Below are 230,686 nucleotides of genomic sequence, written 5' to 3' on the forward strand. Positions count from 1 at the left end.
GTAATTCAGGATTGTTTGCTGATTAAGCCTTTGCTGATCTTTTATAAGTTTTACTCTAAGATCAACGAATCTTTTGATCTTGCTTTTCAGTTTTTTAATCATAAAATTTAAATTCGAATTCAGCCAAAACTTTACTCTGGGTTATCGGCACTTCTATTCCAGTATTATAAAATAAGCCTTCTTCTACGGTGAAACTAAAAGCATTTTGAACCCAGTCTGCTTCAGAGCTCTTTACCTTAAGATAGAAAGTTACAAAATACCTGCCTTGATTGAGAATACACCTTTCCATACTCGCTTTTATCATCTTTACAGGAAAATCACCTTGTTCTCTTTCCATTTTTGAGCTGTTCCACAATAATCGCTGACCAATTCCATCATCAATTCTAAATTCCAGTTCGACATCTTCCAGTGAGTAATTCTTATTATTCTCAAGGTAAAACTCCAGATTTAAAGGCTTTCCGCTTTTTGGAAGGGATTCTTTATTCTCACCATATACCGAGACTCTTGTAACTTTTATTTCGGAATTACCTTTCCTATCATTAAAATTTTCAAAATTCAAATCTGCAAATCCGTTATGGTGGTTTTTTAAATATTCTTCAATGACAGTCTCCACTTCTCCTTGACAAGATAGATATCCATTTTTAAGTAGAATAGCTCTAGTACAAAGTTGCTTGACACTAGCCATATTATGACTAACAAAAAGGACCGTTCTTCCTTCACCTCTGGACAGGGAACTCATTTTACCAATGGCTTTTTTTTGAAATTCAGCATCCCCAACTGCTAAAACCTCATCTACCACTAAAATTTCAGGTTCTAAGTGAGCGGCAACGGCAAAAGCTAACCTTACTGTCATTCCACTACTATAGCGTTTAACCGGTGTATCAATATACATTTCACAACCTGAAAATGAAATGATTTCATCCAATTTTGATTTGATCTCATTTTTGGTCATCCCCAATACTGCTCCATTCATAAAGATATTTTCTCGTCCGGTTAATTCTGCATGAAAACCAGTTCCCACTTCTAAAAGAGAAGCAATTCTACCTTTAGTTTTAATAATCCCTGTAGTTGGTCCTGTCACCCTTGACAAGATTTTTAAAAGTGTAGATTTTCCTGCTCCATTCTTTCCAATAATTCCCAATACCTCACCCTGTTCCACTTCAAATTCGATATCTCTAAGTGCCCAAACATATGATTCCAATGTTTTTTGCCCTCGATCATTCACTTCCCCAATTTTAAGAAAGGGATCCTCTTTTCCTCTTAATTTGTACCATGCACGTTTAAGATCATCACTTAGACTTCCCGTGCCTACAGTTCCCAATCGATATTGTTTAGATATATTTTCAGCTTTTAAAATCACCCCCATAAACCAATTAGTACTATTAAATTATCTTGAGTTAAAGTTTTTATTTATTCCATACGTAAGTTCTCCTGCCTCAAATAAACAAAAACCCTTTTTTATTAAAATATCATAGATAGAATTTCTTATGGAAAATTCGTCATGAATTTCTATAGCCAACAACTGCACAATATCCAGAAATTCTATGTTAGACTTCGAATTAAAAATAAAACGCTCTGCTCCCTCAATATCAACTTTAAAAAAAGAAATGTATTCTAGACTATTTTTTAAAATTACATCATCCATACTAATACCTTCCACCATACCGTGCATATCAGGTTTCGTGACTAGGGACCAATCTTGGCCATCCCGAAAATTCCTATTAATAGAAAAATAACCGCCACCTTCAGAGTCAATAGCATTCTGATAGAGGATCACATTACAATCAAGTTGTTGGACATTGGTCAAAAAAACTTCTGCATTTTTTTTATCAGGTTCAATCGCAATTATCTTTGCGGCGGGAAAAGATCGGCCAAAAAAAACGGTAGTATAACCAACATTTGCTCCAAGATCTACAATAACCTTTTTTTCATTATTAAAGTTTATCTTAAGAAAGTTCAATGCTATTTCGTATTCTCTTTTGGAAAAAATTTGATCGAAAACCAAAATATCACTATGATTATAATTTCGAATCATTAATTTTAGGCCATCTTTTAAATTTACCCAGTAATATTGTTGGTGCTCTTCAAATGAAATTACTTCCCTACTCAGCATCAACCGGTTTTCGTATAAATCTTTTTGTGTATATCTAGCCGGAACCAAGATGCGGTAGATCTTTTTGAATTTCACTAAAAAACTACCCATAATATTTAAACTGACTTTTGAACCTGGTTTCTCCCCTGCCTAAAATTCTTATGGTCCTGAAAATTATTTGTATTTTCAAAAAGTATAGTTTTTTAGAAAAGCTTAAAGGCTTTTCTGTTTTTCGCAGAAATAATAAGATCTCGTTGCACATGTGATATTTCTTTTTTCCAAGAAGAAATCTAAACATCCCCATCAACTCATTTTTAAAGTAGGACTGTATTACCTCTTTTTCCTTATAAAATTTTACAATTTGCATTCTAACTTGGAAATAAGAGAAAAAATGTTTGTGAATATTTTCGTATAAATCCGAAGTTAAATTCTCATGCCCTTTCCGGAGATAAAAAAGAGGGAAATTAATAATACCTATTTCGTCATCTTTTGGCAAAATCCTGCTATGAAAATCAAGATCTTGTGAAATGGATAAGTGCTCATTAAATAATTCATATTCTTCTAAGTAGCTTCTTTTCCAAAGTGGTCCATGCGTGGGAATTGGATGAATATTTGTGCACAGATTTTGAAAAATGTTATTCGATATTAAACTATGCTCTTTTTCAAAAATCATAGATCCATTTTGAACCTTAAAAGTTTTAAATGTTGCTATGGTGCATTTGATCGTTTTGTTATTAAGAATTCCTTGAACTTTACTTTTTAGAAAATCTGGATGCATTATATCATCACTGTCAAACCAATTAATATAACGGCCGCTGCTTTTCGTAAAACCTAAATTTCTAGCTGCATTAGCTCCTTTTCGAAAGCCCGGAGGTTTAGAAAAAAACAAAAACCTCTTATCTCTCGCTAAATAAAACTCTAATAGCTCTGTTGTATAATCCTTTGAAAAATCATCAACAATTATACATTCCCAATTATCAAATGACTGAGCTAAAACAGAGTCCAAAGTAGCTCCAAGAATATGGCACCGGTTATAAGTTGGAATTATAATGGATATAACTGGTTTAGCCATTTTCTCAATTTTATGCCAAGAGGTCTAATGTCCGTAAACTTACAAAAACGGACAGTTTTGAATTAATCTATTTTTTACATTATCCAAAATCAACGGCCTTGGCAAGTTCCTGTTTGAGTGAAATAATTGCAATACATCCCTTAAGTCTATTCGTTGAGTTATTTTAATAGGATTATATAAATCAATACTCATCGATTCAAGGTAATCGTAAAATTTTATATCATCACCATAAAGATGATCAGAGAATTTAACCCAAATTGCAGGAATTTCATAGGCATGTGCTACGATTAGGCCATGAAGGGATGATGAAATGATGTAATCGCATTTTAAAATTTCTTTAGTGACTTTTTCAATGTCATGAGTCAAAAGATTAATTAAATTAATGTTTTGATCTTTCTGCAACTTTTTACTTAAAAATGAAAATTCCGTAAAATGAGGTACAACTCCTAATTTATATTTTTTTTCAATATCGGGATTATAGTATTCTGGCAACAATATAGCAGGATCACCATATATTTCGGGACAATCATAATCATGATCCAACAGCCTTTTTCTGGTTAGTGGTCCTCTTACTGCCCTAAAATCTGATTTTTTTATTAGATGAGACCTATTTATTATCCCACTACCCCATACTATTGAATCTTTTCTGGAAAAATTTAAAATACTACCAATCACCATAAAGTGGTTTTGGTATCCATTAACTTTGGGATCGAACCATATAACTTTTTTTCGACAAATTTTCTCAGTTAGATATTTAGACATCAAATCACCATAATTTTCCTTCGGGGATAATAAAACCGATTTAATTCCTTTTTTACTCAGTATTGGATGAGACCTATTCATTTTATTAATCGAATACCAAAATAACCTCATATAACCTTTGAGTTTTTATAAATTACCAATTGTCCCCTGGCCAAATTATAAGAGAGAAATTTTGGCAAAGATTTTTCCATTTTTAAGGCCCAAGCTCTAAATTTTTCCCTCGACTTCCCCCAAGACATAAAACGACTCAATCTCTCAATTGAACCAACTGGAATTATTTCTACTTCATTGAAAAATTGATATCCCGCTTCCGTAAAATGGCCTGAACTAAAATCCCTGTCTGGATGAGGGTCTTTATTTTTCCAATCCCTGAAAGCATTCTTTTTAAATTTAGATGGTCTTCCAGGAACTGGTACATACCAACGGATAAGATCTACAAATTTATTATTTACTGCTGGTTCAAAAAACCTTGCCTCACCTTTAGGTTTCAACAGTCTTGCTGCTTCTTGTATAAAGTCTCTTTCTGTAGAAATGTCAAGGTGATGTAAAAAAGCTTTTCCAACCACTAAATCGAATGAACTACTTGGAAGCTCATTATGTAAAAAATTACCTTGAACAAATTTTATTGGATATTTGAAATTACATGACCTATTGATTTTGTCAATAATAATTCCACTCGAATCGGCTATATCATTTGCATATACCTCGGCGCCCAATCGAGCCATAATTGCCGCATTAATGCAGTTACCACATCCTAACTCAAGAACTTTAGGTCCTTTTTCAAGCTGCTTTTTAAATCCATTCTGATATAAAGCAAACCAACTAGTCTCTGTTGTTATAGCAGAATTTAAAAATTCATTATGATTTTCTACCCAATATAAAATATTTTTTATTCCATAATTAGCATACAATTTCTCATAATAATCTTTGTTCTTCGAAAGATTAAGTCCATCCATATTTTCATTTATTTTTTATAAAAAAGGGCAAGAAGCTATCAAATCTTTTTGAAGACGGAGAATCGTCTCTTTTTTGGGTAGTGAAATTCTGTTATGAAATTCACATTCCAATTCTTCATATGTCTTGAATTCACACCACGCAGATGGAGAACCATATTCTACCCCAATAGACTCAAAATAATCAATAAATTTGACTCCATCTCCAAATAGCCTTTCGGAAAATTTCACCCAAATAGCTGGTATTTCATAAGCGTGAGAAACAATTAAACCATGTAAGGAAGAAGAAATAACTTTTTCACAACTAAAAATCTGTTCAGTTACATCTTCAGTATTCAACGTCATCAAATCCACAACCTTTACTCCTTCAACATCTCGAAAAATCTCCTCAATTTTTTGGTAGTCATGATAATGAGGAATGATTCCAAACCTAAATTTTTTTTGGCCTTTTGGTTGAAAATAAAGTGGTAATAAAAGAGCAGGATCCCCAAATACCTGTGGACAATTATACCCTAAATCAATTAAATACCGCCTCGTTCGTGGACCTCGAACAGCTTTAAAAATTGCATTGGTTACTTTTTGGTTTCTATCTATTATACCGCTGCCCCAAACTGTACTATGAGAATTACAGTGATGAATGATACTGCCCGCTGCCAAAAAATTAATTTTGTTTCTTTTATACCATGGCATTTTTTTGGGCTGAACCCACTCTACAGGTTTACCGGATATTTTTTCAACAACATATTTCGATAGAAGATCACCATAATTCTCTTTCTTTTTCCCCATTAATCGGGTTTCACTCCACCAAAAAAGAGGTATTTGATTTTTATTTAACATCCTTTGATATTTTTCGATGGTATAATTAATTCAATATCAATTTCGAAAATGAGAAATTATGATTTTATCATACAGTATCAATGAAATTCTTTTCAGTTCTATTAAAAATTATTAGGCCAAAAAGAAACAATAGTATGGAAACTGTAAGAGTATAGAAAAAACTGGGCCAAGAGAATATGCCGGTATTGAGGATCATATACCTAAATCCTTCAATAATTTGAGTTAATGGATTAAATTTGACTACCCAATCCCAATCAGGCATTTTATCTGAAACTTCACTTAGAGGATAAGGCACCGCTGAGAAATAAACTAACAAAGAGGTGGCAAATCCTACCAATACTGATAGATCTCTGTATTTTGTTGTAAAAGCGGAGATAATCATTCCAGCCCCTAAGCCAAATAAGGCCATCATAACAATATATATAGGAAACAAAAGAATATTAATATTCGGACTTATTTTAACTCCATTCCAGAGTACAATAATATATACAACTGATAAAACACCTATTTGTATTCCGAATTTAAATAGGTTAGTAATAACCGTAGCCAAGGGCATTATTACCCTGGGAAAATACACCTTCCCAAAAATTCCTGCATTTACCCGAAAAGTATCCGAGGTCCCCGTAAGACATTGACTAAAATAATTCCAAGCTGTTATACCCGTTAAATTAAATAAAAATGGTGGAACATCTCCAGTAGGAATATTGGCTATATTATTAAAGACAAGAGTAAAAGTTATCGCCGTAAATATGGGTTGAATAAAATACCAAAGAGGTCCTAGAATTGTCTGCTTGTAGACCGTAACAATATTACGCTTAACAAATAAAAATAAGAGATCCCTATATCGCCATATTTCCTTGAAATTAAGATCTATAAGTTTTCGTTTGGGAGTTATTTCGTATAACCACTCATTATTTGCCTCCTTCATCTTATTCAAAATTCCTCATAAATTTTCTCCAGGACATTTTTAATTGATGTAATCGGGTAGGTGCAGCACCATAGTAGCCTTTTGCATAGCGGTTATAACCATAACCATAACCATAGCCATAACCATAACCATAACCATAACCGTACTTAGCCCGGTGTACAAAGTGGTTTAGAACGAAACTGATATTCTTTACCTCCTGCTTATTATATTTTTCATTGATGGTTTCCAGCATACCGCGTTTCGAATAATCCTGTCTTACCAGGTATAAGGTTGCGTCAGCATATTTTACCAGATTCAGCGCATCGGCAACCATTCCAACCGGTGGGGTATCCAAAATGATATAGTCATATTCCTCTTTCAACCGCGCCATCAATTCATCCATCTTTTCTGTCATCAATAACTCAGATGGATTGGGTGGTACCGGCCCAGAAGTTATAACGTCCAGATATGGAATCTTGCTTCCCTGAATTATCTCATCCGCACTTGACTGGTCAATTAGATAATTAACAATACCGAGGTCATTATTCAGGTGAAAATCATCAAAGATCTTGGGCTTACGAAGGTCAACTCCCACCAATACTGTTTTCTTCTCACTTAAAGCGAATACTGTTGCAAGGTTCATCGCGCAAAAGGTTTTCCCTTCCCCAGAAACCGAGGAAGTGATCAATACTGTTTTAGCTCCTTTCACCCCTTGACGTTTATACATAAATTGAAGACTCGATCTCAAACCCCTGAAGCCTTCAGCAATTGAAGATTTAGGATTTTCGAAAACTGCCAGGTTTGTATCAGATTTATTTCTTCCGATAAGGCCTAAGATCGGAATTGGCGATAATCTTGTAATCTCCTGTGCGTTATGGATATTGGTATTTAAGAATACCAGAAGAAAGACAAAAGTCAATGGAATAAGTCCTCCTACCATTACTGCCATAACATAGTTCAACTGGGTATCAGGTCCTATTTGCCCTCCTCCGGTATCTTTGGCCTTATCAATCACCATCACATCACTTACATTGGCCGCTTTCACCAGCCCAGCTTCGCTTCTCTTCTCCAGGAACATATTATAGGTACGTTCGTTGATCGCATATTTACGCTGTATCTTTAAAAGGTCCTGTTCTTCCTGGGGTAATTTATTGACCTCAGCTTCCAGTTGCGCGATCTTACGATTCAAATCGTTTAATTCAGATCTCAATAAACCCTTGGAAGAGTTGATGTTTTCTAGAAGGATAGATTTAACTGAATTGATTTGCCGGTCGATATCGGCAAAAACGGGTGAATTTTCTTTAAGTGTATATTGATAATTCCTTCGCTCTTCAGCCAGCTGAATGATCTTGGAAACACCGGTGGCTATACTTCCCTCAGTGATTCCAGCTACCGAGGGTGCAGGCACTTCTGAGTAATCGTCGCGGGTTACAAGATATGTCTCCAGGTTATTATAATAAGCCAGCTGCCTTCTTATATCCTCCTTACTTATGTCGAGGTTGGAAAGTTGACTGGACAATTGACTACTTTCGTTGGTAATATCAAGAATGGAGTTTTTATTTCTGAAGTCATTAAGTTCAGCTTCAACCGCTTTCAGTTGTTCTGCTTGAACTGCAAGTGTACTATCTATAAACCGTATAGTCTTGGTTGCAAAAAGGTTTTTGCGTTCCAGCATATTTTCACTTAAAACCGCTACCGATCCATTTAGATAATCAACTATACGAGCCTTGTTTAAACCCGTCTGACTTAAGTTTAAAACAGATGAACCCTGGGATTCCGGATTGATCGCTACATTACGATATCTGCCCACAGCAGAATTGAATGGTAAAAAGCTTATATAATATGGTTTCTCACTCGGGGATCCAATTTCGGTCCTTACAACATAACCTGAGAAAAAAGGAAGTACAACATGCTCACCAAATCGATAATTACGACTGAATTCTCCATCTTCCGTCCTACGCGTATCAGTTTCTTTGGTCTTATAATTCGTCCTGTAAAGATTTTCTGGAACGTCAGCCTCGATGTTAAACTTTTCATCATCAAGTACCCTGATCTTCATCGTCACATTATTAGCCTGGTAAGCATTGGTATCCGCAATAATATGAAAAGGGGTTTGTCCATAAACATCCACTCTTTGGTATTCCCCCTGGGCGAGATAATTGATATAGAACTGAAGTTTTTCAACTACTTCCTCATTATGGGATCGTGACCGAAGTATGGTCATGGCCGTATTTACCTTGTCTGAAGTACCACCCCAGTTAAAAGTTAAACTGGTTGTGGAGGTAAAAAATGGGTTTTGATCGTCTTTGATAGAGATCTGGTTTCCCAAGCGGTAAACCGGAAGTTTCCGCACATTATTATAGTAAGCAACTGCCAGGCTGATCCCTACGGAAAGCAATATAAGCTTCCAGTAACTGATAACTTTCAGGATAAAACCCTTAAAGTCAAAGGTGGAACCTACATCGGATATGTGATCATCTTCATGCGCCATTATCTTGTTGTAATAAAGTAAATCGAAGTTGCTAAAGTGATAAGACTTGTAACGGTTCTGAAAACTTCCAATCCAGTGGTTCCAAATCCTAAAGTTTTTCTTGGAAGGGGATTCACAACGATCATATCGTTAGGCTGGATATAATAATAAGGACTTTTCATGATGTCGATATCGGTTACATCTACGACGTGCACCTCTTCTCCCTGTGGATATTGCCGAATGATCTGTACATTTTCACGATCACCAAAATCAGTAATCCCTCCTGCATTCGCAATCGCTTCCATAATAGTGACCTGCTCCTTATAAACCACCTGGCTTCCCTGGCCTATTTCTCCCAGGGTGGTATATCGTATTCCTGCCAATTTCACGGTAACGAATATATTTGCTTCCTCCCTGAAATAGTCTTCCAGTAATTTTTCTTCTATTTTCTTTCGAATTTCTTCTTCAGTGAAACCAAGCACATTAATCTCTCCCATCGTCGGCACCCTTATGTTACCGTGATCGTCAACGGTAAACCCATCAAAATAAACGCGCTCTTCAGTAGTTGCCGTGGGATTAGCTTCTCCCACCGGGTTAAACATCCCTACCAGCTCCTGGTCCAGGGCCTTAACCCTGATGCTTAACAGGTCCCCTATCTGTATTCGATAAGGCTTTTTTAATTGCTGAACCTGGATGATGCTATCTACCTCCTTTTCGTGTTCCTGTAAATAAGAAATGCGTTTGGTTGATAAACAGGAGGTAAGGCATAAAAACAAACCCAGTAAAAGCAATATAGATCTGTAACTCATAGGGGCTTCACATAGTTTTAACAAATATAGTTTTTACGGGCTAATAATAAAATTATCAATGAGTTTTATGATTCGCCGGGGTAATGGAAAGTGGAGAGAGGGAATTACGAAGTACGAAGTACGAGGTGGGAAGTGGGAAGTGGGAAGTGGGAAGTGGGAAGTGGGAAGTGGGAAGTGGGAAGTGGGAAGTGGGAAGTGGGAAGTGGGAAGTGGGAAGTGGGAAGAGGGAAGAGGGAAGAGGGAAGTTATTAATTGAAAATTTAAAGTTCAAAATTTTAAATTTAGGGTTTAGGGTTTAGGGAACATTGGAGGATTTTTTTGGCCTATCGAAAGTTGCTCGTAGAATTTAAAGTGAAGACTCCGTGAAATTTCAGGCTGTTGGAGTCCACCACAAGTGGACGAGTTCCTGAAATTTAGGAGTCAAACGAAAGATTCAGAGCAACTTTCGTAAGCCTTGATTTTTTGTTTCTTTTTCATCAAGGAAAAAGAAAGGATTAATATAATTCTTCTGCTAAATTCCGGTCCTAATAGAACTCATCAGATAGTTACGCAAAAATTTGTCGTTGCAAGAGATGACTTCTCCAACTTTAGAGGTAATCCTTCAGGACGACTAAGAAATCTCAATCAGTCATGGTTCTTGAAATATAAACCTCTCGACTGAGCCTGTACTGAGCGAAGCCGAAGTACTCGAGATGACGTTTGAAGTTAGATTTTAGAAATACCAAATATGAACTAGTCCTTACAGGACGACTGTGAATTCCATAACTTTTCGTGCAAAGACCATGAAATAATTCAGGGTGACGGGGAAAACGGCTTACATTCGTAATGCTGCCAAGATTCTTCGGGGGCTTCAGATTCCCAGAATCAAAATTCTTCCACTAGATAATAAAGTACGCCTATGCTTCGACAGGCTCAGCATGGCATGGGAAAAACGAATAAAAGTCAGCCAACAACAAAAAAGAGATATAGACGACTATCAGAATTGTCAATTCTCAATTATCAATTTTAACATAGACTTCTCGATGCAGACTGTATTTAGCGGAACCAAAGTGCTCGAGGTGACATTTGAACTACAACCTTAAACAGACAACCCACAACGCAGAACAGAATACAGGGCAATGACATTAGACTTTAGACATTAGACATTAGGCATTTAAGGAATTTATACTTCCACAGGCTCAGTCAATTGTAGAAAAACTTACCAATCCAAACAGAGAACGGACAACAGACAACCAGCTTTAGACAACCGACAACCCACAACCGACAACTTTCATTGTCAATTATCCATTATCAATTGTCAATTGCTAAATGTCAATTCTTACTTCGTACTTTTGTCTCCGAACTACGAATTCCAGACTACAAACTAAATTATGAATTACCTTTCAGTTGAAAATATTGCCAAATCATACGGCGAACGAATACTTTTCAGGGATATCAGTTTTGGGATCAATAAGGATCAGAAGGTTGGATTCGTCGCCAAGAACGGAACCGGCAAGACGAGTCTGCTTAATATCCTTGCGGGAACCGACACGCCCGATGAAGGCCAGGTGATATACCGTAATGATATCAGGGTGGCGTTTCTTTCCCAGGAACCGGAACTGGATCCTGAACTCAGTATTGAGCAAAGCATCTTTTCCAGTGAGAACCCAACCCTCAAGATCGTAGAGCAATACGAAAAAGCACTGCTGAATCCCGAAGATGCCGATGCACTTCAAAAAGCCATGGATGCCATGGAGGCTGCCAATGCCTGGGATTTCGAAACCGAATTCAAACAGATCCTCTATAAATTAAACCTGGAAGACCTGCAGGCCGTCGTCAAAAATCTTTCCGGAGGGCAGAAGAAAAGGCTGGCGCTGGCGAGAATGTTGCTAAAAAAACCAGACTTTATCATTCTTGATGAACCTACCAATCACCTGGACCTGGATATGATCGAGTGGCTGGAGGAATATTTCCGCAAACAGGATTTCACCATTTTCATGGTCACCCACGACCGCTATTTCCTGGAGCGGGTGTGTAACGAGATCATCGAACTGGAAGACGGAAAACTCTATACCTACAAAGGCAATTATTCCTATTACCTGGATAAAAAAGAAGAGCGCCACCAGCTGGAACAGACCAATACCGACAAAGCACAGCAACTCTATAAAAAGGAACTTAATTGGATGCGCAGGCAGCCCAAGGCACGTACCACCAAATCCAAATCGCGAATCGATGATTTCCACGAGATCAAACACAGGGCGAGTCAGCGCAGGCAGGACCACAAAGTTCAGCTGGAATTGAATATGGAGCGACTGGGAAGCAAGATTGTGGAACTGCACAATATCTCCAAGGAGCTGGGTGGCAAGCAGCTGTTGCAGAATTTCAGCTATACCTTTAAAAAAGGTGAACGCCTTGGGATCATCGGGAAGAACGGAACGGGAAAATCCACTTTCCTCAATATGCTTACCGGAAACCTGGAGCCCGATACCGGCAAGATCGTGGTGGGCGAAACCGTGAAATTCGGGTATTACACACAGAAAGGCATAAAGATCAAACCCGGACAAAAGGTGATCGAGGTCATCAGGGAATTCGGGGATTATATTCCATTAAAAAAAGGCCGACAGATCTCGGCGGAACAGCTGCTTGAACGCTTCCTATTCGACCGCAAAAAGCAATACGATTTCGTGGAAAAACTGAGCGGGGGTGAAAAGAAACGGCTTTACCTGTGCACCGTCCTGATCCAGAATCCCAACTTTCTTATTCTGGATGAGCCTACCAACGACCTGGATGTACTTACCCTGAACGTGCTGGAAAATTTCCTGCTCGACTTTCCGGGCTGTATCATCGTAGTTTCCCACGACCGTTACTTTATGGACAAGATCACCGATCACCTATTTGTCTTCGAAGGCCAGGGTGCCGTTACCGACTTCCCCGGAAACTATACCGATTACCGCGAATATTCCGAAAGCAAAAGCGCTACGGAAACCAAGCCTGTAGAAAAGAAAGTTAAGGAAAACACCTGGCGCGACGACTCAACAGGTTCCAGCCTTACCTACAAGGAACAAAAGGAATTCGGAAAACTGGAAAAAGAGATCACCCAGCTCGAAAAGAAAAAAGAGGAGATACAAAAAGAATTCCTGAAAGAACTGAGCGGCGATGAGATCAATGAAACCTCCGTGAAACTTCAAAAAGTAGAAGATGAAATTGAAGAAAAGACGATGAGGTATTTTGAGTTGATGGAGAAGGCAGAAGGCTAAAATAGTTGGCAGTAAGCAGTGGCAGTTGGCAGGCTCCTGATGTCTGGTGTTTGGTTGTCGGTTGTTGTCTGTTGTCTGTTGTCTGTTGTCTGTTGTCTGTTGTCTGTTGTCTGTTAAGAAACTAAAGTTGTCAAAATGAAAAGCTATAAAGATTTAGATATTTATAAATTGGTATTTCAGTATGCAATTGAAGTTCATGAGTTAAGCATGAAACTGCCAAAATTCGAATTATTATGAGCAGGGTAGTCAGGTTAGACGATCTTCAAAAAGCATTAAAGATAATATTGTGGAAGGTTATGGCAGAAGATTATACAAACAGGACTTTTTGAAATTCCTTATTTATGCTCATGCTTCATTACTTGAGTGTATTTCTCAGTTAGAAATGATCAACAAATTATATGAAATACAAGAAGTAAAATCTCTCATTAAGAATTATGATATTCTGGGAGCTAAAATAAATTCATTTATCAGGTACGTGGAAAAAGACTGGAAATAGATTTGCGCCTTAGGACAGAAACAGACAACCCATAACTCACAACAGACAACCGTGTTAATCGAATTAAAATCTTATCTCAAATTCCTATACCAAAGCCAAAACCAACACGGCCTCCACTCCCCTTTTGTGTATGACCTGGTGACGAAATGTTTTTATGATAAAACAAAGCATTCGGACTATAACCTGATCAGGGAGTACCGGAATGATCTGTTGCGGAATCGGGAAATAATTAAAATAACCGATTTTGGAGCGGGCAGCCGGGTTTTTAAATCAAATGACAGACCTGTTTTTTCCATTGCCAAAAATGCAGGCACTACTTTACATCGGGCAAAATTATTATTCAGGATATGTAAATATCTTCAGGTTAGGAATGCTTTGGAATTGGGTACCTCCCTGGGAATTGCTTCAGCTGCCATGGCGGCTAATTCTGGTCTGAATCTCATCACCATAGAAGGATGTCCTGAAATAGCTAAGAAAGCGCAGGAACAGTTTAAGAAGTTCGATCTTAAGAATATCAGGCTAATAAATGCCAATTTCAATAAGGCTATTTCTCAGGTAATTTTAACAGAAAAAGAAAAACTCCGAACTCCGAACGCCGACCCCAAAACTAAAAAATTCGACCTGGTCTATTTCGACGGCAACCACCAGAAAGAAGCCACACTTGAGTACTTCGAAAAACTCCTGCCAACAGCCCACAATGATTCCGTCTTTATTTTTGATGACATTCATTGGTCTCCGGAAATGGAAGAAGCATGGGAGATCATAAAAAAACATCCCGAAGTACGGGTAACTATTGACACCTACCAGTGGGGACTTGTTTTTTTCAGAAAAGAGCAGGCCAGGCAGCATTTTAAGATCCGAGTTTAAACTTTAACACACACCGATGGTATTGTCACTGCGAAGAAGTGAAACGACTGAAGCAGTCTCTTAGAAATTCAGACCAATTTTCGTGAGCCTTGATTTTTTGTTTCTCCTGAGCGGAGTCGAAGGATTCATCAAGGAAAAAGAAAAAGAAGAGAAACCTAGATCTGTCTTCAGTATTTGGACAAGAAAAAAATTGATAAACAAATCTTGACTTTTTTTAATCCTTAATCTTTACCTCTCGACTCAGCTTGTGCTGAGCGAAGCTGAAGTACTCGAGGTGACAGTACGTTGGTCGGAAATATTCAATTATAATATTTGCTAACTTCTTCTCAGAAATTACTTCTCCACCTCTGGCGGATCGCAATGACATACAAACAAACTACAAACCTAAAACGAATCAAACATAACCGATTTGCCGGTCTCAATGATCCGCAACCAACAATAAACAACATCCCAACACATCATTGCCATTTCCCAATTATCCATTGTCCATTGTCAATTCTAATATAGACCTTTCGACTGAGCCTGTACTGAGCGAAGTCGAAGTACTAGAGGGGACATTCAACCTTAAAATTATTAAGGAAAATTTTTCTTAGAAAATTTAGCTTTTTTGCAAGTGTAGGATTTTCACGGCGTTAAAAATTTTCGAAGCCCTGGAGAAAATTTAGCCGAGGAAATCCGGTTCCAATTTCGCCTTAGCAAAATTGGAAACACCTACAAAAAAGTGTCCTTTTTTTGGTTCTTTTTTTTGGACAAGCAAAAAAATGAACATTACTGTCATCTGAGTCGATTTTCCCATTTCCAGACTTTACCTCTCGACAGCCTGTACTGAGCGAAGTCGAAGTACTCGAGGTGACATTCGAACTGAAATTATTTATGAATGCCCTATTTGAAAAGTTTATCTTTTTTGCAAGTGTAGTATTTTCATGGCGTAAAAAATTTCGAAACCCTGGAGAATATTTAGCCAGGGAAATACGGTTCCAATTTCGCGTTAGCAAAATTGGAAACACCTACAAAAAAGTGTCCTTTTTTTGGTTCGTTTTTTTGGACAAGCAAAAAAATGAACAAGCATACTACCAATTAGCCTAGAGAAGATGTTCTGATTAAATTTGTAACAAATCGAAAAGAATCACGTCATACCACTGTAAATTTCATCTGCATGAGCAAAGTAATCGAGATCAGCAAGATCACCAGGGATTTTCCACTGGGACAGGAAGTAGTAAAAGTTCTTAAAGGAATCGACCTTGAGATCGAGAGAGGCGAATACGTTGCTTTTATGGGCCCTTCAGGTTCTGGAAAATCTACGCTGATGAACCTATTGGGCTGTCTCGACACTCCTACTTCCGGGACATATATCCTCAACGGAAAGGACGTTAGCCAGATGAGCGATGATGAACTGGCTGAGATCCGAAACAAGGAGATCGGATTTGTATTTCAAACCTTTAACCTGCTCCCAAGAACCACCGCACTGGACAATGTAGCTTTACCTATGGTTTACGCCGGAGCCTCCAAAAGCGAGCGCGTGGAAAGAGCTAAGGAAGTGCTTCAAAGCGTTGGACTGGGAGATCGAATGGACCACAAACCCAATCAACTTTCCGGAGGTCAGCGTCAAAGGGTGGCCGTAGGTCGCGCACTGGTTAACAAACCTTCTATTATTCTTGCCGATGAGCCAACAGGTAACCTGGACTCGAAAACCTCGGTAGAGATCATGAACCTTTTTGACGAGATCCATGCGAACGGCAACACGGTTATCCTGGTTACCCACGAAGAAGATATCGCCATGCATGCGCATAGGGTCATCCGACTCAAAGACGGAATTGTAGAAAGCGATGAACGGAAAGCGGTTGGCAGTCTGCAGTAAAAGTTTTCAGTAGGCGGTTGGCTTTAGGCTGAATAATAAATTTTGAATACTGAATTTTAAATTCGGAATTTATAGCTTTTTTGAACTTTTCAGATTCTTTCCTATCTTGTATTCATTAATCGCCACAAAATGTTCGATATAGACCAGGAAACCTGGATTTATCTTCTAATTATCGCTGTCTTCCTGGCATATTTCCTTTGGAATTCCAGAAGGACAAAAAAACTTCGTAAAAACCGCAAGAACCGTAATTTCAGAAAACGCTATTTCGAAAAGAAACACGAGAATAGTAATCAGTAGGCAGTTTTCAGTAGGCAGTTTTCAGTAAGCAGTCTTCAGTAAGCAGTCTTCAGTAAGCAGTCTTCAGTAAGCAGTCTTCAGTAAGCAGAAGTTAAAAATTTGATTATGTCTTTGAAAAACACCTGCTATAATTTTACTAAAAAGTTTCAAAGCGAACCTTCCCTACCTTATAAATCGAGGAGATAATTCTACGGGTGAATTTAATTCCATTTAATTTTCTGTCAGAAAAAATTGGCCTATCGAAAATTGACCGTAGAATTTGACGAGAAGGCTCCGTAAAATTTCAGGCTGTCTGAGTCCGCCTATGGCGGAGGAGTTTCTGAAATTTAGGAGGCAAACGAAAAATTCAGATCAATTTTCGTAAGCCAGGTCCTTTTTGTTTCTCCTGAGCGCAGCCGAAGGATTCATCAAGGGAAAAAGAAAAGGATATTGCTGAAGCATTAAAAGAATAGATTAGCTTAACTCCTAACCTCTCGACTGAGCCTGTACTGAGCGAAGTCGAAGTACTCGAGGTGACATTTACATACAACACAACAAACTTCTTCTACACCAAAGTAACCACTCCCAACTACAGACTTAAAGAGATTGCTTCTTCAACCCTGGCCGATCGCACTGACAATTGAAGTTCGATTTAAGAGGTACGAAGTACGAGAGCCAAACTACAGGTAGTCATTTCGAAGGATAGCCGCAATCGGGTCAACTGAGAAATCTAAAAAACTGAATACCAAGCTTTAACCTCCTTAGCTAACTTCCTGCACACAACTCAGAACAGACAACAGATAACAGACAACAGACAACTTCCAAAACTCTAAACCAATCTTCGTACTTTAGCAAAAAAGCTACATCATGAAGATCTATACCAAAACTGGAGACAAAGGAACCACCGCCCTTTTTGGAGGCACCCGCGTCCCCAAACATCATATTCGAATAGAAAGTTACGGCACCGTGGACGAACTCAACTCGCATATAGGGCTCCTCCGCGACCAGGAAGTTGATGAACACACCAAACAATTCCTTATCAAGATACAGGATCGACTATTTACCATTGGTTCGATCCTGGCCACTGACCCTGAAAAAGCAAAACTCAAGAATGGTAAAGACAGATTGAACATTCCCAAAGTTTCCCGGGATGATATCGAAGCCCTTGAAAAAGACATTGACCGAATGAACGAGGAACTTCCAGAAATGACGCATTTCATATTACCGGGCGGGCATCAAAGCGTGTCATTCTGTCACATAGCCCGTTGCGTATGCCGCAGGGCCGAAAGACTTTCCAGCGCCTTATATGACATTGAGGCTTTTGACGACCTGGTTCTGGTTTACCTAAACCGACTTTCGGACTGGCTTTTTGTGCTGGCACGGATGTTGTCTAAACAACTACAAGCAGAAGAGATTCAATGGGTCCCAAAAAAATCCTGATTTTCTTCTGTTTTAAAAAATTCCTTGTAAAAATTGCAGGGGATTAAAAAAATTGTTACGTTCTTATTATTATTGTATAAATAATAGATTTTTTTCTTGGCTATTACGGCAAAAAAATTATTTTTGCCAAAATTTAAAACCCGATTAATCAATGTATTGGACATTAGAATTAGCTTCCTACTTAAGCGACGCCCCATGGCCGGCCACAAAAGACGAGTTAATAGACTACGCAATTAGAACCGGAGCTCCGCTTGAGGTTGTTGAAAATCTACAGGCCATTGAAGACGAGGGAGACTCTTATGATTCTATTGAGGAAATCTGGCCAGATTATCCAACCGATGAGGATTACCTCTGGAATGAGGACGAATATTAAATTGAACAGCACACAAAAAATAGGGAAAAGTCTCAGTCATGAGGCTTTTTTTTTGATTAAATTTGAACCCCTTAAATAAAATGTTCAGGACTTTTATTTTGAGATAATTAGATGATTTCATATCATAAATTTACCTGATATGCACATCGGTTTTTCTCGAAAGTCCAGAACCGTATAAATAAAAAAACCAGTATGAGTTTTTTAGATTCTGTATTAAAAGTTTTCGTTGGCGATAAGTCAAAGAAAGATGTAAAGGAAATACAACCTATAGTGAATCAGATAAAGGCCCTGGAGTCCAATATGGAAGCCCTTAGCCTGGATGAACTTCGCGCGAAAACTTCCGAATTCAAAGCAAAGATCGCGGAATCCACCAAGGAGACCAACGATAAAATAGAGAGCCTTAACAAAGAGGCCGACGAGACCGATGATATCACCCGCAAGGAAGATATCTATGCCGAAATAGATGCCCTCAAAGACAAGGCTTATGAACTTTCTGAAGCCGTGCTTAACGAGATCCTTCCTGAAGCCTTCGCCGTTGTAAAGGAAACCGCCAAAAGGTTCGTGCATAATTCCCAGCTTAAGGTGAAAGCCTCCACGTTTGACCGTGAACTTTCAGCCGAAAAGGATTACGTAAATCTTGAAGATGAATATGCAATATGGAACAATTCCTGGGATGCAGCCGGTAAACCGGTGACCTGGGACATGATCCATTACGACGTTCAGCTTATTGGTGGTGTGGCCATGCACCAGGGTAAGATCGCAGAGATGCAAACGGGTGAAGGTAAAACCCTTGTGGCAACCCTTCCGGTATACCTGAATGCCCTTACCGGCCGCGGAGTTCACCTGGTAACGGTGAACGATTACCTTGCCAAGCGTGACAGCGCATGGATGGCTCCAATCTTCGAATTCCATGGACTTAGTGTGGACTGTATCGATTACCACAGGCCAAATTCGGCAGCGAGGAGAAAAGCTTATAATGCCGATATCACCTACGGAACGAATAACGAATTTGGTTTTGACTACCTGAGAGATAATATGTCGCATGCACCAGACGACCTGGTTCAGCGCCCGCATAACTACGCGATCGTGGATGAGGTGGATTCGGTGTTGATCGATGACGCCCGTACGCCGCTTATCATTTCCGGTCCGGTGCCGAAAGGAGACACACATGAATTCATGGAGCTGAAACCAGCTATTGGCAACATCGTGGAAGTTCAGCGTAAATATCTTACCAAGGTACTTTCCGACGCGAAAAAACTGATCAGGGAAGGCGACACTAAAGAAGGTGCATTCCAGTTGCTGAGAGTGTACAGGGGGCTTCCAAAAAATAAAGCGCTGATCAAATTCCTGAGTGAAGAAGGTGTTAAGCAACTCCTTCAAAAAACAGAGAATTACTACATGCAGGACAACAACCGCGAAATGCCGAAGGTTGATGCCGAACTGTATTTTACCATAGATGAAAAGACCAACCAGATAGACCTTACCGATAAGGGAATTGAATACCTTTCCGGAAAGGATGATCCAAATTTCTTCGTGATGCCGGAGATCGGGATGGAGATCGCGAAGATCGAAAAGGAAGGTCTTACCAAGGAAGAAGAAGCCGAAAAGAAAGAAGAGCTTTTCCGCGATTATAGCGTAAAAAGTGAACGTATTCATACCCTTCGTCAGCTTCTGAAAGCCTACACCCTGTTCGAAAAAGACACCGAATATGTGGTGATGGACAACAAGGTGAAGATCGTTGACGAGCAAACCGGGCGTATCATGGACGGGCGTCGTTACAGCGACGGACTTCACCAGGCGATCGAGGCCAAGGAAAATGTGAAGATCGAGGATGCAACCCAAACCTTCGCAACGGTAACCCTTCAGAATTACTTTAGAATGTACCGCAAGCTTTCTGGTATGACCGGTACTGCGGTAACCGAAGCAGGGGAGTTCTGGGAGATCTATAAACTGGATGTAGTTGAGATCCCAACTAACCGTCCTATCGCCAGAAATGACAAGGAGGATTTGGTTTATAAGACCAAACGAGAAAAATACAACGCGGTGATCGATCATGTGACCGATCTTTCACAGGCCGGAAGACCGGTGTTGATCGGTACAACTTCGGTAGAGATTTCGGAATTACTAAGCCGTATGCTTACGCTTAGAAAAGTTCCGCATAATGTACTGAACGCGAAACTGCATAAGAAAGAGGCCGATATCGTTGCTGAGGCCGGTAATGCGGGCATTGTGACCATTGCCACCAACATGGCAGGTCGTGGTACCGATATTAAGCTAAGCAGTGAAGTAAAGGAAGCCGGCGGTCTGGCCATTATTGGTACAGAACGTCACGATTCCAGACGTGTGGACAGGCAGTTGAGAGGTCGTGCCGGACGTCAGGGTGACCCGGGAAGTTCTCAGTTCTATGTTTCCCTGGAAGACAACCTGATGCGTCTGTTCGGTTCTGAAAGGATCGCGAAGCTGATGGACCGTATGGGGCTGGAAGAAGGTGAAGTGATACAGCACTCGATGATCTCGAAATCCATCGAAAGAGCCCAGAAGAAAGTAGAAGAGAACAACTTTGGGGTTCGTAAGAGGCTCCTAGAGTATGATGATGTGATGAACGCCCAGCGTGAGGTGATCTACAAACGTAGATATCATGCTTTATTCGGAGAGAGACTTCGAGTGGATCTTGCCAATATGATCTTTGATATTTCAGAATCTATTGTAGAGACCAACAAGGCTGCTGAAGATTTCAAGAATTTCGAATTCGAGCTGATCAGGAACTTTGCCATGAGCTCTCCTTTTACTGAAGAGGAATTCAAAAAAATGAATGCTCAAAAACTGGCCGGTGAGATCTATAAGGCTGCCTACAAGCATTACGACGAAAAAATGTCGAATAATGCAGAACGGGCTTACCCAGTGATCAAGCAGGTTCATGAAGATGAACGAAACAATTTCGAACGTATCTCGGTGCCTTTCAGCGATGGTACCAAGACGCTTCAGGTAGTGACCAATCTTGAGAAAGCATACGAATCTGAAGGTAAACAGCTTATCAAGGATTTTGAAAAGAACATTACTTTAGCCATTATTGACGACGCATGGAAAACTCACCTACGTAAAATGGATGAGTTGAAGCAAAGTGTTCAGCTGGCTGTTCACGAGCAGAAGGATCCGCTGCTTATTTATAAATTCGAGGCATTTGAACTGTTCAAGGCTATGCTTGAAAATGTGAACCGTGATGTGATTTCCTTCCTCTTCAAGGGAGAGATCCCTTCAGCTGGCGCACCAAGTATCCACGAAGCCCGACAGGTTAAGCAGAAGGAAAAGATCGAAACCAAGAAGGAAGAAATTCCTAATATGGACGAAAGAGCTGCTCAAAGCAGGGCTGCCGGAAACACCCAGCCGCGTCAGCAGGAAAAAGTGGAAACTATCGTAAGAGACAAACCGAAGATCGGAAGAAACGATAAAGTGACCATCAAGAACGTGATGAGCGGTGAGAACAAAAGCATGAAATACAAACAGGCTATTCCGCTACTGGACAAAGGAGACTGGGTGCTGGTAGATGAATAGAGGTTAGACTTTTGAAGTTAGATAGAACCAAAAATCCCGGAGCTTTGCTTCGGGATTTTTTGATATAATACGCACTTCGACAGGCTCAGTGCGACAAGATTTTTCAGCCATCCCGAACAGTTCGTTGAAGTAAAACCCAACTAGGACTGCTTCCCTGAGCCTGTCGAAGGGGCAATCCCCTTCTTAGATTTATTCAGATTTACAAAATATTACTTTGCACCAGATCGGATATTATCCGACATGATAAGATTTATCATTTTTCAAAACGCACTTCGACAGGCTCAGTGCGACAAGATTTTTCAGCCATCCCGAACAGCTCGTTGAAGTAAAACCCAACTAGAACTGCTTCCCTGAGCTTGTCGAAGGGGCAGTTCAGGTAATACTTTTATTTAGGTTTACCGAATTGGGTATAATTCTTAGAGAGTCTTATTAATCTATCCCAATCATTTAAAATAAGCGCTTCCTTCTTTTTACGGCTCCAGCCCTTGAGCTTCTTTTCCCAATCCATAGCTATATCTGGATCGGTAAATTGTTCTATCCATTTCAATTCTACAGGCCTTCGGCTAAAAGTATAAGCGTCCGGATATTTTCCAGAATTATGCTCATTTAATCTTTGTTCCATATTGGAGGTCATTCCAACATAGTAAGATTTATCATTGCATTGAACTATATATACAAAATATAATTTCATAATTCCCAATTACCCACTTCGACAGGCTCAGTGCAACAAAAATTTCAACGAAGTTAACTTCATTTATTTAAAAGCACCTCGACAGGCTCAGTGCGACATTTTTTTGCAATCTAGAGGGGCTTGTCGAAGATTGAGCCTGTAAAGCTTAATCTGTTGAAGAATTAACTTCCTCGAACTGCTTCCCTGAGCCTGTCGAAGGGAGCAGTCCAACGTCAACCACTAGATAAAACTATATAAACGAAGTTAAAGTGATATTTTTTGAAAGCACTTCGACAAGCTCAGTGCAACAAAAGCTTCAACGAAGTTTAATTTCATTTATTAAAAAGCACTTCGAAAAGCTCAGTGCGCCAAATTATCCAGAATAATTAATACCCAAACTGCCTGTCCAAAAACCTTTTAAGAATCGGGATCTGTAAAAAGAACAGACCTACTAAAGCAATTGCATACTGCATGATCTTAGAAAATTCCAATACAGGCAGCTGAAAGAAATTAAAAGCTGGTGATCCCAGATCCCAGTTAAAAGAAACTTCCGCATACATACTATAAAGCAGGCCCATTGAAGAAAGCAGGACCCCTCCAATGATATACCACATAAAAGCCGGGATCAGCGGTTTGTATGGCTTTATTTTGGCAGTTTTCCAGCTTATTTGGCGCATGATATTATCTTTCATCCCGGCCGATGGTATCTCTGCTCCTACTTCATTCAGCAGCTTTTTTAGCAGCTCTTCTTCCCTATCAAATTGCTTTTCCATTTTTTGCTGATATTTCAGGTTTTATATAGCCCTTTAAAAGTGAAAATAATCTTTTACGGCTACGGTATAATTTTATCTTGATATTATCTTCGGTAAGTCCTGTAATTACTGAAATCTCTTTTACGGACTGTTCTTCGAAATAATATAAACTGATGATCGCTGCATCCTCTTCTGACAGTTTTTGTATACAGTTGCCTATCAATTCATGCCTTTCAGACTGGATCATATACTCCAGTCCATTTTCAATCTCAACTACCTGCTGGGCCGTGATCTCCTCAATGACCTCTAAATGCTGTTGTCTCTTATTCTTTTTGATCCTGTCCAGCGATTTATGATAGACTATACGATACAGCCAGGTGGAGAATTTTGATTCTCCCCGAAAACCAGGCAAGGAATCAAATGCCTTGATAAAACTGTCCTGCGCGACCTCCTCAGCCTCTTCCCTGTTTCTCAACATCCGGAAAGCAACTGTAAAAACAAAATTCTGGTAACGATCTACCAGCTCACCATAGGCAAGGCTGTCTCCCCCAAGGACTTTATCGATCAAATACTGGTCGGTTTTGCTGGTCATTATACCTGTATGACGACAAATTTCACCTCTAGGTTACAGCCGATCCTAAAAATAATTTAAAACATTTTGTAACCGGAATAAAAAACACGGCGTCCTAATAGAAAACGAACTTTTATTTTCAACTTAAAAATCAATTATTATGGGTTCAGAAGTAATCATCATGCCAATCATTTTCGGAGTAATTTTTGGAATGTTCTATTTGTACATCACAGCGAGAAACCGGGAACGCCTGGCTTTAATAGATAAAGGAGCCGACGCCAGCATCTTTTACAGCAAAAAGAAACATGTAACTCCTATCTGGAAGGTCATAGTCATCAACCTGGCATTGCTATTAGTGGGTATTGGTATTGGGATCTTCCTTGCCGAGCTCCTTCGCTCCGTCCTTGGAATAGAAGAAGATATCGTCTATCCCGGAACGATCTTCCTCTTAGCAGGTCTTGGTCTTTTTGCAGGATTCTTCGCCACCAAAAAACTAAATGAAGATGCCTAAGTAACACATCTAACACTCATCAAATCCCGAAAGCAATTTCGGGATTTTTAATTTTGGTAGTAGCTGGCGGAATTTTACTAATTTTAACACACTAATCAATCGACAACCAAGCAATGAAAAAATTCGCTATCGAGATCAAATGGGGTATAATTTTTACGATCGTCTCACTTGTATGGATGTTCATAGAAAAAGCCCTGGGATGGCATGATGAAAAAATCGCCCAGCATGCTATTTATACCAATATTTTCGGGATCGTAGCCGTTCTATTATACGTCCTGGCATTACTCGATAAACGCAAGAATTTTTATAAAGACCAAATGAACTGGTCGCAGGGCTTTGTTTCTGGAGTGATCATTAGTATCGTAGTGGCAATCCTTTCTCCCCTGGCCATGTTTATAACCCATGAATTCATCACCCCCGATTATTTTGATAATGCCATTACCCACTCAATTGAAATAGGTAATAAACGTGAAGATGCCGAGGCCTATTTTAATTTGAATTCCTATATGCTGCAGGCCTTTTTCTTTTCGCTCACCGTGGGTATTGTCACTTCGGCGGTGGTAGCCTTGTTTGTAAGGAAGAAGTAGTTTTTAGCATAAATTATTCTCAATCTTTTCAAAACATCGGGAATTTTCAGGATTTATTAGATAAGAAAAACTGAAATAAATTTAGGCCGCCTATAGTATTCTATTCCTACAGCGTCATGCTGAACTTGTTTCAGCATCTGGATAAAAAGAAGACCCTGAAATAAATTCAGGGTGACGCAGATTAAATCTTCAACAACAAATTAGGATCCGGGCAGATCTCTAAATAAGATTCCAGATCTTCCCTTTTTACCACTCCCGGGAAATCGCCGATTCTACCTTGCAGGTCTTCGATCACCTGGAAATGCAAATGCGGAGCATAATCACCATTTTCAGAGAAGTCTCCGAGTTCAGCTATTTTTTCACCGGCACTGACCTCTTTCCCAACTTCAAGATATGTCAGTGATCTTCGGCTTAAATGTCCGTAAAGGGTATAAAATGTTCTTCCGTTTAAAGTATGTTCCAGGATGATGGTAGGCCCGTAATCGCCAAAATTGGAATTGTCTTTAAAACTGTGAATTTTTCCGTCCAGCGGACTAATAATCACAGAATTTGCAGGCACCCAGATGTCCAGTCCTATATGAATATTCCTGTTGGAAGCCGCATTATTAAACAATTCGCTTCGATTATAAAGGGTTCTAAGCTCATTATATCCGCCATAAGCAGCTCGCGAATTTCGGTTTTTCAGGTATTCATCTATAAAAACCGAAAATGCTTCCGAGGAAGCAACTTCAAGTTTTAACAGGTCGCGATTGTTTTCTGAAAGATCGATATAGGCATAATCCCTATGCTCGTAATCTCCTCCAATTACAGGCGTAAATCCTGTTGTAATCTCATTCAAAAATTCGGCAAAGTTCTGCATCACAATCGGCAATTAAAAGAGGCCAAATGTAATGGCTAGAATTTAATTTATCAATACGTCGCTGAAATTTGCTTTGATAGAAATACTACCGTTTCCATTCCTGGATTTATTATACCCGTTAAGGATCTGGTTATCGTAAGATTTGGTAGACTTCAGCGTCATGCTTTGAGGATATTTGATAGAGCTTTGCATCCCGTTAAAATTAAAATTGAAAGCGGTTTCAGGAATATCCAATACAAGGTCACTGTTCTCCAGAGTTATGTTCAGGGTTTCAAATCCTGAACCAAGATCAGCAATTCGTAATTTGCCGAAGGAACCATTTAAAACCCCAGTCTTCTGAAGTTCCTTAATTACGATATCACTCGAATTGGATTCCAGTTTAATGCTTACCGCCTTATCTATGGTACAGCTCTTCACGAACTCGGTTCTAAGCACTCCATAATCCCAGTAGGCGATCTGAACTGGTGAATAGGCAACTTTAACATTGGTATTTGGACCCATGAGCCTGTTGGCTGAAAGCCGACTGTGGGACAGTTCGGCTTTCAGGTTCTTTACAGTGCTTCCCAGTTTAAGTTCACCATGACGTACATTCATATGCAGCTTGGCGTCATTGGGAACCCATAGCTTGATGGTCTTTTTAGATTTGGAAGTTTCCCTTCCGTCAAGAATATAGATATTGCCTCCGTTTTCCATCTGGGCTTCGAACTGCTTTCCGAATTGCTCACCCCAGGCTTCCATCTTCTTACCAAATTCCTCTCCCCAGGCTTCCATATCCTTTTCAAAGCCTTTGGCCCAGACTTCCATTTTGGCCTCATACTCTTTCTCATACTGTTCGCTGTTCTTCTCTACTTCTTTGGCCCACTTCTCCATTTTGACTTCAAAATCCTTTCCGAATTTCTTTTCAAAATTCTTTTCCCATTCCTTGAGATATTTATCACCATCTCTTTTATAGGCATCATAGTCGAATTTGATATGACTCATATTCTCTGTTAGCTCTGGCGGAAGCGGTTGTTGGGTCATGCCAGAGATCATTGGCCCCAGGTTTTCCATAAGAGGTTCCAGAATCTCGGGCAGCTGGGATAAAGCTCCTTCCAGCTGACTCATATTAAGGTCAATATCCATATTCATTCCGCCACCGGACTTGATCCTTACTTCGCCATTATCTGCTGAAGTTTGCAGGTCCCAGGCATCGAGGAATTTCTGGGTTTGCTCCTTGCTCATGCCCTCCAAGTCAATAAAAGCCTCGATCTTAACTTCATTCTTATCCCAGTTCTCTACCACGATATTGGTGTGTCGCGAATCTACCTTTACATCCACATTAGCCGAAGTCTTGTAGGTTTTGCTCAGTTTTTTGCTCTGGGCGAAGCCTGCCGCCGTGATGAAGAGCAGGCAAAGTATCATTAAATTATGCTTTGTAGTTTTCATTTCCATTATCTTTTGATTGTTGAATTTCCTTCAATTTGGTTTTTAATTTTGTGAGCAGGTCCAGTCTCAACTGCAGATTAGAGATCATGGCCTCCACGGTTTCTTCATTGATACCGGTTTCCTGGATCTCGGCATTCAATGCCTTATATTCATCATCCAGGGTTTCCAGCTTGGTCATAAATGCATCTATGAGTTCTTTATTCTCTGGAGTCATATCCAGTTTGGCAAGTTGAAGATTAAGACTTGCCATATAGTAATCTTCTATTTTCTTGAATTGAGGGGAAACATCGCTTAAACGGTATTCGTTTACCGGAGTGGTCTCCTCCTCATTGCCTTTTTCTACTACGGGTGTATCTACGATCTGGGTATTTTCATCACCAGGATTCTGCCCGGAATCGTTGAAAAAGAAGAAGCCTCCAATTCCCAGCGCCACTACCAAAATGGCAGCGATCTGTAAGATTTGATAAAAATTGCTTTTTTTCTTTTTCTCCGGGAAAGCTTCATCAAGCCTGGCTTCGAATCGATTTTGATGCCCGCTTTTAAGTCTTTCCGTGCTTATATGTTCCTCCTTGCGGAACATTTCTCTAATATCCTGTCCCATTGCTTATGGTTTTTAGTTCGTCCTGTAATTTTTTCTTTCCGCGGTGCACCAGTGTTCGTGATGCAACCTGTGTAATATCCAGTATCTCACTGATCTCTTCATGGTCATATCCTTCGATAAGGAATAACATGAGCGGATATTTATATTTTTCGGGCAGCCTATCGATCTCTCGTTTTACTTCTTCAATTCCGATTCCATCTTCCACCTGCCAGTTTTCTTCTTCCTCTACCGTGCCCATCACCTGTTCGTTGATGGCTACCAGTTCCATTCGTTTTGCCTTTAATTTATCCAGGCACTTGTTGATCACGATCTTCTTAAGCCAGGCACCAAAGGTGACTTCGCCGTTGAATTGGTGTAATTTGTTGAATGCTTTGATAAAAGCTTCCTGCATGGCATCTTCTGCCTCCATGGAATCCTTCATAAAACGTAAAGCCACATAATACATCCCCTCGCAATACTTGTTATACAGCTTGAGCTGGGCCCTCCGGCTATTTTGCTTACAAGCTTCTATTAACTGATGCTGTATCAACTTTAATTTGTTTTTTGATGGGTTAGTTCACTTTAAAGACGAGCTAAAAAACCTCGCGTTGCAAAAATTCCGAAAAAAAATTAGTTTCTGGGCAATATTCTTAAATTTAGGGATATAAGCTGAAGAAAAATGAATCCAACCTTTAAGGTATTTCTGAAGATCGCGGGTATGATCGTATTGCTGGGATTAATCCTTTTTATGATCATTAGATACACCACAAAGGCCCATAGTCCTGAGGATACGGTCATTTTTCAGAAGGATGAGCTAAGGATTGAGATTTTCTATAATCGCCCTTATAAAAAGGGAAGGGAGATATTCGGGCAGCTGGTGCCCTATAATGAAGTATGGCGAACCGGCGCCAATGAGGCCACCACCTTTGAAACCAATCATGACCTGCTGGTAGATGGCAGTTTATTACCTGCCGGAAAATATACCTTATGGACCATCCCAATGGAAAACAGCTGGAAGGTGATCTTTAATTCTGAAATGTACCCGTGGGGTATCGATATGGAGGAAAAGGCCTATAGAAATCCGGAATCTGATGCACTGGTACTCGAAAGGCCGGTTGAGAAACTTTCGCAAAACATAGACCAGTTCACCATCTTACTGGAACAGGAGGCTGAATTCATCAACATGATGTTCGTATGGGATCGCACGCTGGTAAGCCTTCCCTTAAAAATGGCAGAGGCCCCCGAAGGAGCCTCTGTTAATTAACTATTTTAATTTCCTTTTATTCTTCATCTAGTAGAAGGTTAAGGGTCACATCCACATTATCCCTGGTTGCCCTGGAATAAGGACATACTTCATGGGCTTCGTTTACCAGCTTTTCACCGGTTTCTACATCTACCCCGGGAATATAGGAATCCAGGATCACCGTTAGCTGCAGGTTTTCCTTATCGGTAACCCCAAGTTTTACGGTGGCAGTTACACTGTAATCTCCAAGATCGACCTTATGTTTTTCGGCTACATGTTCAAGGGCACTACCATAACAGGCAGAATAACCAGCTGCAAAAAGCTGCTCGGGATTTGAATAATTTCCTCCCGGCCCACCAAGGCCTTTTGGTTTTTTAAGTTCCATATCCAGAACACCATCTTCACTACGGGTGCGCCCGTTACGACCACCCTGGGTAGTTACGCTAGTTTTATACAAATTCTTCATTGCGTGAAATAATTTAAGTATTTTAGTTTCGCATCAATATACCACCCAATTGATCATGCCTCCAAATCAAATTCATAAATTTGTGCTAAATATTCCCTTCAGTTTTGAGTGAAAGCCCTAAAAAATCAGCCTTAAGCGAGTCGCAAAGCAAACCATCTTCCGGGAATGTTAGTTCCCAGTCGGCCAGTCGAATCAGGAATTTCAGAAAGAAAAAGGTTTCGATCGAACAACTGCTGAAGGATCTGCTCCAGGGAAACAAAACTGCCCTGGGCAAAGGAATTACTCTTATCGAAAGCAACCAGCTTAGCCATCAAAAACAGGCTGAACAGCTGGTGGAAGGCGCTCTTCCTTATTCTCAAAAATCGATCAGGATTGGAATAACAGGAGTCCCGGGAGTTGGAAAAAGCACTTTTATAGAAAGCTTTGGAAGTTACCTGATCTCCGAGGGCAAAAAAGTAGCCGTACTCGCGGTAGATCCCAGCAGCTCCGTCTCTCACGGAAGCATACTCGGCGATAAAACCCGTATGGAAAACCTTGTAAAGGAATCAAACGCCTTTATAAGGCCTTCCCCGAGTGGAGATTCTCTTGGCGGAGTGGCCAGGAAGACCCGCGAAAGTATCATTCTATGTGAAGCAGCCGGCTTTGATGTGATCCTTATCGAAACGGTAGGGGTTGGACAAAGCGAGACCACAGTTCATAGCATGACCGACTTTTTCCTGTTACTGAAACTGGCAGGTGCCGGTGATGAATTACAGGGCATTAAAAGAGGGATCGTGGAAATGGCCGATGCCATCGTGATCAACAAGGCCGATGGTGATAACCAGAAACCGGCCAGGGATGCGAAATTGGAATTCAACAGGGCGCTTCAGCTATATCCTGCCAAGGAAAGCGAATGGAAACCCGAAGTAAAACTGTGCAGTGCTTTATATAATGAAGGCATTCCTGAAGTCTGGAAAATGATTTCAGAATATAGGGAAAAGACAGCACAGAACGGCTATTTTGAGCATAACAGGCATCAGCAGAACAAATTCTGGCTGCACCAAACCATTAATGACCATCTCAAAAACAGGTTCTATAACGATCCGAAGATAAAATCAGCTTTAGAGGAACAACTTCAGCTTATCGAAGAAAACAAGACCACGGCCTTCGCAGCTGCTAAATATTTGCTAAGCCTGGACTGATTCATTTTTCAGGAATTTCCTGATCAAAAACTTCCGAAGTAAAAAGAACAGGTAACCAAACACCAAACCTATCAACATTCCGGTGATCACATCTCCCGGGTAGTGCACCCCAAGATAAATACGGCTATAGGAAACCAGCACGGCCCAGATGGCAAGAAAAACCACCAGTTTTGGATAATGCTCCTTGAAAATAAGACTAAGGAAAACAGCCACCCCGGTGGAATTTGCCGCATGTGCCGAAAAATAGCCAAACCTGCCACAACGTTCGGCGATGAACCGGGCATATTCCATCACTCCTTCCTGCCTGCAGGGCCGGGGTCTTTCAAAACCATGTTTGAACAGGTTCGCCAACTGATCTGTAGCAGTTATCAATAGTGCGATCACCACCATCGTAATGAGGGTTGGTTTTGAACCAAACTTCTTAAAAAGCAGATATAACAAAAAGGCATAAAGCGGGATCGCCATCCATTTATCGCTAAGGCCAATCCACAGCCAGTCCCAGGTTTCATTACCAAGGTTGTTGAGATAAAGGAAAAGCTCCCGGTCTAATTCTGAAATTCGTTCCATTAATCTTCTTCGTATCTGGATACCTCGCGATCGTAAAATTCACTGGCCTGAACGATCAGGTTTTCGGTCTCACTCGCAAGTTCCTTTTCGTCTTCCTTATCGAAGTCTTCAAACCATTCTATCTCGTCATTCTCAAGGTTGATTATAAATCGGGGGAATTCGGTATGGATCACGAAGATCGCTTCAGGATGATCGGTATTATCTCCTAATATGAATTTTGGAAGTTCCATTTATATAGCGGTATTAATTAATTCTTTAGTTCGTATCATTTTTTTGCTCAGGTAATTGAACCTGAAATATAGCAATATTGCAGAGGATGTCAAGCCTGCCAGCAGGCCAAGCCAGATTCCCATGCTTCCAAGCCTTTCTGCCTGGCCAAAATAGAAACTCACAGGGAAGCCTATCACCCAGTAGGAGATAAAGCAAATAATGGTGGGGATCTTCACGTCCTGAAGTCCTCTTAATGCTCCCAGGATCACGACCTGTATCCCGTCACTTAGCTGGAACAGTGCTGCAATTATGAGCAATTGAGCCGCAAGAGCGATCACCTCAGCATTATCGATATAAAAAACAGGTAGGATATCTTTTAATAATATGAACAGGATCGCAAAAACTGCTTCGATAAGGAAAACCAGCAAAAAGATAGAATAGCCAATTCTTCTTAGTTCCCTATAGGCTTTAAGGCCCACCTGGTTCCCTACCCTGATGGTCGCGGTAACACCAAGGCCAACGGCGATCATAAAGGTCATGGATGCCAGGTTCAGGGCGATCTGGTTTGCAGCCTGTGGATTGGTTCCCAGATTTCCTGCCAGGAAAATGGTTCCGGTAAAAATAGCTACTTCAAACAGCATTTGCAGGGCGGTAGGAAATCCCAAAGCCAGCAAACGCCTGAAAATATCCCATTTCAGCATTTCTTTTTTAGACCATTTAAAGTATTCACTGAATTTCTTCTTTCTTCTGAGTATTTCCCAAATGAACCAGAGCATAAAGAACCTAGAGATCAGAGTCCCAATAGCTGCTCCTTCAAGTTCCAGCCTCGGAAAGATCCAGATTCCGTAGATAAGAAGATAGTTAAAAACCACGTTTACCACATTAGACAACAAGGTCGCATACATGGCATAACGGGTTTGAGAAAGTCCATCGGCGAATTGTTTAAAGGCCTGGAAAGCCATTAAAGGCAACATGGAAAAGGCCACGATATTCAAATAGGGAATGGCCAGTTCTACCACCTCGGCCGGCTGGTCCAGGTAATACAGCGCCGGTTTGGCAATAAGCAGGAAAACGAACAAAAAGAGTCCGTTTAAGGTGCATAAAATAAGTCCGTGATGAAAATAACTTCTTCCGCCTTCCAGGTCGTCGGCACCATCGGCTTCGGCAATTAAGGGAGTGATGGCAAAAGAAAATCCTATTCCCAGGGACATGGCGATGAATACCAGGGCATTCCCCAGTGAAACTGCAGCCAGTGGTGCAGCTCCTAACCTGCCTATCATTAGGTTATCAACAAGCCCAACCAGCACATGCCCCAGCTGCCCCAGCATAACCGGGTAAGCGATCTTAAGGTTTTTCCTGAATTCTCTTGTATAGGCAGTTAATTGCAAAACTAAAATTTAGGTCTGCAAAGGTATAGGCTTTAAAATTCTTTTAAGCCCGAAAAAGTTGAAATCTTTAAAGGATCAGTCAGCGATCTCCTGGGTATTCTGAATAGGCTTTTCAAAGCCATACTTATCTACCAGGTAAACAAGAGAAGCCATGGTAGCCGCTCCAAGTTCCAGTTCACGTTTATTTACTTTATCAAAGGTATCGTTCGCCGCATGATGATAATCAAAATAACGCTGGGAATCGGGACGCAGTCCGGCCAGGACGGTACCACCGCCATTTAAAGGAGAAATATCGGCACCTCCGCCACCACGTTCAAAATAATGGATGAGATAGGGTTTGAATAATTTTTTCCAGGAAAGAACACTTTCAAATTGCTCCTTACTCGCTGTAATTCCAAAACCTCTGGGGGTAAACCCACCCGAATCGCTTTCCAGTGCGAAAAAATGATTTTCGCCTTTCGATTTTGCGACCTCGGCGTATTTATTACCTCCCCTAAGACCGTTCTCTTCATTCATAAAAAGCACTACCCGCAAGGTTCTCTTAGGTGTGTAACCTATTTCGCGGAACAGCCTGAGCACTTCCATGCTTTGTACTACCCCGGCTCCGTCGTCATGAGCACCATCACCAATATCCCAGGAATCCAGGTGGCCTCCCACTACCATAATATCCTCAGGAAATTCGCTACCGGTGATCTCACCAATCACGTTATAAGACTGCACGTCTTCGTGCTGCTCGCAGCTGAGTTTAAAAGAGAATTCAAGATCTTTCTGAATTTTAAGCATTCCGCTTAGATATTCGGCATCATTAGTAGAGATGGCCGCAGCCGGGATTCGGTCTTTTACTGGTAGATCGCCATAACTCATGGATCCGGTATGCGGAAAATCGTCCAGCCTGAGGTTCATAGATCTAACGATCACTCCTACTGCACCATATTTGGCTGCTTCTTTAGCTCCTGAATAACGCTGATCCACGCATCCGCCATAGGACTCAAAAGTATGGATCAGGTCTGCCCGCATGGGCCTGTTAAAAAAGACTATTTTACCTTCTATGTTTTCGCGACCGTATTCAGCCAGTTGTTCGATACCCTGCACCTCCAGCACCTGGGCTTTAGTGCCACCGGCTGGCGTAGCTATCGATCCTCCAAGGGCGGTTATATTCACATTCCTGGTTACTCCCGGCCCGGTTTGTACAAAGGCGAATTCACGTTCTCCACGCGTCCATTTTGGAACCATTACAGGCTGCAGCCACACTTTATCCAGTCCCAGTTCCTCGAGCTGTGCTTTGGTATATTCTACTGCCTGCTGTGCTTTATAGGACCCGGAAAGCCTGCCTCCAATTTCATTGGAAAGGTGATCCAGCCATTCGTAACTTTTGCCATTCAGCAATGACATGTCGTAGATCTTTCTAATGCTAAGCGAATCTGATATATACTGGTTCTGAGCCGTTGCGCTCATGGCGATCAAAAACAGCACAAGCCCCATTTTGAAGGTTTTCATCTGGATCAATTTTTGGGCTAATAAAATTAAAAATTTCAATTAAATGAAGTTTTATGTTTAATTGTTTTCCTTTTTCAACTGTTCCCTGTAAAGATCGAGGTGTTTCCTGATCTCCTGAGCAAGTTCTGGTTCCTTTATGTCCTTATATTCCTTCAGACTTTCATAAAGTATATTACATACCAGGAATCTTGCCGTTCGTTTATCATCGGCCGGAATAATATACCAGGGCGCCTTTTTTGTACTGGTTTTGTTTATCGCTTCTTCAAAATATTCCTGGTATTCATCCCATTCTTCCCGCTCCTTGAGATCCCCGGGCGAAAATTTCCAGTTCTTACTGGGTTTATCCAGTCTTCTCAGCAGTCTTTGCCGTTGTTCTTCCTTAGACAGGTGAAGAAAGAATTTAAAGATGATGGTGCCATTTTCAGCAATATGTTCCTCAAAATTTCGGATCTGTTCAAACCGGTCTTCCCAGAACTTCTCATCGATATCGTCTACGGAAGCTATTCCAGGAATATTTTCATTCAGAATATATTCCGGATGAACCCGGGTCACCAGCACATTTTCATAATGGGTGCGATTAAAAGCACCAAATTTCCCGCGCTCGGGCAGGGCTATATAATGTCTCCACAAATAATCATGCTTGAGTTCCCGGCTGGTTGGAGCCTTAAAACTATGAACCACCACTCCCCTACTATTGAAATCCTTAAAAACCTCCCTGATCAAACTGTCTTTCCCGGCCGTATCTGTACCCTGCAAACATACGAGCACCGAATACTTGCCATGCGCATACATGATATCCTGCCAGTCGCCCAGTTTCTGCCTTGTTTCTCTCATGCGCTGCCGGGTTAGATCCCTGTCCATTCCAAGGTCTACAAATGTAGGTTCCTTCTCGATCGTGATCTTTTGCTTAACACGGTAATCTTCAGAATTGAAATTTTTCATCTTGATAGCTTTGTTTTAAATATACGACCTTTAAAAATTTTTATTTTTATCTTCGCCAACAAAGAAATTCAGCTTGAACAAACAGGAAAAAGAAGAGATTATCGAAAAGGTATCTACCTTATTAAAAGAGATTCCTTCTTCGATGGATATCGTACGAACAGGCGGGAACAGGGACCGAAGATTCCGTTACCTGGCGACTCATATGGTGGAAAAGGCGATCGAAAAAGACGCGCTGATCGTTTCAGAAAACCGCCAGGGAATCGCCATACTTTTTAAGACCAGTAAAAAAGACGATAATATCTGGAAAGATCTGTGGTCTCAACTAAAACTGGTGGTGAATGTTACCGGCGTTCGTAATGCCATGAATATCCTGAAGACCCAGAAATATATCAAAGATCAGCGACCACAGGAAGGCGAATATCTATACTGCTGGTTCTGGGGAATCCTTAAGGAGTATCGCGGAGCCGAAACCCAGGTTGGTAGAGAGATGAAGGACGAATTCTTTAGAAGGGCTCACGAAACCGGTCTTGAACTATATGCTGAAACCCGCGGGAGAACGAATGCCATCGTTTACCAACGGGTTGGTTTTGATCTGTTTCACAAATGGGATCACCCAAGCGGGGACACCATGTATTTCTTAAAATACAATCCCAATAATCCAAGGAACAAAAAGTCCTAGAACCTGCTTCCGAATAATTCAACGTCTTCTTTGGTGATCTCTTTTCCACCAAGGATGAAAAGCCGTTCCACAACGTTACGCAATTCGCGAATGTTCCCGCGCCAGTCGTAATTTTTCAGTACCTCGATTGCATCACTGGTGAATTCCTTCTTATTGGTGCCCTGTTCCTGTGCGATCTTTTCGCTAAAGTATTCCACAAGAAGTGGAATATCTTCTTTACGGTCCTTGAGCGGTGGCACTTCGATAAGAATTACCGCTAGTCGGTGATAAAGGTCTTCCCTGAATTTATTCTCTTCGATCTCTTTTTTCAGGTCCTTATTGGTCGCAGCAATCACCCTTACATCTATTTTGATGTCTTTATCGCTACCAACCCTGGAGATCTTATTCTCCTGAAGCGCCCTAAGTACCTTGGCCTGTGCCGAAAGGCTCATATCGCCTATCTCATCGAGAAAAATAGTTCCTTTATTAGCGGCTTCGAATTTCCCTGCACGATCCTTGTTCGCCGAGGTAAATGCTCCTTTTACATGCCCGAATAATTCACTTTCTATCAATTCTGAAGGGATGGCGGCACAATTCACTTCTATCATGGGGCCCTTAGACCGGTCGCTCTTTTGATGAAGCCAGTGCGCTACCAGCTCTTTCCCCGTTCCGTTAGGTCCTGTTACCAATACCCTGGCATCGGTATGCGCTACTTTCTCGATGATATTTTTGATGTGTTTGATCTCGTCTGACTCACCTATCATCTCGTAATTCTTGCTCACCTTCTTCTTAAGCCGGGTATTCTCTACCTCAAGTTCCTTGCGATCCAGTGCATTGCGTACAGTGTTAAGCAAACGGTTGAGATCTGGTGGTTTTGAAATATAGTCGAAGGCTCCTATTTTCATGGTATTTACCGCCGTATCCAGATCGCCATGACCAGAGATCATCACCACCGGGATTTCGGGTTTTATCTTTTTGACTGCTTCCAGCACCTCAACACCATCCATTTTAGGCATTTTAATATCGCAAAGAATAAGGTCAAAATCTTCATCTTTGACCATATCCATCCCTGAAAGCCCATCTTCGGCCTCAGTGACTTCGTATTCTTTGCTTTCTTCGGTTAGGATCTTGTTTAAGACCCTTCTTATCGCTGCTTCATCTTCTATTAATAAAATCTTTGCCATTAGAATATTGAAAATTTTAATCCACCTCTTCCGTAAAAGGTGTTGGTTTTGTTAATTGTATATACATCATCCCTGTTACCGTCACGCAGCCTTATATCGTTAATTAGGGTATGTCCCGCATAGAAATAGAAACTTAGATGTTCGGTGATACCGTATTCATATCCCAGGCCGCTTAACAGAATCGTCATAGACATACTATCAGCAATATTATTGTTATCACTGAGACCTGGCGTGACATCAAAATTTTTCTGAACATTGGCAAAAAAGCCATCCAGTGTCACGAAAGCCTGTAAATTATGTTTATCGTTAAAATAATACTTTAAATTGGATTTTGGAGGCCCAATGCTATAAGACCATTTTTCAGTCCATCTTTTATAATAATTAATTATTGGTAACGGGAACGGAAAACCGGCTGTGGTTGAATATCTTAACCCCACGATAAGCCTCCAGGGTTCATAATATCGTTCATCTTCCTTGATCTTAACAAATAGAACAGTTCCGGTATAGATCAGGTCTTCGTTTATAATTTTCCCGGTAGAAAAATTGGAGGCGATCTTAACACCTGTTTCGGCTCCAAACCTCCATTCTTCATTTATTTTGAAGGTATAGCCCAGGGTTGTGGTGAAAGATTGAAACCTGTCCAGATCCCTGGTATTGAATACTTCGGGATCATCATAAATAAAATTGACATTCCTGTATTCAAAACCCGGGATTAGGTAGGTACCGTCTTTTTTCAACTCGAAAGGAAAAGCTATTTGAGCCCTGGCCCTGCGAAAGGAATTATCTGAATTCTTCTGGGGAAAATAAGTGAATTCCAACCTCGCAAGATCGGTAGCCTGGGAAAATACAGTCTGGCAGCAAATAAAAATTGCAAGTACGAACAGTTTACGCATCGCTATCGCCATTTAAGGGTTCCACAGCTTTCTTAGGCTCGGGATAGAACATATGCACATCTCTTTGAGGGAATGGAATGGTTATATTGTTCAGTCTGAACATATTGTTGATCTTGAACCTCAATTCACTCTTCACCTTGGGATCTACAAAACTGTCTGAAACATAAAAATGCAGGGCAAAAAGCAAGGCCGAATCCCCAAAGTCTTCGAACAAAATAAAAGGTTCTGGCTTTTTAAGTATTCCCTTCTGCTCCCTGGCACATTCCAGCAGCACCTCCCTAACCTTTTCTACATCACTGCCATAAGAAACTCCAACCTTAACCTGTTCGCGGGTGGTTTTATGGTTCTGTGTGTAGTTGAATACCGTATCGCTGATAAACTTATGATTAGGTATAATCATTACCTTATCATCTCTTGTGAGTGCCCTGGTAGTTCGTAACTTGATCTCGAAAACCCTGGCAACCCTGCCATCCATTTCGATCACATCACCCACCAGCAACGATTTATCCAGAATGATAAAAACGCCCCCAATAACATCCTGGAAAAGTTCCTGTAAGGCAAGACCAATACCTACGAAAAGTGCAGCAGAGGCGGTAAGCAGTATGGTAATATCGATCCCAGCAGAACTAAGAGTGATGAGCACTACAGCCAGGTAAACTATATATTTAATGAATTTGAAGACGCTAATGAACTTAAGCTTGTCTTCTTCCACCAGTTTAGAAGTGATAAACGAACGAATAACGCGCAGGATAATACTGGTGAGTACGAATGCGAGTACCACAAGTATCACCATCCCAACTGAAAGGTTCACCTCTTCACCCCCAATAGGGATCTTGAATCCGAATTGCCATATATCTTTAATGGTTCCCCAGATATCCTGTTCGATCACCTCGGTAACCTTTTCTTTGACTTTTTGATCCTGCATAACTAGTATTTAAGCCATTTATAGATCTCTTTATAAGTTGGTTTCTTCCCGTACATGAGGATTCCCACCCGGTATATTTTCGCCGATATCCAAAGCACCGCTATGTTGGTCCCAATAAGTACCACTATCGAGATCAAAATTTCCCACCACGGAACACCAAACGGAATTCGCATGAGCATTACTATTGGTGAAGTTAAGGGTATAATGGAAAATATCGTGGAAACCGTACCATGGGGATTCTCAACTACCGAAAAGAAGCCTACATAAATCCCTAATATCAGCGGAAGTATTATGGGAAACATGAACTGCTGTGTATCGGTCTCGCTGTCTACAGCCGCTCCAATTGCCGCATAGATAGCACTGTACAGGAAATATCCTGAAATAAAATAGATGAAAAAGAAGGTGATCAAACTGGCATAAGGCAAATTAAGAATATCCACCATCAACTGGTTGATCTCCGGTTGTGGCACCTGGTCTACGACCGTAGAGGCCGGTGTCTGCGCCGCCAGAGGATCAATACCTAGAAAAGAAGAGATCCCGAACAACAAAACGGTGCCAAGAAGTACCCAGATAACGAACTGGGTGATCCCGGCCAGGGAAGTCCCAACTACCTTACCTAATAATAACTGAATGGGCTTTACCGAAGACACGATGATCTCGATAATTCGGTTGGTCTTTTCTTCGATCACGCTGCGCATAACCATATTTCCATATATGATAATGAACATCATTAAAAGATAACCGGCAGCTCCGCCAAAGAACATCTTGATATAATTCGACATTTTAGAGCTCCGTTCCCCCGCAAAATTCTGGATATCTATATTTACCTTGGCACGTGCCTTATCGATCTCTGATACATCTATTCCCTTATCGATAAGTTGCTCCCTGGTTAATTTATCAGAAATGGTCTTCTCGATATTTTCTATAGTACCAAAACCTGGAGTATCCTTGCCGAAGAACTCCACATTGGTCTTTTCACCTGGCGCCGAAGAGATATGAATAAGTCCGAAATATTCATTGGTTAGCACTTCCTGTCGTGCATCTGCAAGATCCCTTCCCGAATAGTCGAGATACTGCACATTTTTGGTATCCTTGAATTCTGAAGCGAACATCCCGCTATCGTCATGTATCCCAATTATCTTTTGTTCGGTGCTGTTAAGCATGCTCAAATAAGCGATCAACAATATCATCCCAACAAAAATAAGCGGACTCAAAAACGTCATCACGATAAAGGTCCTGTTACGGATTCTCGCCAGGTATTCACGATGAATGATAAGCCTTAAATTACGCATTTTGGGTCACCGTTTTAATAAAAATATCGTTTACCGAAGGGATCACTTCGACAAAATGGTTGATCCGTGCCCTTGAAAGTAAAAATTGGATAAGCTCGTTCGAAGTTTCATTTTCACCTATTTTAATGCTTAGCTTAAGATCATCCTGAATACTCTTGAACCTGGCAGGCCCAACCTGGAACCGCGTTTCGAGTTCCTGCCGCAGGGTAGCCTCATCAATGGCATCCAGCCCCACTTCAAAGGTATTGGATTTATATTCTTTTTTAATTTCTGAAACCTTGCCGTCCAGCAATTTATTGGATTTATGTATAAGTGCGATATAATCACATAATTCCTCCACGCTTTCCATGCGATGGGTAGAAAAAAGAATAGTGGCTCCTTCCTCCTTTAACTGAATGATCTCATCCTTGATCAAATTGGCATTTACGGGATCGAAACCACTGAAAGGTTCGTCGAAGATGAGCAATTTTGGCCTGTGCAGCACCGTGATCACGAACTGAACTTTTTGTGCCATACCCTTAGAAAGTTCCTGTATCTTCTTATCCCACCAGTCTTCGATTTCCAGCTTCCTGAACCAAAACTTAAGGCGTTCCCTGGCTTCTGCCTTGCTAAGCCCTTTTAACCTGGCAAGATATAAAGCCTGTTCTCCAACCTTCATTGATTTATACAAACCTCTTTCTTCGGGAAGGTATCCTATATGAACGATATCATCCTGGTGTAATGGCTTTCCATCCAGGTAAACCCGGCCTTCATCGGGCATGGTTATCTGGTTTATGATCCTTAAAAAAGTGGTTTTTCCTGCCCCGTTAGGTCCTAAAAGTCCGAAAATACTTTCCCTGGGAATATTGATTGAGACATTGTTCAGTGCAGTAAAATTTCCAAAACGCTTGTAGATATTTTCTGCCACTAAAAGATTTTCCATATAGCCATTTATAGGGATTTTAAAGATATACAAATACAGAGAGAGTGGGAGCCGATTAAGAAGATTTTATAATTTGCAGGCCCCCCTGAAAGCACAAAACCCACCCTTAATTAAATTAAGGATGGGAAAAAAATTGCTATGAAAAAGAAAAATTATCACTAATAGACTTAGTGATAATCAAATATATAAATTTTTTCTTAAAACCATCTTTTTAAGAAAACATATCTTTTACTTTCTCAAAGAAGCTTTTGTCGCTTTTTTCGGGACTTGGCCTGAAGTTCTCGTCTTCAGCCATACGCTCGAAGAATTCTTTTTGTTCTCTGGAAAGGGTTTTAGGTGTCCAAACATTTACATGAACTAGCAGATCTCCCTTGCCATATCCATTAATACTGTTGATCCCTTTACCCCGAAGTCTAAGAATTTTACCAGACTGAACGCCTTCATCGATCTTGATACGCACCTTTCCGGTTACCGTATCGATCTCTTTCGAGGTTCCTAACGCGGCTTCAGAAAAACTGATATAAAGATCATAATGAAGGTTATCTCCTTCTCTTTGCAGGCTTGGATGTTCCTTCTCCTGGATGGCTACCAGCAGATCTCCGGGAATACCATTTCCGGGGGCATCATTACCTTTTCCTGCTACTTTTAGCTGCATGCCGTCTTCAACTCCCGCCGGGATCTTGATAGAAACGGTTTCCTCGCTGGTTACCAGCCCCTGTGCATCGGCACCTTCCGGCTTTTTATCGATTATCTGGCCGCTACCGCCACAGGTCGTACATGGAGAAGCGGTTTGCATTCTACCAAGTATGGTATTGGTAACCCTGGTCACCTGTCCCGTACCGTTACAGGTACTACAGGTTTTATAGGTAGTACCGGGTGCCTGTACTTTACGCTTTACCTTGATCTTCTTCTCACAACCATTGGCTATTTCTTCCAGCGTTAAGCTTACCCTGATACGAAGATTGCTACCTTTGGCACGTCTCTGGCCGCCTCCAAAACCGCCGCCAAAGCCACCGAAGCCACCTCCAAAACCGCCGCCGAATATATCGCCGAACTGGCTGAAGATGTCATCCATGTTCATTCCGCCGCCGCCAAAGCCACCGCCTTCAAAGGCCTGGTGCCCAAAACGATCATATTTGGCTCGCTTCTCCTGGTTGCCTAAAACTTCATATGCCTCAGCAGATTTTTTGAACATATCTTCTGCTTTTGAATCGCCCGGATTTTTATCGGGGTGATATTTCAAAGCCATTTTTCGATATGCTTTCTTGATTTCGGCTGCTGAAGCGTCTTTACTAACGCCTAATATTTCGTAATAATCTTCTTTCATTTCTGATTTTTACTAATTCGTAAAAAGTTTTTACTGGCCGGTAACTACTTTGGGATACCTTATAATTCTTTCGCCCAGTTTATAACCTGGCTCCACTACATCAACAATCTTGCCTTTAAGATCATCTGAAGGTGCAGGAATTTGAGTAATAGCCTCATGAACTTCGGCATCAAAGACATCTCCCTTTTCTACAATCATCCTCTCCAGTCCTTTAGCCTTCAGGGTTTCCTTCAATTTATTATGAATAAGCTCGATCCCGCGAATCAGCTCTTCATCGCCAGATTTTCTCATTTCATTCAGGGCCCTGTCAAAATCGTCCATTACCGGCAGCATGGCTGTCAATACTTCCTGATTGGCAGTCTTGAACAATTCCAGTCTTTCTTTAGAAGTACGCCTTTTATAGTTCTCAAATTCAGCGAAAAGTCTTAAAAACTTATCTTTTTCTTTCTGAAGTTCCTCCTTTAATCGGTCTTCTTCAGAAAACTCCATATCGTCTGTATCAGGCTTTTCATGCGCGGCCATCTCTTCTTCTTCCACCTCATCAATTGCGTTATCTATGGCTTCTTCTACCTGATCCTTGATTTCCTTATCGTGCTTGGTTTTATCTTTTTTCTGACTCATTTCAAAACAATTTCATTTCAGGCTCTATTAGTCAAATTCGTTGCCAATCGATTCAAAATGTCAAAATGTCACAAGATTTATTTAATAAAACTTTAGGAACTCGGTTTATATTTCTGACTAATTTTGCCCCGAACTTTAAAAAACCTAAATACTATGAAAAGGATATTTTTTAATTTAATGTTCGTTGCAGCCACAACCCTGGCTTTAACGTCCTGTAAGAATAACAGTAACGAGGCAGAGACTTCGGAAGCTCAGGAAGTAGCTACTGCCGAGGCTGAAGCAGCCAAATTCAGCGTTGATACCGAAGCATCGGTTATCGAATGGCAGGGATCCAAACCTACCGGAAACCATACCGGAACCATTAGCATCGCGCAAGGTACTTTTATGGCTACCGACAGCCTTATCCAGAGTGGAAACTTTGTGATAGATATGAATTCTATTGAAGTGACCGATCTTGAGGGTGAAGATAAGACCGATCTTGAAGCTCACCTGAAAGGAACCGTAGAGGGACAGGAAGGAGATTTCTTCAATGTGAACAAATTTCCAGAAGCTACCTTTGAAGTTACCGGGATCACCGAGAAGGAAGGACAAAAAATGCTTCAGGGAAACCTTACCATTAAAGAGGAAACCAAGAACATTTCTATTCCTGTAAGCATTAACCAGGATGGAGAGAATATCCAGATCACCAGCGAACAATTCGCAATAGACCGCACAAAATGGAACGTGAACTATGGTTCAAAATCTGTTTTTGACGGGCTTGGTGACAACTTTATCAATGACGATATTGAATTAACGATCGATCTTAAAGCCAAAAAGGCCTAGATCATCAATCGTATAGAAAAAGAAAAGACCGCTAATTGCGGTCTTTTTTTTATTTTAGGTAAGATCTGCCAGCGCCCTGGCCAGGTTCTTATATTTAAAATTATACCCGGCGGCTTCTATCTTTTTACAACTCACTAACTGACTCGACAGTACGATCTGCGACATTTCTCCCAGCATTGCTTTAAGGGCAAATTTTGGAACATTGGGCAACCAGACCGATTTCCCCATTTGTTTGGCCAGCTCTTTTGTGAGCTCCTCATTGGTCACAGGGTTTGGCGCCACCGCATTATAAACACCTGTTAGGTTATTTTCGATCGCGAACAGAAAAATGCCGGCAAGGTCTTCAATATGTATCCATGACTGCCACTGCTTGCCACTTCCCAGGGCAGACCCCATGTTAAGCGATACCGGCTTTTTGATTTTTTCAAGCATTCCTCCTTCTTCTGCCAGCACCAGGCCAATTCGAATTTTGGCCACATCAATGCCAAGACTTTCGAATTCATCGGCTGAAGCTTCCCATTTCCTTACTACTTCACCTACAAAATTGTCGGCAATGGATTCATCGTCTTCATGGTATAATTTTTCAAGAGAACTGGGATAAACGCCAATGGCACTCGCCGAAATGAAATTTTCAACCTGGTGATCATTATCGGCCAGGGTTTTCAGAAGTAATTTAGCCGTTTTAACCCGGCTGTTAATAATCGCCTTTTTGTAGGATGGCGACCAGGGTTCTGCAATACTGGCTCCGGCAAGGTGCACGATTGTTGTCACTTCTTCCAGGCAACCCTGTTCAATCTCATCAGATTTTGGATCCCAGTAGAAGCCCTGGTAATTTTCCTTTTTCTCGATCTTGGATTTACTGGTAGTGAGATAATTGACCTTTATTCCTTTCTCGTGACAAAGACCAACCAGTTTCTCTCCAATCATTCCCGTGGCTCCGGTTATTAAAACGCGCATGTTTTTTCTTTTGAAGATAAAAAAGTAATCACGCCCGTGCCTTGTATTTATTAGAGGTTTAACGGATTAGAACCTAACTTTTAACAGCCCTTAACATTTCTCGTTTCCCGGGTGGCCCAGGCAGCTTTTCCACCTGGAAACCATTGGCTTGCATGGCCCGTCTTACGCTTCCCTTAGCCGCATAAGTAACCAGTATCCCATTACTTCTGAGCGCCCGGTACATAAGACTAAAAATTTCTTCGGTCCATAATTCAGGCTGAACACGTGCACCAAAAGCATCAAAATAGATCAGGTCGTATGCCGCCTCATCCCTGATTTCCTTAAAATCCTTTTTTTGTTTGGTAAGCTGAAAAGCTTCAGAAACATCGCCTTTCTTTTCCCATTCCTGTTGATGCATTGCATTGAATACCCAATCTTTTTCTGAAGCCGAAACAACTTCGGGATAATTGAGCCTTTCTATCTCTTCCAGTTTTACAGGAAAAGCCTCCACTCCGGTATAATCTATCTTCAGTTTTAATTTTTCAGCTTCAAGAAAAGTAAGGAAAGCGTTTAATCCTGTTCCGAAGCCTATTTCCAGGATATCGATCTTCTCAATACTCCTATCGTCAACCAGCTTGTGCAAACCCATCTTCAGGAATACATGCCGGGCTTCCTGGACCGCACCGTGTTTTGAATGGTACTGCTCGTTCCATTCGGGTAAATGAATGGTTACCGAACCATCGGCGGTTTGTATGATCTTGCGTTCCAAATTATTGTTTTATCAAAACCCCGTTAGCTAAAAATCCCGGGGATCTTTTTGGCTGAAGGATCGCGGCGATTTCTTCTTCTGACTTACCTGCATCCTCGGCGAAATGTTTCTGGTCTTCAACCGAAGTCTCTTCAATAAAGGCAACGCCTTCTACGACCACTTCTTTTCCTTCGATGTCTTTCGGAACAAAAAAGCCATAATCCTTAAATTTAACCATTGGCTCCTCTTCCATATCCGGAAGATTCAGGGTCATCCAGCAACCTTTCATTTTACAAACGCTGTTCACGCTGGTTCTGAATTTGACCTTGACCGTGTCCCCTAATTTCAGGTTCTGAAATTTTTCAGACATTTCTTCAGCAGTCAGTGCACCTTCAGCCGAGATATTAGCACCAAAACCTGAAAAGTTCTCCTGGGTTTCTTCCAGTTGTGCGATTTGCTTATTCTTATTTTCATCCTTGTTTCCGCAGCTCAACAAAAAAAGTGATGTTAATGCCACAATCCATATATTTTTCATCCTTAGGGTATTTAGTATGCCAAATTTACCAAAACTTTAGATTTTGATTCTTCTATTAAATGGGTAAATTTGTTGACTTAACAAATACAACCAATACGCACTCTCATGATAGATATACAAAAAGCTCCCAGTTCTAAGTTAGACCAGGTAAACTTCGATAACCTTACTTTCGGGCAGGTTTTTACAGACCATATGATGGAGTGCGATTTTAAGGACGGAAAATGGCAAAAACCTATCATCAAAGAATACGGACCGATCTGTTTGCAGCCATCAGCCAGGGTGTTCCATTACGGGCAGGCCGTTTTTGAAGGTATGAAAGCTTATAAGGATGCCGATGAAAGGATCTGGCTTTTCAGGCCAGACCAGAATTTCGAGCGCATCAATAAATCGGCCAAGCGACTTGCCATTCCTGAATTTCCTAAGGAATATTTCTTTAATGCCCTTGGAGAGCTTTTAAAGATCGATAAGGCATGGATCAAACAGGGGTTTGGAAACAGCCTTTATATAAGACCATTCGTGATCGCTTCAGAAGCCGGGGTTTCTGCTTCTGCAGCTAACGAATATAAGTTCATGATCATCTGCTCCCCTGCACAGGCCTATTACAGCGGGGAAGTAAGGGTGAAATTTTCAGAAAAATATAGTCGTGCTGCCGATGGTGGTGTTGGATTTGCGAAAGCAGCAGGTAACTATGGTGCACAGTTCTATCCTACCAACCTGGCCAAGGAAGAAGGCTATCAGCAGATCATCTGGACCGATGCCAATTCACACGAATACCTGGAAGAGGCCGGAACCATGAACATTTTCTTCAGGATTGGAGATAAATTGATCACTGCTCCCACCAGCGACAGGATCCTGGATGGTGTCACCCGTAAAAGTGTTCTTACACTGGCCGAGGAATATAATATCGAAACCGAGGTGAGAAGGGTTAGCGTTAAGGAAATAGTTGAAGCTGCTGAAAAAGGCGAACTTAAAGAAATGTTTGGTTCGGGAACAGCGACGGTTATTAATCCTATCGTAGGTTTCGGGCACAAAGGCAAAAAGTTCGAATTGCCAAAACTGGAGGATTCTTATGCAAGATTCTTTAAGGACAAACTAATGAAGATACAATACAATGAAGCTGAAGATAAATTCGGCTGGAGATACGAGGTGAAATAATTTAGCCCAAAACAGCACCAAAATCCCGGATTTTCCGGGATTTTTTATTTGGGTGGGAAGATCACCGGGATGTGATATTGTTTATCATTTTCTGGCAAGCCTGACGGGTTCGCACGTTCCAGCAACAGGTATCCCCTTTCATCATCTGGTGCATCAAATTCGATCCTGCCTTCGAAATTCACAAAATTAGTGGTCATCCATTCTCCTTTGGCTGAAATATAGCTTTCGGCGATTATTTTAAAATCCCTGTCCAGTAGCTTAAGCGGTGCATCGCCTTCAAAGAACCAGTTGCCTTTAGCTTTTCCTTTAATTTCAAGAGGTGAGGATATATCCTCGTTAGGCAAGGGTTCTTCCAGCCTGATCCAGTCCGAAATATTCTCTTCCTGAGAAGCTTGAAACTCGAAGCTATTGAGTACCTGAAGCAATTTTTTCCTGGCAGATCCATCAATTTCCCCGGAAAAGCTTGTACGGTCCTTTCCCATGGGATCGCAATTTCGCATCTCCTTCTGCTTGCCTTCCGCATCAAAACATTCAGCCTTAAAATCTGAAACCGGGAAATGAATAAAAATTCCACCATATTCTTCCCAGGCAGCAGGCATATTCCGAAGTTTTAAATAATAAGCCCAGGCCTCACCATTCTCCAGTAAATAAACGGTGCTTTCGGCCTTATCAATCGGAATAGTGATGGAACCCTGTGGTTGCCAGTTTTGCAGATCCTCCCTTCTTCCGGATGGCCCATCCACGCCAAAACCTTCAGGCAGGATAGCGATGAAAGTGAGTTCTGGCTCTTCATGAATGGCAAATGGTGGGTTAGATCCGTCCTTTGGATCGAAAATATTGATAACGGGACTATCGCCGGGAAGCTGGGATTCCAGCAGCCTGAATTTCTTAGGATAGCTTATTGAAAATCCAAACTCCTTGCTGGAATAGGTTTCAGACAGAGAAATTTCAGGTTTTAAAGGCACCTTATAATTTTCCTGGTTTTCTTCCTTTTTTTCAGCATTCTTACAGGAAAGCAAAAGCCCGAGGATCATAAAGAAATAGACAGGTCTCATCTTTTTCTTTTAAGATAAGAACGAGAGAATTGGATAGTTTTAAAATTCTCTAAAATCTGATCCTTATTTTTTTAAAATTTTATCGATGTCGGGTTTAAAATAATCAGGCCCTTTGAGCACCTTGCCATCATCGCGATAAATGGGTTTACCATCGGCCCCGAGTTTGCTCATATTACTGGCCTGTATCTCCTCGAAGACTTCTTCGATCTTATATTGCATCCCATGTTCGATAATGGTGCCGCATAGAATATACAGCATATCGCCTAGCGCATCGGCCACTTCGGCAAGATCATTATTACTGGCCGCCTCGAGGTATTCTTCGTTTTCCTCCTTCATGAGATTATATCTCAACAGGTTTTTGGCCTTTCCAAGATCGGCCACCGGGTGTTCATTGATCCCAAGGCCAAAAGCCGAATGAAATTCCCTAACGGCATCAATTTTTTTCTTCATGGTGCGTAAATTCTGAAAAACTTAACTTTGCGTAAAAATAACTAAAATGTTTTCCACCGGACAATTGATATTTGCAGGCTTCTTCGTGGTGGCCTTTATAATAGTGATGATCTTCAGTTATCGCAAAGACATCAGGCTACACAGAAAATATTACAAGGGAAGCCTGTATGTTCTTATAGGCTTTATCGTATTCATTTTATTGCTGTTCCTTATAAAAAGCCAGCTGAACCATTAGTCAGCATAGGAATTAACCTACATTGAATGACCTAAAATAATTATATTAGCGTAAACTAATTCTAACCAACAATGAAAATCCTTAAATACCTTCTATTTCTTATACTCATATTTATCATCGGGGCCTCTATCTATATAGCCACAAAAGATGGCAATTTCCAGGTTGAGCAACAAGAATTAATCGCCGCTCCCCAAGAAGTTGTTTTTAACGAGGTGAATAACCTAACAAGCTGGGAAAAATGGGAACCCTGGTCCAGGGAAACCGATGATATGATCGTTAATTACGGAGAAAAGACCAGTGGTAATGGTGCCATGTATTCCTGGAGAAGTGAGAAAATGGGAAATGGAAAAATCATTACCCAGGAAGTAAAACCTTTTTCAAGCATAGACCAGGAGATCGTTTTTGAAACTCCTTTTGGCGAATCCAGGAGTGATGTCTACTGGACTTTTGAGAAACAGGGTGACAGCACTTTGGTAACCTGGGGAATGAAAGGCGAACAAAGCTTTATGGAAAAGGCCGCTTTCACTTTTCAGGATCAAAGCCTCAGCGAAATGATGCAGCCTATGTTCCAGAAGGGTCTTAACAATCTGGAAGAAGAAATTATTGAAAAGATGGAAGCCTATTCTATCAATATCGAAGGTGTAACTCAGCATGGAGGTGGGTATTATATGTATGTAACTACAGCCAGCAACATAAGCCAGGTACAGGAACGAATGAATGATATGGTCGCCCAGGTAGATCAATATATGACAACCAACAATATCGAAAAATCTGGGAATCCGTTCGTGTTATATAACCAGTGGAACGAAGATGCCGGCACCGCTATTTACTCTGTAGGTTTTTTCACCCCAAGTGAAGTGGTAACTCCGGCCGACAGCAAGGTGCTTAATGGCTACCTTCCAAACCAAAGAACCCTGAAGGTTAGCTTAAAAGGTAATTACAAAAATCTTGAGGAGGCATATAACACCGCCTACAATTATATTTCTGAAAACGGGTTAACGGCTAATCCAAACGCTCAGCCTTTTGAAGTATATGTTACCAACCCTGATAACAGTTCAAATCCAGCCGAGTGGGTAACCAATATTTATATTCCAATTATGCCGGAAAGCAGCCTGTAATGATCAAAAACCTAATTCTTGTATTCATAGGTGGTGGCCTGGGCAGTAGCCTAAGGTACCTGATTGGCCGGTATTTGAATGCAGAAAGCCTTATTCCCTACGGTACCTTCCTGGTAAATGTCCTGGGAAGTCTATTGATCGGGATCATCCTGGGCTGGTCCCTAAAAAATGATTCCCTTAATTCTCCTTTGAACTTTATCCTTGGAATAGGTTTTTGTGGCGGATTTACCACTTTTTCCAGTTTTTCATTCGAAAATTATTCGCTTCTGAAAACAGGAGATTACTGGGCATTTAGCCTTTATTTTTTCGGAAGCCTTTTTCTGGGAATTATGGCCGTTCTAACTGGAATCCTCATTTCCAAATTGATCCCATGACAGGATAATATATTATTCTTAATTTAAAACTTATTTATTAAGCACCCTAATTTTTTAGGGGTGTTTTTTATTAAAACAATATTTATTAAGCATTGACCTATGTTTTTATATAGGTATTAGTCTATTTTTTTATTTTTATCACACAAAATTGAATTATGAAGAAAATTGAAGCAATCATTCGAAAATCTGAATTCGATGAGACCAAGGAAGCCCTTCACGAGATAGGGGTAACCTTTTTTAGCTACTGGGACGTTACCGGCGTTGGAAACGAAAAGGTAGGACATGTTTACCGGGGAGTGAGTTACAGCACCTCAGACATTCAAAGGCGTTATCTCTCTATAGTGGTTAACGACGACTTTGCCGAAAAAACCATTCAAACCCTCCTCAGGGCAGCTCATACCGGAAAAGTTGGGGACGGCAAGATCTTCGTTTCAACCATAGATGAAGCTTACCGTATAAGAACCCGTGAAAGAGGTTCAGATTCACTTATTTAATCAAAAAAAGCTACAGAAAGATGGAAGGAATGTTAACGATCAATAATGTATGGATGATGATCTGTACGGCGCTGGTTTTCTTTATGCACCTTGGATTTGCCTTGCTTGAAATTGGCTTGACCAGGCAAAAGAACACCATAAATATACTGTTCAAGAACCTTTTCATAATCACTACTGGCCTGCTCCTCTACTGCCTGGTTGGATTTAACCTTATGTATCCCGGGGAATTCAACGGCTTTTTTGGCTTTGCCGGTTTTGGACTTGACAGTCCAATGTTGAATGGTGGACTGGACCTAAGTTATAATGAAGGCTATTCCTACTGGACCGATTTTCTTTTCCAGGGAATGTTTGCTGCCACGGCTGCTACCATCGTTTCTGGAGCGGTCGCCGAGCGCATGAAACTCCAAAGCTTCTTTATTTTTGTGATACTGTATGTAGGCATCGTTTATCCCATAGCCGGATCATGGAAATGGGGTGGCGGCTTCCTGGATGAACTGGGATTCTATGATTTCGCCGGTTCCACCCTGGTTCATTCGGTTGGAGGATGGGCGGCTCTGGTAGCTATCTGGCTTCTTGGGGCTAGGATCGGGAAATTCAGGGACGGAAAGATCTATGCCTTTCCCGGCCATAATATGGCTTATGCGACCGCCGGGGTGATCATCCTGTGGCTTGGCTGGTTTGGTTTCAACGGCGGATCAGTGCTCTCAGCCGATCCTGCTGCCACTTCCCTGGTGCTGGTAACCACCTGTCTTGCTGCAGCTGCAGGGGGTATCTCTTCCTTCCTTTTCTCGACTTTTCTTTATAAGAATTATGATATTACTATGTTCCTAAACGGTATACTGGGAGGCCTGGTAGGAATTACTGCCGGAGCCGATGTGATGAGCCCACTTGACGCCATTCTTATTGGTTTGATCGCCGGTGGGATCATCGTTGGTGGTGTTGCGCTTATTGACAGGCTAAGGCTTGATGATCCTGTTGGTGCGGTGACCGTTCACCTTATCTGTGGAATCTGGGGCACCCTGGCCGTTGGTATCTTCGGAAGCCTGGCCGGATGGGACCAGTTCCTGTACCAGTTAATAGGAATAGGTAGTTACGCTGCTATTTGCCTGGTTGGTTCATTCCTGATCTTCTATCCGCTTAAGCTCAGTATAGGACTTAGAGTTTCCTCCCGTGAAGAAACTGATGGACTTGACATTCATGAACACGGAATGGAAGCCTATCCGGATTTCGGCCTGAAACAGCCTTAATTCATATTTTTCGTTGGTTAAACTAAACGGAGCGTGCTAAACGCTCCGTTTTTATTTCTAATAAATTTTGAACGGCTGTAGATAACAGGTGAATAATTCAATTACTTTTGAAGGCTCATCGAACTTTATGAAAAACCTGTTCCATTCATATTTCGAATCTTTTAAAGGTCTTCGAAAGGAGATCTGGCTGCTATCCCTTATCACCTTGATAAACCGGGCCGGCACAATGGTAATCCCCTTCCTGTCTTTATACCTTACTAAAAACAGGGGGTTCAGTCTTGAAGAAGTAGGCTGGATACTTACCTTTTTCGGCCTCGGTTCTGTGACCGGATCCTGGCTGGGAGGAAAATTAACCGATAAGATTGGGCATTACCGAACTATGGTAATAAGCCTGCTCCTGTCTTCAGTCTTCTTTATTCTTTTACAATTCCCATCATCGTTCTGGGCGATCTGCCTGGGGATTTACCTGGTTATGACAGTGGCCGATATATTCAGGCCAGCCGTGTTTGTGGCGATAAGTGCTTACAGCAAACCTGAGAATCGAACAAGATCGATAACCCTCATCAGGCTGGCGATCAATCTTGGTTTTTCAGCAGGACCGGCCATTGGCGGACTCATTATCGCTACGGCCGGCTACAGCGGACTTTTCTGGGTTGATGGGATTACCTGTTTCCTGGCCGGGATCTTATTGCTGAAGCTTTTACACCCCAAACGCGCAAAGACCGAAATGGAAGATACCTTTATACAGGCTAAATCGGCTATGAGTGACAAACCTTACCTGCTGTTCATTCTGGCAATGGTACTATTCGGCTTTATCTTTATCCAGTATTTTTCTACCATGCCACTGTATTATTCAGAATATCATAAACTGAATGAAATGCAGATCGGGCTTTTGCTAGGACTCAACGGTTTGCTGATCTTCCTTTTTGAAATGCCGCTCATCAAATTCCTGGAAAGCCGAAGGCATACAGCTACCGGTTACCTAATCCTGGGAACCTTTCTCACCGGGATCAGCTTCCTGGCCATCAACCTGAGCGACTGGGCGGGTATCCTGGTTGTGGGAATGCTACTGGTAACTATCGGGGAAATGATTGGTTTTCCCTTTTCGAATTCTTTTGCGCTAAACCGTTCAGATGGTAAGAAGAGAGGATCCTATATGGCGCTTTACAGCATATCCTTTTCGATAAGCCATATTTTTGGTCATAATTCAGGAATGCAGCTTATTAACCGTTTCGGCTATGAGTTCACCTGGTATTTAATGCTTGGTTTTGCTTTACTCGCCTGCCTACTGCTCTTTATTCTGAAGAAGATACTGCTAAGGGAAAATGTTTAATTATCCACCGGAGCTTCAGCTGGAAATTTTGACTCTTCGAGATATTTTTCAATGATAGAATTAAACTCAGGAGTCATTCGAAGGCCTAAGGTACCCTCGATATTGTAAAGTGCTTCCCTGTTAGAATAACCTGTCTTAAGCAAATCTTCCAGGTAAAGCAAGGCTGTTTCAGTATCACCGTCCAGGCTTGCAAGAGAGATTATTTTAAAATAGGCTTCAGGATCTGTTTTATTGATGACAGTTCTTAGCACGGCAATGAACATTTTAGTATCAATTGGAGCCCGTACTTTCATGATCGCGTCGAACTCCCGCCTTGAAATAAAATCCAGGTATCCATGTAGCCTATAGGCCATATTGGACTTAGCTTCGCTGGGATTTTCCTTAAGTTTATCCAGTTCATCCATCTGGTAGGCCCACCAGCCAATATTTTCAAAATTAGCAGACATTATATCGGTACGCATCAGGAATTCATATTCATCCTGCTGCTCCTTTTCATATTGGGTTGCCTGCCTAAATTCCCTTCGCTGTGAATTAAAGTTCCGGGGTGCTTTTACTTCTTTCATCTTTTCCTTGATCTCATCATCGAAACCAAAATCATCGTATTTATCTTCCATGCGCTCCAGTTTTTGATAAGCCGAAAAGTAATTACGGGTACGCCTTAATTTTTCGGCATAGGCCAGTTCTTTTTCAAAAAGATATCTTCGGAATTCCTCATCGGAATTCCTTTTTCCCTGCCTGATGGCCTGAAGTGTAAAGCCGCTCATCGCATTAGAGATCACGTCACTCTCGGGCCACTGGTCTTCCCTGCCTTCGAAATAGTAAACATCTGTTGGAAATCCAAGTTTATCAAAGAACCTGAGATATTCTTCTATCTGGTAAACCATATAATCCTGGTTACCGCCTACTCCAATGAACATATAGGGATTATTCCTGTTTACCATGTCCCTGTTGACAAAGGAGTTCCCAATAGCCATCACCCCGGCTATATCCTTATAGAATATGGGAAGTGCAGAAGCTATCTGTGCGCCTTCTCCCAGTCCTGCAGCGTAGACCAGTTCTGGGTTAACCGAAAATGCAGTCATAACGGTCCTCATCATGCTGGTCGCTGTAGTAAGGATGCTATCTATAGGGCGTTTAGTAAGATCAATATTAGCAGAAGCCACTAAATACCCCTGATTTTCGGCTGCGGGCTGGAACAAACCCGAAACATTTCTACCTCGACCTTTGGGATCAAAAACAAATATTACTGGCCATTGTTTATCTGTAGAATAATTGGAAGGCGCGAAAAGTGAAAAAGTTTCCTTCTCGCTTCCAGGAATGCTCAACGAATCGGTAACCCTACCTTTTGCAATCCTGTACTCCTGGGAAAGAGCAATTGGGCTTATGAAGAATATGACAATTATGGCAGATAGTAGTTTTCTCATGATTTCTTAATAGACCTAAATATAAGAATTGAATTTTTAATAACTCCATAAAAAAACCCACAGGATTAGTCCTGCGGGTCTTTTATCGATAATCTTAAGTTTTTAATTTCCTTTCACTGGCTGGTATTTCACTTTTGGCTTTTCTGGAAAAAACAATTTAGCAATAAGTGAGATAATTAATAAGTCTGCAAAGATCAGGAACATCACTCTAATCACTTCTATCCCATCAAACGACAATCCTGTGAATCCTATCAATCCTGTGATAACTGCTAGAACTAAAAACAACAACGACTTCTTCTTCATAACACGTATTTTTACTTTCTATTTGAAGCAAATTTAAGTACATATTGGTCGTGTCGATCCTAAAGAAATTACAATTAAATCAGATTTAACTAAACGGCAACAAGTTGATAAGCCAGTGTTAATATTAGCAATGGAATACTATCATTTTTAACTTAGCATTATACAGGGCATTAAAAAAAATATTAATCCTTCCATTGCCTTACCGGAGCATCTTCAATAACATCTGATAGAATAATATGCGTTCGCGTCTCACCGTACGTGATCAATTTATCGATGAGCTTTTCCAGGTGAACCTGATCATGCAACACCACCTCCATAATAATATTCTCGTTTCCGGTAATTCGATAACAATTAACGATCTCCTCAAAGTTCTTTACTGTTTCTAGAAATGCCTTTAACCTCCCGGTGAAAGCCCTTAAGTTAATTATGGCACGTAATTGATAGCCCATCTTTTGATGGGAAAGTTTAGTTTGATAACCTTTTATCACTCCGGCATCTTCCATTTTCTTCACCCGCTCTGCGACCGCTGGCGAAGTTAAACCTATCTTCCTGCCAATCTCGGTAAAGGATACCCGTGCATTCTTTTGCAATTCTTCCAGGATAGCCCAGTTTATTTTATCCATATTTTTTAAAGTATACTAAACTAAGATATTTAATTTTTAAAGAAAATTTAAGTATCAACCATAGTTTTTAAATTCATGAAAGTAATATTGGTAGTAAATTAGATAAAAAATTGATCGGGTGAACTATCTTTCCAAATATCGCGGAAACAGACATTCAAATCTTTACGAAAAGGCTCAGGAAATCAGGAATATTTCCCGGAGGATAACCGATTATCTACTTCCAGATATGGAAGCTTTGAATGAATATGGAATGGAGAATAAACAGGTTTATTTTACCGGTGATATTCTCAGGCATTCCAACTCACTTCTTGCCAGTATCGATAAGGCTGAAACCGAAAATTTCCAGGATACGCGAATGAAATATGTCGCCAGCGTCCAGTTGCTAACTGACAGGCTATATAAAACCTGCGAACGCCTTGAAAATTACAATTCTAACGGGAAGGAATTCCTGCAAATATTACGAAGAGAACTTTTGAAGTTTAGAAGACTTCAAAGAATCTGGAAATTAACGATTTAATGATTCTCTTAGAAGAATAAATCTTACAGATCAAGCATAAAACAAACCTCACAGGTCTTGGAGACCTGTGAGGTTTTTTAATGCCAATGAAATTTCGCCTTCCAGAATTATCTATTAAGCAATTAGTTCCAGCAGGGAATTCTTACAATTATCAAAAAACATACTTCTAAAAAAGTAAACCTCACAGGTCTTGGAGACCTGTGAGGTTTTTAAATCCTAATGAAATTTCGCCTTCCAGAATAATCTATTAAGAAATTAGTTACAGCAGGGAGTTTTTCAGTAATAAAAAACATACTTCTAAAAAAAATAAACCTCACAGGTCTTGGAGACCTGTGAGGTTTTTAAATCCCAATGAAATTTTACTTACCAGAGTATTCTATCAAGGAATTAATTCCAGCAGGGAATTCTTACAATTATCAAAAAACATACTTCTAAAAAAAAATAAACCTCACAGGTTTTGGAAACCTGTGAGGTTTTTAAATCCCAATGAAATTTCGCCTTCCAGAATAATCCATTAAGAAATTAGTTCCAGCAGGGAGTTTTTCAGTAATAAAAAACATACTTCTAGAAAAAAGTAAACCTCGCAGGTCTTGGAGACCTGTGAGGTTTTTAAGTTTATAAAGATCCCGATTTCGCTTCGCTCATCGGGATAAGCAGCCTGCACCGCTTTTCATTCATTTCATTCTGAAAAGCGGGCGATCTGCTTACATATTTCTTCTATACTGCCCTCCTACTTCGAAAAGCGCTTTCGTGATCTGCCCCAAAGAACATACCTTGGTAGCTTTCATGAGCTCTTCGAAAAGATTCTCGTTGTTCACCGCCGCTTTCTGGATTCTTTCAAGCGCAGCATCGGCTTTAGACTCTTTAGCTTTATGCAAAGTTTCCAAGGTCTTTATCTGATGTTCCTTTTCTTCTTCGGTGGCTCTAATCACTTCTCCCGGGGTTACTGTTGGTGAACCTTCTGAACTCAGGAAGGTGTTCACTCCCACGATTGGGTAATCACCGCTATGCTTCAAGGTTTCGTAATACAGACTTTCTTCCTGTATCTTTCCTCGCTGGTACATGGTTTCCATGGCTCCAAGCACCCCTCCTCTTTCGGTGATCCTATCAAACTCGGTAAGTACAGCCTCTTCCACAAGGTCGGTTAGCTCCTCAATGATAAAAGATCCCTGTATAGGATTCTCATTCTTGGTAAGCCCTAATTCTTTATTGATGATAAGCTGAATTGCCATGGCCCTTCTTACAGAAGCCTCTGTAGGCGTGGTGATCGCTTCGTCATAAGCATTTGTATGCAGCGAATTACAGTTGTCATAGATTGCATACAGCGCCTGCAGTGTGGTCCTGATATCATTAAAATCGATCTCCTGCGCATGCAATGAACGACCGGAAGTTTGAATATGATATTTCAGCATCTGAGCCCTTGCATTTGCCCCGTATTTATGCTTGAGAGCCTTAGACCAGATTCTTCGGGCCACCCGCCCTATCACCGCATACTCGGGATCCACTCCGTTCGAGAAGAAGAACGAAAGGTTAGGCCCGAATTTATTGATATCCATTCCGCGGCTCAGGTAATATTCCACGTAAGTGAAACCGTTAGCAAGCGTAAAGGCCAGCTGGGTAATAGGATTCGCACCTGCCTCGGCGATATGATAACCAGAAATTGAAACAGAATAGAAGTTCCTTACTTTTTCTTTGATGAAATATTCCTGCACATCTCCCATCAGTCTTAGTGCAAATTCAGTAGAAAAGATACAGGTGTTCTGCGCCTGGTCTTCCTTCAGAATATCTGCCTGAACGGTTCCGCGAACCACGCTAATCGTATCGGCTTTTATCTTTTCATATACATCTTTCGGAAGCACCTGGTCCCCGGTGACTCCAAGCAACATCAGTCCCAGCCCGTTGTTTCCTTCCGGAAGTTCCCCGCGGTACTTAGGCCTGTCGATTCCCTGGTCGTCATAAAGCTCTTTTAGCTTTGCTTCCACCTTATCTTCGAGTCCGTTTTCCTTGATATATTTTTCACAATTCTGATCGATTGCAGCATTCATAAAGAAACCTAGCAGCATGGGTGCAGGACCGTTGATGGTCATACTCACCGAAGTCATCGCGTCGGCCAGGTCGAACCCGGAGTACAACTTCTTCGCATCGTCGAGGCAGCAAATAGAAACCCCTGAGTTCCCTATTTTACCATAGATGTCTGGACGGTGATCAGGATCATTTCCGTAGAGGGTAACCGAGTCAAAAGCAGTGGATAATCGCTTAGCGGGCAGCCCCTGGCTTACATAATGGAAACGGCGGTTGGTTCGTTCTGGTCCTCCTTCCCCGGCGAACATCCTGGTAGGATCTTCTCCAGTTCTTTTAAAAGGATACAATCCAGCTGTATAAGGAAATTCTCCTGGTATATTTTCCTGAAGCAACCAGCCTAGTATATCTCCCCAGGCTTTGTATTTTGGAAGAGCAACCTTTGGGATCTGGGTATGAGAAAGAGATTCGGTATGTGTTTCGATCTTGATCTCCTTATCACGAACCTTGAAACTGTACACGGGCTCCCTGTATTTGGTAACCTTCTCGTTCCAGGCCAGGATCATCTCCCAGTTATAGGGGTCCAGGTCCATTTTGATCTTATCGAATTCGGCGAAAAGCAATTTCAAAAAGTCTCTTTGGGATTCCTCTGCATATTCATAAATTTCATCCTGGTCTATACCATTCTGATCCAAATATCTGGTTTGATCCTTGCCGAATTTCGTTTTAATCCCTGCAACGGTCTCAATTGTTTTATAAATACCATAAAGTTTCTGGGCAACTTCAACCTGGGAATTAGCTTTTTCATCGTAAGACCGGTTGTTTTCGGCAATTTCAGAAAGGTAACGCGTGCGTTTTGGCGGGATCACGAAGATCTTTTCGCTCATCTCTTTTGAAATCTCGAAAGTTGAAGAAAGGCCGGATTCGGTCTTTTCCTCGATCTTATCCATGATGCTTTTGTAAAGCGTATTCATCCCCGGATCATTGAACTGCGATGCAATAGTTCCGAAAACCGGAAGCTTTTCAGCATCTTCATGCCAAAGCTGGTGATTGCGCTGGTACTGTTTTTTCACATCTCTCAGGGCGTCCTGAGCTCCGCGTTTATCAAATTTATTGATGGCAACCAGGTCGGCGAAATCAAGCATATCTATCTTCTCCAGCTGGGTAGCAGCACCAAATTCGGGCGTCATTACATATAGTGAAACATCGGAGTGATCCAGGATCTCCGTATCGCTTTGTCCGATACCCGAGGTTTCCAGAATGATCAGGTCATAGTTGGCGGCCTTTAAAACATCAACAGCTTCAGCAACATACTTTGAGAGCGCCAGGTTTGCCTGCCTGGTTGCAAGCGAACGCATATACACTCTTTCGTGGTTAATGGAGTTCATTCGAATTCGGTCACCTAATAATGCGCCACCAGTTTTTTTCTTGGAAGGGTCTACCGAAATGATTCCGATATGTTTCTCTGGAAAATCCATTAAGAACCTTCTCACCAGCTCATCCACCAGACTTGATTTACCAGAACCGCCGGTACCGGTGATCCCAAGTACAGGTGTATTCTCGATCCTATAATCTTCGGGATGAAATGCCTTAAGAAAGTCTTCTCTTCTATTTTCGGCAAGAGATATCAAACGTGAGATGGTATTCACCTCCTTATTTTTCAGATTCTCCTCAACTTTTTCAGGGTGATCAAGATCAGGAACTTCATTGTCCACGCGCTTGATCATATCGTTGATCATTCCCTGCAATCCCATTTCCCTTCCATCATCTGGAGAATAGATCCTGTCTATTCCATATTCCATCAGTTCTTTGATCTCTTCAGGAAGGATCACTCCACCTCCACCACCAAAGATCTTGATATGAGCAGCACCTTTCTCCTTCAGCAGGTCGTACATATATTTAAAATATTCAATATGTCCACCCTGGTACGAGGTCATCGCAATGGCATGGGCATCCTCCTGGATCGCGCAATTCACTACTTCTTCCACGCTGCGGTCATGACCAAGATGTATCACCTCGACCCCGGTGGCCTGGATGATGCGACGCATGATATTGATGGCAGCATCATGACCATCGAATAGCGATGCAGCCGTTACAATTCTTATTTTATTTTTAGGTTTATACGGACTTTGTTGTTCCATTTTTAATGATGTCTGAAAATTTGCCCTGCAATTTACGAAAATCGCAATGAAAGCTGTGTAAGATATTTCTTAAATACCTATAGTCATACGCCCTTTATTTTAAAGAGATTCACGTGACCTTTACTGCTTTAGCATTTAAATAACTTTTATGGTCTGTTTTTAAAAAACTGACTTTCTATATTTGGAAAAAATCGAACATGAAAAAAGTTTCAGCCCTTATTGCCATATTTCTTTTTACCAGTTGTGCAAAGTTACAGCAAATTGCCACCCAGTTTCCCAACTCGGGTTATGGAGTGAGCGAATCGGAGATCAATTCCGGGCTTAAACAGGCTCTTGAATTCGGAATTGAAAAAGAGGTGACCAAACTGGCCGAGGAAAATGGTTATTTTGCCAATGAACTGGTGAGGATAGGACTGCCTCCTGAACTTCAGAAGGTAGATAAAACCCTGCGAGATGTAGGTCTTGACGCGCTTGCAGATGAAGGCCTGAAAGTTTTGAACCGCGCCGCAGAAGATGCCGTAAGCGAAGCCATCCCTGTATTCGCTTCCGCAGTTCAGGAAATCACCTTTACCGATGCGAGGAATATTCTGCTTGGGAATGAAACGGCAGCTACCAGTTATCTTAATTCTAAAACCGAACAGGAACTATATAACCGGTTCAACCCCATCATTAGTAGTTCCCTGGATAAGGTAGGAGCCACAAAGGTATGGAGCAATATTATTCAAAAGTATAATTCGCTTCCCATTACCTCGAGCGTAAATCCCGATCTGCCAGATTATGTAACCAACGAAGCCCTGAACGGAGTTTACCTGATGATCGCCAAGGAGGAAAAAGAGATCAGGAACAATATTTCGGCCAGAACAACCTCGTTATTACAGCGTGTTTTTGCAATTCAGGACCAGCCAAGCCGGTAAAAATCCAATTTTTTAACAGTTTAAGCCTATTTAGGCAGAAGTTTTAAAACAAGCTTAACTGCTTATTACCAATTTCTAAGCTTTAAGCTTATTAGTTTTGAAACGATGTAGAATGAAAGATGTTGTAAGAAACTTTTAACCTGTATGTTTAGAATATCCGAAAATAAAACGAAAGAGGAGCGTTTATGCGAGAAGTATAGCAGATTGATGGAGCGTTCCTACAAACTTGCACTTACTGATAAGAGCAAAAGCGACCAGCTAAATCAACGAGCCAGGAATATCCTGGAAGAGCTGCAAAAAATGGATTCTCAGCGCATCGATTCCTGATGCATTTGAGTGAAATAATCGAAAGCTGCCAGTAAGCGGCTGCCATACCAGCTGAAAAACTCACCATCTACTACCAGAACCTTTTTCCCGAAGGCTTCAAATTCCTTTTTATGTTCTTCTTTAAACGGAAATGGCTCTGAGCTCAATAAAATGAGGTCAGGTTGTATCCTTTCTAATTCTTCAAAATCTGTTTCGGGATAACGTGTCTTTTGAAAAACATTTTCGAACCCGTTCAATTTCAGCATTGAATCGATAAATGTTCCTTTTCCGGCAACCATTAACGGATCTTTCCAGATAAAATAAGCAACTCTCTTTACTTCCTTATTTTCGATCTTATCTTTAAACGCCCGGGCTTTTTTCTGAACAGACCGGCTTAGGGTATTCGCAAATGCTGAACACTCAAAAATCTTTCCGTATTGTTCGATCAATTCGCAGGTAGAGTGGATATCATTCACATCTGAAACATGCACCGGAGCAACCTGTTCAAGGGCGTCCACCATTTCTACGGTATTCTCTTCTTTATTGCATAAGATAATATCGGGTTTCAAATTCTGAACCTTTCGAAGGTTGACCTTCTTGGTCCCTCCAACCCGAACCTTGGTTTTTTTGAGATGCGCCGGGTGAACACAAAAGTGAGTAATGCCCACCAGTTGTTCCTCGAGGCCAAGATCGACGATCAATTCGGTCTGGCTGGGGACAAGGGATACAATTCGTCTGGGAGCTTGCCTAAGTTCGATCGTCCTGTTAAGCTGATCCCTGAATTTCATAAAAGTGTCTTATAATTTTTCCAGTTCCTGCGCCATTTGTTTCTGAAGGGCTTCAGCCTTGGCTCCTGCTATTTCAGCGAAATTGGAAGAATCTGAAGCATAGATGATCTTACGCGACGAATTCACCAGCAGGCCAACATTTTTGGTCATCCCGTATTTGCATACTTCCTCCAGGCTTCCTCCCTGGGCACCAACGCCAGGAACCAAAAGGAAACTCTCGGGAATGAGCTTTCTTATTTCCCCTAGAAATTCAGCCTTGGTGGCACCAACCACATACATCAGGTTTTTAGCGTTCTTCCAGTTTTTAGAGGTTTTCATGACTTTTCGGTAAAGTTCCTCGCCATCGGTTTCCAGGGTTTGGAAATCAAAAGCGCCTTCATTGGAAGTCAAAGCCAGCAAAATGGTGTGCTTGTTGGTAAACTCAAGAAAAGGCTCAACCGAATCCTTACCCATATAAGGCGCCACGGTAACCGAATCAAAGCCAAGGTCATTAAAAAATGCCTTCGCATACATCCTGGAAGTATTACCTATGTCGCCGCGTTTAGCGTCTGCGATCGTGTAAATCTCGGGATACTCGGTATGTAAATAATCTATGGTTTTCTTCAGTGCCTTCCAGCCATCAATCCCAACCGCCTCGTAAAAAGCGATATTAGGCTTGTAGGCCACACAAAACTCATGGGTCGCATCAATAATAGCCTTGTTAAAGCTGAACACAGGATCTTCTTCTGAAAGTAAGTAAGTTGGGATCCTATCCGGGTCGGTGTCAAGACCAACACATAGAAAGGATTTTTTTTTAAAAATCTGTTCAGTAAGTTCCTGTGACGTCATTTCCTAGAATTCAGTATTCAGTAATTAGTATTGAGTATTGAGAAGTCAGACCTTAAAGGTTATCACTTTAAAGCATATCTGAATTCTCCTTGAGCTTTTCGGTATTTTCAGCCAGTTGCAGCTCGTCTATGATCTTCTGAATATCACCATTCACGATATTGGATAGATCATAAAGTGTAAGATTGATACGATGATCGGTCACCCTTCCCTGCGGATAGTTGTAAGTACGAATTTTGGCACTTCGGTCTCCACTGGATACCATCGAATTACGTTTGGCGGCATCGGCCTCCTGCTTCTTGGCTAGTTCCATTTCGTATAACCTGGAACGAAGTACTCTGAATGCTTTTTCCTTGTTCTTATGCTGGGATTTCTGGTCCTGGCATTGAGCCACCAAACCAGTTGGCTCGTGAGTTAAACGAACGGCTGAATAGGTTGTATTCACCGACTGCCCTCCGGGTCCTGAAGAACAGAAGTAATCTATTCTTACATCTTTCGGGTCGATCTCCACGTCGAACTCTTCGGCTTCAGGCAATACCATCACGGTTGCAGCTGAAGTGTGTACACGGCCCTGGGTCTCGGTTTGAGGTACCCGTTGCACGCGATGCACCCCGGCTTCGAATTTCATGGTTCCGTAAACCTCCTCGCCGGTCACTTCAAAGATCATTTCCTTAAAACCACCGCTGGTGCCTTCACTAAAGTCAACGATATTATGCTTCCAGCCCCTGCTTTCCACATACTTGGTGTACATACGGTACAAATCACCGGCAAAGATACTCGCCTCGTCACCCCCTGTTCCCGCGCGAATCTCCATCACCACATTCTTCGCATCTTCAGGGTCTTTTGGAATAAGCATCAACCTGATCTTTTCTTCTAATTCGGGTAATTGAGATTTTGCCTCTTCAAGCTGAAGTTTGGCCATTTCGGTCATTTCTGGATCACTCCCGTCTGCGATGATCTCTTCGGCTTCCTTTATATTTTCGGTGAGGCTCACATAAGTTTCGCGCTCATCCATAAGGGCCTTCAGGTCCTTATATTCCTTGTTTAATTCAATATATCGCTTCTGGTCTGAGATCACATCCGGCTGAATAATCAAATCGTTCACCTCATCAAACCGCTGCTTTACGATATTAAGTCTCTCTAACATATATGTTTGCTGAATTTTGAGCAAATTTACGATAATTTGAATGAAATGTAAGAGAAAGTCTAAAGCCTTTCCAGCCCTGCAACCGCCTGGTGTTTTTCGCTTAAAGCAGAAAATTTTACCAGTCCCATGATGGCCAGGATATAGAAAAACCTGTCTGCAAAATAGAATTGTTGAAAATCCAGGTAATAGGCAATGAATGAGCTGATATCAGAAAAAACCAGGCAAAGTGTGGCCAATGTAAAGTAAAAAGATTTCCTGCTGGAATAACGGTTAGAATAAGAAATCGCCGCGATCACCATTCCCATCATAGATAAACCATACAGGTAAAAAAGGAAGTCCATACCCTTGTACCTAAATGCAGCCGGAACCATATCAACAAGCAGGATGAGCATGCCGAAATTAAGACCGAATACAGTTAGAAAAATGATTTTCTGGAAAAGGTTTACCTGAAGCTTTTTCAGTTCTGGAGCCACTAAAATAATCAACATGACATAGGCCGAAATCCTGGTTAAAAAGGTCATGGCATTGAATAGATCATATTCATAATAAAACAGTAGAATATCCGCCAGGATAAACAGGCTAAAGGCAGTAAAAAGGCTTCTATCCCTGTTTCCGTAAAAAAGAAGCATTGAAAGAATACAGGTAGTACTTATTAATCTGGCCCACCGGCTGTACTCCAGGTCCATCTGTAAAATTATCATGAAATTTAGGAGTACCAGAATGATCCCGGTTACCGAAAAGCTAATTTTTGAAGACATTATTTTTTGATTGGTTACAAAACTTACGTAAAAAAGCAGGTTGTGGTTTTACGAATAGAAATTTCAGAATGAGCCAACTATTCGATAATTTTCATAAATTCAGGTTCTATGCATTTTTTAAGCGCACTTACTCTAAAGTCAAGGCTGAGCTTCCTTTTTTACAGGAAAATACTCGTGGCCATGGCGATCCTCACCGCTTTGATCGCTTTGACAGGATCGCCATTTGAGGTCATCTGGATCATGAAAATTGTACTAATTGGACTGGTTTTGCTTTCCTATGAATACGTAGACAAACAAGATAACCTGGTTTTCTACAAGAATTTCGGGATCACACCGGTTTTCCTCTTTGCGTTTTGCTGTTTTGCTGACAGCATCTTGAGCCTTTTAATTTTCAAAACTGTACGCAGTTTATTATGACCTTTGAACTTGATAATGTTGAATTAAGCTATAATGGCAGGAAGATCCTTTACGGGGTTTATGTAAAGGCCGAAAAAGGTCAAATTACGGGTATCTTAGGTTCTAATGGTTGTGGAAAGACCAGTTTGCTTCGAATCTTCTTCGGAAACCTTAACTGCAATAATAAATTAGTACGAATCGATGGAAAAGGAACCCTGGAGAAGCTTTATAGAAAAAGAAAGATCAGATTTTTACCTCAGGGAGATCTCCTCCCGGAGAACATAGATTTGAGAAAATTATTCGGAATATACAGGGTTTCCTGGAATAATTTCCTGCAGCATTTTGAAGAATTCAGAAAATATGGTCTTCACCGAATCAAGGAACTTTCAGGTGGCGAACAGCGACTAGTGGCCATCTGGCTCAGCCTGAAATCGGAGTCTGATCTTGTATTGCTTGATGAACCCTTTTCGCATTTATCTCCAAAATATATAGAGATCATCAAACGCGAGCTTTTCAAGGAAAAGATTAAAAAAGCGATCGTAATTACCGATCATCTTTACGAGGAGATCCTGGAAATGAGTGACCATATGTATCTAATCCAGAACGGTTGTTCCAGGCCTGTGAACTCCCGGAAAGACCTGAAAGAATTTGGATACATTAACTAGTATTCGAATTCCCCGTGCCTGCTTTTAATGCTGAGCTTTTTAGCTCCGGAAGCTTCTACCTTGCCAATAATTTGAGCATCTACATCAAATGACCTTGAAATAGAAATGATCTCATCGGCGATGCTTTCATCTACATACAGTTCCATACGATGCCCCATATTAAAAACCTGGTACATCTCTTTCCAGTCGGTTTTGCTTTCTTCCTGAATGAGTTTAAAAAGTGGCGGAGTATCAAATAGATTGTCCTTAATAACATGGTTCTTATCGATAAAGTGAAGGATCTTGGTTTGAGCACCTCCACTGCAATGCACCATTCCGTCTATTTTATCATTGCCAATTTCTTTGAGAATCTTTTTGATGATCGGGGCATAGGTCCTGGTTGGAGAAAGCACCAGTTTCCCGGCGTCGAGCGGACTGTTCTCCACTGTATCAGTAAGCTCCCTGGTTCCGGAATAGATTAATTCTTCCGGGATCGAGCTATCAAAACTTTCGGGATACTTCTCAGCGAGTATCTTTGAAAATACGTCATGCCGCGCAGAGGTGAGTCCGTTGCTTCCCATTCCGCCGTTATATTCCTTTTCATAACTCGCCTGGCCAAAAGAAGCAAGACCCACGATCACATTTCCGGGTTTGATATTGGCATTGTCGATCACATCTTTTTTAGCCAATCTGGCTGTCACTGTTGAATCCACAATAATGGTTCGCACCAGGTCACCAACATCGGCTGTTTCTCCCCCGGTGGAATGTATCTCCACACCAAATTCCTTTAATTCTGAAATAAGTTCTTCTGTTCCATTAATGATTGCAGAAATAACTTCACCTGGGATTAGGTTCTTGTTTCTTCCAATGGTGGAAGAAAGCAGGATATTATCAGTAGCGCCCACACATAGCAGGTCGTCTATATTCATGATAAGGGCGTCCTGGGCGATGCCTTTCCAAACCGAAAGATCCCCGGTTTCCTTCCAGTACATATAAGCAAGTGAGGATTTGGTACCGGCGCCATCGGCGTGCATGATCAAACAGTGATCCTCGCTTCCGGTTAAATGATCTGGTACGATCTTGCAAAATGCCTTCGGAAAAAGGCCTTTATCCACATTTTTGATCGCATTGTGCACATCTTCCTTACCGGCTGAAACACCTCTTCCTGAATATCGCTTGCTTACTTCCTTGCTCATGACTTTTTGTTAGAGACCTCAAAGATAAAACCTTTAAAGAGTTCTGGTAAATAATCGAATGATTTTAAAAGAAAAAAGCCACGCTTTACAGCGCGGCTTTAGAATTATTTTTAATTGAATATCCACTTATCTTGTGAATAACAACTCTCTGTACTTAGCCAAAGGCCATAGTTCGTCATCAACAAGAAGTTCCAGTTTATCACAGTGGTACCTGATCTCGTCGAAGTAAGGCTTAACATCATCACAATATGCAAATGCTTTCTTCTCGGCATCTTCGATCTTATTGGCCACTTTCCTGGCTTCGATCATCGCGTTCACATTCGAGTTGATCTTAGCAATATGAGCTGAAATGCTTTCGATGATCTCCAGTTGCTCTTTTGCATGTCTTGCAAAATCATCGGCATAGATATCTTTCAATCCGCGAACGTTCTTGATAAGGATGTTCTGATACCTGATCGCTGTTGGGATAATGTGATTGCGAGCGATATCTCCAAGCACACGCCCTTCGATCTGGATTCTCATTGCATACTCCTCCAGTTCGATCTCGTGACGAGCCTCGATCTCGGTTTCGTTCATTACCTCAAGATCCTTGAAAAGCTTGATGGTCTCTTTACTTACCTGGGCTTTCAATGCCTGAGGAGTTGTACGGTTGTTGCTGAGTCCACGTTTTTTCGCTTCTTTTTCCCATGCTTCTCCATATCCATCTCCTTCGAAACGGATCTTCTTGGACTTCTTGATATATTCTCTAAGAACATTGAAGATAGCATCATCTTTCTTCATTTTCTTGCTCTTGATAAGCTTATCTACCTCGACCTTGAATTCCTTCAGCTGCTTGGCAACTATCGAGTTCAATACGGTCATGGCATTTGCACAGTTCGCCAAAGAACCTACCGCACGGAATTCAAATTTATTCCCGGTAAAAGCGAATGGAGAGGTCCTGTTCCTGTCAGTATTATCAAGCAGGATCTCAGGGATCTTACCAACTACGTTCAACTTTAGTTCTGTCTTTTCCTGTGGAGAAAGTTTACCATCAGTAACTTTTTCCAGTTCATCAAGAACCTTGGTCAACTGAGAACCAATGAATACTGAAAGGATCGCTGGTGGAGCCTCGTTCGCACCTAGACGGTGATCGTTAGATGCACTGGCAATAGCAGCTCTTAGCAGTTCTTCATGATCATAAACAGCCTTGATAGTGTTTACGAAAAAGGTAAGGAACTGAAGGTTTTTCATTGGAGTTGATCCCGGTGAAAGCAGGTTAGTACCTGTATCTGTCGCAAGGGACCAGTTATTATGTTTACCACTACCGTTGATCCCGGCAAATGGCTTTTCGTGCATTAGCACGGCAAGATTATGTCTTTCACCAACTTTCTTCATCACATCCATGATCAAAGAGTTGTGGTCTACCGCAAGGTTGGCCTCTTCAAAGATCGGCGCAAGCTCGAACTGGTTTGGTGCTACCTCGTTATGACGTGTCTTAACAGGAATTCCCAGTTTCATACATTCGATCTCCAGATCCATCATAAATGCTATTGCTCTTGAAGGGATAGATCCAAAATAATGATCGTCCAGCTGCTGGCCCTTAGCCGGAGAATGACCCAGCAGGGTTCTTCCGGTTAGCGTGATATCAGGTCTTGAAGCAACAAGAGCCGAATCGATCAAGAAATATTCCTGCTCCCACCCAAGGGTCGCATTCACTTTCTTAACATTTTTATCAAAATATTTGGCTACATCGGTGGCTGCATGATCAACCGCCTGAAGCGCTCTTAATAATGGTGTCTTGTTATCTAGTGCCTCACCTGTGTAGGACACGAAAATGGTTGGGATACAAAGAGTGGTTCCCCATATGAAAGCAGGAGAAGTAGGATCCCAGGCTGTATATCCACGAGCCTCAAAAGTGTTTCTTATTCCTCCACTAGGAAAACTGGAAGCATCAGGCTCCTGCTGTACCAATTGCCCTCCACCAAATTTTTCGATGGCAAGACCTTCGCCTAAAGGCTCGAAAAAGGAATCATGCTTTTCAGCAGTTGTACCAGTTAACGGCTGGAACCAATGAGTGTAGTGAGTTACTCCTTTAGAGATCGCCCATTCCTTCATCCCGGTAGAAATATGATCAGCTACATTCCGGTCTATTTTCTTCCCGGTACGCATTGCTTCGGTCACATTCTGGTAGGCCTCCTTGGTAAGAAACTGTCTCATTACAGTTTCATTGAATACATTGGTAGAAAAAATTTCAGACCTTCTTGCAGGTTCTTCAATTTTTAACGGCTTTCGATTTAGGGTTTCTTTTAATGCTTGAAATCGTAATGTTCCCATAAAGAATATTTAAGTTGTGTTTGTTCTTTTAATTGAACTTCAATTTAAAATAAAAAGCCGTTGATCAATAAGATGGCACGACTTCACGATGCGAATATAGGATATCTGGTTTGAATTTTTAAAAATAACAACCTTAAAAAATGCTAAATTTTCAATTTTACCCCTATTAAAATAGGGGCTCCATAAAAATTAACGTTGTTTTACATTTTCATACCCCGCCAACAAAGGGGTTTAAGTTTTATTTAATATTTTAGTTAGCTCTAAATTCATATCAAATTATCTACAGGAATGAGCAGGAAAGCAAAACTTGAGTACATCTGGCTGGACGGATATTATCCCACCCAGAACATGCGAAGCAAAACAAAGATCGAGGACAATTTTAGCGGTAAGCTTGAGGATTGCCCCATCTGGTCTTTTGACGGATCATCTACCAAACAGGCCGAAGGTGGCAGTTCAGACTGTCTTTTGAAACCTGTGGCGATCTATCCCGATCCGGCCCGAAAGAACGGTTTCCTGGTCATGTCTGAAGTATTGAATCCTGACGGTACGCCACATGAAACCAATTCAAGAGCAACCATAGATGATGAAGACGAGGATTTCTGGTTTGGTTTTGAGCAGGAGTATTTTATCATGGATTCCAAAACCCAACTGCCTTTAGGTTTCCCCATGGGAGGATACCCGGGACCACAGGGAATGTATTACTGTTCGGTTGGAGGCCGAAATACCCACGGTAGAGACCTGGTAGAGGAACATGCAGATCTATGCCTGGAAGCAGGAATCAACTTTGAAGGTATCAACCAGGAGGTTGCCAGCGGACAATGGGAATTCCAGATCTTTGCAAAGGGAGGAAAAAAGGCAGGAGACGAGGTTTGGGTTGCCAGATATCTACTGGACAGGCTAACCGAAAAATACGGTTACTATATCGAATACCATCCTAAACCAGTAAAAGGAGACTGGAATGGATCTGGAATGCATTGTAACTTCTCGAACACTCTTCTAAGAACTGCAGGTTCCAAAGAAATTTATGACCAGGTTTGTGAAGCATTCAGGCCGGTTACCAAAGAACATATTGAAGTTTACGGTGAATATAACGATCAACGACTTACCGGGAAACACGAGACCGCAGCGATCACAGACTTTAGCTACGGAGTTTCAGATCGCGGCGCGTCAATAAGGATTCCAATTATCACCGTCGAGAAGGGTTATAAAGGATGGCTGGAAGACAGGAGGCCAGCTTCCAACGCCGATCCATACAAGGTAGCGGCGCGAATCATAAAGACGGTCGAATCTGTGAAAATTGCAGTTCCCGCTTAAAGCATACAGACTATGAAAAAGAAGAAAAGACCATTCTAAAAGATGGTCTTTTTTTATACAAAAGCCATCAGGATAAAAACTGAATAACCGGCAAGCAGTACGAATCCTTCCTTGCGACCCATCTCTGAATGTTTCGGGATCAACAGCATTGGAAGCAATACAAAAGCGATCCCCAGCATCCAGAACATATCCGATTTCAGAATTTGATCAGATTGAACAGCTATTGGTTTAATAATGGCTGTAATCCCAAGGACAGAAGCTATATTAAAAATGTTAGAGCCAATAAGATTACCAAGCGAAATCGCCTTTTCCTTTTTGATCGCTGCGATAAGCGAAGCTGCGAGTTCGGGAACACTGGTTCCTATGGCGATCACGGTCACAGATACCACTCTTTCACTGATCCCTAACTGGGTCGCAAGATCTACGGCTCCCTTAACTAAAAGTTCTGATCCGCCCCAAAGCGCGAAGATCCCTATCAATAACCAGATCGTCATTTTAAATCCTCCTACTTCCCGAAGCGATTCATCAACTTCCTCTGCGATCACTTTATCCTTTTTTCTAGATCGTTTTATCAGAACAAAAAGATAAACCACCAGCCCAATCAAAAAAGCGATACCCTCTATCCTGGAAAGGCTGTTATTGCTGCTAAGGAAAAAGTAAAGTACAATGGAAAAGACCATCATCACCGGCCAGTTGATCCTGTAAAAATCACGATCTACCATTAAAGGTGAGATCATAGCGGTAAGGCCTAACACCATACCGATATTGGCAATATTCGAACCTATTACGTTCCCCAGTGAAATATCTGAAAATCCGTCAATGGCTGCCTGCAGACTCACCAGAAGTTCTGGTGCCGAAGTCGCAAAGGATACAACAGTAAGACCTATCACCATTCGGGATATTTTTAGTTTTAGCGATAATGCCACTGAAGATCTAACCAGGAATTCTCCTCCAACTACCAGCAACACAAAACCAATTAACAGATAGACTATACTCATGAAAAAAATTTTAGCGAAGATAGGGATTGCGTTAAAAACTACACAGGATAAAAAAACAACTACTTTTATAGTTTACTAACTATTTTTTTCGTTATATTTGATCTCAGCATTTATGAAAACATTACCTATGGAAAAATTAACCAATAAGGAAGAAGAAATCATGAGAGTGCTCTGGGATCTCGAAAAAGCTTTTGTAAAAGAGGTGATTCCCGAGCTGAAAGACCAGAAACTTCATTATAATACGGTCTCTACCATAATAAGGAACCTCGAAGACAAAGGATATGTTGCTCATAAGGCCTACGGAAAAACTCACCAGTATTACCCCGTGGTGAGCAAGGAAAAGTACAGGAAGCAGTTCATGAACATGGCTACAAGCAGATTTTTCGACAATTCCTATAAGAACGTGGTTTCCTATTTTGCCAGGGAAGAAAAGATAAGTGCTGAAGAACTGCGTGAAATTTTAGAGATCATCGAAAACAAGCAAAAATAATGGAGGATCTTGTAATCTATATCCTTAAGGTGGGCGGCCTGCTGAGTATCTTTTACCTTAGCTATGCTTTGCTGCTTAGACAGGAAACCAGTTTCGAGTTAAACCGAAAATTCTTTCTCGCGGGACTGCTGGGTTCACTAATATTACCCCTTATCTATTTCACAAAAAAGGTATATATAGAAGCCCAATCAGCTCATCTAAATGCTCTTCCTGCCCCATTTGAATTCGCCACTGTCACAGAAGAAAACAGTATAGACTGGTGGCAAGTTGCGGGCATTGTTTACCTGATCGTTTCGGGATTTTTACTGTTGCGCCTGATCCTTCAATTATCTTCTATTTTTCGGCTTATCTTCAACGGAAGGACAGAAAAAAGTTCAGGTTATCGATTTCTAAAAGTATATGAAGAACAATTACCATTTTCATTCTTCAATTTCATCGTGTTCAATCCGGAAAAACATTCAGATAAAGAACTGAAACTGGTCCTGGAACATGAGAAGGTTCACGCAAGGCAGCTCCATTCCGCAGACATTTTACTCATCAACCTGGTGAGTTGCTTTTTATGGTTCAACCCTTTCACCTGGTTATACCGAAAGGCCATGGAGCAAAACCTGGAATTCATTGCCGACAGGGAAACCGTTCGGCATAAAGCTGAAATCAAAGAATATCAACATGCCCTGGTGAAGGTCTCGGTGACCAATATGAAGCCAGCCCTAACAAATCATTTTTATCAATCATTTATCAAAAAACGAATACTTATGTTAAACAAAAAATCATCAAATCATAGTCCAGCCTGGAAATTAGGGCTCGTAATGCCTTTAGTCCTGGCTTTTATGCTTCTTTTTAATGTAAAGACCGAAGCCCAGGTAGTGGAAAAAGAACAGGTTTCAGAGGTCGAAATAGTGGGAGCCTCGAGTGATAAAGATATCATTGTGATTAAAGATATCGATCCTGCCGAGAATAATACAAAGGGCTATAAGGAAATGAGAATAAAAGTTGAAAAAGTTGAACCATCACCGGAAGTGAAGCGGAAAGCTGATGTTAAAGCCGTTGGATTTAGAAGTAATCAATCTCAAATTGGTATTAATCCGCTGTATGTTATAAATGGAAAAACCTATAAGGCTTCTAAACTTCGCAATAAATATGTTAGGCTGCGATCAGGTCTTCAGATGTTGCCTTCTGAAGAATCCGTGAAAAAATATGGTGAAGATGCCAAAAATGGAGCTGTCATCATCACTGACGCTGAGATCATTCGAAATTTTGATAAAGAATTGGATGAGATCAAAGGAAGAGATTTTAATGGTCGCTATTTAATGGTGGGAGATAATGGAAAACCTACTTACCTCAACCTCGACACCGAAAACCGTAGACTTGCTTCTCACAGAACCGTGCGAGGGTATAATATTACGGGTGATCAATTAAATAATGCAGGTGCAAGAACCATTGTAATTCACAAGAACGATTCAGCAGGTCTACACCGTGAAATGAGATTCGGCAACGAGGAATTAAACGCAATACAGTTTTCAAGACCTGATAATTTTAGCCAAAGCGACGATCTAGATGCCAAAGTAATTATAGGCTATCCTTCCCAGGAACCATTATTTGTTGTAGACGACGAGATAAAAGCTAGGGGATTTAAGGCATCTAATATCGATCCAAACAACATTGCTTCCATGAAGGTGTTAAAAGGTGAAAGCGCGGTTAAGGAATATGGTGAAAAAGGTGAACATGGGGTGATCATCATTACCATGAAAAAACCGGGAGAAAAGGCTTCAGATTCCAACCCGGCAAAACTTTATGAACTTCATAATAAAATGACCGATACCGAACTGGAGGCTCTTAAGTTAAAGCTAAAGGAAGAAGCCGGAATGGATCTGGAAATTTCAGATATTAAAAGAAATCAGGAAGGAAAAATAAACGAGATATCTCTTTCCGGTAAAAAGGATGGAAAATCTGCCTCCGCGACCTGGAGCACTAATGAGGGGATTCCACCAATCAAAGTAGGAATTAGCCAGAGCGGCAGCCTCATACTTTCCTCGAATTAATTGAAATAACACATCAAATTAAATAAAAAGCCGCTTTTAGCGGTTTTTTATTTTTTAATACCTTTCAGTGTAAATAACCAATCAAGAGAATTAAGATGAAAAAGTCGATATTCAAAACCCTGGCAAAAATGAATAAAAAACTACTTCCCAATTATACTAAACAGGAATTGGATCTCAGAAAGGCAACAAAAATGCAAAAGGCCATCATTGGATGGAAACTCTGGGTGACCAAAAACTCCCTCGATTAGGAGTATTTGATTAGACTGAAGTTATTGAATCGCCGCAACCTATCCATTCCATTCAAAAATTCAAGTTCTACCAGAAAATTGCATTGTACGATCTCCCCTCCGCATTTTTCAATAAGCCTCGAGGTAGCGGCAGCAGTACCACCAGTAGCCAGTACATCATCATGCAATAAGATCTTTTCTCCTTTTTCGATGGCATCTTCATGAATTTCCAGGCTATCAATTCCATATTCCAGTTCATAGGTTTCGGTGTGAGTTTTGTACGGTAATTTGCCTGGCTTTCGTACCGGGATAAAGCCTGCATTTAATTTCTGGGCAAGCAAGGTCCCAAAAAAGAAACCCCGGGATTCGATTCCAACCACCTTGTCTATATTCCTGTGGGGAAGTTTTTCTAATAGAAGCTCAACTACCTGATTCATCGCATTGGGATTCATCAATAACGGAGTTATATCTTTATAAGCTACTCCTTTTTTAGGAAAATCGCTGATTTCTCTTATTAATGATTTAATATCCATGAGTATGTTTTAAACGGTGACAGCTTTATTAAGATATCGCCTGAACGGCAGCATCTTTTTGTAAAGCTCAATAATTTTATCCTGAAAATCTTCCTGCATCACTTCCTTTTGAGTAAAAGAATGCATTACTGCAAAACTCTTGTTACGCAAAAGATCTATATGCCGATGCTCCTGTGAATAACCTTTTGGAGCGGTTTTAAGTCTTTCGTCCTTTATAAGTTCCTCAAAACTGTCTTTAAAGGAAGGATCGTTGAGAATCTTCCTGAGTTCTTCCCCGTTATAATCGATAGCAGCCCTAAGACTATCCAGGACCTTTTTAGGAGGCCTGTAAAAACCTCCAGCCACAAAGCACTCATTAATCCCAATATGAATATAAAAATCTCCCTTGCCTTTTTCCTTATCGAGTCCCCCGCTGAAATGGTCTTTATAAACCGGTTTATCTGGATGAAATAATAGATTATTATTGATCCTGTTTATGGCATTTTTCCCTGTGGTTGGCGAGTAATCGGGATCAATACTGGCCAGGCGCATATCCAGCTGATTGAGCCAATCGATAAAGAAATCACGAACCTCAAAATATTCCTTCCGGTGTGAGTCCATCCACTCCTTATGGTTATTCTTATTTAAATCGCGAAGAAAGTCGAAAAGTTTTCGAAAGCTCATCAGTTAGTTTTCTCCTAAGATATTAAAGAATTCCAGCGAAGTCTAAATATTTTGAACTTTTCACAAACCGGGAAGTTTAGTTTTGATTAATCAAATTAAACGAGAAATTCAAATCGTAATTTCATCTACTTTTTACTGAGTTCATCGGGAAGTCTACAACTCTGTTTAATCTGGCTGAATCTTGCATTACTATTGACCTGATTAATTATTCGATTTTTTAAATGAGTCTAAATAGCTTGATTTTCAGACATATAAATCCATTTTATACGTGAAAAAGCTAAAAAATAAGCTTCGTTTTTTTTATATTTAGGCTACCTAATTGATAAAAACCAGCCCAAAATGAAGTACCAATTACTAGGGGATCATATTTATATCCCCAAGCTTGCTGATTCTCCCCTTGAAGGCAAAAAAGACATCAAATTTAATTATTATTTATCCAGTCGCGTAAATGGAAAAAATATTGATCTGGATATAACGACCAAACTTTTTGATAGGAAAGATATGTACGTTCGCAAATCTTGCTATCGAGTGACCATTGGTGAAATTGAGAACTGTGTTAAGGAAAATCTTATCGATCATATGCGATGCCTGGGGGTTGATGATTCGAACATTCCTCCCACCCTTACCAATAAACAATCACCAACCCGGATTTCAAGATCGCTTTTAAAAAATGCATACAGTGATTGATGCATATTACCTCTGGTAAGAAAAGACCCGTCATTTAACCTGGCGGGTTTTTTTATGATTTCCGCATTTGGTAATACCGATATAAGACCAATTAGATTTCATCATTTTATTCTTAATTTTAATCAGCTGGCATATCCAGAAGTTATCATTTAAACCAACTAAACATGAAATCTACCTGTTTTTTTCTCTTCCTATTTTTCAGTATACAGATCACCACCTCTCAAACTCCTGAAGAAAAACTGGATGAATTGGGTATTGAACTACTTGAGGTACAGTCGCCCTCAGCTAATTTTGTCAAATGGAGACAGGTTGGAAATTTGCTTTTCCTGGCAGGCGACGGAAGCGAACTAAAAGGTAAGCTGGGAAGAGACCTCAGCGTTGAAGAGGGTTACCAGGCGGCCAGGCAAACGGGAGTCGACATTATTAGCACTTTAAAGGCAGCTACCGGCGACCTAAGCAGGATCAAACAATTTGTAAAGGTTCGCGGAATGGTGAATTCAACTCCAGAATTTTATGACCAGCCAAAAGTGATCAATGGTTTTTCTGACCTAATGGTAGAAGTATTTGGCGAAAAGGGCAAGCATGCCCGTGCAGCCGTAGGACATTGCTCCCTGCCTTCGAATATCGCTGTTGAAATCGAGGTAGTGGTAGAACTGGAAAATTAAAAGACATCTATAACCACCGAAGTTCTTAAAAGCCTTCCAGTAGCTATAGATGTTTTATTTACTAATTGCTTAGAAAAGATCTTTTAACAGCTCATCCTCAACAAGGTTCGGAAGCGTGACCTTTAATCCAGGGGTTCTTTCCATTTCCCTTTTTATGGCAAAAATCGCATGATCGTTACGAGCCCAGCTTCTTCTCGAGATCCCGTTGTTAACATCATAGAAAAGCATATTTTCAAGCCTCTTTTTGGCCTCGGCTGTCCCGTCCAGCAGCATTCCAAATCCACCATTGGTCACTTCTCCCCATCCTACTCCACCTCCATTATGAATGGAAACCCAGGTGGCACCTCTAAAGCTGTCCCCAATTACGTTATGAATAGCCATATCGGCCGTAAACTTGCTTCCGTCGTAAATATTCGAGGTTTCCCGGTAAGGAGAATCGGTTCCACTTACATCATGGTGATCTCTTCCCAGTACCACAGGACCTATTTTCCCTTCTGCGATCGCTTTATTGAAAGCCTGGGCGATCCTGATGCGGCCTTCGGCATCGGCATACAATATCCTCGCCTGTGAACCAACTACCATTTTATTCTTTTTGGCATCTTTGATCCAGGTGATATTATCCTGCATCTGCAGTTGGATTTCTTCAGGAGATTCTTTCAGCATTTCATTCAGCACATCCATGGCGATCTGATCGGTTGCATCAAGGTCTTCAAGTTTACATGAAGTACACACCCATCTAAATGGCCCGAATCCATAATCAAAACACATGGGTCCAAGAATATCCTGTACGTAGGAAGGATATTTAAAATCTATCCCATTTTCAGCCATAACATCTGCCCCTGCCCTGGAAGCTTCGAGTAAAAAGGCATTTCCATAATCAAAGAAATAGGTTCCCCTTGCCGCATGTTTATTGATCGCTGCCGCATGCCTGCGAAGGGATTCCTGAACTTTTGCCTTAAATAAATCGGGTTCTTCCCTGATGAGGCGATTCGATTCTTCATAAGATATTCCCACGGGATAATATCCTCCTGTCCATGGAATATGAAGTGAGGTCTGGTCTGAACCAACATGTACATAAATATCCTCTTGGTAGAAACGTTCCCATACCTCAACGATATTGCCAATATATGCGATGGATACAACCTCTTTGTTGTTAATCGCAAGACGGACTCTTGCAAGCAATTCATCCATATTTTCAATAAGAACATCAACCCATCCCTGCTCATGCCTTTTAGTAGCAGCTTTAGGGTTAACCTCCGCACAAATGCTAATACAACCGGCGATATTTCCTGCTTTTGGTTGCGCACCACTCATCCCTCCCAGGCCAGCGGTTAGGAAAATTTTGCCTTCAGGCGTTTCTCCTTTTTTAAGGATCTTTCTAAAGGCATTCATCACTGTAATGGTCGTACCATGGACTATACCCTGAGGCCCGATGTACATGAACGAACCGGCCGTCATCTGCCCGTATTGGGTAACTCCAAGCGCATTGTATCTTTCCCAGTCGTCTGGCCTGGAATAATTAGGGATCATCATTCCGTTAGTCACCACAACCCTTGGAGCTTCCTTGGATGAAGGAAACAAGCCCATGGGATGACCAGAATATAAATGCAGGGTTTGATCCTCGGTCATTGTAGCAAGGTATTGCATGACCAGCAGGTATTGCGCCCAGTTCTGGAAAACGGCCCCATTACCTCCGTAGGTGATGAGTTCTTCCGGATGCTGGGCAACCTTGGGATCCAGGTTATTCTGAATCATGAGCATAATGGCTGCTGCCTGTGAGCATTTGGCCGGATATTCCTTGATACCACGGGCGTAGATCTCGTAATCGGGCTTGAAACGGTACATGTATATACGCCCAAAATCATTTAATTCCTGAGCAAATTCCCTGGCAAGTTCCGCATGCCATTCTTTAGGAAAATATCGCAAGGCATTCCTGATGGCCAGTTGTTTCTCATCTCTTGAAAGTATGTCCTTCCTTTTTGGTGCAGGATTAATCCCTTGTGGATATTCCCTTTTTGATGGTAATTCCTTAGGTATTCCCTGTAAGATCTTCTCTTTGAACGTCATAATTTCCTATTTTACGGTAAATGCGCGATCCCTTACCATGTCTATTAAAGCCTGAATATCATCTTTTAGAACGCGGTCTTCTTCCAGCATGGCTACTTTAGATCGCACCAGGCTAAAGTTTTGTTCCAGTACTTCTGAAAATTTGTTGGGTCTTCTGAATTCCATGGCCTGGGTGGCGTATAGGATTTCTATGGCCAGAATCTTCTCCAGGTTCCCGATGATCTGGTTGAACTTACGCCCAGAAATACTTCCCATGGAAACATGGTCTTCCTGTCCCAGGGAAGTTGGAACGCTATCTGCTGAAGGTGGGAAACAAAGCGATTTATTTTCGGTTACCAAAGCTGCCGTGGTATATTGAGGGATCATAAGACCCGAATTCAAACCTCCATGACGGGTAAGCAACCTCGGTAAACCATATTTTCCTTCGGTTAGTAAATAACATCTCCTGTCTGCTATATTTCCAAGTTCTGCTGCAGCAATCGATGCATAATCAAGTGCCATAGCCAGTGGCTGACCGTGGAAGTTTCCGCCGGAAATAGCTTCGGTTTCACTTATCACAATAGGATTATCGGTTACCGAATTCATCTCTATGCTGGCCAGTTCCTTCAAGTGGTCTATTGCGTTACGCGAAGCGCCATGAACCTGAGGCATGCACCTGATGGAATATGGATCCTGTATGCGCGGGCAATCAAAGTGATTCGCGAGGTTTTCAGAATCCTTTAAAAAGGCAGTAATGCGTTTTGCCACTTCCATACTTCCCTTAAAAGGCCTAACGGCATGTAAAGCCGCCTTGAAGGGAGAAGCACTCCCCTGGAAACCCTCCAGGCTCATGGTCCCGGTAAGATCGGCAAGATCCAGCAAATAATCCATTCTATGGATACCCAGGATGGCGTGAGCCAGGATGAACTGGGTTCCGTTTATGAGTCCTAAGCCTTCCTTGGCCTGTAAGTGCAATGGAGTTAAATTATGATCTTCCAGGACCTTTTTAGCCGGAACAATTTCATCACCCATCCAGAACTCACCCTCTCCGATAAGCGGAAGGAACAAATGAGCCAGTGGCGCAAGATCTCCCGAAGCTCCTACAGAACCCTGTTCCGGTACTACAGGCAAAAGCTCATTATTTAGGAAATATAGGATTCGCTCTATCAATTCAAGCCTGACACCACTAAAGCCCTGGCAAAGGGCATGAAGCTTGCAGATCATCATGATCTTGGAGAGATCACGTGAAATAGGCTCCCCTACTCCAACTGCATGGGTGATCAGTAGGTTTTCCTGTAATTTACTTACTTCGCTCGGTGTTATCTGGGTGTCGCATAAAGGCCCGAAACCGGTATTGATTCCATACACAGCCTTATTCCCGTTCCCCATGGTTTCTACCCTGTTCCGGCTAAGCTGAACCTTTTCCTTAGCCTCTTCGGTCAACTCTGCCTTAAGGCGATTCTGGCTAATTGCGATCACCTTTTCTACCGATAGTTCATCTATTCCGAATCTAAACATCTCTATCTTTTTTTTCAAAGTTATTATTATTTTTAATGCCTAATAATACCTATTTATTTAATGAATAATAACTTAAGGTAATCAATGGAATACAGACAGATTCGATATTTCCTGGTAACTGCTGAAGAGCTACACTTCAGGAAAGCTGCTGAGAAGCTTTTTATTACTCAACCCGGTTTAAGCCGACAGATCAGGCAACTGGAGGAAGAACTGGACCTTAGCCTATTTGTTCGCAATAACAGATCGGTGCAATTAACGCCTGCCGGGGAATATCTCTATTCAGAATTTAAAAGCAATATTGGTGAACTTCATAATCTCATTGAACATGCCAGGCTCATAGACAGTGGAATAAAGGGAAAATTAAGGATTGGCTATATTGGCTCGGCCATGAACCGGGTGATCCCGGAACTACTCCTGCAATTCAGGGAAGAATTTGGAAAGATCGTTTTCAATTTGAAGGAACTGGACAACCAGCAGCAGGTAAACCATTTATTATCGCAATCCCTGGACATAGGGTTCGTGCGACTGGAAAGAGTCCCAGAAAGCCTCAGAATGGTTCCGGTTCTTGAAGAACCTTTCTGCCTTGTTTTACCTGGAGATCACCCCGTAAACAGTGATAATTTCGAAGGTTTGCAACAGCTCAAAGATGAAGCTTTCATCATGTTTGACGCAAATTACAGTCCGTCTTATTACAATAAAGTCATGCTCATTTTCGAGGAATATGGAATATCGCCTATCATCTCCCATGAAACCATACATGCCAGTTCGATCTTCAGGCTTGTGGAGAACAAATTCGGGATTTCCATAGTGCCACGGTCCCTTCAATATGGTTATGATCTCAATATAAAATTCATAGAATTGAACGACAGCAGCCAGCGAACCGTTTTAAACGCGATCTGGAATAAGAACAGGCGGAACCCGGTTCTTGAAAATCTTCAGAATTATATCAGGGAAACTTTGGAAATAAAATCATAAAGAGTCATTCCAGATAAAAGGAGAATAATAAAAGGGGAATAAACCCCTTTTAAATAATTCGTGAAGATTATAAATTAGAAAAAATTTATTCCTGCAATTTATTTGAATTTTTAGGTTTCCATTTTTTTGAAATTCATTTAAGGTCTGATAGTGAATACTACCATCATCTAAGATTTTCAATATGACCTGGTCTTGTTTCAATTAGATTCAGAAATTAAACAGAACTATATAAAATGTCTTCTATCTCTTTCGAAGCCGTTATGGTTGGACTCGCCATTGGCCTTATATTATGTTTTTTAACCTGGATGCTTTTCAGACCGGAATGGAATCGAGGACAAAAATTTCTTATCGGATTATTGGGAACTGGTTTAATTATACTTGGAGTCTACCTGTGTTTATAGGACCTGTACACAAAGCACCTAAAGTTCCATAAACGGGTCAAGTGGCTCAGCAGGCTCAACCACCTTGCTGGTTTCCTTTAGATCCCTGTTCCTCTTTAGCCGGTAATTGATCACTGGATGCGCCAGGAACTGTTTTGAGGTAAACCCGCTATTCATCATATCCCTGATTACCGGGTCTGGCTGAGTTCCAGCTATCCACTCATTTTCCATACCGGGATCAAGAACCAGAGGCATACGCTGGGCCTTATTATGTACTTTTTCGAAAAGTGGATTAGCCTTAACCGTTATAAGACTTACCGAGTAATTGCCAGACCTGTCTTTATTACAAATACCGGCAAAAGTGAAAATCTCACGATCCAAATAATCCTTGCTTTTTTCGAGATAGCAAAAGTATGGCTGACTTTGTTTACCAATATGGTGGGGCTCAAAAAATCCATCTGCAAAAACAAGGCATCTCCCTTCCCGAATGGGCCCGGAATAAAGCCTGGAATCAAAAATCTTATCGTCACGGGCATTCAGGGTGTTATATCTACCTTCTTTATAAAAAGTTTCGGCATCTGAATAGGAAGGTACAAGCCCCCAGCTGGCCGGGTACCAGTGATCAGGTTCATCCATAGGCACTATGTAAACCATATTATGGGCAAATCCGTCATTTAAATGATAAGGCTCCAGGATATCGGGTTCTATAGGCGGCTTTTTAATATACCTGGTAAGGTTGATTTCAGACTGATAGAGGGATTTTTGGTAACACATTATTCACAAAGTTTCGATTAAAAATACGAATAATGTATTTCAATTTTCAATTGGCTATTTTCCATTTTTATGGATTTATTCCTATTTTTGTTTTATGAGTTTAGAAAAGGCATACGGAGGGATCTTTTACAGGCGCAGCGTTGAAAAATTAAGTGAACCACATCTGGGAATCGAGGTGGATTACTGGTATATGGCCAAGAGAATTTCAGAAAATTCACCCATAATTGACCTGTGTATTTGTACCCTAATATTTGACCACAGGAGCAACAGGTTCGAATGCAAATCTATTCACCAGGGTAATTATAAAACCTGGAAGGAGGTGATACGGCAGCGTCTGGAATTTCATATGCTTAAGGAAGGGGTAGATAAACTGATGGCAAAAAGGATTGCCAGGGACCTTGAGGTTAGTAAAGAAAAAATGGTTGAGTTTAACAGAAGTGAGTTTTTATATAAGAAAAACTAGAGTCCGTTGAGAAATTAAAAAATGTCACAACCAAGGCAAGGAATAGTTTTATCTTAAATAAGCATGTCCTACCTAGTGGAAGTACCCAATATAAATTCAATCTCAGACTATATGCGAACGATAATAGCTTCAGGTGAAGCAATAGGCGTAGAACTGGCAAAAAAGCTCATTCTGCTCATACCAATAAGATCAGGTTAGTAGGCCGAAATCCAGAAAAAGTCAATGAAACCGATGAAACTTTTCGGGGCAGATGTATTGGATAAGACTGAATTAGAAAAGGCGCATAAGGCTACCAGTTGCTTTTAATTCATGCTTTTTATTGATCAGCAGAAAATTTCACTTATGTGGCACTGTTCAGAATAAAAAAATTGAGTTCCCTTATCATTGCAGAGTGATTATTCGATCTTTATCCCTTTCCATTGTACTCCCTGAAAATCCAACAACATATAATAATCCCCGTTCTCATCTTGCACGAATTCAACCGACTCCTTGGAATTCTTATCTCCAAAGAAGGTAGTTTCATTTTCAGGATATAAGATGCCGTTGTTTTCACCCTTTTGATACACATACAAATTGTCATTCTCCAGCCTGATAGTTAACATAATATGGCCGGCATCTACCAAGTCATAAGTTCCCTCATATTTTTTTAAAATCTCAACCGGAACTTCAGCAACCTTACGTTCTATGGCTTTTGGCATTTCAACCGACTTTCCATTCAGAATATCCTGCAGATCTTTCACCAGTTGTTCAAACGGAATAGCATCATAGTTCGCAAGAAAAACAATGCTATAATCATCTGCGAAGTTCCTTTCAATATAGGCTCGTTTCCCCCGGGTGCCGCCGGCATGCGAGATACTTCCATCAACGATCAAATCCTGGTGATCTTCCTTATTAAGATGAGCCAGGAACGAATCCAGATCGCCTACTGTAGAATACAGATTCCCCATTCTCATTTCATCTGAAGGAAAAGCACACTCACATATAATTTCTTTATCCTTACCCAGGTAATGCCCAAAAGCATAAGCGTTTTTTAAGTTTTCATCACTGCCGAAGTTACTTCCGGACGAATGCATACCTAAAGGTTTAAAGACCTGTTCTTCCAGGTACTCATGGAAAGATGAGCCATTTATTTCCCCAATTATGTAGTATAGAAGCTGAAAGCCAACATTTGAATATTGTTCTTTTGATCCAGGTTTAAACTCAAGGTTTTCCTTTTTAGCCAATTCTATGATTTGTCCGGGTTGTAATTCTCTATACGCTATATCCCCATTTTTAAATTCCCTTGGCAAACCGGAAGAGTTGGTCATCAGGTGCTCAATAGTAATTTGAGCTCCGTTCGGGAAATCGGGAATGTATTCAGAAATGCTATGTTTCCTGTTTATCTTCTGCTCCTGTTCGAGTTTGAGAACACTTATTTTCGCAAATAACTTGGCAACAGATCTTAGATCGAACTGGCTGTTTTCCATAACAAAAAGAGTGGAGCTGGTATCCCTGGAAATATTATATGCCTTCCTAAGTACGATCTCATCTCCCTTCTTCAGAAGAACGACTCCATTGAAATTTTTTAATTCTGTAAGCCTGGAAAGATATTCGTCTCCAATTTCTGCGATGGAATCAAATTGCTTGTCCAAAGCCTGCTGGGAATTCATATTCTGGTGGAATCCAACTAGAACAAGCAGGAGTATTTTCAGTAGATGTTTCATAATTTTTTCAAAGTAGCTACATTTCTGAATCCCAGAATTGTAAAAATGGAAACCATTTAATGGCGGAGTAAGAATTCAGGCAAATTGGCAAAGAACTTACTGGGAGTAATTCCGCAGACCTTCTTGAAATCATTGATAAAATGAGGTTGGTCAAAATAGCCATACTCATAGCAGACTTCTGTTAAGGCCAATTCGCTGTGTTTCGATTTATATTTAACCAGGTCTAAGATCCGAACCATCGTAATATAAAATTTTAGGCTGTACAGGACCTCTTTTTTAAAAGTCCTGTTTAAATATTGCCTGGACCTGGCAAATTCTGTACTTAATTCCTGGACCGTGACCATGCCTTTTTTCTGATGAATATATTCACATATTGATTTAACCAATTTCATGGAAGCGGTAAGCTCCAACCTATTTTGAAGCATGAACCTATCTGCCAGCCCGAAAATGTCAACCGAAAAATCCTTTTCAAAAGCTATATTATAAAACTCTAAAGGTTTAGAATCTAAATTTTCTATACCAATGATTCCGCTTTCCCCGATCCATGAAAAAAAGTAGCTATTAGCCCAGGGTTGTAATTTTATGGTAAAAAAACTGAGAGAGTCTTCGAAGCAAATTTTGTAAGGCGGACTTAGATCATGAATGGTAAAGACCTTATTTTCAAAGTCTATTTTATGTTGAGGATTACCATAGAAAAAACTAGCTCTGGCTTCTTTAAAGAAAACAAGATCATAATGGCAATCATCAATGATTGGAATTTGCCTGGGCTTATTATCAGAATTTATCCGAATGAAGTAATATTCCTTAACAAAATCAGCTAGAGCCTTATCGGGATGAGAGGTTTGAATGATCACGAATCAAAATAAATAGTAGTTCATTTTTCACTTACTGCCAATCCAGTTTTTAAATATTCAGAAAACTCCAGCACCTTATAATCATTTTCAAATATTTTAAGGCCCCACTTCACTTTTCTGGTTCTGAATTAAAAATAAGAAAAAGGCCACCCAGTCTGGATCGCTTTTACGTTCATCCCTGTAAATATAATCTAACTTACCTTGATTTGCTTGCCTTGGCTGTTTCAGGCGGGCTAATTCAAACAGCCATTCGCAATTATTTCTCATCATTAATTAGCCCAACATCCAGTCCCGGAATGGAGAAATAAATAATCTTCGTTATATTAAGCAAAAAATTAGAATTATGGGAAGGCCTTCCTCAAAACCGAAAGATCTAAAAGACGGATTTTATATTGAAGTACGAAATAAGAATAGCAGCACCGGAGTCAAAATAAGAAGGGATACCAAAGAGCAGCTCCAGGAAGCCATTGAAGAATATAAGGAAAGTAAGGACATCGTTGTTTTAGGCGAATCCCGGAATGGAAAAATGCATGAAATCCCGGGTCTTTAAAGGAAAGGTAAGTTATATATGGCTGATGAGATTTCTTTATCCAAAAAACTGGAGGAGCGTGTAAAAGAACTTTCATGCTTATACGACGTATCCACGGCCATACGGAAACATGACCATTCCATATCAAAAACCTTTAAGGAAATATGCCAGATCACCAAAAAAGCCTGGCTGTATCCAAAACATGCGGTAGTTGAGCTAAGCATTACAGACTTTTCCTATTCAACCTCTCCGATTCCTGAAAATAAAATCCTTCAGCAGAGTCCCATCAGGGTATTTGAAGAGCATCGCGGAAATATTACTATCCATTACGATCTTGAAAAAATAGGTACAGCGCATTTTTTAGAGGAAGAACAAAAACTCCTTGATAAGATCGCAATTGAAATAAGTGAATTGATCGAACGCCGGGAAATCGCCAAGAAAGAGGAACTTTTAAAAAGAAGCGCCGAAAGAAGCGACCGGCTCTCGATACTGGGTGAGATAACTGCGGGCATTGCGCATGAATTAAACACACCTCTGGGCAATATACTGGGTTTTGCAGAACTGATCGAAACCAGTACAAAAGAAGACCAGACCCATAGCGATGCTCAAAAGATCATTAAGGCAGCTATCTATTCCCGTGAGATCGTCAAGAAATTGATGTTCTTCGCCTGCGAAATGCCGCAGCAAAAGGAATTTGCTGAAGTGAAACCTATCATTGACCAGGCTCTAGCGTTATTATCTCAGAATTTTCAGAAAGCCGGGGTCTCCTGCGATTTTCAGATCGATGATCCACAGCTCAAGGCACAGGTAGATGTCATCCAATTTACCCAGGTTTTATTCAATCTCCTGATCAATGCAATACATGTTTCTCCGGAAAACAGCATCATTAGCATTGAAGTTAGCAGTACTTCAACCTATTTTACACTGAAAGTTAAAGACCAGGGTCCGGGAATTCCTGAAGATATCAAACCTAAGATCTTTGAACCTTTTTTCACTACCAAACCCATTGGAGAAGGTTCCGGGTTAGGATTAAGCGTGGTGCATGGGATCATCAAAAGTCATAGAGGAGAAATTATTAATTTTGACAATGATCCGCAGGGAACCGTATTCCAGATCCAACTTCCCTTAAAGCTGTAAGCATGGCACTAAAAAAGGCAAATATTCTTATTGTTGATGATGATTACGATATGCTCGAGTTGTTGCAGCGACATTTAAAGGATCTGGATTTTCATTCATTCAAGGCTTCATCGGCCATTGAGGCCATCAACATTTTGAAATACAACTCGGTTGACCTGCTTATCACAGATCTTCAAATGCCGGGTATTGGTGGAATGGAATTGATCAAATATGCAGACGATCATTTCCCGAAACTGCCCAAACTGGTTATTACCGGCTACCCTTCCATTGATGGCGCTTTAAATGCCATTAAATCTGGAGCGCTGGATTACCTGGTTAAACCTTTTACTGCAGGCGAACTTAAGACTTCGGTAGAAAAGTCACTGCCCCTGGAGACCTTGAAAAGTGAACGGAAAAATCCTGAAAATTCAGCTTCTATAGTTTATGCCGGGATCGTAGGAAAGTCTGAAAAGATCAACCAGCTTATCGATATTATCGAAAGGCTTAAGAACAACAGGGCTACGGTTTTGATTGAGGGTGAAAGCGGAACAGGAAAAGAACTGGTGGCAAGAGCGATCCATTATAAAGGTTCGTTCGCTGCAAATCCCTTTATCGCAGTCAATTGCGGAGCCATACCGGAAGACCTGTTGGAATCGGAACTTTTTGGTTATAAGAAGGGTGCTTTTACCGGAGCCAATGAAAACAGGGAAGGATTTTTCCAGGCGGCTAATGGTGGTACCATTTTCCTGGATGAAATTGGCAATGCGCCATCAAATGTTCAAACCAGATTGTTAAGGGTTTTACAGGAGAAAGAGGTTCGAAAGATTGGCGAACATACCGCTCAAAAAGTTGAACTAAGAATAATCGCAGCCACCAACAGCGACCTTAAAGAAATGGTTAAAAATGGAAATTTTCGTGAAGATCTATTTTATCGCCTGAACGTGGTGAACATTGAAACTCCTCCTTTACGGACACATGCTTCAGACATCCCACTATTGGCCGAAAACTTTCTGAGGAAATATAAAAAGGAGTATTCCAAACCCAGGCTTGAATTTTCTGAAAAGGCTATAGAATTGCTGAAATCCTATAACTGGCCTGGCAATGTGAGGGAACTGGAAAATGTAATCCAGCGCGCCATCATCATGAGCGAAGATATCATTGACATCGACCATTTACCGTCTTACCTGAAATATCCTGTACCCGAAATCTCCTCAGAATTGAAGTCTTTGAAGGAGGTAGAAAGGGATTATATTTTGAAAATACTGGCCAGCGTTGACAATAATAAAACGAAAGCCCCTGAAATTCTGCAGATCAACCGAAAAACGCTCAGAGAGAAACTAAAGTAGTTAACCGTAGCGGTACAATTTTACCCGACTGATACTTTTTGAACCGGTTTAAACATAACTTAAAAAAATTCTAAACCCTCCAGTCCCTTCATTTACAACACTTCACAGCATCTACCTATTTATTCAAATTTGAAGGCATAGGAATTGAGTTTTATAAGAACGTAATATCCAGGTGGTCAAAAAGATTCCAAATTAAAAACCTGATCTGGCGATTTAAGAGATAAACCAGGTTTTAAAATTTGAAAGAAGAAAGCGAGATTGGTATAGATACCAGTGGATTTTTGAACCAGGAAAATTGCAAACATAACAGAATAAAACTTTGTATTAATAATCCTGATAGCGCCAGGTTTCCTAATACCCATATAAAAGGGTGCTATCCAGATTTTAAAAATTCCTATTATGAAAAGCAGGACAGCTAAAAGCTTAATTTTTGTGGTACTGGTAGTATTTTTTAGATCAATTTATTTACACCAGGAGTTTTATAAGAATATCTGGGAGGAAAATATGTTCACAGTAATTTTCCTGTTCAGCCTATTCGCCCTTGGGATTATTGCGGTAATTCGCTTTGGAAAGACGGCACTTACCGGAGAAGAAGTAGATTAATTCTATGATTCAAATTCTACAATAAGATTTTCACAGTTATTAAACCTTAAAGTTTTAGATAAAAAAAAACGCTCAGGTAAAACCTGGCGTTTTCTTCTTGTTTTTAGTGACCTCGCCAGGATTCAAACCTGGAACCTTCTGAGCCGTAATCAGATGCGCTATTCAGTTGCGCCACGAGGCCTTAAATTGATTGCCTTACTGTTCTGCAAAGCGGGTGCAAATATAAATCTATTTAATAAATTTAAAAACTCTTTTCAGGAAAAATAAATAAAAAAGGCGGGGATCCCGCCTTTTCCTTTAGTACCCTCTGATTTGAGTTTAATTTTAATATAAGTAGTTTAGGGCAACAGTATCATAATATCCAAATTCTCCATCTTCATTCGCACTAAAGCAGGCTAACATAATGGAATTGGAATCATAGCCGGTTGGCGTTCCCGGGATATGAACAGCTCCGTCTGATCCAGCACTTTCTCCACTCTGTCCACAACTCTGACGGCTAAACCAGTCGGTATGCCTTAAGCCTACAGAATGGCCAATCTCGTGGGTGATCACATGCTCATTGGTATCTACACTGTAATTTTCCATTCCAGAATAGATCTGCACGTATTTGTATGGATTACCTCCACTTGGGAAACCAGCAACACCACCAGCCTCTCCGTTTGGATTCTGGTACACAACGATATCATAAGGCCCGTAATTGGTTCCAAATGTTAGCGTGAAAGTGATTCCCAGGTTTAATGAGTTATAATTTCCAAGGGCATATTGCAAGGCAGTTCGTTGCTTACTGGTAAGAGCCTGGCTCCCGCCTGTATAGCCAATCACATTAATAGTCCTTGGTGTACTCACCAGGTTATAGGTGCGGTACTGTTTATTCTCGATAGAAGCCGGAGACATACTGAATAGCTGCTCCTCTGTCATCGCGATATCACCTTCAATGAGGTAATTCTCGGTAAAACTTCCATCGGGTAAAAGCATCTTATTCAGTTCAATATGCTTCGAATTGAAATGAAGATCGGTCACCTGGTCCCGGATGGCTTTTGAAACTTCCTTGTTTGACGATTCTGCCATTTCCTGATTGGAATCGGCCACCTCATCCTTATTACAGGAAACCAGCAAGCCTAGAATTAGTAATACATTAAAAAGTCTAATTGTTTTCATAAATAGATTAGTTTAGGTTATGGGGTACTGGTCGTAAACTAGATATTTCTATGGATTTACTAGGCTTATCAATTGTTAAAAAGTAAGAATTTTCCTAAATAAACTAATTTTTTTATGAAAACCGTTCATTTAAACGTTTTTTTAAAACACTTTAACCGATTTTTTTAGAATATTAAAAAATCTTTATTCCAAGCCAAATGGCTAGGACTGGGACTGACAGATCGATAAAAAGCATAAAAAAAGGACCTTTAAAAGGTCCTTTATATAATTAAAATATCAGCTTTTGTTTATACGATCTCTGCACTTAAGCCTGCATCGAGTAGCTTGGAACATCTGGGTTTCAGATCTTCGAAAGGACCGGTCTTCACCGTACATTTTCCTTTATAATGAACCAGGATGGAACATTGCTCTGCCTGTTCGGGCGTATGGTCACAGGCATATATAAGTGTTTCTATTACATGATCAAAGGTATTGTAATCATCATTATACAACACGATCTGATTTTCTTTCTTGTCTTTGGTCTTTACTTCAACCTTTTCTAATAATTCTTCTTTTGTGCTCATCTTCCGTTATTTTCTCGTCATCTCTTCAAATATACAAATTATGATAAAAACCTCATCTTGAAAACTTTGCAGCGATCCAATCGTTCCTTTCTATATTTTCGACAAAATCCAGGCCGAGATCCTTACAGGCTTTTTCTATCACCGGAAGGTCCCTTTTATAGAATCCGCTCAGGAATATATTTCCCTGTTCATTCAGGCATTTTTCATAGACCGGAAGATCACGCAGCAAAATATTACGGTTGATATTCGCCAAAATCATATCGTACTTGCGGCCTTCCAGTAATTCGGCGCCACCCTCTTCCACATTGATATGTTCGCAATCGTTTCGGGAAATATTCTCGAGCGTGTTCAAATAACACCAGTTATCGATATCGATCGCATCTACAGGTGTTGCACCTTTCATTGCTGCCAGAATAGCCAGAACCCCGGTTCCGCAGCCCATATCCAAAACCGATTTATTTTCCCAGTCATTTTTCAGAATAAGCTGAATCATCATATGAGTCGTGGCGTGATGGCCTGTCCCAAATGACATTTTAGGCTCTATGATTATGTCAAACTCTACATCTGTTTTAGGATGGAATGGTGCCCTAACGCTGCAATGTTCATCAACCTGTATGGGCGTAAAGTTCTTCTCCCATTCCTCGTTCCAGTTCAATCGTTCGATCTCATTCACGTTAAAATTGATCTCGAATTCTTCAGATTGAAGGATATGAACGTTTGCCAGCAGGTCGTCTTCATATTCCTCTACCGGAATATAAGCCGTAATGCCATTGTCGTTCTCCACAAAACTTTCAAATCCCAGGTATCCCAGTTCGGCGATAAGGATCTCTGAAGCCGGCTGTACCGGCTCTATAATGAACTGAAATTCCAGGTAATTACCTGCCATCTTAAAAAGAATTTACAATCTTAACGAAATCTACCGCATTCAAACTCGCTCCACCAATAAGACCACCATCTACATCTTCCTTTGCGAAGATTTCGCGGGCATTGTCTGGCTTCACACTTCCTCCATATAGAATAGAGGTATTCTTAGCTACTTCGGCACCTATATTCTTTTCCAGAAGATTCCTGATGTGTTTATGCATTTCCTGCGCCTGTTCCGGGGTCGCCGTTTCACCGGTTCCAATGGCCCAGACTGGTTCATAGGCAAGAATGATGTTATTCCACGCATTCTTTGGAAGTTGAAAAAGTGCTTCCTTCAATTGTGATTCTACCAGGTCGAAATGCCTGTCGTTCTTCCTGTCTTCCAATTCTTCCCCGAAGCAGAAGATCACTGTCATCTCATTATCTATCGCCGCCTTCACCTTTTTCTCCAGCAGTTCATTGGTTTCATTAAAATACGCCCTGCGTTCACTATGCCCCAGAATTACGGTTGTAATACCAATACTTTTAAGCATAGATGCTGAAACTTCACCGGTAAAGGCACCGCTTTCGCTTTCATGCATATTTTGAGCGGCTACGTAGATTGGTGTATTGCGCAATGCCTGGAAGGCCGGATACAAATTCGTGAAAGCCGGCGCCACCATTACAGTAGCTTCAGGCTCTTTTACCATCTGAAGTTTTAATTTGCTGATGAGTTCTTCAGTTTCAGCAAGATCCTTATTCATTTTCCAGTTTCCGGCTACGATATTTTTTCTCATGATAAATTTTAAATTGAAGATTGAACTGAATCAATAGTTTATTCAGCTTTATAACAAATATAAGTAATGAGAGCCTGAATGAATCTTAAACCCATGCAAAAGCTCAAATTTTAAAGAAATCGATGCAGGTTTTCCTGTGATCACAGTTTGATATCAGAAGCATCAAACCAGTGTTTCTTCTGGGTGATGGTGCCTTTTTCCAGGGTAAGCAAGCCCGGATTAGACCTAACGATGGTTTTTAGAGTCGTTTCATCGGTTTGATAGAACTCAAAATTAAGATCATATTTCTTTTTGAGTGCATTCTGAAGTTCACTTCCCGAAGCAGTTAGTCCAACGACCCGATAACCTTTATTAAGCGCTTCCTCGCTGAGTGATTTTACGGCTTTGTACCCTTCCCGCTCGGTAGACCTTAAATTGTAAGCTACAACCAGGAACACCTTATCTTCCTGCAGGATCTGTTCGGTAATGTCGCCTTCTTCTCCTTCGATCACGAAATCATGGATTGGCGGCACGTAGCCTTCCGCGATCTGCGTGGTCTCCACTCCTACGAATTCTCCTTCAACCTGCGGGTATGCTCCTTCATTCCTGATGATCTTTTCCTCCCCGTTTTGATTGAATTTCCATTCATACTCATAAACAGGCTCCGGAGCATCCTCTGGAATACTCATTTTTTCAGAGATATTATTCCCTATTTTATAAGGCCTGAAGTCGAAGACCGGAAGATGCATGAGCACATAATAACAAAACGCGAAACAGGCGATAAACGAACCAAAAATGATCCATCGGTGAGATTTTGGATGGAAAACCGGCGTAAGGTATTTTTTATTGAAGAAAATGATAAGGATCAGCACAAGCAGGATCACATCTTTATAGAACGATTGCCACGGAGTAAGCGGGATCGCGTCTCCAAAACAGCCGCAATCTGTCACTTTATTAAAGTAGGCCGAATAAAATGTAAGGAAAGTAAAAAACAATATCATTAGCAAAAGGCACCAGCTGGTAAACTTTGGTGCATACCCTATGAGAAGCATGATGCCAAGCACTAGTTCAAAGATCACGATCATGATGGCAATGATAAGTGCGAAAGGGATCAGGAATGGAATATCCAGAACGGGTTCACTGAAATATTCCTGCAGTTTAAAGGAAAAACCTACAGGATCGTTCAGCTTGATAAACCCCGAAAAAATAAATAGAACTCCAACCAGCACCCTGGCCACATTTACAATTGCTTTCATGCGTATATAAATTTGATTTATTTAACAGCCTTTTCTTCAGCCTCCATAAAATGTATCATCGCAAATACCGAATAATTGATCATATCCTGGTAATTGGCGTCTATGCCTTCACTTACCAGTGTTTGACCTTTATTATCCTCGATCTGTTTTACTCTCAATAATTTCTGAATGATGAGATCGGTAAGGGAACTAATTCGCATATCTCTCCAGGCCTCGCCGTAATCATGATTCTTGTTCATCATCAGGGCCTTGGTTTCTGCGATCTTTTCATCGTACAGGCCTATCGCCTCCTCTGCATTAAGATCTGGCTGATCGGCCACTCCCTTATCAAGCTGAACAAGCGCCATGACCGAGTAATTGATGATCCCGATGAATTCAGACTTCTCATCTTCATCTACCTTGCGGGTTCCGCTTTCCTGAAGTTGCCTTATTCGTTGAGCCTTGATAAAGATCTGGTCGGTAAGTGACGGCAGCCTTAAAATTCTCCAGGCACAGCCGTAATCTTTCATTTTATTTAGGAACAAACTACGGCAACCAGCTATTACCGCATCGTATTGTTTTGAGGTCTCCTGCATGAAGTAGTTCTAATTTGCGTAAATTTCGGGCAAATATTTCAGATAGTCAAAGTTATTTCTTCCGCTAGCCTAAAGCCAGAAAATCCATGTTCATCAATTGCAAAGGAAACCTGATAGACCTCTCCAAACCCAAGGTAATGGGTATCATTAATATTACTCCCGACTCTTTTTTCAGCGGAAGCAGGTCTGTTTCAGAAAAGGAGATCTTAATGGCTTCGGAAAAAATGCTGAACGAAGGAGCCGATTTCCTGGATCTTGGAGCCTATAGTTCCCGGCCTGGAGCCGATGATATTTCGGCAGAAGAAGAACTGAAGCGAATGTTGCCTTCCATTGAAAGTATCCTGAAGAATTTTCCGAAGGCGATTATATCCATAGATACCTTTAGGGCTAAGGTAGCCGAAAAAAGCCTTGAAGCTGGCGCTGCAATGATCAACGATATTTCGGCAGGAAAGCTGGACGAAAATATGATGAAAACCATTGCTCAATACCAGGTTCCGTATATTATGATGCATATGAAGGGAACTCCCCAAAACATGAAAGACCTTAACCAGTATCACGACCTGTTGGGGGATATTCTGTTTTATTTTTCAGAACGAATAAAGGCTGCAAGGGAGCATGGTATAAATGACCTAATTATTGATCCCGGCTTTGGTTTCGCTAAAAACATCGAACAAAACTATGAGCTGCTTTCTAAACTGGAATTATTCAAAAACCTCGAATTACCTCTTCTGGCCGGCATTTCAAGGAAAAGCATGATCTGGAAAAAACTGGGCATCACGCCTGAAGAGGCCCTGAACGGAACGACCGTTTTAAATTCGATTGCGCTGACCAAAGGAGCAAATATCTTAAGGGTTCACGACGTAAGAGAATCTGTAGAAAGCATCAAATTAACCCGTGAATTGATAAACTAAAATTAGATTTTCTATTTTTACATAAAACCCCGGCAACTTGGACATTATTGACCTTCGAATTCTCGATATTCTCGACATAGTATTTGTAGCCCTGCTATTATATTATGTTTACAAGCTGGTAAGGGGTACAGCCGCCGTAAATATCTTTATAGGGATCGTGGTGATCTACCTGGCCTGGCTCCTTACGCAGTTGCTTCAAATGGAACTGCTAAGCAGTGTGCTGGGCGAATTCATTGGGGTTGGTGTATTTGCATTGATCGTGGTTTTTCAACAGGAGATCAGGAAATTCCTTTTGATGATCGGGTCCACCAATTTCACGCAAAAAGGAAGATTCTTTCGCAGTTTTAAATTCAGCCGGGATGATTTTGAGTCTAATACCGATATAGATGCCATTGTGAATGCCTGTGAAAGTATGGGAAATTCCTATACCGGGGCGCTAATAATTATTCAAAGGAGCAACAAGCTGGACTTCGTAAAAAATACAGGGGATAAGATGAAGATCGATCTTAACCAGCCTATCATTGAATCGATATTTTTCAAAAACAGCCCGTTACATGACGGCGCCATGATCATCGAAGAAAACAAGATCACCGCTACCCGCGTAATTCTTCCAGTATCCAACGACAGGTCTATCCCGTTACGTTTTGGTTTGCGACATCGCGCGGCCGTTGGGATCACTGAAAAGACAGATGCACTTGCACTGGTGGTTAGTGAAGAATCCGGACAGACCTCTTACATAAGAGACGGACAATTCGTAATGTTTGAAACCATGGATGAATTAAGGGAAAGACTGAAAGAGGATCTTAAATAAACCCTTATTTTTTCTTATAATTATATTGCCTCCTCAGCCTTAAACTGAACTTCATAGAGTTTCTTGTAATAACCTTCAGGTTTTTGAAGCAATTCCCTGTGGTTCCCCATTTCCACGATCTCACCCTGGTCCATCACGATGATCTTATCGGCTTTTTTAATGGTCGCCAAACGGTGAGCGATCACAATGGAAGTACGGCCCTGGGTGATCTTATCGGTCGCATCCTGAATAAGTTGTTCACTATAGGAATCTACAGAGGAAGTAGCCTCATCCAGGACAAGGATACTCGGATTGGTGACATAAGCCCTGAGGAATGAAATTAGCTGTCGTTGCCCTGAAGATAGCATGGCACCGCGTTCCTTTACATTATACTGGTAGCCGTTGGGCAGGGTATTGATGAACTCATGGATACCGATTTGTTTGGCGGCTGCAATCACATCTTCTTCAGAAATGTCCGGGTTATCCAGGTTTATATTATTCATGATCGTATCGGCGAACAAAAACACGTTCTGTAGAACGACAGCGATTTGCGCTCTTAAGGATTGCAGTTTAATATCCCTGATATCAGTTCCATCAACCTGTATGGTACCGCTATCGATCTCATAAAATCTATTCAGTAAATTGATGATAGTAGACTTTCCAGCCCCGGTTGCGCCAACGATCGCCACGGTCTCCCCGGCTTCCACTTTAAAGGAAACACCTTTAAGAACCTCTTCATCATCCACATAACTAAACCGAACATCTTTGAATTCTATCTCTCCCTTAAGGTCGTCGATCTCGATCATTCCGTTATCCTCAATACTGGACTGGGTATCCAAAATTCCGAAAACCCGGTTGGCGGCGACCATACCCATTTGGAGCGTATTGAACTTATCGGCGATCTGTCTCAAAGGCCTGAAAAGCATTTGGGATAGCTCTATAAAAGCGACGATAATACCCAAGGTCATGTCGTCCCCGGCCACTACCCTCAATCCGCCAAACCATACGATAAGCCCGATTGTTATGGACGTGGACATTTCGGCAATAGGGAAAAATATGGAGTTGTACCATACGGTCTTCACCCATGCTTTACGGTGTTTATCATTTATTTCCCTGAAATTGGCATATTCGGTCTTTTCCCTTGTAAATAACTGAACGATCTTCATCCCGGTGATTCGTTCCTGTACGAAGGTATTTAAATCGGCCACCTGGGTTCTAACCTCTTCAAAGGCCAGTTTCATCTTTTTCTGAAAAACCCGGGTCGCATAAAGAATGAATGGTAAAACGGTTAAGACCAGCAGGGTGAGTTCCCAGCTTTTATAGAACATCACACCAAGAACCACCAGCATTTTTAGCAGATCACTAATGATCATAAAAAGTCCCTGGCTAAAAATGCTTGCAATGGTTTCAATATCACTAACCGCCCTGGTTACCAGTCTCCCAACTGCCGACTTATCATAATACTTCATTCTGAAGCCAAGCATATGCCTGAACAGCTTCACCCGTATATCACGCACCACTTCCTGGCCAAGCCAGTTTGCGTAATAGATAAAACAAAACTGAAAAATCACCTCGAGCAGAAGAACCCCGAGCATAAGACTTACATAGTAAATCAGGCTTTCAAAATCGGCAGGAATAAGGGCCTCATCAACGGTATTCTGAAGAAGGATAGGCCTCAGAACAGCAAAAAGTGAGACCAGTATGGCCGCAATGCCAACGAAATAAAAGATTCGTTTATAAGGATTGGTGTATTTAAGCAATCGCTTAAATAGATCCATATCAAATGCATTACCTGTCTTAGAAGCCATCTATTCTTTCATAATATTTTCAGGATAAACGATCCTGCTTAGATATAATCCGTGGGCGGGAACCGATGCTCCGGCCTTTCCACGATCTTCACTTTCTATAATTTCCTTCAGTCGATCTACGGAATATTTCCCCTGCCCGATATTGGTCAAGGTTCCAACGATCGCTCTAACCATATTTCTCAAGAACCTGTCTGCCGTAATATGAAAGATCAATCGATTTCCATCTTTCCTCCATTCGGCGTGATCTATCCGGCAATTATAGGTTTTTACATCGGTCCTACTTCGGGAGAAACTTTTAAAATTAGTGTATTCTTTCAGAATATCAGCTGCCTGATTCATTTTTTTGACATCCAGCGGCAACTTCACCAGCCAGGCAAAATCATGAGAAAAAGCATCCTTTTCCAGAACAATATGATATTCATAGCTTCTTGAGACCGCATCAAACCGGGCGTGAGCATCCTGCCTTACCTCGAAAATATTGGCAACCGCTATATCTTTCGGAAGCATGGAATTGAGCTTATACTTTAGCTGGGCTGTATCCAACTGCTGGTCGTGATCGAAATGAGCAAACATTTGAAGAGCATGAACTCCCGCATCGGTGCGTCCAGCACCCACGATGTCAATTTTTTCACGCAAAACCATGCTGAGCTTAGATTCAAGAACCTCCTGTACACTAACGGCTGAAGGCTGATTCTGCCAGCCATGATAGGCCTTTCCAAAATAAGAGAGTTCAATAAAATACCTCAAGCCCGCTTTCTTTTTTATATTAGCGAAATGCAAAGATAAGGCAATTCTACCAAGGAGTAAGGCTTATCCCTTCCATCCTTTGTTAAACCAATTTTAAAAATCAGTTTGCTTTGAAAAAGATTTTATTGCTTAGCGATACTCACGGTCATATAGATGACCGCATCCTTCATTATGCCGGCCAGGCAGATGAAATATGGCATGCAGGCGATATTGGCGATTTGGAGGTGACCGATCAACTTCAAGCCTTGAAACCACTAAAAGCTGTTTATGGAAATATCGATAACGCAAAAATCAGAAAAGAATTCCCGTTGAATAATAGGTTCATGTGTGAAGAAGTTGATGTTTGGATCACGCATATTGGAGGCTATCCCGGTCGCTATTCCCCGCCAGTCAAGGAAGAGATCAGGATAAATCCTCCTAAGATATTTATCTCTGGGCACTCCCATATTCTTAAGGTGATGAACGATAAAAACCTGGGATTGCTGCATATGAATCCGGGTGCAGCCGGGAAACAGGGTTTTCATAAGAAACGCACCATGCTCCGGTTCAAAATTGATGGAAAGGACATCAAAGACCTCGAAGTAATTGAACTGGAATAATAAAAAAACCCGAAGCTAAGACTTCGGGTTTTTCACGCACTAATACTACTAAGATGATAGGCTTATCGTAATCGATCTACAGATTTTACGAGATCTTCGTCCTTTTTGATGGCCTTATTGGCCAGAACAAGAAAAACGATAGAAACAATAGGAAGAAACATCCCAATACCCTTCTCTGAAATTTCCATTTCTCCAGGTAAACTTAGAGACCAATAAACAAACACTCCTAGTAAAAAAAGGTTCAATATTATATTTAGACGGCCCAGTACAAACTGAAGCTTTCTATTTTTAAACATAAAAATGCTCACTAAAGACATGGCTGCTGAAGCGAGAAACATCCCAAAGGCGATCATTTGCTCCTGGGCATAAACCGGTTCGCCATTTGCATTTTCCCATAAAGGGAATACAAAAATAAGGCCAGCACTTATAATAATAGCTGCTAATAAATATAGAGTTTGAATTCTTTGGAGCATATTTTTATCCCTATAGGGCCACAAAAATAAAAGAATCTTTTAAAATTACTGCTCAAAAATCTAAAATAAAGTTGTATTATTGCAGGAACATTTCGTAACCAGTTCAATGCAGGTTACTTAAGTCTCCAAAACTTTTTGTTCTTCCTCGAGAAGTTTAAATCAACCCAAAAACAATTATTTTAACGCATTCATGTTTGAAATTTCAGAATTAAAGGCTAAAAAGCTACCTGAGCTTAAAGAAATAGCTGCTTCACTTAATGTACCTAAGTACAAGACCTTAAAGAAATTAGATTTGGTGTATCAAATTCTGGACTACCAGGCATCAAATCCTAAAAAGGTACAGGAGGTTCTTACCGATGATACCCAGGAGGCAGCAAAAGAAAAACCTAAGAAAAAGATAGGCAGCGATAAAAAGCCACCAAAATCTTCTTCAAGATCTTCACAGGCCAAGCCGACAGATAAAGGATCTTCTTCATCCTCTCAAAAGGAAGACAATAGAAGTAATACTCCTTCTAAAAGCAACAGGGACAAATCCCAGAGCAACAAAAAAGATAACCGAAGCCGTACAGATAATCGTAGCGATAAACGCAGTGATAACCGCAATGATAATCGTAGCGATAACAGAAACGACAATCGTAACGATAACAGAAATGACAATCGTGGCGACAAGAAAAGCAACGGAAATCGCGATAACAGAAACCGCTATCGCGAACCAGATTACGAATTCGATGCGATCATAGAGAGCGAGGGTGTTCTGGACATCATGCAGGACAACTACGGATTCCTGAGAAGTTCAGATTATAATTACCTTACTTCTCCAGATGATATTTATGTTTCTCAATCCCAGATAAGATTATTCGGTTTAAAAACCGGTGATACTGTTCAGGGACAAATTCGACCACCAAAAGAAGGAGAAAAGTATTTCCCGCTTATCAAGATCAATAAGATCAACGGGCTGGATCCACAGGTTGTAAGAGACCGTGTTTCTTTTGAACACCTTACTCCACTTTTCCCGAAAGAAAAGTTCAATATTGCAGAAAAACAAAGTTCTATTTCCACAAGGGTGATGGATCTATTTGCGCCTATTGGTAAGGGTCAGCGTGGAATGATCGTTTCCCAGCCTAAGACTGGTAAAACCATGTTGCTGAAAGATATCGCGAATGCGATCGCAGCCAACCATCCTGAAGTATACCAGATCGTTCTTCTAATCGATGAAAGACCTGAAGAAGTTACCGATATGCAGCGTAACGTAAAGGGTGAAGTGGTAGCTTCTACTTTTGATAAGGAAGCGCATGAGCACGTTAGAGTGGCGAATATTGTACTGGAAAAAGCAAAAAGACTGGTAGAATGTGGTCATGATGTGGTGATCCTTCTTGACTCAATTACCCGTCTGGCCAGGGCTTACAACACCGTACAACCTGCCAGTGGTAAGGTATTGAGTGGTGGTGTGGATGCAAACGCACTTCACAAGCCAAAAAGATTCTTTGGAGCTGCACGTAATATAGAAAACGGAGGTTCCCTTTCAATCATAGCAACCGCTCTTACCGAGACCGGTTCTAAGATGGACGAGGTAATCTTCGAGGAATTCAAAGGAACCGGTAATATGGAACTTCAGCTAGACCGAAGAATTTCCAACAGAAGAATATTCCCAGCCATCGATCTTGTTTCTTCAAGCACACGTCGTGACGACCTGTTGCTTGATGAGAACACCATTCAGAGAATGTGGATCATGAGGAAATATCTTGCTGATATGAATCCTGTAGAAGCGATGGAATTCATCAACGACAGGATCAAGCAAACCAAAAATAATGAAGAGTTCTTAATCTCCATGAACGGTTAAGCACACTGTTAAACCCTACTTTAACAGCCACGCCCAAAAGCGTGGCTTTTTTTATTCTGAAATATTTCGAAACAGCATCCAGAAATCGCTCAGGACAGACTTTTCACCCTAAATTAGGCTCTCATTTAATTTTCAGAAATAAAAAAAGACCTCATTTTTCAATGAAGTCTTTAGAGCGGGAGACCGGGTTCCCTTCGACTTCGCTCAGGACAGGCTTCTCACCCTTTATTCAAATTTTCAGGAAATTTTATGGCATGAAAAAAGCCCCAACATTCGATGGAGCTTTTAGAGCGGGAGACCGGGTTCGAACCGGCGACATTCAGCTTGGAAGGCTGACGCTCTACCAACTGAGCTACTCCCGCATTGATAGAGATACTATTATTTTCAAGCGTTTCAATCATTCAGCTTGGATCCGCCTGAGGCGGACTACCAACTGAGCTACTCCCGCATTGATAGAGATAATAATTATTTCAAGCGTTTCAAACTTTGAGCCTGGATCCGCCTGTGCCTGCAAATATAAATGGATTCCTTTTCATATTCCAAAAAAAATCAGAGCTTTTTTCAGTCAAAAAATCCATCTAGATATACATTCAGGTCATCATTTCATTTAGCCTTTAAAATCTTGTTAAATGCCCCGTATTAGATTCTAAATTCTAACAAATAAGTTCTATTTTTAGCCATCACTTGATTTAATTAAAGACATATATGGATTCCAAAAAAAATAAAGGCGGTAAAGTTCAGGATTTAATAGAAGGCAGATTATTAGAAAAACGAAAGATCTACTTGTGGGGTGAGGTGAGCGATAAATCGGCTAAACATGTAATAGATCGCTTGATCTATCTTGACCTGGAAAGCCAGGATGAAATTCAGCTTTTTATTAATAGTCCGGGTGGATACGTTACAGATGGATTTGCGATTTACGATACCATTATGAGTATTGATGCTCCGGTATCTACAATTTGTACGGGTCTGGCTGCCTCCATGGGATCTATCCTCCTATCGGCAGGAAAAAAAGGAAGAAGATTTATACAGCCTCATGCAAAGGTGATGATACACCAGCCAAGTGGCGGTGCTCGCGGGCAGGCTTCCAATATCGAAATAGCCGCTAACGAGATCCTGAAAACAAAACATTTGAGCGCTAAGATCCTTGCCGAAAATTGCGGGCAAAAGGTGGAGAAAGTCCTTAAAGATTTTAATCGCGATTACTGGATGGACGCAGAAGAATCTTTGGATTACGGTATAGTGGACGGTATTTATAAGAAATAATATGGAGATCAAACATAAAGAAAATGACAGTCGCGGGATGTTCTACATCGAAAGCGATAAAGGACTTATAGGCGAACTCACCTATTTTAAATCTGATAAAAATATTCTCACTATAGACCATACCGAGGTAAAAAGAGAAATGGAAAATAAAGGTATAGGCAGCAGGCTGGTTGCGAAAAGTGTGGAATATGCAAGGGAGAACAACCTAAAGATCGATCCACTCTGCCCTTTCGCCGAAGTTAAATTTGACCAGAATTCCTCTTACGATGATGTAAGAGCCTAGGTGATCTTATTTAAACTCCGGGCTATGCGTTCTTGGTTGCTTCTTCTTAATCTGGTTATACTGCTCGTACTTGCAGGTTGTAAAGAAGACACGCAAAAATCTACCCAGGAAAAAGAAAATCAAACCCGCGAAATCGCCAACCTCACTCAAACCGCCAAAATTCAAAACTATTTCCAGGAGGCGGACTCTTCAGAAATTTATGAAAGCGAAGAGCTGAAAGAATTCTACCGGGAGAATGGCTTCAGGCCTGTTTGGAATGAGAAGTCTCTTCGGGAAGATATTTCCAGAATTATTACGCGAATAGATTCTGAAGGTTTGTACCCGAAAGAATATCATGCTGAAAAAATCCAGGAATTGCTAAGCTCTGTAAATCAGAATTCAGAGGAAAAGAATACAAGGCTGGAAATCCTGCTTACTGATGCAAGCCTGAAGTTAATAAGGCATTTAAGTTCCGGAAAACTGAAGCCTGCTGAAATTTATGAAATATGGGGAACGCCTGTAAATGAGGTAAGCCCGAAGGATTCTTTACATAAGATGATTTCTGAAAATAGTCTTGAGAGTAGTTTTCGTGAGCTTAGCCCGAAGAATCAAATATACCAGGGCCTAAAGGCAGCTCTTCAAGCTTATAACATCGAAGAATTAAAAACCGAATCTGCCACCCAAATCGAAACAGGTGGGCTTATCAGGCTGGGCGAATCGAGTGAACGCCTTTCTCAGGTTGGAAAAAGACTTACCGAATTGGGACTTTATAGCGGCACCATCGACACAATTTACAGCAAGGAACTTGAAAATGCAGTTAAAGCATTTCAAAAGGAACATGGCTTACAGGTAGATGGGCTACTGGGAACTTCGACGATTGCCAACATGAACCTGACGAAAAAAGACCGATACCAGCAAATCCTTATCAATATGGAAAGATGGCGATGGTATCCACGGGATCTCGGAGAGCACTATATCATTATTAATATCCCCGATTACCACTTAAGCGTCGTTAAGGAAAAAGATACCATCAGTTCCCATAAAATAATGGTTGGTACAAGATACCGGCAAACCCCGGTGTTTTCAGACAAAATTGAATATGTGGTTTATAATCCAACCTGGACCATTCCCCCAACCATTAAAACAAATGATGTTATTCCAGGCGCGAGAAAGGACCTTGATTACCTGAGCAGCAGGAACATCAAAATTTATGATAAAGAAGGTGACGTAGTAGATCCTACAGAAATAGACTGGTCTTCGTACCAGGCCCGAAATTATACTTACAGGCAAAATCCCGGAGGCTCCAACCCTTTAGGCAGGGTGAAGATCATATATCCGAATCAATATATGATCTATCTACATGATACTCCTTCACAGGCCTTATTTGAAAAGAATTCAAGAGCCCAAAGCAGCGGATGTGTAAGAGTTCAAAATGCGCTTGACCTGGCGAAATACCTGTTGAATGACCAGGAAAAATATACCGATTCGGTCATTGATGAAATTTTGGCCTCAGGAAAGACCAGGGAAATACCAGTTAAAAAACAGGTGAAGGTTCATCATTTTTACTGGACGGCAAGCGTGGAAAACGATAGCATCCGGTTTATTGATGATATTTACCATTTAGATAAACCACTCTGGGATTTATTCAATCCAGAGAATGATTAGCTGGAAAGATAATTAGAGCTCTTCAGGTAATTCGGGTCATTTTTATGAATATAAACAACCGACTCTCCCTTGATCCTGTTGATCAACTCCTTTGCAATCTTATTTGGAACGGCTGGACAACCAAGACTTCTGCCTAAACGCCCGTACCTGTTTATAAATTCAGGCTCGGCATAATCGGCTCCATGGATCACAACGTAACGCTTTCGAGCATTGGAATTAAACTTTTTCTCCATTCCGTCTATAAAAAGAGAAAGTCCGTTCTTTCCATAGTAAGTTTCACCGGTTACATAAAAACCAAGTGAACTTTGATTAGAATTTACGGTATTCGAAAAGTTATCGGCGAACTCGAGCCCTGTATTTTTCCCATGCGCCACAAAGGTGTTAAAAACTACCTCCCTGGTTTCCATATTCAGGATCCACAATCTTTTCTCGGTAGAAGAAAGATCAAAATCAACGATGGTTAAAAGCGGATTAGCAACTTTGCCTGCCTCGTCGAGTTTCGTATAACCAGAAATGGCCTTTTCGAAGACAGACATTTTTGGAACGGATAAATTATTAAGGCTAAATTCTTTATAAAGATCGGCTACCTTTTCTTCAAAGGTCTTTTCAGTTTTTATTTCAATGTTAAGTTCGGGGGAAGAACTCAAATCTTTAGAATCTTTAATTTCACTGGTACTGCTAAATGCAAAAGAGAATATCAATACTCCAATAACACTAAAAATCCTATACTTCATATATCTCTGTTTTTTTAAATTTTGTTAATAAAAACCAAAAGTCCTGCCAACTTACGAATTTTAATAAGGAATTTAAAAATTTGTTCGACTTTAACAATTAAGACTTTTATAACGCTAGTTTTAAGTACTCTAAATCAATTTTTAGGTATCTTCACTAACGCAGAACCAACACTATTATTTCATTTCGAAGGAATACCAAATGTTAAATTTATAACTGAATACAGCAATGAGAGGTGGACGTAATATGTTAAGGCTATTGATTGGCGCAGGAATTATTCTCTTTGGGGTGATTAAGTTTTGCTCTTCAGCCGAAGAAAATCCCTATACCGGGGAAACCCAGTACGTAGATCTTAGTGCCGAGGAAGAGATGGCTCTGGGAGCACAGAGCACCCCTGTAATGTTGAATGAATATGGCGGGTTACACCGGGATGAATCGGCGCAAACACTGGTAAGACAAACAGGCCAGAGACTTGTGCAAAGCAGTGTGGCTGCGAGTGCTCCTTATGATTTCAAATTCTTTTTGCTTTCAGATGAAAGCACTATTAATGCCTTTGCCTTGCCAGGGGGGCCGGTTTTTATCACTTACGGGCTGTTCGCTAGACTGCAAACCGAAGATCAGCTTGCTGGTGTGATCGCCCATGAGATAGGCCATGTGATTGGAAGGCACTCCGCCCAGCAAATGGCACAACAGGGTTTCACCAATACGCTACTTACTGGCGTTGCAGTAGGATCAGAAAGCCATGGAGCTACCCAGGCAGCCGCGGTACTCGCAAATCTGGTAAATATGAAATATGGTCGTGGAGATGAACTGGAAAGCGATTATTTAGGGGTAAAGATCATGATGGATGCCGGTTATGATCCTGAAGCCCTGATTGGAGTCATGGAGATCCTCGCCGAGGCATCTGGCCCCAACCGGGTTCCTGAATTCCAGAGTACCCACCCCGACCCTGAAAACAGGATTCAAAAAATAAGAGAAGCCATCGAGGCTGCCCGCTAGATTTAATAAAAGATTATAGTTAGCATACAGGCTATACTTTGAAATGTTTTTAACTTTAGCCCCAAATTCAATTTAGTCTCATGAATAAGAAAGTTCTCTTAATGATACTGGATGGCTGGGGGATCACTCAAAATGAGGAAGTATCGGCCATCGCCAAAGCAAAAACACCTTTTATGGATTCGCTTCCAGACAGGTTTCCGCATGCAAGTCTAAGAACCGATGGAATGAATGTTGGCCTACCCGAAGGGCAAATGGGTAATAGCGAAGTTGGCCATATGAATTTAGGGGCTGGTCGCATTGTATACCAGGACCTGGTTAAAATAAACATGGCGGTTGAGAAGGACACCCTAAAGGAAGAGCCCGTTCTTGAAGAAGCCCTTTCCTACGCCAAGAAAAACAACAAGCCCGTTCATTTCATGGGTCTTGTTAGCGATGGTGGCGTTCACTCTCATATTAAGCACTTAAAGGGATTATTAAGCGCAGCGGAAGCTTTTGGTGTGAAAGAGAAATATGTTCATGCATTTACCGATGGAAGAGATGTTGACCCGCATTCAGGAAAAGGATTTATTGATGAACTACTCCCTCACCTGGAAAAGACCAATTCGAAGCTGGCTTCGATTATTGGACGATACTATGCGATGGACAGGGATAAAAGATGGGAACGAATTAAGAAAGCCTATGACCTGATCGTTCACGGTACAGGGAAAGCCTCTACCAATGCTGTCGCAGCCATCGAGGAAAGTTACCAGGAAAAGGTGAGTGACGAATTCATTAAGCCTATCGTGATGACAAACGAAGATGGAACACCGGTGGCTACCCTCAATGCCAAGGATGTGGTGATCTACTTCAATTTCAGGACAGATCGCGGAAGACAGCTAACACAGGCTCTTTCCCAGGACGATTTTCCCGAATACGATATGAAGAAACTTCCATTGTATTATGTGACGATGACCAAATACGATGATAGTTTTGAGAACATCAACGTGATCTTCAAAAAATCAAATATCAAGGCAACTCTTGGCGAAGTGCTGGAGTATGAAGGCAAAAAACAAATACGAATCGCGGAAACCGAAAAATATCCGCATGTAACCTTTTTCTTTTCGGGTGGTCGTGAAGAGCCATTCAGCGGGGAAAAGCGCATCATGTGCAATTCTCCAAAAGTTGCTACTTATGATTTGAAGCCTGAAATGAGCGCGTTTGAGATCAGGGACAAGATCATTCCTGAAATCGAGAAGGAATCGGCTGATTTTATTTGCCTGAATTTTGCCAATCCAGACATGGTTGGACACACCGGAGATTTTGATGCGGCCGTTAAGGCATGCGAGACCGTTGACAGCTGTGCGAAAAGCGTGGGTGAGGCTGCATTTAAAAAAGGGTATTCGGTGCTGATCATAGCAGATCATGGGAATAGCGAGGTCATGAAAAATGAAGACGGTAGTCCAAATACAGCTCATACTACCAATCCTGTCCCCCTGATTTTGATGGATAAGGAAATAAAAGAGATCAAAGATGGGAAGCTTGGTAACATTGCTCCGACTGTATTAAAGCTTATGGGCATTCAACAGCCCGATTTAATGACAGAAGATCCTTTAATTTAATCGCAACATGAATAAAGTTTTAATAGTACTGTTTTCTATAAGTTTAGGCCTGGGCAACCTGCTCAACCACCAAATAAGCTTTGACGAATCGAATATTGCTGAAATGAAAGAATCGACTGGGGATGACATCATTCTGGGGCCCTTCCAAAAAGAAGACCTGATGAAAAAACCATATTCAAAATGGTTCCAACCCCGGTATGAAAAATTTAAACCTAATGAAGAGGCCATGGCAACAATAGCCGAAAACATTAAGGATTATGAGATTCGCTTATTTATGGGAACCTGGTGTGCCGATAGCAAAAGGGAAGTTCCGAAGTTTCTGAAGATCCTGGATCTTGCTAACTATGATCATAAAAAACTTGAATTGATTGGTGTTGATTATGACAAAACCACCAAATCGGGAATAGAAAAGGAATTTGATATAGAATATGTTCCAACCATTATTTTCTATAAGGATGGCGAGGAAGTAAATAGATTTGTAGAATATCCACAGGAATCCCTTGAAGAAGATATTGCAAAAATCGTTTCAGGAGAAGTGTACAATAATTCCTACACAAACTAAGTTAGACCTCTCCTTGAGCCACTTTTTAGAAAATATTAATTAATTTCGCATTATGTCCCAATCTCTAACGATAGCAGTTGATTTTGACGGAACTATAGTAGAGAACAGATTTCCCGAAGTTGGGAAACCTATATTATTTGCCTTTGAATCCCTGAAAAAATTACAAGAAGAAGGCCACCGACTTATCTTATGGACGTATCGTCATGGCAGCAAGCTGGACGAAGCCGTAGAATTCTGTAAAAAGAATGGACTGGAATTTTATGCTATTAATAAAAGCTATCCAGAGGAAGAATTTGACAATAGCATAAGCCGAAAAATCCTGGCAGATATATTTATCGATGACCGTAACCTTGGTGGATTAAAAGGTTGGGGAGAAATTTATCAGAGTTTATCAATCAATAAACCAAAGATCAAAAAAAAGAGAAAATCCGGCCTGTTCGGAAGATTTTAAGCATATGATTATACCTAAATCCAGAGAGGAAATTGAGTTAATGAGAGAAAGCGCCCTAATCGTTTCAAAAACGCTGGGCATGTTGGCTCCCGAGATCAAACCAGGAGTTAGCACTCTAGAACTGGATAAACTGGCCGAAGAATTTATTCGAGATCATGGTGCAGAACCAGGATTTTTAGGCCTGTATGATTTTCCGAATTCCCTTTGTGTAAGTCCCAATGCACAGGTAGTTCATGGCATTCCAAATAAAACACCTTTACAGGAGGGTGACATCATATCGATAGATTGCGGCGCCAAGAAGAACGGCTTTTATGGAGATCATGCCTATACCTTTCCGGTTGGCGAGGTAGCTCCTGAAGTTAAAAAGCTTCTGGAAGTCACCAAAGAGTCACTGTATGTTGGTATCAGGGAGTTCAAAGCTGGTAATCGCGTAGGTGATGTTGGTTATGCCATTCAAAAATATACCGAAGATCATGGATATGGAGTGGTTCGCGAACTGGTTGGTCATGGCCTGGGAAGAACCATGCATGAAGATCCTGAAATGCCTAACTACGGCCGCCGCGGAAGAGGAAAGAAATTCGTGGAAGGAATGGTCGTGGCAATTGAGCCAATGATCAATATGGGAACCAAACGAATCAAACAACTGCCAGATGGCTGGACCATCCTCACGGCAGATAACAAACCCAGTGCGCACTTTGAACATGACGTAGCACTGGTAGATGGAAAACCTGAATTACTATCTACATTTAAATATATTTATGAATCGTTAAAAATCAATTCAACAGAAGAAGACGAATTTAGAGCAAAAGTTTATGATTAAAAGTTACAGACAGGAAATCTGGAAAACCCTACACAAAGATTCCTGGGAAGACCGCTTTGTCTACAAAGTCTCGAATTACGGAAGGATGATCAGTTATCTGAAAAATCCAGACGGAGACTTAATGAAAGGCGGTAAAGTAGGTGGATATTTAAACTTCGCGGTAAAACTGAAGAGTGGTAAGCACAAGACTTATTACATTCATCGCATTATTGCCGAAATGTTTTTAGAGAAAAAAGAAGGCGATCAATATGTGATTCACAAGAATTTTGTGAAGAACGATAATCGCGTATCTAATCTGGCATGGGCCACTAAAGATGAGTGGGTTCAGCACCAGTACAACAGTCCGAAAGTACAGGAGAACAAACGAAAACGAAAACTGAGAAAAGTGACTTCGTATTCAAAGTTAACCTATGCACAGGCAGTTATCTTAAAGAAAAAGCTCCTTGATCCCGAGCGAAAGACCCGTATACGGGTTCTGGCCAAACAATTTGGCGTATCCGAGATGCAGCTTTACCGCATCAAATCGGGTGAAAACTGGGGTGATATCGAAGTATAGTTCATGAGTAATCTTTTTAAACTGGCCTTAAATAAAGTTCCCAGGCCTGTTCTTATTAGAGCCAGTTACCTGGTAAGGCCGTTTTTAAAGATTTATTTAAAAGGTAACCGATATACCGATCCTATAGACGGAAAGAAATTCAGGAAGTTTCTTCCCTATGGTTATGAGAACCAAAGGGAAAATGTCCTGTCTCCATCTACCCTTTCACTGGAAAGGCATAGGCTGCTATGGCTTTATTTGAAGAATGAGACCGATCTTTTTCAAAGGAAACTAAGGCTTTTACATTTCGCGCCAGAACAGGCTTTTTATAAGCGTTTCCGGAGATTATCCAATCTGGATTATGTTACAACCGACCTTAATTCTCCGCTCGCCGATGTAAAAGCAGACATCTGTGATCTTCCTTTCGAAGATGAGAGTTTTGACTTTATTTTATGCAACCACGTTCTGGAACATATTCCAGACGATCGCAAGGCCATGGAGGAATTATACAGAATCCTAAGATCCGGAGGCATGGCCATTTTGCAAATTCCGCAAGACCTGAGCAGGGAAGAGACCTTCCAGGACGATTCGATAACCGATCCTAAAGAACGCGCACGCATTTTTGGCCAGTATGACCATGTAAGGGTCTACGGAAGGGATTATTTCGATAAATTGAGGGATGTTGGCTTTAAGGTTGAAGAAGTAGATTACACCTCTAATTTGGAAGCATCAGAAATTGACCAATATCGACTGGCAAAGGGTGAAATCATTCCTGTATGCCGAAAATGATCAATCCACGAGCTTGTTTTCGGTGCCTGGAGAAACATAGGTTTTATTTTCTCCGTTCTCATCTGAATAGATGAAATAAACCGAAATTCCCTGAACCTCTTTCAACATCTCACTGGACCTTTCAAAACCCAGGGCCATAAAGGCAGTGGCATATCCATCTGCCAGCATGCAGTTTTCAGCGATCACCGTTGCACTTAACATATTGCTTCTGGTTGCTTTTCCAGTGGATGGATTTATGGTATGAACATATTGCTGACCAGAAACCGAATCTACCCGGTATTTTCGATAATTTCCTGAAGTTGCCATCCCAACATTTTCCAGTTTGATCTTGGCTATCAAAGTACGATTCCCAGCCTGCTGGCCAGGATCATCGATACCAACTATCCAGCTCGCATCATTTTCAATATTTTTCCCTTTAGCCCTCAACTCTCCGCCGAGTTCGATCAGGAAATTATCCACGCCGTTCTGAGAAAGGTGATCTGCGATCACATCGATGGTATAACCCTTGGCGATGGCATTGAAATCGAGGTAAATTCCAGGATGTTCCTTTTCAATCGTATTGGACTGGGTTAACCTAACCTTTTCAAATCCAACCAGCTTTCTAAGCGAGTCGAGCCTGGTGCTATCTATTTCCTTCAGCTTGTCTTCTGGTCCAAAACCGTAGGCATTCACCAGGGTTCCAACTGTAGGATCAAAATAACCATTGCTTTCCTGGTAGATCTTTTCTGAAGCCTCAAAAACCTTTTTAAAATGCATGTCAACCTCTACACCGGTTTCGCCGCGATTGATGCGCGAGATATCAGATTTGGTGATGTAAGTGCTCATAGAAGCATTTATCACCTCAAAAATGCTATCCAGGGAACTTTGGAAATTGAGATCCTTATCTGAAAAATATTTGATCTGGTAGGTAGTGCCAAGTGCTTCGCCCTGGTAGATCTCTACCCCGCTCTCGGGTTTGGAGCAGGAAGCTACCAGTAAGCCCAGCACAAAGAATTTAAGTAGTCTGTTCATTTTATATTTCTTTCCAGCCTGAATAGTTTACCACGTAATCCTCGTCGCTGTCTATTGGCTTATCATAATCTGATGAATTGGCCAGCCCCACGGCAGCATAAAAAGTGCGCGCATTAAATTTTTCAGCGTGCTCTTTTATCTCTTTAAAAAAAACAGGATCGTATGCCGCAGGATCATCAGGATATTCAATGGCCCTTACGATCACAAAATGAAGTATACCGGCTTTTAAGGCAACGAACTGAGGATTCTTTTTCAATTCGGAATTCACCCCAAGAAATTCGTATCCGTTCTCTTCAAGGTCCTGGCCTACGATATTCATGGCCAGGTTGTGCAATTCCTGTCTGTTAAGTTTAGGCATACCGCAAAGATAAAAATTAGCCGGTTAAATCAATCTTCCTAAAGGCTGAACATGTTTCAACTCGATGAAAAATACCTTATAGATCCTGAAACAATCCCGACGCTTCGGGACAGGATGACGTTATCCATAAAATAAAAAATCCCGCCGAAGCGGGATTTGTATTTATTATCCTCCGAAGTCATCGAAGCGAATATTCTCTGGCGGGATTCCAAAATCCTCACCCATCTTTTGAACAGCCTTGTTCATCAATGGAGGTCCACAGAAATATAATTCGATCTCTTCTGGCTCTTCATGATGAGACAGGTAATTATCGATCACCACCTGGTGAATGAATCCAACGAAACCATCACCTTCATCATCAAGACTTGATTTTACTTTCCAGTTATCTTCTTCCATTGGCTCAGAAAGGGCCAGGTAGAATTTGAAATTCGGGAAATCTCTTTCCAGGGCTCTAAAGTGCTCAATATAGAACAACTCTCGCTTAGAACGACCACCGTACCAGTAAGTCACTTTCCTGTCGGTCTTAAGAGTTCTGAACAGGTGATACAGGTGAGATCTCATTGGCGCCATTCCGGCTCCACCACCTACGTAAAGCATCTCTGCATCGCTCTCATTGATAAAGAATTCACCGTAAGGTCCTGAGATAGTACATTTATCTCCTTTTTTCAAACTGAAAATATAAGAAGAGGCCACACCAGGATTTACATCCATCCAACCGTCTTTAGCACGATCCCATGGCGGAGTCGCGATACGAACGTTCAGCATGATCTCACGTCCTTCAGCAGGGTAGGAAGCCATAGAGTAAGCTCTCTCTACAGTTTCCGGGTTCTTCATTACCAAAGGCCAAAGTTTGAACTTATCCCACTCTGCCTGGAACTTATCAGGAGTATCGTGCTCTTCAGGGTGAGCGGTGATATCCATATCTTCGAATTTCACCTCACACTTAGGAACCTCGATCTGGATATATCCACCAGCCTTGTAATCCATATCCTCAGGAATTTCTACCACGAATTCCTTGATGAAAGATGCAACGTTATAATTTCTTACTACGGTCGCTTCCCATTTTTTAATTCCGAAAACTTCTTCAGGAATGGTGATCTTCATATCCTGCTTTACCTTCACCTGACAACCCAGTCTCCAGCCGTCTGCGATCTCTTTTCTGGTGAAATGAGGCTCTTCCGTAGGAAGAATGGCTCCACCACCTTCTTCAACGATACATTTACACTGGATACAGGTTCCACCTCCACCACAGGCAGAAGGAAGGAACAGTTTATTATCTCCAAGAGTTGAAAGCAGGGTTCCACCTGATCCAACCTCAAGGTCTTTTTCATTATTTACATTGATAGTTACCGGACCTGATGGGGTCAATTTTGCTTTGGCACCCAAAAGGATTGAAACCAATAACAAAATAAGAACTAAAAATACTACTACACTCGCTAAAATAACTGTCATAATCTTCTTTTTCGATTATAGTTTAATTCCCATAAAACTCATAAATCCTAATGCCATCAATCCGGTAATGATAAACGTGATACCAAGACCTTTCAACGGAGCAGGAACATTTGAGTATGCAATTTTTTCTCTAATGGCCGCGATAGCAAGAATGGCAAGAAACCATCCAATTCCACTTCCCAGGCCATATGTTACGGCTTCTGAAATTCCTCCGAAATCCTTTTGCTGCATGAAAAGTGAACCTCCCAGGATCGCACAGTTTACAGCGATAAGCGGAAGGAAGATACCCAAAGCACCATATAAGGCTGGAGCAAATTTTTCAACGATCATCTCAACAAGCTGTACCATAGATGCGATTACCGCGATAAACATGATAAAACTCAGGAAGCTAAGATCCACATCGGCGAATTCAGCCCCCAGCCAGTTAAGCGCACCTGGTTTTAACAGATAATTGTCCAGTAAAAAGTTGATAGGCACGGTCACGACCAATACGAAGATCACCGCAGCACCTAAACCAACAGCTGTTTTTACAGTCTTTGATACCGCCAGGTAGGAACACATTCCCAGGAAGTAGGCGAATATCATATTTTCAATGAAAATACTTCTTACAAATAGATTAACTAATTCCATTTTTTATACTTTTTTGCTGTTCAGCTATTAGTTTTCTTCGATTAGCTTACGGTTTCTTGCACGCTGCACCCAAATGATAACCCCTACTACAATAAGAGCCATTGGAGACAACAGCATAAGACCGTTGTTTTCATATCCCAGTGCATAAAGCCCGGTAGATTCGGCTAGTGTGGCTCCTTTATGACCAAGCACCTCAAAACCGAATAGTTTTCCTGATCCAAGAAGCTCTCTGAAGAACGCAACGATGATAAGGATCAAACCGTATCCGGCCGCGTTTCCTATTCCGTCAAGGAATGATTTATATACACCATTACCTAGAGCAAAGGCTTCCAAACGTCCCATTACGATACAGTTGGTAATGATAAGTCCAACGAATACCGAAAGCTGTTTACTTACATCAAAAGCGTAGGCTTTAAGTACCTCACTTACCAGGATCACGAGCGAAGCAACCACTACCAGCTGAACGATGATTCGAATACGGCTAGGGATAAGGTTACGTAACATCGATATGATCATGTTACTAAAAGCCATTACCACCATTACCGCGATCGCCATTACAATAGCTGGTTCTAACTGAACCGTAATCGCCAGGGCCGAACAGATACCAAGTACCTGAACCGTGATTGGGTTATTATCGTCTAAAGGATCTGATAGTAACTTCCTGTTCCCTTTGGAAAGAAAGTGCTCTTTTTCTTCAGAATCTGAAAGAAAAAGGATCATTTCCTGTTTCTTCTCTTCCTCTTTAGCAGAGTTGAATTTTTTCTCTTTAGCCATAATTATTTTATTGCTACTTTAATATCCTTTTGCTTCTCGAAATAAGGCAAATAACGCTTCAATCTTTCTGAGATCATATCAGAAACACCGTCTCCAGTGATCGTCGCACCAGAGATCGCATCTACTCTGTTATCGTCCTTATCTGAAACATCTATGTTTCCTTTTACCACAGATACACCAACAAGGTTTCCGTTAGAATCAAAGATCTTCTCGTCCTCGAACTTCTCTCTGAACCATTCTTTAGTGATCTCTGCACCAAGACCCGGAGTTTCTCCAAGGTGATCAAAGGTTGCTCCTTTAATGGTGTTGATATCGTCTTTTAAAGAAATATATCCGAAGATGGCATTCCAAAGTCCGTTACCTCTTAAAGGCACAATGTAATATTTTGAACCTTCAACCTCAGCAACATACAAAGGAAATACTTGTTCTGAAACATCCTTTTTAAGCTCTTTGGCAAGGTCAACCTGAAATGCATCTACATCTTCAGCTGGTGTACCATCTTCAGTTAAAGCGATCTCCTCAACGATATATTGATCGTAAAGCTCTTTCGCTCCTGCTCTATCTGTCTCGATCCCTACTGTTGCGAGAATATTTTGCATCTTTTCCTGACGAATATTCTCCTGTTGTGTAGGCTGAAGTGAAGTCGCAGCGAAAGCCAGTACAGAGGCCACTACGATCACCATGATCACGGCAAACATAAAAGTATAGCCGTTACTATTTGTTTTGTTTACTGATTTCTCTTCCATAACTAAACTGCTGTTTCTACCTGAGTATTAGCTTTTTCAAGTCTTTTCTTTCTCCTCTTAACATTCGCTTCGATCACGTAATGATCGATCGTTGGAGCAAAAACGTTCATTAGAAGGATTCCAAGCATCACACCTTCCGGATAAGCCGGGTTGAAGATACGAATCATTACTGACAGGAACCCGATCAAAAATCCGTAGATCCATTTTCCTCTTGCAGTTTGTGCTGCTGAAACCGGATCGGTTGCCATAAATACGATACCAAACGCCAGTCCTCCAACAATTAGGTGCAGGTACCAAGGGAAATTGGTTAATGCATTTCCTTCAACCCCAATCGATGGCAGTGAATTGAAAATAAGCCCCATGATGGCCGCTCCAATGAAGGCGCTCAAAATAATCCTCCAGCTTCCAACTTTTGTAAGAACCAGAATAAGAGCCCCTGCAAGAATACAGATCGCTGAAGTTTCGGCAATAGATCCAGGAATCTGTCCAGAAAACATATGCATCGCTGAATAGCCCACTTCGTTTCCTGAAGCCAGGGATCCAAGAATGGTCTCACCAGATACCGCGTCTACCTCAGCTGCATTGCTCACCCAAACCGTGTTACCAGACATATAAGTTGGATATGCGAAGAACGCAAATGCACGGGCTGTAAGAGCCGGGTTCAAAATATTCATTCCGGTACCACCAAATGCTTCCTTCCCGATAAGAACTGCAAACACTACTGAAAGTGCTACCATCCAAAGCGGAATATCAATTGGCATGATCATAGGAATCAATAATCCTGTAACCAGGTAACCTTCGTTCACCTCGTGACCTCTGAAGATCGCAAAGGCGAATTCAATCCCAAGTCCAACCGCGTAAGAAACCGCGATCATCGGGATGATCTTTAGTGCTCCATGCCAGAACGCATCGAAGAAAGGAACTCCGTCTGCATATTCAGGTAACTGGTGAAGGTACTGGTACCCGCCATTCCACATTCCGAAGATAAGTGCCGGAACAAGAGCAAGCACCACTGTGATCATTGTTCTCTTAAGGTCTACCGCATCACGAATATGCGCTCCTTTTTGAGTTGTATGATTAGGAGTAAAAAGAAATGTGTCCAGGGCATTGATGGCCGGAGCATATTTCTCTAACTTCTTACCTTTTTGAAAAGGCTGCTTAATTTTATCTAATCTTTGTCTAATCCATTCCATAGTTCGTAAGCTTTTTTAACCTATTTCGGTTATCATTAAATCTAGACCCAATCTAATCACCTCTTGAACTTCGAGTTTGGAAGTATTCACATATTCCACCAGTGCGAAATCTTCTGGCGCAACCTCGTAAATTCCAAGATTTTCCATCTTCTCGATATCTCCGGCCATACATGCTTTAATAAGCTGCATTGGGTATACATCCATTGGTAATACTTCTTCCATTTCCCCGGTCACAACCAAAGCTCTCTCCTCACCGTGCAAATTGGTAGTTGGAGTATATTTTTTGTTCGGAAACAACCATGAAAGAGAGGTCCTGGAATTAGAGTGGATATTGTTATAGGTAAATGGCAACCACCCGAACATTCTATATTTATTACCTTCTGGAATAAGGCTTAGTTCATTATCATAAAAACCAAGGTACTGCCCGTTAGACAATTTAGTTCCGGTTAGAACATTTCCAGAAATAATACGAACATCTTCAGAAACACTTCCTATGATATCCTCGATATTTGCACCAATTTGAACCTGGTAATAGTTGCGATCTTTCGCTTCGCTACCGGTAACAGCTACAGTACGCTCTGCGCGGTATTGCCCGGTAAGAAAAATATTACCAATTATCGCTACATCCTCAACGCCTACCGTCCATACACGCTCTCCCCTGTTAATTGGGTCGATCTTATGGATCTGCACCCCAACATTTCCTGCTGGATGCGGACCTTTTACATGATGAAGCTCTACACCTTTAATATCTTTCAAATATTGCGCAGACTCCTCATCTACACAAAGGTGAACTTTCCCAGGTGTTAATTTAGCAAGCGCAGTGATTCCTTCCTGGAAAGCTGCGATTTTATCTTTTACAAGAAAACCTTTACTTGCCGCAAGAGGCGCGGTAGTAACTGCAGAGATAAAGATGGCTTTTGGAGTATCTTTTGGATCGGCAACGATATCATATGGTCGCTGATTGATAAAAGCTCCACAACCGCTTTCGTAGATTCGTTCCTTTACATCTTTAACATCTGCCTTGGCAGCATCAAGCTTACCGAAATCACGATATGCAATATCTGCATCGGCTTCAATTATAACCTCAAGGATCTTTCTTTTATCTCCTCTTTTGATTTCTTTAAGAACTCCACTTACAGGTGAAGTGAATCGGATTTCATCGGTATATTTTGAATAGAAAAGTTCATCACCGGCAAGGAGTTTTGCCCCCTCCTTAACAACCATTTTTGGTACATGTGTATGAAAATCTGGCGGTTTGATCGCATAAGTTTTCGATCTCGGAGCTTTGACCAACTCTTTTTCCGCCTCCCCTTCTAATCGCAGAGTTAATCCTCTTTTAATTCGAATGTCTTTTGACATAGGATGGAGTGTATGTTAAAATTTTTAGTTTAAAGTCGTGCAAATTTATGAATTTTAAGTCCATTTATCCCAACAAATAGAAGAATTTTACATGGGTCATTTGTTAAATTAAATTGATAAAAACAGGTTAAATCTGCTAACTTTGTTCAAGATCCATATATATGAAAGCATTTCTAATATCCTTGATTTTGGGAATTACGGCAGCTTCAGGCTTTGCCCAGGTCTCCGAAACGATACCTCCCAATTTTATAAGAACGATTATTTTTGAAGGCGATATTCCCGAAAATGCAGGAAATCCAGTTATTAGACTCGGCAACCGTATTAAACTTAGCTTTGATGATATAATTGGTGATGAAGCCGATTATTATTACAGTATCGAACATTTCAATTTTGACTGGAATCCAAGCCAGCTTAGCAAAAATGAGTATCTGGATGGAATTGATAATGTGCGAATCCTCAACTTCACAAATGCCTACAACACCCTGCAACCCTATACGCATTATGAACTTACCATTCCAAACAATAATGTGCGAGCTTTAAAGGTTTCTGGTAACTATTTGTTGAGCGTTTACAACTCCAACCGTGAACTGGTTTTTTCAAGGAAATTCATGATATATGAACCCATAGCCCAGATAACTGCTGAGGTTAAACGTTCGCGCGATCTTGAGTTCATAGATGAAAAACAGGTAGTGAACTTCAGTATAAGTTCACCAGATCTGTTGCTTAAGAACCCGGAAGAGAATGTTAAGGTAATCCTCTATCAGAACTACAACCTTAAAAATGCCATCAATGACCTTAAGCCTCAGTATACTATAGGCAATGAACTCATTTACAGGTTTGATTCTGAATCTTCCTTTTGGGGAGGCAATGAATTCCTCCAATTCGACAATAAGGACCTGAGATCTACCACGGCCGATATAGCCAGCGTTGACCTAAAGGAGCTCTACCATCATTATCTTTTCCTGGACCTGTCCAGGGATGGACAGCCATACACCTATAATCCCGACATCAACGGAAATTTTGTGATCAGGAATATGCAGGCGCAGAATTCTGATATTGAAGCCGAATATGTATGGGTTCATTTCAGTTTAAAAAATTATGATCCATTATCCGGTGGTGATCTATATTTATACGGTGGATTCAACAACTTTGAACTCACCAGGGATAATAGATTAACTTACAATGAAGATACCGGCTATTATGAGTTGGCAAGATTGTTTAAGCAGGGGTATTACAATTACAGATATGTATTATTAAAACCCAATGGCCAACTGGATGAAGGATTCGTTAGCGGGAATCATGACGAAACAGAGAATGTGTATACGATTTTGACCTATTACAGAACTCCGGGAGCGCGATATGACAGGTTGATTGGAATAGGAACTGCAAATTCGATAAATATCAGGAACTAATATATAACGAGTGAAAAAAGAACGCTCTATCATGCAATACAGGGGTGAAACCTGTTTAAATTGTCACCTCCCGCTGGATCTTAGCGACCAGTATTGCCCTAATTGCGGACAACTAAATTCCACTAAAAAATTAAGCTTTAAAGATTTTTTCGAGGAATTCTTCTCTGGAGTATTTGCTTACGATTCGAGATTTCAGCGAACTTTGCGGGTTCTTTTGTTCAGGCCGGGAAAGATCTCCAAAGATTATATCAACGGTAAGCGAATGCGTTACGCGAATCCCTTCAGGTTTTATTTGAGCGCCTCCATCCTGTTCTTTTTATTATTCGGCCTCACCGTTGATCTAAACAATTCTAATCAGGCCGAAGTTGATTTTGAAGATCAGCCACCTATTTTTGCCCCTGGTTTGCCTGATGCTGAAAGGGATTCCATCAGGGAGCTGATAGAAGAAAATAGCCTGGACTCGATCAACAAAGTTTTAAGCCAGCGAGGAATGGATTCCATAAAAAGCCTTCCACTTTCAAGAATTCAGGATTCAATAGAAACGGAAGCCGATTCAATCACTGAAAACTACCTTGACAACTACGTCCCGCAAAGCGAGATAGACACCATGCACTTCTGGAATGCCAACAAGACAAGGATCGAACTCTACAGTGCCTTCCTGGACCAGACGAGAATCCGAAATTCTGAAATTGCAATAGACAGTTTAAGGCATGAGCATTCAGCATATAACCATTGGCTTTATAAAAAGGTGGTCGATTTTGACACTTTTAAAGAAGAACCCAATCTCTTCATCAATTACTTTGTAAGTAAACTCCCATTCATCATCTTTTTTTATCTGCCGGTGTTTGCTCTCTTCATTTGGCTACTATACTTAAGGCGACCGTTCAATTATATGGAACATCTCATTTTCGCCTTCCATACTCAAACCATGTTTTTCATATTGTATGGTTTGGCTATACTGGTGAAGATAATAATAGATTCTAACTGGCCGGTGACCGCTGCCAACTTTATTTTTCTGTTCTATCTCTATAAAGGAATGCGATTTTTCTACGGTCAAAATCGTGTTAAAACCATTCTAAAGTTCTTAATATTAAACCTGATATTCTTTATTTTAGCAATCATAGCAGCAATCATTTCTTTGCTCGCTTCATTTTCGATTTACTAAGATGACCCAGAAGATCACTAAAGGTATAAAGGTTTCAGTTGAAACACATTTTGAAGGCATGTTTTATAAGAATTATAAAATGCGCTATGCCTTTGGTTATAGGATAAAAATCGACAACCAAAGCAATGACAAGGTGCAGTTGGAATCAAGATTCTGGCGCATCAAGGATTCTTTAAATGAGACCGAAACAGTTTCAGGTGAGGGAGTGATTGGTAAAAAACCTGTTTTACATCCAGGAGAAAGCCATACTTACCAAAGCGGATGCCTCTTAACCGGACCTTTTGGAGCTATGAACGGTCATTATACCATGATCAATTTTAACACCTCAAAGAAATTCCAGGTAAAGATCCCCTCCTTTCAATTAAATGCGCCTTACGCCCTAAACTGAAGGTAATCCTCAACAACCTCATTATTTTTCAGGTTTTTGTACCAGAATTTAAGATCGCTTTTTGAATTATGGATCTGGCTAATACTTTGGGTTTTCAGAAATCCGCGGTCGATTATCAGGTCATGTTCCAAATTGCCTTCCCCCGCATTATGATGAAAATCGAGGATACTCTCGGGTTTATACCCCTTAGATTTTTTCAATTCCTGAAACCATTGTTCCCTAAGAGCCTTCATCTCTTCAGAATACAAAGGGGAAGATGACCAGATATGTTCCCTGAAAGGCAGTTTTTTAAACCGGTATTCCTGCCCGTCCCAAAGCAGTTCAAAAAAGGCCAGACCTTTATACCAGTCTACTATGATCATTGTAAAGGGTTCTATCCCCTCATAATTATAGCTTTTTAGATAAGGCTTAATTTTTCTGGCAGCAAGAAATTCCTTGACCACCACTCCCCGACTCTTTCGATATTCAGGTTCCCGGGCATGAGGCTTATCGGCTCCATTCATCAAACAGATACAACGCTGGAATTCGCTCACACCAATCCAGGTACCGCCGGCCTTTTCATCCATTGGATAATACATTTGTACTCCCCTGAATCTTCTTTTTTCAGGAGCAAGCGTATTGCGGCTTACGGCCTCATCTCTATTGGAAGTAAGAACAAAGCCATTAAGTGAATCTGGATGTGGAACCAGGCTTACCGTACACATAAGAAGGTTTAAATTTTAAGGAAAATTACAAAAAAAGTTAAGCTTTCGTGAAGGCCTTTGGAGTCTTCTTCAAAACCGCTTTATTTTTTTACCTTTAGCGGAATTAAAATACAATAGAAAAAAGAAAATATAAATTTTATGGGAAAAGGATTTTTTCACGTTCCGGTTGCTGTTAACGAGCCAGTTAAAAGCTATGCCCCCGGAACCCCAGAAAGAGAGGAAGTGTTACTTACGTACAAAGATCTATGGAACGCGAATACCGAAGTTCCGCTTTATATTGGGTCTGAACAGGTAAAAACTGGTGACACCAGAACCATCAATCCTCCACACGATCATAAACATGTTGCAGGGACCTATCATATTGCCCAGAAAAAGCATGTTGAAAAGGCCATTGAAGAGGCCCTGGAAGCCAGAAAAAAATGGGCTAAACTGGAATGGGAACAAAGAGCTGCGATCTTTTTAAAAGCAGCCGATCTTATCTCTGGTCCATACAGGCAAAAAATGAATGCGGCCACAATGATTGGTCAGTCTAAAAATATTTACCAGGCAGAGATCGATTCAGCCGCAGAGATCTGTGACTTTTTACGGTTTAACGTAGAATTCATGGCAGAGCTTTATAATGAGCAGCCAATTTCTTCAGATGGGAACTGGAATCGAGTGGAGTATAGACCTCTAGAAGGTTTTGTTTATGCGATCACCCCGTTCAACTTTACCGCTATTGCAGGAAACCTGCCTTCCAGCGCAGCCCTGATGGGTAACGTTACCGTATGGAAGCCTAGTGACAGCCAGATGCTTTCAGCTCAGGTACTTATGGAAGTTTTCAGGGAAGCTGGTGTTCCAGATGGTGTGATAAATATGGTGAACGGTGACCCTGAAATGGTTACCAATACCGTTCTTGCCAGCCCTGATTTTGCAGGAATCCATTTTACGGGAAGCACCGAGGTTTTCAAAGGAATCTGGGAAAAGATAGGAAAGAACATTCGAAAGTATAAGACCTACCCAAGGATCGTTGGAGAAACGGGTGGAAAGGATTTTATACTTGCTCATCCAACTGCAAACGCTAAACAGGTGGCTACGGCTATTTCCAGAGGTGCCTTTGAGTACCAGGGACAAAAGTGTAGTGCAGCTTCTAGAGTGTATCTTCCGAAGAGCCTTTGGTCTGAGATAAAGGATTTCGTAGTAGAAGATGTACAAAGTTTTAAAATAGGAAGTCCTGAAGACATGGGTAATTTCATTAATGCCGTGATCCATGAAGGTGCTTTTGATAAACTAGCCAGTTATATCGATAAGGCTAAGAAAGACAAGAACGCTGAGATCGTGGTAGGTGGAAATTATGATAAATCCAAGGGATATTTTATCGAACCTACGGTGATCCTCACTACCGATCCGCATTACACTACCATGGAAACCGAATTGTTCGGTCCGGTTGTAACCATTTACGTTTACGACGATAAGAATTTTAATGAGAAGAAATGGACAGAAATCTGTGAACTGGTAGACAACACCAGTATCTACGCATTGACAGGTGCTATTTTATCTGGTGACCGTTATGCTGCGGCCCAGGCAACAGACCTGCTGCAGAATGCTGCCGGAAATTTCTATATCAATGACAAGCCAACCGGTGCGGTTGTAGGTCAGCAGCCATTTGGTGGTGCGCGCTCAAGCGGAACCAACGATAAGGCAGGATCTAAGATGAACCTGATGAGATGGATCTCTGTTAGGTTGATCAAGGAAACTTTTGTTCCAGCAACAGATTACAGATATCCGTTCCTGGGAGAATAAGAATTAAATTTCTCAAAATTTTTAAAACCCGTCGGTTAGTCCCGACGGGTTTTTTATTTAGCTGTTTATCAGAACCATACCCTTGAACACATGATTTTTCCTACAGTTTCATCGACAAATCATGTTTTTTAACGAAAATTTAATGGATTTCGCTTATTTTGAATTACATTTATTTGCTAATTCACTACTCCCCAATATTTTAAAAGTGTCTTAGCGCGCTTAGCCCCAGTTTTTTTTAGCCCCACTATTTGACCCCTACATGACTATTGTTGTATTAAAAACCTTATATCTATGGGGAAAAAATTACTTTTTCTTTATATACTTCTTCTGTTTAGTATGATCTCGCCTTCCGGGATATATGCTCAATGCTCAGAACCTACAAGTATTAGCATCACCAATAATTCGGGAAGTTCCATCTGCGAGGATGAAACTATTAGTTTCAGCTCAAGCGTAAATCCTACCAATCCTTCTGTAGCCTATACCTACCAATGGCAGGTTCAGTTAAATGGGGGCACCTGGACCGATATTTCCGGCGCCACGAATGCCAGTTTATCGAATTATGATGCCGCCGTTGGTAATAATAAGTTCAGGTTGCGAGTAGGTTTTTGCGAAGGCACTGCTAGTTCCGGCACAAAAGATAGCCCTATATCATCGACCATTGTTGTTTACGAAAACAAAACAGGGACGGTATCCATTTCGGCGAACAAAACAAATATTTGTCCTGGTGAACAAATAAATTTCACATCCTCTCCTACTAATCATGGAGGCTCAGGTGCGACTTACGAGTGGAGGTTACTCAATGACAATAGCGTTTTAAGTAATTCAGCTTCCTTTTCATCTACTGAAATTCCTGATGGCGGCGAGGTTCAATTATTCATGACCTCTTCGGTCCCATGTGTAGATCCGTTTCAAAGTACTATTCTCACTATAACCCATAAGGATGGTATTCCTTCTCAACCTGCAACAATTTCCCTTGAGACCGAGACAGATCTCATTATTTGTCCAAATACTTCTGCTACTTTTTCAGTTACCAACGATCCCACGGCAACAAGCTATATCTGGAATCTGCCATCTGGCTGGACGGGCACGAGTTCAACTAACTCAATCAACATTACAACGGGCTCTGCCAGTGCATCTGTCCAAACCATTTCTGTAAAAGCTGTGAATGAATGTGGGGAAAGCACAATTCAAACTCTTGATGTCACTGTTGGACCAGGAAAACCTGCAACTCCTTCTGAAATTCAGCTTTCAGATGAGGACAATGACGGGATCATTTGTCCGGGAGAATTAATTACTCTTTCAGTTACTAATGATCCGGAGGTTAATGAATACATTTGGACACTCCCTTCCGGATGGTCTGGTTCCAGTACGACAAATTCCATAGATATCAGTGATATTGAATTCGGAGAAGACGGCACGGTTTCAGTTATTTCCACAAATGATTGTCTTTCAAGTGAGCCGCGTACTTTAAACTTAAATGTAAATACTCCTGTTCCTGGTGAGCCCGACGAAATAACGGGTACCGACTTGGTTTGCCCAGGTGTAAATGCCGATTATGGTATTTCCAGCGTTGATTATGCAGATAGTTATGTATGGATTCTTGATGACAATATAATAGAAGGAATATCAGGAACGAGCTATACTTTTAATTCCATGGTTATTGGAGACCATAAACTTGAAGTTAGGGCTGTTAATGAATGCGGAGAAGGTCCAATAGTATCAAAAATCATCGAAGTGGATGATGGCGCGCCAGATCCGGTTGAAATAATAAATTCCCTTGGAGAAAATGCATTTTGCGAAGGAGCCACTGGACTGGAGTTTTCAGTAACCGAAGATGCCAGGGTTGGGACATACTCCTGGATCGTTCCAGCCGGATGGACCATTACAACCAATAGTGGTAGTTCCATTACTGTAACCGCGGGCTCCTTTGGTCAGGACGGTACTATTTCAGTAACCGCCACTTCCGACGAAGGTTGTGGAGAGGTAAGCGACAACTTCGCGGTTTCGATAAAAGATCCGGTTCCGATTCAACCCGGAGTGATTTCCGGACCATCCGAGGTATGTATGGGTAGCACCAACACCTTTACGGTGGCTGCGGTAAATTACGCAACGAGTTATGAATGGACGTTATCTGACGGTAGTATTGAAACCACCACCGGACCCAGTGTGGATTTCCCTATTAATTCTGCTGGAGATATAACGCTGAATGTCAAGGCTATCAATGAGTGCGGTGACAGTCCAGCTTCCGAAAATTTTAATATTGAATCCTTCAATGGAGCTCCAGTTAAGCCCGGACCCATTACAAGTTCCCTGGCAAGTCCAAATGTTTGTCCTCCTATAAATAATGTTACGTTTAGTGTTCCTGAGGTACCAAATACTTTGGATTATACCTGGAATGTTCCAAGTGGCTGGGATATTATAAATGGGGAAGGCACAAACAGTATTAGTGTGAATATTAATGCTAGTGTTTCCTTAGACAGCGGTAACATTACCGTCCAGGCGAATAACGCCTGTGGGGGAAGCACTGCTTCAGATGCTTATACTATCAACCTTGGAGAATACGTTGTGGCCGATCTGGGCCCTGATAAGACTGTATGTGAAGTATCCACACCATTATCATTTACAGCTAATGTTTCTTTTAATGGTAAGTCTTTAAAAATAAATAATTTATATACACCGGATGGCACTGGTACTTTACCAGCCCCACCTAATGGAAAAGTCAATAACTTTTCTTTTACATATACACCAGTTGCAGCCGATTTCGCCAAGGAGTATATATCTATACGTATTAGAACAGAAGAACCTAATGGGGATTGTGAGTCTCCAGAAACTGAAGATTATAACGATGAGGTAAGAATTTATTTCCTTGACAATCCTACGGCAAGTTTTACAGGCACCGATACAGAAATTTGTTATAATACAGGTGCTTCTTTAGATATAAGCGGCACACCAAATACGACCCTTACCTATTCAAATGGTACCGCTACTTCAACCCTTAATCTGGATGCGTCTGGATCTGCAACGATTAATACAGGCAACCTCACGGAAACCACGACTTATACGCTTCAGTCTATAGCTTACACCAACGGTCCTGGATGCCAGCAAACACTCTCCGCTAGCTCAAGCGTTACTGTGAATCCAGTTCCATCTGCAGTATTAAGTTATGACGATGCTCCTTTCTGTAATTCAAATAACGGCACCTATATGCCAACTCTTTCAGAGACTGTAGGAATTATTGAGGGAGGAACCTATTCTGCTTCCGGAATCACAGTAAATGCTACCGACGGTTCATTTTCACCCGCTGGAGTTGCAGCAGGAACCTATACCATTACCTATAATTTTGATGATCCGCTTGGCTGTGGCTACGAACCCATCACCACTGATATTACCATTTATGAATCGGTTGAAATTACCACCCAACCTGTTGAAAGCCGGGTTTGCGAGGGAGATGCGATAAATCTTTCAGTGGCCGCAACTGGTGACGGACTCAGTTACCAATGGTATAAAGGTTCAGGCACGGGATCAGAAATTAGCGGCGCTACTTCTGCCAATTTTAATATTCCCGGGGCAACAATTGACGATGAAGCCATTTACTACGTAATAGTAAGAGGAACAGCTCCATGTACAGAACTGAAATCTGATGAAATCCAGGTGCTCGTGGATGAAGAGATCGAAATTACCGAACTTGCCACAGACGCTCCCGATAATGAGATTTGTGAGGGAGGTTCAGTTATTTTTTCTGTGACAGCCGCTGCTGGTGACGAAGTATTAACATATCAGTGGTACGACAATAACGGAGAACCTATTTCAGGAGCAACCGCCAGTACTTATAAATTGACTGGTGCCAGCCTTGAAAACAGCGGTGACTATTATGTAGAGATTGGAGGCAGCACAGATTATACCTGTACCACTGTAACTTCAGAAAATATATCTTTAATTATTAATGAAACTCCTAATGCTGATATTTCCTATACCGGACCTTACTGTAGTTCAGATTCAGGATTAAAAAGCGTTAGTTTCAGCGGAACTGCCGGGAATTATACTGGAGGTAGCTTCTCCTTTTCAGTGGAGAGCGGTGGCAGCAACCTTGCCATTGATAGTACTACCGGCGATATCAACCCTTCTGCCAGTGATCCTGGTGTATATTTTATAAGTTACACCATTCCGGCCTCAGGAGGATGTTCCGAGGTTATAGAAACCACCCAGGTTACCATTACTGAAGCACCTACTGCAACTATTGCCTTTACCGATGATGTAACAGAATTCTGTAATGATGATACTCAGGGTACTTTAACACCAAACCTTGCAGGAAGTGGAAATTATACCGGAGGTTCATTTGCAGGAGTTCCGGGAATTGTTTCAGGTACGGGAGAAATTAACTTTGAAGGGCTTGCAGCTGGCAATTATACGATCACCTATACCATTCCACCTTCAGAAGGTTGTTCAGATAATGTTGCCACCCTGGATATTACTGTTTACGAAAGTGTGAAGATCACTTCTGAACCTTTTCCGGTGGCCGTTTGTTCAGCGAATAATACTCAGCTGGAAGTAGCGGCTACAGGTGCAAACCTGAGCTACCAATGGTTTAAGGACGGAAACCTAATTAGCGGAGCTACTTCAGCTATTTATCAGATCAATTCGGCTTCAGTGACCGAGGATGATGGTAATTATTATGTAGAAGTAAGTGGTGAAAATGCCTGTAAGACGGTAACCTCTGAAACTGTTACCGTTACGGTAGATGAAAATATCATAATAGATACTCAACCTCAGCCACAGGATATTTGTATTGGCGGGGAAATAAATTTATCGGTTGCTGCGACTGCTTCCGGAGGTGATCCTATCTATCAGTGGCGAAAAGACGGAGTTGATATTAGCGGTGCTAACTCAGCTACTCTTAGCATCTCTAATGCCCAACTTTCAGATTCCGGGGAATATGATGTGGTTATTGATGGCCCAGATGGTTATGCCTGCGACCTGGGATATTCTGAAAAAATACTCGTCACTGTTAATGAAGCAGCCACAGTAGAAGCAGGGGAACCTATTAATGCCTGTTCTACTGACGGAACCGTTGCTATTGGGTCCGATGCCTCTGCTACAAATTATTCTTCACTGGTATGGACAAGCTCCGGAACAGGAACTTTTGAAGACGCCAATGCTTTAATTACAAACTATATACCCGGTACAGGTGAAACCGGAGAGGTTACCCTTACATTGACCGTTCAGGGGAATGCAGGCTGTTCTGAGGTTTCAGACGCTGTGACCGTGAATATTAGCAACTTCCCAGTGATCAATTCTTTTGCCTATTCCACCACAGAATTCTGTGTTTCAATAGATACACCTCAGCCTCCATCTCTGGATCTTTCCAATGCCACAGTTGGTGATGGTATTTTCAGCTATACAGGAGAAACCGGTAATACGCTAGATCTAAATACAGAAACCGGAGACATTAATCCGTCCAGCAGTACGCCGGGAACATATATGGTTACCTTTGAAATACCTTCAGATGGAATTTGCGAAGCTGTTTCGGAAAGCGTGGAAGTAGTAATTGGTGACCTGCCAGTGGCAGATTTCACTTATTTGCAAAATGCAGTTTGTAGAGATACACGTGAAACTAATCCTACGCTTCCTATTGATGAAACCGCGCTTCCACATACCGATGCTGATACTTTCAGCAGTACTCCGGGACTTGTTTTCGTAGATGCTGCAACCGGAGAAATCGACATCACCAGTTCTACACCCGGAAATTATACAATTACTAGAACCGTAGACTACACAGGAGACGGTGAAGATGGTTGTGAGCCTGTCACTGCAACATTTGACATCCAGATATTTGACAAACCAATCCCTGATTTCTCTTACGCTACCGGTGGCGAATTTTGTTCAGACGAAAGCGACCCTTCTCCACTTATGGCTGAAGGAGCAGTGACTGGAACTTTTACCTTTACTTCTGCAGAATCGGCCAATCTTATTATAGACGCAACTACAGGGGTTATTGATCTTGACGGTAGCGATCCAGGCACTTATACAATCCGGAATACTGTAGACTTAGAAACCGATGCCTGTGAAGAAGTATTCTTTGATTTTGAGATCACTATTTTCGAGAAGAAAGATCCAACTTTCAGTTATACCTCTACAGCATATTGTATCAGTGATGGAATAGCACTGGTTGACGACACCACACTAGCAACGGGCGGCTCTTTTCAAGCAGCCTCTTTAGGAGACCACTTAAATCCCAATACTGGAGAAATCAACTGGGAACTTACGGATACTGACCTCATTGGAAATCATACGATCAGTTATACTATTCCAGCGAACGGTGTATGCGCGGAAGTCTCTGCTACATTCCAAATCACAATTGATGCTTTACCAGAGGGTGGAAAAGCCTTTTGGACCAAAAACAACGAAAGAATATTCTTGACTTGCGTCAATCCGGTTTCAGGATATGCAAGTGACCTTCAATTGAATGAGTATACCGGACAAATTTCACACTGGGAATATCGAGGCTCCTCTGCTACTAACTGGACCAAAATCGAAATTACAGAACCAATCCTCCCAGCTGAACAGGTAGAAGCAGCTGTTTCTCCGGGTGATGAAACTACCGTTTTCCGGGCTGTTCTAATAAATAATAGCTGTAATGGTGGCGTATATTCTCAAACCGCAATGGTAAGCGTAATTCCAGCAGATATTAAACCAACTCCAGTAGAGGTAGATAAAGAGGTAATTTGCATTGGAGACGAGATCACCTTAAGTTCTCAAACTGGATACAGTTCAACAGGTGAAAAATTTGAAGGCGGACAATTCACTGAGTCAGGAATTAAAAATAAGGGGTGGGACTTTACTCAGCCAGACGGAACGGTAAATGATTATGATGCAGCTGCAAACAACGGGAGAGCAGATCACTGGCTCAAAATGAATGCCAGTGGAGGAGAAGATGGAAAAGTATATACCGGAACTTTACCTACGGGTGATACTGGTACAACAATTAGATGGACTTCAGAATTAGGTGTTAATGAAAAATTCGCTTTAGTTACAGGGGATAATGACTCTTATATGGAAACTCCGGTTTTTTCACTTAATGGAATGGATGAGGCTGTATTTACCTGGGACCAGGGTTACAACCTTACTGAGGGAGCGACGATAACCGTAGAAATTTCAACCGATGGAGGCAATTCTTATAATACTGTACTTTACACTCATACCGGTGACGGTACCGTAGAAGGAGGTAGCAGTGGGAACTATACTGATTTTGGTGGAGGAACACCAGCAACGAGACCAAAAAACAAAATGGTAATTGACCTTGGCGCTTATTTAGGGCAACAGAACCTAAGAGTCCGTTTTAATTATAATGGAGCTAAAGATGGAGATGTTTGGGCAGTTGATAATATAAAAGTACCAGAAGGACCGCAGGATGTAATTCTACAATGGTATTATGATGAAGACCTTAGCGACCCTGATAATGAATTGGAAACCATAGGTGTAGAAAATCAGGGCACGGTTACTTTCACTCCTAGAAAAATTGGCTGGAATGATTTTGAAGTACAGACCAGGCTAATTTTAGATAGTAATGGTGATCAGTGCCAGAGTATAGATAATTTTAAAACTATACGTGTTTGGGCATTCGACAGGTATGAAACGAATGTAGAAGCGATCGTGGGGGCGTGTGGCGCTAATAGCGTAACTCTTAACGCAACTGTATTTGCTGAATACCAAGATACAGATATTACCACATACCCTACTGCGGATGGCTATGTAGGCAGCTGGCAGGTTGAAACGACTGATGGAACCATCGTCAATGACGGATTTACATTGTCTAATCAGGATCCCGACGACACAGAGACCGATCCTTTAGAAAATCCAAATGCGATTTTCACTGCGGAAGACCTTGGAAATTATGTTTTCAAATGGATCCTAACACCTACTGATGTAGATGAAACTGGAGAATTGATCGATAATTCAGGATGTCCTCCTTTGGAAAATCCAGTTGATGTTACTCTTATCGATTGTACAACCCTGGATTTTGATGGAGACGATGATTATATAGACCTTGGCAATAATTATAATGGGAATTTCTTTATTGAAGCATGGATAAGACCCTTTGACAGACCTATTGATGGTGGGGGTACTACAGAGGCCAACACGGGAGTAATTTTTAGTAGTGCTGGCTTTGAAATAACAATGGAACAACTATCATCTAAGATTGATAAAAATGGCAGATGGTACCATATTGCGGTTTCCAGCGGAGGAAATTTATGGATTGACGGAGTAGCCTCGGGTAGTATTAGCACGAATGGTTCCGGCATAAACAACACTAGTATTGGGGCACGTTATAATGCCAATACGAAAACTACATCTAACCATTTTTCAGGATGGATCGACGAATTGAGGATCTGGAAAAACGCCCCTAATGAGCAGGAAATCAGGTTTATGATGAACCAGAGGATAAAACTGGTGGAAGGTGCTGGAGATGCGACTCCAATTGAAGGTGAAATAGTTCCTAATAGAACTGTCGCTGGAAGCTATCTTACTAATGGTGGAAATAACATGTATTTCACAGGATATTCAGGAAATTCTGAAGATCTGATCCCATTCTATGACCAAACCTGGGGCGACCTGGAAGGATATTACAGGTTGATTTCAGATAATCCTGATCCTGATAATTTAACCGAATGTGCCACTTTCCTAGATAATCTGAAACCGGTGAATGGTTATACTCCAGATCATTCGATCGATAAGGTTCCAGGGCGTTTAGTCAACATTACTACAGATCAGCAGAATACCTCACCTACCCCCTATTGTTCAGGAGATGATGGAGACTGGGCGGTGGTGAATACATGGGCCCGTCCTGATGTTTGGGATTACCCAAATAGCACTTCTGGCGGAGAAGCAATTGAATGGAACATTGCGAGGATAAACCATAATATTGATTCGGGGGACAAAGATATTACCATGTTAGGTGTCTTATCTGAAACTGTAGATAAACTATTAAATATTGAAAGTGATCATTTTATAAGAATATCCCACTATTTATTACTTGACGGAAATATGGATCTGGTAAGCGAATCGCAACTACTCCAGGATCATGGGAGTATTTTAGCTGAACAAAGTAAAGGTTGGCTACAGCGAGATCAACAGGGAAGAATGAGTAGTTATAATTATAATTACTGGTCAAGTCCGGTAAGTGATCAAAGCACCACACCTAATAATGCTCCATATTCAATTGGGCAGGTCTTACTGGATGGAACAGATCCAAACACCCCTAAAAACATTAATTTTCAGTCTGCCTACCATGCTGCAGACCATGGTGGTCCAACAAATCCAATTACCTTAAGCACTTACTGGATGTGGAAATTCGCCAGGGGAAGGGCAGATGATTATAGCGACTGGAGGCATGTGGATAATACTGGCACCATGCAGACCGGAGAAGGATATACCATGAAAGGCACCTCAGGACCAGCTGGATTAGATGATGAACAAAACTATATTTTTGAGGGAAAACCACATAATGGTATTATTCAGTTTACAATTGGAGAGGATGAAAATTATCTACTTGGTAATCCATATCCTTCTGCCTTGGATTCCCAGGAATTTATCCGTGATAATTTAAAAGATGTTGCTGGAGGACGTAATAGCGAGAATGTATTTAATGGAAGCCTGTATTTCTGGGATCATTTTGGAGGACAGACTCATATTCTCGAAGAGTATGAAGGAAGTTATTCAGTATTAAATCTAAGCGGTGGTCTGCCGGGCGCCACATTAGACCCAAGGGTCAATGATGAGGCAGATATGATTGGTGCAAGAGCACCGGAAAGATTTATTCCGGTTGGCCAAGGTTTCTTCTTGCTAACCAATGAAGAACAGGTAGGTGAAGGTCCCGTTACGGATGGGGGTACCCTTATATTTAAAAATTCACAGAGAAGTTGGGCCAGGGAAGCAGATGGCTCCTCACTCTTCTTAAAGCCTGAATATCCAACCAAAGAACAAAAAACTGCACGGAAGGATGAAAGAACGAAAATTAGATTACGATTCAAATCACCCAAAGGTTATAGAAGGCAAATACTTGTAACCAGAGATGAAAATACTACTAGCGACTTTGATATTGGATATGACGCTCCGTTAGTAGATAATAACCTTGAAGACATGTACTGGTTAATCGAGGATAAAAAATATGTTATACAAGCGGTTCCTGATTTCGACAAGAAAAGAGTCTTACCTGTTGGAATTAAATTAGATCAGGATGGCGAGTTTACATTTAAAATAGATAGCGTTCAAAACTGGCCTGATGGAAAGGAGCTATATCTCAAGGATAAGGAAAAAGACAGTGTACACGATATCCTCGCCGGTCCTTATGTTTCTACGGCTGAAAAAGGTACTATACATGACCGGTTTGAACTTGTTTTTGAAAAAGTAGTTGACGAAATAGAGCCTGAGGTTCCAATCGACCCGATTGTGGATAAACCTGGAGAAGATCCAGATGATCTGCCTGAAATTGAAGGCTTGGTTGGTATCAGCTATAGCACATTCCGACATGAGGTTAAGATTGCCAATTATGATCTTTTAGATATTCAAAAAGTGATCATTTATAATTTGAATGGTCAGCTTATCCAGGAATTTGAAGGCTTACCAACTCAGAAAGAGATCAATCTAGGAATGAGACCGGTACGAACAGGAGTATATATCGTCAAGGCGATCTGCGAAAACGGTGTTTGTAATAAAAAGATTATAGTTAGATAAATCACCAGAAGGAATAATCTTACAATAATGGGTTATTTTATTGATACCTAACCGCTTATTGTTAAATTTTTTAATGATTTTTTGTCTTTCTATCGTTTTTATGCATATTTTTACCGACCAAACTAACCCCGGTTGCGTATGCATAAAACTACTTTTGGACCCCGAATCCATTATGTACTTAAATTTGCGCTTTTAATTTTCACCCTTTCTTCATGGACGGGTGCTGAGTTATTCGGCCAGATTAGTATTTCTGAAACCGTCCAGCCTGCAACCTGTTCAGACTCTTCAGATGGCTCCATTGTAATTTCGGTTTCAGGAGGCACAGGATCCTACACTTATTCCTGGAGTGGACCGAATAATTTTTCTTCAACTGATAAAAACATTAGCAATATTGCACCGGGAGAATATTCACTAACGGTAACCGATACTGGTGACTCTACCTCAAAAACTTCCACAATCACAGTAGGTTACAACGATTCAGAAGATCCCACCATCACAGCGCCTTCCAATAAAACCGTGAATTCCAGTGATGATGGAACCGGAGATTGTACCACAACAGTAGATTTAGGAAATCCAGCCATTAGTGATAATTGCGAGATCGACATACTTGTTGCTTACGTTAATGGCACTGCCATAAATGAAGAAACTTATGACTTTACTGTGGGAAATACCACAGTTACCTGGGAGGTAACAGATGTTGCCGGAAACTCAAGCACCGCTACTCAGACCGTTACCGTAATTGATAATGAGAATCCAACGATCACTGTTCCGGCAGATATCACAACAGACTCCAATCCGGATCAATGTTATGCCACTGGTATCAACTTAGGTTCGGAGAATGCAACCGATAATTGCACAATCGCCTCTATCACCAATGATGCTCCGTCCCAATTCCCTGTAGGGGAAACCATTGTTACATGGACCGTCACCGATGAAGCAGGTAATTCAACGACTGCAATACAAAGAGTTACAGTTGAAGACAATACAGCACCTAAAATTACAGCCCCGGCTAATATCGCTACAGTTACCAACTCAGATTCCTGTTTTGCTACGAACGTAAATCTAGGTTCTGAAACCACTTCTGATAATTGTAATGTGGCTTCAGTTTCAAATGATGCACCTACAGAGTTTCCGGTTGGGGTTACCACCGTAACATGGACGGTAACCGATGAAGCAGGAAATACTGCAACTGACACCCAGACTGTAACAGTTACAGATGAAACCAGTCCAGGCATAACAGCTCCGGCTGATTTAGAGGTAGATGCCGATTCAGATTCCTGTTTCGCAACCGGGATTGATCTGGGAACCCCAAGTTCTTCCGATAATTGTGACACGCCATCAGTTAGTAATGATGCCCCCACCCAGTTTCCATTAGGAGAAACCATAGTGACATGGACTGCAGAGGATACGGCCGGAAATTCAACAACAGTAATACAAAAAATAACAGTTTCAGATAATACAGCTCCAGAGATCACGGCTCCTGCCGACTTTACAGCTGATGCCGATTCAGATTCCTGTTTCGCAACCGGGCTTGACCTCGGAACAGAAACTGTAAACGACAATTGCGGAGTGGCTTCGGTCACCAATGACGCACCTGCACAATTTCCATTAGGTGAAACTACAGTAACCTGGACCGTTACTGATGATTCAGGTAACACAGCTACCGATATTCAGGTAGTAACTATAGTTGACAATACGCTTCCTGTGATCACTGTGCCCGGGACTATTACTTCAACCAATGATCCAGGCTTGTGCGAAGCTGGAGTAAATATTACCACTCCTGCTGCTAGCGACAACTGTTCGGTTACTTCGCCATCAGGCACAAGAGATGATGGCCTTGGCCTTGATGAACCCTATCCTGTAGGTACAACTATCATTACCTGGAATGTTACCGATGAAAACGGAAATGCTGCTGCGCCGGTTGAACAGGAGATCATCGTAACCGATGATGAAGCACCTGAAGTGCCAGCCCTGGAAAATATTACCTGGGGTTGTGAATATACGGTTGAAGCACCAGAAGCTAATGATAATTGCGACGGAATTATAATTGGTAATCCAAACAGGTCTACCACCTTCACCAGCTCTGGTTCCATTACCTGGACTTTTACCGATTCAGCCGGAAATAGCTCGGAAGTTACCCAGGAAATAACCTTAACGCCGATTGAAATTGACGAAAATGACATTACAGTTGTTGATGTACTTTGTAATGGACTGGCCACTGGCGAGGTTGAAGCGACCGCAACAGGCGGGGTTGCTCCACTAACTTACGACTGGGGTTCCCTGGGGACAGGTGCAAGAAAGACCGATCTTCCTGCAGGAACCTATACCGTTATTGTTACCGATGCTAATGGTTGTGAGGCTGAACCTGTTTCAGTAACCATTACTGAACCAGACACCTTTATCGAAGTTACCAGCGTAAATACTACAACAGGCTGTGTGGGAGAAAACAATGGAACCGCAACAGTGACAGCACAGGGAGGTACAGGAGCATACACCTATTTATGGGAAGATGGACAAACCACCCAAACCGCGACAGGTCTTGCACCTGGACAACATACTGTAACTATCACTGATGCCAATGGCTGTACCAAGGAACGAACAGTAACCGTTTCGCAGCCAGTCCTGCTGGAAATCACCGGATTTCTAACTACTGAAACCACCTCTTTTGGGTCGGCTACTGGTACTGCTACCGCTCAGGTCTCGGGTGGAACTCCCAACTATACATTTGCCTGGACCGGTCCTGATGGCACAACTTATACTGGACAGACTGCTTCCGGTCTTGCGGCTGGAGAATACAGTGTTACGGTAACCGATGCCAACGGATGTACCGCAACTGAGACAGTTATTGTTGTTGACAGTGTTGAAGCAATTATCCTTCCTACTTCAGTTTGTAAAGATGCTGAAGACCTAATTAGAACTTCTACTTTTAGTGTAGAAGGTGGCTCCGCTACAGGTGGTTCAGGAGAATATGAATATTCGTGGGATTTTGGAGATGGAAATGGATTACAGGAAAATATTGGTCCTGGACCACATGAAGTAAAATACAATGAAATAGGCGATAAACAAATAACGCTGATCGTAGAGGATTCTGAAGGCAGAACCTTTCAGCAAACTATAATTCAATATGTGGGAGGCTGTTTTTCCAATGACTGTGGTTCAAGTGACCTTGGAGTTGGAGACTTTTATATTGGACTGGACGATGCTAACGGAACACCTGTAACCAGTGCGAATTGTAACAGCTCAGATTCAAAGTTCCTCTATATTAAAGTTCCCTCGAATCCAAAAAGATATAGCTTACAGGTCGAAATTATTTATTCAATAGAGGATATAGAAACAGGAGAAATTGTTAATGACAAACTGCTGGGCTGTTTCTATGAAAAAGAGGATGTTCCAGATAACGCCAAAACTTTCGAACTAAACTATAATTGTAGTGATAATATCGAAATCAAAGGTATTTATTTAACATTCCAGGTTAATAAAGAGCGAAAATGTGGGGCTTCCCAGGGGAATGGTAATAATCCAAAATGTTATTCTACTAATAATGAGGCCACGGTAAGTTCGCCACTGTATGGAGTTGCCTTTGGAAGCCAACTTTTATGTAACGGAGCCTCTAACGGAACTATCACGAGCAGAGCTTCTGGCGGAAGCGGCGACTATACCTTTGAACTATTTTCAGTTACAGATAATCAAACCGTAAGAGTACCCCAGGAAAACAATATTTTCAACCAGCTTCCAGCTGGCATTTATAAGGTTATTGTCAATGATGGCCAGGAAACCTTTACTACCCAGGAAGTTGAGATCACCGAACCTAGTGACCCTCTTCAGGCTGAAACCAATCATACCAATGTTACCTGTTTTGGAGGAAATGATGGCACAGCCAGTGTACAGGCTACCGGAGGCACACCTAATTATATTTATGTCTGGGAAGACGGGCAAACCGGACAGACCGCTACCAACCTTGCTGCCGGAGAATATGAGGTAAGGATCATTGACGCCAATGGTTGTGAGATCACCGAAATTGTAACTATAGAACAACCAGCCGAGATCATTGCCAACGCTGGTCCAGACCAGGTTCTGGGCTGTGGATTTTCTTCCACTAGTTTGGCAGCGGTTCCTGGTACCGATGAAAACGGGGATCCAAACACCGGAACCTGGAGCATCGTGAATGGCCCATCTGGAGGTAGTTTCGTTGACGTGAGCGATCCCGTCACGAGATTTAGCGGAAACCAGGGAACCTATACCCTGAGATGGAGTGCAGATTGTGGAAAAACTGATGATGTTAAGATCACTATATCCAACTGTAATACGCTTGACTTCGATGGAGTGAACGATCATGTGAACTTCGGAAATAACTATGGTATGGACGAAGCGAATAGTTTCACCTTTGAAGCCTGGATCAAACCGAAAAGTAATGATGGTATTCGAACCATACTTTCAAAAAAGGATATTTCAAATCCATCCGCCGGAGGTTTTGATCTAATCCTGAATAACGGTAAACCTACTTTCAGAGGTCTAAGCAGCAATACGTCCTTTACCGATGAAACCATCGGAACATCAAGATGGTATCATATTGCCGTTACTTTTAACGGTGCAGATGCTAGTTTATTTGTAGATGGAATTTTGATGAAAACCATTGGAGGCGGATCTAATCCGGGTGCAACAGACGCCCCCTTCCTACTTGGCGCTGTATATGATTCATCTTCACCAAACAACCCAAAGAACTTCTTCCATGGCTGGATGGAAGAAGTGCGAATCTGGTCTAAGGCTCTCAATGCAGAGCAGATCAGAATACTAATGAATCAGCATTTATCACTTGATAGCTCGCCGGTAAGAGGACAAACTATTCCCACAGAGGCAACAGGGCTGGCATGGTCAGATCTGGATGGCTATTACCCATTGGTTCCCGGAGAGGTTTCCAATGGTGTAACCAGGGATATGGCCACTAATAAAATAAATGGAAAACTGGTAAATATTACCACTACCCAAAAGACCACGGCTCCCCTGCCCTATATTTCTGCTGCAAATGGTTCCTGGAGGACAAAAAATAGCTGGAAAGAACCAACGGTATGGGACGTTCCAAACTCAACAGGGATCAATGGAGATACGATCTACTGGAATGTTGCAGAAACTTCTCATAACTTAAAATCGGCCTACCGGGATATCGTACTGCTTGGCCTGGTTATAAAATCTGGCTCGAACGAATCCAGCAAGATAAACATGGAAGGCTCTGTAAACGAAGTAACTGGTAACGAATTATACGTAAGCCATTACCTGAAATTAAATGGGGTGATCGATCTTAATGGTGAATCTCAGCTTGTTCAGCCTGAAGGCAGTGAACTTGAAGTCACCAGTTCAGGATATGTTTACAGGGATCAGCAGGGTACCAGAAACAGTTTTAATTATAATTACTGGAGTTCTCCGGTAAGCACTATAAGTACTACTGCTAACAATTCCGGCTTTAGCCTGAAAAATGTATTATTCGATGGTTCGTCTTCGACCCCGAAAGACATCTCCTTTAATGGACAGTATCACTGGGCAGATGCGGCAAATTACTCTGGTCTAACCAGGATCAGCACTTACTGGTTATATACTTTTAGAGGAGTCGCTGATGATTACAGCGAATGGCATAGGTTCAGCGAAAATACGGTTCTTCCGGCAGGGACCGGATATACTATGAAAGGTACCCGCGGATGGGTTCCGGTTTCCGACAGGCAGAATTATACCTTTAAAGGAAAACCTAATAATGGCAATATTTCACAAAATATCAGTCCGGGACAAAACCTGTTGATCGGGAATCCATATCCATCTGCTATAGATGCGAATAAGTTCATTGAAGACAACCTGGATAATTTTAACGGAAGTGTTTATTACTGGGATCATTTTGGTCCGGAAAATTCACATTACCTGGTAGAGTATGTTGGAGGTTATGCGGTATTCAACCTTTCAGGCGGAGTAGAGGCGGCAACTTCCAGCGATGCACGAATCAATAACAATAATGCGGTGGGCAGCAAAACCCCAGGAAAATTTATTCCGGTTGGGCAGGCATTTTTCGTGAATTCAATAGATGCTACAAATGCATCGAGCATTGTCTTTAAAAATTCACACAGGGCATTTAGAAAAGAGTCCTCAGGCGATTCCCAGTTCCTGAGCCAGGAATATCCTACTAAAGACAACAAGCAACGTGATTACCAGAAAGATTCGAGATATAAGATTAGGTTGAATTTCAAATCACCGAAAGGCTTTTTAAGGCAAATCCTGGTTACGGCCGATTCCAAGACAACTGCCAATTTCGATATTGGCTATGATGCACCACTTATCGATAATTTTCCTGAAGACATGTACTGGATGATCAACGACAGGGAATATGTGATACAGGCCGTGCCTAATTTCAATTTGAACCAGGTTTTACCACTAGGAGTGAAGATCGCGAAAGAAGGAGAATTTGAGATAGAACTTCACAAACTGGAAAACTTTACTAAAGAGATCAATATCTATATTCACGATAAAAAGGAAGATACATACCACAACCTTCTTAGCGGGAATTTCAAAGTACAGTCCGATGCAGGCACTTTTGACGACCGTTACGAACTGGTATTCCAGAAACCGCAGGATGAAATAGTTGATAAGCCAGTCATACCTTTACCAGAAGATGAATGGATACTGGTAGATTACCATAAAGAGACCGATGAGATTATGGTTGGAAACCCTGATCTTCTCCCAATCGAAATGGTTGAGCTATTCAGTCTTGGTGGTCAAAAGATCATGACCTTTAACAATGTTCAAACCCAGAAGAATGTAGCTCTTCCAATAAACAGGAAATTAAGTTCTTCGGTTTATATCGTTAGGGTTTACAGTAAAGGAAAAGAGCAATCGAAAAAGATCATTATTTCAAACTAACCTCTGTATTTTAAAGGCAGGTAAACTACTTTTTTGGTTTCAAAAAATTCTTCCTCAAAATAATCTGAGAGCTCATAGATTTCTGCAGTGCGGTAATCTTTGAGCTCTTCGCTTAGATCACCTCCCTTTAGATATAGGATTCCGTTCTTTCGGTCGTGTTTGTTCTCCTTAGAAATTTTGCCTTTAACCCATCTTACAAAAGTGGGCATAACCGCAACCGCACGGCTTACGATAAAGTCATAATTTCCATCGATGTCCTCTACCCTTTCATTAAAGGTCTTTACATTTTTAAGACCTAAACCTTCCACAACTTCATTGACTACCTTGATCTTTTTCCCGATGGAATCCACCAGGTGAAATTCACATTCCGGGTACAGAATGGCAAGGGGAATTCCGGGAAAACCACCACCCGTTCCAACATCGAGAATCTTGCTTCCATCCTTAAACTTCTGAACCCTGGCAATTCCCAAAGAATGAAGCACATGCCTGAGGTAGATCTCATCGATGTCTTTCCTGGAGACCACATTGATCTTCAGGTTCCAGTCTTTATATAATTCCTCGAGTTTTTCGAATTTTTCCAGCTGATCAGCCGTTAGTTCGGGAAAGTATTTCTGAATTAATTCCAAGTCGCTAAACATTTTGAGCAAAAGTAACCAATTTTTATACTTTATTTTTTTTCAAAAAAGAAGTTCCCAAAATTTAAAATTTTAAATTTGAATCTGCTTTTCCCTGTAAGGGAGAATTGTCGCAAAACAGTTGCTTTATTAAAAATTAAAAACATCATTAGGACCATGCAGGAAAAATTATCCAACCGAATCAATTCAATGGCAACCTCACAAACCCTGGCAATGGCAGCTAAGGCACGTGAACTCAAAGCTGAAGGAAAGGACATCATTGGTCTTAGCCTTGGCGAACCAGATTTTAATACGCCAGATTTTATTAAAGAGGCAGCGATTAAAGCGATCAATGAAAATTACAATTCTTATACCCCGGTAGATGGATATGTAGAATTAAAGGATGCGATCATCAATAAATTCAAAAGGGATAATAATCTAACTTATGATCGCTCCCAAATAGTGGTCTCCACCGGTGCTAAACAGTCACTAGCGAATGTCGCAATGGTAGTACTTAATCCTGGAGAAGAGGTACTTCTTCCCTGCCCGTATTGGGTAAGCTATGCTGAAATCGTTAAGCTTGCTGAAGGTGTTCCTGTAGAGATCCCAACAACTGTAGAAACCGATTTCAAGATCACACCTGAGCAGCTGGAGGCTTCGATCACTCCAAAAACCAGGATGATCTGGTATAGCTCCCCCTGTAATCCAAGTGGAATGGTTTACAGCAAGGAGGAATTGCGTGCTTTAGCCGATGTCCTAAAAAAATATCCTGATATAATAGTTGTAAGTGATGAGATCTACGAGCATATCAATTTTGTGGGCGGCCATGCTTCAATGGCAGATTTTGAAGATATGTATGATCGAACTGTTACTGTTAACGGTGTTTCAAAGGCTTTTGCCATGACCGGTTGGAGGATCGGTTATATTGGCGCGCCGTCATATATCGCCCGTGCCTGTAACAAAATGCAGGGCCAGATCACCAGTGGAGCGAATTGCATCGCTCAACGTGCAGTGATCACAGCTCTTGAAGCTCCTGTGGATAAGATCAGTTATATGGTAGACACTTTTAAAAGCAGAAGAAAGCTGATCATCGACCTGCTGAATGAAATTGACGGGTTCATCACTCCTGAACCTGAAGGAGCATTTTATGTTTTTCCGAATGTATCCTCCTATTTCGGAAAGACCATAAAAGGCCACGAAATACTGAATGCGACAGATTTCAGCCTGTTCCTGCTTGAAGAAGCCAATGTTGCAACAGTCACAGGAGACGCCTTTGGTAATCCCGAATGTATCAGAATCTCTTATGCTGCCAGCGAAGCACAGATCGAAGAAGCACTAAAAAGGATCAAAAAAGCACTGGAGTAGAATAAGCTACTTGAATATAAGTTGAAAATGCGGCATTTAGCCGCATTTTTTATCTCCTGCTCCAGAAGAATGGCGTCAATAATATCAGAACTGTAAAAAGCTCAAGCCTTCCTATCAGCATTAAAAAGCTGCACCACCATTTTCCGAAATCGGGTAGCATATCAAAATTATTCACCGGACTTAACCCCCCAAATGCAGGACCAATATTTCCAAGAGATGAAGCTGCACCTCCAATAGCGGTTTCAAAATCAAGCCCAAGCGAAGCAAGCACCACGGCTCCAATTATAAAAGCCAGCATATAAAGGATAAAAAAGCCAAGAATATTGAATACGATCTCCTTACTAATTGATTTTCCATTGAATCTAACTGGGAGGATCGCGTTAGGATGTAAGGTTCTTTTGAACTCGGTCATTCCATTCTTGATCATGATAATATGCCGCATCACTTTAACACCACCCGCGGTTGAGCCGGCAGAACCTCCCAGGAAGAACAACCCGAAAAACAGGATGGTCAAAAACGGTGTCCACATGGTATAATCGGCAGAAACGAATCCGGTGGTTGTGATAATAGCTAATACCTGGAATAAGGCATGCCTGAAGGCGCTCTCTCCTTCTCCCCAAACCATTGGATGATCTATGGAAGAAAGACTTACATCTGCTCCAAAATAGATCACCAGGGCAGAAATAACAGTAAATCCTACTATAAAAAAGAAATACCATCTAAACTCATCATCATGCAAAACCTTGCTCACTCTACCTTTGAAGGCAAAATAGCTCAATACGAAGTTGCTTCCTGCGAGAAGCATAAAAAGGATCACGATATACTGGATCATAGGATTATCGTTCCAATAGGCCAGGCTGGCATTCTTTGTTGAAAAACCACCCGTAGAAAGCGTGCTAAATGCATGGTTTACCGCATCGAAGACACTCATCCCTGCTAGCCAGAGTAAAAGTGTTTCCGCAGCGGTATAAGAAACATAGATCAGCCATAAACGCTTTGCGGTATCGGTGATTCGGGGTTTGAGTTTATCGGCACTCGGTCCGGGAGATTCGGCCGTAAATAACTGCATTCCTCCTATACCCAATAACGGAAGGATTGCGATAGCCAGTACGATGATTCCCATTCCTCCTATCCAGTGTGTTAAGCTTCTCCAGAAAAGAATTCCATTGGGAATTGTTTCAATATCATTAAGGATCGAAGCCCCTGTGGTTGTGTAACCAGACATGGTTTCGAAAAATGCATTGGTAAACCGGGGTATAGATTCACTTATAACGTAAGGAAGTGTTCCGCTTAAGGCCATAAAGATCCATCCAAAGGTCACTATGATATAGCCTTCCCTGATCTTAACTTCCTTACTATGTCCACGGGTAGTAAACATAAAAAGAGTCCCGATAAACAACGTGATAAGGGCGGCAGTGGAGATATCCAGTGTGACACCATCCTGATAATACCAGCTAACAAGTGTTGCCAGGAGCATAAAAGCTCCATTACACAGCAACAAAAGACCCATAACATGAATAATAATTTGATAATTCAGCCTGGGCATTATAAGAATAGTTTTTCCACTTTATTAATAGAACGAGGCAAACAACAAACTACGATACGATCACCTGGTTTAATGAGAAAGTCACCCAGGGCGATCATGCCTTTTCCATTCCGAATGATCCCGCCAATAATAGCCGATCTTGGGAAATCCAGGTCTTTGATCTTTTTATCGCTAACCTGTGATTTTGGTTTCACGATGAATTCTAGGAGCTCGGCGTTCATATTATTCAGCTTGGTCATTGCTACCACTTCGCCCTTTCGAACATACCTAAAGATATTGTTCGCGGCAAGTAGTTTTTTATTGATCAAAGTATCAATGCCTATTGAATGACTCAGTTGAAAATAGTCCATATTCTCGACTAGCGAAATGGTCTTTTTTACACTTTTTGACTTGGCTACAAGACAGGACATAATATTGGTTTCAGAATTTCCGGTTACTGCAATAAAGGCATCCATATCATGGATATTCTCTTCTTCCAGTAATTCCACGTTTCTTCCATCTCCATTTATGATCAATGTCTGCGGAAGTTCATCTGCCAGTTCATAGGCCTTATCCCTGTCTTTCTCAATCAATTTCACCTTGAAATTATTTTCGCCGAGATCCTGGGCTGTTTTCCTTCCAATTTTACTTCCGCCAAGCACCATGACATTTTTAATGTCCTGCTTAACCTTACCCGTTAATTTGTAAAGTTCTTCCACTCCATTTTTCAGCGTAATGAAATAAACCTGGTCACCGTCCTTAAACTGGGTATCACCTCTTGGAATAAGCGTATACTGGGTACCAAATCTCTGGATAGCGATTGGGACAAAATTGAGTTCAGGAAAAATTTGGGCAGCCTCCTTTACGGTTTTGCCAACAAAAGTGGCCGTACGGGACAAACTAACCCCTATCATGGTAAGCGCACCTTCCTCGAATTCGTAACTATCGTTGAATGCTGACTGATTGAGAAGCAACTCGATCTCCCTGGCAGCAAGTGCTTCAGGAGAGATAAGTTCATCTATACCAAATCTGGTAAATCCAAGTTCTCCCTGGTTTTCAAGAAATTCGGTATTAGAAATCCTCGCAATGGTTCTTTTAGCTCCCAGCTGCTTAGCCAGTACACATACGGTAATGTTCGTAGCCTCACTCGAGGTAACGCTAATTACCATATCGGTATACTTCACCTGAGCCTCTTTAAGGATCCTTATAGAACTAGCATCGCCCTTGACCGTACGAATATCCAGGTGGGTATCTGCATACGCCAGATTATTTCTATCGGGATCAATAAGGGTGATATCCTGTGATTCAAAGGAGAGTAATTTAGCCAAATGAAATCCTACTTCACCAGCACCGGCGATTATTATTTTCATATAATAGCTTCAAATTGAAAAACAAAGGTAAGTTATTTTACAGAAACCAAAAATTGGAATACAGCTATAAAAATTCGGTTATGAGAGCGCTATTTTAAGTATAACAATTATCTTTGGCGCAAAGTTTTTCCATGGGAAAAAAGGTAACTCCGTATGAAGGCTCAAAGCTTTCAAAAAAGAAGCAGGTTGAGCAAATGTTCGACAATATATCAGGCAGTTATGACAGTCTGAACCGTGTGATTTCTCTTGGCACCGACATAAAATGGAGAAAGAAGGTTATTCAAACCGTTGCTGAAACAAACCCTGAAAATGTACTGGATATAGCTACCGGAACAGGTGACCTGGCTATACAAATGGTTCCTACCGGGGCAAAACGCATAGTTGGCCTGGATCTTTCAGAAGGAATGCTAAGTGTGGCACGAAAAAAAATCGCAGAAAAAGATCTGGATACCAGGATCGAAATGATACAGGGAGATTCAGAAAACTTACCTTTTGAAGATAACAGCTTTGATGCGATCACCGTGGCTTTTGGTGTTCGAAATTTTGAGAATCTCGAAAAAGGCCTGGAAGAGATCTACCGGGTTTTGAATCCAGGGGGAATTTTTGTAGTATTGGAAACATCGGTACCCACCAAATTTCCCTACAAACAAGGGTATCATTTATATTCAAATTACATTCTACCTGCCATTGGTAAAGTTTTTTCTAAAGATAAGAACGCATATTCCTATTTGAGCAAGAGTGCGGCGAATTTTCCATATGGGATTGCTTTCAACAATATTTTAGAGAAAATAGGGTTTAATAATGTAAAAGATTTGCCTCAAACATTTGGTGTAGCCACCATCTATATTGCTTCAAAGTAATACTATGAAAAAACTTTTTACGATCGCCCTTCTGGCTCTTTGCTTTCAAACAGCTCAGGCTCAAATATTTTCGGGAGAACGTGTTCTTAACCAGCAAAATTTCGACCAACAACGTTGGTCGTGGGGATATTTTCTTGGTTTTAATAGTTATGATTTCAATTTTGATTATATCAACTATAATCCAAGTCCGGTTACAGGTCAGGACTTTCGGGTAGAAACCAGGGTAGGCTTTAATGTTGGGTTATTGGGTAACCTTCGACTTTCCAACAACCTGGACCTTAGGCTGGAGCCAGGAGTTAATTTTAACACGAGAGGTTTCCAGGCCCTTAAAGCCGATGCCAATACATACAGGGAAATCAGTTCTACCTATGTTCATATCCCGTTGCTCCTAAAATTTAGCACTAACCGTTTAAACAATTTCAAGCCTTTTGTGGTTGGAGGTGTTTCAACATCGATCAACTTAAGCAGTAACGAGAATAACCCCGATGATAACAGCGCCGGCCAGTTTAGAATGACTACGAATTCCTATTATTATGAACTTGGCTTCGGAATTGACCTTTACCTGTACTACTTCAAATTGTCTCCATCGATAAGAGGTGTTTTCGCTATTAATGATGAATTGATAAGGGACGCCGACCCAAATAGTCTTTATACCGGTAATGTGGACCGAATGATGAGCAGAGCTATATTCCTAAATTTTACTTTTCAGTAATACTCCTTCTTTTGAATTCACTTAATACGATTGCCGTTGCAGTGGCAACATTCAGACTTTCGGTTTTTTGAATTTTACCGAACTGGGGAATATTCAGTTTTTTGTTTACCAGAGCTTTAATTTCTTCTGAAATTCCATTTGCTTCATTGCCCATAACAATAATTCCATTTTCAGGCAGTTCTTCAGAGTAGATATTCTGCCCTTCCAGCAGGGTTCCGTAAACTGGCAGTTCTTGATGATCCTTCATAAATTGCTGCAGGTCCAGATAACGAACATTTACCCTTGCCAGAGATCCCATACTGGCCTGGACGACCTTGGGGTTAAAACAGTCTACAGTGTCATTTGAACACACCAGGTCTTCTATCCCGTACCAGTCACATAGCCGAATGATCGTTCCAAGATTTCCCGGGTCACGAACCCCGTCGAGAGCAAGGATTAGCCCAGCAGATATTTTCTTTTCCAACTCCGGAATTTTAAAGATCGCCAGACCTCCCTGTGGATTTGACAAAAAACTGATCTTTTTTAGAGATCCTTCATCCAATTCTGTCCATTTATCTTCTGAAACACCGAAAGAATTTGTTGAAGAAAATAAGGAAAACAGCTCTATGTCAGACTTGAGAAACTCTTCGATCCCCTTGATACCTTCCACTACAAAGAGCTTATGTTTATTTCTAAACTTTTTTTGTGAAAGGCTTTTTATTAACTTAATCTGGTTTTTACTAACCATTCAAAAAATGTATTTTTGGGCCTCTAATCGCTACTGATTGAAACAGCTTTTCGCAAAAATATTATTATTTTTTCTAACCATAGTTCTAATAATTAGCTGTAACGCGGTAAAAAGACTGGATCAGGGCGAAAAACTGCTCGTTGATAACAAGATCTTTGAATATGGCGAGGAAATTAAGGACTCGAGGATCTATAGCCAGTTATACCAGGAACCTAACACCCGCTTCCTTGGAGTCCCTTTAAAATTACATTTTTACAACCTGGCGAGACCAAATATAGACAGTATCCTCACCGTTAATTATCTTGAAAACGAGAATAAACGGGATTTTCTTACCGGCCTGTTATCAAAGAAACAATTTGAACGCTATATCTATTCCCGAACCGAGTTTAACGAATGGATTAAAACTACCGGTGAAGCACCTGTGATCGTTGACCTGGAAGAGACTAGGAAATCTGATAACAGGCTCAAATCCTGGTATTGGAATAATGGCTGGTTTAATGTTGAGACCGATTTCGAGGTCATCCCACTGGAAGACAAGGAAAAGCGAGCAAGGGTAGAATACTATATCAAACCGCATCAGCCGTATAAGGTGGACTCCATAAAAACCTCAATATCGTCACCGGCTTTAGACTCCCTGTATGAACTGCATAAGTCTGAAAGCGCCATAAAATCTGGCGTGCAGTACAATACCCTGGATTTTAACGAAGAGAGGGACAGGCTTTCCCAGTTGTTCCGAAATAACGGGGTGTACAATTTCGACCAGGAATACATCAGTTTCGACGCAGATACGGTTGATACCAATCACAAGGTAAATACTACCTTAATCATCAAGAATCGCAGGAACAATATTGGAGATAGCATTACCCGGGTTCCTTTTAAGATCCATAAGATTAGCGAGGTAAACATAATTACCGACTATACCTACGCCAATAGAAATAACCCGCTAACAGATAGTACCAAATTCGAAGGCTACAATTTATATGGCTTTGAGGAAATGCGGTACCGTCCTGAAGCTATCAGCGATGCTGTTTTCATAAAACCCGGCACTATATATAGTGACCTGGACCGGTCCAGGACTTATAACAGGCTTAACACCCTAAGACTTTTTAAGTATCCGAATATTCAGTACATCCCCGATCCTGCAGACAGCACGAACACCGACCTGATTACGAACATTTTTCTTACTCCGTTGCCTAAATACTCCCTGGGCTTCGATTTTGATGTATCTCAAAGCAATATCCAGGAATTCGGAATTGGTTTTGGCGGATCGCTTTTGATACGAAACATCTTTGGAGGGGCTGAAAATTTTGAAATCTCGGGCCGTGGAAGTGTGGGTTCATCAACCGATGCTGCCGGAAATAATGATGATAACCGGTTTTTTGACATTTCTGAAGTAGGAGCCGACCTCAAACTAACATTTCCGAGGATCTTTCTTCCATTCGATACAGAAAGGTTTATCCCTAAATATATGTCGCCGTTCACCACCTTAAGCCTGGGAGTGAGCACCCAAAACAATATAGGTTTGGATAAGCAGAATTTTTCAGGGATCATTAATTACCGGTGGACACCTTCAAAACAACTTTCAAACAGGCTGGATCTTCTGAATATTCAGTATGTAAAAAACCTGAACGCTGAAAACTATTTCAATGTTTATCGAAATTCATATGAAGAACTGAATGAAATTGCCCAGGAGGTAGACACAAATCCTATTTTCTTTGACCCGGATGGAGCACTTATCATCCCGCAAGGCGCGAATGCTTTTATCCAGGCTGTTAGAAACGATACAGGAGAGGTTTCCGGGATCGACGGTGAGCAGGAACAGAATGTAGTGAACATCGCAGAGCGAAAGGACCGGCTCACAGAGAACAACCTGATTTTTGCCACCAATTATACTTATTTGTGGAACACCAAGAAAAACCTGTATGACCAGGAATTCTCTCGTTTCCGCTTTAAGGTGGAGACAGCCGGAAATTTCCTCAATGCGATCTCAGGTCTTGCAAACTTCAGCCAGAATAACAATGGAAATTATGAAGTTTTGGGTGTTGCCTATTCTCAATATGCCAAAACCGAAATTGATTTTATCAAACATTCGGACCTTGGAGGGCAGAATATTTTTGCGGCAAGGGCATTTGGCGGTATTGCGATTCCTTACGGAAATGCGAACAGCATTCCGTTTGCACGGAGCTTCTTTGCAGGTGGGCCAAACGACAACCGGGCGTGGCAGGCTTACGATCTAGGACCCGGAAGCAGTGGCGGACGAAACGAATTCAACGAGGCCAACATGAAACTTGCCTTTAACCTGGAATACCGCTATAATCTATTTGGCTCGCTTAACAGTGCTTTTTTCGTGGACATAGGAAACATCTGGAATGTTGCCGACATTGTCGAAGATGAAGCCTCTACTTTTGAATCGTTTTCAGACCTGAGAGATATTGCTGTAGGTTCTGGTTTTGGGCTCAGATACGATTTTAACTTTTTCGTTCTGAGGTTCGATATCGGATTCAAAACCTACGATCCTGCCAGAGAACTAGGAAACAGGTGGTTCAAAGACTATAATTTTAACCACGCGGTATATAACGTAGGTATCAATTATCCTTTCTAAGCCGGTTTATTTTATTATTTTTGTAAGCCTAATTAAAAAAATTATGAGTCATAATATTAAACCCGGCGTAGCCACAGGTAAGGAAGTTCAGGAAATATTCAATTATGCCAAAAAGAAGGGCTTTGCGCTTCCGGCAGTTAATGTAATAGGATCAAGCAGTATCAATGCGGTACTTGAAACCGCTGCCGAGCTTAATTCTCCGGTGATCATCCAGTTTTCTAATGGTGGAGCCCAGTTTAATGCAGGAAAAGGACTTAGCAACGAAGGAGAAAGAGCTGCTATCGCAGGTGGTGTAGCCGGTGCAAAACATGTTCACGAGCTCGCTGAAGCTTATGGAGTTCCGGTTATCATGCATACCGATCACTGCGCGAAAAAATTACTTCCATGGATAGATGGTCTTCTGGATGCCAGTGAAAAACATTTCGAAAAGACCGGGAAACCGCTTTACAGTTCTCACATGATCGATCTTTCAGAAGAACCTTTGGAAGAGAACATGGAAATCTGTAAGAAATATCTTAAAAGAATGTCCAAAATGGGCATGACCCTGGAAATCGAATTAGGGATCACGGGAGGTGAAGAAGATGGTGTGGATAATACAGATGTTGATTCTTCAAAACTATATACTCAACCTGAAGAAGTAGCCTATGCTTATGAAGAACTGAGCAAGGTAAGTGACCAGTTCACTATCGCTGCTGCTTTTGGGAACGTTCACGGCGTATATAAACCAGGGAACGTTAAGCTAACTCCTACTATTCTAAAAGACTCCCAGGAATACATTACCAAAAAATACAATGTAGAAAAAAATCACATCGATTTCGTATTCCATGGTGGAAGCGGTTCAACAGTTGAAGAAATACGCGAAGCTATTGGTTATGGAGTGATTAAAATGAATATCGATACAGACCTTCAGTATGCCTTTATGGAAGGAATTCGTGACTATATGGGAGGTAAAAAAGACTATTTAGCTACTCAGATTGGAAATCCTGAAGGTGAAGATGTTCCAAATAAAAAATATTACGACCCAAGAAAGTGGTTGCGTGAAGGAGAATTAACCTTTAAGGCACGTTTAAAAAAGGCTTTTGAAGACCTGAATAACGTAGATACACTTTAAAAGATTTCAAAACAGTCTTTAGTATTAAAGGCTGTTTTTCTTTTTCACAAAACGCAACTTTAGCAATTAAATTAGAATTAAATGGCCTGGTTTAAAAGAACACAAAAAGGAATTCAAACGCCTACCGAACAGAAAAAAGATGTTCCAAAAGGCTTATGGTATAAATCTCCAACTGGAAAGATCGTAGATGCCGAGCAGCTGGAGAGCAATTTTTACGTGAGTCCTGAGGATGGGTATCATGTAAGAATTGGAAGTAACGAATACTTCAAGATCCTTTTTGACGATAATAAATTCAAGGAACTGGATGCCGGGATGACGGCAAAAGACCCATTGAACTTCGAGGATACTAAGAAATATACCGAAAGACTTAAAACAGCCCAGGAAAAGACTGGATTAAAGGATGCAGTAAGATGCGCTGTTGGAAAGTCTAAGGGCAAGGACCTGGTTATCGCCTGTATGGACTTTAAATTCGTAGGCGGTAGTATGGGTTCTGTTGTAGGCGAAAAAATTGCCCGGGCTGCAGATTATGCGCTTAAACACAAATTGCCATTTATGATCATCTCCAAATCCGGAGGTGCGCGTATGCAGGAAGCAGCTCTTTCGCTAATGCAGCTCGCAAAAACTTCGGTTAAACTTGCCCAGCTTGCAGATGCGAAAATTCCTTATATATCCTTGGCTACCGATCCTACTACTGGAGGAACCACGGCTTCTTTTGCCATGTTAGGAGATATCAATATTTCTGAACCCGGTGCATTAATTGGATTTGCCGGACCACGAGTCGTGAAAGACACCACTGGTAAAGACCTTCCAAAAGATTTTCAGACATCTGAATTTTTAAAGGAAAAAGGATTCCTGGATTTTATCGTAAAGAGATCTGAACTAAAGGATAAAGTGAACCTTTACCTGGATCTTATTCAGAATCAACCAATAAGAAATTAAAAGCCACTAAAATAAATAAAGGCAGTATTAGGTATTATTCAAATTAGTAGTATCTTTGCCGCCTGACAGAAAAACTGTCAATACATAAAAATCATTTAAATAATATTGGAATGTATTTAACTAAAGAAAAGAAAGAAGAGATCTTTGAGAAGCACGGTAAAGCAAAGAACGACACCGGTTCAGCTGAAGGTCAAATAGCCTTATTCACTCACAGGATCGCTCACCTATCTGAGCACCTAAAAAGCAACCGTAAGGATTACAACTCTGAGCGTTCACTTGTAAAACTGGTTGGTAAAAGAAGAAGTCTGTTAGACTACCTTATGAAGAAAGACATTATGAGGTATCGTGCCATCGTTAAAGAACTTGGATTAAGAAAATAATTTTCAGGGGGCTTCACGCCCCCTTTTTTTATATATTAGTTTCACCTGATTTCAGGTATTTTTATTACTTTCTTCGGAAAGTAAAATTAGAAAATTGTCATTCGCCAAGGCGAATAGTTTTTCATTGGTCTACAACAACTACACACAACACACAACCCGGCCGTCCGGATGGCGGAGACCTTTGTTTAACGCATGCGATCTGGTTGAAGTTATTCAGATCGAGAATTCAAAATTATTATGATTCCAAAAACTTTTAAGGAGGTTATCGAGCTTGGAGATGGGAGAACCATTTCGCTTGAAACCGGTAAATTAGCAAAACAGGCTCACGGGTCGGTTGTTGTTCAAATGGGTAACGCCATGTTACTTTGTACCGTAGTGTCTTCGTACACTCCAACTACCATGGATTTCTTTCCATTAACACTAGATTATCGCGAAAAATTCGCAGCTGCAGGTCTTTTCCCTGGCGGATACTTCAAAAGAGAAGCAAGACCAAGCAGTGAAGAAATTCTGGTAATGCGTTTAGTAGACCGCGTTCTTCGCCCGCTATTCCCAAAAGATTATAAGTTCGAAACCCAGGTAATGATCCAGCTAATGTCTCATGATGAAGAAGTCATGCCAGACGCACTTGCCGGACTTGCTGCATCTGCAGCCATTCAGTTGTCTGATATACCTTTCGAAACTCCTATTTCAGAAGCCAGAGTTGCCAGAATCAATGGTGAATTTGTACTAAACCCTAGCAGGGCTCAGCTAGCCGACGCCGATATGGATATCATGGTTGGTGCTTCTGCAGACTCTGTTATGATGGTAGAAGGACAAATGGACGAGTGTTCAGAAGAAGAAATGGCCGAGGCTATCAAATTCGCTCATGAAGCGATCAAAGTTCAGTGTGAGGCGCAGGTTCGTTTAGCTGAAGCTTTCGGAAAGAAAGAAACTCGTGAATATGAAGTAGCAGATACAGACGAAGAGATTGAAAACAAGATCCACGAAGCTACTTATCAAAAAGCATACGACATCGCGAAAAGCGGAACCAGCAAGAAAGAAAGAAGCGAAGCTTTTTCTAACCTAAAAGAAGAAGTAAAAGCAATGTTCTCTGAAGAAGAACTGGAAGAGAAAGGTAAAATGATCTCTGGATACTTTGCTGATGCTCAGAAGAAAGCCGTTCGCGATCTAACCCTTAAGGAAGGAATTAGACTGGACGGAAGAAAGACCGATGAAATTCGCCCTATCTGGTGTGAAGTAGATTATCTTCCATCCACTCATGGTTCTGCTATTTTCACTCGTGGAGAAACTCAGGCACTGGCAACAGTAACCTTGGGTACTTCCAGAGAAGCCAACCAGGTAGACCTTCCAACCCAGCAGGGAGAAGAAACATTCTACTTACATTATAACTTCCCTCCTTTCTCAACCGGAGAAGCTTACCCAATTAGAGGTACTTCAAGACGTGAGATTGGTCACGGAAACCTTGCTCAAAGAGCATTAAAAGGAATGATCCCGGCAGATTGCCCATACACTGTGCGTGTAGTATCTGAAGTTTTGGAATCTAACGGTTCTTCTTCGATGGCTACCGTATGTGCGGGAACCATGTCGTTGATGGATGCTGGTGTTCAGCTTAAAAAGCCAGTTTCTGGTATCGCTATGGGATTGATCTCTGATGGCGAGAACTACGCTGTATTATCAGATATCCTTGGAGATGAAGATCACCTTGGAGATATGGACTTTAAAGTGACAGGAACCGAAGATGGAATTACCGCCTGCCAGATGGATATCAAGATCAAGGGACTTTCTTACGAGATCCTTGTAAATGCATTGAAACAGGCCAGAGCTGGTAGACTTCATATTTTAGAGAAGCTTACCGAAACCATTCCTGCTCCAAACGAGAATGTGAAAGCACATTCTCCAAAGATCATTACCAGAAGAATCCCGAACGAATTCATTGGAGCTCTTATTGGACCTGGTGGAAAAGTGATACAGGAACTTCAAAAAGAAACCAAAACAGAGATCGTGATCAATGAAGATCCGGTAACTGAAGAAGGAATCGTTGAAATTCTAGGTACTCAGCAGGAAGGAATCGATAAAGTTCTTGCTAAGATAGACGCCATTACCTTTAAACCTGAAAAAGGAAGCGTGTACGAAGTTAAGGTGATCAAGCTTCTTGATTTTGGTGCCGTTGTAGAGTATGTGGATGCGCCTGGAAATGAAGTATTATTACATATTTCTGAACTTGCCTGGGAACGCACGAACAATGTGACCGATGTTGTGAATCTTGGAGATGTTATCGATGTCAAATACTTTGGCGTAGATCCAAAAACCCGTAAGGAAAAAGTTTCCAGAAAGGCTTTGTTGCCAAGACCGGAAAGATCGGAAAGTGATAATCGCGACCGAAACCGTGATAATAACCGCGGAAATAGAGATAATCGCGGAAACCGCGACAATCGTGACAATCGTAACCGCGATAACAGGAACAGAGGAGATCGTAACGACGATTAATAATAATCTTAGATATTGAAAAGGCCGCTAATGCGGCCTTTTTTTTATTAAAAAATTTTTGTCTAACCTGTATGGAATGAATTTTCCTTCGACTAAGCTAACCCATAGGCCTAAAATGTAATTTTGCGACAAGTTTAAAGCGCCTGATTACCAATGTTTAAAAAATTTCGTAATTTTTGTAACATTTTCTCGAGGTCTTACGTATAAACTAGTACAAGGAGCTATGCACAATAAACAAAATCCAAGAGAAGATAGATGAGACAACTGAAGATCACGAAGCAGGTAACCAATAGAGAAACCGCTTCGTTAGACAAGTATTTGCAAGAAATTGGAAAAGTAGATCTAATCACCGCTGATGAAGAGGTAGAACTGGCACAGCGAATAAAGGCGGGTGATAATCGTGCCTTGGAGAAACTAACGAAAGCGAACCTTCGTTTCGTGGTTTCGGTAGCAAAACAGTATCAAAATCAGGGACTAACCCTTCCTGATTTAATTAATGAAGGAAACTTAGGGTTGATTAAAGCAGCTAAGCGTTTCGACGAAACACGAGGCTTTAAATTTATTTCATATGCCGTATGGTGGATTCGTCAATCTATCTTACAGGCTTTGGCAGAGCAATCAAGAATTGTTAGATTGCCTTTGAACAAGATTGGATCGATTAACAAGATCAATAAGACCTTCGCATTTTTGGAGCAGTCGCATGAGCGTCCACCAAGTGCGGAAGAAATAGCTAAAGAGCTGGACATGACGATCAATGACGTTAAGGAATCCATGAAGAATTCTGGACGTCATGTATCAATGGATGCTCCGCTGGTTGAAGGAGAAGATTCTAACCTGTATGATGTTTTACGTTCAGGTGAATCTCCAAATCCTGATAAGGAGTTATTACATGAATCGCTTAGAACAGAAATCGAGCGTGCTCTTGAAACTTTGACTCCAAGGGAAGCAGATGTGATCAGGCTTTATTTTGGCCTGGGAGATCAACATCCTATGACTTTGGAAGAAATTGGCGAGACTTTTGATCTAACAAGAGAAAGGGTTCGTCAAATTAAAGAGAAAGCGATTAGAAGATTAAAGCATACATCTAGAAGTAAAATTTTAAAAACGTATCTTGGCTAAAGATTTTTAAAGCAACAACAGTTTAGTGTCGGGAGTGATGACCCGTCATGAAAATAACTGTTCGTTTTTTGATTGATGAATGACCCCGGAGTGATGACCGGGGTTTTTTCTTTCCCAAACTTTTCTAAATACCTACCTAAGAACTAAATGCTTATTATTAATTTCAGTAAAACTGGTTATTCAATTTCAAAATTTGAAGAATATGCGATACGCGATTAGTTACGTAAGTACGGCTACCAAAAGCTTAAATAATCAAGAAATCGAAAATATTCTGAAAAATGCCGAAGTGTACAATAACCAAAATGATATTACCGGACTCCTACTCTACTCAGAAGGAAACTTCTTCCAGATCATAGAAGGCGAAACAGAAAAAGTCAATTTTCTTTATAAAAAAATCCTTAATGATTATCGTCATAAGGACATCATTCAGCTTTTTAAAAAACCCATTAAGAAAGAATCTTTTGACGGTTATAAATCAGATTTTATTTCAGAAGATGCCAGGTATAATATCTCGAGACTTCAGAATTATCAACATTATATCGAAGTACTCGACAAACCTACTCAAAAGGCCGTATCCAACATTTTAAGGGCTTTTCTGGTATAAGACATGGCATAAAGCCTTAATTCTTCTTATTTTTGCTCCTCAATTAACACACAACTAATGAGCGATACACTTATAGCCCCATCCTTGCTTGCAGCCGATTTTGCGAATCTCCAGAGAGATATTGAAATGGTAAATAATAGCGAAGCAGACTGGTTTCATATCGATATTATGGACGGGGTTTTTGTTCCCAATATTTCTTACGGGATGCCAGTTCTAGAGGCTATAAAAAAACATACTAAAAAGACGCTTGATGTTCATTTGATGATCGTAGATCCCGACAGATACATCAAGGAATTCGCAAGAATTGGAGCAAACGTACTTACTGTTCATTACGAGGCCTGTACCCATTTACATCGAACCATCCAGGCGATCAAGGCTGAAGGAATGAAGGCCGGTGTAGCCATCAACCCCCATACCAGTGTAGATCTTTTGAAAGATGTGATCAAAGATCTCGACTTAGTTCTTGTAATGAGTGTTAATCCTGGTTTTGGCGGTCAGAGTTTTATAGAGAACACCTATGTAAAGATCCAAAAGCTAAAGGAATTGATCACCTTAAATAATGCTGATACGCTTATCGAAGTTGACGGCGGGGTGACCGATAAGAATGCAGCAGAACTTTCTCAAGCCGGTGCCAACGTTCTGGTAGCAGGAAGTTTTGTTTTCAAGGCTGAAGACCAGACCGCAACCATCAAAAACTTAAAAAATATTGCAAATTCCTGAAAATAAATACGAAGTCGTCATAATTGGCGGAGGTCCTATTGGTATTGCCTGCGCCCTCGAAGCAGAAAAAAAAGGCATTTCCTATGTGATCCTTGAGAAGGGTTGTCTTGTTAATTCGCTTTACCATTACCCTACCAATATGACCTTCTTTTCGACTTCGGAAAAACTGGAACTGGATAATATTCCTTTTATCAGTAATAATCCGAAGCCCGGAAAAAGAGAGGCACTTGAATATTACAGGAGGATCGCTACTTCTAATGACATCAATATTCATCTATTTGAAAAGGTGAATTCGGTTGAAACCCTTCCGGATCAATCACATATTGTAAAGACCACAAAAGCAGAATATTCGGCTGAAAATGTGGTAGTGGCTACAGGCTTTTACGATATCCCGAATTACCTGGGTATCCCGGGAGAGGATCTCCCGAAAGTATCACATTATTATGGTGATCCACATTATTACGCAACACAGAAAACGGTAGTAGTTGGGGCCAGCAATTCAGCTGTAGATGCAGCGCTTGAAATATACAGGAAAGGTGGAGACGTAACCATGGTGGTTCGAAATGCTGAAATTGGAGAGCGCGTAAAGTACTGGGTTCGACCGGATATTGTGAACAGGATTAATGAAGGTAGCATTAAAGCTTATTTCGATTCAAATCTGAAAGAAATAAAGCAAAATGAAATAATAATCAATACAGCGGAAGGAGAAAAGAATATCGAAAATGATTTTGTGCTTTTGCTAACGGGTTACCGGCCAAATTTCGGTTTTCTGCAGGATATGGGAATCGAACTTACCAATGACGGCCGCAAAATTCCTAAATACGACGAGGAAACCATGGAGACCAATGTTCCGGGAATTTTCCTTGCTGGAGTGATTTGCGGCGGGGTGGAAACTCATAAATGGTTTATTGAAAATTCAAGAGTTCATGCAAAAATGATCATGAATTACCTAAGCACCAGGAAAAAGTCTGTAATTAATAATTAGGAAAGAATTTCTCATTTTACATTAAACAAAATAACCGGCTATCTGCCGGTTATTTTGTTTCTGATTAAAACCTTTTAGCCCATCCCGATTAAGTTTCCAATATGAGAAAGCAATCCAGCCATGCCGGACTGCCTTCTCTTCGGGGGGCATTACTTTAAAATATTAGTTTACATCACGATTATTGAAGACGACTTAAGGCCTTTCTTTCTAGCGATCATTTTTCCGTAGAATTCAAGGTCTTCAGAATTATTCTTAAAAGAGTAATCTACTTTTTTTCCAATTTCCTCAAGAGGAAAAGTATATACCTTGATATTTGGGTATCCGTCAAACCGTTCTTCTTCATTGATTCCAACTTCAATTGTTTGATCTTTTTTATTATAAACCACGAATTCTGCAAGGAAATTGTGTCGAATCAAATCGATGCAATCCTGAGATAATTCGTTGCATTCCTTACATTCCAGAATGTACATTCTTAAAAGTTCCTGCAAAGAGGACCTAAGCTGATTGGTATTAAAATAGGCTGCCATTGATTGATTTATTTAAAATGGTTAATAATGGCTAATTTATAGGTTAAGGGCTTCGGACAAAACAATTTAAATAAGATTTAACGCTCCGGCTTAAAAAAACACAAAATTTAGAAGAAACCGGTTAATTTCAGTTAATGCTGTCTCAACAATATTTAATCAGGATCCATAGATCAAAGCCAGGAAAAATTAACTCATTCAGGCATAGTACAAAAAAGCACCTTTGCAGGTGCTTTTTATATTATTTTTCAATTCCCGGCAGATTCTCCGGTCTTTCCATTTTCCAGTTCGCTTTGGGTGCCTGTCTTGGCTTCGGATGTATTTCATCCAGATTACTGGCATCATAGATTCTTCCATTCATCACCACATACCGCACTGTATTGGTATGCCTGATATTTTCAAGAGGATTCTTATCAAGAATTACCAGGTCTGCGAGTTTTCCAGATTCTATAGAACCTAGGTCTCCATCAAGTCCTAAAGATTCGGCTCCAAGAATGGTAGCAGCCTTTAGGGCCCGGTGTTCATCCATGCCACCGCTCTGGAGTGACCAGAGTTCCCAGTGATAACCCAGTCCCTGTAATTGCCCATGACTACCAACGCCTACCAGGCCACCTTTTTCTATCAACTGGTTCATCATTTCGGCATGCTTTGAAAATACATGCTCTTCTGGCATAAACCAGGCTTTTCTTCTTCTGGATTTCTGGGCAAGCTCTTCATATGGAGTGAAATTTTGAAGTTTCTTATCCTTGTAAGGCTCTTCGGTCGCGTAATAAAACTCTTCTGCCCATGGTCCTCCATAAGACACCAGTAAGGTTGGAGTGACCGCCATTTTTGCTTCTGCAGCGGTATTCAACACATCTTTATAAATAGGATAAATTGGAAGCGAATGTTCATGTCCGGGATATCCATCAATCAATTGGGTCATGTTCAGTTTAAAATCCAGACCACCTTCAGTAGTGGGCATCAGTTCCAATTCCTTGGCAGCCATGATGATCCATTGGCGCATCTGGCGGTTTCCGGTTAGATACATTTTAATGGTCTTGGTATCATAGTATTCGCTGTACTGTTTCAGAACTCTTTTGGCATGTTCCTTATCTTTTAAATTATAAGCCCAGTAACCCACACCAGGACCTGTGCTATATATCCTTGGTCCCGCAATCATACCGGCGTCTACCATATCTGAATAAGTAAGCACGTCGGTAGTGCTGGTTTGTGGATCCCTGGTGGTGGTAACCCCATAGGCAAGATTAGCGCCATACATCCAGGCCTCGTTTTTCTGAACCTGCCAGCTAGGCCACATATGGGCATGGGTATCAACAAAGCCCGGAACAATGGTTTTACCGGTTGCATCGATAACCTTGGCATTATTTGGAACATCCAGGCTACCGCTATCCCCTACAGCTACAATGCGATTGTTCTCAATGAGGATATCTCCATTTTCAATGATTTCATCACCCTTCATACTTATGATTCGGCCACCTTTGATGAGGGCTACTCCTTGCGGGATATCCTTTTTATAGGAAAGATCTACCTTATATTCGGTTGCCTTAAAGCTTTCCAGCTCGTCTTTGTCATCTTTATCTTTTTCGGCTTTTTCATCCCCGTTTTTGCTTTTTTCCTCTTCTTTTCGCTTTTTCTTTAGCTTCTCAATACTGTCGTTATGCACCTGGGCTAATTCCAGATCATAAACGAAATGGGTCGCACCCAGCGACCAGTGAACTTTCCTGCTATCGCTTCCCCAGGCTGGAAATTCTCCCCCAATCTCTGTTAATTGATTGGCGGGAAAGGAAGCTTTATCTATAGAAGCCAGCGAAATCTTGGCAGTTTGGCCAAATCTTGGTACCACCATCGTATAAATATCGTTATTGATCTTGGCGATCGCGGTCTTTCCGTCTGGGGAAATCCTGATCTCTGAAGGCTTTGAAGCTTTATCATCTGCTTCTGAGATGTTGATTTCAGGTAGCATATGGGGTCTAGCATCAGAAGATCCAAATGGGGTAATCCCTTTAACTGAAAGAAGAGTCTTTTCATCGGTACCATCCCAGCGTATGGAAATTAACTTATCATCATCACTTAAATAAATCCTGTCATCGATCTTCGTGAAATGCGGATAGATCCTTCCTTTTGACTTTTCAATGAAAGTAAGATCTCCACCTTCAGAAGGTATCCACGCAAGATCTTCCCTTCCCGGCGTACCGTCAATTCGGGATCCACTGGTATATTCATAAGCCGATCCCCTGGTGAAAACGATCCTGTCGTGTTTATAAGACCAGGCAGGATTGCTGTAAACCGCTTTTGTATTGGTTAGTTTTTTCAGATTTCGGCCATTTGCTCCAACCGAATAAATATGGCCACCGTCTCCTTCCCAGGATACAAAAGCGATGGAATTTCCATCTGGCGACCAGGCTGGATGAGATTCGGTAAAATCATTTTTGGTGAGTCTCTTTGGGGTGCCTTCGGGAAAATCCATGATGTAAAGCCTGTTCAGGGCGGTAAATGCTAATTTAGAACCGTCTGGTGAGGGAACCGCATCTCTGATTTGGGTAACCTGCTCGGTTTCGTTATCCTCGATAGGATAATCAAAAAGAACTTCAGGACCCAGGTCCAGTTTCAGATCAACTTCAAAAGGTATCTCTTTGGCCGATTTTTGAGCGATATCTATATTATGAAGCTTACCTCCATAAAAAACGATTAAATTTTTACTGTCTGGCGTGAAGCTCATTGCGGGAAGTACTCCCAGGGTAGCTATAGATTCCTGCTCGTCACGCTGAATAGGATAGGCAAGCCATTCCTCATTTCCTGTATCAAGATTCCTGATAACAAGACCGGTTTGTGATTCAAACCTGCTTCCATACACCAGCCATTTACCGTCCGGAGATGGTGTTGGCGTAAAAGCACTTCCATATCTTCCGGTGATGGTCGCCACTTCCGATTTTTCCATATCATAAGTCCCTATCTGATACTGCGGAAATTGAGCATTATAGTTCCAACCGCCGGTTCTTCGGGAATAATAAATCGTTTTCCCATCTGGACTAAAGGCTGGATCAATCATTTTAAGATCTTTGGGTTCTTCAACCAGTTTAGCACCACCACCGCCTCTTTTGTGATATAAATGCAGTTTTATGTTTCTTCGCCCCCGTGCTGCTACTATATAATCACCATCCGGGCTCCAGTCTGCAGAAAAGAAATTCTGGTTCTTATCTTCTGAAATTGCTTCCATTTCTTTCGATTCCAGATCCATGATCCAAACATTGTCTGCCCCATTTTTATCTGAAATAAACACCAGACTTTTACCATCCGGACTATAACGCGGATGTACATCGTAGGCCATACCAGATGTTATTCGTTCAGCCTTTCCCCCGGATACGGGGATCTGATAAAGATCGCCCATCATATCGAATACGATTTTATTCCCATCCGGGCTCACATCTACCGAGATCCAGGTTCCTTCAGTAGTGTTAAAATTAACCTGTCTGCCAGGTTTCAACGGAAGTTCTTTAGTAGTTAGAGTGTCCAGCTTAGCTACGCTTATACTATCCTGGGCATGGACTGAAAAAAAACCTAGCCAAAATGCAAAGCTTAAATAGAAAAGAAATTTTCTCATAGAAAATAGAGTAGATTGAGTTAAATAAGGGTGAAGATAAAATTTTATTTGTAGTCCGGCGCATATGGCACTCAGGTTCTAACCAGGTCATCCGAACATCTGGCATAAAAAAAGTCCGCAGCTTACGCTACAGACTTTGCATTCATCTGTGACCCAGGGAGGATTCGAACCCCCAACCCTCAGAGCCGAAATCTGATATTCTATCCAGTTGAACTACTGGGCCTCCTTACTTATATTAACTTAGTTTTTTACGTACGATCCCGGAAATGGTTTTTCCATCAGCCTTACCCGCAAGTTCGCCAGTAGCCAATCCCATTACCTTTCCCATATCCTGCATTCCTGAAGCACCTGTTCTGGCGATGATCTCATCTACTTTCGCTTCGATCTCTGCTTCGCTCATCTGTTCAGGAAGAAACTGTTCGATCACTTCAGCCTGTCTCAGTTCTGGTTCTGCAAGGTCTTCCCTGCCCTGCTCTTTATAGATCTGGGCACTGTCCTTACGCTGCTTCACCAGTTTTTGAAGCAATTTCATCTCTTCTTCTTCAGTTAATCCATCTTTTGAAGTGGATTCAGTATTAGCTAATAAAATAGCACTTTTAACTGCTCTTAAAGCTTCCAGTTTGGCACTGTCTTTTGCCTTCATGGCGGCCTTCATTTCGACCATAACTTTTTCCTGTAGACTCATAACTGATAAATTCTGCTGCGAAGATAAAATATTCTGGATGAAATTACCACTTATTTATCCCTTCAAAATTAAGTATCTTCAAAACCCAAATTTGAACTCGAAAAATGAAAAAATTCCTGACATTTCTTTTTATCCTGGCCGGGCTCCAATTAGCTGAAGCCCAGGAAATACTACTGGATAGCCTCTATCGCGTTCTGCCGGTACAAACCGAAACCTACGCTCAAAAAGATGGCGAAGAGCTTATAATCGATCTTTACTTCCCTGAAAAAAATGGTAATGAAAAACTGCCACTTATCGTCTGGATGCATGGCGGCGGCTTTGCCGGTGGAAGTCCGAAAAATCCGCAGGAAATAAGATTTGCAAAAATGGCCGCCTCTCGTGGCTATGCGGTAGGCCTAATTTCATACCGACTTGTTAGAAAAAACACCGAAACCGGTTTCGGCTGTGATTTTGATGCAGAAGGTAAATTAGAAACCTTCCAGATGGCAGCTGAAGATTTTATGGATTCGGCCTTATATATGAAACAGAATTCAGCAAGGTTCAATATCGATCCCGAAAAAATCATAGCAGGTGGCAGCAGTGCCGGCGCCGAAGCGGTTCTGAACGCAGTTTACAATCCCGACCTGATGTTCGAGAACCAGGAAAAATATTCTGATTTAAAATTTTCAGCAGTGATGTCACTTGCCGGTGCGATTGTGGACGCCAGATATATACATAAGGATAATGCCATTCCCGGTATCTTCTTCCATGGAACAGCTGATAATTTGGTACCTTACGCCACAGCTCCCCATCATTATTGTGAAAATGAGAAACCGGGTTATCTGATCCTTGACGGCTCAAAAACCATAGTCGAAAAACTTGAAGATCTCGACACCTCCTATTTATTTTACACTTTTCAGGACGCCCGACATGAAATTTCAGGGATACCCTTTCCGCATTTGCAGGAGGTTTTTAGATTCCTAAAGGAAATAGCAATCAATAAGCATAAAATACAGTCAACAATTTACAAATGAAAAAGACCCTACTAGCAATTATTTTTATCACAGGCCTGTTTTCTGCAACAGCCCAGGAACAAAAATGGTATAAAGGCAACCTTCATACCCATTCTTACTGGAGCGACGGAGATGAAGTACCAGAAATGATCATGAAATGGTACAAAAATGAAGGCTATGATTTCGTAGCATTATCAGACCATAACATCATCGCCGAAGGTGAAAAATGGAAGAAGATCAGCAAAGACTCACTTTACCAGCAAGCATTTCAGAATTACCTGTCTGAATATGGCGAAGATTGGGTTACTTATAAAAAAGATGAAGAAGGTTTACAGGTGCAGCTTAAGACCCTGGAAGAATTCCGTCCGCTTTTCGAAGAGCCCGAAAAGTTCATGATCTTCAAAGCCGAAGAGGTTACCTCTTACCTGGATGGTAAGGCCGTTCACATGGGTGCAATAAATGTTCAGGAATTGATCGAACCCCGCGAAGGTAATACCATAGTGGAACTGATCCAGAATAACCTGGACGCTATTAAGGAACAAAGTGTGGAAACCGGCGAGCCAATTCTGCAGCACCTTAATCATCCTAATTTTACTTACGCGATAAAGGCCGAAGACATTATTCAGCTGGATGGTGAACGATTTTTTGAAGTTTTCAACGGTCATCCCTATGTGAACAATTACGGCGACAGTATTCACGACAGTACCGAAACCATGTGGGACCAGGTGAATATCGCCTACCATGCAGAGGCTAAACCGCTCTTACTCGGAATCGCCACAGATGACAGTCATCACTATCATAAGTTTGGCTTGAAATGGAGCAATGCCGGCCGTGGCTGGGTGGAAGTCAGGGCCAAGGAATTAACTCCCGCTGCGATCATCAATGCCATGGAAGCCGGTGATTTTTATGCCACTACTGGCGTCAAGCTTTCAGAATTAAAGAATGACGGGAATAAAATTTCTCTTGAGGTAAAGGCTGAAGAAAATGTGAATTACGAAATACAGTTCATCGGGGTGAAAAAAGGTTCCACCAAAAGCGAGATCCTGAAAACAGTAAAGGGAAGCAAGGCTTCCTACGAAATTCCTGAAAATGTGCTTTTTGCCCGGGCCAAGATCATTTCAGATAAACTAAAGAAGAACCCGTATAAAGAAGGCGACACCGAAGTTGCCTGGACTCAACCAATCCAATAAATCAAAAAGTTTAGAATGAAATTGCCCTACTCTCTTTTTCTATTTTTACTGATTAGTTCTTCCTTCCTGCATGCGCAGCGGATCGAGAAGGCGATCAATTCTGGCTGGGAATTCCAGTTGGAAAATCAGGAGGAATCAACGACCGTAAACATCCCGCACAGCTGGAATTCCGAAGATGCTTTTAATGATGGTGCCTATTTCCGCGGAAAAGGTACTTACAGCAAGGAAATTTTTATTCCTCAAGACTGGAATGATAAGGCTGTCTTTTTGAAATTTGAAGGGGCTAACCAGTTTACCAAAGCCTATGTAAATGATCAGCTAGTTGGCGAGCATACCGGCGGTTATACCTCATTCGTATTTGAACTGACCGAACATTTGAATTTTGGCCAGGCCAACCAGGTTAGGATCGAACTGGATAATTCCCATAACCAGGATATTCCGCCGCTGGAAGCCGACTTTAATTTTTACGGCGGAATTTACCGCGACCTGCAACTTGTAGTCACCGGGAAAAGTCATTTCACACTGGAAGGCCTTGGCGCAGGCACTCAATTGATCAAAACTCCTGAAGTGAGCGAAAACCTTGCTAAGGTGAAGTTTGAAGGAAACGTGGTGACTTCCGGGAAAGACCTGGAATTACAGGTAAGTATTAACGACCCTTCCGGAAACCAGGTTTCAGAATATGACGAGTCTCTCAATTCCGAAGATTTTTCGATTGATTTTGAAATCGATAATCCGAAGCTTTGGTCACCGGATGATCCAAATCTTTACCTGTTAACTGCAAACCTGATCGATCCAGATTCAGGAGAAATATTGGATACTTATATCTCGAATTTTGGTTGCCGCTGGTTCGAAGCCGATCCGGAAAAAGGATTTATCCTGAACGGAAAACCCATCAAACTCATCGGTGCGAACCGCCACCAGGATTTTGAAAATATGGGAAATGCTGTTCCCAACTCTATTCATCGAAAAGATTACCAGATGATCAAGGATATGGGCGCGAACTTTATAAGGACGGCCCACTATCCGCAGGACCCTGATGTGTATCGAATTTGTGATGAACTCGGTTTACTGGTCTGGACCGAAGTCCCCGTGATCAATGATGTGACCGATTCCGAAGCTTATCACCAGAATGCCGTTAACATGCAAAAGGAGCAGATCCTTCAGCTCTACAATCACCCTTCGATCGTTTTCTGGGGAATTATGAACGAGATCTTTATAAGGCTGGTATTTACACGAGATATACCAGAAGCGGATCAAAAGGCCAAGATCAAAACTTCCGTGGAGCTCGCGGAAAAACTGGAAGCAGCCACGAAAGAACTGGACACAACCAGATTAAGTGTTATGGCCCTGCATGAAAATGATATTTATAATACTTCCGGAATTGCAGATATTACTGATGTCATTGGCTGGAACCTGTATTTTGGCTGGTACACACCCGGACTCAAAAACCTGGGAAAATTCCTGGATGAACAGCATCAGAAATATCCAGACAGGCCTTTACTAATCTCGGAATATGGGCCCGGAAGCGATTCCAGGATTCAGACCAATGATCCGAAACCCTGGGATTTCAGCGAAGCCTACCAATTGAAAAGTCATGTAAGCTACCTCAACCAGGTGATGGAAAGGGATTATATGCTGGGCATGGCAGCCTGGAATTTTGCTGATTTTGGTTCTTCAGGCAGACAGGATAGTCGGCCTTATATCAACCAGAAAGGTTTGGTAAACTTCGACCGCGAACCTAAGGATGTCTATTATTACTACAAAGCGCGCTTAACCGAAGATGATTTCGTCTATATCGCAGGAAAAAATTTCGAAACCCGGATCATCGACAAATCTGAAAAAGTAAAACTGAAAGTCTTCTCAAATTCCGATCGGGTAAAATTAGTCATTGATGAGAAAGTAGAAAAAGAAGCCTCAGTAACCGATAATATCGCCGAATTCGAACTGGACCTCGAGCCTGGAGAACATTCTGTAAAAGCTATGTCTGGTGACGTATCCCATATTAGAAATCTTCTGGTTAAATTCAGAAATAGTCTGATAGCCGATATCGCCAACAATCCAATGCTCATCAATGTGGGAAGTCACAGCGATTTTGTAGATGATGAAACCGGTGAGATCTGGATCAGTGACCAGGCTTTTCAAAATAATGATTTTGGTTTTGTAGGTGGTGAAGTATTTCAGCAAAGCAGCAGCAAGTTCCAGGGAACGGCATCAAATATAAAGGTAACCACGAAAGAACCACTATTCCAGACAATGAGAGAAGGATTGCAGGCTTATAAATTTGATGTTCCAAAAGGTCAGTATCGAATTTCACTATTGATGGCTGAACCAAACCGCGGCGCTTCCAGGGAAAACATCTACAATCTAGGGTCTGATTCAGAAAAATCTTCAGAAGGCATCAGGAGTTTTGATATCCTGATCAATGGAATTTTAGTTGAAAAGGATCTCAACCTGGCCCGGGATTACGGAATACTGCAGGCGGTGGAAGTTGAATATAAGATCAATTCAGAAGGCCCGGTGGAAATAGAATTCAGACCTCAAAATGGAAAACCGGTTTTATCTGGTATTAAACTGGAAAACTTATAATCCAGATATAAAAAGAAAAAGGAGCTAATTTAAGCTCCTTTTTTTATGTATTATCGTTCTATATTCTCTTAGTCACTTATAGAGAAAATTAAATTCGGTTTCTGCCAGCGTCCTCAAAAGGAATAGAATTAAAAAGCCCCGGCGCTAAAGAATATAACTACCGGGGCTAACTAACTAAAAAACTAAAAGGATTTATTCATTAAGAGTAAAGCTTCCGGCAAAATCGGCATCAGAACTTCCTGAGATAAAGAAATCGAATTCTCCCGGTTCAAATACGTATTCGATCTGCGAATTATAGAATTTTAGATCCTCAGGAGTGATGGTAAAAGTCACCGTTTTTGATTCACCCTTTTTAAGTGCGATCTTCTGGAAACCTTTCAATTCCTTACCTGGAGGAGTTACCGTTCTCACTTTGTCATGGACATAGAGCTGAACTACCTCTTCCCCATCATAATTTCCTGTATTGGTCACCGTAGCGCTCAGTTCAATAGAACCGTTGGCATTCAGGCTGGAAGAACTGGCTTTCACATCGCTGTATTCAAAAGTTGTGTAACTCAAACCGTAACCAAATGGCAATAAAGGTGAATTAGGAGAGTCCAGGTAATTGGTCTTGAACTTCTGAAATTCCCCACTTTCAGGACCAGGTCTTCCAGTTGTTTTCATTCTGTAATGAATTGGGATCTGCCCCACGCTTCTTGGCCAGCTATTGGTTAATTTTCCGGAAGGATTATAATCTCCGAAAAGCACATCGGCCACCGCGTTTCCGGCTTCCACACCAGGATGCCAGATCTGAAGTATACTTACCGGTAAATTCATTTCTTCAGAAATATCCAGTGGTCTACCGCTCATCAAAGCCAGCACAACAGGTTTCCCGGTATTTGCCAGTTCCCGGATCAGTTTTTTCTGACTGTCAGGAATCGTGATATCGGTACGGCTGGCAGCTTCCCCGCTCATTTCGGTAGCTTCACCAACCACAGCCACGATCACATCAGAATTATTAGCCAGATCCAGAGCCTCCTTCAGTAGGGTTTCAGGAGACTCATCAGAGATCTGAACACGCTCGCCAAAAACATTTACTTTTTTGGCAAAGCTGGTATCATTAGTAATATTAGCCCCTTTAGCATATTCAATGGTTGCATTTGGAGCTACATTTTTCATTCCTTCCAGGATTGGTACGGAAAGCTGTGGATTCCCGGTTGGTGCCCAGGTTCCCAGCATATTATTCTTATTATTAGCCAGCGGACCGATCAAAGCGATCTTCGCATTTTTGGCTAACGGAAGTGTATTCTTATGTTTTTTAAGCAAAACAAAGGAACGAGTAGCCGCTTTTCGAGCCAGGGCACGGTTCTCTTCGGTTAAAATATCCTTTTCAGGCCTGGTTTCATCTGAGTAAAGGTATGGATCGTTCAAAAGTCCAATTTTATGCTTGGCTTCAAGAATCCTTCTAGCCGCTTTGGTGATCTGCTCTTCGGAAACTTTTCCTTCTTCAACCGATTTTTTCAGAGTAGTAAGAAAGCCTTCCCCTACCATATCCATATCCAGCCCGGCATTGATCGCCATTGCCGAAACAGCCTGGAGATCTCCCATTCCGTGGGCAATCATTTCGTTAACCGAAGTATAATCGGAAACTACAAAACCATCAAAGCCCCATCTTTCTCTTAGAAGATCGGTAAGCAGCCATTTGTTTCCTGAAGCAGGAATTCCGTCAATATCATTGAAAGAAGTCATCACACTTCCCACACCAGCATCAACCGCAGCTTTATAAGGCGGCAAATATTCGTTGAACATTTTAAGCCTGCTCATATCAACCGAATTATAATCCCTTCCAGCTTCCGGAGCTCCGTAAAGCGCCATATGCTTAACAGTCGCCATCATCGTATTAGGCGCAGCAAGATCATCCTGCTGATAACCCTCTACCATAGCCTTGGCGATCTGTGAACCCAAATACGGATCTTCACCCGCACCTTCAGCTATACGTCCCCAGCGCGGATCACGGGCGATATCCACCATCGGTGAAAAGTTCCAGTTGATCCCATCTGCCGTAGCTTCTTTTGCGGCCATCATGGCTCCGCTTTTGATCAAATCCATATCCCAGCTTGAAGAAAGCCCCAACGGAATAGGATACGTGGTTTTATAACCGTGAATAATGTCTGATCCGATTAGAAGCGGAATCCCCAAACGTGAATTCTTTACCGCCAGTTCCTGGGCCTGTCTTACTTTCGCCGGACTCGAAACCCCGAAGACCCCTCCAACATTTCCAGCCTTGATCTTGGTTTCCACATCTTCACTAACCACCGAACCTGTAGCGATCCCACCTCCCGGCGTTAACAGGTTTAACTGGCCTATCTTCTCTTCCAGCGTCATTTTTCCCAGCAATTCCTCCACCTCAGGAATGCGTTCCTGAGCCTGCAGATAGGAAAGCCCTGCAAAAAGGAAGAGAGCAACTGATAGCTTAAAATTTCTCATTTTCTATATTCTTTAAAATTGGTAATTGGTTTTATTTTACTTCCTGGATCTCTGTTCTTTCAGAAATGCCGTTTTCATTAAATGCTTCAATGCTAAAGTAATACTTAGTATCACAATCCAGGTTTCTCATGAGGTGTTCGTTCTTGTCATAAATAAGCCATGATTGGTATAACTTATCAGGCGCGATTCCCCAGCGAATATTATATCCCTGGGCGCCTTTAACCGGTTCCCATTCGAAGGTGGCATCTCTGCGATCTTTCTGTCGCCTTACTTGAAAGTCTTTTACCTTAGCAGGCTTTTTGCCAAGACCTTTTCCAAACACTCTAATTTCGGATAATGCCAGGTTATTGCCCGGAACCTTCAGGTTATTATAACGCACATACCTGGCCTCCACCGGCTGATTCAAAACGATATAGGCATTTGGCGAATCTTCATAACTGTTGCTCCTGTCTTCCACCACTTTCCAGTTTTCACCGTCATTGGAGACTTCCAGAGTAAAGCGATGTCGAAGCCCTTCAGTTCTGGTATAAATTCCTGATTCCTCATCATGAAAATTCAGTTGAAAAGCATAGATATTTCCAGGATTCAGCATTTCAATTTCCACCCACTGATCATCATTATTGGCTTCAGCAACCCAGAAAGATTTTGGACTTTCATCGGTAAGAACTTCAGAAATGATCGCTCCTTCTGAATTTTTTTTCAATGGCATTTCAGTAATATCGAATTGGCCATCTGTGGAAGTACTTTTACTTATCTGCTTCATTGAAGACGAGACCGTAGCTTTTCCTTTATAGGAAAGCAACATCCAGCCTGTATGCTCTCCGGCTTTTGTTGGATGATCTGGCGCATATAGCGGATAATCTCCATAACTCGTATTGGTATACATCAGGCCTTCCTCGTCAAAATAAGTTGGAAACATACAAAGACGTCTCTCCCAGTGAGAGTTCGATGCCAGTGCCATGGTCGCGAAATGCCAGTATTGGCCGTTGGTTTGTTTTACCGTGATGCCATGACCGGCTCCGTTGGTAAAGCCTCCCGGCTTGAAACTGTAGGGATTGTTCTTCATGTATTTGAAAGGCCCCAGGGGAGTCTCTCCAATATAGGCTGCATCGGCATATACATTGAACTGGGTTCCGGGAGCCGCATATTGCAAATAGTATTTCCCGTCATGCTTGGTCATGGACGCACCTTCCATATAACCTTCCTTCAAAGTTGGGTGATAATTATTTTCACCAAAACGTTCCCAGCCATGTTCTTCTTCCACCAGGTTGATCAATTCTTTCTGAACCCCGGTTTCAATGAACCTGTCGTCTTTATCCAGCATTTTCACCTTAAGCGGATGCACATTCGAGGAACCCCAGTACAAATAGGTTTTTCCATCGTCATCTATGAAAAGTTCAGAATCCTGGATGTTGTTGGTAATAGAGGCCGTAGGCGTCCATTCTCCTTTTTTAGGATCGTCGGTATACAGAATGCTTCCATATCCCGCAGGATCGCCCGCAAAATACACCAGAGAGTCTTTATAGTTAAAGGCAGTTGGTGCGTTAGAGCCTTCAAAAAACCATTGTTTCGGCTTGATGAATTCCCAGTTCACCAGGTCTTTAGAATGCCAGTAACCAAAAGAACGGGTTACGAACATAAAATATTCACCACGATACTCAATTACGGCGGGATCTGCCCCCGAACGATAGGAAATATTATTGGCTGAATTATATACCATGTAGGTATAATCTATATCCAGCGGATTGATATAGGTTTTAGGCACCACCTCCTGCGCGTACGAGCTAAGACTGGCTAACATAACCGCCGTAAAAAGCAGCGACTTGATTCTTTTCATATTTTGTAAACCGAACAAGTTCATTAATCAGAATTTTTTTGTGCGAACAGCCAGGGCAATAAATTTGGTTCAGCAAAAGCCGAATCCCAGCTGTTGTGATTATCTTCAGGGTAGAGTGATAATTTTGCGTTACCTCCATGATGATTGATCTCCCTTGCCATAGTCTTGGATAAATGAGGCGGGACTATATCATCTTTTTCGCCGTGAAAGATCCAGATTGGAAATCCGTATCGATATTCAGATGCGATACCCGGATTGGCACCACCACAAATGGCAAAGGCGGCCGCGAACATTTGAGGCTTTTTATAAATGATCTCGTAAGTACCCATTCCGCCCATGGAGAGTCCGCCAACATAAACCTGGTCTTTTTTGACAAATTTCTTATCCAGAAATGAATCCATCATTTGCATAACCAGGTCCAGCGAACGAGTAGGTTCCTCCTCATTCTTAAAATCGAACTGAAACGGCATGGTATCACGTTTTACCTCTACTTTGGCCCAGTAATCTTCTTTTGGAGCCTGCGGAAATATCACAAAAGCCGGAAATTCATTTCTGATTTCATCCTTTAAGAAAAGATCTGATCCATGCACCAGCTGGGCTTCGTTATCATTTCCCCGTTCACCGGCGCCATGAAGCACAAGTACCACCGGGTATTCTTTATCTTCTGAAAAATCCTTAGGATACAGAATCCGGTAATTCAGGGTATCCCTGCCTTCTATAAAATGTTCCTTTTTAAACTCTTCGCGTGCCTGGGCCGATAGTACCATTGGGAACATCAGCAGCACGGAACCGAACATGATCATCAAGTATTTCAATCTATTTTTCATAGCTAAAGCCTAATTTTTTGAGTCCGTTCTGTACTTCCGGAGCCTGCATGAACAGGTCCCAGATCAACCCAGACCTGTAATTCTCGATCATCACCACCATTGGGCCCTGGTCTATCGCTAAATATTGCGGCGCAACCCATTTCTCACCTTCGAGGCTGTAAGCATCGTAAAAACCAGCAGGTCCCCAAAGAAGGTCATTAAGATCTGTAAAGAAATAACGCATGGCATCCATTGAATGTTCCGGCGTGTATGGTATGGAACTGATAGCCGCGGTTGGAGAAACCACTCCTTTATCATTATCAGGAGAATGCGCGGTATAACCAATCCCTCCATCTTCTTTCCGGGTATAGCTGGCAGTTAATCCCCATGAATTCGGACCATAGGTCTCGAAATTCTTGGGATTTTCCTGGCAGTATTCATAATTGATCAAACTGTGATTCACGTTCAAATCCCAGTAATTAGCATATTTATCTGAAAGTCCTTTTGGGTTCAGTCCCAGGTATGAATAATGTGCCCAGAAAAGCGGTCCTCCTTTGTCTCCACGGGTATTATGCTTTAAGATTAGCGGCATCCCATAGGCTTCAACATCTGTGGTGATATTCCCGCTTCGTGCCCAGCCTTCGTGATAGGCCGCGGGGTCTATGGCATGATCGGGTGAAGAAGCAGCCATCACGTAAGTGATCAAACATTCATTATATCCCTCGATCAAAAAGTTCTTTTCGAATTCATATTTCGGAGACCAGTGCCAGAGAAGCCCGTCCCGGTTATTCGTATACCAGTCCCATTCAATTCCTTTCCACAATTCGTCATACTTTTGAGCTACCTTTTGCTCTTCTTCAGAACCATTTTTCAGGTATTCACGAACTACCAGAAATCCCTGGGCGAGAAAAGATGTTTCCACGATATCACCTCCATCATCCTTTTCACTGAAAGACTGGGTATCGCCTGTTTCTCCATTCAGCCAGTGAGCCCAGGCACCATGATGTCTTGGGGCCTTCTCAAGAAAACCGGCAATTTTGTTCAATCTCGCCACAGCAGAATCTCGGGGAATAAAACCTCTTTCGATCCCGGCAACGATTCCCATCAGGCCAAATCCGGTTCCTCCGGTGGTCACCACATTTGAATCATTTTTTGGATAATTTCCATCGGGATGAAAACGCTCACGGGCGAGTCCGCTATTTGGCTCGGCGTAATCCCAGAAATACTTAAGGGTTTGTTTCTGAACTGTATCCAGCAAGGCTTCATCTGAAAGCTGCTGTTGCTGGTCGGTTTCGGCAACAGCCAGGTTTTCCTTTTCCTTGTCAGTGTTTTTACAGGAGGTAAACAATAAGCCTCCGAAAACTGTTATTATTAAATATCGCTTTAACATGCTAGGTTGTTCGTTTTATACTTTATGGTGTTATTTCTGATTCTTAATTTCATTCAAAGCCTGCTGAACCTCTTCGTTCTGCATAAATAGCTCCCACAAAAGGCCAGTTCGATGATTTTCGATCATTACCGTCATGGGTGCCTGGTTGAGTCCCATATAAATTGGCGTTGTCCAGTCTTCGGTTAAATTAAATGCATCCCGGAAGCCATATTCTCCCCATAGGAAACTGCCATAATTCCTGTAAAAATGTTTCAGGGCCTCCAAAGACTTTTCAGGAGTATAGGGATAGGAAGCGATCGCACCGGTTGGAGCAATGGTTCCGTCATCCTGGGAAGGTTTTGCTTCCCGGGCTTTGTAACCTTCTGGTCCGTCACTGGCGGTAAGCCCCCAGCTATTCTTTCCGTAGCCTTCATAGCCACCCGGATTCTCGAGGCTATAGCGATAATTGATCAATACAATATCCTTATTATTTTCAAAATAATTCACGTAAGTATCTTCCATCTTATGCGGATCCAGGCCTAAATAAGAATAATGAGTGAAGAATAAAGGTCCGCCTACGCCCACCCCAACTTTCAACGGAATTCCAAAATAGGTGTTTTCATTAGTGTACATTGAACCAGCAGGGCCTTCACCCCAATTAGAACGGTAATCCTGTGCCTTTTTCTCCTGGCTTGCCCAGCCGGAATAATACATTTGAGCCCCAACACTATGGCCTGGAGATGCTATCGCGAGGAAATAGGTGATCATGGTCTCATTCCAGCCAATAAGCTGATGATCTATCACCCACTGCTGGTCTGGCGACCAATGCCAGGTAAGATAATCACTGCTATTCTCCTGTACGAACCAGTCCCACTCTACTCCTTCCCAGATTTTAGTTATTCTTTCGCGAAGCTTATTTTCGGAAGGCTTCTCTTCGGAAAGGTATTGCCTCACGGTGAGCAGCCCCTGCATTAAAAAAGAGGTTTCCACCAGATCTGCACCATTATCCTTATTTCCGAAGAAAGGTTCTACCTGGCCGGTTGGACCATCTATAAAATGAGAATAGGCACCATGAAAACGTTCGGCCTTTTCCAGGAAAGTGACGATCTTTTCCATTCTTTCCACGAACTGATCCCTGGAAATAAAATTTCGTTCAGCACCTGTAATAAGGGCCATTAGGCCAAATCCTGAAGCTCCTGAAGCGACCATATTCTTTCTGCCGGGAATGTTTTCCAGGGCAAGGCCGCTTTGCTTTTCGGCGCCATCCCAGTAATAATTAAAAGAAGCTTCCTGAACCATGGTCAATAACTCCTCATCGCTCATCGACCTGGTGGCGGCTGTAACGGGAGCTGAAAGTTCAGATTCCGAGTAATCATGACCTACAGCACTTATTTTATAGGAATATTGCTGATCTGCCTCTCCGGTAAAATCGGTATATTTTGAAAAGTGCTGCGTATTCTGAACTCCTATCGCTTTATAACCTGATCCGTCCTGAGACCGGTAAATCTTTACATATCTCACTTTTTCAGGATCAAGGTTTTCCCAAACAAGGTCTACATGTCTTTCAAAGCCTTCAGCTGATCGAATCTCAACTTTTTCAGGGCTGGTATTCATTGCTCCTGAATCTGAAAGTTCAACCTGATCGATAAGTATCTCATGATTTCCTGAACTTCCTGAAGACTGGGAGAATTCTATCCCGGATATTCGATCGACACCAGAAACATCCACTCCGAAATTTGCCAGTGGAATACGCACCTGCATCCACTCACCTCTTTTGATTTCCTGGATATGGCCTGATAATTTCAAATTTTTAGAAATTGAGTTGTTTCGCTTAATGCCAATTTCAGGAAGATCGGTAGGTTTTGTTTCCGATTTAACTAAAATCCAGAAACCGAGTTGATCTGCTTTTTTAAAATGATCTTTTCCTCTCCATTCGGGGAATTTCAGATCTACTGTCCAGTCCCCTTCCGCAGCCGAATCATAGACAAGGGAAAGACTATTACCAGGTGTAAAAGCTTCCGTATTATTTACCGGCAGCCTTTTTTCGATATTCAGCACAAAGGAAGGTGAGTTATAATCAACTTCACTGTGATACCAGCTTTTCTCCATGAGACTATTCTCAAAAAAGACCTTATGGTATTCTGGTTCCTGGGCGAGGATCGAAAATGGTAAGATTAATATGAATAGGATTTTTAATTTCATTTCAATAGGTAAATCCGAGTTTATCAAGACCTGCCTGAACCTCCTCATCGCTCATAAAAAGATTCCAGAGCAGCTGACTGCGGTAATTCTCGATCATGGCAACGATTGGCCCCTGGTCTATTGCCAGGTATCCATCTGCGAACCAGTTATTCTCTTCAGAAAATGCATCATAAAAACCGTATTCTCCCCAAAGGTCCTCATTGAGGTCTTCATAAAAATGACGAAGAGCCTGCATCGATTCTTCGGGAGTATACGGAAATGAGGATAATGCGGCCGTGGGAGTAATCACTCCCAGGTCATTGGTAGGGCTATGGGCCGCATATCCATTCATATTGTCTGAGGCAGTGAGGCCCCAGGAATCCATTCCGTAGCCTTCAAAGTTTTTAGGATTTTGAACGCAATATTCATAATTGATCATTGCGTGGGCGGTATTTTGATCCCAGTAATTGGCATATTCATCCTGCAGGTTACGAGGGTCCAAACCAATAAAAGAATAATGACTAAAGAAAAGCGGGCCTCCAAATGAAGGTCCAAGTGGTAGATTATAACCATAATGAGACCTGTTGTTAACTATGTTCCCATTAGATGCCCAACCCTGAGTATAAACCTCCCTGGAAACGGGATGAGTTGGTGAAGAGGCTGCCAGCACATAAACCATCAAGGCCTCGTTCCAGCCCCTTATTGGCAAACCTATCTGGAAATCATAATTAGGAGACCAGTGCCAGTAGAGCACATTTTCGCCCTGAGTATACCAGTCCCATTCTACATTTTCCCATAATTCGGTTATCCTTGCATCGATTGTTTCATCTTCAAAATAAGCCCTGCAAATAAGAAGCCCCTCTAATAAAAAAGCCGTTTCAACAAGATCTCCACCATCATCCAGGTTACTGAATGCCCTGGTTTGAGCCGTACTTCCGAGGTACCAGTGAGAAAAGGCGCCATGGTACTTAGGTACTTCTTCCAGGAAATCTAGAATTTTATCCAGACGCGTGAGAGCAGCGTCCCTGGTGATCCAACCTCTTTCAACAGCAGCCGGGAAAGATGCAATCCCGAATCCGCTTCCACCGGTAGTAACAATATCAGCTCCCTGCCCGCCATAGGCATCGTCCTGGGAACGTTCCCTGGCTAAACCACTATTGGGTTCAGCAAAATCCCAGAAGTATTTGAAAGTTTGCTCCTGCACCAGGTCCAGAAGTAGTTCTTCATCGCTTATTTGAGGCACCTGAGATCCCCCGTCATCATCTGGATCGGGCACATATGGTTCCTGGTATCCGGGTCCGTTATCATCTGAACATGAAAAGAACAGGATTATACTTATGAAATAAAGATATCTACGCATGAAACAAATTCATATTTTCTATACTGATCATTCCCTTTAGCAATTCGCTATAAGCAGGATAAAGGCAATAAAATAGCTACCAGAGCAAAATCCGGTTTAAGTTCATTGGTAATTAAAAGGTAATTTAAAGGCCGATTTAATATCTGCCTGTATTCATTTTTCCTATGAGCGCTTCGACATTTAAAAAGAAAACTCCGAAGTTTTTAGAACTTCGGAGTTCCTTATAAATACTATTGCATCATAGCCTGGATCTCTTCCTGAGAGAGAGCTTTGTTATAGAACTTTAGCTCATCCAGTAAGCTTCTATCTGATAAATGACCCCAGGCGGTGAACCTTGGAGCACCAGACATGATAGACACTATACTGGTACCTGTCCAGTCTATACCTGGAATTTCAGATTCCTTAGCCACCTCACCATTAATATAAACAATGGCCGAGGATGGTGAAATGGTGAAAGCCAGATGAACCCATCCTGCATCGTTAGGAACATCGGCTGCTGCACCTCCATCAACCCATGTTTCTCCTTCACCTGTACCAACATTCAATTTGAATCTCTGGTGGCCTTCAGCACCGTTCTCACGGAAAAACCTGAATCCGGAAGTACGCTTGTTTTGGGTATCGGGATATCCTGCATTTTCAGTATCCTCTGGTCCTATTACAATTATTCCGGCCCTGTTTGGATCGGCATTTAGGTTATACCACATGGTTGCGCTAAATGACTCGGAAGTTAATCCTGCAGATGGCACTGTTAGATAAGCTCCTTCAGCACCTTCATAGGCATTAGAGCCTTCAACGGCTTCACCTGCAAATCCAGGATCTCCTACCACCGTAACCTCACGATTGGAAGCAAGGTCTTTATAATCTCCATCAAAAGCCATATATAGCGTTTCAGCTGAAGCATTTATCAGGTTCTGTATTTCTTCACCTGAAAGTGCCTGGTCAAAGAATCTGAGTTCATCAATTGCACTGCTATCATAAAGATGGTTCCAATAGCTGAAAGTTTCACCACCGTGACCGATAGTTAGATCTTCAACTCCAGACCAATCGATAGGCGCGGCCAGGGTTCCAGTATTCACCGGAACTCCATTGAAATAAAGAACAGATTCAGTTTCAGTCACTGTAAAAGCCACATGCACCCAATCACCTTCTTCAACATTTAAAACACCACCATTGTTCCAGCTCTCGCCGTTACCGGTTCCCACATTTAGTTTTAATGTTTGCTCGGTAGCAGAGCCTTCTCTGAATAAACGGAAGCCCTGGAACCTGTCGTCAGCATCATCGCCGGCAACCAGGATACCAGCCCTGTTAGGATCTCCACTTACTTTATACCAGAAAGTAGCGGTGAAACTGGTACCAAGACCAGTAAATGGTAATTCAAGGTAGGATTCACTTGCTCCTTTATAGGCGGCAGAACCCAGATATGATTCTCCAGTAAAACCTGGCTCTCCTACAACATCGGCCTCAGTTAGGGTCATAAGATCTATATAAGCCCCATCAAAAGGCATATATAAAGCTTCACCTAGCTCAGGGAACTTGGGTGTATATGGAGGCTCTTTACTGAAATTAACCGTTTTGGTGGTAGTATTCCCATCAAGGTCGGTCGCCGAAACTGTAACAGTATGCTCACCATTAGTTACATTATCAAAGGTAACCTGATCTTTTACGATACGATAATCAAGAAATTCATCCATCCTGGCGATCATATTTCCATCTACCATAACCTGGATTTCAGCAACCTCGATATCATCTACCACTTCAAAGTTTATGTTAATGGAAGAAACTTCTTCCAAAACATTAATTGTCGCCCCTTCTACAGGAGAATTTATGGTAACTACGGGACTCGCTGCATCTTCACCCGGCTCAACCGGAGTGATAGGATCTATTCCGTCATATTCACAAGAGGTGAAAAAAAGAATGAAGGAGAGCAGTCCTAAGATTTTTATATTTAAATGCTTCATTTGTTATTAATTTAAATTTAGTAATGCTTCGTTAAGCGCAGTATCGGTATTTACTGAAGTTGCATTTAGTGGAAGGGCATCTACCTGCGCCTGTGGATAAGGCAGAAATTCATCTGCAGCAGAGAAGGTTCTTCCGTCGTAACTTAATTCAGAATAATTATCCAACCTGATCATATCGTAGTAACGAATTCCCCATTCCATTGCCAGTTCGGCAAACTTCTCATCCAGTACATCTTCAACCGTTACCCCACTGATAGGATTAAGCCCGGCTCTTTCCCTGACCATGTTTACAGCCTGGTCGGCACTCATGCCTGTTCCACTAGCACCACGTGCGAGAGCTTCAGCATACATCAGAAGAATTTCAGAATACCTGATCACCAACATATTTTTCCCGGCGCCATACTGGTTTCTCTGATCTGTTAATTGAATAGACGGCAGATAGTGTTTACCGCTGGCAAAATAAGCTCTTGCATAATCGTTTATAATATCTCCTGAAGGAGTAGTATTATCAAAATTATCTGGAACATCCACACCATTTGCTTCCAATTCGGCTATTCCCCTGTTAGTGAAAAGCACTGAAGTTTCAAGGCGCACTTCTTCTCCACGATCGATCATAAATTCGATCCACTTCATACTAGGCTCATAGAAGCCCCATCCACTGCTAGCATTTTCTCTTGCAGGGGTCCAGTTTTGTGGTCCGAAAGGTGCATAAAGATGATAAAAGGCATCATCTCCGGTCTCGCTACCATAATCTGAATATTGCATCTCAAGAATACTTTCATCACTCAGTTCACCCGGCTTTTTGAAAAGCTGGTAAAAATCCTGATAAAGTGAAAAACCTCCATTAGTGATAATTTGTCCTGTTGCCTCTGCCACACCCTGATAATTTTGTAATTCCTGGTATGCCATTGCTTTAAGGGCATAGGCTGTATATTGCGTCACACCCCCAGGAACATCGGTTCTTTGATTTGGTCTAGCATCTGGCAAATTTGGAATAGCCATATCCATTTGTTCGATGATCCAGTTCATGATCTCTTCTTTTGAAGAAACACCAGCTTCGATCTCTTCTTCCGGCTGGTTGGAAGTGATTATAAATACATCCTCCCAGGTTCTGGCCAGGTTCAAATGGAACCAGGCTCTTAGAACCATGATCTCAGATTTGTATTGCTCAGCTCGTGCAATATTATCACCTTCAGCGAATTCCTGGTAATTATTGATCTGCAGGATCGCAGTATTCATATTGATAATGTCATTGTAATGTACATTCCAAAGAGAATTGTACATCCAGTAATCCTTTGAGTAATTGAATCTATCGGTATCAGCGAATGGCTGTTGGTCTCCAAGACCACCGGCATTCACATCATCTCCACGAACTCCCAGGAGCAATGGTTCTTCCCACCCTCTTGTATAGAATTCATAGTATGCTCCAATTAGAGGACCAATCATGTCCTCTGTATTGGTATAATCCAGGTCACCTGTATTAAGCTGACCTTCACGAGTGTCCAGTTTGTCGTGACAGGAGTTCATCATGCCAAGCACAGCAACTGCGAATGCACTCAGGAAAATTAAATTCTTAAATCTTTTCATCATGCAAATTTTTTAAATTTTAATATTCAGTCCTATGGTATAAATGGCTGGTATAGGATAGGTTTGTCTATCCACTCCGTTTGGTACTTCCGGGTTAAAACCGTTGTAATCGAAGAAAGTAAATGGTCTTTCTGCAGTGAAATACAATCTGGTGGTTGGAAGTCCATCACTTTGGATAGTATATGCAAATTGCATATTTTGAATTCTAAAGAAATCACCATCTTCTACCCAGAAATTACTCAAACGCTGGTTCCAGGCTTTTCTTAACCCGGCAGAAGAAGGATAGCTATTACTTGTTCCTTCACCATGCCACCTGTTAATTGCCAGATCAGCATCCATATTAGTATCACTGGTAAATATGATTTCTCCTCTTTTTCTGTTCAAAATCTTGTTACCGGCCTGTCCGTAAAAGTTCATTGAAAAGTCAAAACCTTTATAAGACATTGCGATATTACCTCCATAGGTGATCTTTGGTAGGAATGAACCAAGGTAAACCCTATCCTCATCGGTAATCATATTATCTCCATTCTGATCTCTATAGATAAGATCACCCGGAACCAGATTATTGGCAACGGCTACCGGATCGGCATCGATCTGAGCCTGATTCTGGTAAACACCAATTCTTTCATATCCGTAAAAGGAGAAAAGCGCTTCACCAACCTCAGTTCTTTGACGAAATTCGGCAGAACCTGCATCCAGATAACCTCTTTCGTCTTCAATCCTGGTGGCTTCGTTCTTTAAAGTAGTGAAGTTACCTCCTACGCTGTAGGTGAAATCTTCACCGATATTGTCAGACCAATTAAGATTTAGTTCCAATCCCTGGTTCCTTATCGTACCAGAGTTCCTATCAATGCTTCTGTTTATAATTGGAATGAAGACCGGTAGAATGGCATCTTCTGTATCTCTGATATAATAGTCTGCATTCACTGACAATCTGTTATTTAAAGTCTCAATATCCATACCGAAGTTGAATTCTTCGATCACTTCCCAGGTGTTATTGGAAAATACACTGGTAGAAGTAATTCCGGATCTTGGTTGATCTCCAATTGTGGTGGTAATTACGTTAATAGTATTAGAACCAGAACTTGCCGCGACATTATCATTACCTAATTTCCCCCAGCTGGCACGGAACTTTAGAAAATCGAATATTCCATTATCTTCCATAAATGATTCTTCTGAAAGTACCCAACCAAGACCAACAGATGGGAAATAGCCCCATGGATCCCTGGTAAACTTAGACGAACCATCGGCCCTGAAGGTTCCGTAAAGAAGATATCTGTCATCGAAGTTATAAGAAACCCGTCCAAAATAGGATATACCATAGAATCTTCTTCCAATCTCGCTCACATTGTTCGCGAAGGAATCAGGATCGGCAAAATCCAGGTATCTACTAGATTCGAGGCTAATCCCTGCTATATCCTGTCCTGTAGCCCTAAATAAATTAGAAGCTTCATCACGATACGAATGCCCTAACATAACGGTTAGATCATGCTGACCAAATTCATCATCATAGGTAAGAATATTATCCCAGTATTGATTCGAAAATGTATTATTAGCCCTGGTAATCGACGAGATTCGCTCAAAGTTATTGCCTAATGTATATGGTAAGTTTACATACCTCTCTTCAAAGGCAGAAAGGTTATGACTATAAGTAGTTTTGAAATCAAGTTTATCGGGAATGATATCGTACTGTAAATACAGTGTATTCAGCAACTTTCTAATCTTCTGCCTGTTCTCATTGTAAGAAAGATCCTGGAAAGGGTTCTGAGTTCCCCTATACCCAAGAATCTGCGCATTAGAATAGCGAATTGGTGCGGCCTGAGTATTTAAAGAATCGATCACTGGCATTAGCGGTACTGCGAAATAGGCCCTGAACCATGCTCCGTTTTCAGGCGTGTATTTAGTTGCATTACTGAAAACAGAGTTCACACCAGCTTTGAAACGATCAGAGATATCCACATCTACTTTCGAACGAATGTTGAATCGTTCATACTCATTCTTCATGTCCAGGATACCTTCCTGTTCGAAAAAGTTGGTTCCAAGTGAATAAGTAACACTTTCACCACCCCCGCTAACACCCAAGCTATGGCTTTGGATTAGACCGTCTCGTAGGATTTCCTTATACCAATCTGTATTAACGGCTGGAATATTCGGGTTGATCCTGCTTCTTCCATAACGCTGCATAGCGTTCAACACGAACTGAGCATCGGCAGCTGAACCAGATTCCCTTGCCATTGTCACGAATTGCTCGGTATTGGCAAGTTTTACAACATTCTGAGCTCTTTGGATACCGGTATAACTATCGATTTCAAATTGTGGCTTCTGGTTTTTCCTACCAGATTTAGTTTCAATGATCACAACACCATTTGCGGCACGCACACCATAAATGGCAGAAGAGGAAGCATCTTTTAATACGTTAATAGATTTGATGTCCTTAGTATTAAGGAAGTCAATATTATCGTATAGAGTACCGTCAACCACATACAGAACATTTGTGGCATCCTGGTAAGTTCCCAGACCACGTACTCTAACCGTTGGCGATTCTCCCGGAGAACCTGCACTTACGATCTGTACACCAGAAACCTTTCCTTGCAGTGACTGCATTACGTTGGCTGTTGGTGTTTTCTCAATTTCCTCGGCATCCACAGTGGCAATAGACCCGGTTAGGTCTCTCTTCTTCTGAGTACCATAACCAACAACCACTACCTCTTCTAATTGACTGGAATCTTCCTGCAGCTGGATCGTATAATCCGAACTGGTGGTAACTTCAACTTCCTGGGCAGTAAAACCTAGAAAGGTTACCCTAAAGGTATCTCCAACCTCCACATTTTCCAGACTAAAATTTCCGTCGAAGTCGGTCACGTCATAAATCTCCTTACCTACAACCTTAACTTCGGCTCCTGGTAAAGGAACATCATTGGCATCGGTTACAACACCATTAATAGTTTTTGCCTGCTGGGCATGTCCAAGACCTATCGAGGCCATGAAAATCATGCAGGCGAAGAATAATTTTAATTTCATACTCGTTGGGTGTTTTGCTTAAATTGTTACTGAAAGATACGGCCAATGGCCAATTTTACGCAAACGTTGTAGTACACAACTACTACTACAAACTAAAAAGATTCTTAAATAGCTGTTTTACAATATATTAAATATTTTTTGAAGTACCATTTTAAGATAAATTTAAAATGGTGATGTAGTGTTGTAGTAGTGTTATTTTAGAAAATTTTCACTTCAATTTTAAGAATCTAAAAATTCTTGATTAAGAATTTTGTTAAATTCACATTGCTATCGAGTCGCATTTTCTTCCTTAAACGATAACGATGTACTTCAACTCCTCGAACTGAAATACCCATTAAAGGAGCTATCTCTTTGGAACTTAAATTCATTTTTAAATAAGAGCATAGCTTAAGATCCTTATTGGTTAATTTTGGATATTGATCCAGGACTTCCTTAAAAAAGTCTTCGTGAACCTCATTAAAGTTAGTTTCGAAAACCTTCCACTCGTCCTTATTCTTAACCGCCGTATTTATTTTATTCATGATATGCTTTAACCGAAATTGATTGGAGAACCTGCTTTTATCCTTGTTCAATTCATTTTGTATCTCCATAAGCACTTCATTCTTTTTGGCCGCCATCATAGTGGTATTAGCCAGTTCCTTCCGCTTTAAGTCGATTTCATTCATCAAACGCTCCTTTTCGATCCTATTCAGTCTCTCAGTATGCTCCTGTTCAAATTTCTCTTCGAGTTGAAGTTGATGTTTTTGCAGTTTTTGCTGGTTAAACCAGTACAATAAATAAACAATACCAATTATGATCAAGCCGTAAAGCAACTTCATCCAAAATGATAAATACCAGGGTGGAGCGATACTGAAATCAAGACTTGCCGTAGTTAACTGCCCGGGTTCACTCCCAATGGCCTTTAAAGTTAGATGATAGTCGCCATGTCCAAGATTTTGGAAATTAAGGCTCCCGTCCTGAACAGTTCCGTTTAAATCATCTTCACCAGTTAATGCATATTCAAGATCTACCGCATCTGAGACCGGCAATCCAACCTTCAAACTGATATTTCTTGAATGTTTATAAGGAATAACCAAATCATCATCTATAGAATACCGGATTCTTTCATCCAATAGCTCTTTTATGATCGGCGTACTTATCCAGACATTCTCTTTACTTCTTTTTAATTGATTAAGGTTGATCCTGGCAAAACCATCATTAAGGGTAATCAAGGAAATGGAATCGTTAATTGGAATATAATTTTCATTGGACTTTACAAGTCTCTGGTTAAGTTCCTCTCCGGTTATCCTTATCTCTTTATCATCCAGATCTGTAATCACTATGGAGCCATCTTCAGAATCAACAAAAACAAAGCGATCATTTTTATGAATTAACCTATTAAAGTGGTAAGCAGAGAGTTCTTTAAATTCTTCAAAACTGTCTTTGAATGAATTATAAACAAACCATCGATCGGCTACGTATGCCATAATTTGATTATTCACCTTGTACACCCTGGAGTTAAAATTCGCATTATCTGCAAGGGGTTCAATTTTATCAACCTTTACGTTGTTAAGATCACTAAGATCGAGACGGTAAATCCCTTCATAAGGATGAGCCGCCCATGCGGTTTTAGGGTTTTCGAATACGATTTGCTTTACCGGAAAATTAACGGTATTCAATTCATTAAGTTCTCCAGTCCCGGGATGATACAAACTAATACCGGTGTAATGACCTATCACTAAACGATCGTCTTCAGGCATTTTCTTAACAGTAAAACTACCTGTATGATTATCAATAGGAATGAAGGAACCTCCCTGGATTTTAAATAAACCCGTATTATGATTAGCATATAAGACTTCATCTATTAATTCAAGGTTCCAGGTGTGGTCCTCGGCATTTTCGATTAGGTTAAGATTGCCGTCTTTAAACTGGTATACCCCTGTATTGCTGGCGAGGTAAATATCGTCCTGGAAGATTTCGAGGTCGTAAACCGCTCCAAGCTCACCAGAATTATTGGTATAAAATTTAAATGGAGATTTAAGATCTATCATATCCACCCCTTTATCCAGGGCTAGCCAGAGTTTTTCCCGGGCGTATTTCAATCCCAGGACGGTGTTGTTTTGCAGGCCTGAAGTTCTGTTATAAACCTGGAACTCATCTGTTGAAAGATCAAAATGGATTATACCATTTTTTATAGTAGCCAGAACCAGTTCGTTTTCTGAAATAACTTCCATATGGTTAAGTTCATTCTTAACCAGCAACTCGTTTAGTTCTTCATTCCAGAATTTTTGTAGTTCACCATTTTCATAGACAAAAAGAACCTCCTTCCCAGCAATAAATAATTTCTCGCCAATAGCTTCAAGATCCACGATATTCATATTCAATATGGGTGATAAGTCTCCCGGCAATTCATTTATATTAGCTTCTGAATCCAGATAGGCAAGCCCTTTGTTTCTGGGAGCGATTATCAATTTATCCTGGAATATCCCAAAGGCCGTAGAAACAACCTCTTTAATCCTTTCGATCTTATTGTCAGAATATCTGAACACCCCTCCAAAAGACCTAAAATAAATATCATCCTTATAGGAGGTGATCTCCCAGAACTCATCGTTTTGCAGGTCGAGATCTTTCAATAACCCGGAAAGAGAGATATAATTGAGGCATCCTTCTGGCATATGTTCCCAGTATCCAAATTCCTTGTACGATCCGGTAAAAATCTTCCCCTTGAATGGATAGACCGATCTTATTATTGACTGACTTTCCAACGGATATAGATTCCAGTTAAATCCGTCATAAACTAATAAACCCTGATTGTTCGCGGTATATACAATGCCTCTATCATCGATAGAAATATCCCAGTTCTGGCTGGCGCCTGAATATTCTGCCGGAGAATAGTTTTGTATAGGTGGAACTAATTCCTGTGCAGAAACCATCAACATATTCAAACACAGTAAAATCAGTATCTTAGGAGTTTTAAATTCCATAATGTATATCTAGTTGTGCAAGTATTGAGCAGGCGAAAAGTTACAATTTATTGGGAAAACTTTGTATTTTTCAACCTTTAAATAATCGACCATGAACAAATCCACGCTATTGATCAAAAATTTCCTTTTCCTGTTTTTTGTCTCCTCGCTGTTCCTTGCCTGCAATCAGAACAAAAATGAAAAAGAGGAAGATCCAAAACCCAAAAGACCTAACATTGTTTTTATCATGGCTGATGATCACGCTGAACAGGCAATTAGTGCGTATGGTCACCCAATCAGCAAACTTGCACCAACTCCTAATATTGATCGCATTGCCGAAAATGGTGCAAGATTCATCAATAATTTCAATACCAATTCTATTTGCGGCCCCAGCAGAGCGGTCATTCTTACGGGAAAATTTAGTCACGTAAACGGGTTTAGAATGAACGGTGAGGTATTTGACGGATCCCAGCCAACTTTGCCAAAATATCTAAAGGAATCTGGTTACCAGACAGCCATAGTAGGTAAATGGCATTTGCATGGGAAACCCCAGGGCTTCGACTACTGGCACGTTCTGAACGACCAGGGGAATTATTATAATCCGGAATTTATAAAAGACCAGGACACCACCATTATAGAAGGTTATACCACAGATATTATCACCGATATGGGTATAGACTGGCTTAGCAATAAACGAGAAAATGAGAAGCCGTTCTTTTTGATGGTTCACCATAAAGCTCCACACCGTAATTGGATGCCTCCAATCAGGCACATCAATACTTACGACTCAATTGAATTCCCGCTTCCTGAAACCTATTTCGCCAGGCATGAAGGGCAGGTCGCTTCGCAGGAACAATTACAAACGATCTACGAGGATATGTACGAAGGTCATGACCTCAAGTTAACTGTATCCAAGGGCAGCGATTCGTTAAGACATAACCCATGGACTTCAGACTTTGACCGAATGTCTAGTGAACAACGAAAAGCCTGGGATGAAGCATACAGGGCTAAAAACGATGCTTTTCATGAAGCAAACCTAACAGGCAGGGAACTCGCCAAATGGAAAGGTCAGCGTTATTTAAGGGATTATATGGGAACCGTACAGGCAGTAGATGAAGGAGTTGGAAAAATTCTGGATTACCTGGAACAAAATGGACTTACAGAGAATACCATTATAGTATATACAACAGACCAGGGCTTCTACCTTGGTGAAAAAGGTTTCTTTGACAAGCGATTTATGTATGAAGAATCTCTGGCCATGCCTTTATTGATTCAGTATCCTCCGGTTATTGAAAAGGGATCAACCGTGGATGCTCTTACTCAAAACCTGGATTTCGCTCCTACCTTTCTGGATTTTGCAGGAGCTAGAATACCAGAAGAAATGCAGGGTAAATCCCTGAAACCACTCCTAACTCCTGATTCAGAAATCGCTGATGGGGAATTCAGGGACGCAGTTTATTATCATTATTATGACTTCCCGGCCTTCCATATGGTGAAAAGGCATTATGGAGTGCGCACGGAACGCTATAAGCTTATTCATTTTTATGACGATATAGACACCTGGGAGCTTTACGATCTAAAAGAAGATCCTACCGAGGTGAATAATCTCTATGGTGAAGCCGAATACGCCGAAATACAGGAACGCCTTCATTCAAAATTAGATTCGCTGCAGCAGGTTTATAAAGTAACCGAAGCGGAATTCGAAACCACTCCCGAGGAGAAAGTGGAGCAGGCATATAGAAATTTTGCTCGTCTTGCCGGGGAAGACCCCGAGACTTACCCCGAAGAAAAGAAATTCGAGGTAGACTAAATAAGAGCCTTTAAGTCAATACTTCTTGTAACAGCATTCATCAACATATTGGAATTTTTCCTATTTTTGGAAAAATTCCAATATGAATTTTGAAAGGATCAAAGAAAAGCTAAGCATCCTGGCTGATGCTGCCAAATATGATGTTTCCTGCTCCAGCAGCGGCAGCAAACGAAAGAACACCAATAAAGGCCTTGGAGATTCATCAGGCATGGGCATCTGCCATTCCTATACCCAGGATGGACGATGCGTTTCTCTCCTAAAGATCCTGCTTACCAATCACTGTATCTTCGATTGCGCCTATTGCGTGACACGCAAAAGCAATGATATTAAAAGAGCCGCTTTCAAGGTTCAGGAAGTGGTTGACCTTACCATTAGTTTTTACAGGAGAAATTATATCGAAGGTCTCTTTCTAAGTTCAGGAATTTTTAAGGATCCAGATTACACCATGGAACGTCTTATCCAGGTGGCCAGGAAATTAAGAGAGGAAGAGAATTTTAACGGCTATATTCACTTAAAGAGCATTCCAGGAGCCAGTGATGAGCTTATGAGGGAAGCCGGTTTATATGCCGATCGGTTAAGCGTCAATATCGAAGTTCCTACCAGGTCAGGATTAAAACTGCTGGCACCTGATAAAAAACATGAAGATTTCATGAAACCTATGGAAAAGGTTAAAAATGAGATCATTCAATTCAAACAGGAATCCAGACTTATTAAAAGTACTCCAAAATACGCACCTGCCGGCCAGAGCACCCAGATGATCGTGGGCGCTACCGGTGAAAGTGATCGCGACATCATGTATTCTTCAGCCTTTTTCTATAAAAAATATCACATGAAAAGGGTTTATTATTCTGGCTATGTTCCTGTATCAGATGATCCCAGGTTGCCTGCTATTGGCACCCAGGTTCCTATGTTGAGAGAGAACAGGCTTTACCAAACCGACTGGTTGATGCGATTCTATGGTTTCGACATCAGGGAGTTATTGAACGACAACTTCAGAAACCTGGACCTGGAAATCGATCCTAAATTAAGCTGGGCATTGAGGAACCGCCATTTATTTCCGGTAGATATCAATCGGGTCGAAAAACAGTTGCTTCTTAGAGTCCCTGGGATTGGTCTAAAATCGGTTAATAAGATCATCCAGGCCAGAAAATTCAGAAAACTGAATTGGGATCATTTAAAGAAAATTGGCATTTCTCTTAACCGCGCTAAATTCTTCATTACCTGCGACTCACGGGAGAAGGAAATAAAGGATTACTCCAGCGAGAATCTTAAGCAAATAATCATCAAGAATTCAACCAGTAAATATCGTAAAGAGATCACCCCTCAGTTAAGCCTTTTCTAATGAAACCAACCAGCCTAATATATGACGGTAGTTTCAAGGGTTTTCTTACCGCTATTTTCACCATCTATGAGGAAAAACTGGAACCCATGGCCATTAATCCAACAGAAGAAAAAACTTCAGGTCTTTTTAGCGAAAATCTGGAGGTGATCACAGATGAACTTAAGGCCCGGCGTGTGCTGAATGGGATTAGGAAAAAGATCTCCCAGATCGCCTTCACCAGGATCAAATATGCTTTTCTAAGCGAACTCCCGGGGATGGAATTACAGCTATACAAAATGTTTGAGTATATATTTCAAAGTGAGGAAAAAGTAGCTACTGATTATTCACATCCCGCAGTTCTGAATATCGCTAAAACTGCTAAAAAAGTAGGCAGGGAGAAGCATCGCATGGAAGCCTTCGTCAGGTTCAGGCTTACTAAGGACGATCTGTATTTTGCGATGATAGAACCAGACTTCAATGTACTCCCGCTTATCGCGAAACATTTTAAAAGCCGTTATGCCGATCAGAACTGGATAATTTATGATCAAAAACGAAAATTTGGTATTTATTACAATTTGAAGGAGGTAGAATTCATTAGCCTGGAGTTACCAAAAGATATAGGTTTATCCGGCGCCAATCAGGAATATTTTGATGCTACCGAAATTCAATTTCAAAAACTTTGGAAAAAGTATTTTGATAGCACCAATATCAAAAGCCGCGCAAACACTAAGCTTCACGTTCAACACGTACCCAAACGGTACTGGAAATATTTAAGCGAAAAGAGCCCTTTTGCATAATTAAAATTTGTTTAACTTTGTTTCCTCAACTAATTAAACATTTTAAAATGAAAAAATTATTCTTACTATTTGCTGTAGCAACAATGTCCCTTTCAATCTACTCTTGTAGAGAAACTACTGAAGAAAAAACCGAAGATGCTGTAGAAGCAATGGGTGAAGATGTAGAGAACGCTGCTGAGGAAGCAGGGAACGAGATGGAAGAAGCTGGACAGGAAATGGAAAACGCTGCTGAAAACGCAGAAAACGAAATGGAACAAGAAGTAGAGGAAGAAGTTAACGAAACTGACGATAACGCATAATCCACCTCTATCTTAAAGGATAAAGCCATTCTTAACGGAATGGCTTTTTTTAATTAAACCTAATTTTAAAAGAATGAAAAAAGCGATCATGTTAGTACTGGCTGTGATCTTCAGCCTATCTATTTATTCTTGTAGAGAGACCACCCAGGAAAAAACCGAGGAAGCTGCAGAAGCAATTGGTGAAGATATCGAAGCTGGCGCTAAAAAAGCCGGGGAAAAAATCAAGAAGGGAGCTGAAAAAGCTGGAGAAGACATCAAAAAAGGAGCTGAAAAGCTGGAAAAGGAAGTAGAGGAAGAGATCAATAATACAGACGACGTTAATAACGAAGAAGCGTCTGATGATTTCTAGACCTTAAAAAATTGTTCTAAAGGCGGAACCCTTGAGGATTCGCCTTATTTTTTGCGTTCTATTACGTAATTCACCATAAGCTCAAGACTTTCGCGATAAGGAGATGCAGGGTAATCATCCAGGATCTGCAGTGCCTCCTTTTGAAATTCCTTCATACGCTTAACCGCATAATCCAGGCCTCCGTTATTTTTTACGAAATCAATCACTTCGTTCACACGTTTCTTATCCTTATTATGATTTTTCACAGAATTGATGAGCCAGCGCTGATCCTTTTCTGAAACATTATTGAGTGTATAGATAAGAGGCAGCGTCATTTTCTGCTCTTTGATATCTATCCCGGTTGGTTTCCCGATCCTCTGGGTTCCGTAGTCAAAAAGATCGTCTTTGATCTGGAACGCCATACCAATAAGCTCTCCAAAACGCCTCATTTTAGGGATCTCCTTGCTATCCGGTTTCACTGAAGCAGCGCCCAGGCTGCAACAAGCCGCTATCAGGGTCGCAGTCTTTTGCCTGATAATATCATAGTAAACAGCCTCGGTAATATCCAGCCTTCTTGCTTTTTCGATCTGGAGCAACTCCCCTTCGCTCATTTCCTTAACAGCTACTGAAATGATCTTTAAAAGGTCGAAGTCATTATTATCTATGGAAAGAAGCAAACCTTTTGACAGTAAATAATCACCAACCAAAACGGCAATTTTATTCTTCCAGAGTGCGTTGATACTGAAGAATCCCCGTCTTCGGTTAGAATCGTCTACCACATCATCATGCACCAGCGTAGCAGTATGTATCAGTTCTATCACCGAAGCCCCCCTGTAGGTACGCTCGTTCACACTTCCGTCTGAAACCATCTTCGCAACCAGGAACACGAACATAGGCCGCATTTGCTTGCCTTTTCGGTTTACAATATAATGGGTGATTCGGTTAAGAAGGGCAACCTTCGAAGACATGGATTCGAAGAACTTTTTTTCAAAAAGTTCCATCTCCTTTTCAACGGGTAGCTTTATCTGGGAAATTACCTTCATAAAGGCCGTAAATATACGTATTTATACTGAAGGAAAACCCATCGAAAATCAGGTGAATCAGGCCGATTTATTAGCAAGTTGACCACAGGCCGCATCGATATCCTTACCTCTTGATCGACGGACTGTTACCGTGATCCCATTTCGTTCAAGCATATCCTGGTACATATCGGTAGCCTGTGAGGGAGCCTGCTGAAAATCACCGTCATCTATAGGATTATACTCGATAAGGTTCACCTTGCAGGGAACATATTTGCAAAATCGCACCAGGGCCTGGGCATCTTCTCGGGTATCATTGATATCTTTCCACACGATATATTCGTAAGTAATCCTGCTTTTGGTTTTAGAATACCAGTATTCCAGGGCTTCCCTAAGATCTTCTAGGGGAAAGGTTTCATTGAAAGGCATGATTTGGGTTCGTACTTCATTCCGGGCAGAGTGAAGAGAAACCGCCAGCTTGATCTTGGCTTCATCATCTGCCAGCTTTTTGATCATTTTAGGCACACCAGAAGTAGATACCGTGATACGCTTTGGTGACATTCCAAGTCCTTCGGGAGAAGTGATCTTCTCGATTGCTTTCATTACATTATTGTAATTCATCAAGGGCTCGCCCATCCCCATGAATACAATATTTGAAAGCGGCCTATCAAAATATAACCGGCTTTCATTATCTATGGCAACAACCTGGTCATAGATCTCGTCCGGATTTAGGTTACGCATTCTTTTCAATTTCGCAGTGGCGCAAAACTGGCAGTCCAGGCTACATCCAACCTGCGAGGAAACACAGGCGGTTGTACGCGATTTGGTAGGGATCAAAACCGATTCCACGGTAAGGGAATCGTGAAGTTTGACCGCATTTTTGATAGTCCCGTCACTACTTCTTTGCATTCGATCTACCCGAATGTGATTGATGACGAAATTTTCATCAAGCATCTTGCGGGTTTCCTTTGAGATATTGGTCATATCATCAAAAGAATGCGCCGCTTTATTCCAGAGCCATTCGTAAACCTGGGTACCTCTAAAGGATTTATCTCCATGCGTAACGAAGAATTGCTGGAGTTGTTCTTTCGTAAGTGCCCGTATATCTTTCTTCTTTTCCTTCACGTCGCTAAATTACAAACTTAATACCGATTACCTCAGTCTTTTAAAATTCAATAGCTTACAAAAAAGGCCATAAACCGAATTTACAGCTTATGGCCTTTTGAATATTCATTTTAGAATGCTATAGAATTAACATAGCATCCCCATAGGTATAGAACCTGTATTTTTCCTTTACAGCCTCTTCATATGCCTTTTTCATGAAATCGTGACCCGCAAAAGCCGAAACCATCATCAACAAGGTTGACTTTGGTGTGTGGAAATTGGTGATCATACAATTAGCAATATTGAAGTCGTATGGAGGAAAGATGAACTTATTGGTCCATCCGCCAAATTCATTTAAGGTTTGATTAGAAGATACCGCACTCTCCAGTACTCTCATCACGGTAGTTCCAACTGCACAAACCTTTCTTTTCTCAAGTTTGGCTTTGTTGATCACATCAGTTGCTTGTTTTTCAATAAAGGCTTCTTCACTATCCATTTTGTGCTTGGAAAGATCTTCAACCTCAACCGGGCTAAAAGTTCCTAAGCCAACGTGGAGGGTAACTTCTGCAAAATCGATCCCTTTTATCTCTAAACGCTTCAGCAAATGTTTCGAAAAGTGAAGTCCTGCAGTAGGTGCAGCCACAGCTCCTTCTTTCTTTGCATAAATCGTTTGGTAACGCTCTTCATCTTCCGGCTCCACATCTCGCTTGATGTATTTTGGCAGCGGAGTTTGTCCCAGCTCTTTTAATTTTTTGCGGAAATCGCTATACGAGCCGTCGTAAAGGAATCTCAGGGTACGCCCTCTGGAAGTGGTATTATCAATAACCTCTGCTACCAGGCTTTCGTCTTCGCCAAAGTACAGTTTATTACCAATTCTTATTTTTCTTGCAGGATCTACCAGAACATCCCATAATTTGGTTTCCGGGTTCAACTCTCGTAATAAGAAAACTTCAATTCTAGCACCGGTCTTTTCCTTGTTTCCATATAACCTGGCTGGAAAAACCTTGGTATTATTCAGAACCATGACATCTTCTGGCTCAAAATAATCGATTATATCCTTAAACATTTTATGTTCAATCGTCTGTTCCTTGCGGTTAAGAACCATTAACCTGGCTTCATCCCTATTTTCTGAAGGATATTCAGCCAAAAGTTCTTTAGGCAGATCAAAATTGAAGTTCGAAAGTTTCATTCCCATAGTTCCTGTTTTAAAAGCTGCAAATATACAATCTCAAGGTAGGGGTTGTCAAGTAAAAGACTATTTATTTGGGAATTAAACCAATTCTTCGGTTTTAAAGCCCAGTGAATTAAGATCTTTCCAGAAATCGGGGTATGATTTGGAAACCACACCGGCGTCTTCGATCTGCACAGGAACCTTTAAAGCTAGTGGCGCAAAAGCCATTGCCATTCGATGGTCGTGATAGGTCGCTACCTTAACCTGGGTATTCAGGGAACTGGCAGGATATAATTTCAGGCATTCATCGGTTATTTTAACCCTCGCCCCAAATTTTTCCATCTCGTTCTTTAAAGCCTGCAACCTGTCGGTTTCTTTGATCTTCAGGGTATGTAAGCCTTTAAGTTCACATTCCACGCCGAGCGCCAGGCAGGTCACTGCGATGGTTTGTGCGATATCAGGAGAATTTCGAAGGTCTTCCTTTATACTTCTCGCCCGCTGCTGACTGCTTTTCTTCAAAACTATGCTATTGCCCTGAAATTTGGTTTCAACTCCAAAATTCTTATAGATCTCGGCCAGGGCCGAATCTCCCTGCCTGCTGTCCTTGCGGTAATTAGATAACCTGATCTCTGCCGAATCTGAGATCGCAGCCAGGCTGTAAAAGTAGGAAGCTGAACTCCAGTCTGATTCTACAGCGATACTAACGGGTGCTATTTCCTTGGCTGGTTCTATAAAGATACGGTCATGTACAAATTTTCCTTTGAGGCCTGCGTTTTGAAGAATTTCAAGTGTCATTAAAATATAAGGAGTAGAAGTCACAGGCCCTTCCAGCAAGATCTCAAGTCCTTTGGGCAGCGCCGCTCCAATGAGCATCAATGCCGAAATATACTGACTGCTGATGTTGGCCTTCAGCTTAACCGAATCTACATGAAGCTTTTTTCCTCTAATTCGCAATGGTGGATAACCTGAATTTTCAAGGTATTCGATATCTGCTCCCATTCTCTGCAATGCATCTACCAATAACTGAATTGGGCGTTCTTTCATTCGCTTACTACCGGTGATCTCCACTTCGCAGCCTTCCTTTACAGCGAAATAGGCAGTTAAAAAACGCATGGCCGTGCCCGCATGGTGTATATCAATAAGTCCGTCACCCTGTTCCAGTGCCTTTTGCAAAACCTGAGTATCGTCGCTATTTGAAAGGTTTTCTATTGAAATATTCGGATATAAGGCCTGAAGGATGAGCAACCGGTTAGATTCGCTTTTTGAGCCTGTTATTTGCAGATCAGCCTGAAGGGAAGGATTGGAATGAGAAACAGAAAGGGTCATTGAAAAATTTTTAAAGCTAATTTAGTTTTTCTTTTCCTTTGCCCGAAACTGGCCAAGGGATAAAATAAAGCCATAGGCAAATGCTGCCAGTACCTGGGCTATAATAAACCGTATCAATTTACCATCAGCCGTTCGTTCCTCGAAGAATCGTGCAAAGGCAAATTCACCGTACTCAAAAAGCATGCTTATTACATTATACAGAACCAAAAAACTAATGCCAAGCCAGAAAACCGATTTCCAGAACCCCTTTTGAGAAATGGTTGATTTAAAGCTCATCTTATTTCAGTTTTTCATTGTTTTTATGGCGATCGTGATCGCGTTTAGTTTTCAGGTCAAGCTTTCTGTCAAAGGCCTCCTGAAGATCAACGCCTGTTTGATTAGCAAGACACAGTACCACGAATACCACATCGGCAAGTTCTTCTCCAAGATCCTTATTCTTATCGCTTTCCTTTTCACTTTGCTCCCCGTACCTGCGGGCAATTATTCGGGCAACCTCCCCTACTTCTTCAGTAAGCTGAGCCATATTGGTAAGCTCATTAAAATACCGAACACCATGTTCTTTTATCCAGTTATCTACTGCTTTTTGTGAATTTGCCAGGTCCATTTTGATCTTTTTTTCAAAACTAGGCTTTCAATTTATTTTACGGTAATTTAAGGCTACTTAATTTCAGAACCTTTTTTCCGTATCACCGCCTCACTGCATCACCGTATCACCGCATCACCGTATCACCGTATCACCGCATCACCGATTCACCGGCAAATCCCTGAGCCTGTTTCCGGTTGCAGCTGAAATCGCATTAACCACGGCAGCGGCAGATGGTCCCTGTGCTGCTTCTCCAGCGCCTAGTGGTGGCATTTCTGGCCTGTCGATCACCTCTACCTCTACTACCGGGATTTCCTCGAATCTCAACATAGGATAGGTTTCCCAGTCCAGTGAGGTGATCCCGTTTGCATCCCATTTCACCTGTTCCAACAGGGTCCAGCTGGCCGATTGTATCATCCCGCCTTCGGTTTGATTTTTTAATCCGTCCGGGTTTATGCATTCGCCCGAGTCGATCACGCCCCACATCTTTTTGACCACCGCCCATTTTGTTTCTTCTTCTGAAGTTTCCACCAGTGCTGCCACGGCACAATAAGAAGCCGAATTTTTATACTGCGCAAATCCAATTCCGAAGCCCTGCCCTGTTTCTGCCTGAACCCCAGAGGTCATATCCTTTAGCTTTTTCAAACAGTCAATAGCACGTTCATCTTCGAGATGAGCAAGTCGAAATTCGAACGGGTCTTTCCCAGCCTTTTCAGCCAGTTCATCCATAAAACATTCGATCCCGAAAACATTTGCATAGGCACCAAGCCCTCTTAAGGCTGAAATTCGTAACGGACCCTCAAAGATATTTGAAGTAAGTTTGAATGCTCCGGTTTTATAAATAGGTGGTGCATTCCTTATAGCGCCTCCTCTCCAGCCTGGTCCCGGAACGCCAAAGCCTTTTTCCAGGTACCTGCCGGGTAATAAATTCGCTGGATCTCCAGATGTTGGCCGGGTAGAATGTCCATCACTCCAGAGCTCGTAACTCCAGGTCTGGATTTGACCTTTCTCATCCAGGCTGGCTTCATGTTCCATGATCATGGCACTTCCGTAAGGTTCCCAGGCATGCTCTTCCTCTCTCATCCACTGAAGACGAATATGCCTTCCGGGAATTTCCTTAGCCAGTAATGCAGCTTCGGCCGCTACATCGTCGGCGGCATTATGTCCATAACAACCCGATCCGGGCACTCCTTTAATATAAACCTGTTCTTTAGGAAGGTCAAGCATGTTCGCAATTGTATCCCTTAATGGATACACACCCTGGCTATGACACCAGATCTGGAGTACTTCATTTTCATAAATCGCAATCGCACAGCTGGGCCCATTAGCAGCATGCATGATATAGGGTTTGGAATAGGATGCTTTTACAACTTTACCACCGCTAGCGGAAGACCAGTCTCCCCGCTCCTCATCGATGGCCGAATTCGCCGGAAGGGATTTTAAATAGGATTTTAATTCCTCTGGGGTCGAAGGAATAGGCTTGCTTTCCCACTCACATCGTTTGTTTATTTCTTCCTGAAACTTGATGGCCTGGTATTCCTTTTCAGCAATAACTGCCAAAAAAGAACCTTTACGCACCAATTTTACAAAACCCGAAGTATTCGCTAAATTTTGTTCTTCCAAAGCCTTTAATCCGGATTTATAGGAGGGCGGTCTCACAACCCTGGCGTGGAGCATTCCCGGAAACCGAAGATCCTGAACATAAAACTCCTCCCCACGTATCATTTTTTCAAGATCGGGGCGTGGTACGGGCGTACCAACAAGCTTGCGCCTCGTTTTGGCATAAATTTCCTCGGGTTCATAAACCTGTTTGCTAATTTGTTCCCCTTCGATGATCTCTGTCCAGTCGAATTCATCATTCCCGGCCTTAATTTTTCCGTTTTCAAGCCTCATCTCAGATACTGGTAAACCGGTCTTTTCAGCAGCCATACTTATGAGGACTTCCCTGGCACAGGCAGCAGCGCGCCTCACGTTCATCGCGCTGGTTTCTATGGAACGGCTACCGGCGGTAATTCCTTCATCAGGGGTAACACCTGTTTCGGCCAGGTGGATACTTACCCTATCGATTTCTACCTGCAATTCTTCCGCAGCCACCTGCATGACAGCTATGGAGATCCCCTGTCCCAGTTCCATTTTACCGGTTATTACTTTCAGCCTGCCATCGGCCAGCAGTTCCAGCCAGGCATCGATCTGTTCCGGATCTATTTCTTTATTCGAGTAGGGCATTACCGATCCTTTTCCTTCAGAAATACAGGAAAAAGGTCCTAAAAGGGAAAAACCGATGCTGATGCATCCAGCCTGTTTAAGGAAAGTTCTGCGAGTGCTCATGATCTTCTGGCTTTTTGTATGGCTTTCAATATCCGGGAATGCGTACCACAACGGCAAATATTCTTGTCCATGGCCTTACGGATTTCAGAATCTGAAGCATCCGGGTTCTCATCCAGCAAAGAAACGGCATGTATCACCATTCCGTTAAGACAATAACCACATTGCACAGCCTGTTCGTCGATAAATGCCTGCTGAACAGGATGCAGCGAACCATCTTCCCGTGCCAGGCCTTCTAGGCTTACGACCCCCTTACCTTCGGCAGCAGCAACCGGCAACATACAGGAAGGTGTGGCCGTTCCATCCAGAAGAACCATACAGGCGCCGCACTGCTGTAGACCACAGCCAAATTTAGGCCCGTTGAGTTCCAGTTCATTTCGAAGCACATAAAGCAGTGGTGTTGACGGCTCCACATCTGGGGAAACCTGTCTTCCGTTAAGGTAAAAAGAGATTGAACTCATAAGCTACATTTTAGTGATCTCCATCAATTTACGGAAAAAACAATGAATAGCTCATCGCGACCTGCAGTTAGGCAGCAAATAAAAAACCATCCGATTCACGGATGGTTTCGTAATTTTTATGATTCATTACCTTTTATTCGTCGCCTTCTGAAAGCTCTGCAGTATCATCCTGGGCCAGCTTTCCAAAAACGATGGTTTCATTTTGCTTCTCCACGATCTTATCGTAAAATAATTTCAGGCTCTCATATTCGGCTGCGGTGAATACCGGTTTGTTCCAAACAACGATCGACTCTACCCTTAAATAGCCGCCATTTTCCACAGCCGTGAATTTAAAGGTCCCGGCATTTTCAGGTAAGTGGTAAGTAGCCGACTCGGGAAGGGAAACAAGCTCAAAACCTTCAGGCACCATAATATTCACCTGTTTTTGCTCTGCCGACATAAAATCATAGAAAATAGGGTAGGTTCTTGTCTTCGATTTAAACGGGTTCTCTTTAATGGTTTCAAACAAAAACGGTTTTAAATATAGATTTTCACCAATCTGCTCAAGGCCATAGTTAGTATGAAACCTGTAATTTTCACCGATATCGGCTCCCACATCGTGCATATTCTTAACCTGGATCTCTTCTACTTCTATATCACCCATTCTCTCGGTTACCGCTTCATTCATTTCTTCTTCGGTTTTGCTGAAATGTTGATTTCGGTACTTTTTAGCATGTAAACCGTTGAGGGTTTTGGAAAATATGCCATCTAACTGCCCGTCTTCGAATTTAATGTTCATCCGGGAACTATAGCTGGAATGAGCCTGAGGGTAAAGCGGAACCCAATCTGAAGACCCGTTCTCCCTAAGTATCCTTCCCTGCCAGTTCCTGGCCCTCTTTGGCAATTCTCCTATGGCGGCGGTCACATCTGTAGCATCCATTAAGAGTATACCGTCTTCTAACTCGAGGCTGGAAATAACGTAATTAAACCCATCCCGGGTAGGGAAAAGCGGCACGCCATTGTCGGGTGTACTTATTAGAACCGGGCTGGCGTTGAGTTTAGCATACCTCAACATGGCAGTAAGCATCAGGTTGATATCGGCAGTATTCCCAAGTCCTTCCTTATAGGCTTTTTTAGGTCCCTTGTCTGGTACAAAACCATAATACTCATCCCATTTCACCTTCTTCTTAACAAAAGAATATATTCTGGCTGCTTTTTCTAATGGATTGGATACGCCTGCTATCAAAGCATCGATATCATCTTCAAAATACCTGGTTTGATTGATGTCTTTATCCAGGCCAATATCATTGTAAATAGATTTGGTCACTCCTTCCCAGTCGGTAGAATAATTTTCCACTGTGCTTTGAGGGAATTTAGTGTACTGAAGTTCCCATTTGATACAGGCGGCGTAATTGTCAATATAATCTACATAAGGCTCCTCCACCATCGCAGGAATATTTTCCTTTACGATCTCATAGCTATTCATTCTAAACTCAAGTTCGCCTCGCTTAAATCTCCGGCTATCTTCTTTAATGTCGAAACGTATGGGTGATCTAAGGTTATAATGTTTTCTGTAAACCAGGTATTCGGGAATGCTCACCTTCACTTCCAGTTTATTGATGGGGATACTGTATTGTAGTTTGAAATCGTCTATACTTGTAACATATGGAGAGACGATCTCGTACTTATACTCGATTACGCTCCCCTCCTTAACGGCAGGCATGGTAAATTTTGTAGTTTTAAAAAACTTGCTGGACTCTTCCTCGATAACATCATCCTTATCCAGCTTTTCATCCACCAGTTTTCCATCTACCAGGTTATAAGTATAGGCTTTAATCCCTCTAACATCCTCCTCATCACTACCACCTATATACGACCGAACTTCCTTGGTAGCCCAGTCAAAGCCATCTTTGTTATAGATCTTTACCCGCTCGTGAACTTCGGTGATAAGCTGAAAACCTATATGCTGGGAATATTCATAATAGGTTCTGCGGTATTTGTAGAGTATGGCTGCATTGGCTTCCTCCTCTAGTGGATGCTGTTTTTCGGTTACTTCCTCTTCAGAAACCTTTCCGAATTTAAAATCCTGGCTAAAGGAGACCTGGGAAAAAAGGGCTAAAAATAAGATTAGTAGTGATCGGCTCATTTGGTTTAGGTATTAGACTGAACAATCACAGCCTTGAGACCGTTCAGGTGGTTAACGTTGTATATGAATTTTCTAAAATCCGGGTATTTCTCAGCTTCCCACTCGCCTTCTCTAATCTTCATTTTCCTTTTTACATGAATAGACTCCTTTCCGTCATTTTCTGAACTACTGATCTCAATAGACATTTGCCCGTATTCGGTTAGCAAAATTTTGTTTTCGGGTAATGTTTCAATTTGAAAACCTTCCGGAAGCATGAATACGAAATCATCTTCATAGGATCTTCCCCTAAGTAACTTAACCGGTCTTTTACGGTCTTCATTTTTTCCTAATGAAACCTGCTCCTGCTGAATAAAACTTAACGGGAGCAACAATCTTTTACCGGCTTTAGTCGCTAATCTCGCACCGCTGAAATCTATGCTCTCCCTGAATTCGATAGTATCGCGCCTATTCTCAAAATCGATCTTGCTGAAAGTAATATTCTGAAAGCGAGACCACTCATCCAGGTAATACTCTTTCCTGTCTTTTTCGGTCTTGGATTCGAGCCTGTAGACCTCACCGTATGGCACTCCAAAGCTGGAACGCTCCAGGCTGGCCGTGAAATTTCCATCTCCGTCCAGTTCTATTTCACATTTTGTTTTCTGAAGGTTATCATCTTCAGAATATCTTCTTGTTTTCACCAGTTCACCGCCATCTGGCTTCACCCTAAGCACATATCGATCATCGGTAAAATCACCCAAATAATTAAAAGGATCTTCCTGGCTCGTGCATTCAAGCCAGAAATCTTCACCTTTTTCGTTAGGGATATTCAGGATCACATGATTCCCCTGCATTTTGGTAAATTCGGGATCTATATTCCGTTTTTCTCCTCCATATACCACCGAATAATATGACTCAATGCCCTGGCTCTTTAATAAGGCCATTGTATAATTGGTCAAAGCCTTGCAATCGCCGTATCCAAGCCTGTCTACATCTGCTGCAAGCGCTGGTTCCCAGCCTCCAATCCCATACATTACCGCGATATACCTAGTGTTATCCTGTACATACTGGTAAATACGTCTCGCTTTCTCCTCAATTGTGGAAGCATCACTCGTTAGATTGGTGACCTTCTGGATAGTAGCAGCAGGAATTTGATCATGCTCAGCGACCAGTTCATCGTACATCCATTTTCCCATTTCCTCCCAGTTGGAAGCCACACCATCGACTCCTTCAAGGTGAAACTTATCAAGTGCTACCAGTAGTCTTGGAACGAAGGACTTTAAGGACGGACTTAAAATTTCATACTCCACCGCCGGTGCATTCGTTAAATGATATTCCAGTTCATGCTTAGTGTTATTATTTGCGATCTCAAAACCCTGAAAATTTCGTTCTATCGAACGCAATGGAATATTGCCAGGGTTCAAAAGTCGATAGGAAGATTTTTCAACGCTTACATCATAACCTTCCATTGGAAACCAGTCTGGCAAAAAGACTGAATTATTAGTTTCGACTTCGCTGGTATAAGCAACGGTGTACGGATATTGTCGAGGAGTATAATTGAGGTAGCTCACCCGATTATCTGAAAATAGTATAAAGGAATCAAAATTACTCTGGTCTTTAAAATCGCGCGACTTTATCTTATCCACCTCTTCTCCCCGGGAATCGTAGATTATGGCTTCCTGTTCGTTTATTTTAGAACTTTCATCATAAAATTCTAACGCTCTGGTGTAAGAATCGCCAGATTCATTAAAAACGGTAACTACCCTAAAGGTTTTGATAGTAACCTCATCAATAGCCTCCACTTCAATGACGACCTGGTTTTCGCGGATTACAGCATCGGCATTTTTAATTAAGGAAGGATCAATTTTCTCTACAGAATAATTCTGTTGGCCGAATGCCGAAAAAGTACAGCAGGCCAACATGAGTAGGCAATTATATAGGCGCATTAAATTGGATTGGCTTAGTTATCTGCGCAATATATAAAAAATTAACTATAAATTAACTTTTGTTTTTGGAATCAATTATGATCGTGACGGGACCGTCGTTGATCAGCGAAATTTTCATATCTGCTCCAAATCGTCCTTTTCCCACCTGTTTTCCAAATTCCTTTTCAAAATGAGCGATGAATTTCTCGTATAGCGGTTCGGCTACTTCGGGTTTGGCAGCTTTGATATAACTGGGCCGGTTACCTTTCTTTGTGCTGGCGTGCAGGGTGAACTGACTCACGACAATGGCATCGCCATCAACCTGGTTTAATGAGCGATTCATCACGCCCTCATCATCATTAAAGATCCTCATATTGATGATCTTTCGGGTTAACCACTCGATATCTTCCTGGGTATCTTCTTCTTCAATGCCAAGAAGTATCAGGATACCTTCATGGATCACCGCACATAATTTATAATCGATTTTAACTGAAGCTTCTGAAACTCTTTGAAGAACTACTCTCATTTATTTATGTTGATCTATTCGATAATTTTCGTCTTCCCCTTCCATGATCTGAAGATAGCTTTTGTAACGCGACCACGCGATCTCTCCTGTTTCGAGAGCTTCCTTAACCGCACATTTGGGTTCTTCCAGGTGAAGACAGTTATGAAATTTACAGTCTGATTTTCTCTCGAAGAATTCGGGGAAATAATCGCCAACTTCTTCCCTTTCCATATCTACCACTCCAAATCCCTTGATCCCCGGAGTATCGATTATGCGAGCATCAAAACCCAGGTCGAACATCTCAGCAAAGGTGGTGGTATGTTGACCCTGTTGATGTTGTTTGGAGATTTCAGAAGTCTTAAGATCAAGACTTGGTTCGATAGCATTGATCAGCGTGGATTTTCCGGTACCACTATGACCCGAGATCATACTGGTTTTCCCCCTCATCTTTTCTTTAACTTTATCTACGTTCTTCCCTTTTTTTGCAGAAATACCGATGCACTCATAACCTGCAGACCGGTATAATTCGGCCAGGTATTTCACTTCGGCCAGCTCTTCAGGAGAGTAAGTATCAATTTTATTGAAAAGCAGGATTGCAGTTATATCATAAGCTTCAGCAGTAACCAGGAACCTATCTATAAAACTTGTCAGCGTTGGCGGATTATTCAGTGTTACTAATAAAAAGACCTGGTCTATATTCGCCGCAATAATATGGGTTTGCTTGGAAAGATTAACAGACCGCCGAATTATATAATTCTCGCGGTCCTTTATCTTTTTTATTATCCCGGTCCTGCCTTCCACTCCTTCCTCAAGGTCAAAACTCACCACGTCGCCCACAGCAACGGGATTGGTACTTTTTATACCCTGTATTCGGAACTTACCTTTGATCCTGCATTCGTAGAACTCTCCATTTTCGGCCTTAACCTGGTACCAGCTACCTGTAGATTTATAAACGGTTCCCTGCATTAACTAAGAATTACCCACTTCATTTGAAACATAGTTTGCTACAAATCTATGAATTAAATCCCGATGCTATCTACTGGTTTCAATACCATCAAGGATCTTCTGCTGATGGTTGATGGATTCCTGGTGAATAGCCTTGAACATCCTGAGAACAAATTCTTCGCTCAAACCTTTGCTTTCTCCTTCCAGCACCATTTTACCAAGGATCTCGTTCCATCTTTTGGTTTGAAGAATCGCCACGTTCTGATCTTTTTTAACCTTTCCAATTTCCTCGGCGATCTTCATTCTCTTTGCCAGAATTTCCAGGATCTGGCTATCGGTAATATCGATCTTGGATCTTAAATTCTCCAGTTTATTCTGAAATTCTTCGCTTGCTGAAATTTCCTTTCTAACTTTTAAATCCTGCATGATCTTGATTAAGGTTTCAGGTGTAATTTGTTGCGCAGCATCGCTCCAGGCCTTGTCTGGTGTATGATGGGTTTCTACCATGATCCCGTCATAATTAAGATCAAGCGCGGTCTGGCATAGATCGAAAATTATATCCCTTCTTCCTGCAATGTGTGAAGGATCAAGGATTAATGGTAGATCTGGAAACTTGTTCTGAAGTTCGATAGGGATCTGCCATTCAGGGTTGTTTCGGTAACCGGTCTTTTCATAGGCTGAAAATCCTCGGTGGATAACACCCAGCTTCGAAATATCGGCGGTATGTAAGCGTTCAACTGCTCCCAACCACAGGGAAAGATCTGGATTCACCGGGTTTTTAACCAATACGATCTTGTCGGTTCCTTTAAGTGCATCTGCGATTTCCTGAACGATAAAAGGAGAAACGGTGGTTCTCGCTCCTATCCACAGAATATCCACATCATTTTCTAAAGCCAGATCAACGTGGGTTGGATTGGCCACCTCGGTAGTGGTTAACATGCCGGTTTCTTCCTTCGCTTTTTTGAGCCACTTCAGCCCCAAAGCTCCAACACCTTCAAAATTTCCGGGCCGGGTTCTGGGTTTCCAGATTCCAGCGCGCAACACGGTGGCATCGCTATCTTTTAATTGGTGCGCAATTGTTAAAACCTGTTCTTCGGTTTCGGCGCTACATGGGCCTGCGATCACAAGCGGATGTGATAATCCAAAGTCGTCCAGCCAGTTTCTAAGTTCTTTCTTATTTTCCATTTTCCAGTAATTTTAGTTGTTCGTCCTGAGTGATGCCGTTTAAAACATCTTTTATATGATTCGTTTTTTCCATTTCGTTATAAACCTCTTCAAAATTATCGTTCTCCATCAGATCCCTGAACTGCTGAAGGTTAGAAATATATTCGTCCAGGGTTTCCAGCACGTTCTTTTTGTTCTGATTGAAAATCGGGGTCCACATGGCCGGGGAGCTTTTGGCCAGCCTCACTGTGGAAGCAAATCCACTGCCTGCGAGATCAAAAATATCCCTTTCGTTCTTTTCTTTTTCCAGCACCGTTTTTCCCAGCATAAATGAGCTGATGTGTGACAAATGCGACACATAAGCGATATGCCGGTCGTGTGAAGCCGGATCCATATACCGGATGCGCATCCCGATAGCATTAAAAACTTCCAGGGCTCTTTCCTGTAATTTGAAAGCTGTCTTTTCAACTTCACAAATGATATTGGTCTTATTCCTGAACAATCCATGCAATGCGGCGGAAGGACCTGAAAACTCTGTACCCGCGATAGGGTGCCCTGCCAGGTAATTCCTTCGTTTAGGATGCCCCTCAACTGTTTTACAGAGTTGCTCTTTGGTAGAGCCAGCGTCGGTCACCAGGCAATCGTCCTTTACCAGGTCAAGGATCTCCGGAAGCACTTTTAAAGAAGCATCAACCGGGATCGCCAGGTAAACGAAATCTGCCTTTGGCAGATCCTCCCATTCTGCTCGCTCATCGATAAGCCCGTTTTCCAGGGCTTCATCCAAATGCTTTTCACTTTGATCGATCCCGAAGATTCGTGCCCGTTTCATGACAGATTTCAGATCCAGTGCAAAAGACCCACCTATCAATCCGGTTCCTATTAAAAATACATTCATTATTTCAGTCTTTTTAAAGATTCCCTAATTGCCTCTTCCGAAGCGCATAGTGAAAAACGCACATAACCTTCACCCTGGGAACCAAAAATGAAGCCCGGTGCAATAAAAATGTTGTGATCATACAATAATTCATCAACCATTCCTTCAGAAGTCTTTCCTTCAGGCACTTTAGCCCAAATAAACAGACCTACCTGTTCATCGGCGACTTCACATCCAAGATCTTCGATCAACTCCAGCAACATTTTCTTTCTGCCTGAATAAATCTCGTTCTGACTATCGAACCAGGACTGGGAAAGACGCAGCGCCTCAACCGCTCCGGCCTGAACCGGATAGAACATCCCGCTGTCCATATTCGATTTTACTTTGAGAACCGAGTTGATATTTTTCTCAGATCCAACCAGCATTCCCACTCGCCATCCGGCCATATTAAAGCTTTTGCTCAGCGAGTTCAACTCCATCACGTAATCGCTCAGGCCATTACGGGATAAAATACTTCCTGGTTTATCATTCTGAATAAAACTATACGGATTATCATTCACCACCAATATTTCGTGTTCCTCGGCAAATGCAGTTAGTTCTTCAAAAAAGTCTTCTGTAGCTATCGAACCGGTTGGCATATGCGGATAATTCACCCACATCAGCTTTACCTGGCTCAGATCTTCTTTCGCCAAAGCTTCAAGATCGGGCAACCAGTTATTTGCAGCGCTCAACTCATAAGTTCTTTCTTTTGCTTCCAGCAACCTGGTAACCGAACTATAGGTTGGGTATCCGGGATTGGGCAACAACACCTCATCACCCTTGTTCAGAAATGCCATTGAAATATGCATAATCCCTTCCTTACTTCCCATCAACGGCAGAATTTGCGTTTCCGGATCTACGGTTCTGGAATAGAACAGTCGATAGAAATCGGCCATTGCGGTTCTTAAGGCGGCAACGCCTTTATAAGGTTGATACTGGTGAGCGCCGTTGGCAATAAGAGCATCATTAAGGGCTTCGATCACCTGTTTAGGTGGAGGCAGATCGGGACTCCCGATGCCGAGATTAATAATATCCCGCCCTTCAGCTCGAAGATTTGCTACCTCTCTTAATTTTTTTGAGAAGTAATATTCCTGTACGTTATCCAGTCTTTTTGCCGTTATCATGACAATCTGTTTTTATAGATCCCAAATATTTTTAATCCTTCGGTCATTAGTTTAAGCACGTCCATCGCCCGTTCAAAATCTTCAGGACGTTCAAAGATCACATCCACAAAAAATGAATATTTCCAGGGCTCGTCGATAATAGGCAAGGACTGGATCTTGGTCATGTCCAGGTAACAGTCCCGTAAAATATTAAGTACTGAAACCAGGCTTCCACGTTCGCTTTTCAGGTCGAATTTTATAGAAGCTTTATCCAGTTTTTCTCCATTGGGCTCTTTCTGCTCGGTGCCTAAAACTAAAAACCGGGTCGCGTTGCTTTTGATGGTGTGTATTTCTTTTGCGAGAATTTCCAGACCATACATATGAGCGGCAGCCGGGCTTGCCACGGCTCCCACCTTTTTTAATCCTTCATCGTGAATTCGTTTGGCGGCTTCAGCCGTATCCACATCTTCAATAAGCTTGATATGCGTATGTTTCTTAAAAAACTCCTTGCATTGCAGCAAAGCCATGGGATGAGAAAAAACCTTTTTGATATCAGATATCTTCTGGCCTTCCAGGGCCATCAGGTTCATATTTACAGGCGTATAATATTCTCCTATTACGCTCAGGTTATACTCATCTATCAGTGCGTAATTTGGCAAAATTGAACCGGCAATACTATTTTCTATGGCCATCACGGCTTCCTGAGATTCTTTTGCCGCTAGCTTCCGTGCCAGCTCATGGAAAGACAAATGTTCCATTACCTCAACATCCTTATGGTAGTAATCCATCGCCACGAGATGATGAAATGAACCTTTGATTCCCTGTATGCCTATTCTTTTGCTCATATACCTATCAAAAAAAAGTCTCGATTTTTGATCGAGACTTTTATATAATTTTATACTGATTTAATCATATAGCACTCCCGACCCTATCTCTATAAAAGAAATAAAAGTAATAGAATGCGCTCCAGTTGATTAATCGTTTCATTGTCATTATTATGTTGACTAAAGTAGTGCTTAAATTTTATTTTCAAAATTTTTTAATCCGAATTTTTGAAGTTTTCCGAATTTCGAAAGTGACAGGGCCTTTCACTGAGAATTACAATTTCACTTCATTTATTTTCGTTAGAAGATTGAAGATTTTTCAGCGAGCAGCCAGAAAATAATTTCTAATTTTGAAACATGTCTATTTCGGTTAGCAACTTAACAAAGCATTACGGTAACCAGAAAGCGCTGGACCAGGTAAATTTTAAAATCCCGGCAGGCGAGATCGTTGGATTTTTGGGTCCTAATGGAGCGGGAAAATCTACCCTGATGAAGATCCTTACCGGATACCTTTCCGTAGATGAAGGCCAGGCCGAAGTAAGCGGATTAAAACTTCCCGGGGACACTACCGAAATTCAGAAACGCATAGGCTACCTGCCGGAACATAACCCGCTTTACACCGATATGTATATTCGGGAATACCTGGCATTTTGTGCTTCGGTCTATAAAACCGATCGAAATAGGATCGAAGAAGTGATCGAACTTACCGGGCTGAAACCGGAAGCCAACAAAAAGATAGACCAATTATCTAAAGGTTATCGCCAGCGGGTTGGTCTTGCGGCGGCACTTTTACATGATCCCGAGGTTCTTATCCTGGACGAACCAACAACCGGACTGGATCCTAATCAATTAGTAGAGATTCGAGCGCTGATAAAAAATATTGGAAGTGAAAGCAGTGATGGAAAACCTGGAAAAACGGTATTCCTTTCCACCCATATCATGCAGGAAGTGGAAGCGATTTGTGACCGGGTGATCATCATCAATAATGGGCAGATCGTAGCCGACAGGCGCCTAAAGGATCTTAGGGATGATGATGAACAGGTGATCTTTGTAGAATTCGATTATCGCATCGAAGAGGTGGCTCTTGAAAAGCTCCCTCATCTTTCCTCGGCTAAAAATACAGGCGGATTCACCTACGAACTCATCTTTGACACTAATAAAGATATGAGACCGGCAGTATTCGATTTTGCTCACGATAACGGACTTAAGACACTACAACTCATTCGGAAAACAAAAAACCTGGAAAGCCTTTTCGCTGAATTGACCTCAACCTCGAAATCTTAAAGTTACTACTCCCTTCAAATTCCTGAAAATAAAAGCTTAAAATTAGGATTTGATTCGATTTTGGTGCAATTTTACATCAAATCTACAGAAGATGCCACGACAAAGTATTTCCTTTACCCATCCTAACGATGAATGGTTAAAAGACCAGGTAGACAGCAAAGAATACTCAAGCAAAAGCGAGGTAGTTAATGATCTCATCAGGCAGGCCAGGAAGCAACAGGTTCAAATTGACTGGATACGTGCAAAACTTGAAAAGGCTGAAAAAAGCGGCTTTACGTCCAACACCAAACAAGAAATCTTAGCACAATCAAAATCGGGCTTTAATGAGTAATTATAAATTAAGTATTGCTGCAAAGCAGGACTTAATACGAATTCACCAATACGGGATGAAAAGGTTTGGTGAAGTTCAGGCCGATAAATACTTTGAAACTTTCTTTGAATATTTTAAAATAATTGCCGATCAGCCATATTCTTTTGAGGCTGTAGACCATATTAAACCTGGTTATAGGAGATGTGTTTGTGGTGTAGACAGTATTTATTACCGAATAATCCAGAGTAAAGTTGAAATCATGACCATAATTGGAAGGCAGGATTTGAATAAAATTTAAGTTTTTGATCCCTTAAAATTAAAATTGGTCAAAAACGAACTAGTCTGAAAATTTATCGGTTTACTCAAAAATAAGCTCTCCTTTAAAATGTTCGGTCACTTCAACAACAGGCGGCCTGTTAACCGAGATAATATCCCCGTAACTGTAAATATTTCCTCTTAAAGATTGTTGTGGATTGATGATAAGCTTATTCGTCCCCCGGTGAAAAACATCATAATGTTGCACGATGAGATCACGGGCTTCCAGCCTGCCGTCTCCAGCAGCGAAGAAAGCATCGAAATTCTCTACTTTCCCTGTCAGGAAATAATTGGAAATATGATCGGTAGTGATTCGCAGATTCTGAACATCAAGATCCAGTTTAAAATCTCCATCTGTATGAATATCGGGATCTTTTTCCTGGTTAAGAGACCTGAGCCATAGATCGGGATAGGTAAGTGTCCCTATACTTTCAATAGTACTCGAAGTGCTGGTTTGTATCCAGTTGATATTCGGACTGGTCACATACACTTTAGTGATTTCATAATCCCTGAAAAGGTTACAGGCATTGTCATTTTCAAGGATCAGTCTTCCATTTTCAACCTGAGCACTTACTTCATTAAGTAAATTCTCACCGGTTTCGATCACCACTTTCTGCTCGGGACCTTCTTCGATGAACAACTTCACCCGTTCAAAAACAAAGATCTCGTTGAAGGATTCCAATTTCACTTCCTGTTGAACTATGGTTCCGGCAGTCTGGATACAATCTGGAGCATCTTCGGTACTACAACCAAACAGGAGGCTTAAAAAAATTATGGCCAAAACTTTTCTCATAATCTATATCCAATTGAAAATTCTACGGCTTCGGCATTTGCTCCATGCGAACGAACCGTGGCAGATGCCCACCAGTCTTCTGTGATCTCCCGTTGTAAGCCAATACGGTTATACACCTGCTCCACATAAGTTGTATATGGATAATAAGCGTAATATCCCAGATGCGTGATAAGCGAAAGTTTATTGAAACTAAGCTTATGGCCAACAAATACGCCAACTCTTTTAGAATCTGCATCCGGGTCATTATTTTGCTGTGGAAAGGCTGCTGCTTTATATGCTATAAATTCCTCCAAAGCGCAGGACATGATCAGCTCGGTTCCGGCCTGAATAGTGCTTTTTCGGTTCAGGGTCTTATCGGCATAGGCAGCGATGGTCATAAACGGCAATTGCGGTGACCCCACCACCCCGGTAGAATTCACCCCGCTTCGAATCGCTAAATTAAGATGCACCGGTTCGGTATATTTTTCCCTTGGGCCCTTCGGAATATAATCGGGATGAGCTTCATGATCCAGCAAATAGTTTACCCCAAAATTAAAAGTAAAAGTATTGGTACTGTTGTTAGGCGATTTAAAATCGGCATTCGAATAATGAATAATGGTAACTCCTGCCTGTAATCCCAGCCCATCAATGATATTCTGTTTGTGGTAATTCCCCATCAGGTAAGTCGTGCTCAGCACATGTGAACCATAGGCATTGTTCAGGTAGTTCTCATCTGGGTGATACGGATTGGTATTATAGGCCAGTCCCTGTCCCACCCTGAACATCAGATTCCGCTTGAAAAAATAGAAATTGAAATGAGCATAAAGGCCATAGGTCTCGCCCAGGCTCTGATTTTTCATATCCTGGTAAGCGAATGAATAGCCAAAATCAGGATAATTATAGCGGCGTTCCCATTCTTTAAGACCGTAAGTCTTTTGATTCCAGCTTAACAAAACCCCGGTTGGATGGCCGGTGATCAGGTGCCCGATATCCGGATTATGTTCCAGGATACTTCCGTAGAAATAGTTACCATCTATCGAAAAGTATTTAGGTGGCTTTTCTTCCTGGGCCTGTAAAAAGCTGGTTAAAAGAAGCAGGCAGAGGGCAATTTTCTTCATACGTGGGCAAATCTAATATATTTACGAAAATATCTCCTGCCCGGTTCACGAACTTTGATCTTAAAAAACTGCCTCGGCTATTTTTTGAATATTCGAGCTTTTTCCCATCGAATAATAATGAACGGTTGGCACTCCAGCCTCTACAAGTTCTTTGGATTGCTTGATACACCATTCCACGCCTACCTGTCTTACTTCAGCATTCGATTTACATTTTTCAACCTCCAGGATCAGCTCCTCCGGAAGATCTATTTTAAAAACCTGGGGTAATAACTGCAAATGCCTCTTGATGGCAATGGGTTTGATCCCCGGAATAATAGGCACATCAATTCCCATATCTTTTGCAGCCTTCACAAAAGCAAAGAATTTTGAATTATCGAAGAACATCTGCGTCACTACATAATCGGCGCCCGAATCCACTTTTTCCTTCAGCCTTTTCAGGTCAGATTGCAACGAAGGCGCTTCCAGGTGTTTTTCCGGGTATCCGGCAACGCCAATGCAAAAATCGGCTTTATCATCAGCTTCGATTACTTCATGAAGATATTTCCCTTTGTTCAGGTTGGTGATCTGTTTCACCAGGTCGCAGGCATAGGAATGACCGCCATTTGAAGGCTCAAAATATTTTTGATGACTCATCGCATCCCCGCGCAGGGCCATGATATTTTCAATCCCCAGGTAATGACAATCTACCAGCAAATATTCGGTTTCCTCTTTTGAAAAACCACCGCAAAGCACATGCGGAACGGTATCCACATTATATTTATGCTTGATCGCTGCACAGATCCCAACAGTTCCGGGGCGCATACGTGTGATCTTCCGGTCCAGCAATCCGTCTTTTTCCACGTACACATATTCTTCCCTCGAAGTGGTCACATCAATGAACGGAGGTTTAAATTCCATTAGCGGATCTATATTATCATAGAGTTCCTGGATGTTCTTTCCTTTCTTCGGTGGAATGATCTCGAAGGAAAAAAGTGTTTTTCCGTTCGCTTTTTTAATGTGTTCGGTAACCTTCATATTAATCTAATTATACTTTTCTGGGCGTTGCCCATCGGGCCGGGCTTTCCGCTTTATCTTTGATTCATGCTTCGACAAGCTCAGCATTTCATCAAAGGATGCCGCTGCAGTCCCTAACGCAGTTTTTTAGCAGACCTCACAGGTTTTGAAAACCTGTGAGGTCTAAATCTTTTCTCAATTCTCAATACTAACTACTCCATACTAATCCGCTATATTCGGATTCAGCCATTTCTCTGCTTTCTTATACTCTATTCCTTTCCGTTCAGCAAAATCCTTAACCTGGTCTTCCTTTATTTTTCCAAGGCCAAAATACCTTGCTTGCGGATTTGCAAAATAATAGCCGCTAACGCTGGCTGCAGGCCACATGGCCAGGCTTTCCGTAAGCTCTACTCCTATTCTTTCCTTTACTTTCAAAACTTCCCAGATGGTTATTTTTTCCAGGTGATCGGGACAGGCCGGATAACCGGGTGCGGGACGAATTCCTTTATATTCTTCTTTGATCAGGTCTTCGTTGCTCAGGTTTTCTTCCGAAGCATAACCCCAGTGTTCCTTCCTTATTCGCTCATGTAAATATTCGGCAAAAGCTTCAGCCAGTCGGTCGGCCAGTGCTTTGATCATGATCGAGTTGTAATCGTCATGATCCTTCTCGAATTTTTCGGCTAGTTCTTGTGTTCCAAATCCCGTGGTCACACAAAAACAACCCATATAATCCTGAATTCCGGAATCCTTTGGAGCTACGAAATCTGCCAAAGCGAAATTTGGTTGATCAGCATGTTTTTTCAGTTGCTGTCGCAGCATTCTGAAAACCCCTTTTTTCTCATTAGAATTTTCAGAATATTGAATTTCAATATCATCGTCATTGATCGAGTTAGCTTCGAATAATCCAAAAACAGCTTTTGCTTTCAGTAATCTTTCGTCCAGAATTCTCTTCAATAAAGCCTGGGCATCGTTAAATAAACTTTGTGCCTGCTCACCAACTTTTTCGTCCTTCAGAATATTAGGATATCGGCCATGTAAATCCCAGCTTCTAAAAAACGGACTCCAGTCTATATAATCCAGTAGCTTTGCCAGATCAAAATCATCGATCTGCTGTATCCCTAATTCATTAGGTTTTTGGATCGGCGTATTTTTCCAGTCGATTTGAAATTTATTCTCTCGAGCCTCATCAATGCTCAAAAATGATTTCACCTTACTTCGCTTGCTGAAATTCTTTCGGAACTTATCATATTGCAGCTTCAGATCATTCTTATATTTCTCGCGGGTAGCTTCTTTTAAGAGGTCACCTACTACAGTCACCGCCCGTGAAGCATCATTTACGTGGGCGACCGCATGTTTGTATTGCGGATCTATCTTTACGGCCGTATGCGCTTTGGAAGTTGTTGCTCCACCGATCAGCAGTGGAACTGAAAATTCCTGGCGTTCCATTTCTTTTGCCAGAAATACCATTTCATCCAGCGACGGAGTAATGAGTCCGCTTAGGCCGATCACATCCACCTGCTCCTTTTTGGCAGTTTCGATGATCTTTTCAGGTGGCACCATCACACCCAGGTCGATTATTTCATAATTATTACAACCCAGAACAACAGAGACAATATTTTTCCCGATATCATGTACATCACCCTTTACAGTCGCCATCAACACCTTACCAGCCGATTGACGTTTATTGGATTTATCTGCTTCTATGTATGGTAGCAGATAGGCCACCGCTTTTTTCATCACTCGTGCCGATTTCACCACCTGTGGCAGGAACATTTTCCCGCTTCCAAATAAGTCGCCGACTACGTTCATCCCGATCATCAGCGGACCTTCGATCACTTCAAGCGGTTTTTCAGCCTGTTGCCGGGCTTGTTCAATATCCTCTAAAATATAGGCGTCGATCCCTTTTACCAGGGCATGGGTAATTCGTTCCTGTAGTGGATTTTCTCTCCAGGAGAGATCCACTTTATTTTCCTTTTTTCTACCGACAACGTTTTCAGCAAAATCGAGCAAACGTTCCGTAGCATCATCTCGTCTATCAAGGATCACATCTTCCACATGCTCCAGTAGATCCTTGGGGATCTCATCATAAACTTCCAGCAAAGATGGATTCACGATGCCAATATTCATCCCGGCTTTTATCGCATGGTAAAGGAAAACCGAATGCATAGCTTCCCTTACCGGGTTATTCCCTCGAAAAGAAAAGGATACATTGCTCACTCCGCCACTAACGCTGCAAAAAGGCAGGTTTTCTTTTACCCAACGGGTTCCTTCAATAAAATCGATGGCATTTCTTTTATGCTCATCCATTCCGGTTCCAACCGGGAAAATATTCAGATCGAAAATGATATCCTGAGGTGGGAACTTCACCTTATTCACCAGGATATCATAGGAGCGTTTTGCGATCTCGATCCGTCTTTCATAATTATCGGCCTGCCCAACCTCATCAAAGGCCATCACGATCACCGCGGCGCCGTATCGTTTTATCTTTTTGGCATTTTCGATGAATTCCTCCTCGCCTTCTTTCAGGCTGATGGAATTCACCACGCATTTCCCCTGCACCACCTGCAAACCGGCCTCGATGATCTCCCATTTGGAACTATCTATCATGATCGGTACCCGGGCGATATCAGGTTCAGCTACCACGAGATTCAGGAATTTCACCATAGCTTCCTTACCGTCGATCAATCCATCATCCATATTCACATCGATGATCTGGGCGCCATTTTCCACCTGCTCACGAGCCACTTCAAGGGCTTCATCAAATTTCTCCTCTTTAATCAACCTCAGGAATTTTCGCGAACCGGCAACATTAGTACGCTCCCCAACGTTGATAAAGTTGCTTTCCGGAGTGATCACCAGTGGTTCGAGTCCTGACAATTTTAAAGGTCTGATCTCCTTCTTATTATTTGTAGTAGTTATACTCATATTCTCAGTTTTCGTCACCCTGTCCCGAATCCTCGGGAGGTTCAGGGTCTCACTTTTTCTATGATTGATTCTCTGTATTTTGAGATGCTGAAACTAGTTCTGCATGACGTTGAAGCTTAATTTCTCGTGGCTTATAATCTTTCGCGATCTCAGCGATGGCTTTAATATGTTCTGGAGTGGTACCGCAGCAGCCACCAAGGATATTCACCAGGCCTTTTTCAAGGTATTCAAGGATCTGATTCGACATTTCCTGCGCATCCTGGTCGTATTCTCCAAAGGCATTGGGTAAACCAGCATTGGGATAGGCCGAAACACCAAATTCAGTATTTCGGGCAACTGCTTCCAGGTGTGGCGTTAATTGCTTCGCGCCAAGTGCACAGTTAAAACCAATGCTCAAAAGTGGAATATGAGAAACCGAGATCAGGAAAGCTTCGGCTGTTTGCCCGGAAAGGGTTCTTCCCGAAGCATCGGTGATGGTTCCGCTTACCATGACCGGGATTTCAGAATTCAGTTCTTCTTTCAATTCATCAATAGCGAACAAGGCTGCCTTGGCATTCAGCGTATCAAAAACCGTTTCCACCAGCAATACATCCACTCCTCCTTCGATCAGCGCTTTTGCCTGGAGTTTATAGGCCAGCCTTAATTCTTCGAATGAAATAGCTCTATACCCGGGATCATTTACATCTGGGCTCATACTGGCCGTTTTGTTGGTTGGGCCCATCGCCCCGGCAACGAATCTCGGTTTTTCGGGATCTTCGGCGGTTACTTCTTCAGCAACTTTTTTAGCGATCCTGGCCGACTCATAATTCAGCTCATAAACCAGCTCCTCCATCTTATAATCGGCCATGGCGATGGTAGTTCCGGAGAAGGTATTGGTTTCCACGATATCGGCGCCGGCATAGAAATACTTTCGGTGTATGGTCGCAATGGCTTCAGGCTGGGTAAGAGACAGAAGATCGTTATTTCCCTTCAGCGAAACCGGCCAGTCGGCAAAACGTTTTCCGCGGAAATCCTCTTCAGAAAATTGATATTCCTGAAGCATGGTCCCCATGGCTCCGTCGAGTATTAATATTTTTTTTGAGAGTATTTCTTCTATTCTTGACATGTTCTTTATTATGAACGTTATCGAGAAAAGAAGACAGAAAAGAAGTCTAATTGTTATCTATCTACGCCTGAAGCGCAGTAGAACGTAGCACCTTCTCCAAAGGAGGGTTGCTAAGGTTTCACAGGGTCTAATCCCTCAACCTTTCTTGATAACGAATTTTAGTAAAAAATGAACTTACAGGGCAAATATAGTTATGATGCACCTAAAAGCAAGGATTTAAGAAAATTTTCTATAAAACCCCTTCGCCGTTCAAAGTAATGGAATAACTGATCTCGGCCGCTTTTTCCAGCATTTTAGAAACCGAACAATACTTATCCATCGACAATTTCACCGCTCTTTCAACTTTAGCTGGTGGCACATCACCTTCAAGGATAAAATCCAGCTGGATCTTTTTGAAAACATTCGGAATGGCCCCGTCTTCACGGTATCCATCCACCTCAACCCGAAGATCATCCAGTTCATGATTCTGTTTTCTCAGGATCATCACCACATCTATACTGCTACAACCGGCGATCCCGCGAAGAATAAGGTCCATCGGGCTTGACCCCTTTGGCTCATCATCGGTTTTATTATCTAAAAGCACGATATTTCCGCGCTCGTTTACAGTTTCAAAAAGGTAATTTTCGTTGATTCTCTTAAGGCTGATCTTCATGATTTCAAATTTTCATCAAATATAGAAATTCTGATTTTTCTGTTGGGTAACAAAGGTTACCTATCCGTAATCATTTTTAGAGTGTCATCCTGAACCTGGTTCAGGAACTATTGAGAAGCTGAAACAAGTTCAGCTTGACGAAAAAATAAATTATGAGCATCTAAACACTAATACTCTGAACCACTTCTCTTTTCGCTTCCTTTTTGGAACCATCGAATCCTTCCACTCCGCCAACAGTGGTATACTTCAGCACGTATTTCTTGTCCGGGTAAATTCGTTGATAAGCACTCTGACACATGATCGCCGCCTCATGAAAACCTGAAAGGATCAGTTTCAACTTTCCTTTGTAGGTATTCACATCACCAATCGCGTAAACTCCCGGAATGTTGGTTTGATAATCGTATGAATTATCCACTTTTATGGCATTTTTTTCGATCTCCAGTCCCCAGTCCCCGATTGGTCCCAGTTTAGGTGATAAACCGAAAAGCGGGATAAAATCGTCCACACTTCTGAATTCTTCTCCACGTGCCTTGTCTTTATGACGAATTACCACCTCTTCCAGCTGATCTTCACCTCTTAAACCAACCACCTCGGCATTGGTGATCATTTCGATCTTACCCAGTTTAGCCAGTTCTGAAACTCGTTCTACGGAATCCAAAGCTCCGCGGAATTCAGCTCTTCGGTGTACCAGGGCAACTTCTGAAGCCACGTCGGACAAAAAGATCGCCCAGTCTAAAGCCGAATCTCCCCCGCCGGCGATCACTACCTTTTTATCTCTAAAAACTTCCGGGTCTTTGATAAAATAGGAAACACCTTTATCTTCAAAATCTGAAATATTGGTGATAGGCGGCTTCCGTGGTTCAAAAGAACCGAGTCCGCCGGCGATAGCCACAACCGGAGCATGATGCTGAGTTCCTTTATTGGTGGTGACAATGAAAGTTCCGTCATCGAGTTTTTCTAAAGTTTCCGCACGTTCGCCCAGGGTAAATCCAGGTTCAAAAGGCCTGATCTGCTCCATCAGGTTTTTCACCAGGTCTCCGGCAAGAATTTCCGGGAAAGCCGGTATATCATAAATCGGTTTTTTGGGATAGATCTCTGAACACTGCCCGCCCGGTTGTGGCAACGCATCTATCAAATGTGTTTTCAGCTTTAAAAGCCCCGCTTCGAAAACGGTAAATAAACCGGTTGGCCCGGCTCCGATTATCAAAATATCAGTTTTAATCATTTTTCTCCTTTTTTAAGATTAAAGACTCGGTTATACTATTCATTTGGTCCACTTTGGCCTCAAAATCGCCTTTTATGGATTTCCTGTATTCATTTAAATTTTCCACCATCTGGTTGACATTTTCCGGGATCACCTCCTCAAAGAACTGCCGAAGCCTTTTGGCCGTAGTCGGCGACTTTCCATTCGTGGAAATGGCGATTTTCACATGACCTTTATTGACTATGCCACCCATATAGAAATCACATAGCTCAGGGGTATCGGCGATATTGGCCAGTAAATACCTTTTCTTCGCATCCCGATGTACCCGTTTATTTAATTTTGCATCGTTTGTGGCGGCAATAACGAAATGTTTCTTTTTAAGGTATTTTCGCTTATACCTGCCTTTGATGAGTTTGGCGCCGTGTTTTTTAGCCAGCTCTTCAGTTTCGGGAAGGAACCATTTCGCAACGATCTCCACCTTCGCATTCGGACTGGATTTGAACAAAAAATGCAGTTTTTCATGGCCTACATTTCCTCCGCCTACCACCAGGACGTTTAGGTGATTCACCTTTAAAAAGACCGGGTATAATTCGTTTCTTTCTTCCATTTTTTATTTTTTAGGTCTCGACTCCGCTCGACCTGACAATTGTTTTTCTCACCTTGAGCGCAGTCGAAAGGTGATTACCACCTTATTTTAAGCAGCTCCTATTTTCACCAATTTCGACTTATTCGATGTCGTCCTGGCCTGCTGAAAAATTTGCTGCAACGCATTCGCTTCTTTCACCACTTCGCCTATCACGATGATCGCTGGAGCTCCCAGTTTTTTTGCTGAAACCACTTTTTCAATAGACCTGATCGTGCCAAAGCCTGATCTTTCATTTTCGGTAGTTCCGTTCTGAATGATTCCTACCGGAACATTTTCTTTTCCAAAGCCTTTAAAAACCTCCACGATCTCCTTCAGTTTTCCCATTCCCATCAGGATCACCACGGTTGCCGTTGATTGAGCAGCTAACCGAACATCGTTCGATAATTTTCTTTGGGAGGTCGTTCCGGTGATCACCCAGAAACTTTCGGAAGTTCCTCTTTGAGTTAAAGGGATACCGACATTGGCCGGAACGGCGATTGACGAAGTGATCCCTGAAACCACGGCAGTTTCGAGTCCGTTTTTGCGTGCAAAATCGATCTCTTCAGAACCTCTTCCGAAGATGAATGGATCGCCGCCTTTCAGTCTTACCACATGTCCTCTTTCCAGAGCGTACTTCACGATAAGTTCATTGATCTCCTCCTGCGGAAAACGATGCTTATCCTTTCTCTTTCCCACGAAAATATGTTCTGCCTGTGGCGCATATTCCAGCAATTTCCGGTTGATCAGCGCATCATACAGGATAACCTGGGCCGACTTTAATACGTTCAGTGCCTTAATCGTGATTAATTCCGGATCTCCGGGACCGGCGCCAACTACGCTTAGTTTTGGTGTATTAAACATTTTGTACCTCCTTTGTTCTATAGGCATCCACTCTTTTCAGAAACAAATGCGCGTCCTCTAAATATTTCTTTGCAAAAGCCTCGGAAGGCTCATTTTCATTCAACTGGTAGGCAAATTCCTTAAACGAAGTTGATAATTCTATTTTACCGGTTTCCACGAACAATTCATCAAATTGCGCGATGATCCCGGCCTGGGTATTGGTCTTGACGTCCTCTGCCAGCAATAAGGCTTTGGCTGAATTCACAATGGAAGTATAGGAATGATAGATACTATCTGCCCAGTCCTTTCTTTCCAATGCAGCCTTTGCATTATCTATCTTTTCTTCACTTTCGAACAGCAGCGTTGCGATCAAATCGATCACCACCCCGGCACATTCACCCACGCCAACCGCTTTGATATAAGGAGACTCATGGCCCCAATCCACAAAATCATTTTCAGAAAGATTCGAAGTATCGGCGAGATCCTTCAAAAGATCATAGAAATAGGTCTTTTCTTTTCTGTCATAATATTCCGCGAATTTTTCATTCTCCTCAGAATTTGCTTCGAAATCGTTCAGCAGAATTCGTAGCGCTTCCGGGCCACGTTTACTGGGAACCTTCACCACTTTATCGGCGAATCTTCCCTGTCCGTTACCAAGAGTTCCGCCGCCAAGCAAAACCTGAAGGGCCGGCGCTACCGTTTTTCCCACCTTTATCGACATTCCCTGGAAACCGATCTCTGCCATATTATGCTGCCCGCAGGCATTCATACAACCACTGATTTTGATGGTAATATCCTTTCCATTTACGAATTGTGGATATTCTTCTTTCAGAACATCTTCCAGAACATCGGCGATACCGGTACTGCTGGCAATACCAAGGTTACAGGTATCGGTTCCCGGGCAGGCGGTGATATCCACGGTTTTGTTATACCCGGTTTCAGCATATCCGAGATTTTTTAATTCGGAATAAAAGAAAGGCAGAAACTCTTCGCGTACATGACGGATCAAAATATCCTGTCTCAGCGTCAATCTTAATTCATTGCCAGCATATTTTTTAACCAGGTCGGCCAGCTTTCTTGCTCCACCGGTATAAAAATCACCTAGCGGAACACGGATCCCAATAGCGAACAGACCTTCCTGCTTCTGGGCAAAAACATTCGTATTCTTCCAGGTTTCAAACTCCTTCTGATCTTCGATTTTCACCTCGGGAATTGTAACATCCTGTAGAGGCGGAGCAGCTTCAAATTTCTCGATTTCAAATTTTGGCTGCTTCTGGGACAGTGCAGTTTTCTGCTGTTCCACGAGTTCCATAAAAGCTTCCTTCCCAATATCCTTGATCAGGAATTTCATTCTTGCTTTTAATCGTTTTGCCCGTTCTCCGTGCCGATCGAAAACCCTTAAAACACCTTCGGTTAAAGGGATGATCTCCTCCGCAGGAAGAAAATCATGCAGCAGATCGGCATGCCTCGGCTGGGAACCGAGTCCGCCGCCGAGCATTACCTTAAATCCACGTTTTCCATCTTTCAGCTTTGCAATAAATCCAAGGTCATGGATATAGCTCAGGGCCGTATCCTCTTCAGAAGAAGAGAATGATATCTTGAATTTTCGTCCCATCTCCTGGCAAACGGGGTTCCGAAGAAAGAACTGGAACATGGCGTGCGCATAGGGCGAAACATCAAAAGGCTCATTCGGATCGATCCCCGCGGTTGGTGATGCCGTGATATTCCTGACCGTGTTCCCGCAGGCCTCGCGAAGCGTGATATCATCTTTCTCCAGCTGCGCCCAGAGTTCCGGAGTTCTGTCCAGGCTCACATAATGAATCTGAATATCCTGGCGGGTAGTGATATGCAATCGCCCTTTGGAATATTCGTCTGAAACATCAGCGATACGGTGCAATTGTTCCGAAGTCACCTTACCAAACGGCAGTTTTATACGAACCATTTGCACACCAGACTGTCTTTGTCCGTATACCCCGCGAGCTAAACGCAGGCTTCGGAATTTCTCTTCATCAGCCTTTCCTTCGCGGAACAACCTGATCTTTTTCTCCAGATCCAGGATGTCTTTTTCGACTACTGGATTTTCGATTTCGGTTCTAAAACTTTGCATGATCTTCTTTTTTAAATTTTTAGCTGAAATTTCTCTTTAATCGTCACCCTGAACTTGTTTCAGGGTCCTTTCATCAGTCCATTTTATTTGCCTGAGATGCTGAAACTCCCGAAGCCTCGGGACAGCATGACGCGCCATATTTTTAAAAACTCCTTAATGAAAAAAGTCCTTTTAGGTTCTCACTTAAAAGGACTTTTTATAATTCAGTTTATAAAATGAGCTTCTAAGTGTGAGGCAAATGGCACATACACATATTTGAAGAAATGTTCATGATGAAATATTTCACTTACAATTTATTCTATTTAATGAATCCCACTCCTGCCGTAGTATTGGTTTGGGTATCTATCAGGATAAATCTTCCATTCGATCGATTCTCCTGATAACTATCGACAAAAATTGATTTGCTTAATTTAAGCTTTACACTTCCTATGTCATTTAATTTTAGAGCATTTGCATCATCTGCAGTTCCAAAATCTGTATCTATTTGACCTTCCACCTTATCGACTTTGGCTAAAACTCCATTGGTGTTATGCTGTAAAACGTATTTTGTTCCCGGGACTAAAGTCCTATTATCCATCCAGCAAACTGTCGCATTTAGGATTTTAGTTTCTTTAGGGACTTCATAGGATTTTACCAACATATCACCTCTACTCACATTAATATCATCGGCTAGTTTAATCGTAACAGAACTTCCGGCAGGAGCTTCTTCAAAGAAATCATTGAAGAAATGAATTTCTTTAATGGTTGATGTAGTTAGGGATGGTAGCACGGTAACTTGATCACCAACTTTTAAACTACCTCCGCTAATCTTACCCGCGTAACCACGATAATCATGAAATTCATCTGTCTTAGGCCTGATAACCATTTGCACTGAAAATCGCGCCTGACTTTTTTCTTCAAAATCTTCCAATTTGAGATTTTCTAAATGTTCCAGAATTGTTTGCCCGTCATACCATGGCATCGCTGAGGATTTTTCAGCAATATTTTCACCCCAAAGTGCGCTCACAGGGATAAAAGTGAGCTTCTGTTCTTTAAAATCACTTTTAGCTCTTAACTCTTCAAAATCCTGAACTATATTATTGAACACCTCTTCAGAATAATTCACGAGATCCATCTTATTTACCGCAACGATCACTTCTTTAACCCTTAGAAGATTATTGATGAAAAAATGCCTGTAAGTCTGCTCGATAACTCCTTTTCTTGCATCAATCAAAATAATCGAGGTCTGGGAAGTTGAGGCACCGGTCACCATATTTCGAGTGTATTCAATATGGCCGGGAGTATCAGCGATTATATAACTTTTCTTCGGAGTTGAAAAGTAAATATGAGCCACATCGATGGTTATTCCCTGTTCTCTTTCGGCTACCAGACCATCTGTAGCCAGCGAAAAATCGAGGTAATCCAGACCATTCTTTTTACTCACTCTTTCGATGGCCTCAATTTTATCTGAAGTCAGTGATTTTGTATCGTAAAGCAACCTTCCTATAAGAGTGCTTTTACCATCGTCTACACTTCCTGCTGTTGCTATTTTTAAAACTTCCATTTTGCTTCTTTTAGAAATAACCTTGTTGTTTTCTTGTTTCCATCGCGGCTTCAGACCTTTTATCGTCGATCCTTGCTCCTCGTTCTGAAATTGCCGAATCTCTAATTTCCTGAATGATCTTTTGAACTGTATCAGCATTAGACGCTACGGCTGCGGTACAGGTTATATCACCAACCGTTCTGAATCTCACACGTTTTGTTTCGGTGGTTTCATGATCCTCTTTATACACATATTCTGAAGCTGTCCAGATCAACCCATCTCTTTCAAATATCTCGCGATCATGAGCGAAGTAGATCGATGGTATTTCAATTTTTTCGGAATCGATATAGTTCCAGACATCGAGTTCTGTCCAATTTGAAATAGGAAAAACACGAACGTTCTGGCCAATATCAATTCTTCCATTGAGCATGTCAAAAACCTCCGGGCGCTGATTCTTTTCATCCCATTCTCCAAAATCGTTTCTAATTGAAAATATCCGCTCTTTGGCTCTTGCCTTTTCCTCGTCTCTACGAGCTCCTCCAATACAGGCATCGAATTTGAATTCATCGATCGCATTCAAAAGGGTATTAGTTTGAAGAGAATTTCGGCTGGAATATTTTCCTTTCTCCTCAATTGAAATACCATTATCGATATCATCCTGAACTTTGCGAACAATAAGATCCAGGCCAAGGTCTTTAACCAGGCGGTCTCTAAATTCAATGGTTTCAGGAAAATTATGCCCGGTATCTATATGCATAAGCGGAAAGGGAATCCTGGCCGGATAAAAGGCCTTCTGGGCTAACCTCACAAGGGTTATAGAATCTTTTCCTCCTGAAAATAAGAGTACAGGATTTTCAAATTGAGCCACTACTTCCCGGAAGATGTAAATAGCTTCGCTTTCTAGTGTATTTTGATTTAAAATTGAACTCATTTATAAACTTTTAGGCGTGCAAACCGCATTCTCTATTATCTAATACTTTTGTAGGATCGAAATATTTGAATTCATTGGGCAAATCATTATCCTTTAAATAAACATCAAGCTCCTTATCTGAATAATGATAAAAAGGACTCACTTTTAAAATTCCGTCTTTACTATAACTCAGGATATCAATACTATCCCTGAATGCAGTTTGACCTTTTCTTAAATTCGTGAACCATACATCAGGCAGATGTTCCCTCATAGCTCTTTGAAAAGGTTCCAGTTTAACCTGCCTGGTAAATTCGGCGTGGAAAGAACTGTCCACCGATGGAATTCCACCATTGATAGCATCTCTATAAGCCGCTGTTTCGACAGGCGTATAAAGGGAAATATTGAGTTTTAAAGCATCTATCAATGTCCTGGCATGTTTATAGGTTTGAGGTGTGTTGTAACCCGTATCGCACCATATCACACTAATTCCAGCTTTCACCGAATTACAGGCATAAATTATAGCAGCTTCATAAGGCCGAAAATTGGTTGTAACCACAGGTGATTTTGCTGCCCTAATAGCCCAGCTAATAATCTCTTCTGGCTTTGCGTGCTTGAATCTATTATTGAGCTCATGAAGCTCTTTATCATTTATCCTTTCCATAATTATTCTTTTCCGTAAGGAATAAAATTCCAAATTCTTTCATGTCCGAAATACAATATCATTTTTGTTACCAGTTCAACCGATCCAATGGCCAGTGCAGTTTCTATCTGCCCCGTAAGCACCCAGGATATAATAATTGTATCTAAGGTCCCTACAATTCTCCAACTAATAGTTTTCAAAATACTGCGCATCGGTTTTTCAGTCGACTTATCCTTCTTATATGTCCTTTTCGCTTTAGTATGATTCAGTAACATCAACATAATCTCTTCTATAAAACTATAATCCTATCGGCTTACTAGGTTTTAAACAAAACTAGACTTCCCTCAATTAAACACCAATTATTTTTTCTATAAAATTTTATTTTAACACTTCAACCTATTGCATAAAAGCAATATCTTCCAGAGTGTTTTCGCCAAGTACATTCAGTGATGCGTCCCTTACCTGTATCATTAATCTATGGACTGAACAGGTTTTCTCGTCAGGACAATCCTCGCACTTTTCGTAATAATTAAGGCTTACACAGGGCACCATCGCGATTGGTCCTTCAAGAACCCTGATCACAGCGGTCATTTTGATCTCACCTGGTTCCTTAATGAGATAATAACCTCCGCCTTTTCCTTTTTTGGACCCCAGAAATCCTGATTTTCTCAATTCCAGAAGTATACTTTCTAGGAACTTTTGAGAAATGTTCTCACTTTCAGAGATCTCTGAGGCCTGGACCGGTTTCCTGTCCTTTTTCCTGGCTATATAGGCCAGTGCCTTAATTCCGTACTTGGTCTTTTTGGAAAGCATAGGACGAATATAAAAATATTTTCCCGTTGCTTTCCCTAATTGTTCAATGCGTTTTTTAAGTCGTTAATAATATCATCTATATGTTCCAGGCCTACTGAAATTCGTACCAGCCCGTCGCTGATCCCTGCCTCCAGACGTTCTTCTTCACTCAGTTTACTATGCGTGGTCGATGCTGGATGAGTCACGATGGTTCGCGTATCTCCAAGATTTGCAGACCTCGTGCATAATTGCAGGCTATCAATAAACTTTCGCCCGGCCTCTATCCCGCCTTTTACTTCAAATGCCACTACATTTCCGCCGAGTCTCATCTGTCTTTTCGCTATTTCATATTGAGGATGAGATTTCAGAAACGGATATTTCACCCATCCAATTTGCTCATCATCTTCCAGGAACTCGGCTACTTTAAGGGCATTCTCACAATGTTTTTCCAGCCTTACCGAAAGGGTTTCCAGGCTTTTGGAAAGCACCCAGGCGTTAAATGGTGACAATGCCGGACCCGTATTCCTACTGAACAAATAAATTTCTCGAATCAGGTCTTCTCTTCCTACAGTCACACCGCCAAGTACTCTGCCTTGCCCATCGATCAGTTTTGTTGCCGAATGTATCACCAGGTCGGCTCCAAACTTTATCGGATTCTGAATATAGGGCGTGGCAAAGCAGTTATCG

At 41.5% G+C, this 230,686-nt stretch carries 204 protein-coding genes, 3 tRNA genes and 1 riboswitch (2 of these 208 only partly in view); of the genes, 82 read left to right on the forward strand and 125 right to left on the reverse strand.

Features of this window, described 5'->3' with window-relative positions; all coding sequences use genetic code 11:
* The 10 genes from MKO06_RS00260 to MKO06_RS00305 form a co-directional block, all read right to left on the reverse strand.
* Positions 1-102, reverse strand: partial view of a class I SAM-dependent methyltransferase gene (locus MKO06_RS00260; protein WP_241550333.1) — the start only. Its footprint begins 648 nt before the window's first position; 102 of the gene's 750 nt are visible here — the first part of the coding sequence; its start codon is at positions 100-102; the stop codon falls past the left edge of the window.
* Entirely contained in the window at positions 95-1,366 is a 1,272-nt protein-coding gene (locus tag MKO06_RS00265; RefSeq protein WP_241550334.1) for an ABC transporter ATP-binding protein, read from the reverse strand. The genes MKO06_RS00260 and MKO06_RS00265 overlap by 8 nt, the downstream gene beginning before the upstream one ends.
* Before the next feature lie 21 nt (positions 1,367-1,387).
* On the reverse strand, positions 1,388-2,113 hold the full coding sequence (locus MKO06_RS00270) for an FkbM family methyltransferase (protein WP_256946141.1): 726 nt from the start codon (positions 2,111-2,113) through the stop codon (positions 1,388-1,390).
* Between the two features lie 82 nt (positions 2,114-2,195).
* Positions 2,196-3,164 carry a glycosyltransferase family 2 protein gene (locus MKO06_RS00275; protein ID WP_241550336.1) on the reverse strand — a complete coding sequence of 323 codons (969 nt, stop codon included), beginning with the start codon at positions 3,162-3,164 and terminating at the stop codon, positions 2,196-2,198.
* A gap of 39 nt (positions 3,165-3,203) precedes the next feature.
* Positions 3,204-4,037, reverse strand: coding sequence for a polysaccharide pyruvyl transferase family protein (locus tag MKO06_RS00280; RefSeq protein ID WP_241550337.1), 834 nt, complete (start codon positions 4,035-4,037; stop codon positions 3,204-3,206).
* Positions 4,034-4,882: a class I SAM-dependent methyltransferase gene (locus MKO06_RS00285; protein WP_241550338.1), complete on the reverse strand. Its 849-nt coding sequence runs from the start codon at positions 4,880-4,882 to the stop codon at positions 4,034-4,036. Before MKO06_RS00285 ends, MKO06_RS00280 begins: the two co-directional genes overlap by 4 nt.
* A gap of 15 nt (positions 4,883-4,897) precedes the next feature.
* Entirely contained in the window at positions 4,898-5,716 is an 819-nt protein-coding gene (locus MKO06_RS00290) for a polysaccharide pyruvyl transferase family protein (protein WP_241550339.1), read from the reverse strand.
* Positions 5,717-5,783: 67 nt separating this feature from the next.
* Positions 5,784-6,644 carry an ABC transporter permease gene (locus MKO06_RS00295; RefSeq protein ID WP_241550340.1) on the reverse strand — a complete coding sequence of 287 codons (861 nt, stop codon included), beginning with the start codon at positions 6,642-6,644 and terminating at the stop codon, positions 5,784-5,786.
* Between the two features lies 1 nt (position 6,645).
* Complete coding sequence (locus MKO06_RS00300; protein ID WP_241550341.1) at positions 6,646-9,114, reverse strand: polysaccharide biosynthesis tyrosine autokinase; 2,469 nt, start codon at positions 9,112-9,114, stop codon at positions 6,646-6,648.
* Positions 9,114-9,902 carry a polysaccharide biosynthesis/export family protein gene (locus MKO06_RS00305; protein ID WP_241550342.1) on the reverse strand — a complete coding sequence of 263 codons (789 nt, stop codon included), beginning with the start codon at positions 9,900-9,902 and terminating at the stop codon, positions 9,114-9,116. Before MKO06_RS00305 ends, MKO06_RS00300 begins: the two co-directional genes overlap by 1 nt.
* Positions 9,903-9,985: 83 nt before the next feature.
* Between MKO06_RS00305 and MKO06_RS00310 the strand changes: the two genes are divergently transcribed.
* The 9 genes from MKO06_RS00310 (at position 9,986) to secA (ending at position 22,000) form a co-directional block, all read left to right on the forward strand.
* The gene (locus tag MKO06_RS00310) at positions 9,986-10,201 is read left to right on the forward strand and encodes a hypothetical protein (RefSeq protein ID WP_241550343.1); all 216 of its coding nucleotides are present in this window, start codon (positions 9,986-9,988) and stop codon (positions 10,199-10,201) included.
* A gap of 1,071 nt (positions 10,202-11,272) precedes the next feature.
* Positions 11,273-13,138 carry an ABC-F family ATP-binding cassette domain-containing protein gene (locus MKO06_RS00315; RefSeq protein ID WP_241550344.1) on the forward strand — a complete coding sequence of 622 codons (1,866 nt, stop codon included), beginning with the start codon at positions 11,273-11,275 and terminating at the stop codon, positions 13,136-13,138.
* Between the two features lie 271 nt (positions 13,139-13,409).
* Positions 13,410-13,634 carry a four helix bundle protein gene (locus MKO06_RS00320; RefSeq protein WP_341849951.1) on the forward strand — a complete coding sequence of 75 codons (225 nt, stop codon included), beginning with the start codon at positions 13,410-13,412 and terminating at the stop codon, positions 13,632-13,634.
* Between the two features lie 51 nt (positions 13,635-13,685).
* Complete coding sequence (locus MKO06_RS00325) at positions 13,686-14,501, forward strand: O-methyltransferase (RefSeq protein ID WP_241550345.1); 816 nt, start codon at positions 13,686-13,688, stop codon at positions 14,499-14,501.
* A 1,156-nt stretch (positions 14,502-15,657) separates the two neighbouring features.
* Positions 15,658-16,359, forward strand: coding sequence for an ABC transporter ATP-binding protein (locus MKO06_RS00330; RefSeq protein ID WP_241550346.1), 702 nt, complete (start codon positions 15,658-15,660; stop codon positions 16,357-16,359).
* A gap of 129 nt (positions 16,360-16,488) precedes the next feature.
* Positions 16,489-16,656, forward strand: coding sequence for a hypothetical protein (locus MKO06_RS00335; RefSeq protein WP_241550347.1), 168 nt, complete (start codon positions 16,489-16,491; stop codon positions 16,654-16,656).
* An 846-nt stretch (positions 16,657-17,502) separates the two neighbouring features.
* Positions 17,503-18,075 (forward strand): cob(I)yrinic acid a,c-diamide adenosyltransferase, encoded by a 573-nt coding sequence (locus MKO06_RS00340; RefSeq protein ID WP_241550348.1) that lies wholly within the window; start codon positions 17,503-17,505, stop codon positions 18,073-18,075.
* Positions 18,076-18,226: 151 nt separating this feature from the next.
* Complete coding sequence (locus MKO06_RS00345; protein WP_008272287.1) at positions 18,227-18,448, forward strand: DUF2795 domain-containing protein; 222 nt, start codon at positions 18,227-18,229, stop codon at positions 18,446-18,448.
* 192 nt (positions 18,449-18,640) lie between these two features.
* The gene (gene secA, locus MKO06_RS00350; RefSeq protein WP_241550349.1) at positions 18,641-22,000 is read left to right on the forward strand and encodes a preprotein translocase subunit SecA; all 3,360 of its coding nucleotides are present in this window, start codon (positions 18,641-18,643) and stop codon (positions 21,998-22,000) included.
* A 385-nt stretch (positions 22,001-22,385) separates the two neighbouring features.
* Here the strand turns inward: secA and MKO06_RS00355 are convergent, their stop codons facing one another.
* The 3 genes from MKO06_RS00355 to MKO06_RS00365 form a co-directional block, all read right to left on the reverse strand.
* On the reverse strand, positions 22,386-22,691 hold the full coding sequence (locus MKO06_RS00355) for a GIY-YIG nuclease family protein (protein WP_241550350.1): 306 nt from the start codon (positions 22,689-22,691) through the stop codon (positions 22,386-22,388).
* Between the two features lie 365 nt (positions 22,692-23,056).
* The gene (locus tag MKO06_RS00360; RefSeq protein ID WP_241550351.1) at positions 23,057-23,443 is read right to left on the reverse strand and encodes a hypothetical protein; all 387 of its coding nucleotides are present in this window, start codon (positions 23,441-23,443) and stop codon (positions 23,057-23,059) included.
* Positions 23,427-24,014 (reverse strand): RNA polymerase sigma factor, encoded by a 588-nt coding sequence (locus tag MKO06_RS00365; protein WP_241550352.1) that lies wholly within the window; start codon positions 24,012-24,014, stop codon positions 23,427-23,429. The genes MKO06_RS00360 and MKO06_RS00365 overlap by 17 nt, the downstream gene beginning before the upstream one ends.
* A gap of 139 nt (positions 24,015-24,153) precedes the next feature.
* Here MKO06_RS00365 and MKO06_RS00370 point away from each other — a divergent pair, with 139 nt between their 5' ends.
* Positions 24,154-24,504, forward strand: coding sequence for a DUF6249 domain-containing protein (locus MKO06_RS00370; protein ID WP_241550353.1), 351 nt, complete (start codon positions 24,154-24,156; stop codon positions 24,502-24,504).
* A gap of 113 nt (positions 24,505-24,617) precedes the next feature.
* Entirely contained in the window at positions 24,618-25,091 is a 474-nt protein-coding gene (locus tag MKO06_RS00375; protein WP_241550354.1) for a DUF4199 domain-containing protein, read from the forward strand.
* A 181-nt stretch (positions 25,092-25,272) separates the two neighbouring features.
* Here MKO06_RS00375 and MKO06_RS00380 read toward each other — a convergent pair whose 3' ends face one another.
* Genes MKO06_RS00380 through MKO06_RS00395 form a run of 4 tightly spaced genes read right to left on the reverse strand, consistent with a single transcriptional unit; the run spans position 25,273 to position 28,505 of the window.
* Complete coding sequence (locus tag MKO06_RS00380) at positions 25,273-25,950, reverse strand: peptidoglycan DD-metalloendopeptidase family protein (RefSeq protein WP_241550355.1); 678 nt, start codon at positions 25,948-25,950, stop codon at positions 25,273-25,275.
* Positions 25,951-25,992: 42 nt separating this feature from the next.
* On the reverse strand, positions 25,993-27,375 hold the full coding sequence (locus tag MKO06_RS00385; RefSeq protein ID WP_241550356.1) for a hypothetical protein: 1,383 nt from the start codon (positions 27,373-27,375) through the stop codon (positions 25,993-25,995).
* Positions 27,356-27,976, reverse strand: coding sequence for a hypothetical protein (locus MKO06_RS00390; protein ID WP_241550357.1), 621 nt, complete (start codon positions 27,974-27,976; stop codon positions 27,356-27,358). The genes MKO06_RS00385 and MKO06_RS00390 overlap by 20 nt, the downstream gene beginning before the upstream one ends.
* Positions 27,960-28,505 (reverse strand): RNA polymerase sigma factor, encoded by a 546-nt coding sequence (locus tag MKO06_RS00395; protein ID WP_241550358.1) that lies wholly within the window; start codon positions 28,503-28,505, stop codon positions 27,960-27,962. The genes MKO06_RS00390 and MKO06_RS00395 overlap by 17 nt, the downstream gene beginning before the upstream one ends.
* Positions 28,506-28,634: 129 nt before the next feature.
* On the opposite strand from MKO06_RS00395, the gene MKO06_RS00400 reads away from it, so the two are divergent.
* On the forward strand, positions 28,635-29,219 hold the full coding sequence (locus MKO06_RS00400) for a DUF2911 domain-containing protein (protein WP_241550359.1): 585 nt from the start codon (positions 28,635-28,637) through the stop codon (positions 29,217-29,219).
* A 16-nt stretch (positions 29,220-29,235) separates the two neighbouring features.
* On the opposite strand, the gene MKO06_RS00405 is transcribed toward MKO06_RS00400, so the two are convergent.
* On the reverse strand, positions 29,236-29,664 hold the full coding sequence (locus tag MKO06_RS00405) for an Ohr family peroxiredoxin (RefSeq protein WP_241550360.1): 429 nt from the start codon (positions 29,662-29,664) through the stop codon (positions 29,236-29,238).
* A gap of 104 nt (positions 29,665-29,768) precedes the next feature.
* On the opposite strand from MKO06_RS00405, the gene meaB reads away from it, so the two are divergent.
* Positions 29,769-30,845, forward strand: coding sequence for a methylmalonyl Co-A mutase-associated GTPase MeaB (gene meaB / locus MKO06_RS00410; protein WP_241550361.1), 1,077 nt, complete (start codon positions 29,769-29,771; stop codon positions 30,843-30,845).
* Here the strand turns inward: meaB and MKO06_RS00415 are convergent.
* From MKO06_RS00415 to MKO06_RS00435, 5 genes are all read right to left on the reverse strand, one after another.
* The gene (locus tag MKO06_RS00415; protein ID WP_241550362.1) at positions 30,831-31,412 is read right to left on the reverse strand and encodes a phosphatase PAP2 family protein; all 582 of its coding nucleotides are present in this window, start codon (positions 31,410-31,412) and stop codon (positions 30,831-30,833) included. The two genes, meaB and MKO06_RS00415, sit on opposite strands and share 15 nt — an antisense overlap.
* The gene (locus tag MKO06_RS00420) at positions 31,412-31,642 is read right to left on the reverse strand and encodes a hypothetical protein (RefSeq protein WP_241550363.1); all 231 of its coding nucleotides are present in this window, start codon (positions 31,640-31,642) and stop codon (positions 31,412-31,414) included. Before MKO06_RS00420 ends, MKO06_RS00415 begins: the two co-directional genes overlap by 1 nt.
* Positions 31,643-33,010 carry an MATE family efflux transporter gene (locus MKO06_RS00425; protein WP_241550364.1) on the reverse strand — a complete coding sequence of 456 codons (1,368 nt, stop codon included), beginning with the start codon at positions 33,008-33,010 and terminating at the stop codon, positions 31,643-31,645.
* A gap of 75 nt (positions 33,011-33,085) precedes the next feature.
* On the reverse strand, positions 33,086-34,507 hold the full coding sequence (locus MKO06_RS00430) for a M20/M25/M40 family metallo-hydrolase (RefSeq protein WP_241550365.1): 1,422 nt from the start codon (positions 34,505-34,507) through the stop codon (positions 33,086-33,088).
* Between the two features lie 57 nt (positions 34,508-34,564).
* A complete protein-coding gene (locus tag MKO06_RS00435; protein ID WP_241550366.1) occupies positions 34,565-35,449 on the reverse strand; it encodes a PPK2 family polyphosphate kinase in 885 nt (294 codons plus the stop codon).
* Between the two features lie 73 nt (positions 35,450-35,522).
* On the opposite strand from MKO06_RS00435, the gene MKO06_RS00440 reads away from it, so the two are divergent.
* Positions 35,523-36,128 (forward strand): hypothetical protein, encoded by a 606-nt coding sequence (locus MKO06_RS00440; protein WP_241550367.1) that lies wholly within the window; start codon positions 35,523-35,525, stop codon positions 36,126-36,128.
* Here the strand turns inward: MKO06_RS00440 and MKO06_RS00445 are convergent.
* From MKO06_RS00445 to MKO06_RS00475, 7 genes are all read right to left on the reverse strand, one after another.
* Positions 36,125-37,291 (reverse strand): sigma-54-dependent transcriptional regulator, encoded by a 1,167-nt coding sequence (locus MKO06_RS00445; RefSeq protein ID WP_241550368.1) that lies wholly within the window; start codon positions 37,289-37,291, stop codon positions 36,125-36,127. The two genes, MKO06_RS00440 and MKO06_RS00445, sit on opposite strands and share 4 nt — an antisense overlap.
* Positions 37,291-38,184, reverse strand: coding sequence for a DUF6268 family outer membrane beta-barrel protein (locus tag MKO06_RS00450; RefSeq protein ID WP_241550369.1), 894 nt, complete (start codon positions 38,182-38,184; stop codon positions 37,291-37,293). The genes MKO06_RS00445 and MKO06_RS00450 overlap by 1 nt, the downstream gene beginning before the upstream one ends.
* On the reverse strand, positions 38,177-39,109 hold the full coding sequence (locus tag MKO06_RS00455) for a mechanosensitive ion channel family protein (RefSeq protein WP_241550370.1): 933 nt from the start codon (positions 39,107-39,109) through the stop codon (positions 38,177-38,179). Before MKO06_RS00455 ends, MKO06_RS00450 begins: the two co-directional genes overlap by 8 nt.
* Before the next feature lie 2 nt (positions 39,110-39,111).
* On the reverse strand, positions 39,112-40,401 hold the full coding sequence (locus MKO06_RS00460) for an ABC transporter permease (protein WP_241550371.1): 1,290 nt from the start codon (positions 40,399-40,401) through the stop codon (positions 39,112-39,114).
* A complete protein-coding gene (locus tag MKO06_RS00465) occupies positions 40,394-41,323 on the reverse strand; it encodes an ABC transporter ATP-binding protein (protein WP_241550372.1) in 930 nt (309 codons plus the stop codon). Before MKO06_RS00465 ends, MKO06_RS00460 begins: the two co-directional genes overlap by 8 nt.
* A 211-nt stretch (positions 41,324-41,534) precedes the next feature.
* Positions 41,535-42,650, reverse strand: a complete 1,116-nt coding sequence (dnaJ, locus tag MKO06_RS00470) for a molecular chaperone DnaJ (protein WP_241550373.1) — start codon at positions 42,648-42,650, stop codon at positions 41,535-41,537.
* Positions 42,651-42,680: 30 nt separating this feature from the next.
* Positions 42,681-43,271 carry a nucleotide exchange factor GrpE gene (locus MKO06_RS00475; protein ID WP_241550374.1) on the reverse strand — a complete coding sequence of 197 codons (591 nt, stop codon included), beginning with the start codon at positions 43,269-43,271 and terminating at the stop codon, positions 42,681-42,683.
* Between the two features lie 153 nt (positions 43,272-43,424).
* Between MKO06_RS00475 and MKO06_RS00480 the strand changes: the two genes are divergently transcribed.
* Positions 43,425-44,093 carry a YceI family protein gene (locus MKO06_RS00480; RefSeq protein WP_241550375.1) on the forward strand — a complete coding sequence of 223 codons (669 nt, stop codon included), beginning with the start codon at positions 43,425-43,427 and terminating at the stop codon, positions 44,091-44,093.
* Between the two features lie 54 nt (positions 44,094-44,147).
* Here the strand turns inward: MKO06_RS00480 and MKO06_RS00485 are convergent, their stop codons facing one another.
* From MKO06_RS00485 to MKO06_RS00495, 3 genes are all read right to left on the reverse strand, one after another.
* The gene (locus tag MKO06_RS00485) at positions 44,148-45,050 is read right to left on the reverse strand and encodes a TIGR01777 family oxidoreductase (protein ID WP_241550376.1); all 903 of its coding nucleotides are present in this window, start codon (positions 45,048-45,050) and stop codon (positions 44,148-44,150) included.
* Positions 45,051-45,123: 73 nt separating this feature from the next.
* Positions 45,124-45,798: a tRNA (5-methylaminomethyl-2-thiouridine)(34)-methyltransferase MnmC2 gene (gene mnmC2, locus MKO06_RS00490; RefSeq protein ID WP_241550377.1), complete on the reverse strand. Its 675-nt coding sequence runs from the start codon at positions 45,796-45,798 to the stop codon at positions 45,124-45,126.
* 1 nt (position 45,799) lies between these two features.
* Positions 45,800-46,312 carry a DUF4920 domain-containing protein gene (locus MKO06_RS00495; RefSeq protein ID WP_241550378.1) on the reverse strand — a complete coding sequence of 171 codons (513 nt, stop codon included), beginning with the start codon at positions 46,310-46,312 and terminating at the stop codon, positions 45,800-45,802.
* 105 nt (positions 46,313-46,417) lie between these two features.
* Between MKO06_RS00495 and MKO06_RS00500 the strand changes: the two genes are divergently transcribed.
* Positions 46,418-47,467: a branched-chain amino acid aminotransferase gene (locus MKO06_RS00500; protein WP_241550379.1), complete on the forward strand. Its 1,050-nt coding sequence runs from the start codon at positions 46,418-46,420 to the stop codon at positions 47,465-47,467.
* A 44-nt stretch (positions 47,468-47,511) separates the two neighbouring features.
* On the opposite strand, the gene MKO06_RS00505 is transcribed toward MKO06_RS00500, so the two are convergent.
* The gene (locus MKO06_RS00505) at positions 47,512-48,522 is read right to left on the reverse strand and encodes a Gmad2 immunoglobulin-like domain-containing protein (RefSeq protein ID WP_241550380.1); all 1,011 of its coding nucleotides are present in this window, start codon (positions 48,520-48,522) and stop codon (positions 47,512-47,514) included.
* Between the two features lie 63 nt (positions 48,523-48,585).
* Positions 48,586-48,972, reverse strand: a complete 387-nt coding sequence (locus MKO06_RS00510; protein WP_241550381.1) for a nucleoside triphosphate pyrophosphohydrolase family protein — start codon at positions 48,970-48,972, stop codon at positions 48,586-48,588.
* A gap of 46 nt (positions 48,973-49,018) precedes the next feature.
* Between MKO06_RS00510 and MKO06_RS00515 the strand changes: the two genes are divergently transcribed.
* The 6 genes from MKO06_RS00515 to MKO06_RS00540 all read left to right on the forward strand — a co-directional run bounded on the left by MKO06_RS00515 (position 49,019) and on the right by MKO06_RS00540 (position 53,773).
* Positions 49,019-49,207 (forward strand): hypothetical protein, encoded by a 189-nt coding sequence (locus MKO06_RS00515; RefSeq protein WP_241550382.1) that lies wholly within the window; start codon positions 49,019-49,021, stop codon positions 49,205-49,207.
* 71 nt (positions 49,208-49,278) lie between these two features.
* Entirely contained in the window at positions 49,279-50,325 is a 1,047-nt protein-coding gene (locus MKO06_RS00520) for an SRPBCC family protein (RefSeq protein WP_241550383.1), read from the forward strand.
* Complete coding sequence (crcB, locus tag MKO06_RS00525) at positions 50,325-50,699, forward strand: fluoride efflux transporter CrcB (protein ID WP_279345921.1); 375 nt, start codon at positions 50,325-50,327, stop codon at positions 50,697-50,699. The genes MKO06_RS00520 and crcB overlap by 1 nt, the downstream gene beginning before the upstream one ends.
* 155 nt (positions 50,700-50,854) lie before the next feature.
* Positions 50,855-51,193, forward strand: coding sequence for a P-II family nitrogen regulator (locus MKO06_RS00530; RefSeq protein ID WP_241550384.1), 339 nt, complete (start codon positions 50,855-50,857; stop codon positions 51,191-51,193).
* Positions 51,194-51,213: 20 nt separating this feature from the next.
* Positions 51,214-52,440: an ammonium transporter gene (locus tag MKO06_RS00535; protein ID WP_241550385.1), complete on the forward strand. Its 1,227-nt coding sequence runs from the start codon at positions 51,214-51,216 to the stop codon at positions 52,438-52,440.
* Positions 52,441-52,567: 127 nt separating this feature from the next.
* On the forward strand, positions 52,568-53,773 hold the full coding sequence (locus MKO06_RS00540; RefSeq protein WP_241550386.1) for an MDR family MFS transporter: 1,206 nt from the start codon (positions 52,568-52,570) through the stop codon (positions 53,771-53,773).
* Here MKO06_RS00540 and MKO06_RS00545 read toward each other — a convergent pair.
* From MKO06_RS00545 to MKO06_RS00555, 3 genes are all read right to left on the reverse strand, one after another.
* Entirely contained in the window at positions 53,770-55,197 is a 1,428-nt protein-coding gene (locus MKO06_RS00545) for a hypothetical protein (RefSeq protein ID WP_241550387.1), read from the reverse strand. The two genes, MKO06_RS00540 and MKO06_RS00545, sit on opposite strands and share 4 nt — an antisense overlap.
* Positions 55,198-55,299: 102 nt before the next feature.
* Positions 55,300-55,500, reverse strand: a complete 201-nt coding sequence (locus MKO06_RS00550; protein ID WP_241550388.1) for a DUF1328 domain-containing protein — start codon at positions 55,498-55,500, stop codon at positions 55,300-55,302.
* 182 nt (positions 55,501-55,682) lie between these two features.
* Positions 55,683-56,123 (reverse strand): Lrp/AsnC family transcriptional regulator, encoded by a 441-nt coding sequence (locus tag MKO06_RS00555; protein ID WP_241550389.1) that lies wholly within the window; start codon positions 56,121-56,123, stop codon positions 55,683-55,685.
* A 118-nt stretch (positions 56,124-56,241) separates the two neighbouring features.
* Between MKO06_RS00555 and MKO06_RS00560 the strand changes: the two genes are divergently transcribed.
* Complete coding sequence (locus MKO06_RS00560) at positions 56,242-56,640, forward strand: hypothetical protein (RefSeq protein WP_241550390.1); 399 nt, start codon at positions 56,242-56,244, stop codon at positions 56,638-56,640.
* A gap of 704 nt (positions 56,641-57,344) precedes the next feature.
* Here MKO06_RS00560 and MKO06_RS00565 read toward each other — a convergent pair.
* Positions 57,345-60,800 (reverse strand): methylmalonyl-CoA mutase family protein, encoded by a 3,456-nt coding sequence (locus MKO06_RS00565; protein WP_241550391.1) that lies wholly within the window; start codon positions 60,798-60,800, stop codon positions 57,345-57,347.
* Between the two features lie 197 nt (positions 60,801-60,997).
* Between MKO06_RS00565 and MKO06_RS00570 the strand changes: the two genes are divergently transcribed.
* Positions 60,998-61,714, forward strand: coding sequence for a DUF4197 domain-containing protein (locus tag MKO06_RS00570; RefSeq protein ID WP_241550392.1), 717 nt, complete (start codon positions 60,998-61,000; stop codon positions 61,712-61,714).
* Positions 61,715-61,858: 144 nt separating this feature from the next.
* Positions 61,859-62,041, forward strand: a complete 183-nt coding sequence (locus MKO06_RS00575; RefSeq protein WP_241550393.1) for a Lacal_2735 family protein — start codon at positions 61,859-61,861, stop codon at positions 62,039-62,041.
* Here MKO06_RS00575 and MKO06_RS00580 read toward each other — a convergent pair.
* From MKO06_RS00580 to MKO06_RS00595, 4 genes are all read right to left on the reverse strand, one after another.
* Positions 62,023-62,808, reverse strand: a complete 786-nt coding sequence (locus tag MKO06_RS00580) for an ABC transporter substrate-binding protein (RefSeq protein WP_241550394.1) — start codon at positions 62,806-62,808, stop codon at positions 62,023-62,025. The two genes, MKO06_RS00575 and MKO06_RS00580, sit on opposite strands and share 19 nt — an antisense overlap.
* Positions 62,809-62,817: 9 nt before the next feature.
* Positions 62,818-63,636 (reverse strand): orotidine-5'-phosphate decarboxylase, encoded by an 819-nt coding sequence (gene pyrF / locus MKO06_RS00585; protein WP_241550395.1) that lies wholly within the window; start codon positions 63,634-63,636, stop codon positions 62,818-62,820.
* 67 nt (positions 63,637-63,703) lie between these two features.
* The gene (gene prfA, locus MKO06_RS00590) at positions 63,704-64,780 is read right to left on the reverse strand and encodes a peptide chain release factor 1 (RefSeq protein ID WP_241550396.1); all 1,077 of its coding nucleotides are present in this window, start codon (positions 64,778-64,780) and stop codon (positions 63,704-63,706) included.
* Positions 64,781-64,839: 59 nt separating this feature from the next.
* Positions 64,840-65,538 (reverse strand): hypothetical protein, encoded by a 699-nt coding sequence (locus MKO06_RS00595; protein WP_241550397.1) that lies wholly within the window; start codon positions 65,536-65,538, stop codon positions 64,840-64,842.
* Between the two features lie 108 nt (positions 65,539-65,646).
* Here MKO06_RS00595 and MKO06_RS00600 point away from each other — a divergent pair, with 108 nt between their 5' ends.
* Both MKO06_RS00600 and MKO06_RS00605 read left to right on the forward strand, forming a co-directional pair.
* Positions 65,647-65,955 (forward strand): hypothetical protein, encoded by a 309-nt coding sequence (locus MKO06_RS00600; protein WP_241550398.1) that lies wholly within the window; start codon positions 65,647-65,649, stop codon positions 65,953-65,955.
* On the forward strand, positions 65,952-66,599 hold the full coding sequence (locus MKO06_RS00605) for an ATP-binding cassette domain-containing protein (RefSeq protein WP_241550399.1): 648 nt from the start codon (positions 65,952-65,954) through the stop codon (positions 66,597-66,599). The genes MKO06_RS00600 and MKO06_RS00605 overlap by 4 nt, the downstream gene beginning before the upstream one ends.
* Here the strand turns inward: MKO06_RS00605 and MKO06_RS00610 are convergent.
* Positions 66,596-67,774: an AIR synthase related protein gene (locus MKO06_RS00610; RefSeq protein ID WP_241550400.1), complete on the reverse strand. Its 1,179-nt coding sequence runs from the start codon at positions 67,772-67,774 to the stop codon at positions 66,596-66,598. The two genes, MKO06_RS00605 and MKO06_RS00610, sit on opposite strands and share 4 nt — an antisense overlap.
* A 126-nt stretch (positions 67,775-67,900) precedes the next feature.
* On the reverse strand, positions 67,901-70,087 hold the full coding sequence (locus tag MKO06_RS00615; RefSeq protein WP_241550401.1) for a glutamine synthetase III family protein: 2,187 nt from the start codon (positions 70,085-70,087) through the stop codon (positions 67,901-67,903).
* Positions 70,088-70,375: 288 nt separating this feature from the next.
* Here MKO06_RS00615 and MKO06_RS00620 point away from each other — a divergent pair, with 288 nt between their 5' ends.
* Entirely contained in the window at positions 70,376-71,401 is a 1,026-nt protein-coding gene (locus tag MKO06_RS00620) for a glutamine synthetase beta-grasp domain-containing protein (protein ID WP_241550402.1), read from the forward strand.
* Positions 71,402-71,454: 53 nt separating this feature from the next.
* On the opposite strand, the gene MKO06_RS00625 is transcribed toward MKO06_RS00620, so the two are convergent.
* On the reverse strand, positions 71,455-72,399 hold the full coding sequence (locus MKO06_RS00625; protein ID WP_241550403.1) for a calcium/sodium antiporter: 945 nt from the start codon (positions 72,397-72,399) through the stop codon (positions 71,455-71,457).
* Positions 72,400-72,526: 127 nt separating this feature from the next.
* Between MKO06_RS00625 and MKO06_RS00630 the strand changes: the two genes are divergently transcribed.
* The 3 genes from MKO06_RS00630 to MKO06_RS00640 all read left to right on the forward strand — a co-directional run bounded on the left by MKO06_RS00630 (position 72,527) and on the right by MKO06_RS00640 (position 75,179).
* The gene (locus tag MKO06_RS00630; RefSeq protein ID WP_241550404.1) at positions 72,527-72,889 is read left to right on the forward strand and encodes a BlaI/MecI/CopY family transcriptional regulator; all 363 of its coding nucleotides are present in this window, start codon (positions 72,527-72,529) and stop codon (positions 72,887-72,889) included.
* On the forward strand, positions 72,889-74,931 hold the full coding sequence (locus tag MKO06_RS00635; protein WP_241550405.1) for a M56 family metallopeptidase: 2,043 nt from the start codon (positions 72,889-72,891) through the stop codon (positions 74,929-74,931). The genes MKO06_RS00630 and MKO06_RS00635 overlap by 1 nt, the downstream gene beginning before the upstream one ends.
* Positions 74,932-75,059: 128 nt before the next feature.
* On the forward strand, positions 75,060-75,179 hold the full coding sequence (locus MKO06_RS00640) for an SsrA-binding protein (protein ID WP_425248401.1): 120 nt from the start codon (positions 75,060-75,062) through the stop codon (positions 75,177-75,179).
* Here MKO06_RS00640 and MKO06_RS00645 read toward each other — a convergent pair.
* Both MKO06_RS00645 and MKO06_RS00650 read right to left on the reverse strand, forming a co-directional pair.
* Positions 75,176-75,691, reverse strand: coding sequence for an adenine phosphoribosyltransferase (locus tag MKO06_RS00645; protein ID WP_241550407.1), 516 nt, complete (start codon positions 75,689-75,691; stop codon positions 75,176-75,178). The two genes, MKO06_RS00640 and MKO06_RS00645, sit on opposite strands and share 4 nt — an antisense overlap.
* A 9-nt stretch (positions 75,692-75,700) precedes the next feature.
* Positions 75,701-76,354, reverse strand: coding sequence for a DUF2461 domain-containing protein (locus tag MKO06_RS00650; protein WP_241550408.1), 654 nt, complete (start codon positions 76,352-76,354; stop codon positions 75,701-75,703).
* A 339-nt stretch (positions 76,355-76,693) separates the two neighbouring features.
* On the opposite strand from MKO06_RS00650, the gene MKO06_RS00655 reads away from it, so the two are divergent.
* Complete coding sequence (locus MKO06_RS00655) at positions 76,694-77,041, forward strand: hypothetical protein (protein WP_241550409.1); 348 nt, start codon at positions 76,694-76,696, stop codon at positions 77,039-77,041.
* A gap of 164 nt (positions 77,042-77,205) precedes the next feature.
* Complete coding sequence (locus MKO06_RS00660; RefSeq protein ID WP_241550410.1) at positions 77,206-77,706, forward strand: RidA family protein; 501 nt, start codon at positions 77,206-77,208, stop codon at positions 77,704-77,706.
* Positions 77,707-77,775: 69 nt separating this feature from the next.
* On the opposite strand, the gene MKO06_RS00665 is transcribed toward MKO06_RS00660, so the two are convergent.
* On the reverse strand, positions 77,776-79,773 hold the full coding sequence (locus MKO06_RS00665; protein WP_241550411.1) for a urocanate hydratase: 1,998 nt from the start codon (positions 79,771-79,773) through the stop codon (positions 77,776-77,778).
* Positions 79,774-79,779: 6 nt separating this feature from the next.
* Positions 79,780-81,270, reverse strand: coding sequence for a histidine ammonia-lyase (gene hutH, locus MKO06_RS00670; RefSeq protein WP_241550412.1), 1,491 nt, complete (start codon positions 81,268-81,270; stop codon positions 79,780-79,782).
* 84 nt (positions 81,271-81,354) lie between these two features.
* Here hutH and MKO06_RS00675 point away from each other — a divergent pair, with 84 nt between their 5' ends.
* Positions 81,355-82,245: a LysR family transcriptional regulator gene (locus MKO06_RS00675; RefSeq protein WP_241550413.1), complete on the forward strand. Its 891-nt coding sequence runs from the start codon at positions 81,355-81,357 to the stop codon at positions 82,243-82,245.
* A 419-nt stretch (positions 82,246-82,664) separates the two neighbouring features.
* Here MKO06_RS00675 and MKO06_RS00680 read toward each other — a convergent pair whose 3' ends face one another.
* Positions 82,665-83,399: an SOS response-associated peptidase gene (locus MKO06_RS00680; protein ID WP_241550414.1), complete on the reverse strand. Its 735-nt coding sequence runs from the start codon at positions 83,397-83,399 to the stop codon at positions 82,665-82,667.
* A gap of 94 nt (positions 83,400-83,493) precedes the next feature.
* Here MKO06_RS00680 and MKO06_RS00685 point away from each other — a divergent pair, with 94 nt between their 5' ends.
* On the forward strand, positions 83,494-83,862 hold the full coding sequence (locus MKO06_RS00685; protein WP_241550415.1) for a hypothetical protein: 369 nt from the start codon (positions 83,494-83,496) through the stop codon (positions 83,860-83,862).
* A 395-nt stretch (positions 83,863-84,257) separates the two neighbouring features.
* Here MKO06_RS00685 and MKO06_RS00690 read toward each other — a convergent pair whose 3' ends face one another.
* The 3 genes from MKO06_RS00690 to MKO06_RS00700 form a co-directional block, all read right to left on the reverse strand.
* The gene (locus MKO06_RS00690; RefSeq protein ID WP_241550416.1) at positions 84,258-85,565 is read right to left on the reverse strand and encodes a serine hydrolase; all 1,308 of its coding nucleotides are present in this window, start codon (positions 85,563-85,565) and stop codon (positions 84,258-84,260) included.
* Positions 85,566-85,621: 56 nt separating this feature from the next.
* Positions 85,622-86,419, reverse strand: coding sequence for a helix-turn-helix transcriptional regulator (locus tag MKO06_RS17110; protein ID WP_241550417.1), 798 nt, complete (start codon positions 86,417-86,419; stop codon positions 85,622-85,624).
* Positions 86,420-86,515: 96 nt separating this feature from the next.
* A complete protein-coding gene (locus tag MKO06_RS00700; RefSeq protein ID WP_241550418.1) occupies positions 86,516-86,689 on the reverse strand; it encodes a hypothetical protein in 174 nt (57 codons plus the stop codon).
* 73 nt (positions 86,690-86,762) lie between these two features.
* Between MKO06_RS00700 and MKO06_RS00705 the strand changes: the two genes are divergently transcribed.
* The 4 genes from MKO06_RS00705 to MKO06_RS00720 all read left to right on the forward strand — a co-directional run bounded on the left by MKO06_RS00705 (position 86,763) and on the right by MKO06_RS00720 (position 90,013).
* The gene (locus tag MKO06_RS00705; RefSeq protein WP_241550419.1) at positions 86,763-86,969 is read left to right on the forward strand and encodes a hypothetical protein; all 207 of its coding nucleotides are present in this window, start codon (positions 86,763-86,765) and stop codon (positions 86,967-86,969) included.
* Between the two features lie 18 nt (positions 86,970-86,987).
* The gene (locus MKO06_RS00710) at positions 86,988-88,085 is read left to right on the forward strand and encodes a sensor histidine kinase (RefSeq protein ID WP_241550420.1); all 1,098 of its coding nucleotides are present in this window, start codon (positions 86,988-86,990) and stop codon (positions 88,083-88,085) included.
* Positions 88,086-88,087: 2 nt separating this feature from the next.
* Positions 88,088-89,410: a sigma-54-dependent transcriptional regulator gene (locus MKO06_RS00715; protein WP_241550421.1), complete on the forward strand. Its 1,323-nt coding sequence runs from the start codon at positions 88,088-88,090 to the stop codon at positions 89,408-89,410.
* A 399-nt stretch (positions 89,411-89,809) separates the two neighbouring features.
* The gene (locus MKO06_RS00720; RefSeq protein WP_241550422.1) at positions 89,810-90,013 is read left to right on the forward strand and encodes a hypothetical protein; all 204 of its coding nucleotides are present in this window, start codon (positions 89,810-89,812) and stop codon (positions 90,011-90,013) included.
* A gap of 107 nt (positions 90,014-90,120) precedes the next feature.
* Here the strand turns inward: MKO06_RS00720 and MKO06_RS00725 are convergent.
* The 7 genes from MKO06_RS00725 to MKO06_RS00755 form a co-directional block, all read right to left on the reverse strand.
* Positions 90,121-90,194: transfer RNA gene (locus tag MKO06_RS00725), tRNA-Arg, on the reverse strand.
* A 143-nt stretch (positions 90,195-90,337) separates the two neighbouring features.
* Entirely contained in the window at positions 90,338-91,171 is an 834-nt protein-coding gene (locus MKO06_RS00730) for a M57 family metalloprotease (protein ID WP_241550423.1), read from the reverse strand.
* Positions 91,172-91,458: 287 nt separating this feature from the next.
* Positions 91,459-91,734: an ATP-dependent Clp protease adaptor ClpS gene (locus tag MKO06_RS00735; RefSeq protein WP_241550424.1), complete on the reverse strand. Its 276-nt coding sequence runs from the start codon at positions 91,732-91,734 to the stop codon at positions 91,459-91,461.
* Positions 91,735-91,786: 52 nt separating this feature from the next.
* Positions 91,787-92,620: a 50S ribosomal protein L11 methyltransferase gene (gene prmA / locus MKO06_RS00740; RefSeq protein ID WP_241550425.1), complete on the reverse strand. Its 834-nt coding sequence runs from the start codon at positions 92,618-92,620 to the stop codon at positions 91,787-91,789.
* Between the two features lies 1 nt (position 92,621).
* Positions 92,622-93,374, reverse strand: coding sequence for a triose-phosphate isomerase (gene tpiA, locus MKO06_RS00745; protein ID WP_241550426.1), 753 nt, complete (start codon positions 93,372-93,374; stop codon positions 92,622-92,624).
* Between the two features lie 140 nt (positions 93,375-93,514).
* Positions 93,515-94,609: a BT_3928 family protein gene (locus MKO06_RS00750; RefSeq protein ID WP_241550427.1), complete on the reverse strand. Its 1,095-nt coding sequence runs from the start codon at positions 94,607-94,609 to the stop codon at positions 93,515-93,517.
* A gap of 17 nt (positions 94,610-94,626) precedes the next feature.
* A complete protein-coding gene (locus tag MKO06_RS00755) occupies positions 94,627-95,184 on the reverse strand; it encodes a DUF1599 domain-containing protein (protein ID WP_241550428.1) in 558 nt (185 codons plus the stop codon).
* Between the two features lie 86 nt (positions 95,185-95,270).
* Between MKO06_RS00755 and folP the strand changes: the two genes are divergently transcribed.
* Entirely contained in the window at positions 95,271-96,095 is an 825-nt protein-coding gene (gene folP, locus MKO06_RS00760; RefSeq protein WP_241550429.1) for a dihydropteroate synthase, read from the forward strand.
* A 37-nt stretch (positions 96,096-96,132) separates the two neighbouring features.
* Complete coding sequence (cdaA, locus tag MKO06_RS00765; protein ID WP_241550430.1) at positions 96,133-96,906, forward strand: diadenylate cyclase CdaA; 774 nt, start codon at positions 96,133-96,135, stop codon at positions 96,904-96,906.
* 20 nt (positions 96,907-96,926) lie between these two features.
* Here cdaA and MKO06_RS00770 read toward each other — a convergent pair whose 3' ends face one another.
* On the reverse strand, positions 96,927-98,693 hold the full coding sequence (locus tag MKO06_RS00770) for an ABC transporter ATP-binding protein (RefSeq protein WP_241550431.1): 1,767 nt from the start codon (positions 98,691-98,693) through the stop codon (positions 96,927-96,929).
* On the reverse strand, positions 98,694-99,440 hold the full coding sequence (truA, locus tag MKO06_RS00775) for a tRNA pseudouridine(38-40) synthase TruA (RefSeq protein ID WP_241550432.1): 747 nt from the start codon (positions 99,438-99,440) through the stop codon (positions 98,694-98,696).
* 110 nt (positions 99,441-99,550) lie between these two features.
* On the opposite strand from truA, the gene MKO06_RS00780 reads away from it, so the two are divergent.
* Positions 99,551-100,039 (forward strand): metallophosphoesterase family protein, encoded by a 489-nt coding sequence (locus MKO06_RS00780; RefSeq protein WP_241550433.1) that lies wholly within the window; start codon positions 99,551-99,553, stop codon positions 100,037-100,039.
* A 62-nt stretch (positions 100,040-100,101) separates the two neighbouring features.
* Here MKO06_RS00780 and MKO06_RS00785 read toward each other — a convergent pair whose 3' ends face one another.
* Positions 100,102-100,512 (reverse strand): DUF4293 domain-containing protein, encoded by a 411-nt coding sequence (locus MKO06_RS00785; protein ID WP_241550434.1) that lies wholly within the window; start codon positions 100,510-100,512, stop codon positions 100,102-100,104.
* A 190-nt stretch (positions 100,513-100,702) separates the two neighbouring features.
* On the opposite strand from MKO06_RS00785, the gene rho reads away from it, so the two are divergent.
* A complete protein-coding gene (gene rho, locus MKO06_RS00790; RefSeq protein ID WP_241550435.1) occupies positions 100,703-102,352 on the forward strand; it encodes a transcription termination factor Rho in 1,650 nt (549 codons plus the stop codon).
* Between the two features lie 289 nt (positions 102,353-102,641).
* Here rho and MKO06_RS00795 read toward each other — a convergent pair.
* Positions 102,642-102,714, reverse strand: a tRNA-Gly gene (locus MKO06_RS00795).
* Between the two features lie 343 nt (positions 102,715-103,057).
* Between MKO06_RS00795 and MKO06_RS00800 the strand changes: the two genes are divergently transcribed.
* Genes MKO06_RS00800 through MKO06_RS00810 form a run of 3 tightly spaced genes read left to right on the forward strand, consistent with a single transcriptional unit; the run spans position 103,058 to position 105,545 of the window.
* Complete coding sequence (locus tag MKO06_RS00800; protein ID WP_241550436.1) at positions 103,058-103,618, forward strand: ClpP family protease; 561 nt, start codon at positions 103,058-103,060, stop codon at positions 103,616-103,618.
* Between the two features lies 1 nt (position 103,619).
* Complete coding sequence (locus MKO06_RS00805) at positions 103,620-103,901, forward strand: GNAT family N-acetyltransferase (RefSeq protein ID WP_241550437.1); 282 nt, start codon at positions 103,620-103,622, stop codon at positions 103,899-103,901.
* Positions 103,902-103,925: 24 nt separating this feature from the next.
* Positions 103,926-105,545, forward strand: coding sequence for a L,D-transpeptidase family protein (locus MKO06_RS00810; protein ID WP_241550438.1), 1,620 nt, complete (start codon positions 103,926-103,928; stop codon positions 105,543-105,545).
* Here the strand turns inward: MKO06_RS00810 and MKO06_RS00815 are convergent.
* Positions 105,542-106,279 (reverse strand): murein L,D-transpeptidase catalytic domain family protein, encoded by a 738-nt coding sequence (locus MKO06_RS00815; protein ID WP_241550439.1) that lies wholly within the window; start codon positions 106,277-106,279, stop codon positions 105,542-105,544. The two genes, MKO06_RS00810 and MKO06_RS00815, sit on opposite strands and share 4 nt — an antisense overlap.
* Positions 106,280-106,505: 226 nt before the next feature.
* Between MKO06_RS00815 and MKO06_RS00820 the strand changes: the two genes are divergently transcribed.
* From MKO06_RS00820 to MKO06_RS00850, 7 genes are all read left to right on the forward strand, one after another.
* The gene (locus MKO06_RS00820) at positions 106,506-107,276 is read left to right on the forward strand and encodes a M48 family metalloprotease (RefSeq protein WP_241550440.1); all 771 of its coding nucleotides are present in this window, start codon (positions 106,506-106,508) and stop codon (positions 107,274-107,276) included.
* 80 nt (positions 107,277-107,356) lie between these two features.
* Positions 107,357-108,874: a 2,3-bisphosphoglycerate-independent phosphoglycerate mutase gene (gpmI, locus tag MKO06_RS00825; RefSeq protein ID WP_241550441.1), complete on the forward strand. Its 1,518-nt coding sequence runs from the start codon at positions 107,357-107,359 to the stop codon at positions 108,872-108,874.
* 7 nt (positions 108,875-108,881) lie between these two features.
* Complete coding sequence (locus MKO06_RS00830) at positions 108,882-109,436, forward strand: thioredoxin family protein (RefSeq protein ID WP_241550442.1); 555 nt, start codon at positions 108,882-108,884, stop codon at positions 109,434-109,436.
* Positions 109,437-109,488: 52 nt separating this feature from the next.
* Complete coding sequence (locus MKO06_RS00835) at positions 109,489-109,887, forward strand: BT0820 family HAD-type phosphatase (RefSeq protein ID WP_241550443.1); 399 nt, start codon at positions 109,489-109,491, stop codon at positions 109,885-109,887.
* A gap of 4 nt (positions 109,888-109,891) precedes the next feature.
* Positions 109,892-110,707, forward strand: a complete 816-nt coding sequence (map, locus tag MKO06_RS00840) for a type I methionyl aminopeptidase (RefSeq protein ID WP_241550444.1) — start codon at positions 109,892-109,894, stop codon at positions 110,705-110,707.
* The gene (locus MKO06_RS00845) at positions 110,700-111,263 is read left to right on the forward strand and encodes an HNH endonuclease (RefSeq protein ID WP_241550445.1); all 564 of its coding nucleotides are present in this window, start codon (positions 110,700-110,702) and stop codon (positions 111,261-111,263) included. Before map ends, MKO06_RS00845 begins: the two co-directional genes overlap by 8 nt.
* Before the next feature lie 3 nt (positions 111,264-111,266).
* Complete coding sequence (locus tag MKO06_RS00850) at positions 111,267-112,031, forward strand: class I SAM-dependent methyltransferase (RefSeq protein ID WP_241550446.1); 765 nt, start codon at positions 111,267-111,269, stop codon at positions 112,029-112,031.
* On the opposite strand, the gene MKO06_RS00855 is transcribed toward MKO06_RS00850, so the two are convergent.
* The 8 genes from MKO06_RS00855 to MKO06_RS00890 form a co-directional block, all read right to left on the reverse strand.
* Positions 112,032-113,042: an FAD:protein FMN transferase gene (locus MKO06_RS00855; protein WP_241550447.1), complete on the reverse strand. Its 1,011-nt coding sequence runs from the start codon at positions 113,040-113,042 to the stop codon at positions 112,032-112,034.
* Between the two features lies 1 nt (position 113,043).
* The gene (locus MKO06_RS00860) at positions 113,044-113,400 is read right to left on the reverse strand and encodes a Na(+)-translocating NADH-quinone reductase subunit F (RefSeq protein ID WP_241550448.1); all 357 of its coding nucleotides are present in this window, start codon (positions 113,398-113,400) and stop codon (positions 113,044-113,046) included.
* A 165-nt stretch (positions 113,401-113,565) separates the two neighbouring features.
* Positions 113,566-114,852, reverse strand: coding sequence for an NADH:ubiquinone reductase (Na(+)-transporting) subunit F (gene nqrF / locus MKO06_RS00865; RefSeq protein ID WP_241550449.1), 1,287 nt, complete (start codon positions 114,850-114,852; stop codon positions 113,566-113,568).
* A gap of 15 nt (positions 114,853-114,867) precedes the next feature.
* Positions 114,868-115,482 (reverse strand): NADH:ubiquinone reductase (Na(+)-transporting) subunit E, encoded by a 615-nt coding sequence (gene nqrE / locus MKO06_RS00870; RefSeq protein WP_241550450.1) that lies wholly within the window; start codon positions 115,480-115,482, stop codon positions 114,868-114,870.
* 27 nt (positions 115,483-115,509) lie between these two features.
* Entirely contained in the window at positions 115,510-116,256 is a 747-nt protein-coding gene (locus MKO06_RS00875; RefSeq protein ID WP_241550451.1) for an NADH:ubiquinone reductase (Na(+)-transporting) subunit D, read from the reverse strand.
* Positions 116,257-116,258: 2 nt separating this feature from the next.
* On the reverse strand, positions 116,259-117,002 hold the full coding sequence (locus MKO06_RS00880) for a Na(+)-translocating NADH-quinone reductase subunit C (RefSeq protein WP_241550452.1): 744 nt from the start codon (positions 117,000-117,002) through the stop codon (positions 116,259-116,261).
* 2 nt (positions 117,003-117,004) lie between these two features.
* Positions 117,005-118,195 carry an NADH:ubiquinone reductase (Na(+)-transporting) subunit B gene (locus tag MKO06_RS00885; RefSeq protein WP_241550453.1) on the reverse strand — a complete coding sequence of 397 codons (1,191 nt, stop codon included), beginning with the start codon at positions 118,193-118,195 and terminating at the stop codon, positions 117,005-117,007.
* Positions 118,196-118,210: 15 nt separating this feature from the next.
* Positions 118,211-119,554 (reverse strand): Na(+)-translocating NADH-quinone reductase subunit A, encoded by a 1,344-nt coding sequence (locus MKO06_RS00890; RefSeq protein ID WP_241550454.1) that lies wholly within the window; start codon positions 119,552-119,554, stop codon positions 118,211-118,213.
* Between the two features lie 161 nt (positions 119,555-119,715).
* Here MKO06_RS00890 and MKO06_RS00895 point away from each other — a divergent pair, with 161 nt between their 5' ends.
* Genes MKO06_RS00895 through apaG form a run of 3 tightly spaced genes read left to right on the forward strand, consistent with a single transcriptional unit; the run spans position 119,716 to position 122,519 of the window.
* Positions 119,716-120,966 carry a type IX secretion system plug protein gene (locus MKO06_RS00895; RefSeq protein ID WP_241550455.1) on the forward strand — a complete coding sequence of 417 codons (1,251 nt, stop codon included), beginning with the start codon at positions 119,716-119,718 and terminating at the stop codon, positions 120,964-120,966.
* A gap of 10 nt (positions 120,967-120,976) precedes the next feature.
* Positions 120,977-122,131, forward strand: a complete 1,155-nt coding sequence (locus tag MKO06_RS00900; protein WP_241550456.1) for a DUF3667 domain-containing protein — start codon at positions 120,977-120,979, stop codon at positions 122,129-122,131.
* Position 122,132: 1 nt separating this feature from the next.
* Entirely contained in the window at positions 122,133-122,519 is a 387-nt protein-coding gene (gene apaG / locus MKO06_RS00905) for a Co2+/Mg2+ efflux protein ApaG (protein ID WP_241550457.1), read from the forward strand.
* Here the strand turns inward: apaG and MKO06_RS00910 are convergent.
* The gene (locus MKO06_RS00910; protein ID WP_241550458.1) at positions 122,504-123,223 is read right to left on the reverse strand and encodes an NRDE family protein; all 720 of its coding nucleotides are present in this window, start codon (positions 123,221-123,223) and stop codon (positions 122,504-122,506) included. The two genes, apaG and MKO06_RS00910, sit on opposite strands and share 16 nt — an antisense overlap.
* Before the next feature lie 138 nt (positions 123,224-123,361).
* On the opposite strand from MKO06_RS00910, the gene pruA reads away from it, so the two are divergent.
* The 3 genes from pruA to MKO06_RS00925 all read left to right on the forward strand — a co-directional run bounded on the left by pruA (position 123,362) and on the right by MKO06_RS00925 (position 142,633).
* Positions 123,362-125,005, forward strand: a complete 1,644-nt coding sequence (gene pruA, locus MKO06_RS00915) for an L-glutamate gamma-semialdehyde dehydrogenase (protein ID WP_241550459.1) — start codon at positions 123,362-123,364, stop codon at positions 125,003-125,005.
* 291 nt (positions 125,006-125,296) lie between these two features.
* The gene (locus tag MKO06_RS00920) at positions 125,297-135,736 is read left to right on the forward strand and encodes an Ig-like domain-containing protein (protein WP_241550460.1); all 10,440 of its coding nucleotides are present in this window, start codon (positions 125,297-125,299) and stop codon (positions 135,734-135,736) included.
* Positions 135,737-135,874: 138 nt separating this feature from the next.
* Positions 135,875-142,633 carry a LamG-like jellyroll fold domain-containing protein gene (locus tag MKO06_RS00925; RefSeq protein WP_241550461.1) on the forward strand — a complete coding sequence of 2,253 codons (6,759 nt, stop codon included), beginning with the start codon at positions 135,875-135,877 and terminating at the stop codon, positions 142,631-142,633.
* Here the strand turns inward: MKO06_RS00925 and rsmG are convergent.
* Positions 142,630-143,259, reverse strand: a complete 630-nt coding sequence (rsmG, locus tag MKO06_RS00930; RefSeq protein ID WP_241550462.1) for a 16S rRNA (guanine(527)-N(7))-methyltransferase RsmG — start codon at positions 143,257-143,259, stop codon at positions 142,630-142,632. The two genes, MKO06_RS00925 and rsmG, sit on opposite strands and share 4 nt — an antisense overlap.
* A 165-nt stretch (positions 143,260-143,424) precedes the next feature.
* Here rsmG and MKO06_RS00935 point away from each other — a divergent pair, with 165 nt between their 5' ends.
* On the forward strand, positions 143,425-144,612 hold the full coding sequence (locus tag MKO06_RS00935; protein WP_241550463.1) for a pyridoxal phosphate-dependent aminotransferase: 1,188 nt from the start codon (positions 143,425-143,427) through the stop codon (positions 144,610-144,612).
* A 49-nt stretch (positions 144,613-144,661) separates the two neighbouring features.
* Here MKO06_RS00935 and MKO06_RS00940 read toward each other — a convergent pair whose 3' ends face one another.
* Entirely contained in the window at positions 144,662-146,158 is a 1,497-nt protein-coding gene (locus tag MKO06_RS00940; protein ID WP_241550464.1) for a TrkH family potassium uptake protein, read from the reverse strand.
* Positions 146,158-147,507, reverse strand: a complete 1,350-nt coding sequence (gene trkA / locus MKO06_RS00945; protein WP_241550465.1) for a Trk system potassium transporter TrkA — start codon at positions 147,505-147,507, stop codon at positions 146,158-146,160. Before trkA ends, MKO06_RS00940 begins: the two co-directional genes overlap by 1 nt.
* Before the next feature lie 131 nt (positions 147,508-147,638).
* Here trkA and ubiE point away from each other — a divergent pair, with 131 nt between their 5' ends.
* Both ubiE and porT read left to right on the forward strand, forming a co-directional pair.
* Positions 147,639-148,367, forward strand: coding sequence for a bifunctional demethylmenaquinone methyltransferase/2-methoxy-6-polyprenyl-1,4-benzoquinol methylase UbiE (ubiE, locus tag MKO06_RS00950; RefSeq protein WP_241550466.1), 729 nt, complete (start codon positions 147,639-147,641; stop codon positions 148,365-148,367).
* A 4-nt stretch (positions 148,368-148,371) separates the two neighbouring features.
* On the forward strand, positions 148,372-149,079 hold the full coding sequence (gene porT, locus MKO06_RS00955) for a type IX secretion/gliding motility protein PorT/SprT (RefSeq protein ID WP_241550467.1): 708 nt from the start codon (positions 148,372-148,374) through the stop codon (positions 149,077-149,079).
* On the opposite strand, the gene MKO06_RS00960 is transcribed toward porT, so the two are convergent.
* On the reverse strand, positions 149,066-149,806 hold the full coding sequence (locus MKO06_RS00960) for a TrmH family RNA methyltransferase (protein WP_241550468.1): 741 nt from the start codon (positions 149,804-149,806) through the stop codon (positions 149,066-149,068). The two genes, porT and MKO06_RS00960, sit on opposite strands and share 14 nt — an antisense overlap.
* A 37-nt stretch (positions 149,807-149,843) precedes the next feature.
* On the opposite strand from MKO06_RS00960, the gene tamL reads away from it, so the two are divergent.
* From tamL to MKO06_RS01005, 9 genes are all read left to right on the forward strand, one after another.
* Positions 149,844-152,408 carry a translocation and assembly module lipoprotein TamL gene (tamL, locus tag MKO06_RS00965; protein ID WP_241550469.1) on the forward strand — a complete coding sequence of 855 codons (2,565 nt, stop codon included), beginning with the start codon at positions 149,844-149,846 and terminating at the stop codon, positions 152,406-152,408.
* A 43-nt stretch (positions 152,409-152,451) separates the two neighbouring features.
* Positions 152,452-153,519, forward strand: coding sequence for a class II fructose-bisphosphate aldolase (gene fbaA / locus MKO06_RS00970; protein ID WP_241550470.1), 1,068 nt, complete (start codon positions 152,452-152,454; stop codon positions 153,517-153,519).
* An 81-nt stretch (positions 153,520-153,600) separates the two neighbouring features.
* Positions 153,601-154,458: an acetyl-CoA carboxylase, carboxyltransferase subunit beta gene (gene accD, locus MKO06_RS00975; protein ID WP_241550471.1), complete on the forward strand. Its 858-nt coding sequence runs from the start codon at positions 153,601-153,603 to the stop codon at positions 154,456-154,458.
* A gap of 110 nt (positions 154,459-154,568) precedes the next feature.
* Positions 154,569-154,838, forward strand: coding sequence for a 30S ribosomal protein S15 (gene rpsO / locus MKO06_RS00980; RefSeq protein WP_241550472.1), 270 nt, complete (start codon positions 154,569-154,571; stop codon positions 154,836-154,838).
* 237 nt (positions 154,839-155,075) lie between these two features.
* Positions 155,076-157,325, forward strand: a complete 2,250-nt coding sequence (locus MKO06_RS00985) for a polyribonucleotide nucleotidyltransferase (RefSeq protein WP_241550473.1) — start codon at positions 155,076-155,078, stop codon at positions 157,323-157,325.
* A 255-nt stretch (positions 157,326-157,580) separates the two neighbouring features.
* Positions 157,581-158,444, forward strand: coding sequence for a sigma-70 family RNA polymerase sigma factor (locus MKO06_RS00990; RefSeq protein ID WP_072552879.1), 864 nt, complete (start codon positions 157,581-157,583; stop codon positions 158,442-158,444).
* A 202-nt stretch (positions 158,445-158,646) separates the two neighbouring features.
* Complete coding sequence (locus MKO06_RS00995) at positions 158,647-159,048, forward strand: BLUF domain-containing protein (protein WP_241550474.1); 402 nt, start codon at positions 158,647-158,649, stop codon at positions 159,046-159,048.
* Between the two features lie 57 nt (positions 159,049-159,105).
* Entirely contained in the window at positions 159,106-159,768 is a 663-nt protein-coding gene (gene rpe / locus MKO06_RS01000; RefSeq protein ID WP_241550475.1) for a ribulose-phosphate 3-epimerase, read from the forward strand.
* The gene (locus MKO06_RS01005) at positions 159,755-160,753 is read left to right on the forward strand and encodes a YpdA family putative bacillithiol disulfide reductase (RefSeq protein ID WP_241550476.1); all 999 of its coding nucleotides are present in this window, start codon (positions 159,755-159,757) and stop codon (positions 160,751-160,753) included. The genes rpe and MKO06_RS01005 overlap by 14 nt, the downstream gene beginning before the upstream one ends.
* 167 nt (positions 160,754-160,920) lie before the next feature.
* Here MKO06_RS01005 and MKO06_RS01010 read toward each other — a convergent pair whose 3' ends face one another.
* The 4 genes from MKO06_RS01010 to MKO06_RS01025 all read right to left on the reverse strand — a co-directional run bounded on the left by MKO06_RS01010 (position 160,921) and on the right by MKO06_RS01025 (position 165,566).
* Positions 160,921-161,280, reverse strand: a complete 360-nt coding sequence (locus MKO06_RS01010) for a hypothetical protein (RefSeq protein ID WP_241550477.1) — start codon at positions 161,278-161,280, stop codon at positions 160,921-160,923.
* A 238-nt stretch (positions 161,281-161,518) separates the two neighbouring features.
* On the reverse strand, positions 161,519-164,881 hold the full coding sequence (locus tag MKO06_RS01015; RefSeq protein ID WP_241550478.1) for an amidohydrolase family protein: 3,363 nt from the start codon (positions 164,879-164,881) through the stop codon (positions 161,519-161,521).
* Positions 164,882-165,030: 149 nt separating this feature from the next.
* Positions 165,031-165,104: transfer RNA gene (locus MKO06_RS01020), tRNA-Arg, on the reverse strand.
* A gap of 12 nt (positions 165,105-165,116) precedes the next feature.
* Positions 165,117-165,566, reverse strand: coding sequence for a GatB/YqeY domain-containing protein (locus tag MKO06_RS01025; protein ID WP_241550479.1), 450 nt, complete (start codon positions 165,564-165,566; stop codon positions 165,117-165,119).
* Between the two features lie 104 nt (positions 165,567-165,670).
* Between MKO06_RS01025 and MKO06_RS01030 the strand changes: the two genes are divergently transcribed.
* Genes MKO06_RS01030 through MKO06_RS01040 form a run of 3 tightly spaced genes read left to right on the forward strand, consistent with a single transcriptional unit; the run spans position 165,671 to position 170,334 of the window.
* Positions 165,671-166,579, forward strand: a complete 909-nt coding sequence (locus MKO06_RS01030) for an alpha/beta hydrolase (protein ID WP_241550480.1) — start codon at positions 165,671-165,673, stop codon at positions 166,577-166,579.
* Entirely contained in the window at positions 166,576-167,748 is a 1,173-nt protein-coding gene (locus tag MKO06_RS01035; protein WP_241550481.1) for a CehA/McbA family metallohydrolase domain-containing protein, read from the forward strand. The genes MKO06_RS01030 and MKO06_RS01035 overlap by 4 nt, the downstream gene beginning before the upstream one ends.
* 15 nt (positions 167,749-167,763) lie before the next feature.
* The gene (locus MKO06_RS01040; protein WP_241550482.1) at positions 167,764-170,334 is read left to right on the forward strand and encodes a glycoside hydrolase family 2 TIM barrel-domain containing protein; all 2,571 of its coding nucleotides are present in this window, start codon (positions 167,764-167,766) and stop codon (positions 170,332-170,334) included.
* Positions 170,335-170,526: 192 nt separating this feature from the next.
* Here the strand turns inward: MKO06_RS01040 and bglX are convergent, their stop codons facing one another.
* The 10 genes from bglX to MKO06_RS01090 all read right to left on the reverse strand — a co-directional run bounded on the left by bglX (position 170,527) and on the right by MKO06_RS01090 (position 189,882).
* A complete protein-coding gene (gene bglX, locus MKO06_RS01045) occupies positions 170,527-172,800 on the reverse strand; it encodes a beta-glucosidase BglX (RefSeq protein WP_241550483.1) in 2,274 nt (757 codons plus the stop codon).
* 31 nt (positions 172,801-172,831) lie between these two features.
* Entirely contained in the window at positions 172,832-174,637 is a 1,806-nt protein-coding gene (locus MKO06_RS01050; protein WP_241550484.1) for a family 43 glycosylhydrolase, read from the reverse strand.
* A gap of 23 nt (positions 174,638-174,660) precedes the next feature.
* A complete protein-coding gene (locus MKO06_RS01055) occupies positions 174,661-175,464 on the reverse strand; it encodes a carboxylesterase family protein (RefSeq protein WP_241550485.1) in 804 nt (267 codons plus the stop codon).
* Positions 175,454-176,833 (reverse strand): glucoamylase family protein, encoded by a 1,380-nt coding sequence (locus MKO06_RS01060; protein ID WP_241550486.1) that lies wholly within the window; start codon positions 176,831-176,833, stop codon positions 175,454-175,456. Before MKO06_RS01060 ends, MKO06_RS01055 begins: the two co-directional genes overlap by 11 nt.
* 30 nt (positions 176,834-176,863) lie before the next feature.
* The gene (locus tag MKO06_RS01065) at positions 176,864-179,014 is read right to left on the reverse strand and encodes a glucoamylase family protein (protein ID WP_241550487.1); all 2,151 of its coding nucleotides are present in this window, start codon (positions 179,012-179,014) and stop codon (positions 176,864-176,866) included.
* A 1-nt stretch (position 179,015) separates the two neighbouring features.
* On the reverse strand, positions 179,016-180,353 hold the full coding sequence (locus MKO06_RS01070; protein ID WP_241550488.1) for a glucoamylase family protein: 1,338 nt from the start codon (positions 180,351-180,353) through the stop codon (positions 179,016-179,018).
* A 230-nt stretch (positions 180,354-180,583) separates the two neighbouring features.
* Positions 180,584-182,311, reverse strand: coding sequence for a LamG-like jellyroll fold domain-containing protein (locus MKO06_RS01075; RefSeq protein ID WP_241550489.1), 1,728 nt, complete (start codon positions 182,309-182,311; stop codon positions 180,584-180,586).
* Positions 182,312-182,317: 6 nt separating this feature from the next.
* A complete protein-coding gene (locus tag MKO06_RS01080; RefSeq protein WP_341849937.1) occupies positions 182,318-183,901 on the reverse strand; it encodes a RagB/SusD family nutrient uptake outer membrane protein in 1,584 nt (527 codons plus the stop codon).
* A 9-nt stretch (positions 183,902-183,910) separates the two neighbouring features.
* Complete coding sequence (locus tag MKO06_RS01085) at positions 183,911-186,919, reverse strand: SusC/RagA family TonB-linked outer membrane protein (protein ID WP_241550490.1); 3,009 nt, start codon at positions 186,917-186,919, stop codon at positions 183,911-183,913.
* A gap of 227 nt (positions 186,920-187,146) precedes the next feature.
* Positions 187,147-189,882 (reverse strand): helix-turn-helix and ligand-binding sensor domain-containing protein, encoded by a 2,736-nt coding sequence (locus tag MKO06_RS01090; protein ID WP_241550491.1) that lies wholly within the window; start codon positions 189,880-189,882, stop codon positions 187,147-187,149.
* A 91-nt stretch (positions 189,883-189,973) separates the two neighbouring features.
* On the opposite strand from MKO06_RS01090, the gene MKO06_RS01095 reads away from it, so the two are divergent.
* From MKO06_RS01095 to MKO06_RS01115, 5 genes are all read left to right on the forward strand, one after another.
* A complete protein-coding gene (locus tag MKO06_RS01095; RefSeq protein ID WP_241550492.1) occupies positions 189,974-191,671 on the forward strand; it encodes a sulfatase family protein in 1,698 nt (565 codons plus the stop codon).
* Between the two features lie 82 nt (positions 191,672-191,753).
* On the forward strand, positions 191,754-193,013 hold the full coding sequence (locus MKO06_RS01100) for a putative DNA modification/repair radical SAM protein (RefSeq protein ID WP_241550493.1): 1,260 nt from the start codon (positions 191,754-191,756) through the stop codon (positions 193,011-193,013).
* The gene (locus tag MKO06_RS01105) at positions 193,013-193,789 is read left to right on the forward strand and encodes a TIGR03915 family putative DNA repair protein (RefSeq protein ID WP_241550494.1); all 777 of its coding nucleotides are present in this window, start codon (positions 193,013-193,015) and stop codon (positions 193,787-193,789) included. The genes MKO06_RS01100 and MKO06_RS01105 overlap by 1 nt, the downstream gene beginning before the upstream one ends.
* A gap of 47 nt (positions 193,790-193,836) precedes the next feature.
* Positions 193,837-194,088 (forward strand): hypothetical protein, encoded by a 252-nt coding sequence (locus tag MKO06_RS01110; RefSeq protein ID WP_241550495.1) that lies wholly within the window; start codon positions 193,837-193,839, stop codon positions 194,086-194,088.
* Between the two features lie 73 nt (positions 194,089-194,161).
* The gene (locus MKO06_RS01115) at positions 194,162-194,437 is read left to right on the forward strand and encodes a hypothetical protein (protein WP_241550496.1); all 276 of its coding nucleotides are present in this window, start codon (positions 194,162-194,164) and stop codon (positions 194,435-194,437) included.
* 44 nt (positions 194,438-194,481) lie between these two features.
* On the opposite strand, the gene MKO06_RS01120 is transcribed toward MKO06_RS01115, so the two are convergent.
* The 16 genes from MKO06_RS01120 to MKO06_RS01195 form a co-directional block, all read right to left on the reverse strand.
* Positions 194,482-195,459, reverse strand: a complete 978-nt coding sequence (locus MKO06_RS01120; protein ID WP_241550497.1) for a polyprenyl synthetase family protein — start codon at positions 195,457-195,459, stop codon at positions 194,482-194,484.
* Positions 195,460-195,516: 57 nt separating this feature from the next.
* Entirely contained in the window at positions 195,517-196,560 is a 1,044-nt protein-coding gene (rlmN, locus tag MKO06_RS01125) for a dual-specificity RNA methyltransferase RlmN (RefSeq protein WP_241550498.1), read from the reverse strand.
* Positions 196,561-196,678: 118 nt separating this feature from the next.
* Positions 196,679-197,728 carry a tRNA preQ1(34) S-adenosylmethionine ribosyltransferase-isomerase QueA gene (gene queA, locus MKO06_RS01130; protein WP_241551043.1) on the reverse strand — a complete coding sequence of 350 codons (1,050 nt, stop codon included), beginning with the start codon at positions 197,726-197,728 and terminating at the stop codon, positions 196,679-196,681.
* 81 nt (positions 197,729-197,809) lie between these two features.
* On the reverse strand, positions 197,810-199,036 hold the full coding sequence (gene aroA, locus MKO06_RS01135; RefSeq protein WP_241550499.1) for a 3-phosphoshikimate 1-carboxyvinyltransferase: 1,227 nt from the start codon (positions 199,034-199,036) through the stop codon (positions 197,810-197,812).
* A 21-nt stretch (positions 199,037-199,057) separates the two neighbouring features.
* The gene (locus tag MKO06_RS01140) at positions 199,058-199,312 is read right to left on the reverse strand and encodes a hypothetical protein (RefSeq protein ID WP_241550500.1); all 255 of its coding nucleotides are present in this window, start codon (positions 199,310-199,312) and stop codon (positions 199,058-199,060) included.
* A 1-nt stretch (position 199,313) separates the two neighbouring features.
* The gene (locus MKO06_RS01145) at positions 199,314-199,640 is read right to left on the reverse strand and encodes a nucleotide pyrophosphohydrolase (protein ID WP_241550501.1); all 327 of its coding nucleotides are present in this window, start codon (positions 199,638-199,640) and stop codon (positions 199,314-199,316) included.
* Positions 199,641-199,778: 138 nt separating this feature from the next.
* Complete coding sequence (locus MKO06_RS01150; protein ID WP_241550502.1) at positions 199,779-201,947, reverse strand: molybdopterin cofactor-binding domain-containing protein; 2,169 nt, start codon at positions 201,945-201,947, stop codon at positions 199,779-199,781.
* Positions 201,944-202,405 carry a (2Fe-2S)-binding protein gene (locus tag MKO06_RS01155; RefSeq protein ID WP_241550503.1) on the reverse strand — a complete coding sequence of 154 codons (462 nt, stop codon included), beginning with the start codon at positions 202,403-202,405 and terminating at the stop codon, positions 201,944-201,946. Before MKO06_RS01155 ends, MKO06_RS01150 begins: the two co-directional genes overlap by 4 nt.
* Positions 202,406-202,538: 133 nt before the next feature.
* Complete coding sequence (locus MKO06_RS01160) at positions 202,539-204,530, reverse strand: transglutaminase family protein (RefSeq protein ID WP_241550504.1); 1,992 nt, start codon at positions 204,528-204,530, stop codon at positions 202,539-202,541.
* Between the two features lie 5 nt (positions 204,531-204,535).
* Positions 204,536-206,428 carry a DUF3857 domain-containing protein gene (locus tag MKO06_RS01165; protein WP_256946142.1) on the reverse strand — a complete coding sequence of 631 codons (1,893 nt, stop codon included), beginning with the start codon at positions 206,426-206,428 and terminating at the stop codon, positions 204,536-204,538.
* A 76-nt stretch (positions 206,429-206,504) separates the two neighbouring features.
* A complete protein-coding gene (gene dtd / locus MKO06_RS01170; RefSeq protein WP_241550506.1) occupies positions 206,505-206,957 on the reverse strand; it encodes a D-aminoacyl-tRNA deacylase in 453 nt (150 codons plus the stop codon).
* Complete coding sequence (rsgA, locus tag MKO06_RS01175) at positions 206,958-207,902, reverse strand: ribosome small subunit-dependent GTPase A (RefSeq protein WP_241550507.1); 945 nt, start codon at positions 207,900-207,902, stop codon at positions 206,958-206,960.
* Between the two features lie 66 nt (positions 207,903-207,968).
* The gene (locus tag MKO06_RS01180; protein WP_241550508.1) at positions 207,969-209,066 is read right to left on the reverse strand and encodes a bifunctional 3-deoxy-7-phosphoheptulonate synthase/chorismate mutase type II; all 1,098 of its coding nucleotides are present in this window, start codon (positions 209,064-209,066) and stop codon (positions 207,969-207,971) included.
* Entirely contained in the window at positions 209,056-209,940 is an 885-nt protein-coding gene (locus MKO06_RS01185) for a prephenate dehydrogenase (RefSeq protein ID WP_241550509.1), read from the reverse strand. The genes MKO06_RS01180 and MKO06_RS01185 overlap by 11 nt, the downstream gene beginning before the upstream one ends.
* Entirely contained in the window at positions 209,940-211,082 is a 1,143-nt protein-coding gene (locus tag MKO06_RS01190; protein WP_241550510.1) for a pyridoxal phosphate-dependent aminotransferase, read from the reverse strand. The genes MKO06_RS01185 and MKO06_RS01190 overlap by 1 nt, the downstream gene beginning before the upstream one ends.
* Positions 211,079-211,906 carry a prephenate dehydratase gene (locus tag MKO06_RS01195; protein ID WP_241550511.1) on the reverse strand — a complete coding sequence of 276 codons (828 nt, stop codon included), beginning with the start codon at positions 211,904-211,906 and terminating at the stop codon, positions 211,079-211,081. The genes MKO06_RS01190 and MKO06_RS01195 overlap by 4 nt, the downstream gene beginning before the upstream one ends.
* A gap of 336 nt (positions 211,907-212,242) precedes the next feature.
* On the opposite strand from MKO06_RS01195, the gene gldA reads away from it, so the two are divergent.
* The 3 genes from gldA (at position 212,243) to MKO06_RS01210 (ending at position 213,777) form a co-directional block, all read left to right on the forward strand.
* Positions 212,243-213,169, forward strand: a complete 927-nt coding sequence (gene gldA, locus MKO06_RS01200; protein ID WP_241550512.1) for a gliding motility-associated ABC transporter ATP-binding subunit GldA — start codon at positions 212,243-212,245, stop codon at positions 213,167-213,169.
* Positions 213,170-213,260: 91 nt separating this feature from the next.
* Complete coding sequence (locus tag MKO06_RS01205) at positions 213,261-213,500, forward strand: ribbon-helix-helix domain-containing protein (protein ID WP_241550513.1); 240 nt, start codon at positions 213,261-213,263, stop codon at positions 213,498-213,500.
* Positions 213,493-213,777 carry a type II toxin-antitoxin system RelE/ParE family toxin gene (locus MKO06_RS01210; protein ID WP_241550514.1) on the forward strand — a complete coding sequence of 95 codons (285 nt, stop codon included), beginning with the start codon at positions 213,493-213,495 and terminating at the stop codon, positions 213,775-213,777. The genes MKO06_RS01205 and MKO06_RS01210 overlap by 8 nt, the downstream gene beginning before the upstream one ends.
* A 60-nt stretch (positions 213,778-213,837) precedes the next feature.
* Here MKO06_RS01210 and MKO06_RS01215 read toward each other — a convergent pair whose 3' ends face one another.
* The 16 genes from MKO06_RS01215 to MKO06_RS01290 form a co-directional block, all read right to left on the reverse strand.
* Positions 213,838-214,587: a head GIN domain-containing protein gene (locus MKO06_RS01215; RefSeq protein ID WP_241550515.1), complete on the reverse strand. Its 750-nt coding sequence runs from the start codon at positions 214,585-214,587 to the stop codon at positions 213,838-213,840.
* Positions 214,584-215,684 carry an acyloxyacyl hydrolase gene (locus MKO06_RS01220; RefSeq protein ID WP_241550516.1) on the reverse strand — a complete coding sequence of 367 codons (1,101 nt, stop codon included), beginning with the start codon at positions 215,682-215,684 and terminating at the stop codon, positions 214,584-214,586. The genes MKO06_RS01215 and MKO06_RS01220 overlap by 4 nt, the downstream gene beginning before the upstream one ends.
* Positions 215,685-215,744: 60 nt before the next feature.
* On the reverse strand, positions 215,745-216,698 hold the full coding sequence (gene metF / locus MKO06_RS01225) for a methylenetetrahydrofolate reductase [NAD(P)H] (protein ID WP_241550517.1): 954 nt from the start codon (positions 216,696-216,698) through the stop codon (positions 215,745-215,747).
* 201 nt (positions 216,699-216,899) lie between these two features.
* Complete coding sequence (gene metH / locus MKO06_RS01230) at positions 216,900-219,602, reverse strand: methionine synthase (RefSeq protein ID WP_241550518.1); 2,703 nt, start codon at positions 219,600-219,602, stop codon at positions 216,900-216,902.
* Between the two features lie 58 nt (positions 219,603-219,660).
* Entirely contained in the window at positions 219,661-220,707 is a 1,047-nt protein-coding gene (locus tag MKO06_RS01235; RefSeq protein ID WP_241550519.1) for a homocysteine S-methyltransferase family protein, read from the reverse strand.
* Positions 220,708-220,757: 50 nt separating this feature from the next.
* A riboswitch (SAM riboswitch) is annotated at positions 220,758-220,862 on the reverse strand.
* 74 nt (positions 220,863-220,936) lie between these two features.
* Positions 220,937-221,359: an OsmC family protein gene (locus MKO06_RS01240; RefSeq protein WP_241550520.1), complete on the reverse strand. Its 423-nt coding sequence runs from the start codon at positions 221,357-221,359 to the stop codon at positions 220,937-220,939.
* 160 nt (positions 221,360-221,519) lie between these two features.
* Positions 221,520-222,584, reverse strand: a complete 1,065-nt coding sequence (locus MKO06_RS01245; protein WP_241550521.1) for an NAD(P)/FAD-dependent oxidoreductase — start codon at positions 222,582-222,584, stop codon at positions 221,520-221,522.
* On the reverse strand, positions 222,577-223,170 hold the full coding sequence (locus MKO06_RS01250) for a precorrin-2 dehydrogenase/sirohydrochlorin ferrochelatase family protein (RefSeq protein ID WP_241550522.1): 594 nt from the start codon (positions 223,168-223,170) through the stop codon (positions 222,577-222,579). Before MKO06_RS01250 ends, MKO06_RS01245 begins: the two co-directional genes overlap by 8 nt.
* Positions 223,171-223,257: 87 nt before the next feature.
* On the reverse strand, positions 223,258-224,049 hold the full coding sequence (gene cobA, locus MKO06_RS01255) for a uroporphyrinogen-III C-methyltransferase (protein ID WP_241550523.1): 792 nt from the start codon (positions 224,047-224,049) through the stop codon (positions 223,258-223,260).
* On the reverse strand, positions 224,042-226,135 hold the full coding sequence (locus tag MKO06_RS01260; protein ID WP_241550524.1) for a HEPN domain-containing protein: 2,094 nt from the start codon (positions 226,133-226,135) through the stop codon (positions 224,042-224,044). Before MKO06_RS01260 ends, cobA begins: the two co-directional genes overlap by 8 nt.
* A 298-nt stretch (positions 226,136-226,433) precedes the next feature.
* Positions 226,434-227,678: a sulfate adenylyltransferase subunit 1 gene (locus MKO06_RS01265; RefSeq protein WP_241550525.1), complete on the reverse strand. Its 1,245-nt coding sequence runs from the start codon at positions 227,676-227,678 to the stop codon at positions 226,434-226,436.
* Positions 227,679-227,688: 10 nt separating this feature from the next.
* A complete protein-coding gene (cysD, locus tag MKO06_RS01270; protein WP_241550526.1) occupies positions 227,689-228,588 on the reverse strand; it encodes a sulfate adenylyltransferase subunit CysD in 900 nt (299 codons plus the stop codon).
* A 10-nt stretch (positions 228,589-228,598) separates the two neighbouring features.
* A complete protein-coding gene (locus MKO06_RS01275) occupies positions 228,599-229,228 on the reverse strand; it encodes a phosphoadenosine phosphosulfate reductase domain-containing protein (RefSeq protein ID WP_241550527.1) in 630 nt (209 codons plus the stop codon).
* A 2-nt stretch (positions 229,229-229,230) separates the two neighbouring features.
* Positions 229,231-229,407: a DUF2061 domain-containing protein gene (locus MKO06_RS01280; RefSeq protein ID WP_341849938.1), complete on the reverse strand. Its 177-nt coding sequence runs from the start codon at positions 229,405-229,407 to the stop codon at positions 229,231-229,233.
* A gap of 196 nt (positions 229,408-229,603) precedes the next feature.
* Complete coding sequence (locus tag MKO06_RS01285; protein WP_241550529.1) at positions 229,604-230,020, reverse strand: RrF2 family transcriptional regulator; 417 nt, start codon at positions 230,018-230,020, stop codon at positions 229,604-229,606.
* A 35-nt stretch (positions 230,021-230,055) separates the two neighbouring features.
* Positions 230,056-230,686: the 3' portion of a trans-sulfuration enzyme family protein gene (locus MKO06_RS01290; RefSeq protein ID WP_241550530.1), read on the reverse strand. It continues 587 nt past the right edge of the window; 631 of the gene's 1,218 nt are visible here — the last part of the coding sequence; its start codon lies off the right edge, out of view; the stop codon is at positions 230,056-230,058.

The organism is Christiangramia oceanisediminis (assembly GCF_022570735.2).
Classification (GTDB): domain Bacteria; phylum Bacteroidota; class Bacteroidia; order Flavobacteriales; family Flavobacteriaceae; genus Christiangramia; species Christiangramia oceanisediminis.

Bases quoted from the DNA above. Each gene is read 5' to 3' on its own strand.
- MKO06_RS01075 (WP_241550489.1), bottom strand. From the start codon at position 182,311: ATGAAGCATTTAAATATAAAAATCTTAGGACTGCTCTCCTTCATTCTT.
- bglX (WP_241550483.1), bottom strand. From the start codon at position 172,800: ATGAGAAATTTTAAGCTATCAGTTGCTCTCTTCCTTTTTGCAGGGCTT.
- nqrE (WP_241550450.1), bottom strand. From the start codon at position 115,482: ATGGAATTAGTTAATCTATTTGTAAGAAGTATTTTCATTGAAAATATG.
- MKO06_RS00630 (WP_241550404.1), top strand. From the start codon at position 72,527: ATGGAAAAATTAACCAATAAGGAAGAAGAAATCATGAGAGTGCTCTGG.
- MKO06_RS00330 (WP_241550346.1), top strand. From the start codon at position 15,658: ATGAGCAAAGTAATCGAGATCAGCAAGATCACCAGGGATTTTCCACTG.
- MKO06_RS00730 (WP_241550423.1), bottom strand. From the start codon at position 91,171: ATGAAAACAATTAGACTTTTTAATGTATTACTAATTCTAGGCTTGCTG.
- MKO06_RS00680 (WP_241550414.1), bottom strand. From the start codon at position 83,399: ATGTGTTACCAAAAATCCCTCTATCAGTCTGAAATCAACCTTACCAGG.
- MKO06_RS01095 (WP_241550492.1), top strand. From the start codon at position 189,974: ATGAACAAATCCACGCTATTGATCAAAAATTTCCTTTTCCTGTTTTTT.
- MKO06_RS01250 (WP_241550522.1), bottom strand. From the start codon at position 223,170: ATGGAAGAAAGAAACGAATTATACCCGGTCTTTTTAAAGGTGAATCAC.
- MKO06_RS00550 (WP_241550388.1), bottom strand. From the start codon at position 55,500: ATGAAGAAGAAGTCGTTGTTGTTTTTAGTTCTAGCAGTTATCACAGGA.
- MKO06_RS00345 (WP_008272287.1), top strand. From the start codon at position 18,227: ATGTATTGGACATTAGAATTAGCTTCCTACTTAAGCGACGCCCCATGG.
- MKO06_RS00450 (WP_241550369.1), bottom strand. From the start codon at position 38,184: ATGCGTAAACTGTTCGTACTTGCAATTTTTATTTGCTGCCAGACTGTA.
- map (WP_241550444.1), top strand. From the start codon at position 109,892: ATGATTATACCTAAATCCAGAGAGGAAATTGAGTTAATGAGAGAAAGC.
- MKO06_RS01080 (WP_341849937.1), bottom strand. From the start codon at position 183,901: ATGATGAAAAGATTTAAGAATTTAATTTTCCTGAGTGCATTCGCAGTT.
- MKO06_RS00495 (WP_241550378.1), bottom strand. From the start codon at position 46,312: ATGAAAAATATATGGATTGTGGCATTAACATCACTTTTTTTGTTGAGC.
- MKO06_RS00310 (WP_241550343.1), top strand. From the start codon at position 9,986: ATGGAAAGTGGAGAGAGGGAATTACGAAGTACGAAGTACGAGGTGGGA.
- MKO06_RS00580 (WP_241550394.1), bottom strand. From the start codon at position 62,808: ATGAAATTCAGGGATCAGCTTAACAGGACGATCGAACTTAGGCAAGCT.
- MKO06_RS00940 (WP_241550464.1), bottom strand. From the start codon at position 146,158: ATGCCCAGGCTGAATTATCAAATTATTATTCATGTTATGGGTCTTTTG.
- MKO06_RS00650 (WP_241550408.1), bottom strand. From the start codon at position 76,354: ATGAGCTTTCGAAAACTTTTCGACTTTCTTCGCGATTTAAATAAGAAT.
- MKO06_RS00340 (WP_241550348.1), top strand. From the start codon at position 17,503: ATGAAGATCTATACCAAAACTGGAGACAAAGGAACCACCGCCCTTTTT.
- MKO06_RS00605 (WP_241550399.1), top strand. From the start codon at position 65,952: ATGACCTTTGAACTTGATAATGTTGAATTAAGCTATAATGGCAGGAAG.
- secA (WP_241550349.1), top strand. From the start codon at position 18,641: ATGAGTTTTTTAGATTCTGTATTAAAAGTTTTCGTTGGCGATAAGTCA.
- MKO06_RS00405 (WP_241550360.1), bottom strand. From the start codon at position 29,664: ATGAAGAATTTGTATAAAACTAGCGTAACTACCCAGGGTGGTCGTAAC.
- MKO06_RS01055 (WP_241550485.1), bottom strand. From the start codon at position 175,464: ATGAAAAATAGATTGAAATACTTGATGATCATGTTCGGTTCCGTGCTG.
- MKO06_RS00465 (WP_241550372.1), bottom strand. From the start codon at position 41,323: ATGGAAAATCTTTTAGTGGCAGAAAATATCTACAAGCGTTTTGGAAAT.
- MKO06_RS00370 (WP_241550353.1), top strand. From the start codon at position 24,154: ATGGGTTCAGAAGTAATCATCATGCCAATCATTTTCGGAGTAATTTTT.
- MKO06_RS00880 (WP_241550452.1), bottom strand. From the start codon at position 117,002: ATGGAAGAGAAATCAGTAAACAAAACAAATAGTAACGGCTATACTTTT.
- MKO06_RS00685 (WP_241550415.1), top strand. From the start codon at position 83,494: ATGAGTTTAGAAAAGGCATACGGAGGGATCTTTTACAGGCGCAGCGTT.
- MKO06_RS01195 (WP_241550511.1), bottom strand. From the start codon at position 211,906: ATGAGCAAAAGAATAGGCATACAGGGAATCAAAGGTTCATTTCATCAT.
- MKO06_RS00500 (WP_241550379.1), top strand. From the start codon at position 46,418: ATGATAGATATACAAAAAGCTCCCAGTTCTAAGTTAGACCAGGTAAAC.
- MKO06_RS00850 (WP_241550446.1), top strand. From the start codon at position 111,267: ATGAGTAATCTTTTTAAACTGGCCTTAAATAAAGTTCCCAGGCCTGTT.
- MKO06_RS00535 (WP_241550385.1), top strand. From the start codon at position 51,214: ATGGAAGGAATGTTAACGATCAATAATGTATGGATGATGATCTGTACG.
- MKO06_RS01060 (WP_241550486.1), bottom strand. From the start codon at position 176,833: ATGTTAAAGCGATATTTAATAATAACAGTTTTCGGAGGCTTATTGTTT.
- prmA (WP_241550425.1), bottom strand. From the start codon at position 92,620: ATGGCAGGTAATTACCTGGAATTTCAGTTCATTATAGAGCCGGTACAG.
- pruA (WP_241550459.1), top strand. From the start codon at position 123,362: ATGGGAAAAGGATTTTTTCACGTTCCGGTTGCTGTTAACGAGCCAGTT.
- MKO06_RS00375 (WP_241550354.1), top strand. From the start codon at position 24,618: ATGAAAAAATTCGCTATCGAGATCAAATGGGGTATAATTTTTACGATC.
- gpmI (WP_241550441.1), top strand. From the start codon at position 107,357: ATGAATAAGAAAGTTCTCTTAATGATACTGGATGGCTGGGGGATCACT.
- MKO06_RS00540 (WP_241550386.1), top strand. From the start codon at position 52,568: ATGAAAAACCTGTTCCATTCATATTTCGAATCTTTTAAAGGTCTTCGA.
- MKO06_RS00675 (WP_241550413.1), top strand. From the start codon at position 81,355: ATGGAATACAGACAGATTCGATATTTCCTGGTAACTGCTGAAGAGCTA.
- MKO06_RS00925 (WP_241550461.1), top strand. From the start codon at position 135,875: ATGCATAAAACTACTTTTGGACCCCGAATCCATTATGTACTTAAATTT.
- MKO06_RS01215 (WP_241550515.1), bottom strand. From the start codon at position 214,587: ATGAGAAAAGTTTTGGCCATAATTTTTTTAAGCCTCCTGTTTGGTTGT.
- MKO06_RS00365 (WP_241550352.1), bottom strand. From the start codon at position 24,014: ATGACCAGCAAAACCGACCAGTATTTGATCGATAAAGTCCTTGGGGGA.
- MKO06_RS01210 (WP_241550514.1), top strand. From the start codon at position 213,493: ATGAGTAATTATAAATTAAGTATTGCTGCAAAGCAGGACTTAATACGA.
- MKO06_RS00815 (WP_241550439.1), bottom strand. From the start codon at position 106,279: ATGAAGTATAGGATTTTTAGTGTTATTGGAGTATTGATATTCTCTTTT.
- MKO06_RS00455 (WP_241550370.1), bottom strand. From the start codon at position 39,109: ATGCAGGATCAAAAAGTCAAAGAAAAGGTTACCGAGGTGATCGAACAG.
- MKO06_RS00770 (WP_241550431.1), bottom strand. From the start codon at position 98,693: ATGGCTTCTAAGACAGGTAATGCATTTGATATGGATCTATTTAAGCGA.
- MKO06_RS00660 (WP_241550410.1), top strand. From the start codon at position 77,206: ATGAAATCTACCTGTTTTTTTCTCTTCCTATTTTTCAGTATACAGATC.
- rpe (WP_241550475.1), top strand. From the start codon at position 159,106: ATGAGCGATACACTTATAGCCCCATCCTTGCTTGCAGCCGATTTTGCG.
- dtd (WP_241550506.1), bottom strand. From the start codon at position 206,957: ATGAGAGTAGTTCTTCAAAGAGTTTCAGAAGCTTCAGTTAAAATCGAT.
- MKO06_RS00785 (WP_241550434.1), bottom strand. From the start codon at position 100,512: ATGCTCCAAAGAATTCAAACTCTATATTTATTAGCAGCTATTATTATA.
- MKO06_RS00280 (WP_241550337.1), bottom strand. From the start codon at position 4,037: ATGAGGTTATTTTGGTATTCGATTAATAAAATGAATAGGTCTCATCCA.
- MKO06_RS00485 (WP_241550376.1), bottom strand. From the start codon at position 45,050: ATGCGCGTTTTAATAACCGGAGCCACGGGAATGATTGGAGAGAAACTG.
- MKO06_RS00890 (WP_241550454.1), bottom strand. From the start codon at position 119,554: ATGTCAAAAGACATTCGAATTAAAAGAGGATTAACTCTGCGATTAGAA.
- rho (WP_241550435.1), top strand. From the start codon at position 100,703: ATGTTTGAAATTTCAGAATTAAAGGCTAAAAAGCTACCTGAGCTTAAA.
- folP (WP_241550429.1), top strand. From the start codon at position 95,271: ATGTTCATCAATTGCAAAGGAAACCTGATAGACCTCTCCAAACCCAAG.
- MKO06_RS01140 (WP_241550500.1), bottom strand. From the start codon at position 199,312: ATGAGCTTTAAATCAACCATTTCTCAAAAGGGGTTCTGGAAATCGGTT.
- MKO06_RS01160 (WP_241550504.1), bottom strand. From the start codon at position 204,530: ATGAGCCGATCACTACTAATCTTATTTTTAGCCCTTTTTTCCCAGGTC.
- MKO06_RS01085 (WP_241550490.1), bottom strand. From the start codon at position 186,919: ATGAAATTAAAATTATTCTTCGCCTGCATGATTTTCATGGCCTCGATA.
- MKO06_RS00335 (WP_241550347.1), top strand. From the start codon at position 16,489: ATGTTCGATATAGACCAGGAAACCTGGATTTATCTTCTAATTATCGCT.
- MKO06_RS00805 (WP_241550437.1), top strand. From the start codon at position 103,620: ATGGAGATCAAACATAAAGAAAATGACAGTCGCGGGATGTTCTACATC.
- tpiA (WP_241550426.1), bottom strand. From the start codon at position 93,374: ATGAGAAAAAATATCGTAGCCGGAAACTGGAAAATGAATAAGGATCTT.
- MKO06_RS01035 (WP_241550481.1), top strand. From the start codon at position 166,576: ATGAAAAAGACCCTACTAGCAATTATTTTTATCACAGGCCTGTTTTCT.
- queA (WP_241551043.1), bottom strand. From the start codon at position 197,728: ATGAAACTTTCGAACTTCAATTTTGATCTGCCTAAAGAACTTTTGGCT.
- MKO06_RS01155 (WP_241550503.1), bottom strand. From the start codon at position 202,405: ATGAGTTCAATCTCTTTTTACCTTAACGGAAGACAGGTTTCCCCAGAT.
- MKO06_RS01165 (WP_256946142.1), bottom strand. From the start codon at position 206,428: ATGTTGGCCTGCTGTACTTTTTCGGCATTCGGCCAACAGAATTATTCT.
- MKO06_RS00380 (WP_241550355.1), bottom strand. From the start codon at position 25,950: ATGCAGAACTTTGCCGAATTTTTGAATGAGATTACAACAGGATTTACG.
- MKO06_RS00830 (WP_241550442.1), top strand. From the start codon at position 108,882: ATGAATAAAGTTTTAATAGTACTGTTTTCTATAAGTTTAGGCCTGGGC.
- pyrF (WP_241550395.1), bottom strand. From the start codon at position 63,636: ATGACGTCACAGGAACTTACTGAACAGATTTTTAAAAAAAAATCCTTT.
- MKO06_RS00505 (WP_241550380.1), bottom strand. From the start codon at position 48,522: ATGAGACCTGTCTATTTCTTTATGATCCTCGGGCTTTTGCTTTCCTGT.
- MKO06_RS00990 (WP_072552879.1), top strand. From the start codon at position 157,581: ATGAGACAACTGAAGATCACGAAGCAGGTAACCAATAGAGAAACCGCT.
- MKO06_RS00645 (WP_241550407.1), bottom strand. From the start codon at position 75,691: ATGGATATTAAATCATTAATAAGAGAAATCAGCGATTTTCCTAAAAAA.
- MKO06_RS01090 (WP_241550491.1), bottom strand. From the start codon at position 189,882: ATGGAATTTAAAACTCCTAAGATACTGATTTTACTGTGTTTGAATATG.
- MKO06_RS00625 (WP_241550403.1), bottom strand. From the start codon at position 72,399: ATGAGTATAGTCTATCTGTTAATTGGTTTTGTGTTGCTGGTAGTTGGA.
- MKO06_RS00420 (WP_241550363.1), bottom strand. From the start codon at position 31,642: ATGGAACTTCCAAAATTCATATTAGGAGATAATACCGATCATCCTGAA.
- MKO06_RS00935 (WP_241550463.1), top strand. From the start codon at position 143,425: ATGCAGGAAAAATTATCCAACCGAATCAATTCAATGGCAACCTCACAA.
- MKO06_RS00820 (WP_241550440.1), top strand. From the start codon at position 106,506: ATGAGAGGTGGACGTAATATGTTAAGGCTATTGATTGGCGCAGGAATT.
- fbaA (WP_241550470.1), top strand. From the start codon at position 152,452: ATGAGTCATAATATTAAACCCGGCGTAGCCACAGGTAAGGAAGTTCAG.
- MKO06_RS00920 (WP_241550460.1), top strand. From the start codon at position 125,297: ATGGGGAAAAAATTACTTTTTCTTTATATACTTCTTCTGTTTAGTATG.
- MKO06_RS00565 (WP_241550391.1), bottom strand. From the start codon at position 60,800: ATGGAACAACAAAGTCCGTATAAACCTAAAAATAAAATAAGAATTGTA.
- MKO06_RS00360 (WP_241550351.1), bottom strand. From the start codon at position 23,443: ATGGAAAAGCAATTTGATAGGGAAGAAGAGCTGCTAAAAAAGCTGCTG.
- apaG (WP_241550457.1), top strand. From the start codon at position 122,133: ATGACCCAGAAGATCACTAAAGGTATAAAGGTTTCAGTTGAAACACAT.
- MKO06_RS00620 (WP_241550402.1), top strand. From the start codon at position 70,376: ATGAGCAGGAAAGCAAAACTTGAGTACATCTGGCTGGACGGATATTAT.
- MKO06_RS01010 (WP_241550477.1), bottom strand. From the start codon at position 161,280: ATGGCAGCCTATTTTAATACCAATCAGCTTAGGTCCTCTTTGCAGGAA.
- MKO06_RS01030 (WP_241550480.1), top strand. From the start codon at position 165,671: ATGAAAAAATTCCTGACATTTCTTTTTATCCTGGCCGGGCTCCAATTA.
- MKO06_RS00750 (WP_241550427.1), bottom strand. From the start codon at position 94,609: ATGAAAGCAATTGTAAATGTGGCCAGGGTGCTGGTTGGAGTTCTATTT.
- aroA (WP_241550499.1), bottom strand. From the start codon at position 199,036: ATGACCCTTTCTGTTTCTCATTCCAATCCTTCCCTTCAGGCTGATCTG.
- MKO06_RS00635 (WP_241550405.1), top strand. From the start codon at position 72,889: ATGGAGGATCTTGTAATCTATATCCTTAAGGTGGGCGGCCTGCTGAGT.
- MKO06_RS00755 (WP_241550428.1), bottom strand. From the start codon at position 95,184: ATGCAGGAGACCTCAAAACAATACGATGCGGTAATAGCTGGTTGCCGT.
- porT (WP_241550467.1), top strand. From the start codon at position 148,372: ATGAAAAAACTTTTTACGATCGCCCTTCTGGCTCTTTGCTTTCAAACA.
- MKO06_RS00545 (WP_241550387.1), bottom strand. From the start codon at position 55,197: ATGAGAAAACTACTATCTGCCATAATTGTCATATTCTTCATAAGCCCA.
- metH (WP_241550518.1), bottom strand. From the start codon at position 219,602: ATGAGTATAACTACTACAAATAATAAGAAGGAGATCAGACCTTTAAAA.
- MKO06_RS00445 (WP_241550368.1), bottom strand. From the start codon at position 37,291: ATGGCAAAGATTTTATTAATAGAAGATGAAGCAGCGATAAGAAGGGTC.
- prfA (WP_241550396.1), bottom strand. From the start codon at position 64,780: ATGTTAGAGAGACTTAATATCGTAAAGCAGCGGTTTGATGAGGTGAAC.
- cysD (WP_241550526.1), bottom strand. From the start codon at position 228,588: ATGAGTTCAATTTTAAATCAAAATACACTAGAAAGCGAAGCTATTTAC.
- MKO06_RS00995 (WP_241550474.1), top strand. From the start codon at position 158,647: ATGCGATACGCGATTAGTTACGTAAGTACGGCTACCAAAAGCTTAAAT.
- MKO06_RS00885 (WP_241550453.1), bottom strand. From the start codon at position 118,195: ATGGAATGGATTAGACAAAGATTAGATAAAATTAAGCAGCCTTTTCAA.
- MKO06_RS00300 (WP_241550341.1), bottom strand. From the start codon at position 9,114: ATGGCGCATGAAGATGATCACATATCCGATGTAGGTTCCACCTTTGAC.
- MKO06_RS01235 (WP_241550519.1), bottom strand. From the start codon at position 220,707: ATGTCAAGAATAGAAGAAATACTCTCAAAAAAAATATTAATACTCGAC.
- MKO06_RS00530 (WP_241550384.1), top strand. From the start codon at position 50,855: ATGAAGAAAATTGAAGCAATCATTCGAAAATCTGAATTCGATGAGACC.
- MKO06_RS00480 (WP_241550375.1), top strand. From the start codon at position 43,425: ATGAAAAGGATATTTTTTAATTTAATGTTCGTTGCAGCCACAACCCTG.
- MKO06_RS00655 (WP_241550409.1), top strand. From the start codon at position 76,694: ATGAAGTACCAATTACTAGGGGATCATATTTATATCCCCAAGCTTGCT.
- nqrF (WP_241550449.1), bottom strand. From the start codon at position 114,852: ATGACAGTTATTTTAGCGAGTGTAGTAGTATTTTTAGTTCTTATTTTG.
- MKO06_RS01245 (WP_241550521.1), bottom strand. From the start codon at position 222,584: ATGATTAAAACTGATATTTTGATAATCGGAGCCGGGCCAACCGGTTTA.
- rpsO (WP_241550472.1), top strand. From the start codon at position 154,569: ATGTATTTAACTAAAGAAAAGAAAGAAGAGATCTTTGAGAAGCACGGT.
- MKO06_RS01070 (WP_241550488.1), bottom strand. From the start codon at position 180,353: ATGCGTAGATATCTTTATTTCATAAGTATAATCCTGTTCTTTTCATGT.
- MKO06_RS00800 (WP_241550436.1), top strand. From the start codon at position 103,058: ATGGATTCCAAAAAAAATAAAGGCGGTAAAGTTCAGGATTTAATAGAA.
- MKO06_RS01205 (WP_241550513.1), top strand. From the start codon at position 213,261: ATGCCACGACAAAGTATTTCCTTTACCCATCCTAACGATGAATGGTTA.
- MKO06_RS00855 (WP_241550447.1), bottom strand. From the start codon at position 113,042: ATGAACAGACTACTTAAATTCTTTGTGCTGGGCTTACTGGTAGCTTCC.
- MKO06_RS00640 (WP_425248401.1), top strand. From the start codon at position 75,060: ATGAATAAAAAACTACTTCCCAATTATACTAAACAGGAATTGGATCTC.
- MKO06_RS00460 (WP_241550371.1), bottom strand. From the start codon at position 40,401: ATGCGTAATTTAAGGCTTATCATTCATCGTGAATACCTGGCGAGAATC.
- MKO06_RS00400 (WP_241550359.1), top strand. From the start codon at position 28,635: ATGAATCCAACCTTTAAGGTATTTCTGAAGATCGCGGGTATGATCGTA.
- MKO06_RS00575 (WP_241550393.1), top strand. From the start codon at position 61,859: ATGTTTAGAATATCCGAAAATAAAACGAAAGAGGAGCGTTTATGCGAG.
- MKO06_RS00275 (WP_241550336.1), bottom strand. From the start codon at position 3,164: ATGGCTAAACCAGTTATATCCATTATAATTCCAACTTATAACCGGTGC.
- MKO06_RS01185 (WP_241550509.1), bottom strand. From the start codon at position 209,940: ATGAATGTATTTTTAATAGGAACCGGATTGATAGGTGGGTCTTTTGCA.
- MKO06_RS01050 (WP_241550484.1), bottom strand. From the start codon at position 174,637: ATGAAAAGAATCAAGTCGCTGCTTTTTACGGCGGTTATGTTAGCCAGT.
- MKO06_RS00610 (WP_241550400.1), bottom strand. From the start codon at position 67,774: ATGAGCAAGGAAGTAAGCAAGCGATATTCAGGAAGAGGTGTTTCAGCC.
- MKO06_RS00515 (WP_241550382.1), top strand. From the start codon at position 49,019: ATGTTTTCCACCGGACAATTGATATTTGCAGGCTTCTTCGTGGTGGCC.
- MKO06_RS00715 (WP_241550421.1), top strand. From the start codon at position 88,088: ATGGCACTAAAAAAGGCAAATATTCTTATTGTTGATGATGATTACGAT.
- MKO06_RS00385 (WP_241550356.1), bottom strand. From the start codon at position 27,375: ATGAAAACTACAAAGCATAATTTAATGATACTTTGCCTGCTCTTCATC.
- MKO06_RS00700 (WP_241550418.1), bottom strand. From the start codon at position 86,689: ATGATGAGAAATAATTGCGAATGGCTGTTTGAATTAGCCCGCCTGAAA.
- MKO06_RS01240 (WP_241550520.1), bottom strand. From the start codon at position 221,359: ATGAAGATCAGCCTTAAGAGAATCAACGAAAATTACCTTTTTGAAACT.
- MKO06_RS01275 (WP_241550527.1), bottom strand. From the start codon at position 229,228: ATGGAAAGGATAAATGATAAAGAGCTTCATGAGCTCAATAATAGATTC.
- MKO06_RS00810 (WP_241550438.1), top strand. From the start codon at position 103,926: ATGCGTTCTTGGTTGCTTCTTCTTAATCTGGTTATACTGCTCGTACTT.
- MKO06_RS00430 (WP_241550365.1), bottom strand. From the start codon at position 34,507: ATGAAAACCTTCAAAATGGGGCTTGTGCTGTTTTTGATCGCCATGAGC.
- MKO06_RS00960 (WP_241550468.1), bottom strand. From the start codon at position 149,806: ATGGTTAGTAAAAACCAGATTAAGTTAATAAAAAGCCTTTCACAAAAA.
- MKO06_RS00355 (WP_241550350.1), bottom strand. From the start codon at position 22,691: ATGAAATTATATTTTGTATATATAGTTCAATGCAATGATAAATCTTAC.
- MKO06_RS00835 (WP_241550443.1), top strand. From the start codon at position 109,489: ATGTCCCAATCTCTAACGATAGCAGTTGATTTTGACGGAACTATAGTA.
- hutH (WP_241550412.1), bottom strand. From the start codon at position 81,270: ATGTTTAGATTCGGAATAGATGAACTATCGGTAGAAAAGGTGATCGCA.
- MKO06_RS00295 (WP_241550340.1), bottom strand. From the start codon at position 6,644: ATGAAGGAGGCAAATAATGAGTGGTTATACGAAATAACTCCCAAACGA.
- MKO06_RS01285 (WP_241550529.1), bottom strand. From the start codon at position 230,020: ATGCTTTCCAAAAAGACCAAGTACGGAATTAAGGCACTGGCCTATATA.
- MKO06_RS01025 (WP_241550479.1), bottom strand. From the start codon at position 165,566: ATGAGTCTACAGGAAAAAGTTATGGTCGAAATGAAGGCCGCCATGAAG.
- MKO06_RS00570 (WP_241550392.1), top strand. From the start codon at position 60,998: ATGAAAAAAGTTTCAGCCCTTATTGCCATATTTCTTTTTACCAGTTGT.
- trkA (WP_241550465.1), bottom strand. From the start codon at position 147,507: ATGAAAATAATAATCGCCGGTGCTGGTGAAGTAGGATTTCATTTGGCT.
- MKO06_RS00600 (WP_241550398.1), top strand. From the start codon at position 65,647: ATGCATTTTTTAAGCGCACTTACTCTAAAGTCAAGGCTGAGCTTCCTT.
- MKO06_RS00555 (WP_241550389.1), bottom strand. From the start codon at position 56,123: ATGGATAAAATAAACTGGGCTATCCTGGAAGAATTGCAAAAGAATGCA.
- ubiE (WP_241550466.1), top strand. From the start codon at position 147,639: ATGGGAAAAAAGGTAACTCCGTATGAAGGCTCAAAGCTTTCAAAAAAG.
- rsgA (WP_241550507.1), bottom strand. From the start codon at position 207,902: ATGCAGGGAACCGTTTATAAATCTACAGGTAGCTGGTACCAGGTTAAG.
- MKO06_RS00285 (WP_241550338.1), bottom strand. From the start codon at position 4,882: ATGGATGGACTTAATCTTTCGAAGAACAAAGATTATTATGAGAAATTG.
- gldA (WP_241550512.1), top strand. From the start codon at position 212,243: ATGTCTATTTCGGTTAGCAACTTAACAAAGCATTACGGTAACCAGAAA.
- metF (WP_241550517.1), bottom strand. From the start codon at position 216,698: ATGAAGGTTACCGAACACATTAAAAAAGCGAACGGAAAAACACTTTTT.
- MKO06_RS01100 (WP_241550493.1), top strand. From the start codon at position 191,754: ATGAATTTTGAAAGGATCAAAGAAAAGCTAAGCATCCTGGCTGATGCT.
- MKO06_RS01065 (WP_241550487.1), bottom strand. From the start codon at position 179,014: ATGAAATTAAAAATCCTATTCATATTAATCTTACCATTTTCGATCCTC.
- MKO06_RS00595 (WP_241550397.1), bottom strand. From the start codon at position 65,538: ATGTCTTCAAAAATTAGCTTTTCGGTAACCGGGATCATTCTGGTACTC.
- MKO06_RS00665 (WP_241550411.1), bottom strand. From the start codon at position 79,773: ATGACGTTCAAAGAGAAGATCTTACAGGGAATACCTAAGGAATTACCA.
- MKO06_RS01105 (WP_241550494.1), top strand. From the start codon at position 193,013: ATGAAACCAACCAGCCTAATATATGACGGTAGTTTCAAGGGTTTTCTT.
- MKO06_RS00265 (WP_241550334.1), bottom strand. From the start codon at position 1,366: ATGGGGGTGATTTTAAAAGCTGAAAATATATCTAAACAATATCGATTG.
- MKO06_RS00390 (WP_241550357.1), bottom strand. From the start codon at position 27,976: ATGGGACAGGATATTAGAGAAATGTTCCGCAAGGAGGAACATATAAGC.
- MKO06_RS00720 (WP_241550422.1), top strand. From the start codon at position 89,810: ATGAAAAGCAGGACAGCTAAAAGCTTAATTTTTGTGGTACTGGTAGTA.
- MKO06_RS00435 (WP_241550366.1), bottom strand. From the start codon at position 35,449: ATGAAAAATTTCAATTCTGAAGATTACCGTGTTAAGCAAAAGATCACG.
- MKO06_RS01220 (WP_241550516.1), bottom strand. From the start codon at position 215,684: ATGAAGAAAATTGCCCTCTGCCTGCTTCTTTTAACCAGCTTTTTACAG.
- cobA (WP_241550523.1), bottom strand. From the start codon at position 224,049: ATGTTTAATACACCAAAACTAAGCGTAGTTGGCGCCGGTCCCGGAGAT.
- MKO06_RS00315 (WP_241550344.1), top strand. From the start codon at position 11,273: ATGAATTACCTTTCAGTTGAAAATATTGCCAAATCATACGGCGAACGA.
- MKO06_RS00910 (WP_241550458.1), bottom strand. From the start codon at position 123,223: ATGTGTACGGTAAGCCTGGTTCCACATCCAGATTCACTTAATGGCTTT.
- MKO06_RS00290 (WP_241550339.1), bottom strand. From the start codon at position 5,716: ATGTTAAATAAAAATCAAATACCTCTTTTTTGGTGGAGTGAAACCCGA.
- MKO06_RS01260 (WP_241550524.1), bottom strand. From the start codon at position 226,135: ATGCAAAGTTTTAGAACCGAAATCGAAAATCCAGTAGTCGAAAAAGAC.
- MKO06_RS01015 (WP_241550478.1), bottom strand. From the start codon at position 164,881: ATGAGAAAATTTCTTTTCTATTTAAGCTTTGCATTTTGGCTAGGTTTT.
- MKO06_RS01190 (WP_241550510.1), bottom strand. From the start codon at position 211,082: ATGATAACGGCAAAAAGACTGGATAACGTACAGGAATATTACTTCTCA.
- crcB (WP_279345921.1), top strand. From the start codon at position 50,325: ATGATCAAAAACCTAATTCTTGTATTCATAGGTGGTGGCCTGGGCAGT.
- MKO06_RS01040 (WP_241550482.1), top strand. From the start codon at position 167,764: ATGAAATTGCCCTACTCTCTTTTTCTATTTTTACTGATTAGTTCTTCC.
- MKO06_RS01115 (WP_241550496.1), top strand. From the start codon at position 194,162: ATGAAAAAAGCGATCATGTTAGTACTGGCTGTGATCTTCAGCCTATCT.
- MKO06_RS00860 (WP_241550448.1), bottom strand. From the start codon at position 113,400: ATGCCTAAACTTAACAGACAGGAATTGCACAACCTGGCCATGAATATC.
- MKO06_RS00875 (WP_241550451.1), bottom strand. From the start codon at position 116,256: ATGGCTAAAGAGAAAAAATTCAACTCTGCTAAAGAGGAAGAGAAGAAA.
- MKO06_RS01265 (WP_241550525.1), bottom strand. From the start codon at position 227,678: ATGGAAGTTTTAAAAATAGCAACAGCAGGAAGTGTAGACGATGGTAAA.
- MKO06_RS00510 (WP_241550381.1), bottom strand. From the start codon at position 48,972: ATGAAGAAAAAAATTGATGCCGTTAGGGAATTTCATTCGGCTTTTGGC.
- MKO06_RS00895 (WP_241550455.1), top strand. From the start codon at position 119,716: ATGAAAGCATTTCTAATATCCTTGATTTTGGGAATTACGGCAGCTTCA.
- MKO06_RS00690 (WP_241550416.1), bottom strand. From the start codon at position 85,565: ATGAAACATCTACTGAAAATACTCCTGCTTGTTCTAGTTGGATTCCAC.
- accD (WP_241550471.1), top strand. From the start codon at position 153,601: ATGGCCTGGTTTAAAAGAACACAAAAAGGAATTCAAACGCCTACCGAA.
- MKO06_RS00270 (WP_256946141.1), bottom strand. From the start codon at position 2,113: ATGCTGAGTAGGGAAGTAATTTCATTTGAAGAGCACCAACAATATTAC.
- MKO06_RS00475 (WP_241550374.1), bottom strand. From the start codon at position 43,271: ATGAGTCAGAAAAAAGATAAAACCAAGCACGATAAGGAAATCAAGGAT.
- MKO06_RS01145 (WP_241550501.1), bottom strand. From the start codon at position 199,640: ATGGACCTGGCAAATTCACAAAAAGCAGTAGATAACTGGATAAAAGAA.
- dnaJ (WP_241550373.1), bottom strand. From the start codon at position 42,650: ATGAAAGAAGATTATTACGAAATATTAGGCGTTAGTAAAGACGCTTCA.
- MKO06_RS00985 (WP_241550473.1), top strand. From the start codon at position 155,076: ATGATTCCAAAAACTTTTAAGGAGGTTATCGAGCTTGGAGATGGGAGA.
- MKO06_RS00415 (WP_241550362.1), bottom strand. From the start codon at position 31,412: ATGGAACGAATTTCAGAATTAGACCGGGAGCTTTTCCTTTATCTCAAC.
- MKO06_RS01150 (WP_241550502.1), bottom strand. From the start codon at position 201,947: ATGAGCACTCGCAGAACTTTCCTTAAACAGGCTGGATGCATCAGCATC.
- MKO06_RS00305 (WP_241550342.1), bottom strand. From the start codon at position 9,902: ATGAGTTACAGATCTATATTGCTTTTACTGGGTTTGTTTTTATGCCTT.
- MKO06_RS00735 (WP_241550424.1), bottom strand. From the start codon at position 91,734: ATGAGCACAAAAGAAGAATTATTAGAAAAGGTTGAAGTAAAGACCAAA.
- MKO06_RS00845 (WP_241550445.1), top strand. From the start codon at position 110,700: ATGATTAAAAGTTACAGACAGGAAATCTGGAAAACCCTACACAAAGAT.
- MKO06_RS00520 (WP_241550383.1), top strand. From the start codon at position 49,279: ATGAAAATCCTTAAATACCTTCTATTTCTTATACTCATATTTATCATC.
- MKO06_RS01120 (WP_241550497.1), bottom strand. From the start codon at position 195,459: ATGAAGGTAATTTCCCAGATAAAGCTACCCGTTGAAAAGGAGATGGAA.
- MKO06_RS00710 (WP_241550420.1), top strand. From the start codon at position 86,988: ATGGCTGATGAGATTTCTTTATCCAAAAAACTGGAGGAGCGTGTAAAA.
- MKO06_RS00705 (WP_241550419.1), top strand. From the start codon at position 86,763: ATGGGAAGGCCTTCCTCAAAACCGAAAGATCTAAAAGACGGATTTTAT.
- MKO06_RS01180 (WP_241550508.1), bottom strand. From the start codon at position 209,066: ATGGAAAATAAGAAAGAACTTAGAAACTGGCTGGACGACTTTGGATTA.
- MKO06_RS01110 (WP_241550495.1), top strand. From the start codon at position 193,837: ATGAAAAAATTATTCTTACTATTTGCTGTAGCAACAATGTCCCTTTCA.
- MKO06_RS00615 (WP_241550401.1), bottom strand. From the start codon at position 70,087: ATGGGAACATTACGATTTCAAGCATTAAAAGAAACCCTAAATCGAAAG.